The organism is Paenibacillus sp. HW567 (genome assembly GCF_000374185.1).
Lineage (GTDB): Bacteria > Bacillota > Bacilli > Paenibacillales > Paenibacillaceae > Paenibacillus_AQ.
This window is the reverse complement of record NZ_KB910518.1, coordinates 738,546-969,231: the sequence shown is the minus strand read 5'-3', so window position 1 is coordinate 969,231 and position 230,686 is coordinate 738,546. Positions and strand designations below refer to the sequence as shown.

The following is a 230,686-nucleotide window of genomic DNA, read 5'->3' as shown; positions in this document are numbered from 1 at the left end:
TACACGGAGATTGGGGGCTTAGTGTATTTATTCAGAATTGCTGATAAACGGAGCCAGCAACACTTACTCCCCGCGGAACGCGCGTTTCACACGGTCAAAGAAGGATTGCTCCTGCTCATGCGTATTTTCCCCGTTGTAGGAGGCGAACTGGCGGAGCAGGTCTTTCTGTTCCTCGCTGAGCTTGCTTGGGGTAACGACGATGACCCGCACATGCTGGTCGCCTGTTCCGGAGCCGCGCAGATGCGGAACACCTTTGCCTTTAAGCCGGAAGAAGGTGCCTGTCTGTGTGCCTGCCGGGATTTTGAGCTTCACTTTTTCCGTCAGGGTAGGAATTTCAATCTCGTCGCCAAGCGCTGCCTGGGCAAAGGTCAAGGGAACCTCGCACATAATATCATCGTTCTCGCGCACGAAGAAGTCATGCGACTTCACGCGGATAACAATGTACAGATCACCTGCCGGGCCGCCGCGTGTGCCGCCTTCGCCTTCGCCAGTCATGCGAAGCTGGGCGCCGTCATCAACACCGCCGGGAATGCGCACATGAATCTTGCGCTGCTTCTTGACTTTTCCCTGTCCGGCGCAAGTTGTACATTTTTCCTTAATAATCTTGCCTGTACCAGAGCAGTGTGAGCAAGGACGGCGGTTACGCATTTGTCCAAGCGGTGTATTCTGCACAAATTCCTGCTGGCCGCTGCCGTGGCATACGGAGCAGGTCTCCGGTTTGGTACCTGCTTTGGCACCGGAGCCGAAGCAGGTATCGCAGGTCTCCGTTCGCGGAATGGTAATATCGGTTTCTTTACCGAATACCGCTTCCTTGAATTCAATGGTCATTGTGTACTGCAAATCGCCGCCGCGCTGCGGTGCGTTCGGATCACGCCGTCCGCCGCCGCCGAAGAACATATCGAAGATGTCGCCAAGTCCTCCGAAATCTCCGCCGCCGCCAAAGCCGCCGCCCATTCCCTGGTTAGGATCAACATGTCCATACTGGTCATAACGCGCGCGCTGCTGGCTGTCGCTAAGCACATCGTAGGCTTCCTTCACTTCCTTGAATTTAGCCTCCGCGTCACTCGCCTTGTTGACGTCCGGATGATACTGGCGCGCCAGCTTGCGGTACGCCTTCTTCACTTCATCGTCTGAAGCATCTCTTCCGAGGCCCAGAACCTCATAATAATCGCGTTTGTCTGCCACTGCTTTCACCTCCGTACATCAATACTCAGTATCCCTGTAACATGTTAAAAGGAAAGCCAAAACACGGGATGCCCCGGTCTTGACCTTCCCTTCGAACAAATAAACTTATCGTTTAAAGTTACCCTTATTTCTTCTCGTCGTCAACAACTTCATAGTCGGCGTCTACAACATTGTCTTTCTTCGCGCCTTCTGGAGCTCCCTGGCCGCCTTCTGCGCCTTGCTCAGCCTGTGCAGCCTGCTCATACAGCTTCACGGACAACTGCTGTACGATCTCAGTCAGCGCTTCTGTAGCCGCATTGATTTCTTCCAGGTTGTCAGTTTCCAGTGCTGCTTTCAGCTTATCCTTGGCAGCATTAGCTTTGTCTACTTCAGCAGCATCTGCTTTGTCGCCGAGGTCTTTGATGACTTTATCGGTGGAATACACGAGTTGGTCAGCGGAGTTCTTCGCTTCTACCAATTCTTTGCGCTTGCGGTCTTCTTCAGCGTGCAGTTCGGCATCCTTCATCATTTGTTCTACTTCTGCATCGCTCAGGCCGCTGGAGGAAGTAATGGTGATCTTCTGGCTCTTGTTCGTGCCTTTATCGGTTGCAGATACATTAACGATACCGTTAGCGTCAATATCGAAGGTTACTTCGATTTGCGGTACGCCGCGTGGTGCCGGTGGAATTTCGTTCAGCATAAAGCGTCCCAGCGTTTTGTTGCCGTTCGCCATTTGACGTTCACCCTGCAGCACGTGAATTTCCACGCTTGGCTGGTTATCGGCAAAGGTCGAGAACACCTGCGATTTGCTTGTAGGGATCGTGGTGTTGCGTTCGATCATCTTGGTGAATACGCCGCCTGCAGTTTCAATACCCAGGGACAGCGGAGTTACGTCGAGCAATACCACGTCTTTTACGTCACCAGTCAATACACCCGCTTGAACGGCTGCACCGAGGGCCACCACTTCATCCGGGTTAACGCCTTTGTGCGGCTCTTTGCCGGTAAGCTTCTTGATGGCATCCTGTACGGCAGGAATACGTGTGGAACCGCCCACGAGCACGATTCTGTTCAGATCAGCCGGAGTCATGCCTGCATCGCTCAGTGCCTGGCGTGTAGGTCCCAGTGTGCGTTCAACCAGACCGGCAGTCAGCTCGTCGAATTTAGCGCGGGTCAGGTTAACTTCCAAGTGCTGAGGTACGCCGTCAACAACCGTGATGAACGGAAGGGATACGGTAGTTGTCAGTACGCCGGACAGTTCCTTTTTCGCTTTTTCCGCAGCATCCTTCAGACGTTGTACCGCTGCTTTATCTTTGCTCAGGTCGATGCCCTGCTCTTTTTTGAATTCAGCTACGAGGAAATCCATAACCACTTGGTCAAAGTCGTCGCCGCCAAGACGGTTGTCACCGCTGGTTGCTTTTACTTCGAAGAAGCCGTCGCCCAGCTCAAGGATGGATACGTCGAAGGTACCGCCGCCAAGGTCATAGACGAGAATCGTTTGATCTTCGGATTTCTCCAGACCGTAAGCAAGAGCCGCTGCTGTTGGTTCGTTGACGATACGCAGAACCTCCAGACCGGCGATTTTGCCCGCATCCTTCGTAGCTTGACGCTGGCTGTCATTGAAATACGCAGGAACCGTAATAACGGCTTGTGTTACCGTCTGGCCCAGGTAAGCCTCGGCGTCGGATTTCAGCTTTTGCAGAATCATGGCCGAAATTTCTTGTGCAGAATAATCCTTGCCGTCGATGCTTTCTTTGTGGCCTGTACCCATGTGGCGTTTAATAGAAGCGATTGTGCGGTCCGGGTTCGTAATCGCCTGGCGTTTGGCTGTTTCGCCCACGATACGTTCGCCGTCCTTCTTGAAGCCTACAACCGAGGGGGTTGTGCGCGCGCCTTCCGGATTCGGGATAACGACGGCTTCGCCGCCTTCCATAACAGCAACGCAAGAGTTGGTAGTTCCTAAGTCAATACCGATAACTTTACTCACAGTAATGTGCCTCCTCAAAATATTATGGAGCCTTGGCCCCTCTTGAATTTATTCATTAATAATACTTGCAAAAATCATTAGTGTGCCCAGCTTATATAGACAGGACTACATGCTGACCTTGACCATAGCGGGACGAAGAACCTTATCCTTCAGAAGATAGCCCTTCTGGACCTCTTCCGTCACGACGCCTTCTTCGTGCTCCTCGCTCTCCACCTGCATGATGGCCTGATGATATTCAGGGTTAAAGGGCTGTCCTACCGATTCCATCGGCGCAAGTCCTTCAGACTTCAATACGCCTTCAAGCTGATGGAAAATCATATTCACACCTTTGTTAAAAGCCTCGAATTCCGGACTGGCCGGAGCTGTGACAATTGCGCGTTCGAAGTTGTCGAGCACCGGGAGCAGTTCAGCTACAAGCTTGGAGGTGGCGTATTGCGCCAGCTCTTCCTTCTCCTTCTGGGTACGGCGGCGGAAATTGTCAAAATCAGCCTGTACGCGCAGCGCACGCGCCTGGTACTCTTCCGAAAGCTCCTGCAGGCGTTTGGCCGCCTCACCGGTGTCTGAAGCCTCCTCGAAGGTTTCTTCGGCATTAGCTGTTACAGTCTCTGCTTCAGCCTCATCAGCCGTCTGGTTCTCATTTATTGCCTGCTCCTGAATTTCTTCCTCTTTCAAGTTGTCTTCACCTCCTTAAAATCAGTCACGAAATCAATTACGCTCTGTTCACTTATACCAGTGAGCCAGCATTGCTGTCAAATCTCGGGATAGTATGCCCAGTATACCCATTACCCGCGCGTACTCCATCCGGGTCGGTCCCAGAATGCCAATGCTTCCAAGCGGATTTCCGTCCAGCGAATAGGTAGCGGTAATCAGACTGCAGTTGGCAAAAGCCTCGTGCTTGTTCTCTGTGCCGATGCGCACCTGCATGCCGGGTCCTCCGGATACGGGGTCCAGCATTTTGAGCAGAGTGGGCGTTTCTTCCAGCAAATCGAGAATATTCTTGACCTTATCGACGTCCTTGAACTCCGGCTGGGTCAGCATATTGGTCGCTCCGCTGAGATAAATGCGCTGCTCATGATCACTTTCCAGCGCCGTGTCCAGCACCTTCATTAAATCTTCATAGTGGGAGATATGACGCTGCATCTCTTCTCCTAGCTCAGAATAGAGCTGGCTCTTCAGCTTGTAGAGCGGGACATTTACCAGCTTGCTGTTCAGCAAATTAACGACCTTCTCCATCTCCGACAAAGATATTTCCGGTGGAATCGTCACTGTTTTGTTCTCTACCTGACCGGTGCTTGTAACAATAATCGCCACGGCGGTATTGTCACTCAGCGGCAGCAACTGAAAATGGCGCAATGAAGTATGAAAAACCTCCGGCCCCAAAAGGATGGAAGTATAATTCGTCATATTGGAAAGGATCATCGCCGCATGCTGGATAACCTGCTCCGTCTGATTCAGCTTCTCGGCAAAAAAAGTCCGGATCGTGCCCAGCTCTGCCGATTCAGCGGAATTCCACGGTACCAGATGATCCACATAATAGCGGTAGCCCTTATGCGAAGGAATTCTGCCTGCCGATGTGTGCGGCTGCTCCAGATAGCCTAAATCCTCCAAATCGGCCATTTCGTTGCGGATTGTGGCAGGACTGTAGCCTACATCCCCGCGTTTGGAAATGCTGCGCGAGCCAACCGGCTCAGCGGAAGTAATGTAATCATCTACGATGGCGTTCAGTATCATTCTCTGGCGTTCGGTTAACATATAATTCCCTCCAGTCGGCTGCAGCTCCGATTCGTTAGCACTCTGGTTAGATGAGTGCTAACCACTAATACAAAAATACCAAACTGACCTTGACATTGTCAAGTCAGTTCAGTATGTTGATTGCCGCAAATTCAGCCCAGCCGGGCTTCCCGTGCTGTACGGCAAACCAGCCGCATAAGCTTGCGGTGCAGAAGGGGGAAAAGTGTAAACACAATATCCATCGTCCGGCGCAGCGGCATCGGGTTCACCAGCGCTTGGTTTTTCTCCAATCCCATAAAAGCGAGGGCGGCAAAACGCTCAGGAGTCATCAGCTTTTGCTTTTTCACCTGAGCAAGCATCTTCTTCTTATCCATATGAATGGCTTCGCCGCTGTCAAAAATCGGAGTATCGACAAATGCGGGACATAAGCAGCTTACCTCGACTCCGTAGGCTTCAGCTTCATAATGAAGGGAGGCCGTCAGCCCCACCACTGCATGTTTGGACGCAGAATAAGCACCACTTCCCGGAGCTAGCCCCAGACCCGCCGCAGACGCGGTGTTCGCAATACAACCAAATCCCTGCTCTTTCATTAAAGGGTATGCTGCCTGTACTCCGTAGATCACCCCCCATACATTCACATCCATAATCCTCTTCCAGTTCTGCTCCGTCATATCACAAATCTCACCGTACATGGCAATTCCCGCATTGTTGAACAGGTAATCCAAACGCCCAAATTCCCGGTAGACACTGCTGACCAGATCTTCCACAGCCGTCCCCTCTGTAACATCTAACTGAGCGAAACGGCACTCCCCGCCCAACCTCTCAAGCTCAGCCACCGCTCGGACTCCTTCTTCAGCATTGAGATCAGCAATGACAACATACACCCCTCTTTCCAGGAGTTCCTTGCACAAAGCTTTGCCAATTCCTGAGGCTCCTCCGGTAACGATCCCTACCCGCTTAGCTTGGCTCATCTTACATCTCTCCATTTTCATATATTATTATGTAATCAATCGTGTAGCACTTTGGAACAAAATAGTACGTTCGTTCTAATCTACTTAAACAGAAGGAGTCTCGTGTCCATTACCCCTTACTGCGAATCCCGTCCACAAAAACAGTCACGCTCCGTTGAAATAGCACCTCTAAGGCTTCCGGCCCCATCGTGAACAGATATTGGCACAACCCGCCAAGCAAGGTTCCGAATAAAAAGCCTGTAGACTCCAATTCCTCTTCTCTAAGGCCGAACTCCCCAGTCTGCATTCCCAGCTTGAAAATTTCATAATACGCCTGCATAGGGGTTGAAGCGAGCCCTCTCAGTTGTGCTACCGTCTCCGGTGAAGTAGCCGGGTTGCTGCCCACTTCTTGACCAGCCTGCAGCAGCGGGGTTTTGTAATTGTTCTGCACGAAACGGGCTATGGCGTACATTTTCTCTTCAGCAGTGGCATAATTGACGGCAACCTCGTCCCACCGTTCTTTCCATGAACGCATTGTCTCCTGCGCCAAATAGACAAAAAGCTTCTCTTTATTCTCAAAATGATAATAAATATGCCCCTTGCTGCAGCCGGACTCTCTGGAAATATCAGCAATGGAGGTTCCGGCAAAACCCTTTTGCGCAAAGAGACGCGCTGCCTTATCCGCAATGATTGAACGGGTCGCGTCACTGTCATAGTGCCTTTTATTCATAGCTCAACCATCCTCAATAGAATTGAACGAACGTACTAATTCTCAGAATACAGCAGCTTTCCATTTTATTCAAGGTAAATCCATAATTTCGGATAAAATGAGCAACCTATCACCTTATTCTTCGTCTGATAGTTAAGGGGGGATGAAATGAAGTCACTTCAATTATGGTCTGTTTCCTTGTCCGCTGTGATAATAACAGTGCTTATGCTGTCAGGCTGCACGCCGGGCGGAATGCCGGAGAGGATAGGTTCAAACAAGTGTTATTACGGTGAGGTAGACTATGTTTCTGTCTTTCAATGGAAGGGCATTGTATACACAGATAATTATGACAAAGACATCAGCGGGATTAAAAAAGGTGAGGAAGTCGGCGATATCCGCTACCGCAAAGCCGATCATACTTGTCCCCGGGAGCCCATGCAGGATGGAGATGCTACTCTGCTGGAAGTGGGCACGAAGCTCTACGAAGTAAAGGGCTACAAAACCCCGGCCCGGCTAATAGCAGGAGACAGGCTGTTTGTGGCTAGCGATAATCCCACGGCTCAAACCATGAATGATCTGCTTGATATCGCAGGCAAGATTAAGACCGTCCGTTTTATCAGCGGCATGGATAGCAGTCCTCTGAAGGATTTCTCACCGGAAGCGGCTGAAGTGTTCATTAGGGAATATCCAAAGCTGAAATATGTTCCATTCAAGCAGCTATATAAAGAAAACAAAGGATTGGCTGGCGGAGATTACTGGCTGGAAATAGAGCTGATCGACGGCACCAGACGAACCATAATCTACAACACCAAGTTTGCTGTATTTAATCCTTCGGCTTACGCCACGCCTGAACTGGCCAAGCTGGTAGAAGCGCAGCGTAAGCTGATTTACGTAAAGTAATCGTAACGCTGATTTACCTCAATAGTTAGCAAAAAAACCCCCTTTCCGCAACTGGCTTTCGCCCGGCAGAAAGGGGGTTCTGTATTTTATATCCTACGCTGCGATTAATCCAGCTTCTTAAGCACGGCGATTTCATCGCAGGCATGCTGCTTCTTGCAGTTCACGCAATCCGTCCATACCTTCTCCGGGAAAATTTCCTTCTCAACAACGGTGAACCCGTTTCTAAGGAAGAAATCCACCGCATAGGTCAGGGCCATAATCTTGGGGATCTTCTGGCGTCTGGCCTCTTCCGTCAGCTTCTCCAGAATCATTGAGCCAACGCCTTTGCCCTTGCCCTCATCACGCAAGCCGATGGAACGGACCTCTACGAGATCAGCGCCCAGTCTGAACAGTGATCCGCAGCCGATGAATTTGCCGTCCAATTCGGCAACAACGAACTGGTCGATCTGGCGGGTCAGCGCTTGCCTAGAACGGGGCAGCATAATTCCGCGCTGGGCGTACTCCTCTATCATTAAATACAGCGGCTCAACATCCTCCACTGTAGCATTCCTGCATATCACTTTATGGTCTCCCGCAGGAGCCGGCTGGCGGAACATCTCCGTTTTGACAAGCACTTTGACTCACCCCTCGTTGTTAATATGAATAAATATACAACAGGGTGAATTACAATTCAAGAGGTATTTTAAAATTAAACCTCTGTCAAAGCACCGACAAATTCACCGAATACGTCATTCCCGAACAGGATGCCCTGTTTGCTCAGACGGTAGCTGTCCCCGCTTGGCTCCAGCAGCCCGGCGGACAGCATTTTGCTCAGTGGCTGCGCAAAAACATCCGCTATCGCTTTTCCAAACTGCGCCTGGAAAGCACGGTCAGACACGCCCTCGCGCATGCGCAGGCCCACCATCATGAAGTCCTCCATCGCCTCCTGCTCGGAGATCATGAACGTGTCCAGCCGCGGCAGTCCGCTGTGCGAAGCTTCAATATAAGGATTGACGCCCTTGATATTCATATGCCGCTGCCGCTTCACATATCCATGCGCTCCTGCGCCGAGGCCGTAATAGTCCTCATTGCGCCAGTACGTAATATTGTGCCGGCTCTCCATCCCCGGTTTGGCGAAATTGCTGATCTCATATTGGCCGTAGCCCGCAGCCTCCATGGTGGACATCAGCAGCAGGTACATCTCCAGTTCGTCCTCTTCACTGGGCAGCGGAAGCTTGTTCTTATTGAACAATGTGTGGAAAAGCGTATTCTCCTCCACCTTAAGGCTGTAGATAGAATAGTGTGGAAGGTTCAGCTCCAGTGCCCGTTGGATGCTTTCTCTCAGCATATCTACCGTCTGATTCGGCAGGCCGAACATCAGATCGACCGACAGATTGTCCAGGCCGACACTGCGCGCATTCTCCAGGCTGCGGTAGACATCATCCACATTATGAATCCGGCCAATGCCGCTCAGCAGCTCATTCTGGAAAGCCTGGACGCCAAAGCTGACCCGGTTGACGCCGCCCTCCTTCATTACTGTCAGCTTGTCTTTGTCCGTGGTGCCGGGATTGGCTTCCATTGAGAACTCTATATTCTCATCCCACTGCGGGAAATGGGTGCGCACGGATTTCAGAAAATAAGCCATTTCATCCGGTTTCAGCACCGTCGGTGTTCCCCCGCCCACAAAAATCGTCTTGATCACACCGGGCGGCGTTTGCTTCACCGTCAGCGCCATCTCCCGGTCCAGCGCATGCAGGTAATCCATGACCGGCTGATCCTTCAGCACATAGGAATTGAAGTCGCAATAAAAACACTTATTCGTACAAAACGGGATATGAATGTATACGGCCTCCGGGGGACGGCCATTATTAACGTTTGTCATAGCTGTCTCCTTTGTTCAATATAAGCTGATCTATAGATTTCATATTGGGTCTGGTCGTAACTGCGGGGAATGTTTGGACTTCCGGCCGCTGTTGTATTCAGATGTTTTTTGATTATACCGCTTAGCGGATAACATCTGAATACAAAGGCGGACGCTACCGCTCCTCCAGTTCCAAACTTCCCCTCCGTTACTTCTGCCCTTTTATTTATTTTTGAGACTCAGCCTGTAAATACCTTTACAAATATCTAGCGAGAAAAGGGAAGCCGACTGGCTTCCCTTGCATAACACGCCGCTTACAAATCCAGCTCGCATTGGGCGGAGATTCATTTGCTGCTACTCATCAATCTTAAGCACCGCCATGAACGCTTCCTGCGGCACCTCAACGCTGCCGACCTGCTTCATGCGCTTCTTGCCTTCCTTCTGCTTCTCCAGCAGTTTCCGCTTACGCGAAATATCGCCGCCGTAGCATTTGGCGAGTACGTTCTTGCGCATCGCCTTAACGGTCTCGCGGGCCACAATCTTCGTGCCGACAGACGCCTGAATCGGCACCTCGAACATCTGGCGAGGAATGATGCCGCGCAGCTTCTCGCAGATGATGCGGCCGCGGTTGTAGGCGCGGTCACGGTGGACGATGAACGACAGGGCATCGACCTGCTCCCCGTTAAGAAGGATGTCCATCTTGACGAGGTTGGACTGGCGGTAGCCGGATATTTCATAGTCAAAGGACGCATATCCCTTGGTGCCCGATTTCAACTGGTCAAAGAAATCATATACGATTTCTGACAAAGGAATCTGATAGGTAATCGTCACCCGGTTGGCATCCAGATATTCCATATTGACGAATTCACCGCGTTTATTCTGGCACAGCTCCATAACGGTACCCACGTAATCGTTCGGAACAATGATCCCGGCTTTGACGTAAGGCTCCTCCACATAATCAATGGTGCCAATCTCCGGATAGTGCGATGGGTTGTCAATCTGGAGCGTTTCGCCATTGGTCAGCTTGATGCGGTAAATAACGCTTGGCGCCGTGGTGATCAGCGGGAGATTGAACTCACGCTCAATCCGCTCCTGGATAATTTCCATGTGCAGAAGTCCCAGGAAGCCGCAGCGGAAACCAAAGCCAAGCGCGCTTGAGCTTTCCGGCTCAAAGCTGAGTGAAGCATCGTTAAGCTGAAGCTTCTCCAGCGCTTCGCGCAAATCATTATAATCCGAGGTTTCAATCGGATAGAGACCGCAGTATACCATCGGGTTAATCTTCCGGTAACCGGGCAGCGGCTCCGGCGTAGGGTTCTTGGCATCCGTTACGGTGTCACCGACACGGGTGTCGCCGACATGCTTGATTCCCGCAACGATGAAGCCGACATCCCCGATATTAAGCTCTTCCACAATGCTCATACGCGGCATGAATGCACCAACTTCAATTACCTCAAACACCTTGTCCGTAGCCATCATCTTAATCTTCGAGCCTGCGCGGATCTTGCCATCCATAACACGGACATAGACGATAACGCCTTTGTACGGATCATAGTGGGAGTCAAAAATCAGCGCCTTCAGCGGAGCATCGGAAGTGCCAGTTGGTGCTGGAACCTGCTTAACCACCTGCTCCAGAATTTCCTTGATGCCGATGCCGGCTTTGGCAGAGGCCAGCACGGCTTCGCTGGCATCCAGACCGATTACGTCCTCGATCTCCTGCTTCACCCGTTCAGGGTCAGCGCTCGGCAAGTCGATTTTGTTGATTACAGGGAGAATCTCCAGATTGTTGTCCAGCGCCAGGTATACGTTAGCCAATGTCTGCGCTTCGATCCCCTGGGCCGCATCCACTACCAGCAAGGCGCCTTCACAGGCCGCAAGGCTGCGGGAAACCTCATAGGTGAAATCGACATGCCCCGGTGTATCAATCAGGTTCAGCAAATATTCCTGCCCGTCATCGGCACGATAAGTGAGGCGTACCGCCTGCAGCTTAATGGTAATGCCGCGTTCGCGCTCCAGATCCATTTGGTCGAGCACCTGCTCCTGCATTTCACGCGAGGTGAGTGCGCCTGTATATTCCAGGATACGGTCAGCCAGTGTCGATTTGCCATGGTCTATATGTGCAATAATCGAGAAATTGCGGATTTGTTGTTGTCTTTTCTGAACGTCAGTCATTCCTTACCCCCACAGAAAGCCTAATGTTAATCTTCTTATTATAGCAGTACGGGCTTCGGCCATCAATCCCGTTGCCTGGGGGAGTGCAAAGAAAGGGCAAAAGCTCACTTCTCAGCGGAGTCGAACAGGGAGACCACCCAGCGGATGCTTTTCTGGGAGGCCTGCTGCAGGAGGCCCGCCGTTTTATCGGCAAGTTTGTCTACGGTAGGCTTCTGTTCCTCAGGAATTAGAAGCTGCTCGGGGCTTTTAGTACTGTAATCCTTCACTTCCTGCTGAGGCAGGCTGCCGGAGGAGGGAGCTCCGGCAGGACTTTGCGTCTGTACCGGAGCAACCGTGTAAGCGCCGGTTGCCGGGTCCACGGTTACTGGAAGGTAGACATAGGCCTGACCACCTTGGACCGTACCCGTTGCCGGATTATTTTGGACGCCTGACGCCGGGGAGGCTGGGGCAGTTTGTACTGCCCCGGTTGCCCCGCTCCAGCCCGGCAACACCCGGGCAACCTTGGTTCCGACGCTCCCTCCAAACTGCATGCCTATGAGTATGCCAATGCCCGTCCAGATTCCTACCATAGCCAATTTTTTTCCGACCCGCGACATTTCATTCACTCCTTCATACGTGCTTAAGATGTCCCGCCCGCGGCGGCTTTTCCCGTCTTGCCTTGCATGTTCTCATCCTGCTTCGTATTGTCCAAGCCAGAGCCAGGCGCAGCCGCTTTTTCAGCGTCATGACTGTTCCAGTACACATCGGCGATGGCATCAGCCAGAATGTCCGCCGTCCGCTTCAGCTCATCCGCCGAATTGTCGATTCCGCCTACTTCGATTAATACACTGTTAGGTGAGAGGGTCTGATTGTATTCGCCATTGTTGCCATTTCCCGATGACTTGCCCCAGATCCCGCGGGATATCCCCGGATAGCTCTTCTCCAGAAGCTGATGAATTTGATTGGCAAAGGCTTCATTCTTCTTCCAATCCTTATTCGCATGACCGAGGATAAAATACACCTGGGCGTAGCTTTTGCCGTCAATTACGGCGGTAGTTTTGCCATGGCGCTGCGAATCGCGGTGAATGTCTATCATCTCACTCATTTCCTGATTGGCGCTTAAAGCTGCTTTGACCGTAATTCGTGAATATTTATAGGAAAAATTCCAATTGTAATCCGGCACTTTTGTTGCGTAGTCCTCCTGGGAATGGACGGTCCCAATCCCGCGCTGCTCCAGCCGCTTGGCAATATATGAGCCTACCATCATTACATTTTTGGATGGAACGGCAGAGCTTGGATTGTCGCTCTCAGTTCCAAGCAGCGGATTATAAGCCTCGCGGGGATGGGAATGGTAGATTAATATCCGCTTGACCGAGGTATCCTGGCTGCCGCCAGGTTCAGATGTCTTCCCTGAGCCGCTGTTATTGCCCGTTTCACCTGTTCCTGCTGCATCCGGTGCCGTCGTAGCTTCCGGCTGCGGTGTGTCTGCTTCACCGCCGGGCTCGTCCGCTCCATCGGTATGCGCCGGCTCCGTTACGTCTGTCCCTGCTGCATTCTTGTCGCCCGCTCCGTTTGCCGATTCGTTTGCCGCCACTCCGTCTGTTCCCGGATGGTAGTCGGCAGGAGCACCCGAAGCGCCGCCAGAGCCTACCCGAAGCAGAAAAGGATCATCCGCCGCCAGACCCGGCATCTCGCGGGACAGCAGGCTTTTTGGGTCTCCCGGATCAACGCTGGTCAGCATGCGGAAAACGAAGGAGGTTACGTTTTTGCCCGAAAATGCGGAAGGGGCACTTCCTTGCGGCAGATGCGGAACCTCCATGCCCAGCAGTTCCATGAAAAACCCGCTGGAGAGCGATGCTGCCAACCCTTTCATTGAGGCAATGGGTGAAGAGTTCAGCTTCTGCCCGGCCACCCCACCGGCTCCAAGCAGCATGAAAAACACAAGTGAACCTCCGGCCAGCAGCAGCATCGTTCTCCCCAGCGACAGAACATCCAGCAGCTTGCTGCGCAGTCGGCCGATATTCCATAGCTGAAACCATTTTCTATTCATTATTGTTATGTCCTCCTCCAGCCCTCTGTAATCTCTTATACTCCAAATCTATGAGTGAAAGAGGAATACTAGAACCGAAAATGAGAGAACATAGCAGCCAGGCATACCGGGACCCTTCTGCTTGGTATGAAACATATAAAAAAGCCCGCCCAGGCGCTGCCTTGCGGCAGTCTGAGCAGGCCTGATATGGCTGATGTACGATCAGTGGGTATAAGCCCCGACATTGCCGGGATCTACGGCCTCGTGCAGCGCAGCATTCAGTCCGCCCGCTACGATATTGGCGATTTCCTCAATGAACTCATCAATTTCCTTTGGGGTTACGATCAGATCATGGCCGAGCGGCTCCAGCACCTCTTTTACCAGCGACAGCCGCTCCTGCTCAGAGATATCGTCCAGCATGCCCATAATTTCTTTGGTATGAGCCGCTCCCGCTCCGACCTGTCCAAAATGCTTGCTCATCATCTCCAGCACGTTGTTCACAATCGTTGAAGCATAACATACCGTAGGAACGCCGATAGCAATGCAGGGGATACCAAGAATTTCCTTGGTCAGCCCCCGGCGTTTGTTGCCGATTCCCGAACCGGGATGAATGCCGATATCGGCAATTTGAATCGTCGTATTGATCCTTTCGAGTGACCGGGAGGCCAGGGCATCAATGGCAATAATCGCGTCCGGCTTCGTGCGGTCAACGATTCCCTGTACCACCTCACTGGATTCAATGCCTGTCAGGCCCAGCACGCCCGGGGCAATCGCGCTTACATTGCGGTAGCCGGGAGAGACCTGGTCGGGAACCAGTTCATAGAACTGGCGCGTAATCAGAGCATTCTCCACAACAAGCGGACCCAGCGAGTCAGGGGTCACATTCCAGTTGCCCAGGCCGACAATCAGCACAGAGGAGCTGCGGCCAATGCCGATTCTGTCCATAAACTGCTCGAATTCGCGGGCAAAAACCGTGGATACCTTCTGCTGCAGCCCGGTATCGCCCCCCCGCAGCCCTGGAACCTCCAGAGTCACGTAGTTTCCTATGGCACGGCCGATGGCCTGCGAGCCTGCGCTGTTAGCTACGGCAAGGCGGGTAACTTTGATGCCGTCTGCCTCCTCTATTTCTTCGTTAACACCGGGAATGGGAGTTTTTTGCGGGCCTTGAGCCATTTCCTTAGCCTCCAGCGCCAAGTCCGTGCGTACCGAATATAGCTGAAGATCCAGTTCCATTATTAGTTCAGCCTCCTTTTGCATATTGTCGATAGTGTGCGAGAGAAGGCCCTGGTTTATACAGGCTGGTAAGGTTAAATTAAAAGCTTTTAGTGTTGCATTTTGCTAAGCGTCATGCTAAACTATTTTAAGTTGTGAATCATTTGATGATTTCGAATGTCTTTCAGGAGGTGAATGCAATGCCAAATATCAAATCCGCGGTAAAACGCGTCAAGACGACCGAAAAACGCCGTGCACTGAACGCTTCCCAGAAATCCGCGCTTCGTACAGCCGTGAAAACTGCTGATGTAGCCCTGACTGGTACTGAAGTTGAAACTGCTCAAGCTGCTTTCAAAGCTGCTTCCAAAAAGCTGGATAAGGCTGTAACTAAAGGCCTGGTTCATAAAAATGCGGCTGCCCGCAAAAAATCCCGCTTGGCGAAGAAATTGAACGCTCTTAAGGCACAAGCCTAAGCCAAGAGCTACTTTCATAATGAGCACTATAAGAACCTGACCGCTATGCTGCATACGGTTAGGTTTTTTTGTGCTCTTTTATATGCTTGCCTGCTAATCTCGCCCAGAATAAGAGCCTGCCCCAGCGCGTTTAGACGCTGTGAAGCAGACTCTTTGCTTTTCCGATCTCCAGGCCGACATTCTTCATAGGTCAAGCGCCCAGCCGCAGCATGAACATTTCCAATCCCAGCACCTTGTCGATGGCTCCTGTCTTCATTTGGTAGTCCAGATCAGCCAGATAGCTCATAATTTGTCTTAGCCGCTGGCTTCCGAACTTGTGGGCCTGCTCGCCCGCAAGCTTGACGGCATAGGGATGCAGTCCAAGTTGTGAGGCAATCTGTCCCTGTGAGTAGCTCTGCGCAGATAAATCCTTCACCTGCAAAATAATCCGGAACTGCCTGGCAATCAGCGCGGCAATCTTGATCGGCTCCTCACGCTGCTTCAGCAGCTCATACAGCGTATTCAGCGCCTTGTCGAGGCGCAGGTTGGCAATGTCCTCCACCAGCGTGAACACATTCTGTTCTGTCCCCCGGTGCACCAGGCTCTCAACAGCCGCGGCGTCAACCGTACCGCCCTTGCCGGCGAAGAGACACAGCTTGTCCATTTCCGCCGACAAGCCCTGCAGCCCTGTCCCGGCGCTGGCGACAAGAAGCTCAGCCGTTCCCGGAGCAGCCGCGCAGCCGCGGTCACGGAACCCTTTTTCTATCCAGCGCAGCAGTTCTTCCGCTCCCAGTGGGTTAAAAGCCAGAACGGTTCCCGCCGTTTTTGCCGTCTTGACGATTTTTTTACGCTCATCCAGCTTGTCGTTGTTGACCAGAAATACGATCACGCTGAAGCTGGCCGGGTGCTGCATATATTCACTTAAGACCTCTATGCGATGGTCAAGCTTGCCGTTGTCTTTTCCCGCCGTGAAGAGGGAGGCATCACGCACCAGCAGCAGCTTCCGCTCCACCATGAACGGCACAGTCTCCGCTTCTTCCACAACCGCCTGCACCGGCGTTTCGGAGAGATCGAAGGGGATTACCGCGAAATCACGATCCTCTTTGGCAATCAACTGATCCTCCAGCAAGGCTGCAAATTCATTCATCCGAAACTTCTCGCTGCCGTACAGCACATACAATGGCGAAACTTTTCCTTGCCTGATGTCCTTGGCCGCTGTTTTGGCATCCATCCCGCCACTTCCTTTTCCATGTCAGTCTTGGATCATTGTATCAGTCATACAAAAACAGAGCAACTCCGGCAGCCATAGCCAAAGTTGCTCCGTTTCAGCGGCGCATCTATATAAACGGCGGAAGGAAAAGCTCTAGAAACTTCCCAAGCCGCCGGTCATACCGATGATTCTCGCAAATCCCAAACCTTCTGTTCTCTTACTATAAGCATATTCCACTGCCGCTAAAAAAGTTCCACTTCGCGATTATTTTGCGGACGTTGCCGCGTCCGGGGTAACCGCCGGTGTTGCTGCAGAGGAAGCGGCTGGTGAAGCGGAAGGCAGCGCAGAGGCTGCTGAATCCGGAACTGTGTATACCTTTGTAACCTCATTGCCTTCCTGTTCAGTCACGTAAGTGAACTCCCGGCTGTCAGCCGACCATGAACCGGAAACCCATGTGCCTTCCAAAGAAAGAGAGGTCAGCGCCGTCCGTCCGTTATTTGAAGCGCCCCCTTGATTGGTGTAGATCACAAGCTGCTGACCCGCAAGCTCGGCATCCAAACGGCCGTCCGGTGAGGTCCATGTGGGTTGCGTCATCATCAGAGAAGGCAAAATGCCCTTTGCACCCGCTGATGTCTCATCGTGAGCACCCAGCGGCTCCTTTGCTCTGTCTGAATGATCGGCAGCAGCATCGTTTGGCATATTCGCTGCGACCCCCTGGGAACTGCTATCCTCGCTTGGAGCTTGACTGCTTACAGCGCTCTTATTGCGGGCTGCCGGAGTAGCCGCCGTGCTTTCAGGCTTAGCTATGGATCTTCCTTTCCCCATTACCGGTTCCTTGCTTTTGGCGGGTGCCGTCACTGAGGAATTCTGAGTTGGAGCAATCGTAGGTGCAACGGGTGAAGTATTATTGTTGCCGTCTGTTGGACCGCTGCTCGGCTCCGGGAGATTTGCCGCAGTGCTATCCGCATTGGCTTTGTCTGCGCTGCTGCCTTGGCCGGCATCCATCGCGCTCCCTGTGGATTCTGCGGATTTCTCCATAGACTGGTTGCTTGAGCTTACATCCGCCGCCTTATTCAATGCCTGATCAACATCCGCTGCAGGCATGCTGCCCGGCATATTGAATATGGCTATAAGCAGTATAACCGCAGCCGCTACAGCACCAATGCCTGTCCTTGCTGCTATGGAATTCCCCTTGAATTTTTTACCATGGGTACTTTTGCGTGTGAAAGGAACGACCTTCGAATCTTCAATACTTGTCGCACCATGCTCCTGAACACCTTGGTCCAGCTTGTCAAGCTGCGGCATGATCGAATCAACCAAACTGAAAGGGGGCTTCACATCCGGCAACTGCTCCAATTGCTGGGAGAGCAAGGTCAGCCGGTCAAAGACATCTGCGCACGATGGACAATCGTCGATATGACGGAACATTTCTATAATTTCGTCCTGGCTCAAGTCATGATCCAAATAGCGGTGCATCCATTCCATCACCTCCGCGCATTTCATCCCGATACACCACCTTTCTGATACTCCTGAAGTCTATTCTGCAGTTGCTGTCTTGCCCGGAACAGGTAGGATTTCACCGTATTCAAAGGAAGATTCAGTGAGTCTGCAATCTCGTTGTAAGAAAAGTCCTGCAAATACCGCAGCACAATCACCGTCCGGTGATGCTCCGGGAGCTGATCTATCGCCTCCCGTATATCCTCCGCCATATACCCGGACATAACTTCCCGCTCCACATTCTGCTTATCCGGAAACACCATCTCATGCTCATCCATGGAAACCGTTGGTTTCGTTCTTCTGAACTTGTCAATGCAAATGTTGGTCACAATCCGTTGTACCCATGTTTTGAACTGAGCTTTCTCCTCATAGGAGCCAATTTTGGTATACACCCGGATAAGCGCCTCCTGTGAAGCATCCAAAGCGTCCTGTTCATTATGCAAAATGTAGAAGGCCGTCTTATACACCTGTCCTTCAATTTCTCGCAATAGGGTGATTAGAGCGTCGCGATCGCCCGCTTGAGCGGCTCTGATGAGTCCCTGCTCCACCACGAAGGTTCCCCCTCTCTATGCAATCTTACTGACGCGCAAGACTGCGAATTTGTTGCAAGCCTGTAATCAATATTTTGGAACGCACTCCATAATCCTTACTAAGCATACAAGGGAAGCTCGAATCATTCAAATACTCTTTCTTAGAATATTATTACAATAATGAAACAAGTAGAAACGGCTACACCGTCCCTAAAAGGACGGTATCCGTTTCAGCGAGAAATCTAAGGATAAAGAATAGGGTGAAACTTATTCTTACTTATATGTAAATAAAGCCCCACGACGTGGGGCTGCAGCCTTGCTGCCTATAAATACATCACTTATACAGTATAGTTTTGCAGAGCATAAAGATGGAGTAGTTGTCTTTGGTTTCATCATCCACAATATAAGCTTCACCGTGATCAAAAATATGCGGATTGTTAAAGTTGCGCTCCAGCCTGTAGATCCGGCCCTCCGTCACCTTGCAGCCATGATGCCTGCTGGCAATTTCCACATATTGCGCATCCCGCTCAGAAGCCGGGCTAAGCGGATGATCCTGAGCAGACATTCCAATCACTCCTGACGGGATAATAAAAGGCTACTACTATTGTATAGTGTATTATATTTATCTCTATTCTATACTGAACACCTCATCCACAATCAAAAGGGCGGGAGAATTCGCGTTACACGAATCCTCTCGCCCTTTGAATTCAACCAAGGTTACAATATTCGCTTAAGCCGAAGATCCGTCTCTGCCGAATATCGTATACCTGCTTTTATAACCCTTGAATGAGCGCCTTGACCGAGCTGTCACTCTCCAGTGCGCGGATGATGATCGTCACAGCTTCAGCACGAGTGGCCTTGCCGTTTGGCGAGAACGCCGAGGCGGACAGACCTTGCACCAGATTGGCGGACGAAGCTTGAGCAATCGCCTCCGCAGCCCAGTAGCCGCTGTTCACATCACTGAAGCTCACTGGTGCACTGGTGCCCAGCACGTTCAGATCAAGCACACGTGCAAGGATTGTCACCATCTCGGCGCGGGAGATCGGCGCATTCGGCTTGAAGCTGCCGTCTGCGTAACCGCTAATTATCCCCTTATCAGCCAGTGTACTGATATAACCGGCAGCCCAGCTTGAGCGTGCATCCTTGAAGCTGGACGATGCGGAGCTTTCGGTGAAACCGAACGCACGGGCAATCATTGCGGTAAATTCTGCCCGGGTAACGGAAGCGTTAGGCCGGAACGAACCGTTCTCATAGCCGTCAATTATGCGCAGCTTCACAGCAGCCCCGATGTTTCTGTTCGCCCAATGACCCGAAATATCGCTGAGCGTCTTTTGCTCATTTTTCGTTGCGGCAATTGCTTCATTAACCGTCTTAAGAACTGTTTCCTGGCTGACAACACCTGATTTGAACGGAGTCGTCTGTGCAGCAGGAGGTGTAGCTACAGCGCCCGGAGTAGGAGCAGCACCCGTTGATGTTGCGGAAGGTGCTGGTGTTGGCGTAGGTGTTGGTGTAGCGACAGGGGCGCTGCCTGTTCCAGTCGAAGTTCCCGGATTGGTTGTATCCGTAACAACAAGGGCAATCCGGTTGCTCTCGTACACAACCTGAGCGTTATATTGGCTTGGCAGACCATTTACCTGAACGGAGGCAAATGTCCCGCTTTGCTGATTAGCGCCATAGCTTACAAGCGTAGTTACACCCGGAGCAGGCACATAGCCATTGGTGAAATTTACACGCAAGGTTCCTGCTGTGCTTACAGCGCCCTTAACGTCAAGTACATCATTGGCAGTAGCCATGTTGAGCTCCAGCGTACCGCCTGCAGCTTGTGTGAATTTTCCTTCAATGTTCCATTTCCCATATACACTCTCTGTAACTGTACCGCCGCTGTTAACTACATTGCCGCTGCCGAAAGCAGAGGCTGTATCGCCTTCCAGTGTACCTGCATTAACCTCAGTACCGCCGGAGTACGAATTGATTCCTTGCAGCTTCAGAGTGCCGCTGCCTTCCTTCGTCAGCTTACCCGTACCGGAGATATTGTTGCGCCATTTGTCCAGTGCGTTGAAGCCTCCCTTGCCGGCATCCATAGCTACAGTGACATCACTGTTGAATGCACCGTATCCGTCCGCTGCAGCAAACAGATTAAGACGTCCCCAGCCTTCCGGATCATCAAGCAACGGATAGCCGGATGCGATGCCCGTTGTAGCCAGCACAGCGCGGCGTTGATCCGCACTCAGATAAGGCTGTCTTGTTTCGAGCAATACTTCTGCTCCTTTCGGCACTGCTACAGGTACTGTTGTAGAACCAATCTGCTTGAAGCCGTAAGTCAGGCGCTGAGTATACTCTGCCTTGTTCTTCTCGTAGTCGGTGAAGCGGTCTTCCGCTGTGCCGGTCTGCTTCAACAGAATGCTGTGCGCCTGATTATAAGCCTCCTGCTTCAAGGTCTGATTGTCCGGGTCTGCCAGGGCAGACGCAGCCAGAGCCGTTGCGAGCACACGGCCTCCCATAACATCTAGCGGAGAGTGCATTCCGGCTACAATTCGGTTGTTGCCCATTTCCGAAGCACGGGTCACCAGCTCCTGGAACCGTTCAGGCACGGCATACGCCAAGGCAAGTGCGGCAAGATAAGAAGCATTGGTATGCCCGCTTGGAAAACCGCCGTCTGAAGACGGTTTGTCGCTGATGACCGGAACCAGAGTCGGTACAATTATGGATGTATCCTTCCAGCGGAAAGGACGCTTATATTGATAGAAGCTTTTCGATGGTGATGTCGAAGCATAATTACCGCGAATGATTCCGATCAGGTCAACCATTTTGCCAAGCTCAGAATTGGAATCTCCCGCTTTGTTAGAGTCGTTTCCATCCGTGTATTTGGTTTTTGTGGCGTCTTCCGGGATACTCTTAATAGTGGTGAAGGTACCCGATTTATCACGGTATACATCAGCAAGCGAACCCAACCCGTCAACAGCCCCGTAAGTTTGGTTGGTACGATCCGTATAGTATGCGGCATCCTCCTCGGCTTTGGTACGGGTTTTTGCAATATTGGCTACATATTCAATGTTGTAGTCCAGCACCTCGCCGTTAAGCTCCGTGCCGTTGTCCCAAGAGTTTCCAGGTGTCCAAAGATCCAAAAACTTAGATAATGTCCCAAGTGCCGGATTGGTATCAACGGTCATGTTGGCAGAGACATTCTTTTTATATTGATCTACAAAATATCCCCAGGCCGGCTCCTTCGGAAGTGCTATGGAAGGATCGCTTGGCGCTGCAAGCGCAGCACCTGACGTAAAGGAACTCGATATGACTACCAGGCCCAGTGCAGTGGTGAACAGCTTCTTCTTGTTTTTTGCAGCTTTCGTTTTCAAGTCGTGTCGACTCTCCCATCGTTTTTTAGTTGGTCTAAACCGCTCTCAATGTAGCACCCGCCCCGTCTAACCAGCAATAAAACAATTTCCCCATTGTATAAATTTTAGAGCAATATCGCTTTTGGATAACATTTAACATTCATTTAATATAAATCACGAACTTTTATGGAATCGCCTAGTGTATAATCCTGCCCGGGAGGAATGTCTCATGAAAAAATGGAGCTCCGCATGGACTCGTATGGCCCTTTCGTACGGTTCCATCGTCATCATCATTGTGCTGCTTGTATGCTCTTTTTTCTATATCTATTTCTCGCGCAGCTACAATGAAGAATTGCAGAACAAGAATCAGCTCATTCTTGATAATACAGTCCGGACTATTGAAGAAACCGTGCTGCAAAGAGTGCAGCAGATCTATCTGGACCTGTCGCTCGACAAATCTGCCGATATTCGTCTGTTCGCTAAGCCGTCTGCCCAGAGTAGTCTTGACAGCGTCATTGATCTTCAGGAATTGCTCAAATCCAAGGTGGCCGGAAATTCGGACTTGATTCAGTCGATTCATCTGTATTATCCCAAGCAGAATATTATGTTATCTTCACTTTACGGCCTGCGGTATAACGCCGATCAAGGGGAAGGTGCAGCTTCTTACGCTGACTGGCTCGGCAGCATGCGGACCAGCAGGCAGAATAGCCTGTGGACATCTACACGCAAAGTACCGCTGGACATTTTCTCCAGCCTGGCGGACGACAACGGAAATGCCCTGTTCACATATGCCCACAGCTATCCTATCCAGTCCAGTGGCAAGACCGGAGATGTAATCATTGCGATTGATGTGAAGGAAAGTGCAGTCAGTAACATTATAGAAAATATGATGCCTTCGCAGTTCACCAGCACGTTTATTGTCAACCCTTCAGGTAGAACTATCAGCAATGCCCATAAAATTCTTCTGGGACAAAAGGGCGGATACGACGCCAGTATCACGAAGGCACTGGCTTCCGGGAGTCCAAAGGGCAGCTTTGACGATAAGATCGGGGATACACCCTTTGTTGTGTCCTATCAAACTCTGCCAGCCACAGGCTGGACCATCTACAGCGCAATGCCGGCCAGCTATTATTATGAGCAATCCATCATGGTCCAAAAGCTGATTCTCGGCATCTGCCTCATTGCCATCGTCATCGGGCTTGCACTGTCAGCGGTACTGGTTAAAGCCAATTACAGACCGATCAAACGCCTTGTGGACCGGATCAGGGACACTTCCGGTCCTGTACCTAACCATATCAAGAATGAATACCGGCTGATTGACCATTCCTTCATCCAATTAAGCAACAAAGTGAGCAATCTGGAGGAGACCCTGCTGGCGAACAGCCCGGCAATCAAGCACAAGGCCGTTCTCAAGCTGCTGCTGGGCGGAAATAATCAGAGCCAATGGGCAGAGGAGCTGCCTGCTCTGGGCATTGCACAGCAATATAACAACTACTGCTGCTTACTCCTGAGTACAGGGGCAGCCCATACAGGACTCAGCCCGGACAACCAGCCAGCCATACTCTCCCGGCTGATTCACGGGCTGGAGTCCCTGTCCCTTAAGGACAGCCGCCTCATTGCCGAAGAGCTGCCCGACAAGAAGCTGGCGGTCATATTATGCACCGATATGGCATCTGAAGCACATCTGGACAAGCTCACACAGCTTCTATTGTCTGAAGCACGGGAGCATTTACACCCGGATATCCGCTTGTCGTCAGGCTGCTGGGTCCAAGATCTCGCCGATGTGCATAGAAGCTTCAATGAGGCACAGGCATTAATGAAATATGCTTATTTCCTGCCTGAGCTTGACATACTGAAGGACAGCAGCATACTCCAGCGCGAGCACAACCTGGATGAAATCCCGCAGGCCATGCTCGCTAAATTCAGGGACAAGCTCCATGCCAGGCAGACCGAGGAGGCGGTTGCAACCGCCCAACAGCTTATAGACAAGATGCGCCAGGGACCGTATCCCGCGGATTATTGCCATTTTATGCTGGCGAATTTGGTATTCATATACTCAGATGTGGTGAAAAATGTCCGTTACAAGCATCCCCTTCAGTTCGGCCATCCTGATCTGTACCATGAATACATTAATCTTCACAATATCCTGACTTACCGCGAGTGGCTGGTGGAATCGGTCACGGCCTTCATCGAACAGACGGAGAAGCGCAACAGTGAGCGTGCCGTCTCCACGATTGAACTGGCAAAGCAGTATATTGAGGAGAACCTGGCTGAAGATCTTTCTTTGGAAGCAGTGGCGGCAAAAGTGTTCATCAGCCCCAAATATATGAGCAAGCTTTTTAAGGAGGAGCTCAGTGTCACCTACACCGAATATATCACCTCCCGGCGGATGGAGCGGGCCAAGGAGCTGATTGAGAACAACAACATGACCGTCGAGCGGATCGCAAGTTCGGTGGGCTATGGAACAACAGCCTATTTCATTAAGCGGTTCAAGGAAGTGTACGGCTGTACGCCGGGCCATTATTTGCGCAATATTGCGTCGGCGGGACTGCCCGAGCCGGATCTTAAAGTGAGGAAGGTTACAGGATGAAAAAGAAGGGCTGGCAACGTATTACTGCGCTTCTCGCTGTACTGATTTCAACAGGGATGACCAGCTTCCTCAGCGGGTGCAGTCTGCCCTTGGGGCAGCAGGCCGCAACGGAACAACAACGGGCCACTCCTACTTCCGCCCCTCCGCTCTACCATATCTCATGGACGATGCATCAGAATCTGCCGGTACCCAAGGATGCGGAAATGCTCAAGTACGTGGAAGATAAATTCAATGTTGATCTGGATGTATGGAATCTTGAAAATAACAAATATGAAGCTCTCCTCGACATGAAACTGGCTCAGGGGGCCATTCCCGATCTGTTCCGCATTCGTCAGTCGCAGGACCTGCTGAAATACCAGCAGCAAGGCGTGCTGGCCGAAATTCCCGTTGATACGCTTAACACGTATGCCCCTAACCTGATGCGGGCAATTCGGGAGAATGCACCCGCTTATGAGCATTCCGGGATGATTGACGGCAAGTATTATGGCATCCCTGTCATTAATCCGACCAACATTTATCGCACTCCCGTTGTTTACCGGCAGGATTGGCTCGATAAGCTAGGTCTGCCGGTACCCCAAACGCTGGCGGATTTCGAGAAGGTGATCTATGCCTTCACCAACGACGATCCTGACGGTAACGGTATTAAGGATACCTATGGGCTATCCAGCGAAGGGATGAATGTCGTATTCGGCGCCTTCGGGCAGATTGTCTTTGCTGATCAGCTCTATTTCAGCACGAAGGACGGGAAGAAGGTCATTGGTGCGCTCCAGCCTGAAATGAGAGAAGCGTTGAAGTATTTGCGCAAATGGTATAAGGATGGCGTAATAGATCCCGAGTTCATCACCGGGGAAAATAAGGGCGGCTATAAGCACCTGTCGCATGCCTTTATTAACGGGCGGATAGGTATGACTTCTATGGGCAATTACTATCACTGGATTCAGGATGGGGATTACCTCGACTTGAGGTATGGTCAGAATGGTCACACTGCAGAAACTCCGGTCCAATCTACGTTTAACGTAAAGGAGCTTAACGCCAAAAATCCGGACGCCCGGGTGGTGTTTGGCAGGCCTTTTGCCGGACCTTATGGACAACGCGGCTCCAAAGCCTACGATATGTTAATGAGCTTCACGGCCATCGGCGCAAATGCCGTTAAAGAGCCCGGCAAACTGGAGACTATCCTCCGTATTTTGGATTACGTTAGCGCAAACCCTGATCCTAACGAAGCAGCGGCCATGGCTTTCGGCGTGCAAGGCAAACATTGGACCTGGACCGATACCCTTCCCGAGAATATTGTCATTCTGCCGCCATATGATACTATGATCAATTATCAAAATGAGATTGGCGCAAATATCGGCATGACCATCCCGGTGAAGCAGGAGGGACGACGGGAGCAATGGGCATCGACTCTTGGCTTGGAACAGGACGGCATCTACAACGCACTGGAGGTGGCAACTCCCTCCCTTGCCAAGTACGCTCCAGAGCTAATCAAGCTGAAGAACAAAGCCTATATCTCCTTTATTACCGGAGAGAGGCCGCTAAGTGAATTTGATAATTTCGTACAGGAATTTATGGACTCAGGCGGTGCGGAAGTACTGAGGGAAGCGAATGAGTGAAATGAATTTATCGGCGCAAAAAGCCGCAAGGACGGATTGGTCATTCGTCCTTGCGGCTTTTTAATGATAATTAGGAGCGGTGCGCTTAAGCTCCCTTAATTTCCTTAAATTTCGCCACATACTTGGCAGCCAGCTTGGTAATCTGGTCGTAACGGCCTTCCTTGGCCGGTGCGGTCAGGTTGCCCCCGATGCCTACGGCGATACAGCCGTTCGTTATCCATTTCTCCATGTTGTTCAAATCTACGCCGCCGGTAGGCATGATGTTGACATGCGGCATAGGGCCTTTGACAGCTTTGACATAATCCGGTCCGAAGGCGCTGCCCGGGAACAGCTTGAGCACGTCCACACCCAGCTTCAGCGCTTCCTTCATTTCGTTCAGCGTCATGCAGCCCGGCATATACGGAATTCCGTAGAGATTGCACATTTTAGCGGTTTCTTCTTCAAAAGAAGGACTAACTACGAATTCCGATCCCGCCAGAATGGCGATTCTTGCAGTAAGCGGGTCAAGTACTGTACCGGCACCGATGACCGCACGGCTTCCGTATTCAGCAACCAGCCGCTTAATCGCTACATCCGCATCCGGAGTTGTGAAGGTAACCTCAATGTTGTTAAGTCCGCCTTCAATACAGGCAACGGACATTTTGAATGCATCGTCGGCATTGTCGGCACGGATTACTGCTACTACGCCAACGGATGAGATGTTCTGCAACACTTTTATCTTCTTCATCGTAAACTCCCTTTCTTGGTTCAACCTCTGGATAAGAATATTTATTTAGATAAAATAATTTATCTATTTTACTAACTACACTCTCGAAACCTATAAGAAAATAGTAATAATAATCTCGTTTGCAGTCAATATAAATTTGTATAAATGGATTAACTAACTTCATTCCAACTCCAAAAATCCTTTATAATAAAGGGGTATTAAAATTAACTCCAGATAAATACAGTAATTTTTTTCGGCAGATGAGTGATGTATTATTGTACAAAACCGTTTTATGTGATAATTTCAAATTACAAATCATTTATACAGGGGTTTATAGAATTACCCTGAGGAGGATCTATTCATGAATACACGACTGGAAGCAGTTACATTCGGGGAGCCGATGGCAATGTTTTATGCCAATGAGGCAGGCCCGCTGCACGAGGTTACTTCCTTTTCCAAAGCGCTGGCCGGTGCGGAGAGCAATGTGGCGACCGGGTTATCACGTCTTGGACACAAGACCGGCTACGTAACAAAGCTTGGCGAAGACAGCTTCGGCCAGTTCATCGCCGGTGCGCTGACCAAAGAGCAGATTGATACCGGCAGCATTAGCTTTACCAAAGAGTTCCCAACCGGGATGCTGATCAAATCCAAGGTGCTGACCGGCGACCCCAAGGTTGAATATTTCCGTAAAAACTCCGCAGCCTCAAAGCTGAGCCTGGCAGATTTCGACGAAGCCTATTTTGCTTCCGCCGGGCATCTGCATGTGACGAGCATCTCTTCGGCATTATCGAAAACCTGCCACGAATTTTCTATACATGCGATGGAATTTATGAAGCAGCGCGGTAAAACCGTCTCCCTCGACCCGAATCTGCGTCCTACGCTGTGGCCTGATAAGGAGACTATGGTGAACACGATCAACGATCTCGCTACCCGCTGCGACTGGTTCCTCCCTGGACTCAGCGAAGGCAGAACCCTTACCGGGCTTGATACACCGGAGGAGATTGCCGGATTTTATCTGGAACGCGGGGTCTCGCTTGTGGTCATCAAGCTTGGTCCTGAAGGCGCTTATTACAAAACAGCGTCCGGTGCAGAAGGATACGTCGCCGGCTTCAAAGTAGAGACGGTTGTCGATACCGTCGGCGCCGGTGACGGCTTTGCGGTTGGCGTGATCAGCGCCATGCTGGAAAAGCTGGCTGTAGCCGAAGCCGTAAAACGCGGCAACGCCATCGGCGCACTCGCGGTCATGTCTCCTGGCGACATGGATGGACTTCCAGTCCGCGACGGGCTGGAGGCCTTTATGAAGGCTGGCGTTTAGGCGGAGGAATAGCAGAGCGCCCTGCCGTCAAGCTGGCGGCAGTCAAGCAAAAAGTCCTTCACAGTCTCAACTAGGCTGTGAAGGGCTTTTTGCTGCGGCAGCTTGCTTTTTTCCCGCAAGGGCATTGTATTCCGACGGCAATCTGCCAAACCGTTTTATTTCTTGGGAGCTGGAGCCTGTACCGATTGCCCTTGCTGCAGCGAAGGCGGAAAACGGTACGTAATCGGCATGGATGCTCCCTGATCCTCGATCAAGGAGAGCATGATTTTGGCTGCCTGCATTCCCATCTCGTAGGCGGGCTGGCGGATGGTCGTAATGGCCGGATTATAGATTCGGGCAAATTCGGCATCGTCAATTCCAATTACAGACAGTTGGCCGGGAATGGTTATGGAGTGGCGGTTCGCATATTTGAGGATTTCCCCCAGCACAAGATCGTTGGCCGCGAGCAGCGCCGTCGGCGGCTGCGGCAGACTCAGCAGCTCATCAAGCGCCGAGGCAATCGCCTCTCTTGGCACACTGCGCACATACTGGTCGTTCAGCGCCAGCCCCGCCTCCTCCATCGCTTTCCTGTAGCCGCTCATCCGTTCCTTGCGGGGAGTTATCGCATGCTCGCCAAGCGGCAGTGACAGGATCGCAATCGCCTCATGCCCCTGCCCGGTCAGCTCTTTGATCGCTGTCTTGACCGCCATTTCGTTGTCGAGCAGCAGACTCTGGGTGGTGATGCCTTCAACCAGCCGGTCCATGAATACAAGCGGATATTCCGCTTCGATCAGCCGGGTATAGGGAGACGGATGATCCCCCGCCGGAAAAATAATCAGTCCATCCACCTGGCGGGCCACAAGCGCCTCCACGTGGGTGTTTTCTTTGTCCGCGTTCTCATCGCTGTTGCAGATAATCACCTGTATGCCATGCCGCTGCAGCTCATTTTCAATCGCCCTGATGCACTGGATAGATAGCGAATAATCAATGTTTGCCACAATGATGCCTACCATATGCGTCCGGTTCTGCTTCAGACTGCGGGCGAGGCCGTTCGGCTGGTAATTCAGCTCCTCAATGACCTCGGCAATGCGGTTTTTGGTCGCTTCGCTCATATACTTGAACCGTTTATTCAAAAATTGCGAGACCGTGCTTTTTGACACTCCCGCCTTTTGTGCGACATCTTCAATCGTCAGCTTCTTCATCATTTCCGCTCCACTCTTGTACAGAAAAACACCGGCTTCCACAGCACGCTCAGCAAGAACGGTTCAACGCAGAAAAGCCATACTTTCTGATAATATCAAAAAGTATAGCTTTTTTTTAGTAAATTATCTAGTAATCAAAATCAAGGTTTATGTTGGCACCATTAATTGTTCATTGTAGACGGGTCGATCTTTTCACCGTATTCTTCATACCACCAATCGTAGAACCACTGCCGTCCAGTAAGAAAAGTGGTATCAACCTTGCGTTTCTCCCCATTGACCTCGTAGATTGCTGTAACAGAAGCTATTGGGTCGTCTTCAATGGTTTCTCCAGAATTCAACGTTGGCTTATCTTTTTTCTCTGTAGTGATGCTCCCACTCAGCACTTGTGTTTTCCCGGTAGCTATGTCATATAGCTTGTTATGCTGCACATAACCACCTTTTCCATCCTGTGTATAATAAACGAGCAGCAGTTCTTCCCTGTCCTGATCAATAGCCATGAAGGATTTGTACAAACTATAAGTAGAATCAAACTCCTGGAGCTCTCTGGGAACAATCAATTCCCCCTCCTCAGCCTTTCTGATATCTATAACGGAAATCTTGCCTGTGTTAGGTATCCTCTCCGTTCCCAATGTATAAGCGCTGTGGGTAAAGAGAAGATAATCTCCTGTGCCAAAGATGTATCCTAATTCAAAATAGGTTTGCGCCCCTCCTGCATACAGCGGGAATGTATATATTCTTTTGGCTGAAGCGGCCGATAACTCCGAATGCCCCTTAGGGGTCAAATAAAGTGTGTAGGGTTCTGTATTGTGCGTATATTTCGGTTTAAGGTAATCCACCCTTGGCGGAGGCGGTGACCATACGATGCCTGCCGATGTTTCAACAGCTTTAGCAAATCCCTTATTTCGATCCAGCGGCAGCGGCATGTAGTACTTCATACCCCCGATCTCAAATTCTGCTGACCCGATTGGCGGATTATAAGTCTGTGGAGAAATCGAAGGCTGAACCGCTGCGCCAGTGCTTGTGCGCCACAGCGAAGAGAGCTTTCCGGTGAAATCCCCTTTGCCCCACCCGTTAAGCGGCCATACCAGAACGCCGAGCAGCAGGAGTGCCGCCAGACACGTGAACCCCAAGCTTTTGCCGGAATGGAACCGGCGTTTTGCCGCCCGGTGACTATCGGCAGCCGCTTCGATCCGGGCCATTAGCTCCGGAGTAAAACCATCTTCCACAAAAGGGCTGCGGCCTGCTTTGCCGTACCATTCCTTTTCACCGGCCATTACACTGTTATCTTCGCTTTCATGTCCAGTTGTCATAAGTCCTCCTCCTTCATCGCCGTTTTTACCTTCTCCCTGGCCCGGGCCAGCCGGGATTTGACCGTCCCCTGAGCCACGCCAAGCAGAGCGGACATCTCCGCAATCGACAAGCTCTGCTGGATATCAAGCACCAGCACCTCCCGGTGTTTATCCGGCAGCGCCATGATGATCTCCCAGATACGGTTAGCATATTGGTTGCCAATCGCTTCTTTTTCCGCAGAGGGTGCCTGCCCGGGTCCTTGCCGGTCTCCAAGTGGAGTGAATCTGCGCCAGAAGCTGTTCCGTCTGAAGCTGAAGGCCGTATTGCGTGTAATCGTCAGCAGCCAGGTCTTCAGAGTGGAGTGGCCGCGGTATTTGCCGATGTTCTTATAAGCCTTCAGGAATACCTCTTGGCTGATATCATCCGCCTGCTCGCGGCTGCGGGTAAGGAAAAAAGCATAATGCCACACATCAGACCCATACGTCTCCATCATTTCCCGCAATGTCATGGCCGGAACATACGCCACGGCATAGGGCAATTCTTCGCTATGCATCTCTCTCACCTCTCCCCCAATAAGACTCTTCAGGCCGCAAATGGTTCCCCCGAAATCCAGGAATAAACAACAAAATTTATGTCGTGATAACATGTAAGTTCCTATATTCAACAAAAAATCCTCCAAGCAGCAATTTCAGCTTGGGGGATCTTGAACTTGAATCCAATGCGCGTTATCCGAGTTTCGCTTCTAAGCGCCGGGCCAATTCATCATCGGGCAGCGGATTGCGGTGCGTATTCTCCAGATAGATATGCTTTTCGGATTCGGGCATCAAATACTCTTTGTACCAGAGGAACATGTCAGGGCTGTCTCCCTGAATCCGCAGGAATTTACGGACCGTATTAGCATGATCAATGGTATTATCCAGGTTGGTCAGCCAATCGGCACGGTAGAAATGCTCCCAGCGTCCATTCTCTGCGCGAAGAAGCGCCTGCTTGCCTTCATCATAATTCCAGACTGCATGCGAGGCGTGAATGAAGGCTCTTGGATATTGCTCTTCACGATAGCACTCGTAAGCTCTGCAGATTGCTGCAAGGCCCCGGCAACCGCTCCAGTGCAATTCGATTTGCACCAGCAACTGATGGTGCAGCCTGCTGCGCTCTGCATCCGGCATCTGTTCCATAAGCTGCAGACACTGTAGTCTTAGCTCCTCCCAGCCAGGGATGGCAGCTTCCGCCTTCTCCCTGAACCAGCGGACCTGCTCCAGGAAATCGCCGCCGTCTGCCGCCCACAGCAGCCGCTCATCTGCGGTTTCCCGTCCTTTCAGCCAATGGCCCATGATCTGCCTGGCGGGATGATGATAGAATTCATCGCCAGCGCGGTCATCCGCGTGGAGTCCATAGGCGATTGTACACTCAGCATAGCTTGTGTATAGGCCCGCAATCTCCTGCCGGTTGGCGGTATACACCCGCTCTACGAAGGATTGAAGCTGCCCTTCCGAATCAGCGGTTCCCTGTGTCCACAGTTGTGCCGCAAGATCCAAAGTATACAGATGCGGCAAAATGTTGCCTGAATTGACCAGCAAATATTCATCCGCCCCGGCAGCAAAAGCCCCCTCCAACTCCTCTACAATCAGCCCCGCTGGAGCGGGGAACAACGTCAGATGGTTAGAAGCCTGCAGATCATGGAAGGTTACGTGATAATAGACTCCGTTCTTCCCTTCATCGCCCGCAGCGGGCAGCGCAGGCACACGCAGATTCAGATTGCCGTGACGCCGTGAGACCATTTTGCCATAGCCGTTGTCGGCCCAAATCTTGATTACACCCGGGGGAACCTCAATATGCCCCTGCTTGTACAGCTCGGCAATCTCACCATACATCGCCATACAGCAGACCGGCTGCTTAACATCTTCGCTTATCATGTCATACTGCTTGCGGACGACACTGGAGATCAAGTGCCCGCGCTTCGCCGGTGTATCAAAGCCCGGATCATTCTCCCAAAATGGCTTGTCGCCCTGGCCCCGGAAGGAGAGCACCCACAGTACCTTCTCGTCCTTTTGGCGCTGGATGGCTTCCCGCCAGAGCTGCTCGAACAACTCTGGATTTTCCTTGTAGCTGGCTTGCTTGCCCGGAAAAACCCGCAGGAACATCTCCGCCCCAAGCGGCTCGGCATGATGGTGGGTTATCCATAACCCCATGTCCACGGCAAGCCGGTGATGGATACCGGTCCGTGGCAGATCTGTACCCGGAATGACCATATTGCCACCGCAGCGCAGCAGCGCTTCAAAAACCGGCAACCACACCTCCTCACCCGGAGGATACTGCTCCTTCCAGCCGATCAGACAAACCTCGTCATTGACGAACCAGCCCCGGTAGCGGACCTTCGGCCGGATGCTGTCATAATTCTCAGCGGACAAAGAAATAACCTCCCGCTTGGCCGGCGGCAGCTCTGCCCAGAACCAGAAGGGATCTACCCCAAGAACGTACCGGCTGTAATGCAGCAACCCATAGATGACTCCAAGTTCATCACGGCCGGCAATATGCAGCACCGGAGCAGCCGAACTTCCGGCAAAACGGAAGCAGAAGCCTTCCGGCCACTCCGGACAGTTATCCTCCTCCTGTGCGTAACGTACCACGACGGAGGCTGCCATTCCTTGCACTGGCACCTGGCCGAACACCGCTTCATGGTCTCTTGCAATCATGCTCCAGACATGTTCGAGCGGCCGTGTCCAGCCAGTCTGAATATCGTATAGGCTTGCGGCTGAGATTCTCAGCTCTCTGGCTGAACTCATCGTCTCCATCTCCTATTGTGCTCTATAAATTTTTACATCTCATTGTAAATATTGTACAGCAGAACCGCCGCTTCTGCGCGGCTGGCTGTACCTCCGGGGTGAATCATCCCATTGTAGCCCTGCAGCCATCCGCTCTGCAGCATCCGGTTCACTGCTTCCACCGCGTAATCCGCCACAGATGCAAGGTCACTAATCTGTGTTCCCGATGCAGCTCCCGCAGATAGACTGCCCTTAGCGACAGGGAGGGAAGCACCTGTGAGTGTAACGGCCCTCTCAGTCATAACAATCATCTCCTGCCGGGTAATGGATGCATTAGGGTCAAAGCTTCCGTCAGGGTTGCCATTCGTAATCCCAAGTGCCTTAGCTGTATTTACAGCATCATAGTAATAGCTGCCTGGCAGGACATCTGTAAATGCGGAAGCCGCCGCCTGACCGTCCAGTCCAAGGGCACGGACCAGCATGAGGGTATAATCGGCTCTGCTAATTTGCGCCGCTGGAGCAAAAGATGCTGCAGAGACGCCATTTAATATCCCTCTTGCCGCAAGTACTGCGACAGGTTTATTCGCCCAGTGGGCAGCCCCTACATCTGTGAACGATTTACGGTTCATCACAACAGCATAGGTGCTGAAATGCTGCGCGGTAAAGGTAACCACCCCGGTTCCCGGGGTATGTTGACTATATTTGGCGCTTGTTACCGGGTAACTCAAGCCATTGTCATCAATGTACCATACCGTCAGATATTCGGAATTGAGCAGTTCAGCCGTAGTGAGCGTATAAGGAATGCTGACCTGAACCGGCACGGAGCTATTCTGCCAATGAATAACCTTTCCATCAATGCTAAGGTCAAGGTCAACCACTGGTCTTCCCCCGCTTGCCGAAGTGATCTCCGAAGATTGAGCTGAGACATCCCCTGCGGAAATCCTCAGCACCGCAGTTTTCCCTTGACCCGCCTGGCCTTCGGTCAGCATGCCGCCGGGAAGCACAACCGTTGCCCCCGGTGTCTGGATCTCCAGGGTTTGCCCTATTGCATCGGCGTTCAAGGCTGCTGCGGGAAGCGATACTTCATAAGCAGCGGCACCTGCAGCCTGATTCACCGCAATGATTACCCGTTTGCTGCCATCTCCCTCTGCCGCCGCCAAAGCAAGCGCCTGATTCAGTGCTTCCTGTGTAACAATAACCTGCATCGCTGCCGATCCGGTAGCGGACTGCGGGTTCGCTGTCAGCTTACCGCTGCTGACAGTCACAGACGGTACATCAGCAACAGTGCTGCTTCCAGAACTGCCAGTTCCCGGGTCAGTGCCCGTTCCTGGATCAGTTCCGGTTCCCGGATCAGTGCCGGTGCCGCCGTTCCCATCCGTAGTATCTTTAATCTGGATGTCTACAGTGGCGTCCTTTCCCTGATTAAAATCAAAGACCAGGGAGGATACGCCCAGCGGCTGCTGAAGCAGATACGAAACGCCGATCCTGTATACATTGCCGGTTACGGTGTAGTCCGCTTCACTAAGCTGCGTTTCACCGTTCCTAATAGATGTAAGACTGTTGCCGTTCCATTGCACTTCAAGCGCAACAGCCTGGCTGTCCGCCGGATTTTTATCAAAAACAGCACTTAACGGACTTACCGAGGAATCGGTAATTTCGGGTTCACCGGGATCATAGGTTCCTTCCCAATGGACTGTAATCGAATAACTTCTATAATCCGTCCCGTCCGCCGAGGCCGTTGCTACAGTGATTTCACTGATGCTGTCTCTGAGAGGTATCTCTACAGAAGCCTGGGTATTACCCAGAACAGTGCCGTTCACGCGAACCTCAGTGCCCGGCGCTCCGGCAACCGGCGTCACCATCAATCCGTAGACGTTGTCCTGCACAGTCACCGTATAGCTGTCTCTATCATAAGAAAATGCCGGTGACAACAGCAGGTCCTCACCGCCACTGCCTGCAACCTGCAGGTTTTGCAAGGTAGAGTCGAGCGCAGCAGGCGTGCGGTTAATCGTCACATATACCGTACGAGTTGTACTCCCGTCCTCAGCAGAAACCACTACCGGGATGGTATTGACTCCTTCAGCCAGCATCACTTCCTCCGCAGGTTGTCCGCTCACAGCCGGATTTCCGTTCACCGTCAGAGAAGATATATTTGGACTGCTTGCCGTTGCCGTCAGCCGCAGGGAGTCCACAAAGTAAGGAACCTCCAGACTGTAGCCTTCGCCCTGCTTGACGAGCGGGCCGATATCTGCCGTCAGTTCCGCCAGTCCGGCATCATTGCGCTCATAAGGAATTCCTTGATACAACCGCACATTGTCGATATAGGCCGTGCCATAGTTGGAGCTGTTGGCATAATAGTCAATGCGGCCGATATCGGCGATTTTATTGCGGAAAGCCGCCTGATCCAGAACCAGGACATCATTGACGTAGAGGTCATACTTACCGGAGCCGGTATTCATCACAAGCCGCAGATTGTACCATTTTCCGGCCTGGTAAGGCATTAGATTTGTGGAGGTTCCCCCTTTGTAAGCTACGATCTGCCCTTTGGAAAAAGCTAGAGCTACTCCAACGTTCGAACCTGCCGTTCCAGCGCTGCTGTAGACATAAGGCAAACTGATCCAGTTCGTTGCGCCCGCATTATCCAGCTTCATAACATCAGCTGACAAGGTGATTACGCCTTTTAGTGTTCCGGCAGCAAAGGTCTGCGACATCGAAGTGTTGCCGCTGTTGCTGCTGCGGGTGAGCTTAATGCTTTTGTTGGCAGTGCTCGGCAGCTCGGCAGCACTAACGCTTCCTCCGTTCGTTGTTACCGTCCAAGGCGCTGAGGGCTGTGCTCCCGTTGTCAGCTCATTGTAATCGGAGGCAGTAAGCAAGGTGGATTGCTTGCTGACTACATAAAGATCAGGCACTGAAGTGGCAAGCGCCGGTTCCACCTTAATTCCAGATACCACCGCTGCTCTATAACCTTCCTTGACTGCGGTTAAGGTATAATTCTCCCCAAGTTCGACAGCAGGGAAGCTGTAGCTTCCGTTAAGATCACTCACAGCCGTCTGGCTTGCGGTTCCCTCCATACTCAGCGTTACAGTGACCCCTGCTGCCGCGGCCAATTCACCATCCAGCACTTTTCCAGTCACCGAACCGGTTGCCGCATTGGAAGCAAGCTGGAAATCGCGGGTAATGACGTTGCCTGCCGCAACTGTGAAGACACCGGTTTCACTTTCAGTGTAGCCGTTCTTCACCGCCCTCAGATTGATTGCACTGCCTACAGCTGCGCCGGGTATTGCATAATAGCCGGAGCTGTCTGTCACAGCTTGCAGGGCGCTACCGGAATAATCACTTATCGTTACCCCGCTCATGCCGTTTCCAGCACTGTTCGTTACGCGGCCTGCCAGCGTGGCAGTGGTCAGCGAAGCATCATAATACTCGAAGGCTCCCAGATCGGCGTTGCCGTTATAGAGGGGCTGTCCGGCGAAATCTTTTACCGCTGCGGATGCAGTCTCCAGAATGTTCAGCCCCCGGTTTATAAGCATGGACTCTGGCTTGAATTGATAGCCGCTCAGACTGTCCAGCGCCGGTCCATTTGCTTCAGATCCAGAAATTCCCGCTCCAGGATTCACCATCTGCGGGTTGCCGGTCAGGGCATGGGTGTCGCCTGCCGGGGCAGTAAGTGTGCCGCTCGATGCATAGTAGCTGTTGTTGTCATACGTAATGGTTGGGCTCAGCGTTAATTCCTGAACCGCCCGTGTCGTAAACAGAATATTATTCCGTATGTTGTAAGTGCCATTCAACGAAGAGCCGTAACCATAAATCATATATCCACTGGCGTCGTTATAAATGGTATTGTTGTACACCTCCGCAACCGCGTTCCTGTCAGAATGCAGATACACAGGGTAACGTGTGTTGCTCTCGAGCACATTGTAACGGATCACTGTATTGCCGAAGACGAATTGGCAGATTAGAATGCCGTCCCCATTGTCATGCACATAATTGTACTGAATCAGGATTTTGGTGGTTCCCTTATCGGGGTCGATGCCGTTAGAGTCGGCTCCGCCCGCTTTTTTCGAGGTATCAAATACCTCGTTATACTGGATGGTCACATCATCGGCATAATAGGTCTCAATCCCCGAGGTGCCTGCGCCATCGACGACGTTGTTCTCAACCAGCGCACCTCTCACACCGGTAAGGTACATGGCATTGCAGCCAAAATCAGTAGCCTTCTGTGTAATATAGTTACCCCGGATAATAATATTCGTATGCGGAGTAAATTTAACGTCGGTCTCATTATCACGTGTGCCCCAGCCGGTGCTGACAATGCCGGTGCCGCTGGTGTCGTCACCCGCATATTGCTTAAATATAATCCCGCCAAACGAGGTATTCTTGACTGTGGAATTCTCGATGATCACATCGTTAAATACTGTAGCTCGCAGCGGGTGCAGCGGATCAGCAACCGTAGTATCAAAAACAATCCCACCGGTCTTCTTAGAGCCGTCCCAGCCCGTCTTAAAGCGTATTCCCGGCTCCGGTGTAGCCGGTACAGTTCCACTGATCCAGGCAATCTCCCCGGAAACATCATGTACGTCTACACCGTTAATGCGAAAATACTCCAGGGTTCCCGCATCCGTGCCGGTCACATGAATGCCGCGGAAATCGCCGAGCGACTCTGCAAAGGTGCCCATTACCGGAGCCGTATTGGAAACATCCAGATTGCGGATCTCCCAGTACTGCTGGTTGCTTAGAGTGACCGCATCGTTATATTGCCCGCCTGTCTTAATCTTTGGTTTATCCCCGCTGCCGTACCGGTCGATAATAATCGGACTTCCCGCTGTGCCGGAACCCTGCGGAGCAAGCGTCTGGTTCGTCCAGGCCCCGCCCGATTTCAGCAGAATCCGGTCGCCCGGCTGAAAGACCGTTCCATTTGCTTTGTTGAGCGTTTTCCATGGGCTGCTCTCAGTTGTACCCGTATTGCTGTCACTGCCGGTCGTACTGTCGAGATAATAAATGGTGCCTGTGACCGGACTAGCTTCTGTTTGATCAGCACCCGGATACATTCCGAACAGCATTATCGCGATCATCAACACGGACATCCATGTTTTCCCTTTGCCAAGCCTTCTTGACTTCATAATGCCTAACCTCCTCTATTCTTTGCTTCCCCCAGGAAAGCGTTATCATGAATCTGTGCCAATTATATAGGATACTGCTGCCCCTCCATGAGAGAGAAAAGAATAGGAATCTTTCACTTTAAAACAAAATGCCTGCTTAGCGGGCCAATTATCCGCCATTTATTTTAAAAAGAACCGGCCGCTTTCGCCGACCGGTCCCAAAGACATTTTTATTTGGCTTCCGCTGCGTATTTCTCGGCAGTCTTCATCAGCTCGGCGTAGGCCTCTTCCGGCGTGGATTGTCCAAACTGCAGCTTTTCTACGACCGTTTTATAATCATTTTTGAAATTTCCCCAGCCTTGAGGGTCATTAATAAACTGCTGCGCATCCGGTGTTACCTGATTCAGGAAATCCAGCGAGGTTTTATCGGCAGCGCTGAAGGTAGGTGTGAGGGCTTCCACCACTTTCGAGTTGACCGGTGTGCCGCGTGTCAGACCCAGGGTTTTGCCCGCCTCTTCATTATTCACGAACCAGTCAACGAATTTGACGGCTTCTGCCTGATGGGCCGATTGGGCGTTCACACTCCAGAACATCCCCGGTTTCAGCCAGCCGCCTGCTTCCGTACCTTTCGGCATGGAGGCATATCCGAAGGCATCGGGCTTCAGCGCTTCAATGGAGCCGACCTGATTGGAGAACAGATGGCGCATCACAGCATTGCCGTTGATGACGCTGTCCAGCTGCGGATCAAGCTCTTTATCAGTTGTGGTGATATCTGCCGGAGTCAAAATCCCTTTCTTGCGCAGCTCATCCATCTTGGTCATGAAGCCGATCCATGTGTCCTTGTCGATGCTGAGATGGCCGTCCTTGTCAAAAATATATCCCTTACCCATGCTGTATTGATAGGCAGTATAGTCAACCAGATCGGCGCTTTGATCGGCGAACACATATTTATCCTCGCCAAGCTTCGCTTTGGCCGCTTCGCCGAAGGCGTAATAATCATCCCAGGTCCAGCCAAATTTAGGCGCTTCCAGACCCAGCTTCTCAACAACAGTCTTGTCATACACCATCCCAAGTGCAGCAACGCCCAGCGGCATGGCAAATTGGGTGCCGTTTACTTTCCCGCCGTCCACTGTAGCTGCCTCAATATTGTCCACGTTGACATCCTTCAGATCAGCCAGCAGGCCTCTGCCAGCGTAGTCATTCAGGTAAGCCGCATCCATCTGGATGATATCCGGCGCACTTTTCGCCGAGTATTGTACTGCCAGCTTGTCAAAATAGCCGTCCCAGCCTGAAAACTGGGTCTGAAACGTAACATTGGGATTCAGCGCTTTATATTGTTCAAGCGCTTTCAAAGTAGCGTCATGTCTGGCCTGGGAGCCCCACCATGCTACTGTGAGCGTCACCTTATCGCCAGAATCTCCGGCCGATGCCGCCGGAGCAGTCGTGGCGGCGGTATTGCCGCCCTCCGTATTGTTCGATGACGCGCCGTTATTGCTGTTATTTCCGCAAGCCGCAGACGTCGAAACCATCATCATTAAAGCGATTGCAAGAAAACTTTTCTTTGCCATTTTGTGCATTGTAACTTCCCCCTTCTGTCAGCTCAGCCAACATTTATAGCTCGATAGTAACACCCGGCTTATTCATCGTATAGAAGAGTAATGAACACAAATCTTTCAATATCCACTACAAACTATCGTTTCATGAGTTCACTTGGACTGACACCACAGTACTTTTTGAAGAGTGTGCTAAAATAAGGAACATTCTGGTAGCCGACCATTTCTGAGACCTCATAGATCAGGTGGCTGCCGTCCAGAAGCAGTGCTTTGGCCTTCTCAATCCGCACGCGGATTACATAGTTGGTGAAGGTTTCTCCGGTCACCTTTTTGAATAGCTGGTTCAAATAATTTTTGGAGATATATAGCTGTGAGGCCAAAAGCTCCAGCGTGATATCCTCGGCATAGTGGTTATGTATATATTCGGTCATGAACTGCACAGCTTTGCGGTGCTTCTCCTGGATTGCCGGAACCTGCGCCTTGCGGAGCCCGCGGATCAGCGTCTCCAGCCACTCCTCTATCTTGGGAAGCTCGGTCATTTCACTCAGCTCGCGCAGAGCCAAGCCTTCATCTACCCTTTTATCTGGCAGTCCTGCCATCAGGATGGCGTTGTGCAGCAGTGTCCACAGCTCTGCCGCAAGCACACGGTAAGCCAAGGGATCCCCGGTCTGCTCGGGCTGTTTGCGGTTCAAGTACAGGCGGATGAGGTGCATTACCTCGTCATCGCGTTCCTCCTGCAGCGCTTTGGTTATACTTTGGTAATAATCGGTCAGCAAAAACTCCTCGTCCGCTGAACCCGCTTCCCCGCTCATCAAAATTCTGCCGCCTTTTAGATTGACCGGCAATTTCTCGAACAATCTCTGCATGGCCTCGTCACCCGAGGCTTTAATTCCACTCCAGCCGGGCTTGACATTTCCGATGCCATAACGAATTTCCAGACCAAGAAAAGTCTTCATGCTGCTGACAATAAGCTCCCCGAGGCAGTCCGCAGACTGAACAATTTTCTCCTCCGGCTCACACTCCGCCGATGGGAGCAGCAGCGCTGCATGATTGCCGAACAACCAGACGAAGCAGGAATCCGGCCATTCCTGGCCAAACACCTCCGTGACGATGTTGGACACGGCAAATTTGAACAGATTCCAATCGGCCAGCGAGATGCTGCGGATGCGTTCGGTCCAGAGCACCTCCATAACCATAACCGTATACTTCCGCTCCCTCATTCCCTTACAAGGGACTGCCGACTCGGTGTTCTGGCTCCAGCCGTTCAGCTCCGCTACCAGCCATTCCTCCAGCCGGAGCTCTTCCTCCCTCTCTCCTGCCTGTTCTCCGCTATGCTCCAGCCGGTGCAGATAAGTTTCTTCGAGCTTCTCTATCGTTTCCGATAATACGCTGCGGATTTGATCCACAGTGACAGGCTTGGTTAAATAATCGTCCACTCCGAGACGAAGCGCCGTCCGGGCATACTCGAAATCATTGTACCCGCTCAAAATCACAAACCGTCCGGCGAAATTCCCGGCTTTTAACTGTTCAATCATTTGTATCCCGTTCATAACCGGCATATAAATATCAGTCAGGACAATGTCGGGGTTGACCTCTTCAATCAGCTTGAGACCAGCCTCCCCGTCAATCGCTTCCCCAGCGAATTCCGCGTCCAGTTCCTCCCAGGGGATCGCTTTGCGCAATCCTCTTACCACTTGGAAGTCATCATCAATTATGACTACTTTCCACATGCTGTGTTCCTCCCTTAAGTGATGGTGAATAAAGTACAGGCAGGCTGATGATAGCTTGTGTACCGCCTTTCGGCGAATTTTCCAGCGTAAAGCCAAAACCATTGACATCGCCAAACATCGCTTCAATCCGCTCACGGACATTCCACAGCCCGTACCCTCCCTTAGCACTGCGCTTCTCCATCCAGTTCTTCTGCAGCTGACGGCCGTTATCCATAATAACAATCTGAAGCAGCTGGCCTTCCAGGATGCTGACGGCAATCGTCAGCGAGGCCTGCTGTTTGCCATGAAAGCCGTGGATGAAGGCATTCTCCACAAAAGGCTGCAGAATGATTTTCGGCACGAACAAGCTTTTGGCCTCATCGGTGATTATCAAGCGGTACTCCAGCCGGTCCTCCCAGCGTATTTTCTGAAACTGTAAATAGCTCTCAATATGAGCCAACTCCTCTGACAATGGAACAAGACTGTCGCTGCTCGACAGAGCAAGCCGGAAGAATTGGCCCAAATGCGACAGCATGCTGCTGATCTGCGGCTGCGAGGCCTCAATGGCCATCCAATTGACCTGATCCAGAGAGTTGTACAGAAAATGAGGATTGATCATCATCTGCAGCGCCTTTATCTCTGCCGCACGCTGCTGCTCATGCTGCCGCTCCAGGCTGTCATAGAGCTCTTCAATTCTATAAGTCAGCTTCTCATAGCCCTGGAACAGACGGCCGAACTCATTTTTGTAATCATCCGGCAGCGGCGTCCTTTTGCTGAGCGAGAAATTGCTCATGGCTTTCAACACCAGCCCTATGGGCTTGACGAACTGGCGGGATAGAAAGACGGCAAGCAGCAGAATCATCACAATGGTAGCGATTCCAAGAGCAAGAATGATTTTGGTCTGCTTCAGACTTCCGGCAGTGATCTGCCTCCAAGAGGTTATTTCCACTAAGGACCACTGGGAATCCAGCGAGGAGGACCAGACGAGAAATTCATCACCAGTCCGCTTGGCTCCGGTAACCTGTGCTTCCAGTTGAGCCTGGATTTGATCCTCATGCTGCAGAAAGAAAGAGGCATCTCCGGTATTCGTAATCAGCTTGCCCGTGGCATCCAGCAGCGCCAGATTGGAACGGCTGTCTTCGGTAGCAATCAGAGCTTTGAAGGCTGGGACCTGGACATTGAATACCATCACAGCAAAAGCCCTGTTGAAGCGGTTATAGACCTTGCGCGCAAAACTGATAACCGAAGTGTCCCCATTGTTGGTCTTAATAGTCCGTTCGCTCAGCCAGGCATAATCGGAGTTGCGGAGATCATCGTACCAGGGTTCACGCTCCATCTGTCCGATTGGCAGAAACTGGACAAATTCCTGCACATTGTAAGACGGTGTCAGGTCGGAATAGACATGAATTGATTGCAGGATCGGCATGCTGAATACATAATTGTTCAATTGGGAGCGTATGCTTGTCTGTCCCCGTACCTGGTCATACTGATTGCCGTCCAGCATCTCTTCATACCGCTCGTTAAAATTCTGCGCAGCTGTGTTGGAGCTTTGCTCAATATCCTCCAGGTTGGTGTTCAGCTTCTTATGCAGCTCAATCAGCAGCTTCTGCTGGTAATACGAGGTGTTGTCCGCAATCTCTCTGGACCCGTTGATATAACTGAAAACGAGGATCAGACCTACCAGGATCGTAACGATCAAGGTGAAGCCAAAAAAGAAAACAACATCGATGCGCAGCGTTTTAAAGGGGTTCACCCGCATGTGGAATCCTCCGTAGATCAGATAAAGAAAAAGAAAGCCGCGAAAACTCGCAGCTTCAAATTCCGGCTATGGATATGACCTAGCCCTTCAAAGCCCCTGCCGACATTCCTTCGACAAAATGCTTCTGTGCCAGGAAGAAAATCAACACCGATGGAACTATGGATACCAGCGACATCGCCAGCATTTGTCCCCATGGCACCGATCCTTGCGAATCGATGAACAGCTTGAGTGCCAGATTGATCGTATATTTATCAATGGTATTAATATAAAGCATCTGTCCGAAGAAATCATCCCAGTTCCACAGAAAACAATAGATAGCAACGGTAACCAGTGCGGGTTTTACCAAAGGAAGCATAATTCTCCAGTAGATGCTGAACCAGGAGCAGCCGTCGATTTTGGCCGCCTCATCCAGCTCTTTGGGGACGGAGCGCATAAACTGGACGAGCAGATAGATAAAGAACGGCCCGCCGATGCCGCCTGCGAACAAATGGGGAATATAGAACGGCAGATAGGTGTTGATCCAGCCCCATTTGCTGAACATGACATACTGCGGCACAATCGTAACCTGAGTCGGCAGCATCAGGGTAACCAGCATAATCGCGAACCAGAAATTGCGCAGCGGAAAATCCAGGCGTGAGAAGGCAAAGGCCACCAGACTGCAGGAGATCACGCTCGTGAACAAAACTCCGGCGACAAGCTCAAAGGTATTGAGATAGAAATGGGAGAATGTGAAGTTCGGCACCGACACCCAGCCGTCGGAAAAGTTGGCCCAGTGCGGGATTTTCGGGAACAGATTGGCTGAGCTCATCTCTTCATTGGTTTTTAGAGAGGCGCCCAGCCACCAAAAGATTGGATACATCATGATCAAACTGACGACCAGGAGAGAAATATGCGTAACAAAGCGTTTGCTTGAACTGGTGGCTTCCATTATTTCTTGCCTCCTTGCGTTTCATAGAACACCCAGTATTTCGAAGTTCCGAACAGCACGGCCGTAAACAACCCGATCAGCAGCAGCAAAATCCAGGCCAGAGCCGAGGCGTAGCCCATATGGAACTTGGTAAAGGCTTCTTCATACAGGTACATAACATAGACAAAAGTGGATTTGACCGGACCGCCGCCCGTAATGACAAAAGCCTGCGTAAACATCTGGAACGTGTTGATCATCGTCTGAATGGCATTGAACAAAATAATCGGCGAGAGCATCGGCAGCGTAATCGAGAAAAACTGGCGGAACTTGCTTGCCCCATCCACGGCGGAGGCTTCGTATAGATCCCCCGGAATCTGCTTCAAACCAGCCAGGAAAATAATCATCGACGAACCGAATTGCCAGACCATTAATAGAATCAGCGTACCCAGCGCGTATTTCGGATCAGCAATCCAGGCCGGGCCTTTAATCCCGAAAATTGAAAGGAAATCATTGATAAATCCGTTGCGGCTAAAAATATTTTTCCAGAGGATGGATACCGCGATGCTCGTCCCGATTAATGACGGAAAGTAGACCATCGTCCGGTAGAAGGAAATCCCTTTGATCTTCCGGTTTAGCAGCATAGCCACACTGAGCGCAAACATCAGCCGCAGGGGCACGGTCAGCAGCACGAAGGTAATGGTAATACGCAGCGATGACGGAAAGACATCATCCTCAGTAAAGATTTTGGTGTAGTTCGCCAGTCCGGTCCACTTGGGCGCCGCCAGCAATGAGTAATCCGTAAACGAGTAATACAGGGACATAACCATCGGTCCCAGGGTCAACAGGAAGAAACCTATTAGCCATGGGGAGAGGAACAGATAACCGGCAAGCGGCGATTCCCAGCGTCTGATGCGCGTTTTACTGGACGGAACCGTTTTCATGGAACCCGCGGGCGCTTGCTTTGCAGCAGCATTGTTCATGAATTTCACTCCTATCTTCCATCTGTATCGGAACTTTTCTTTCATTATAGTTCGGCATGCTACAGGCTTGAAGGAGAGGAATGAATGCTTTTCTTTCACTATCTATCAATTCTCGGCGGGCTGCGGAAAATAAATTATTTACCGCTGCACCTCTGCCGCTTCCAACTTACACCGTACCGTTATCCCCTCCTGCCGGATCTTCATCTGAATCTCCCCCTGCAGATCGGTCCGGTATACAGCGGTGCGTCCAGCCGTCAGACGATCCAGCACTTCGGCATTCGGGTGCCCGTACAGATTGCCCACTCCGGCAGAGATCACAGCAGAACTAGGATTCCAGAAATCCAGCCAGGCTGCACTTGTTGCGGTTTTGCTGCCGTGGTGCGCGACCTTCAGCACATCAATGGGCTGTCCGGTGCCGATTCCCGCCTGCCTGCCGTCCTCGAGGATGGTTTCCTCCGCGGCCTTATCCATATCTCCTGTAAAAAGAAAGCTGCGGCTGTTCATCTCCAGCCGAAAAACCACCGATAGGTGATTCTGATCGTCCACCTCCGGCATGGCAGACCCCTCGCCCGCTTCCCCGGCCGGCCAGAGGAAGGTCAGCTCCGTATCCTCATCCGGAGCAAGCACCATCCCCTGCTGCACAGCGTACAGCCGGACACCGGCCGCAAGCGCTGTACCCATCAGCTTCCGGTAAGGCTCGCGGCCTGCCAGCGTCCCGTTGAACAGCAGCGCTGACACAGGCACTCCCTCCAGCACCGCCTGCAGCCCTCCGGCGTGATCCTGGTCGCCGTGAGTCAAGATGACGGCATCCAGCCGGTGAATCCCCCGCTGCTTCAGAAGCGGCAGCAGCGTCTTGGCCCCGACCTCGAACGGGCTGCGGCGGATGCGCCATTCCTCCTTTTTGCCAAAGCTGACCGTGCCGCCGCCATCGACCAGAATATGGGCTCCGCCGGGAGTGGTGATCAGAATGCTGTCACCCTGCCCCACATCGAGATAGCTGATCGCTCCCGCACCTCCCAGATTCTCTGCATAGTAGCCCCTGTACAGCAGCAGGGCAATTCCGGCCGTACACAAGAAGGCTGCCGGGCCAGTCCAGCGCAGGGCTGCCGGAAGTTCGAAGGGTATCGGACAAGCGCTCCCCCTCCCTCTGCTCCAAATGCAAATGCCACCGCCCAGGCTTCCTCCGCTTGCACCTTGCGGCTGATCCAGCTCGGCCAGCGGCTTCGTCTCATCCTCCATTGCCTGCGGCGCCAGCCGGGCCTCAGACCGCTTCTTCAGGCTGTACAGCAAGCCATAGAGCAGTAAATAATATAGGCAAATCCACAGCAGCGAAGGAGAACTCCAGATCAGAACCCCGCCGGATAACCCGTTCATCCATTCCACCGCGCCAAAGGTAGCATTATTCAGCAGCTCCGCAACATACGCGGTCACACCGGCAGCAGCGTTCCAGACCCGTCCAAGCAACAGCGCAAGCGTCCCCAGCGGCAGCACCAGAAAAGTAATAAAGGGGACGAGCACCAGATTGGCGGCAAAGGACAACAGTGAAAACTGGTTGAAGTAATAAATCGTCAGCGGAAAAGACACCAGTTGCGCGATCAGCGTCACCGATACTGCGCTGCCCAGCCAGCGGGGCAACCCGCGCAGCAAAGGCGCGGCAAGCGGCATATAGACCATAAGCCCGGCGGTAACCAGAAAGGACAACTGGAAGCTGACGCTCAGCAGAAGATACGGATTCCAGACCAGCATAATCAGCGCCGCCGCCGCTAGAATATTCATTCCATCCTTCAGCAGCCCGAACCGGGCGGCCAGCAGGCCAATCATGCTCATAATCCCCGCCCGCACGATGGACGGCCCCGCGCCGGACAGCAGCACGTATACAGGTACAAGTAGCACGGTTATGGTAAGAGCCGTTTCTCTGGTCAGGCGGCAGCGCCTCAGTATAAACAGAAGCACCCCGACATACACCGCCACATGCATGCCCGAAATCGCCAGGATATGCGTCAGTCCAAGCTGCGAGAACTGCTTGAATGTCTCTTCGTCCAGGGCGTCCTGAATGCCCAGGACCAACCCTTTCATATATCCCCCATGCGGCTCCTGGAATAAGCGGTCCATCTCCGCGCCAAGAGCGGCGCGCGCCGCATCATTCCAGCGCAAAATACTGGATAGCCCCCAGGATGCCGGGGGTGAAGCTTTTACACTCTCCGCGCCGTCTACCTTGATGATCCAATGAATTCTCTGAGTCAGCAAATACGCCCGATAGTCAAAACCGCCAAAATTACGCGCTTCCGCAGGCTGCTTAAGCTGTCCCTCAAGCACCACCTGATCTCCCCTCCTCCACTTGGCAGCAATGGCGATTTCAGCTTCGGCCTGGAGCTTGATTTGCACAGCGATTAACTCGCCCGCCACTTGACCTTCCCGCTTCTGTGCTCCTTCCTGCGGATAATCTCCTTCCCCGCTCACTCCTAGCTGCGACAGCTTTACAGTAAAATCAACCCGGTCCCCATCCCGGTCCACAGGTGAAGTGATCACGCCTGCGGCTTGTACATAAGACTCATTCAGCTCCGCTGCCGAATGTCCCAGCGCTCCCGGAAGCAGGCTGACATTGCGCCCCTCATTCCCTTCCCAGATCAGGGCTGCCGCAATAAGCGCCAATCCGAACACCGCTAAATTTCTCCATCCGGTTCTTGCGCTGACAGCAAGGATGATAAGCAGCAGCAGACAGCCCGCCAGGTAAATCAGCAGCCTCCGGCCGGAGAACAAGCAGCCCGCCGAGCTGCCTGCAATCCAGCATACTGTGAAGCTTAACAGCGGCCTTTTTTTCATGAACGTTCCTCCCTATATACACATCCGCTTGTACACAAATAAAAGAACCCCTGCATTCGCAAAAATCGCGTAATACAGAGGTTCTTCCCCTGAAGCTTATGCTTATTCGGCTGCGGCAGCCTTCCGGCTATTCCGATACGGTAATCATCGTTTCCTTCGGCGGCTCATACTTCTCCAGTTGCCGAAAAATAATCCCTTTGGAGCGCAGCATCGCCTCTACCTTCTCCATATCCTTGCGGTACGGCCGCAGATAGACGATCTCCACAATTCCGCTGTTAGCCAGCATGTTGGCGCAGGTCCAGCACGGTTCATCGGTAACATAGACGGTACTGCCTTCCCGGTCGCTACGGTCCGTGAACAGCAGCAGATTCTGCTCGGCGTGGATGGTGCGGATGCAGCGCTGCTTCATCACCATCGTCTCCACCCCGTTAACCAGCTCCCGTTCATATTGCTCAGAGACCATGCAGCCCGCTTCCGAGCAATCCGGCACCCCCATCGGCGCTCCATTATAGGCAGTGCCTAACAGCTTCTTGCCCTGTACCAGCACAGCGCCAACATGGCGGCGGGGACAGCGCGAGCGTGTGGAGACCATGCAGGCAATATCCATGAAATAAGTATCCCAATTCTTGCGGTAGGCTACAGTCATCAGCAATCTCCACTTTCCCTTCAATAGTTGTTCATTATTGTAGCATATTGCAGCAAGCTTCCACTAGGACAATGGTTGCGCACCCGGTCACTCTCAGAATATCACCAACGGCTTCAGCTTTTCTAGCAGCTTTGGCCCAATTCCCTTCACTTCACCCAAATCAGACAAGCTGCGAAAAGCCCCTTTGCTGCTGCGGTAATCTATAATCGCCTGCGCCTTCTTCGCACCGATTCCCGGCAGATCCATCAGCGCAGCAGCATCCGCTATGTTGACGTTGATTTTACCGTCCACAGATGTTTGGCTTGCAGAAGCTCCTTCACTGGAGGGGGGCGCGGAGCTTCCATTGACAGCGGCTGCCATGCCGCTCCCTGCAGCGGGTTCTGCTGCTCCATTTGTCCCAGCCGCTATTGCACCGCCTACATTTCCAGCGGTCCCCTTAGCCGTGCCTGTTCCGGCCGCCGCTCCTGCACCGCTTCCAGCAGCAGGCGTTCCTGCGCCATTTCCTGGCGGGGATAGCGCTTCTGCACCGCTACTCTTCGCAGCATTAGCTGCCGCCCCTTTGGAAGCTGCATCTTCCTTTCCTGCGCTGCCTTCCTTCCCTGTGCCCGCTCCCTTCTCCCGGCTCTCCCCGCCTGACTTAGTGCTCTCCTCCACGCTGCTCCCGCCAGCCGCAGCCGCCGTTGCCTCCTTGTCCGCTGAGCCCAGAGCCTGTGCCATGCTGGCATTGAGTGTCTCCCATCCGGCGATACCGCTGTCCTCCTCACGGTCCGCTGCCCACACAAGCCCGCCGCCCAGCAGTCCGGCGGTAATGACCAAAGCCAGAATTCTTTTGTTCATAAAGCTCTCCCCCTACAATCAACTGGAATTTTATTCAATAATCCGGTTAAAACCTGTCATTTGTCCAAGACTCCTGTGCATACACTTAACGAAGAGTACTGCTGCAAGCAATAGCGACATCAGAAAGGAGGTACCCCAGGATGAAGGTGGGATTTATCGGAACAGGCAGCATGGGCAGTCTGCTCATCGACGCCTTTCTTTCTTCGGGAGCACTTGAGCCATGTGATGTGCTTGCCGGCAACCGCAGTCAGGCCAAACTGCTGCAGCTTCAAGAACGCCATCCAGGTCTATCCATAGGCAGCAACAGAGAGATTGCAGCCGGAAGCGATATCCTTTTCATATGTGTAAAGCCGCTGGAATTCAAAACGCTGACAGAGGAAATCTCAGGCAGCCTGCACAGCGAGCAAATTGTTGTCTCCATTACCAGCCCCGTGATGCTCTATCACCTGGAATCCGCTCTGCCATCCAAAATTGCCAAAGTCATTCCCAGCATCACCCACTCTGTCAAAAGCGGGACTTCACTTTGTATATTTGGCAGCAGACTTAATAAAAAAGACAGGCTACTGCTGCTTCACCTGTTGTCTTTCATAGGCGTTCCACTAGAAATACAGGAGACGCATACCCGGATCGCTTCAGATTTCTCCAGTTGCGGCCCAGCGTTCATCAGCTATTTCATTGAGCGGTGGATCGAAGCTGCGGTAGAAGCCACTGGCATAGAAGAAGCCTTGCTTACCCGGCTGGCCGGTGAAATGCTGCTCGGTACAGGCAAGCTGTTGACGGAAGGCGGGTTCACTCCGCAAGAGCTGCAAGAACGGGTAGCCGTGCGCGGCGGCATAACAGCGGAAGCCCTGAACCATCTGCGCACCAGTCTGGACGGTGTTTTTGAACGCCTGATCACCACAACGCATGAAAAATACGATGAAGACGTCGAGAAGCTCGACATTCTGTTCGGCGCGGGCGGCATCATTCAAGCTCCGCTGGACCGTTAAAAATCTCGCTGCAACACGGGTCTTTTGTCCTCAAAGCTGCTTTAAACCAACAAAGCCCGCAGCACGGATCACTCCGTTGCTGCGGGCAGAAATGCGTTCTTCGCTTAACCCACTACAATATTAACCAGCTTGCCGGGAACCGCAATGATTTTGCGTACGGTTTTGCCCTCTACCGCCGCCTTCACATTCGGAAGCGACAAGGCATGGTTCTGCATATCTTCCTGACTCATATCCTGCGCGATCAATGCGCGCTGTACGATTTTACCATTTACCTGCACGACGATTTCCACCTCGGCATCCACCGTCCAGGCCTCATCATAAGCCGGCCAAGCCACATAGCTGATGCTTCCTTCATGCCCGAGCAGCTGCCACAGCTCTTCCGAAATATGCGGCGCAAGCGGTGACAGCATCTGCACGAAATGCTCTGCCGCTTCGGTGGACAAGGTGTCCTGCTTGTAAGCATCGTTGATGAAAATCATCAGTTGGCTGATCGCCGTGTTGAAGCGCAGATGCTCGAAATCCTCGGTGACCTTCTTCAGCGTCTTGTGCCAAGTCCGCTTGAACTCGTCGGTGCCGCCGTCCGGGGTGATTTTGGCGCTGATGCTGCCGTCCTCATTCACGAACAGACGCCATACACGGGAGAGGAAGCGGTGAATTCCCTCTACGCCTTTTTCGTTCCACGGCTTCGTTGCTTCCAGCGGCCCCATGAACATTTCATAGACACGAAGTGTATCCGCGCCATAGGCCTCCACAATTTCATCCGGGTTAATGACATTGCCCCGTGATTTACTCATTTTCTCGTTATTATTCCCCAGGATCATTCCCTGGTTCACCAGCTTGTGGAATGGCTCTTTCGTATCGACCACGCCGAGATCATACAGCACCTTGTGCCAGAAACGGGCGTAAAGCAGGTGAAGCACCGCATGCTCGGCTCCGCCGATGTACAAGTCAACCGGCAGCCATTCCTTCTGCTTCTCCGGCGAGCACAGCTCCTTGTCGTTGCGCGGGTCAATGTAGCGCAAGTAATACCAGCAGCTTCCGGCCCATTGCGGCATAGTGTTCGTCTCGCGGCGGGCTTTCATGCCGGTCTCGGGATCAACCGTTTCAACCCACTCGGTCACATTGGCCAGCGGGGATTCACCAGTGCCCGAAGGACGGATTGAATCCACTTCCGGCAGCAGCAGCGGCAGCTCCTCCACCGGAACGGTCTTCATTGTGCCATCTTCCAGATGCAAAATTGGAATCGGCTCGCCCCAGTAACGCTGGCGGCTGAACAGCCAGTCGCGCAGGCGGTAGGTTACTTTGCCTTTGCCGCTGCCCTTCTCTTCCAGCCAGGATATCATTGTGGCGATGGCTTCTTTATTCTCCAGGCCGTTCAGGAAATCGGAATTCACATGCGGTCCGTCTCCGGCGTAGGCTTCTTCTTCGACATTACCGCCCTGTACAACCTCCACAATGTTCAGGCCGAACTGCTTGGCGAATTCCCAGTCGCGGGTGTCATGGCCCGGTACCGCCATAATTGCTCCCGTTCCGTACCCGGCAAGCACATAATCGGCGATCCAGATCGGGACCTGTGCGCCATTCACCGGATTAATGGCATAAGCGCCGGTAAATACGCCGCTTTTCTCCTTAGCCAGATCCGTACGTTCAAGGTCACTCTTGCGGGAAGCCTTGTCACGGTATTCCGCAACTGCTGCCTTCTGCTCCGCTGTCGTAATGAGGTCTACCAATTTATGCTCCGGTGCCAGTACGCAATAGCTTGCGCCGAACAAGGTGTCCGGGCGGGTGGTGAATACCTCCAGGCTCGCATCATGACCTTCAATCGCGAAGATGACCTCAGCGCCGGTGGATTTGCCGATCCAGTTGCGCTGCATATCCTTGATGCTTTCTTCCCAGTCCAGCTCTTCCAGATCTTCAAGCAGGCGTTCAGCATATTCTGTAATCTTGAGAATCCACTGGCGCATCGGTTTGCGGACCACGGGGTGGCCGCCGCGCTCGCTTTTGCCGTCAATGACTTCTTCGTTAGCCAGCACCGTTCCCAGCGCTTCACACCAGTTGACCGATACCTCTGCCACATACGCCAAGCCACGGTTGTACAATTGGATAAAAATCCACTGCGTCCACTTGTAGTACTCCGGATCGGTTGTGCTGATCTCGCGGTCCCAGTCATAGGAGAAGCCCAGCGACTTGATCTGGCGGCGGAAGTTATTAATGTTCTTAACTGTAATGTCGCGCGGATGCTGTCCGGTATCCATTGCATACTGCTCAGCCGGAAGTCCGAAAGCGTCCCAGCCCATCGGGTGCAGCACGTTATAGCCGCGCATCCGTTTGTAGCGGGAGACGATATCTGTAGCTGTATATCCTTCCGGGTGGCCGACATGCAGCCCGGCGCCTGAAGGATACGGGAACATATCCAGCGCGTAGAATTTCGGCTTACCCGCATCTTCACCTGTCTTGAAGGTTTTGTTCTCATCCCAGAATTTTTGCCATTTCGGTTCGATGGTTTGCGCACGGTAGCCTGCTTGGGCTTCTGTGCTGAATTTGTTGTCGCTCATCTTATGCTCCTCCTTGGAGTGTTGCTTGCTTAGTTAAAACTGTTGTCTTAAAAAAATTCAGGGAGCTAGCTCCACTACAAAAAAGTTTTGGGCTTCCGATCGCTGTTATTCTCCGATTTCTTGACTTGAACCGCTGCTAGCGGTAGAAATCCGAGAATAAAGGCGAACACTTCGTTTCTCCAGCTCCAAAATTTTTCTCCATTGCGTTTCCCTGTAACTTTTATAATTCCACCCGTTTTGCCTAACGGGCCGGCAAAGTCCAAGAACCAGCTCAGGACTCGCTGTTCCGCTAGGGGCGGGTAGCTGCTTTCGTGTACCTCAAGCAGACAGGTTGGTTCGCTTCGGCGGCCTGCCGCAACCAGGTTCCTGACAGGTCCAATACTACAAAAAAACCTCCCATCCCTAGCGTATAATCGCTAGGGACGAGAGGTTGAAATTCCCGTGGTACCACCCTAGTTAGCGGCGGATATGCTTTATCTGCCACTCACTTTGACACCCTGTAACGGGGGTGAGACGACGACGGTTCACGCGCGGGCTTCGCAGCTTCAAGCTTGCGGCCGCCTGCGGCTAGCGCCATTACTCCGAGGTGAGTTCACTCTTCTCCGTTAACCGGCTCGCACCTTGCGCCGGCTCTCTGCAATAACGGTCTCACGAATTAATACTCCTCTTCATCGCACAGCTATGCTTACTGATGATTAATCAGTAATATTCACCACATTATATACAAAAGAAGCAGGTACAGTCAATGATTTCCCCTGTTACACCGGCTTACGCCGGATATAATAGGTGATGAAATGCTGGATCACAACTTTTCCGGCCGCAAAAACAGGCACAGCCAGAATCAGTCCGATCATTCCCGCCAATTCTCCGCCCACCAGCAGCGCAAAAATAATCATCAGCGGATGCAGATGCAGCGTACGGCCCACCACCTGCGGCGAAATGACATTGCTCTCCAGCATTTGGCAAAGAGTGTTCACCACAGCTACCAGCAGCACTAGACGCAGCGAAAGCGTTGAAGCCATCACGATTGCCGGCGCTGCCCCCAGGAACGGGCCCATATAGGGAATGATGTTGAACACAGCTACCACACAGGCGAACAGCAGCGCATAAGGCATGCCGATAATCGCATAACCGATATAGGCCAGCCCCCCGATGATGACACAGACGAGGAACTGTCCGCGTATATAGCTGCCGAGCGCATCATCAATATCTTTTAACAGCTTGACCATTGACTTGCGCCGTGAGCGGGGCAGACAGGAGACGACCGCCCGTTCGAATACATCGAAATCCTTAAGAATATAGAACACAAGAAACGGCACGATGAATGCGTTGAACAATACACCTATTGTCGATCCGATATTATCAAGAAAGTGGGAGATGCCTTCGGCTAAACGATTTTCCATCTGATAAAACCAGTTGTTCATGCCCAGCTCCACTCCCGGCGGGATCAGCTTTGAATTCATATTCCGCATTAGCCCCTGCGCATGCAGTGTCATTTCCGGCAAATGTTCATTCAATTCCTCAAGCTGTTCGATGAACATGGGAATCAGGTTGATGGCAATCACCGCAATCGAAGTCAGGAATACGGCATAGATCAGGAGCACTGCAACGCTGCGCGGCATTTTGCGTCCGGCCAGCATACTGACAACAGGATTCAGAACATAGGAGATAATCATGGCTGCCAGAAACGGCGCAAGAATCTCCTTCAGAAACACGAAAATCCCCTGCAGCATCGGACGAAGCTGCCATACGAAATATAAAATGATCAGGGCGAGCAGCACTCCGATCATCCAGCGGAACCATTTGCTTTGGGACCATTGCTCCATGAGTGTACACTCTCCTAGCGGCAATTCTGGACTGGCTTTGTAGATAAGTATATGTATGACTGCCAAAAAATAACCGCCAATTTCTGCCCCTCACTCAAGACATGATATGTATGCAAAAAAGCGCCCAAATTCCCCCTGCCGCATTACGTTGCAAGGGATTTGGACGCATCAGATTATATGTCAATCTAGTTCCTAAAACAGCCTAAATCTATTTCAGGAGGATGCATGAATCTGCGGGAAATCCTGGGCAATCTCTTCCCCGGAGAACAGATCGTCAAGCGAGCTGAGTGTGCCGTCTTCTTCAACCTGATAGACCGACATTTTCTCGCCGTTGACCGTCAGTTCGATGAAACAGCCCCAGCAGTAGAACTGGTGGGAACCAATCTTGCCGATATCCTTGGAGCCACAGTTTGGACACTTCATATAATACATTCCACCTATCCGTTAACAATATTAATGGCTTTTTGAAGCCGTTCTTCGCTCATCGCGGGAACCAGTACCGAATTCTCCCCAATGGACATTCCATCAGAACAAGGCAGCCATCTGCGGCCCTCGATCAAATCAGTTATAAGCCCGTCACTGATTTCCAGCGCTACTATTGTGTTTCCCAACTTCTGGTCAAAATAAACATCGGATACTCGTCCCAGAATTGTTCCGGATGTAGTCAGCACCTGCAGATCCTTCAGTTTGTTCTTTCCCAGAAGAAAAGTATAGGGTATATGGTCAGTGTCGGTCTTCATAATCGACTCTTTACTGCGGATCATGACAGCATCCTCGCCATAAGCGGCAATGTCATCCCATGCCACAACTTTCACGTGACTTGACAAAAATGCTTTACTTTCCACTTCAATACCCGTAACATGCCAGTTTGAATCCAGTACAACATCGGCAATTTTGCCGACTTCATTACCTTCTTCAACCTCATATACAGCGAGGCCAATCATATCTTGAAGTTTCATGGCTGCTATTGTCCCTTCACCTTGAGTGTGCTTACGAGTTCCCTCAGAGCCAGAGAAACTCTCTCTCGCTGAAACGGATACAAGGTAGTAGTGACGCCTAGTCTTTTTTACGCAGCCGTTTCAGAATGGTTTCAACTTTTTGGGCCACATACTCCATTTCTTCATTAGTATTACCCAATCCCGTGCTAAAGCGAATCGCCGAGTTCAAAAGTTCCCCCGGCAGCTTCATCGCCTGCAGCACATGCGAAACCTCAAGCGAACCTGAGGTGCAGGCTGAACCGCTGGCGGCGGCGATTCCCTCCATATCGAGATTCATCAGCAGCACATCGGTTGGAGCTCCAGGAAAGCTGAGGTTCAGAATCCCCGGCAAAAAATGCTGCCCATCCCCGTTGATGACATAGCTCTCCCGCCCGATCCGGCGGTCCAGCTCCCGCAGCAGTGTTTCCCGCAGCAGCAGCGCCTTCTCCCGGCGCTGCTGCAGTTCTCCCACCGCAAGCTCCACCGCCTTGGCAAAACCTGCCGCGCCGGCAAGGCTCTCGGTGCCTGCCCTTCTGCCGCGCTCCTGCACTCCGCCGTGCTGTCTTGGAGACAGCGGCGCACCTCGCCGGACGTACAACCCGCCGATCCCCTGCGGTCCATTGATCTTATGAGCGGTGAAGCTCATATAGTCCACTGGAAGCTCGCGGAGTGTGACCGGCAGCATGCCCAGGACCTGTACTGCATCGACATGGAACAAAATGCCCCGCTCAGCAGCCAATCTGCCAATCTCTTCTATAGGTTCTACAGTTCCTACTTCATTATTCGCGAACATCACGCTGATCAGCACCGTGTCCTCCTGCAAGGCAGCTTCCACATCGGCAGCATTCACCCGCCCCGTAGAATCCACCGGAAGATAAGTAACCGTGAAGCCCATCTTCTCCAGCTCTTCACAGGTATGCAGCACCGCATGATGCTCCACAGCCGTGGTAATGATATGTTTGCCTTTGTGGGCAGATGCGGCGGCCGCGCCGAACAGCGCCAGATTGTCGCTCTCCGTACCGCCGCTTGTGAACACCCATTCCTCAGGCGCACAGCCCAAAAAGCCCGCGATGGTGTCGCGCGCTCCATTGACTATTCTTTTGGCGGAACGTCCGTAGGTGTGCACGCTGGACGCGTTGCCATATTGCTCTAGCAGCATATTGTACATAACCTTAGCCACCTCCGGATGAACCGGGGTTGAGGCGGCGTGGTCCAAATAGATCGGTTTCATGACGATGTTCTCCGCTTCTCTGGTATTCAGAATTTCCTTACAGGACTACTCGATTATACTGCTGAACGTGTTCTTTTACCACCTGTCAATTAACACAATATTGTAACATTTCCAGGCCGCAATTGGCTGATTTATTCAGCTTGCACTCAGCTTTCTCCCCGATATAGTAACGTGGACTTTCGGATAGACAGGGCAACAGAGTTTGAGAGGAGACCGGAAATGTCTTTATCTATTAATAATTACTATAATAAAAGCTATTATGCTCTCACTAACACAAGCACGGGGACCTCTTCAGCCAATTCTTACTCCACGGATGGAGATCAGAGTGCGGCTGGCACGGATTCAACCGATTTCAGTAAAATTGCCAAGCTGATCTTTCAATTAAACGGGTCCAAAGAAGATACAGAGGATTACTACACCGGAACCTATACACCGGCTAAAATGCGTGTGGCGAAAACGGCTTTACCGGGGGATGAGCTGAGCTCGCTGCTGGCACAAATCCAAACGGATACGAGCAGCTATGGGCTATCGCCGGAGAACGGGGATGAGCTGACTTTGCTGTTGCAGACCTTGCAATCTGTTCCATCACCGTCTGGCTCAGCGAATGGTGACTCTGCGGGTACAGGAGAAGATTCAGGCGGTATTCCTGCGATGCTGCAGGCTATGGGGGGATTCCCTCCGCCTTTTGCCTGGGGGCTGAACAACATGAACAGGTCTGAGCGTACAGACCGTACAGATGACGCAGGCGTAACCGGCGGATCAACCGCGCTGGAAGCCGGACTGACCTCAGAGGATATGAAGTCCGTACTGACCCAGTTGCAGAGCCGCCTGAGTTTTGCCGGAAACAAAGAAGAACCCTCTGGAGACACAGATAATCCACTGGCTGCGGTGAAGAGAATGCTCTCTGGAGCGGATTTCTCCACAGCAACTGACAGCGAGCTGTCCAGCCTGTTCAGCAATGTCCTGCAAACGTTGGCATAAAAGATAATAACCCCTGCACCCTACCCGGGGAGTCCACACCTGATTTTGCATGAATTAAAGAACTAATCGCGAGGAAAGCTGCTCCTCTGAGACGACCTCGATGCCATTTAGCCGAAGCAGCGCAGCCGTTACTCCCTCGCCGGGAACTCTCTGTCCGGCAAAATCTCCGTTATAGATCATGGAGCTGCCGCAGGAAGGGCTGTTTTCCTTGAGGACTACAGTCGTTGCCGCGTATTGGCGTGCTTTTTCCAGCGTTTCATAAGCTCCTTTTATATACATTTCAGTTACATCCGTCCCCAGACGGTCCACCACTTTCGCGGTCCCTTCAAGCACAGCCGCACCGTCCCCGCCAATAATTTCTGCCGGTTCTCTTGGGGTGGAGAAACCTCCCAGCAGCTCGGGGCATACCGCAACCGCCTGATGGCTGTCCAGCAGCTTTTGAATGGTCACATCCAGACAAGCCGTGCCGTTATATCTTACTTTCATGCCTGCCAGGCAGGAGCTTACCATAATCACCGGGATTCCCTCCTTCGCTATAACCCGTTTCTTCATTTATAATTGATATTATAGCATTCAATGATACGGGAGGTTTTGGCAGGATGTGCGGGAGATATACCATTATGGTAAGTATGGAAGAATTGATGCTACACTATTTTATCCAGGATACGTCTCTTGTCCATTATGCTCCTAAGTACAATGTGGCCCCGATGCAGCATATACCGGCGGTTATTCATGACGGCAGACAGAACCGGCTTGGAGAGCTCCGGTGGGGGCTGGTTCCTTCTTGGTCGAAGGAGGACAAGAACGGCAGCAGGATGATCAACGCACGCAGTGAGTCGCTTCGGGACAAAGCAGCCTTCAAGGGACTTATACGCTCACGCCGCTGCATCATTCCTGCGGATGGCTTCTACGACTGGAAGCAGCAGGACGGGGGCAAGCAGCCCATGCGGATCACGCTGAAAAGCGGGGAGCTTTTTTCCATGGCCGGGCTGTACGATATTTGGGTGGATGCAAACGGAAATAAGCTCAGCACCTGCACGATCATCACCACAGAGGCCAACAGCCTGATGGCGGATATCCATGACCGCATGCCCGTCATTCTCAGCCGCGAAGCGGAATCACAGTGGCTTGACCGCAACAATCAGGAGGAGCCGGAGCTGATGAAGCTGCTGGTTCCGTACAATGCCGAGCTGATGCGGGCATATCCTGTGTCTGCCGCGGTCGGCAATGTGCGCAATGACTATAAGGAATTGGTGGAGGAAGTTACCACTTCTAAACCTTAGAGTTTTCAAGCCCCCGTTTGATCCGCTGCCGCTAATATTCCGTGATGTCTTCTTTGAGGCTCTTGCAGTTTTCAAGGATATATGAATCTCTCGTATCCTCTTTCAAGGCATGAAACTTCATTCCGTCGAGGACAAGCCGTTCCACGTTTCGGATATCCATAAATGTCGCCCGGCTCCAGGTCGGATAATAATTCTCGGACACCTGTCCAGGATGCCCGTAGCGCATATCCCATACCTTCGGGTATTCTGCGGGAATGTCCTCTTTTTTCACTCCGCCGACAAAGGTATACGTAATATTCTTCATGGTTAAGTCCCGAATCGGATGGCTGTCGCAGGCATCGACCCGAATCCCGGCAAAGGAGGGGCAGCCCATCATATCATCGGTGAAGCGGAAATGGGTGTTGTTCATCTCCTCATCATCCGTTGCAAGGATATCCGACAGATGAATCCGCTCCATGCTGCCGATCTCCGGCATGGCCGCAAGGCCGATCGAAGAGCCGATGGTATCGAGACGATTGTTCAGGATGATAAAGACCGGACGGGTTACATTCCGCATAACCAGCCCTTGGGCTATGATATCCGTAATGCTGCCGCCCTCCGTACATTCAATCTTGATTCCTTCCCGCCAGACATTCTCAAAGGTGCAGTTGTGAATAACTACATTCGAGATGTCGCCCACTGACTTGAGACCGATACGAATACCCGCGCAAATGGAGGTAAAATGACAGTTGGTGATATGCACATTTTGCATCGGATAGGCTTTGCTGCTTGCTTGCAGGCATAGATTGTCATCGGTTCCCCAAATTTTGCAGTTGGAAATAAAGACGTTTTTGCACCCGTCATAATCCAGCCCGTCGCCGTTGTATCTTCTGTCATTGCGGATGTCCAGATCCTCGCACCAAATATTTTCGCTGTCCAGAAAGGCCGTCGTCCACGCGGTCGAGTTATAGAGCCGCACGCCTTTGATGTGAATATTTCTGCAGCGCAGGAACCGCATCATCATCGGGCGATAGATGCTGCCCTCATTCGGAAAGCTCTCGGCATTGCCATTGATTTCACCCTGGCCGACAATGCCAAGGTTCGCCGCATCTTCAGCATAAATGAAGCACTTATCCATGTCTTTCTCATTGATATAGCGGTTGTAATGCGTACCGTCCGGATAATCGCCGATATCGGGATTAGCCAGCAGCGTTGCTGACGGGTTCACCTGTAAATAGACGTTGGATTTCAAAATAATCGTACCGGAAACAAACGTGCCGCCGGCAAAAACGACATAACCTCCACCCGCGCCAAAGCAATCGTCAATCGCTGCTTGAATCGCCTTCGTATCCACAGTGGTGCCATCGCCTACGGCACCGTAATCTTTTACATCAAACCAATCCCGCATAACTTGTTCCTCCATCCTTTATGTCCGACTACCAGATCAGGAGGTCGCTCCCCTTCAGCCGGAGAATGCCTTCAATCAGGAAATAGTCGCCATAGATAATCGGCACTGCGAAATCACCGTTTCTGCTATGGTACGACCCGGTCCCGTTATCGACAATAGCATCCTCTTCGGGATTCCAGTTGCAGAAGCGCCGGTCGGTCGCCTTGAGAATTTGCACCGCTCCGTTCACATACAGCGCCCGCTCCGATTCGCCGACATGCTCCGCAATTTCCAGCATCCCGCAAGCGGCACAAACTCCGGCGGTTGTATCCCAATAGACCGGCTCCTCTGGAGCCCGGAAATCAACGACCGGTACGAAATCCGTTCCGGCTACATTGGCAAGAAAATAGTGGGCTACCTGCTTGGCCGCATCCAAATAGCGCTGTTCACCGGTGTGGTGATAGCTCAGCGCAAAACCGTATATCGCCCAGGCCTGGCCTCTGGACCAGGAAGAACCGGCAGCATACCCTTGTCCGCCGGGAGCTTCCACAAGCTCCCCATTCTCCGGGTCAAGAATGACGATATGATTGCAGGAGCCATCCGGCCGCACAATCTGCTTCAGAGCCGTATCGGCATGATCCTTGGCAATATAGGCAAAACGGGGGTCTTGGGTGGTTTCGCTTGCCCAATACAGCAGCGGAATGTTCATCATACAGTCCACGATAATCCAGCCCGTGCAGTCGTCATTCCAGGCGCGGATAAATTTGCCGCGGGGATTATACCGGCCTGCCAGCAGATTGGCCGCATGTATCCCCCGGGTCTTCGACCGGGTGCTGCCGGTAAGCCGATAGTTGGCGACTGCCGAATGCAGCCACATGAAGCCGACATCGTGATGAAGCCCGTCATAGCCGGCAAAAGCAGCATCCAGTCTATGCTCCACCCTCTCAGCCGCCGCCTTGTATTTCTCCTCACCAGTCGCATGATACATCTGCCACAGCATGCCCGGCCAGAAGCCGTTCGTCCACCAGTAGATGTCCGTTTCGCCCTTATCTTCCTTGTACCGTCCGCCTTCCGGGATGTACGGAATGCGGCTGCCGATCCGGTCACATTCCGCAGACATTTTGACTTGCAGCTTCTTCCATGATTCGTTCAGCCAAGCTTGATTGTCTTCATTCAGTTTAAATATCATCGTCTATTCTCCTTATTCTATGTCTCCAGATTCCAGCACCAAACTACTTTCAGTTTATAGCAGATGGGACAGAATAGTTTCCGTACATAGCACAAAAATATCATTTTATTGTACACTTTTGACTCCATCTCCAAATTTCCAGTACAATAACATACAATTAGAAGGCAAAAGGAGGGATTGGATGCAGCAGTTGTTCGAACATATACCGGTCGACTCAATCCCTTTTCTGTGTACCTACAGAAGCCGTTCAGTGCAGCCGTTCAAAGGCTTCTACCATTGGCATCAATGCTGTGAGCTGCTGATCGTCCATGAAGGGGAAGGCACCGTTACCATCGGACCGCAGGTGTGGGCTATCCGGCCCGGCGCCCTTTTCTTTTTCCAGCCGTTCCAGCTTCATAATGTCTTTGCAGTTCCCTCTGCGGATAAGCCTTATGTCCGCTCCATTATTCATATCAACCAAGCGATCTGCCTGCCCTTTCTGGAAAAGTTCCCTGATCATAAACATTTGTTCAACAATTTATGCTTTGGGACCTCCTCAACGGCAGCTTACTATTTGAAGGAGCATGAACCGCTGATTTCCGGGTCCCTATCACTGCATATGAGTCATGACGAGAGACGGACGGCCTTCAGGCAAGAGAATCACATGATCTTCCTGCTGCAGATGCTTTCCCTTCTTCAAGCAAATGAGCCCCGGGACGGCAATCATTCATCAACCTTCCGCCAGCCCAAATACGCAGAACAGATTATGCTCTGGATTGAACGCAACTTCTCGGAGAACTTTGAACTGGACCGGCTGGCTGAGGAGCTGCATCTAACCAAATCGTATGCATCGCGTATTTTCAGAAAAGAAACGGGAAGCACCATTACCGAATACCTGCTGGCCAGACGGGTTAAACAGGCCTGCGATCTGCTGGAGACGACACGTTTGTCCATTGATGCGATTGCCGTTGAGCTGGGGTTCAACACTTCCGCTTACTTTATTTCCATGTTCAAAAAGGTATACGGAATTACCCCGCTGCAATACCGGAAAATACGGCTGCGCTCTCCGTAAAACCATCCTTGTATGTTTCAGACCCGCATGGTAACACGGAACTCCCAGGCTTCGTTTTCACCGCCGGCAGCGTTCATGCTTAGCCCTTGATCGCACCGGAAGCGAGCCCCTTCACAAAATACTTTTGCAAGAAAATAAAGACAATCAGCACAGGTACGATAGACATTGTCGTTCCCGCAAAAATCATATCCCAGCGCGAAGAGAACTCGCCGACAAAATAGAAAATTTCGACGATCATCGTTTTCGGCTTACCGGACGGCAGCACGAGCATCGGCATCAGAAAGTCGTTCCAAATCCCGAGTCCCTGTAGAACAACCATACTTGCTGTGCACGGGCCAAGAAGCGGGAAAACGATGCGCCAAAAAATGCCGTACCTGGAACAGCCGTCAATTTCGGCCGATTCTTCAATCTCACGCGGAATTCCTTTGAGAAAGCTCGTATACAGAAGGCAGCCAAAACCTACGGAACCGGAAACATAGATGGCGATTGGACCAGCCAGGGAACCGTACATGCCGAAGAACTTCAATTCTTTGAACAGGGGAATCATATAAGCCTGGAAAGGAATCATCATGCCTGCCAGATAAAAGACAAAGATAAAGTTCGTCCAGCGTTTGTGATGCCGTTCAATCGCATACCCAGCCATTGGAATAATCAGCACCATGAAAAAGATCGAGCTGAGCGTAAGCAGCAGGCTGTTCACTATAGCAGCCGGAAATTCCGTTTCGGTCAGCAGATATTTGAAGCTATCCAGATAAAGCGACTTCGGAAACGAAATGGCGCTGCGCATAATGTCCCCGTTGCTCTTGAACGCGGAAATCAGATTGAAGAAGATGGGGAAGAAAAAGATTACCGCAATGATAATCGTGAGGACCAGTAGAATGATATCGTTCCAGGTTACGCTTCTTTTTGCATTCATCTTAGAGCTGCACCTCCCGTTTCCGAAGAACCTTTACCTGGATAATCGTAATGACCAGAATCAGCAGGAACAAGACGAGGGCCATTGCCGTACCAAAGCCTTGCCGCATTTCGCCAAAACCAACCTTGTAGATGATATAGGTCAGCGTTTCGGTTGCAAAGCCCGGACCGCCATCGGTCATAACCGCAATCTGGTCGAAGATTTTCAAGGAGCCGATCATGGACAGCACCGAGCATACGGTAACCGATCCGGCTAGAAGCGGAAATGTGACATTCCAGAATTGTTGCCAGCGGCTGGCACCGTCGATGGCGGCGGCCTCTCCAAGATCGGCGGAGATGCCCTGAAGACCCGCCAGATATATAATCATGTAGTAGCCTGCCGATTTCCATACCGTAGACAGAATGATCGCGATCAGGGCATAGTGCGGGTTCCCGAGCCAGTCAACCATTAACATCTCCAGACCTAATTTGCTTAGAATCTGGTTAAATACTCCGAAGTTGTAGTTCAGAATAATGGTCCAGATAAAACCCATTACAATACCGCTCATCAGAACCGGGAAATAAAAAATACTCCGGAACAGATTTTTGACCCATCTGACATTCTCCACAAGCATTGCGAGCACCAGGGCCACAACATTCTCCAGAATGACAAGCGTGATGGTCAGAATGAGCGTGTTCTTAAGCGCGTTGTGCACCCGCTCGCTATACCAGATTTCCTTGAAGTTCGCAAGACCGATGTAGTTCACTTTGCTGCTTACTCCATCCCAGGAGGTAAAGCTGAGATACACACTGCTCAGCGTCGGAACGATGACAAACAGGACGTACAAAATCAGCGACGGTAAAATAAACAGCAGGGCGTAATGTTGCCATTTTCTTTTTTTCTTGACAACCGGCATGGAGCGTACATTTTTTTCCCTGTTTGTATAAGGCATTGCCATGCTCTTCTCTCCTTTACTTCATATCCAAGACGATTGGAGCTGGCCTCCGCACATGGCGGAAGCCAGTCCCTACTTTATTGCTGGTTGGCTGCTACGTTAGAATCATACTCCGTGTCCGCTTTTTTCATATACTCCTTTACATCGCTGTTCGTGACAACGAGATCCTGCATCAATTTGTAGTACCAGTTGCGGAACTGGGAAGGGATCTGATTCTTGGCATACCATTGGTTTATCATCAGCGATTTGGTTACTGAAGCGTCGTTCGCAAGATCTAGCACCGTTTGCATTTGTTCGGATACCTGCAGTTCCGGTTTGTCCTTAGTGGACGGGATTGTGTTGGTCGCAGATAGGAACTTCCCATATTCATCCTTAGAGAAGAAGAACTTCAGAAATGCCGTAATGGCCTCCTTCTTGTCGGCATCCTTATCGGCTTCCGTAGAGAGGGTCCAGCCTGCCGGAGACGGAAGACCCACAACATTCACCTTGCCTTCGCGGTCCGGCAGCGCATAGAATCCGAATTCGAAGCCCGGGTCGGCTTCCTGAATCTGCGTGAACATCCAGGGACCGGAGAAGAGCTGCGCAGCCTTGCCAGAAATCAGGATTGATGCGGTCTGGTTGTCGCCGGTGCTCAGCCAGCCTTTATCCACATATTTCGTAAACAACTCTTTGTAGTCGGTCATGGCCTGAACAACGTTGTCATCGGTGAAGCTGACCTGCTTGGCGGTGCGCTTTGAGTTCCAATCCGGATCTTTGGAATAGACATCGTCAATCAGGAACTTGTTCAGCCAGAAGCCCATGTGGAAAATATCCTTGCCGCCGACCACAATAGGCGTAACACCACTAGCCTTCAGCTTTTCCTGTGCGGCCAGAAACTCATCGTAAGTTTTAGGCAACTCGGTGATTCCTGCTTTTTCATAGGCTTTCTTACTGTAGATGATACCCTCAGGAGCATTCAGCCCCATCGGCGCATTGTACACCTTGCCGTCAATGGCGGGAACCGAATCAAACAGCGACTGTACGTCTGCCGGGAGCTCGGCGATCTTGCCTGCTTTCAGAAACACCTCGGTGTCGCGCATTTCCACGAGATCCGGGAATTCACCTACGGCATCCTTGGTCTTCAGCCAATCCAGATACGAGGAAGAGGTGCCTTCGCTAATGTCCTTAATGGTGATATTGGGGTTAGCCTCCATAAAGGCCTTGATCTGATCTGCAATAGCCTGCTTGCCCGCAGGGTCGCCAGTAGCATAACCAATCGAGAAGGTGACTTTCTTCGCCTCCGGAGCCGCTGAAGCAGAAGATGCTTCTGGAGCACTGCTGGAAGAATCATTGCCTGATGGCTCATTATTACCGCCGCATGCACTTAAGGCGGATGTCAGCAGTAATGCCGGCACCAATGTACGAACGATTATTTTCTTTGTTATCATTTGAAATGCCTCCCCTTTATGTTTGGAGATCGCTTACCGTCCGCAAGCGCTTTCTCTAATCCCAGATTAACAAATTGCCGGACCCGCTTGAATGAAGTTTCTCTAGTTCGAAGTGCGGCATTTTCGAGCAGATGCCACAATAGCAGCGGCAGGCCCCCCGCCGAAACGAAACGCCTGCCGCTGTAACCGAAGCTGGATGTTATTGGCTTCCTTTTTTTAACTGCCTGTACTCATTAGGCAGCGACCCGAAGGCTTTCCGAAAAACGTCGCTGAAGTGGCGGGGATTGTTATACCCGACCTTGTCGGCGATTTCATAAACCATCAGATCGGTGTTAAGCAGCAGACGGACCGCATGCTTCAGACGAACCCCGGTCAAATACTGCTTGAAATTTTGTCCCGTATGCTTCTTAAAGAAGAAGCTGAAATAGCTTGCATTCATAAAAATAAGGTTGGCCGCAGATTCAAGCGTTACATCTTCACTGTAGTGCTCCTCGATATACTGCTTGACCTTGGCCATCATGGCCTTCTCCTTGTTCCTCGATCCGTTTTCGATAATACACAGAAGCTCCTCCACAACCCGGACCATCTCGGCGCGAAGCCGCTCATAGGTCGAATATTGATTCAACTGGTTTTGAAGCTCATGCCGTTTGACGCTGTGCTCCAGCTTCAACAGTCCGGATTTTTCCAGTTCTTGGATTAGATACAGCAGGGAGGAAAAGCTGGTGGACACAGCTAATGTGCGATTTCCGAATGTAGCGGAATAGATAGTATCCAGCAGTCGATTCCAGGCCTGGAAGCCGGCCGCCTTATCATTCTCCGCGAAGGCGACGGCGGCCTGATGCTGGGACCGGTATATTTCTTCATCAAGCGCCTTTACCTGTTGGAACACACCATATTCAATTACTCTGTTAATCCCCACAAAATATTTGAGCTCCAGCGCACTGACGGCTTGCTTATAGGCCTCCGAGAGCTGCGGCAACTGATCCACCATCCGGCTGATTCCGATCGTGGAACCCAGCTTCAGAAAATCGCGGATTTTCATGTGAATCTCTTGGGTCAGTTGACGCGCTTCCTCCGGACTCTCGTAACTGATAACATATACATGTCTGCCGCTGTGCATGAACACATGCCCGATGCCCGGCTCCGCGATCAGCTCCTGCAATATATTTCCGGCGGCAAATTCGACCAGCCGGGTTTCCTTATCGCTCCACTTCTGATGCTCGCCGTCCCAGTCGATCCCGATCGTGCCCAGGACAAAGCGGGGCCCACGAAGCACCTGGCTGAGCAGCTCATAGGCTTCAGAGCCGGATCTTAACGTTCCGTCGATTAACCTAGCCATCCAATCGGAGATTTCCTCCTGGCGGATTTTCCGTTCCAGATGCTGAAGTTTGCCCTTGCGCAGCTCCTCCTCATGCTCCTCGTTGATCAATTGGGCTGCCCTGCGAAGCACCTGCTCAAGCTGCGGCTTGCGAATCGGCTTCAGTAGATAATCCAGTGCGCCATAAGCAACGGCGTCCCGCGCATAATTGAACTCCTGGTACGCGCTGATAAAGATGACCTTGATCTGCAGTTCTCTCTCCTTGATCGTCTTGATGATATCAATGCCGGACAAATTAGGCATTTTGATATCGCTGATAATGAGATCGGGCGAGATGACCTCCAACTGCTGTAGCAGTTCGCTTCCATCGTACGCCTGCCCGGCAATCTCCATGCCGAGTGCGTCCCAGTCGATCAGCTTCCGCAATCCTTTGATAATGATCGGTTCGTCATCCGCGAGCAGAATTTTGATCATTCTCCTGAACCTCCTTTACTGGGAATTCCATCGTCACCGATGTGCCGATATGTGGCCTGCTTATCACAGTCAGGCCATAACCTTCGCCGCAAAGTGAACGTATCCGCTCCTGTACGTTCTTCATGCCGACATGTCCCGCCGTTTTTGCGTTTCCGGTCAACATGGTCTTCAGCCGTTCGTATTCTTCGGCATTCATCCCAACCCCATCGTCCGAGACCACCATGACAAGCTTGTCCTTCTGTCTCGCAATCGACACTTCAACAGTTCCTCTCCCCTGTGGCTGCAGCCCATGCTCAATCGCGTTCTCTACAAAAGGCTGAAGCGATAATTTCAGGGTCGCCCAGTTCAGATCGACGCCGTCCGCGATATGAACACGCAGATGATACCGTCCTTCAAACCGGACTTCAATGATATAGAAGTAATCGTGCAGATGATCCAGTTCCTCCCGGAGCGTCACCCACTCTTCTCCATAATCAATCACGTACTTGAGTTGATGCGATAATGAAGCGATCATATCACCGACTTCCAGCGCGTCATTATGAACGGCGTTCATCCGGATCACCTCGAGCGTGTTATACAAGTAATGAGGCCGTATCTGGCTTTTCAAGGCATTCAGCTCAGTCTGCTTCTGCTTGATTTCCGCTACATAGGCTTCATTGATATAATTTCGCAATCGCTCGACCATCCGGTTGAAGCCCCTGCCCAGCCGGCCCAGCTCATCCTTGCTCTTAATATCCACCCGGGTCTCCAGGTTGCCGGACTCCACCCTCACCATCTGCTGAATCAGCTCCCGGATCGGGGCAGCCAGCCTGCGGGAGAACCACATGCCCATTAGAATCAGGACAACCATGGAGAAAACAATGGTGAAGTAAACGGAGTACCGTGTCGAGGTAAGCTGCTCATACAGCCGCTCTTTCGATATTTGCACCATGATATTTCCGTTCAGGGCCGGCACCGGTTCGTTGAACTCCATAATTGTTCCATCCGATGGGCCTGAAACCTGAACGGCTCCTTTCCCGTCTCTCTGATTGCTGAAAAAGACCCTTCCTTTGCTATCCACAACATAAAGCTTATCCTTATCGTTAAGCTGGATCTCCGAGAACAGCTCACCAAATCTTGAAGCGTTGATGTCCAGATACAAGGTTCCCAGGATTTTCGGTTTAGCTGTCGGCTGGCCCGAGGTGTCGATCAGATTCCGGCCGACCGTCAGAACCTCTTCGTTCTTTCCCATGAAATAGGTAACGGGATGTTTGGGAAGAAACGCCGCTTTCTTCGGCTCCCGTCTCAACGCCTCACTCCATGTCTGGAGGGGCAGCTTATCCTGATGCAGTTCCCTCGTGTTGCGGGTCTGATGATACACTTTCCCATCCGATTCACGGATAAAGAAGACGCTTGCTATATAGTTATCGCTAAATAAGAGCGTTTTCAAAAAGGTATCGACCGGGATGGAATTGATTTGCTCAAGCTGATTGACATTGTACGCCTGATTATCGTTGGAGCCTTGAATGAAGCCCTCGTACCGGCCGGTATACATCAGCTTAGTGATATCGTCATACTGCGAGAATGCATCGTTGACATTATAGCTCATGTACAGGATCATTTGTTTCAGATTGTCCCGGGTGTAACGTTCGACATGAGAAGTAAAGGTCTGGTAGGAATAGAAGCTCTGCATGAACAAAGGAATAAAACCTACTACAATAAAAGCCGCCGAGAATTTAAAAAATACACTGTGTGTCAGTTGGCGCAATATCCGCATCGTCGTATCCCTCCTTCCACTACCTTAGCACAAGCTGCAAATGTATGTTCAATTATCAAATAAAGAGGAGTATACGGGATCATCGAATCTATAACTGATATATGACTATACCACCCGGATTCCAAGTCAGGGTGCTGCAAACTTTAGGAGGTTATGTATATTTCTTTGGAAAAATAGAGAGGCTCGCTCAAAAAGACAAGCCGGCCAAGGTAGACGCCTGGCCGGCTTTCTGGCAATCAATGAAGCACTGTCACAGCTTGCTGATTTCAAAGCTGTAAGCTGATCCTTTATCACCGTCGAACTCGGTACCCAGCGAATCACGCAGCTTAACCTCTGCCAATGACAGGTTGCCGGTAACCGAAGTGCCGCCTGACTGAATCGCCAATGGACGAAAGCTAAGCTTCGCTGCAATCATGACACCGCCGCCGATAAGTACAGGGTCATCGAACATAACCTTGATTTGCGTTGTGTTGTAGACAGAAGCGGTCACGGTTGTTCCCGGAACTAAAGAGGCTGCTCCCGTAAATTCCAGTATATCCGGGTCGTAATTGACAGTGAAGGATTTGGCATATACGCTGTCGGATACACTGATCACGCTGTAGTTCACATCAAAATCACGGTTATCAGCAACAGCCTCCGGTCCGCTTAACCTGCCTCCTGGCGTCATATAGTCTCCATAGAATTCAAATTCACCCAGGTTGCCGTACCAGCCGCTGCCGGTCAATTTGAAGTAGCGGTAAGGCGTCTGATCCATTTGATGTGCTCTGAAATCAGTCCATTCAGCTTTGGATACCCCGGAAACAGCCGGGGTTACATTGGTCCAGTGAATGGCGTCATTAGAACCCTGGACAACCATGCCGTTCAATCTGTCGGTTCGGTTTGATCTGGGGAACAATTTGATTCTGTTCAGCAAAACCGCATTGTTTTCGCCAAAAGCAACCATATAAAAGGAATTTGCATCCTGCAGGTCGCCATAGGTCCACGGATTTCCATCTGTCACGATGCGCGCCATCTCTTCCCCGGACATCCCTGTGCCGGGCGGATTGCTCCACTGGGCAGAGGAAGAAGTAACCGTTGCCTTGGCAAAAGAAAGCTTCGTTTCGTTCTTCCCGACGATTGTGGTCTTGATTGGCGGGGTTTCCGCCGATTTGCCTGTCACCGTATCCGTCAGTGCGAGTATCAGAGTAACCAGCGTATTCTTGTCCGGCTGGGTGATCCTGCCATCGCTGCCGATCACACCGGCAGGCTCCGCCGATTTCACCGATAGCGTATAACGCTCCGGCACCGCGGGCAATGCCAGTGTGGCCGCTCCCTCTGCCGGCGCCGCAATGGCGGTTATTCTCCGGGCCATATCGGCGGTTGCTGCTTCCGACGGAATATGTTCACCGTACAGCTCCACCTCTGAAAGATTGCCCGCCCAGGATGAGCTGTTGTATAGCCGAATATAACGGTATTGCCCCGGATCGTTGACATCAATGTAATTCCAGGTATTATCAACCGCACCCGTCAGCGGTTTATTGAAGCTGGTCCAGTTGATCTTGTCATTGGAGCCCTGAATGATCAGACCGTTCATTCTGCCGGCAACCCCTTGCCTTGGCCAGGAGACTGCCAGATCCAGCCTGATTGAAGAACCTTCCCCGAAATCTACAATGTAGTAAGAGCCGGAATCCGTGTTCAGGTCGCCGTAGGTGCCTGTGCTGCCGTCAAACAGCAGATAACCAACCTGCTCTTTCGTCAAAGTGCCCTCGCCCCACTGCTTATCCGAGGCTGTAACCGTCGCCAGCAGGTTGACGCCCAGGAACTCTTTCGGATGAACCAGATACAGCTTTGAGCCGTCAGTCGTGAAATAAGCCGTATCAGCAGCAGTTCCGTCACTCCCCTTGTAATCAATCGTGAAGCGAAGCTCCCCTGCAGGCACGTTTGCCCCCATTGCTGCTGCCGCAGTAATGGTTTTGTTGTCTGCCGACGGGGTGAGCACCGTATCGGTGCCTTGAATTTTGACTTGTACATCAGTGATTTCTTCCCTAGCCGTGAATGTGATTTGTGCTGTTTGGCCTGTTGTAATTCTGCCGTTGAGTTTATCGCTGGAATCAAGCTTTACGGAAGTGAGCATATTTTTTGTTTCATAACGCTGGCCATAGATGCGGAATTCCGATGCTTCAAATAGCGAATTGTTGTTCCCGCCCAGCACATCCGGCTGGGGATTGATTTTTTTGATTTTAATGAACCGGTAACGCTCTTTCTGGAGTTCCGGGGCCACGTCGATTTTGGACAGGCCGGGAATAAAGGCCGTTTCCTGCGGAGTCAGCCGCGTCCAATTAATTTTGTCATTGGAACCGTACACCACTGATCCCGCTGTCCGGTCGACGAAATTCATTCGGCCCTGGACGGCAAAAGCAGTTGCCGAAATTTTATAATCCGCCCCGAAGTCAAACGTAAAGCCGGAGTCCTCAGCCAGATTTTCAAGCGGGAAGGTATTGTTGTTATTGTCCGTAAGCAGCGAGACATAGTTTCCGAAGCTGGAGGAAGCGAGCAGAGAAGTATAATCCATCGTCCCGTCAGCCAATCTGGGTGTCAACAGCCGCAGACCTTCCGCTGCGCTCTTTAGCGGGAGCAAATAGTTTTTATAATAACCCAAATGATCCACGCTGCCGCTGTCGCTATTCAAATTCGCTATGGCGTTATTGTATGCGGCCGTATAGGTGTGGAGCGCCGCGCTTTCATATTGATTATTCCGATCATAAGAGTCACCGGCCGCCCGAACTGCACTAAGGCGGTCAGCTTTTACAACGACCGTCACCTTTTTGGTAGATAAGGTTGTACCGTCCGTGGCTTGAACGATAAAGGAATAGGTCCCCTTTTGTGCCGGAGTCCAACGGAACATGCCTGTGCCGCTGTCAATGGACGAGCCGGGAGGGAGGTCGGCGCTGCTGTATAGAATCGTATCACTGCTGCTGGAATCCGTTGCCGAGAGGTCCAATTCCATCGTGCCGTTTAGATAGGCTGCCGCGTCCGCATTCCGATAACCTGACTTAAAGAGCGGCGGTGACAACTGTGTGTTGGCCGCAATATTCAGATGATCCATATCCACAATAGTGCTTGAATCCCCGATGACCTTCATGTACACCAGACCGTAATTATCAGCGACTTGCCCAAAGGATACCGTATTGATCCCCATATCATAGGTAATATACCGCCACTGGCCTCCCGTATCAGGAAGATACAACTCGTGATACGGCGACGAAGTTTTTTCCTTGCCAAGCTGCAATGTCGCCGGTCCGCTACTTCTGAACTTCAGACCGATACGCAAAGTTTTGCTGCTTGCGCGGTCAGGATAGGCCATGTTGACCAGGACAAGCCTGCTACCCGATTTGGAGGCGGTTACGCTAATGTAAGAGGTACCGTCCGGATCTTGTTTGGTCGTTGACTTCTTCTTGTCCAGAGCCGTATAGCTGCGTTCGATTTGCACCAAGCTGGCGTTCGGATCGCCGGAGCCGGTCGCTTGAGTTATGGGAACATATTTGCTGCCCTCCGCCGCTGCCTCCTTCGGAATGTAGAGCCAGAAGGAATCGCCTGCCCCAAAATATCCGTCCCAGGCATTATATGCCCAGCCTCTCCACCAGTAAGAGATCATCGGAAGCCGCTTGGTGAACGCTTCATAGAAGTACGGTGCTTTCTTCTGAACATTCTCCCCCTTGATGTATGTGTAATAGTAGTACAAATCCCAGCCAAAAGCGGTCGTCAGCCGGCCTCTTTCCATCTCCGACAGCTTGTAGTAGACCCCTTTGGGTTCTGCCCCTGTATTATGCGAAACGGTATATTCCATCGGTACCCAGGGTGTATCATAACCTAGCTGATACCGATAGAAATAGTTAGCGGCGGTCAAAATCCGGTCATTCAAAAATTCGTAAGGTCCTACCGCATTGCCCGTACTGGAACGTTGGCCTGTGAGCGGGTCCACCTTGGTCTTCTGGGCGATCATCAGGCGTGAAATGACAGATGCCGTTATGATATCATCAGCGGAATGAGGCTGGTCGCGGCCCATCTCGATTACTTGAACAACAGGGCGGTCTAACGGCTCACCGGTAGCCGCATTGGTATCAATCTCCCTGTAGAGCTGCTTGACGGAGCCGTTTTTGAATTGATTCTCCGCCGTTCCATTCACCGTGAACCATTCCACACGGTCATCGTATCCTTCGCGGTCATCCATGAAAATCTGAGCGGCCATGGAACCTACAATCGAAAAGTTGTTCTGGTTCATAAAGCCGTTATTGCTGTATTGGAAGGTATCCACGATGGGACGAAACAGATTGTTGGTCAGCTTGACTGTATCGTCCCCGGTCCATGCCAGGTCCGGCCTTGAAGCCGGAGTGCTGCTGTACCGCATAATTTCGGCGGCTGTAGCCATGCGATTGGTGGTATGGCCTGTATGAATAAGAGCATCGCTGAAATAAGCATATTTTGTGGGGTCCATCTGCTCCCACAGGCGGAGTATGGTCATCACCTTCTCGCGGTACTCCACTTTCCCTGTAATTACATACAGGATCGCCTGGGTATACGCAATTTTGGCATCGCTGCCCATCTTGTCATTGGTAGATCTGCTGTCAAAACGGGTGACAGCCGGTTTTGTGGGGTCCGCAGCGCTGCGGTTGCTAATGCTAGCGCTCAATGAAGCCGACGGGGAAGCAATCATCTCCAGGTAATAGGAATACCATGGATCTTGTTTCACCTTTACCTGAGTCCGGACATTCTCCAGAATTTCCTTGGTCAGCCCGACACCGGGATGAATGAATCCGTTTTCAGAAATAATCTCTTGAATCTGCACTTCATAATCCTCCGGGGATGAACTTGTGCCCGCAGCTTCAGCATAAACAGCAGTGGCCGGCGTAAGCATTGGCACCAACAGAACCGCCGAGATAAACACAGTGAACAGCTTACGCAAGAGCTGACTTGAATGATTTTTGTCATAAGTACTCATCTGGTACCTCCTCTACATTTCGAAAAACAAGCCCTATTCCGGAATGCACACAATCGAATCAAGAGCATCCTTCGACAAGCAGCGTAATCACAGATCAGCGAACTTACATCCCCCCTTTCACCCGCTAATCATAAGACCATTTACATGATGGAAGTAACCAAAATTAAGGTGCAAGGTTTTGTTTGAACTAGGAGTAACGGGCTTTCGGTACAACCTCCACCCGGACATCAGCGCCTTCGCCGCCCAGCAGTCCAGCGATTCGAATCTGGTGATGATCGGTAGTCAGGCATACCGTTTGATCCGCCTCACGCCGGGCAGTAAGTCCGGCCTCTCCTTTCACTTTAGGGTGTAGCACGGTCAGGAATCCGTGCCGCGCATCGGCGACAGCACGCACATAATCCATCATGCAGGGCTCGCCCAAGGAACCATCCCTCTCATAAAATGGTGTCGAACGCCCTTTATCCAAGGCTATCGACTCAAGCGGTCCCAGGAATACCGTCTCCAGATCGACCCCGTAAGCCCCCTGGGAATAGACCCGATTGTCATAAACCCGGGATTGCCGGGCTGCAACCGGCAGATTGAACAGCACCTTTCCCGCGAAATCCGCAACATGATCGCGGATGATATACACATCCGGCTCTTTCACATAAATTACGTGCCGGATATGCCGGCCTGGGCCTTCCGGGTTGGCGATTTCGATAGCAATGGACTCGGTTTCTTCCCTAAGACGGACATCCAATACCCGGCTGGTCTTGGGTACGTCTGCCCATCCCCGCTCCTGACTATAGGTTCCGGCGGAGAGATTGATCGTGCCCCCGGTATTCTGGACAATGGCCTGCTGTCTCGTAGCGAACTGCAGACAGGCATGCGAATAGGAACTGATATGCCAACTGGTGCTGCTGTCAAAGTATCCTTCTATGCCGGAATCCATAACCAGGGGAACCGAATTCTTGTACAGCACAAACGCTCCCTGATCCAGATGTCCGTGAGCAACCGGCTGCGGGCTGGACATTATGGCGAAATAGCTCTGGGACGGACTGCCGAATTTTTTGCGGAAAATATAGATTCCGGCATGCGGATAGGCATCAGTCGATGCCAATAGAAGCGGCTTCGCGGGAACATAATGCTCCACACCGGCTGCAATATTCTCCAGCATGATGCCTTCTCCCCAGAGCTTTTTGAAAGGGCGGCCGGCCAAAACCCAAGTATGGTACATCCGGTCGGCCAAATCCCGGTCATACTTGGAGATATTCCGCAGGAAACCGGCGAAATAGCCAAATTCTCCGCCCCCGCCCAGCGCGTGATCGCCAAAAGGCGGGGTGCCGATATGGCCGCCGAAATATTCGTATCCCGGCGTCTGCATATCAACGCCGTAACCGAACATGCCGACGAGCGGCGTCGTCTCGAACCAGCTCTCACCAGTTACATTCTCCAGCACTTTGGCGTAGCCTGCGAACCGTTCCAGGGCAGCATGATGGTAGCGGATGGATTCCGGCCATGACCCGTCCGGATTCACATTCAGCTCCAATTGAGCCTTAAGAATGGTGTTCGCATTGTTCAACCAGGTATGGCGGTTAGGGAAATCCTCAAGCGCCATCATCAGCATGCCCGTACCGGCGCACATGTCGGTCTGCCAGTTGCTGCAGCCCCGCTGCGCTTCATAAGGCGTCCATTCGGTCCGGTCCCGCAAATCGAGCATGTACCGGAGCATGTACTCCGCCAGCGAGAAGAAGCGCTTCTTCTCGGCTGTGCTGAAAACATCAGCCGTCCGGATCAGCGAATAGCTGACGGCAACCGCACACAGCAGCCTTCCGCCCTGTACCGCTCCGTAGCTGTCGTTTCCCTCCGGACGAAGATTCGTGACCAGCCAGTGTTCAGCCCCCTGACAGAAGTCATGCAGAATATAGAGAATGGCCAGCTTCACCTTCTCTGCGTATTCCCTGCCACTTGTCATGGCGTATTTGATAGCGTCACACTGCATGGTGAGCTGAAACCGGCCGCCGGGAAGGGAGGATTTCCGGTTGAAGAGATATTCGAACATCCCCGCTGGCCGGCCGGCCTCATCCCGATAATTGATTAGAGCCTTCAAGCCTTTCTTTAACTTGCCGTCAAGCTTGGCCGCAAAGGTAAGCGTGCAGCCCGTACCAGGCTTAACCGCAAATTCTTTGCTGTAGGCCCATGCTCCTTCATCACCCGGAGTGGGATTACATATATAGAGCGAACGGCTGATTCCATCCGGCTTCTTGCGCCCGTCAACCTGAGATGACGGATTGACTGCCTCGGGGCTTCGGGAACCGCCGCCGCAGAAGGGGTACTCCTCCTCCCATTTCAGAACGGGCGCTCCCTTCAATCTCCGGCGTTCCCAGCAGCGGGGCTGCCCGTTCCCTTCATCGAATCCTCCGTTACCGATATCCAGGCTGCCGCCGCTGGCCGAGAGAATCTCCACATCATCAATCCACACATGTCCAAGACCGTCCTGCTCGTTCTCCTCAGCGGGCAAAATGAAGGAGAGCGTCGCTGTAGCCGCGCCTTCCGGCACCTTGAAATTCACAATTTTATCCGTCGAGCTCCATAAATAAAAATGCCGGTTCAGCGCGTCATAACCCGCTTCCCCTTCCATAATCCAGGAGAACGCCTGCTTCAAATCCTCCAGATTATAGATGGCAGCCAACTGCGAAATATGCTCAAACTGGCCGCGAATGAGCGCTGAAGATTCGATAGATGACCGGAGCTCCTGTAATCCTTCCTTCATTAGATACAGGGAGGAGTCCGGCTCAATATCGGTCCGCAGCCGTCTGGAATGGCGAAACTCCCGCAGCCGGTTGAAGACGTCAACGATTCTTCGCCCCAACTCCTCCCCGCCGTCTTCGGCGTTGAAGCGCACCAGTTCGTTTTTCAATGTGTCCATTGAGCAGCTTAATGCTCCTTTTGCTTCCTCGCTGTATTCCCCGACTTCATGGCCCGTTCCAGCCTGATCAAGGACATTCCGGGCTTTCTCCAGAACAAAAGCGGCCTTCCCGGGAAGCTGCGCGGCGCCCTCCGACATTACATTCTGCTTCTCGAACCACTCCAGCGCAGGCTCCAGTCCGTAATGGCTGTATACTGTGCCTTCTTCAGTAAAAGGCGGGACCATCGTATACCTCCGGGTCGCGAACAAAATCGCTTCTTCCGCTCGCGGGTTATGAAACTCACGGTTTCGGGTAAAAGGCGGCTCCCCCCCGCCCTTCAGCGCCAGCTTGGCTTGATTGACCATATCCTTCAGCGCCAGCTTGGCACCGTCCGTATAGAAGTCTCCTTGTGTCTCCAGCAGATCTTCGGCTTTTTGAACAAGCGCCTGAAGCTTAAGCCAATCACTTGAAACATCTGTCATCTTATCACCCCGTTAATCCATAAGTGTCTTCACTGCTGAAACAATCCTCATCTGCCTATAATTCCTCTTCATCCGTCTCCCTGGTCACTGGTTACGGCAGCCAGATGTTTTCCCAGTTCCTCATTGTGAGATATCCGTAAATAGAAATGATCCGAAAAGGACCGGATACCGCTTGGCGAAATATCCGATTTGCGGCTCCCGCATCCGGCAGTCCACTGAATGGGCGTGAATGTTAACGAGCGTTGCCTACGCAGCCCGGCCTGCGTCCCGCGCATCAAAAAGTTCATAGTACAGCCGGGTTTCGCCTTCTTCCAGCGGCATCCATCCAGACGATATTGCATTCAGCATCCGCAAGCTTCCTCCCGCAGCGGTTTCCCGCTCATGTCGGTCTCCGCGACTTCCACAACCGTCCCGGCATCACTGACTTCAAAATTCTCCACCTTGATGGTCTGTACTCTGCCATCGGCGAGTTTAACCTGAATCTCATCGGCTGAACGGGCCATAACAGATGCAACCATCGGCTGCTTCTCGTAAGGCTCGATCAGCGTCACAAACCGTGCCGTCTTGCCGGTGCTGCGCGCACTCAGCATTTTGCGCCTGTGCGTCTCGTCGCCAAGCGGATAATCGCTGCCGATTGAAGCTACCAGACGGGTGGCCCGGATACCGGCCAGGTCCACGCGGATGATCCCTTCGCGCCCCATGTCGAGCGGGTTGGCCGGAATGGCTCTGTCGAAGGGCTTCATGGCAATTTTGACTGGTCCGCCATAATAATCGACGCCAACTCCGTTGCCCGGGTCGGTATTTTCTGTATCGAGGGACAGATCCGCCAAATACAGTTTGCCGCCGGATTCCGTTTCCAGATAAGGATCACCCCAGAAGATTGACTTCTCCGAGGATTTCAGCAGACCGTTGTCTCCGACCCCCTCCCCGATCCTGACCCGGAGCTCCAGCGTTCCGATTCCCTCAAGCGGAAGGTCCAAATCGTCCCGGCCGAGAATCCATGCGCCGAATTGGCCGCTGGCCAGCAGTTGCCCGTCGCCCCTGACCTCGTAATGCAGCCGCTTATCCACCTTATGCATTTCAGGGTCATTGCCGACAATCATCTCCGGATGAGTCGGCCACAGCGTGTAATGGTCAATGGACAAAGGGCCGTCCTCATTATGCTCAGTCCGGTTGGAGCGGTTGTCGTAGCCCGGGCCAAAACCCATTTCAAAATGCGCCTTGACAGGCCCCTTCATGTCGTACCATTCGCAGTCAGTAATCAATTGGGCGCCGCCGAGCGGATCAGGATCAAACTGCCCGGTGCGCCGGTTCAGGCGCTTCTCTTCTCCCTCCAGGCTGATCAGCCCTTTGCAGTGGAACAAGTTGTCATATTCATGCTCCCGCTCACCGGCCACATAGTCGAACAGTACAACATAATCATCGGTAACAATGGTTAACCGGCGTCCCAAAACCGGTTCTGTAAAGCCGGTCCGCTTGGAATACTCCGGCTCAGGATCGGGAATCGGCATATAGCGCCCTTCGTTCCAGGTACGCTCCGCAAACGTTGTATCCCCGCCCACTCTCCAGCCGCCGTACGGAGGGTATGACCATCTGGCTGTGTTCTCCACCGCACAGGCCTGAAAGAGACTGCCGCTGTGGAACAAAGTGCGCCTTCCTTCGGCAGGGTCCTGCTGCTTCCGGTCAACAACCACCATATTATGGGTAATGGAGGTCTGCACATAAAATTTGTACATAAAGGTGTGGTAGCTGTACCAGATATTTTCGGGGTTATAAAAGCTTCGGCCGTAACGCATGATGGACAGCAGACTTAACCGGTCATAGTGGCCGTGCGCGCCGCCGTGCGTGCCGTACTTAACGACGGCCTGAAGCTGTTCTGCCGGCTCTCTGCCCGCGGTCTTCGATCTCAGCACCGCAACGCCCGAGTTGTCCGCATAGGCAGAAGTAAGATACATCTGCGATCCGCTGGGCGCAAGATCGGCAACGGCGTACAGTAAATCCCGCTCGTCCAGACCGCAGGTCAGCAGAACATCCGCATATTCCGGTTTGCGGTACAGGTAATACGCCAGATCATAACGGCCGTCCAGGTACCCTCTTTCAGAAATGCCCGGCAGCTTGGATTCCGCCGAATCATTGATGCCGAACAGAACTCCCCGGTAGTCCGCAAAAGGAAGCAGGCTGTCCCAAAGCTGGGGAATGGAGCGGTAATTGCAGGTTGTCGGACCCCAGATATCCAGGCACAGCCCGTCGATATCCGGTTTGCTTCCGGGGGTAATCTGATCATGATACTGTGCGGGAACCCACAGGTCGGCAAGGTTCATTCCCCACGGTCTGCAGCTATAGGCAACTTCGGTGAACAAGCCGGCCGACATTAGATTGTAGCCGACAGAGCATTCGAACCACCAGCCGTCATCCAGCGTTCCCTTGGACAGATGATCCGTAAATCCTCCCGTTCCGAACAGGAAGCGGTTCATCCGCTCAAGGTCCTGCAGGGCTTGGCTGCAATACAGCGCCCCGATCATTTCTCCGATGGTCCAGTTCGAGATGCCCCCTACGCTCAGCGCCCAATCAATCAGATCCATAAAAAGCCGGAAGGAGCTCTCGATATTGAGATGATCCTCTTCCGTCAGCAAACCCGAATCTGCCAGCAAATCATATACAACGGCAGCATGTTTGAAGTACTCTCCTTCATGCACCAGCTCCTGATGGCAGGCCTGCAGCGTTGAAGGATAACCCCGGTGCGGATGAACGGTCTCCCGAAGGAAGGCCGCAGCCTTCTCCGCCAGCTCCGTCCGGCCGGTCAGCTTCCAGACAATTGCCGCATTCTCCGCTTCATTGGCATGATGGCTGTGAAACAGGAACACGCCTCCGCCCAGCTCCGGCAGGACCCACTGGTCCGCACGCCGTTCATACCTGTGCAGCAGTTCCTGCGCCCAACCCTGTTCCTTGATCTTTTGCCGCACTTCGTCCCAGCCGTCCGGCGTATGTTTGATATAGGGGTGGGGAAGCTCGCGCAGCGTGGTCAGGGTTAATTGCTCCGCCTGTCCGCCCCGCCCTCCCGGCACCACCATCAGCTTTTGAACCTCATGCCCGCCGGGCGCAACGCGGCCCGAAACCTCCACCCGTACGGAAATCTCCTTCGTTTCCCAGGGCTTAAGTACGTATTCCTCCGGCTCCACACGAACAGTCATTGTCTCCCAGCCGTATTTTTCCTGTGAGAAAACGACCGGCAGGACTTCTCCCGTACAATTATGGAGCAGCACTTCGTAAAGGGCCGTTCCCCCAGCGGGTACGGATTTGGATCGGACCGGCGTATGAGCATAAACGGCCGGTCTGCGTGCAAACCGGATCTGATGAATGTGGACCGGCTCCTTGGACCCGCTTTCCTTCCAGTCTATACTCAGGCGCACAGAGCGCACGAATTTCCATGTTCCGGATAATGCTTTCTTATCGTCGAACTGTTCCAGAGGGAGCACAATTCGGCTCATACCGTTTTCGGCTGCTGCAACCAGACAACGGGCAACAGCGTATTCGACCTCCTCCGGCAAAGGGCCCTTGTTCCGCAGCAAACCAATCTCTGCCTTCACCTCCAGCACCTCAGGCAACGGCAGCTCCGCCTTCAGCTCCAGCGCGTACCAGCCGCGCAGGTCAACGCTGTAATCGTTCCGGCTGCTGAACCCGTGCGCCATCCAGTGATTATCCAGATGAACTCCGGGAAATTGCAGCGTCAGCGGCTTGCCCGGATGCAGCGCCAGCTCAGACAATTCGTCTGACATCTCACCCGTAGGATCCGCTTGAATATGTTCCCATTGTTGCAGATTGATCATAGTCAAAATATCGCTCATATCGCACCTCTTCAAGGTTAAAAGTTCATCTTCGGCAAGGCGAAAATACTTACTGCTGTTTGAGGCAGTTCCTGCGGTATTCCTTGGGCGTGACCCCGAAAGTCTTTTTGAACAGGGAACTGAAATAGGAGGTGTTGGGAATACCGACCGCTTCGCCGATCTGTGTTACCTTATCGGCCCCCGCCAAAAGCAGCTCTGTGGCTTTCTGCATCCGGTATCCGGCAAGATAATCGTTGAAATACATACCGGTCTCATTACGAAAAATATTGCCCAGATAATTCGGGCTAAGATATACCCGTTCCGCAAGGGCACGCAGACCGATATCCCGGCCATACTCCTGCTCAACAATCCGGATCACCTTTTGAACAATGGTCGTCTCGGACAGTTGTTGCTGTTCTTCCGCCTTTCCAGTCAAATCCATCAGCCAATCGAGCAGCGTTCCCTTGATCTTCCGGAATTGCTCATGCCCGTGGAGCGAAATTCTCAGCTCCCACAGCGAGTCCTTGAGTCCGCTCAGGAAAGGGAATTCCTCGGCGGTGCGGGTAACGAGGCGGAGAATAAAATCCTCAATGCAGCCGGGATCAACGCCTTGATCTTGGGCTAAATAATGCAGAGTTCGATGGGCAGCGGCCTCTACTCTTGACCGGTCAAGGCCGCATATTGCGGCCCGGATGTCGTCCGCCAGCTTGATCAGTTCGCGCTGCATATCGGCCTCGCGTCTCATCCATTGCTCACGCCGCTTGATGATTTGCGCGTATTCCAGCTCCCGTAGCCCCCAGAACATACCAATATATTGCGACAGAATTGCTTCATTATAGCTGCGCCGGATTTCTTCGGTACTGTCCACGCGCCTTCCGGCAAACCGGAACTCATAACCTTCGCTGGCGCTTGAGCTGTTCCAGGCCGCTTCATCGCCAGTATCATGCCTAACGATCCCCACGTTCACCCCATCATGAAATTCCGTCAGCCACAACCCGTGGCTGACGTTCTTCCGGTCAGGCTCCCTGCCCAGAATAATCACCTGAAAAGAATATCCGCGCAGTTGTGCGCAAAGCTCCTGCTTCCCCGCCAAAAGATCGGTAAAATACCGCTTGGCGTCATCCCGCCGCCGCTGCTCCATTTGCTCGGCGGCGATCCGGTTCATCATCTTTCTCAGCTCGGTTTCCTCGATCGGCTTAAGCAGATAGTCGTCGATCCCCGTCTTCAATGCTTTTTGCGCATAGGCAAATTCGCTGTAAGCAGACAGAAATACGATTTTGACGTTCTTGTCGCATTCGCGGATCTTCTCGGCCATCTCAATGCCGGACATGTTCGGCATTTTTATATCAGTCAGCACGATATCCGGCCGAACAGACCGGTACAGTTCATATCCTTCCAGGCCGTTAGCGGCGGTCCCGGCAATTTCGATGCCGTACAACGCTCTCCAGTCGATAAAGCCCATCAGCCCTTCCCGGCCGATCCGTTCATCGTCGACAATAATCATCTTCATCACTGCGTATTCCTCCCTCAAGCTTTGACGCGCAGCCTTTGAACCCCGTTACTTCGCCGCTTTGCGGGCATCGAACCAAACCTTGGCGGCCTGCTCCTCATAAGCCACACATTCATCGTATCCCAGGCTCTTGGCTTTCCCGACCATCTCTTTCTTTAGCGCGGCGAATTCGACATCATCTTTGGCATAGATCATTTTCCAGGACAATTCCTTAATAATGGACCCGACCTGATCGCGTTTGACCGCCAACTGGTCGTCATATTTAAAGTTCGGGATATTTACAACCATATAAGGCGCAATCATATTTTTCTTGATCAGATATTCCTTCGCCGAAAGCGCGCCTTCATAGTGATTGGTCCAGTTTTTATCCAGAAGCTTGGCGTTATCCTGAAGGTAAGACTTCCACGTCGTTTTGTTCATCGGCGCTTTCAAAATCGGGCTGACTGTGTTCTCGTCAAAAGCCGGGCCGTTGAACATATATTTAAGCGTATCGCCAACCTTGCCGCCGCCGTACTCCTCCGGGACTGCCGTATCTACCGGAGCCTGGCCAAGCTCAGTCAGCACCGGCTGGCCTTTGTCGTTAAGATCCCAGAACAGCCCCTTTGGCCCCAGGTGGTAGCCGACGCCGCCTTCATCCGAATAGAAGAAGTCCAGAAGCTTAAGCGCTGCCTCCTTATTTTTCGTGCTTGACGATACGGCCCAGAACCAGCGGCTTCCAACCGTAGAGGTCTTCGCTTCGGAAGCCTTCAGATTGGCGAAGGGAATCCGCTTATAGCCTTTCCCCTGCTCTACCAGTGCCTGATTTGTCGGATTAAAGTTCAGATTGCCCATATAGCCAAACATCCAGATTGCAGATTGGCCCTTGTTGGCTTTTGCCAAATAGTCCTCCCACGTTTGCGAGACGGAGTCCTGATCCAGCATCCCGTTCTGATAAAACTTATTGAACCATTGCAGCGATTTCAGATAATAACTGTTGTCCGCCAGGATACTCTCAATCTTGTCTTCCGTCGCATGCGGCATAATGAAATCATAGCCGTTCACCCCGTCAGTGGCCGTATATCCGTAGGCTGCAGCTATTTGCTTGGCCATGGTAACCGAACGTCCGTCCCATTCGCTGAACAGCGACATTCCGTAGAATTTATCGCCGCTTTCGGTGGTAGGATGGGCTTTGACCATTTTTTCAATCACATTGTAAAAATCCCAGTAGTCCTTGACCTCAGGCGTTCCAAGCTCCTGGTAGTAATCGAAGCGAAGCGACGGAATCACAACCGGATCAATTTGATTCACTTCGTTGGCCGTGGATACGCCAATTGGAACGCCGTATGCGCCCCCAAAGCTGCTCTTCATCCGGTCCATGGCTTCACCAAACCGTGCGATATTCGGCAGATTGGCAAGCTCATCCTTCAGATCCAGCACGGCACCGGCATCAATCGCTTTTTTGAAATCATCCGCCGAGGAAAATACGACCAAGTCCCCCAGATCACCGGTAGCCAGCTTGGTCTCGAAACGGGAGGAGCCTCCGACCGCATTCGGCACGACATTCAGAGCCACGTTCAGCTTATCCTTCAGATATTTGCCCATATAACCCCCGACAGGCCCTTCATAGGTTGCGGACTCCGTATATATTGTCAAGTTGGCAACCTGCTCTTCACCCTTACCCCGTTTGTCTGAATTACAGCCTGCCAAGGCAAGCAGCAGCACAGCCGCAGCGCTTACAAGTCCCGCTTTTTGAAGTAGGTTCTTGTTCATAATGACCTCCTGATAGACTTGGATTGGATATTACCCTTTGACCGCACCGATCATGATCCCTTTGACAAAGAAGCGTTGAAAAAACGGATAGATCATGAAAATCGGGATGACCACAATCATCGTTACCGTCAGCTTAATGGATTGCGCGGTCTGAATATTTGCACTGACCTGATCCGCTGACATCGCGCCGGAATTTACAGCGTTCGCCAGCGCGGTCGCCTGGCTGAGATAACGGTACAGCACATATTGAAGGGTATGGAGATTGTCCTTGGTCACATAGATGACAGTATCCATGAAGCTGTTCCATTGCCCTACGGCTGAGAAAATCGCCAGTGTGGCCAGGATCGGAAGCATCAGCGGCAGTACGATTCGGAAAAATACAGTGCCTATCCCCGCTCCGTCCATTTCGGCCGATTCCTGAAGCTCGTCGGGAATGCTCGATTCCACATAGGTTTTGACCAGAATCATGTTATAGGCGGACACCATGCCCGGAATGATATACACCAGAAAATTGTCCAGCAGGCCAAGTTGATTGAACAAAAGATATACCGGGATGATCCCGCCTCCGATGTACATTGTTGTAATGAAATAGCGGTATACAAAAGTGCGGAGCCACATTTTGCGCTGGGTCATCATAAAGCCGAGGAAGGCCGATACCAGCACGGTCAGCAGCGTACCGAGCACAGTTCTGGACACGCTGATCAGGAGCGCATTATAAATATTAGGAATCTGAAGCACCTGAACATAGTTGCCGAAATGAATCCCTTGGGGGATCAGACGGATCATTCCACGCGAGCTGAGCACGTTGTCGCTGATCGTATTGATGAAAATGTAGTAAAACGGATATACGCAAAGCAGCATGAACAAGATAAAAAATAAATAGTTAAATACATTAAAAACCTGTTCACCAGTGCTTCGGTCATTGTCTTTTTTTCGATACAGCACCGCTTTGTTATTCATCTTGAGGTCTGCCTTGTCCGTCGCCATCAGAAGATCGACTCTCCTCTCAGCGTCTTGGATAGACGGTTTACGCTGAACAGAAGCGTCAGGCTGACGAATGATTTCAGAATACTAATTACGGTTGCCAGTGAAAAATTCCCCTTCAACAGCCCAATGTTGTACGTGTACAGATCAAGCACTTCGATCGAGCTTTTGTTCATGGCGTTGGAGAAAACAAAATACTGGTCCATGCCCGTGTTGATCATATTGGCGACCGCCAGCAGCAGCAGCACGAAGTAGGTCGGCAGCAGTCCGGGGACCGTGATATGCCATACACAACGGTAGCGTCCCGCTCCGTCAATTCTGGCGGCTTCGTACAGGTCCTGCGGAATGCCGTTGATTGCCGCCAGATACAGAATGGCACTCCACCCCAGCCCTTTCCAGAGATCGAGCATAACCATCTTGATCCAGATATACTCCGAGCTGGCCAGGAAATTGACCGGCTTCCCGATCAAACCCAGATCAACGAGAAGGTTATTGACAACTCCGCTATCTACAGCAAGCAGCGAGAAAACAACGGAATAAACCAGCACCCAACTGATAAAATGAGGAATAGTGGTCAGGGTCTGAACAATTCGTCTCATCCGGCTGCTGCGAATTTCATACAGCAGGATCGCAAACGCCATCGGCAGAAACGATAAGCTCAGGTTAAGAAAGCTCATGCCCAGCGTATTCTTCACGACCCGAAGAATCTCATTGATCTGCTGCTTCGAATAGACGAGCATCCTGAACCATTTCAAGCCGACAAAATCCATTTGAAAAATGGATGTCCCCGATTTGTAGTCCACAAAGGCGTATAGCCAGCCCCAAAGCGGCAGATACGCAAAAACGAATACAAAAACCATAAACGGCAAAACCAGCAAAAACAGCTTGTATCTCGTTTGGATCAAATGATCCTCCTCTCCTTTCCTGTCTGTATTCTGATCTCTGAATGTAAAATGAATGGACCACCCCTCAGCTTTATGTAATCGCTTACTTCTTACGTATTTATCTTAGCATCCGCTTTCATTTCTATTTTTGTTGAAAATCAACATTTCATTAGGTTTGCAACACACTTGAAGCGCTTGCCCGCAAGCGAACCTGCTGAAGGGCTAAACTGCTCAATTCCCTCCTATACGTGCTTTGAGCAGCTTGATGGTGACCGTTGTACCGGAGCCAACTGCACTCTGGAACTCAAACACAGCATCACCTTCATAATAGGAATACAGAGTCTTCTTGATGGAGTGCAGCGAAAAACCGCTTTCACCGTCAAAGGGCTTGCCCTGATTGATCCGCTGGACCCTCTCGGGCTCAGCACCCGCGCCGTCATCCATTACGCAGATCACCAGATGCTCCCCTTCCTCCTTGATCAGCACCAGCACCTTTCCTTGTTCCTTCGGAAGCACGCCGTGCTCCACCGCATTCTCCACAATCGGCTGCAGCATACTGCGCATCAGCTTATATTCGGAGATCGGCGTCTCTACCCCAATTTCGTATTCCAGTTGATCAACAAAACGGCAGCGCTGGATTTCCAGGTAGTGATCAATCAGTTCCACCTCCTGCTCCAGCGGAATGCAGGTTTCGCCTTTGCCCAGCGCCAGTCTGTAATAACGGGCGAAGCGTTTGGAAATGCGTTCAGTTTCCCAGGCGTTTTCTTTGCGTGCGGTCCACGAAATCAGCGCCAGAGTATTGTAAAGAAAATGCTGCCGGATTTGCGATTGAAAAGCGCCGATCTCCGCCTCCCGCTTGAGCCGTTCGGTTTCCCGTATCGTCATGATCTGCTCTTCGATCCTGCGCATCATTTTATTGAACCGGTTGGCCAGCAGTCCAAATTCATCCAGGCTGTCCGTAACAATCTGCGGTGTAGCCTGACTCTCGCTCACACTGCTCATGACGGCGACGAGCTGCTTGAGCGGTCTCAGCATGTAACCGGTCAGGAAAAGAATCACAACTGCCAGCAGGATGATCGGAACAAGCAGGATGAACAGACCGGTACGCAGATAATTCCACAAATCCAGCCGGAAATTTTCCTTTGGAATGCTGGACAGCAGTTGCCAATCCGTACCTTCAATTCCCTCTACCTGGACCATGATCCATGTCCCCAATACACTCTGTATGTAAGCCGCTCCCGGGCGGGGCACAGCCGAGATGAAGCCGCCGTCAAGGAGGGAACGTTTTTTCAACTGTTGGGTGGAATACACAGCGTCGCCATTCTTCTCAATAACAAACAGCCGCACACCTTCACCAGCCGGGACCATACTGTTTATCGACTGAAAGACAGCCGAAGGACGAACAATGATGTCGACCCATCCCCGGATTCCTGATGTCTTGCCGATAGCGTTAAGTGTGAGCCTGTAATAAACGCTTGTCTCTTCCTGCTCCTTCACCGCATGCCAACCGATGGTGGCACGGGGCGAGGCGGTAATCTGATCGAAAGCGGCTATATCCTTGTTCTGCTGGTTGGAATATGAGCTCTGGGAAAGCATAAACGTATCCCCCTCCAAATGGACCCTGATTTCCCGGATATAGCCGGTCTGTGTAATCATATTGCGGAACGTGTTCACACAGTCGAATTGGAAATCAACTCCTGCATTGTCATATTCAAAAAAACGCACGGCGTATTTGCGCAAATATTGCTGAAATTTCTCATTGGCTGCCAGCAGATTGGCTGAAGTAACAACACTGTTCAACGCGTTTTCGGTATTGCCTTTGCTCTGGGATACATACTTTCCGACAAGCGCTTCTCCCTGCTCCCGGATCAGCTTTGCCGAATGACTGTACAAATACATGTTGGACACGACGAATTGGATAAGTAAAACCACTGAGCATAACCAGACGAATTTCCAGCGGATACTCATCTTCTTCCATAGGAGTTTCATGGCAGCTCCTTTCCGGACATTTTGAAAAAAAAGTACACAGGGCCGGATGCCATAGATTGAAATCCATAGCATCCGGCCCTTATAGAAGAATCTACTTGGCGATAAACGCATCCACCTGCTTCTGCACGTCCGCCAGAATCTTATCAAGACCGGACGCCTTCTGCTTTTCAATGTAGCCGTTGATCGCTTGATCAATGTCTCCTTTCACCATGCCAACAAGCAGCAGCTTGCCCTGCTCCGAGATCAGTTGATCGCGGTTGGCAAGCTCCGTCTTGATGCTGTCCGTAATCGGAACAAGACCCGCAATCGGCGACACCAGAATGTTCGGACGAGTTGCATAATCCAGTTCAGCCTTCAGGGCTTCCGCAGGACGCGAAACGGTTGGGCGCACAAAGTGGTTGCGTACAAACCCCCAGTTGAACCAATTCTGCCAGAGCGGCTTGGACGGATCTTCTCCCGGAGCAAAATCCAGGATGCCTTTATCGTTCAATACATAGGTCTTGTCTTTGATGCCGTACATGAACAGGTCGTATACGTCCTGATCGGTTGACAGCAGATCCATGAACATGAGCATCCGCTCCGGATTCGCCGCATTTTTATTGATTGCCATCGCGTTGTTCATTTGCGAGTCACGGATGGATTTCTTGTCAGGATACACCTCTACGGCAGCGCTGTCGGCAGACTTGTCTGTAAAGTTGGTTTTCTCATACAGCGCCTGCGCCGTATTCTTCTGCGAAAATGCGCTGGAGTTCTCGAACGGCTGGTTGGTTTTATCGTTCAGAATATTCTTCGAGATGATGCCTTCGTCATACCATTTCTTGGCCAGCACCACCGCTTCCTTGAACATTGGCGTCTGCTCAACCGGCACCACTTTATGCGCCGGGTCGTTCAGGTCCATATAGAGCGAATGAAAGCCCATATCCAAATATTCATATTTGGGAACGAGCAGCGCAACGATCGAGCCTTCCGAAGCGCCCATGTTCTGGTGGAACGGCTGCATCCCCGGATTGGCCTTGTTAATGTCCGTCAGGAAGCTGTCGATGCCTTCAATCGTGGTCAGATCTTTGGCTTCGACGCCCAATTTGGCAGCCAGATCCTTACGATATTGGAACACCGGTTTTGAGGTCTTGATTTCCGTCCAAGGGAGCGCCATCAGCTTGCCGTTGACACTCGCGGATGCCAGCATATTGCCGTCCTCATACAATTTGTACAGATTGGGCGCATATTGCGGAGCCAGCTCGCTCAGGTCAAGGAACGCGCCTTTGTTGACCATCTGGGAGTATCCGAACCAGTCTGCGGTAAACGCAGCATCGTAGGTATCCCCGGAAGATGCGAGCATCGTCAGCTTCTGCTGATAATCACCGAACGGCACAAAGTTGAGTTCAAATTTGGCGTTCAGCTTATCCTTCGTTTTCTCGTACAGCGCATCAAGCACCTCCTGCTTGGCTGAACGGTCGTCTCCGGGCAGGAATATCTTGAGCGTCACCGGCTCCAGCTTTTGCTCCGGAGCGGGCGATGAAGCGTTTGCAGAAGAATCCGGCGCCGAAGGCGATGTGCTCCCGGTGGCCGAATTGTTGCCCGATCCGCAGGCCGCCAGCATGGAGGCCATCAAAGTCAGGAATACTCCAAAGGCCACATAACGTTGTTTGAGTTGCATCTTTGCAATTCCTCCCCTATATCGTTTATGAATTACAATATCTACAACAGCGGCCCGGGTAATACCCGGGTGCTGAGTGTATTCGCGTTCAGCCCTTAACAGCTCCGATGGTCAACCCTTTAATGAAGTAACGCTGCACAAACGGATAGACAAATATGATCGGGCCAATTGTCAGGATACAGACGGCCATCTTGATTCCCTCCGACGGGAGGCGTCCGCCTGTCGCGCGGATAATCTCCGCACCCTGGGCTGAGGTGGAAATAAACTGGACGTTGGACTGAATCGTGCGCAGGAGCAGTTGAAGCGGTTGAAGCTCTGTCTTGTTCAGCAGAGTAAGACCGAGCCACCAGTCGTTCCAGTACAGCAGCGAGATGAACAGACCTACCGTTGCCAAGGCGGGCTTGGCGAGGGGCGCAACGATGGAGAATAGAATCCGGTATTCGCCCGCTCCGTCTATTTTGGCCGATTCGGTAATCTCTTCCGGGATGGTCTGGAAAAAGCTCCGCAGCAGGAATACATTCCAGGCTTGAACCAGATAAGGAACAATTAGCGCAAACACATTGTCCTGTAAGTGCAAATAGCGGACACAGACGATATACCAAGGAACGATACCTCCGTTAATCAGGAGCGTGATCAAGGTATACAGATTAAGCGCCTTGCGGAGCTTCACCCGCTTCAATGCGAGCGGATACGCCAAGAGTGCTGTAATTGTCAGGCTGGCGATCGTGCCGACAACCGTCACAAAAATCGAGATTTTATAACCGTTCAGAATCCTTCCGGCATCAAGAAAAAGCAGACGGTATGCCGATAGATCGAAGACGCGGGGGAACAGGTTATAACCATGCTGCAAAATGGATTCCTCATTGGTGAACGAACTGCTGAGAATCAGCAGAAACGGCAGGAAGCAGAACAGCGAGAAAACCAGAATAATGAGATAAATGAGTCCACCGTAAAGTTTGTGCTTCATTGAAATATCCTCCTGTGACGCCGTATCAGAACAGCGAAGAATCTTCGTCCAGACGTCTGGCCAGCTTATTGCAGAGCATGATGATGGCGAATGAGAGAACCGACTGATAGAATCCGGCTGCGGAAGCCATCCCGATATCCCCGTTTAATCTAAGGCTGCGGAAGATAAAGGTGTCGATCACATCGGCCGTATTGTAAATCGCTGCGTTCTCGCCGACAATTGCGTAGAACATCCCGAAATCGGCATTCATGATCCGTCCGGCCTGCAGCAGTGTCAGCGTCAGAATGGTCGGCATCAGGAACGGAAGGGAAATGTAGCGAATCTGCTGCCACTTCGTTGCGCCGTCAATTTTTGCCGCCTCGTAATAGGAAGGATCAATGCCGGTCAGTGAGGCGAGATATAGCACCATTCCGTAGCCGGTCGACTTCCAGATGTGGAACAACACAAGGAGAATCGGCCATACCCAGGGGGTTGTGAACCATTCGAACGGATTCAGCCCCATGCTTTTCAATAACGAGTTGATAACGCCGGTATCTGTATTGAACAGGTTGTAGGCGATAACGCCGACGACAATCCAGGAGATGAAGTAGGGCAGGAACATGAGCGACTGTGTAATTTTTTTGAAGTATTTGCCGGCAAGCTCGTTGAACAGCAGAGCCAGTCCGATCTGGAAAATAATCCCGAAGACGATGAACAGCGAGTTAAGATACAGCGTATTGAGCGTTGCCCGCATTGCCGTCGAGCCGGGTGCGAACAGGAACTTGAAGTTGCCGTAAAAGGGTTCAATCCACGGGCTTCCCCAAATCCCGTCTTTGAAGTTGAAGTCCTTGAAGGCAACCATCAGTCCGAACAAAGGAAGATAGCTGAACAGCAGAATCAGCACCAGCCCCGGAAGGGCCATGGAATAGAGCGATTTATTGCGGTACAGTTCAGTCAGCAAGCTTTTCATTTTCATGCATGATACGCTCCTTAGTTGCTTTTTTTCTCGGTCGATCTCCTTACAAAACTGATTATAGTCAAATTGACCGGACGACTGAACGCGATTTTTTAAGGTCCATGTACGGATTTTAAAGACAAAAAAAGACCGTTCCGAAAAGGAACGATCCAGGACACTTATGGAAAAGAAACCCGACGCTGCGACCACTGCTCGTCCGCCTGCTGCATCAGTTGAGCGGCATTCGGCCTGTTCTGCGCAAGCGTATACTGCAGCAATCCAAGAAACCAGTCACGGAATCCGTCCGGCATCACCTTCTCCCCCCAATAGTCGTTCATCGCCAGAACCTTCACTGTATGCGGATTATCGGCAATCGCAATGAAAGCGCCGGTTGCGTCCTCAGAGGGATAAGTTACCTGCTCTTTCGTAGCAGGAAGACCTTTAACCACCTCTAAATAGCGGGCATACTGAACCGGATCATAGAAATAGTGTAGAAAATCCGTAAACGCCGCCAGCTTGCCCGGTTCACCTGCGGCTTCCGCAGACAGGGCGAAGCCCCGCAGCGGCGAGGACTCGCGTACAACGGTTCTCCCTTGCCGGTCGGGTGGAGCGAAGACGCCGATATTGGTACCCGGATTCGCCTGCTTGATTGCCTCCAGCGCCCATACGCCTGTATAGAGCATGCCCGCCTTGCCCAAAGCCAGTTGTGCAGCGGTTTCGCTATCATCCGTATACAGCCAACTGGGGTTGACATATCCCCGATTCCACAGCTCCTGCATGTCCTTAACTGCACTGGCGGCGTTCTTATCCATAAAGCTTGCCGTGCCGGAGCTCTTGTCCGCATTCCAGTCAGGGCGGTCTGCGTAAACGTTGGCACCGAAGAAATAGTCGGACCAATACGCCAGATGCCGGGCATCCTTGCCGCCGACAACAATCGGACTGATTCCGGCCGCTTTGATCTTGGCACAGATACGCAAGAACTCCGCCCAATTCGCCGGTTCGGCTGTTATTCCGGCCTTGGCGAACACATCCCGGTTGTAGACGATAGCCAGCGGCAAGCTGCGTGACATCGGGGCCGTATATACCTGACCGGCAAGCTCGGCAGGAGCCTCAAGCAAACCAGTGATTTCTTGCGGAATCGGTGACAGCAGGTTTGCTTTGACATACAGCTCGGTATCCTTCATTTCCAGCATGTCGGGAAATTCACCGACAGCATTCTTCTTCAGCAAAAATTGCTGATAGCTTCCTGCGCCTGCTTCGGAGGAGATGCCGTTAATGCGAATGCCCGGATGGGAATCATTGAAGGAGTCAACAACCTCCTGAAGCGCCTGATTGGCGACGGAATCGCCTCCCTCATAAATAAAGCTGAGCGTTACCGGCTCTGGGATGGAGGGCGCGGCCCCGCCTGAATCCGAGCTGCCCCTTGAGCAGCCGGTCAGGCACATTACGGTAATCAGAAAAAGGGCTGTCCGGCGGTAATTGCGTTTCGTTGACACGGCGGCTTCCTCCCTGGTCATATTAGTTGCCGCTTCCCGGCGTATCGTCCACTGCCCGGATGACCGGCATGCGAATCTGAACAGAAGTGCCCAGCAGGGGATAGCTGTCGAAACTCAAGCCGAACGAAGAGCCGTAGAGCGACTGCAGCCGGTCATGCACGTTTTTCAGCCCGACACTTGCCGGCTTGCCGCTATCTTCCGGGCGTTCGCGGTGCCCGAGCCGGCGGGAAAGCTCGTCCGTCTGCCGCTCATCCATGCCGATCCCATCGTCGATTACGCAGATGGACAGCACATCCGGCTCCTCCAGCGAGATCTCCAGCCTGACATGTCCCGCGCTCTCCTTCGGCAGAATTCCGTGCTGCACCGCATTCTCCACAAGCGGCTGCACGGACAGCTTCAGAATCCCCCATTCTTCCTGAATACCGGGGGCTAGTTGAATTTCCAGACTGGCCAGCTCCTCATACCGCACCTGGATCAGATGGAAATAATCTCTGACGTTAGCCAGCTCCTCGCCGATCGTCACCAGACTTTTCCCGTAATCCAGCACATACGCCAGTTGGTTTGACAACGCATGAATCATATCCGCCACAGGCTCATCATCGCGGCTGACTGCACTCATGCGGATCACTTCCAGGGTATTGTACAGGTAATGGGGACGAATCTGGCTTTTCAGCGCATTCAGCTCGCTTTGCTTCTGCCTGATTTCGGCGACGTAGGCCTCCTGAATGAATCGTCCCAGTTGGTCGGACATCCGGTTGACTCCGCGCGTCAGTTGGCCGATTTCGTCCGGTGACCGGACCGGAAGCGCCCCGTCCAGATCCCCCGATTCCATTCTCGCCAGCTTGCGCTTAATGTCGCGGATCGGCTGGGAGAATCTTCGGGACAAACCCAGTGAGAGCAGGGTCAGCAGGAGCAGGCATACCGAGACAATCAGAACGACCAGCACCTTGAAGCGGGTCAACTGAGCAAGAAAACCGGACCGGGAATAACTTCCGATCAGAAGCTGATTGGTGCCGGCAATTCTTCTGACTATCAGTTGTGCGTTGCGCTTCTCCCCCTCCTTCTGCGCCATCTCCACCGTCTGTGTCTGGCCGATCAGCATTCTGTTGTTGCTGTACATTACCTTTCCGAATGTGTCGGTAACGATAATTTTGTCGTTTGCTTCCAGTTCAAGTCCCGAGATCAACTCGTCGAACACCTCGATATTGACATCGAAGAGGAACACGCCAAGCACTGTAAGATGATCATCCAGCAGCGTAGAGGTATCCAGAAGATACCGGGAAAAGGTGACGACCTGCCGGTTGGATGAGGAAAAATACGCTTCCCCATGCGCCGGAGACATCTGGATTCCCTTCGGATTCTGCTTCAGCTCACGGGTCAGTTCAGCCAGCGGAAATTTCGCGGCATCAAACGACTTGGCCCTCCGGCTGCGGGACAGAACTTCCCGGCTGGACTGCGGAACAAAATAAGCATTTTCAATATACGGATTGGAGCTGATGACATAAGACAGCCAATTATCAATAACCGGGATTTGGTTCCCTCTGGCCGCCTGGCTCAAATCCGGGTACCCGTTGGCATCGTACATGGACTTCGAGATTTCATTATAGTTATTCAACAATTGCCCCGTATTTTGGGTCAGGTAAAACGTCATTTGCTCAAGATTGTTGAGGTTGAACCGTTCGGATTGCGCAAAATAAGCGTTCATAAGGAAATAACCGAGCGCCGACAGCGGCAGTATTCCTGCCAGCAGAAAAGAAACCACGAACTTGGCAAAAATACTCCTCTTGAGTGCCGTCAACCGGAATCCCAGCATCATATAACCGCCTTATTGGTCTGATTTGGACTACTTGATGAATATCTAGTTTTTTCTGGATAACCGGTAGTCGTTGGGAAGTGCGCCGTAGTATTTTTTGAAAATTTCGCTGAACTGCCTGGCATTCGTAAATCCCGTTTTCTCGGCGATTTCATAGAGCATGGCATCCGAATGCAGCAGCAGATGTGTCGCCTCCCTCATGCGCACCTCCGTCAGATACAGCTTGAAATTTTGCCCCGTATGCTTCTTAAAAAAACTGCTGAAATAATACGGGTTCATAAAAAATCGCGCCGCCATCGTCTCCAGGTTGATTTCCATCTGATAATTCTCGTCAATATAACGTTTGATCTCGATGATCAACCGCGAATCCTTGGTACCTCCCTCAAGCTCGGACCGGGCTGCCCGGATTCGGCTGCGCATCCAGCCGAACGTCTCGTCAAGCGTTGCACAGGCTTGCAGACAGTAGAACACTTCCTGCTCTTCATCGCTCTGCCACTCGTCCTCCTTCGGCCGCAGCCCGCGGAGCAGCTTGATCATCAGCGTATTGCACAGGCTGACGGCATAGGAGCGTTTGCCCCAGGACAGCCGGCGGATCTCATCGAGCAGCCGGTCCAGCGTCGGCACCGGATCACCGGAGGGGGCAAACAGCTCCCGCTGGAGTGCTTTTTCGGTCTTCTCGCGGTCAATAGCCGAACCCCAGGGTGTCTGCGGCAGGGAATGACAAGAAAATATCCGGTTTGTTCCGGCAAAATAGCGGTAATCAATCGCCGAAGAACAATGGCGGTATAATTGCGGCAGTTGAAGCAGAGAGCCTTCTCCGCTGACACAGACCGTGACCTCCTGCTTCACATAGTCGTTGATGTGGCGATGAATCGTCCACACCATTTCGTCCATCTCCTGCAGCGGAGCATGCCTCACAATGACATAAAACCGCCCTTCGTTCAAAAAGGTCCAGTGGATCTCTCTATCACCAAGCGTCTCCTCGATAATGTTCTGAATTGCGAAGAACAGCAGCCGGCGCTGTCCCTCTCCCCAGCGTCCAGCCGCGGCCCGGCTAAGATCGGGATCAATCGCCAGCACCGAAAACGCTGCCGCAGGATCATCCCCTCCGACAGCCGTAATCATTTCTGAATTTGGCACATTCGTCTTCTCTTCCACAAATTTGCGGAGGTCCTCGAGCAGGCTGATGTGCTGTTGTTGTAACTCCAGCTCACGCAGCTTCTTTTCATTCATCACCTGCAGGGAATCATTGTGAATTCCCGCAATCGCTTTCAAAACTATCTCTTCGAGTTTGGGGCGGCTGACCGGTTTGATCAGATAACCGGCAGCGCCGTAAGACAGCGCATCCTGAGCGTAGGAGAACTCCCGGTACGCGCTGATGAAAACCACCTTGGTCGGCAACCCGCGGCTCCGGATCTGCTTCAGCACCTCAATGCCGTCCATTCTTGGCATCGCAATATCTGTTATGACCAGATGAGGGCTGCTCAGCTCGATCGCTCTCATCAGGTCTTCTCCGTTGCGGGACTCTCCAATGATCTGCAGGCCAAGCCTGTCCCAGTCCAGCAGCTTGCGCAGTCCGCGCAGAATAACCGGCTCGTCATCCGCTAAATGTACGGTTAGCATTTTCCAGTCACCTCACCGCTTGCTTAAAGATTATATTGACAAGGCCGCAGGGCGGCCCAGGTATTCTCTCCTCTTCAACTTAGCACGTTTCCAATATATTGACACTTCCTTTTTCAGGAAATTCAATTTATGACTGGAGCATCTGCTTCAGCCAGCCGAAGGAACGCCGCCCGCTGACCTCATGCACACCGGGGAACAAATCCCAACCGAAGCGGTCCTCTGCTCCGGCGTCCCGGTAAATCGCGCGCAGCTCCTCCGCGGCCAGCTCAAAGCCCCTCTTCGGAAAAATCGGGTCACGGTCGCCCGATTCCAGAAACAGCGGCCGCGGCGCGATCAGGCCGATCAGCTCCGGCAGTTCGCCGATTTCGAGAATGCCTGGCGTATAGTTGCAGACACAATGGTGGACGGCCATGATGCTGTCTTTGAATGTATTCGGAAAGCCGATCAGATTCACTGCGCGAATCCGCTCGTCCAGCACAGCCGTAACATACGCGATCAGCGATCCGCCGGAGAAGCCGGCAATCCCGATGCGGCTTGGATCAACCTCTTCACGGCCCGCAAAATAATCCAGCGCGCCCCGCATCTCGGCCACCCGCAGACCGGTCAACGTCTTGCCCATCATCAGCAGTTGCGCCGACATCATATAACAGGAGCTGGGCGACTCCGGGTCCGCGTCCAGATCGCTCTGCAACGCCCGCTCGCCAAAGCCGATCACGTCCGGCGCAATAACCACCATTCCCAGCCGGACCAGCTCAAGTGCGAAGTGACGATAAATATCCGTATGGCCGGGATCAGGCGTTCCGTCTGCAAGCATGCCGCAAATCTGACGGCTGCCGTACCCGTGTCCATGAACTGCGATCACCCCCGGCAGCTTGCCCGGCACTCCTTTGGGAATCAGGAGATACGCACCGAACGATAATCCCTCCACAATGGATAACTCGACCCGCTCGCGGGTATAGTCCGCAAATTCGATACGCTCCAGCAATTTGGGCTGAACTTGCCCTTGCCCGGTCAAGTTGAATTCGCCAAGCGACGATTCCAGCCGTTCCTTCATACGCTGCTTGCGTTCGTCCGGTGCCCTACCCTCATTCTCCAAGGCCCTCCTACTAGCGGTCTGTTCATATAACTCTTTTAAAAATGAATCCCCTTTCCACATCTTCATGCATCCTCCTTTTTAATCTCCTATAAGTTCAAGATAACGGATTTCCATGCAGATTTTTTTAGAACGATATGCGGAAATTATAGAAGTTTGGATTACAAGCATACCAAGCGATGTCCATTTCGGCAGCACAGCAGGCATTTGCCCATAAGAATCATCCCCTATGTAAAAAATCCCCCGCCAATGCCGGCAGGGTAAGTAATTTCATATTTAATAATTATTGTACATAAGCCCCCCTGTATGTCTAGCTCAATCTGCAATCAGGTCGTTAACCTCCCTTCTCATGCTCAGCGGCGTATCCTGCGTCGGCTGGCCCAGACGGATCAGAAATTGGATCGTCTCACCACCCGGAGCATACTCCTGATGGATTCGGGTATACGGCGTCTTCATCTCCGGGTACTCCTCCAGCACCTGGCTCAACGGCTGCATTACCAGCCCCTGCTCATGTCCGGCGAGAACGAGCCGGCTGTAGAGCATGCCTGCTTTTACCTGGCTGGTGCGGCTGTTGTCCTTACTGAGAATCAGTGCATATGCCGGGGAATGTTCGGCTGCCGTCCGGGCCGCATCTACGGCGAGCTTCGTTGAAGCTTCCTCATTATTAAAGAATGGGACGATTGTAATCATGCCTTGGAGCAGATGCTTTTTCACGCCCGTGGTTCCTTGCCCCTCAAACGAAAAACCGTACCGGTATTTGTTCTTCTGGCTCTCATTCGAACGGAAAATATTAGCGGACTCATCATTCATGCGCTTAAGTCCGGTTTCGATGTCTGTACCCTCTATACCGTATTCTCCCAGCTTCTTGATGTCCGCCGAACCCTCCATGAAGGTTAACTTCAAATCCTCATCCGCATTAGTCTGCTCCAGACGCTGGCGCTGCTCCGTTGTCAACGGACCGGGCTTATAGGCCATCCGGTTCGTATCCGGCAAAAACATATAATCAAACAACGGATTAGCCGCAGGCTGTGCCTTGGACAGCGTTATTTCCGCTACAGGCTTCCGGTCCATACTCCCGCTAAGCTGCTGCTCATCATATTCCCCTTCCGGAAAAAGCCTGAATGCCGCCCGATAGCCCAACTGTTCTCCGGCAACCCTCATATATTCCAGAAAGGTGCCCTGGGAAATCATGGTTTGCCGGGCCAGCGGATCGGATGCCGGCGCGAGACGTGTATTGTCCGTGTACAAAGAGAACTTTAGCGGATTTTGCTTGTCTAGACGAATCCTCCAGGGCTGCAAATTGTGTCCGTTCGGAGCAAGTAGGCCATAAGCAGCCAGCTTCACTCTCGGATCCTCGAATTGGTCCACGTAATCACGTTTCCAGGGATCCAGGTACTTGGCTTTCTTAAATACGCCGCTCGCCGTGAATACCGTTCCGGCAAGCAGGATGAGCACAATAATAACCGATGATAGTATGATCACAGATATTTTGGCGCGCTTGCTCATGGCCCTCTCCTTTATACCTCTACTTTTTTGAGTCCTTTTCTGGTATTCGGCTCAACGTAAGGAGTCCCTGATGCTTGAGGCAGCAGAAGTTCATCCTCGAACGACGCCTTATACGCCGCATATTCAAAGGGATACGTCGGCAGGGTCAGGGTTCGCCCGCCTGGAACTGACAGTCCTGCGGGATCAAACGGCACACCCAGCACATACAGCTCTGCCATTGCCCGCAGCAAATTCTCCACAGGGTCATGCTCAAGCGGCAGGCAGACGGCAGACACTCCCCGGATGCCCGCAAGGGACATGCTGTCCCGGCGGCTAAGGCTGCCGCAGATCAGCAGCGTATCGCCCGCTTCCAATGAACGTTCATAGTCTGTGAGTGCCAGACCGTTCGGCATGGACTCTGCGATCAGCGGCCAAAGACCATCCATGAGCTGCTGATCAACGGTTCCTGAAGGAATGACCACCGCACACTTCACAAGCCCTTCAGGGATAGGCGAAGAATCTCTTGCCGGCTCCCGTCCGTCCTGAATGAACAGAACCGCCTGGGTCAGCGTAATTCGTCCCGTAAGCATCAGAGCGGCCAGAATGCCGGCCCCTTCGGCCAGTATAGCTGAAGGACGGATGCCCATATCAAGAAGCAGCTTGCCCAGCGCAAACTGGCTGGCCAGGCATTCAATCTGCCGGCTTGCTCCACCCGCTGCCTCCATGACCTCCCGGTAAGCCAGGCCGAAGCCAGGGAACCGTGCGCTGGCAGCATCCAATTCCTGGCCGCTCAGGGCCTTTCCGCCGTCAAGCACCCATTGGACCGGAGCCGTTCGGTTCGGATTAGCCCGGCCTCTGAGGAGCCCGGCCATGCTCCCGCCGTCTTCAACAGCCGAGAGAATGCCGGCCAGATGCTCCCTGGAGGTTACGACAGCCGCTGCCTTAACCGGCAATTCCTTCTGCGAACGGTTCATTGCGCGGCAGACGGCAGCAGCGCTAAGCTCTTGATTATCCGCAAGGTAGGCGCGGAGCCTGCCGGCAACCTGTCTGAGTCCAGATTCGTTTCTGCCCGTAAGCAGCAGAAGCTGCGGGGCAGGCTGCAGCGAATCAGGGAGAACAACCGGCTCCGGCGGCGCCTGCTCCAGAATAACGTGGGCATTGGTTCCGCCAAATCCGAAGGCGTTCACGCTGGCCCGCAGCGGAGCGGCTCCGGCGGCTTCCCACTGCCGGGGGTGCTTATCGACGACATAAAAAGGGGAATGCTCGAAATCAATATTAGGATTAGGCTGCTCGTAATTTACCGTATGCGGGAGAATCTGATGCTTCAGAGACAGCACTACCTTAATCAGACTGGTCACCCCAGCGGCGGATAACATATGCCCGACAGAAGATTTCACGGAGCCGATGCCGCAAAACTGCTTCTTGTCCGTAAAGCTGCTGAACGCCCGTGTCATGCCTTCAATCTCAATCGGATCGCCCAGCGGTGTGGCTGTGCCATGTGTCTCGATATAGGATACCGTCTCCGGATGAATGCCGGTCCGCACAAACGCTTCGCGGATCACCTCGGCCTGCCCCTGTGGCCGGGGAGCAGTGATTCCCTGGGAACGCCCGTCATTGTTGACCGCCGAGCCTTTGATCACCGCGTGAATAGGATCGCCGTCCCGCAGGGCGGCATGAAGCGGCTTCAGGAGTACAGCGCCTGCCCCTTCCCCCAGAACCATTCCGTTCGCCCGCTGGTCAAACGGATAGCACTCCCCTGTTGGAGACAGCGCGGTTACCCGGCTCAGAGACACAAACGGCGTCGGGCTAAGATTCAGATTCACCCCTCCGGCAAGCGCCATTTCCGACTGTCCGGTCCGCAGACTCTCACAGGCCATATGGATGGCGACCAGGGATGAGGAGCAGGCGGAATTCACGATCAGGCTCGGCCCGCTCAGGTTGAGGCAATGGCTGACCCGCGCCGCCACTTCATTCAGGCCGTTCCCTGCAACCACATCGGCGACCAGCCGTGCAGGCTCCAGCACACCGGAGATCCGGGCGAGAATCTCCTTACGCTCCGCAGGCTGCATCCCGCTGAAGGCCGGACTGTCCAGCAATCGTTCCTTAATCAGCATAAAGGAACGGTAATTGGCGAAATGCTCCATGTAGGTGTTCTGCTCACAGCCTGCGAACACCCCTATTCTGCGGGTGCGGTATTTTCCGCCGTATCCCGCCTGCTGCAAGGCCTCCCAGCAAATCTGCAGGAAAATTCTCTGCTGCGGATCTGTAGACTCCGCCTCCTTGGGCGACATGCCGAAAAACAGCGGGTCAAAATCATACGGGGCGTCGATGAACCCGCCTTTGCCGGTATAAGAGGTGTGAAGCACGCCAGCATCCGTGTTCACGTGCTTGTCAGCCGACCATCTGCCGGGAGACGCTTCACGGATGGCGCTTCTGCCGCTGTACAGCAGGTCCCAGTATTCCTCCAGGCTGTTCGCCCCCGGTATGCGCAGCCCCATGCCGATGATGGCGATGTCCTGCCGCTCTTCCGGGCCGGGTGCAGCAGTTGTGCCCGCTGTTTCCAGAGCTGTAGCGGCATAAGCCGCTGATTCCTCCGTCAACAGCTCCGCAATATGCGAGGCCAGGGCTTCCGGCGTCTGATATTCAAAAATCAGGGTCGGGTACAGCTCGGCATCCAGTTTGCCGCCAATGTCGGCAACCACCCGCATCGCGCCAACCGAATCCAGCCCCAGCTCCGTGAAATTCTTGCCCGTTTCCAGTTGACGGATGGATATCCGCAATTCCTCACCGATAGCCAGGTAGACAATATCTCTGATTTCTCTCGCGGAGCGATAGACAAACGGTCGTTCCGCCACCCGCGCAGGCTCCTGCTGCCTGGGAGGAAGTGCGGAATATCTCTGTTGCGCCTTCGGCTCCGCCAGATTGAGCACATGAACAATATCAGACCCGGCAGAGGACAAGGCTCTCAGAAAAGCAGCCGCTGCTGCTTCATGGTCAAGCGGCTGCAAGCCTTGTCCCTTAAGGGAGAGCTCCACCAGCTTGCCGAAATCCGTTCCTTCTCCCGTATCCTTCCAGAGCGAGTAGTTAATAGATAAGGAACGCCCCGGCGCATTGTCCCCTCCACGGTAAATGCAATAGCCGTTCAAGAACGCGTTCGCCGCGGCATAATCCCCAAGTCCGGAAGCCCAGGCTTTGCGGGAAGCCGAGATGGAGGACAAGGCGGCAAAAAAACGCAGCGGCTCCTGCCGGGTAACAAGATCCGCAATAATCGTGCCTTGCCACTTCGGAGCGAGCACCTGCTTGATCTCGTCCTGGCTGCGGGTCAGCAGCTTATGCGGGGCATATTCCATCTGCCCGGCCGCATGAATAACACCATGCAGCGGTCCGTAGACGTCATGAATGCGGGTCAGCAATTCCTCCATTTGCGCACGGCTGGTGACATCCACTGCCGCATACATCACCTGCGCCCCCAGCTTCTCCAGCTCTAGAAGAAGCTCAGGGTTGGCTGGAACCGGCTTGCGGCCGGTAATCACCAGATTGATCTGCGCCTGCCGGGCAAGCGCTTCGGCAATCCGGCTGCCGACAAGCCCTGTGCCGCCGGTAATCAGGTAGGTCTCACCGCTGCACGGTTCATACACATCCCCGGCGGCCTGCTCCGGCATCTGTTCCAGGCTCCGGGAATACGCGGTACCGCTGCGGATCGCAGTGACAGATTCCCCGTTTGCCCTCAGCATCAGGGCAGCGTGCAGGGCAGCGGCAAATTCGTGGCCTGAAGGATAGTCCTCCTTGTTCATATCCAGCACCGAGACATGAATCCCTTCATGCTCCAAATCCATGACCTGGCCCACCGCAGCCGCTGCCGCCTGAGCCGGATGGCCTGCTTCCAGATCTCCCTCCAGCCTGAATGCCTTATTCGTCACAATGACCAGCCGCACATTGCTCAGACCCTGCAGCACCAGAATCTGGCCGAGGAAATAAAGGCTCCATATTCCATCGTTCACCGCCCTTATGTCCGTTAAAAGCGCCGGGGCCACCAGCTTCTCCCGCGCGTAGTTGGACATATGAATTACGGTGGAGACAGCGCACGGCAACTGGCGCAGCATGGCGCTGTAATCCTCTTCCCTATCCATCCGTATAGTGAAGCTCCGATCCCCGTCATAGTGCGGTTCATTGCCGAGGCTTACATAAAAGACAGGATTGCGCCCAGTGTCGAGCATGCGCTCCAGTTCCTTGCCAAACTCCGTTTCCCCCTTCCATACCAGCACCGCCCCGGCTGCAAGGCTGTTGTCTTCCGCAAGCGGTTCAGGTCTCCATTTCCATTCATAGAGCCACTTCCTTGCATTTACAGCAGAGTCCGGGCCGGAGACGTCTCCGAAATCGGGCTTAAAGATTGTATGCTCAAAAGGATAGACCGGCAGTGGTACTTTAAGGAAAAGACTGCCTTGCTCCACAGCCGCCCAGTCCAGCCCGGTGCCAAGGCAATGCAGCTCACCGAGCAGGCCAAGCCAGGTGTCCCACGGATCTTTTTTGCGGCTAAGGGCATGAAGCACCTGCGGCTTGCGCGGGTGCGGCAGCCCTCCTGCCATCCCGGATAGGATAGCGTCCGGTCCGCATTCAATCAGAACCGAGACCTCCTGATCCAGCGCATAAGCAAGGCTCTGTTCAAAGCGGACAGCCTCCAGGATATGCCGCAGCCAGTATTCCGGCGCAGGCGGACCTTCGATCACTCCGGCGGTGACATTGGAGATCACCGGAATCAGCGGCGCATGGAACACAGTGGCCTCCAGCTCCTTCCTGAACGCCTCCAGCATCGGGGTCATCAGCGGAGTGTGGAAGGCCTGGGACACCTTCAGCCGTTTGGCCCCGATTCCCTTTGTCTGGAGTACGGAGAGGAATTCCTCAACCGCCCCGCTGCTGCCGGAGACCACCTGATGTGTAACGTTATACCCGGCAACCCATAAGGAACCGGCAAAAGGCTGCAGCAGCTCTTCGAGCGCGCTGCCTGAAGTGAATATGGCAGCCATGGCTCCGGCAGCCGGAAGCCCGCCCATGAGCCTGCCTCTTGCGGCGACCAGTCTCGCCGCATCGGCAAGACTGACGATGCCCGCAAGGCATGCGGCGGTCCATTCTCCGATGCTGTGGCCCAGCATATAAGCGGGCTGGATGCCCGCATCCAGCAGCAGACGTCCGAACGCATAGTCCAGTGTAAAGACGGCCGGTTGGGTAAGCTGCGTCTGGGCAAGCTGTCCGTCATCGGCATGCCCGCCATAGATCAGGTCCGTCAGCTTCAGGTCCAGATAAGGCTCAAACGCTGCGGAGCAGGCGTCTACATTTCTCCGGAAGGCAGGAAGTCCTTCATACAGCGCTCTGCCCATGCCCGCATATTGCGAGCCTTGTCCGGTGAACATCAGGGCTATTGCGGGTGAATGGGAGACCGGGGCAGAATCCGGCACTCCGGTTTGCAGCTTTGTAATGAGATCCTGAACCGAATCCGTCACGGCATGGAAGCGGTGCGGCAATGCGGTTCGTGCAGCATTCTCGGTGTAGCAGACATCTGCCAGCGGATAGTCCCCATGCTGCTCCAGAAAAGCCGCAAGCTCCAGCATCTTCTGTTGCAGCGCCGGCTCAGTCTGCGCGGACAGCCCGATAACATGCTTGGCGCGCACCGGCCGCTCCGTCTCACTTGTCGAGGCCCGTGCGGGCGCTTCTTCAACCACCATGTGGCTGTTTGTGCCGCCGAAGCCAAAGGAATTGATCGCCGCTCTTCTGGCTTTTCCTTCTGCCACCGACCACTCCCGGGCTGCGCCAAGCAGATAGAACGGCGTCTTCTCAAATTTCAGCATCGGGTTCGGAGCGGAGACATTTATCTGCGGCGGCATGATCTTGTTCTGCAGCGCCATCACCACTTTGATGAAGCCTGCAATGCCCGCCGCTCCCAATAGATGGCCAATATTGGATTTCACCGATCCAATGGCAACGGATTGCCGCAGCAGCCCCCAGCGCTTGAAGGCACTGTCCAGTGCTCTGACTTCGCTCGGATCGCCGATTTTGGTACCTGTTCCGTGAGCCTCCACATACTGCACATCCGCCGGACTGAGATTGTGCCGGATGTACAGGGATTCTATCAGTTCCCTTTGCCCGTCCGGATTCGGAGCCATTACGCCGATGGAATGCCCGTCATTATTGATTCCGCTGGCCCTCAGCACCGCCAGCACCGGATTGCCGTCTCGCAGCGCCTGCTCCAGCGGTTTCAGCATCACCAGTCCGGCGCCTTCGCCCGGAACGAAGCCATCCGCATCAGCCGCGAACACGCGGCTGCGGCCCGTAGGAGACAAGGCTTCGGCACTGCTGAAGTATTGATAGGAGGTCGGCGTCAGCATTAGATGAATGCCGCCCGCAATGGCGGATTCGCATTCCCCCCTGCGGATGGAGGCTGCGGCCAGATGCAGCGTGACCAGGGAAGAGGAGCAGGCGGTATCCACCGCCATGCTGGGTCCCTTGAAGTTGAATTCCTGGGAGGTCCGTGCCGGAATCATATTGATGATATTATCCACCAGAAGGTTTGGATGGGTTCCCGTAACCCCCAGCTTCCGCTTCCATTCTTCCAGAATACGCTCCTGCTGCACGCCGGTCAGCGTAGAGAAGCTGTCAAAGCTCTGCAGGTTCATCCGGTTCAGGGTATTCAGGTGATATTCGAAATAGGAGTTACCGCCCGCTCCGACAAACAGCCCGACATCCCTGCCATTCATCTGCTGCCTCGAATATCCGGCCCGTTCGATCAGTTCGTATACCAGCTCCATCACGATCCGCTGCTGCGGGTCCATCACCGCCGCCTCATCCCCGGAGATGCCGAACAGAGCGGCGTCAAAACCATACGGGTTATCAAGGAACCCTCCATTGCGGCAGTAGATTTTGCCGAATTCCGGAGTGGGGCTGTAATAATCGTCAATATTCCAGCGGTCCCGCGGCACTTCACCGATGGAATCCTTCCCCCGCAGCAGGTTGCTCCAGAATTCCTCCGGAGTTGAAGCCCCCGGGAACCGGCAGGCCATCGCAATCACAGCAATATCTGCATCGCCGCTGCCGGTTCCCTGGATGGCAGCGGATTGCCGCTCCCCGGCAGAGAGCGGATTGCCGCCCGTATTTACCCTGCGGGCGAGGTAAGTGTCCATCTCCTCAATGGTGCGGCATTTAATCAGCAGATCATGGGTCAGCTCAATTCCCAATTGGTCCTCCAAAGCGCCCAGAATCTGTATCGCCTTGAGCGAGGTGCCGCCCATAGACATGAATGATTGGTTATACGGAATGGCTTCAGGCGGACGGCCCAGCACTTCAGCCCAGACGCCGCGAATTTTGTCCAGATAGGCTCCCGGAGCCGCCACAGGGAAAGATGTTTGCAGCGGCGGTGCCTGTAGAGAGTCAGACTCCTTAGTTTCCTCTGCGAAATACGCGGCGGGATACGACTTATCCCGGAACTCTCCCTTCCGGAAGGCCTCTACAAGAACGAACCGCTGCACCTTGCCGCTTGTCGTCTTGGGGATAGAGCGGATTAAAGACACATAGTCTACAGCGATGCCGATGACCTCGTTCACATGACGGAGTATTTTGGCGTAGAACGGCTTCATCTCCTGCTCTTGCAGCCGTACCGTTGAGAAAATCCCGACCTTCTCTTCTCCTTCCTGTTCATCATGCCAGCCGCACACGGCAATCTTGCCCGGCTCGACCCCCTCCAGCTCCTCCATTACCGCTTCAATATCATGCGCGAAGAAATTCTGGCCGTTGACAAAGATAATGTCTTTAATTCTTCCGATTACCGATAGCCGCCCGTTCAGAACAACGCCGGTGTCGCCGGTCTTCAGCCATCCGTCCTGATATGACCGCGCAGTCGCCTCCGGGTTATTAATATAACCCGAAGTCACATTGCGGCCGCGAATCTGAATTTCTCCCACCGTTCCTTGGGGAACAACAGCACCGGAAGCATCATCCACGACCCGGATCTCCATGCCTCTCACAGGATAGCCCTCATCGGCAATTAATGAAGCACGCCTGTCGTTCTCGCCGATGGCCTCAATCCGCAATTCGCCGACGAGCCGCTCGCGGTTGACGGAATGGACCAGCGGCTCTTCGCCGGGCCGGGGGAAGCTGACCGCCAGGCAGGCCTCCGCCATTCCGTATACGGGATACATTGCACTGCGGTTTAGCCCGCTATGCGCGAATTTGTCCATAAACTCCCGCATTGTCTTGACCGATATAGGCTCGGCTCCGTTATAGAGCAGCCGGATCGAGCTTAGATCCCAGGATTTCAACTGCTCTTCCTTCACTCTGCTGCTGACAAGCCGAAGCCCGAAATTCGGGCAGCCGGTGAAGGTAATCCGGTGCTTGTCGATCATATCCAGCCACAGGGTCGGCCGTTTTACAAATTTCACCGGTGTCATATTGAACTGGTTGATTCCGCAGGCCAGTGTGGACAAATGGAAGCCGATCAGTCCCATATCATGGTGATACGGCATCCAGCCAAGGGCACGGTCATCATCCGACATCCCTGAGCTGGTGATAATCGCTTCAATGTTGGTTAGCAGGTTATCATGGGTTAGAATGGTTCCTTTCGGCACGCTTGTGCTCCCGGAGCTGAATTGAATCAGCGCCGGAGTCTGCGCCCCGGCCAGCATAAGGGTCCCGGACCGTCCGGCTGTATCCAGCCTTGCGGCTTCCAGAATCCGCAGGCCGCTGATCCCTAGCGTGGTCTCCATCTCATCCCTTGCCTCTGCGAGGCTGTGGTCCGAGATGATCAGCGGCCGTTCCAGAACCTCCCATATCGCCTGCAGCTTGCTGAGAGAGGTATTGATGACCTTTGAAGAAGCAGGATAGGAGGCCGGTACGGGGATGATTCCGCCCAGGATGCATGCCCAGAACGTAAGAACGAATTCCCGGCTGTCCTCCAGCAAAATAAGTGCATACTGGCCTGGTGTAAACCCTTGCTCCTGCAGGCCGCCCAGACGGCGGGTTGCGCCTTCAAGGAGGGCCAGGTAGGAGAGAAAGAACTCTGAATTGTCATTCTGCAGGAAGGTAATGCCCCGGTCCTTATTGCCGGACACGTGAACCAGCACTTTGGCCAGATTCTCCATTTCCGTAAATCTGCCGGTGATGCTTTCACCCTTCAGGATGGAAAGGCTGGTTTCTGATTTCTTCCGTTTGGAACTGCTCACAATATTTCCTCCTTTGTCACCCTTACTTTCGATCCTTTTCTTGTCATTGCCGCATGGGCAAGGAACAGGCAGAACAGAAGCACACATACAGAGAATAAATGCTGATTGCCCCATGCATTCATGGCTACTGAGGATAAGAACGGACCCGCCGCTGATCCATAGCCATAAAATGTGGTAAACCAAGCGTTCCCGGAGGACCTCTCCCCTGGCGTCAGCTTCTGGGCCGTAAGCGCCATTGCCAAAGGGTACAGGGGGCCGATGATGAACCCGGAAGCAAAGGAGAACAGCAGCCGTGAAGTCATGCTGCCGGAAGTCACAATGCCCAGAAGGGTAAAGATCGAGATCGCTACACATAAAATCAGGCACCTCTTACATCCGATCCGGTCAGCCAGATAGGTGACCGGCAGCAGGCCAAGGATGCTGCCGACGGCAAAGATGCTTAATCCGTACCCCGTCTGGGCAACGGCAACATGCTCACGGATCAGATACAGAGGATATAAGGACACCACAATCGTTTCGCCGAACCCGTAGACAAAGGCACCGAACAGCGGCTGGCTGATTTTGGGCAGCACCTTTTTCCCTGCACGCCCGGGAATGATCAGTGTACCCGGCAGCTTAAAATAGATAACCGCTGAAGCGAGCACCAGACAGAAGCTGCTGAACGCAAACGGCAGCCAGGCCACCTGGTCATAGACCATAGGCGCAAGTGCAGAGCTGGCAATCAGCCCTAGCGCAAAACACAGACTGTACATGCCGCTGACCATCCCCAGACTCTTCTCATCCGTGAGACTGTGGAGCGCCGTCTGAAGTCCCATCATGTTGCAACTGATGCCTACACCCATAAGTGACATCAACAGCAGCCAGACAGCATTCGCGGTGAACAGCGGAAAGAGCGCCGAGCAGACCGCCGTAAGCAGCAGGCCTGCCGTAATGACTCTCTTCATATCGGTACCTCTCATCGTTCTGTCTGCAACCATGGAGCCAAGCGCCATGAAGAAAAAGTAGGAGGAGGAGATTACCCCTATCCATATTTCTTCCCCGTGATTCGCTGTCATGTGAGTAGTAGAGAGCGGATTAATGATACCGACGGAGGTGCCTACCAATAGGGCGATACCGTAAACAACGGCTTTCCCGCCTCCAAAAAGCTCGCCCGGCTTCCCTGCCCGGTGCGTCTCTTGTTCCATCACGCCGCCCATTACGGCTGTCTGCGCTGCACGGCCTGAAGCATCTGCATCTGCTGTGCCCCGAACCAGTGCATATCTTGTTTGCCGTAGACTTGCACAGCCTCGCCGGTAATATAGTCCGCACCTGGAGAGGCCAGGAACACCACCGAGTCCGCAACCCCTGACGGAGGAATCGCCCGCCCCTTGAAGGCCGCCGGCGCCATGCCGGTGTCGACGAGCGCCGGACACACAGCGTTCACCTGAATGTTGCTGTTCTTCAGCTCCTCTGACAGTGCACGGGTCAGTCCGAGCACCCCGTGCTTGGATGCCGCATAAGCGCTCATCATCGGATAGCCGATAAATGAGGAATCCGAGCCGATGTTGATGATCTTGCCCTGCTTTTGACTGATCAGATAAGGGATCACCGCGTAGCAGAAATGATAGGTTCCAAGCAGGTTCACCTGAATGATCGACTCCCAATTCTCCGGACTCATGTCGGCCATCGCCGCCATGCCGGTAATTCCCGCACTGTTGACAAGAATATCAATACGGCCGAAGCTGCCAATAATCTGTTCAACCGCTTTATTGACGCTTGTGGCGTCACTCACATCGGCGGATATGGACATGGCCTTCACGCCCAGGCGGCGGATTTCATCCGCAGTTTCCCGAAGCTGCTGCCCGGATCTGGATACCAGTACAATGTCGGCCCCTTCACCGGCCATGGACAAGGCTATGCTCCGTCCGATGCCTCTGCTGCCGCCCGTAATGACCGCTACTTTATTTGCCAGCAGTCCTTTTCGGGGAGCCGGGGGCAGCACCGGGGTATCCTGAATGGATGCCAGCAGCTCAAGGGCTTGCTCCCTGTACTGCTCAGCGAGACTCTGGATCGTAGCTTCAGCATAAAGATTAGCCGAGTACTCGATCTCAACGGTCAGCTTCCCATCTTCTATGGAGAAAAAGAATTCAATAACCGATATCCGTTTCTGACCCGGCAATGAAAATCTGCGGTCCATGCCTTCTCTGGAAAATTCCAGGCCCGACAGGCGGGGGGCATCCCGGTTCCCGAGATAGTTCGCCCGGATTGGAGTCAGCTTCACATCCGGGTACATGTAGCGCGGCAGATTCTCGGATACCAGATCATAGCTCACCCCGCCAAGCGGCACATTTTCAAGACCTTTGCGGATGCTTGCGATCAGATTGTTCCACAGGCTGCCCTTCTCCACGTTTATCCCCATCGGAAAATTCACAGCAAAGTTGCCCGGTGTCTGCATGAAATTCTGTCCGCTGCCGAGTTCTCTTCCATGCACCCGATGGCTGACGACAACCTCCGGCTGTCCGAAAAAAACACTCAACACCTTATATAGAGGGGCCAGCAAAATCGGATATACATTGCTGTTGAAATGCTTCTTCGCCCTGGTCAGGAGCAGCGAGGTCATCTCCCGGTCAAACGTGAAGCGCTGAGTTGCAGCAGACTGCTCGTCATTGGGTCCCTTGATGAAATCCGCCGGCAGCCTGCACACGGATTCCGGAGGGAAATGTGCGGACCAGTAGTCTGCGTACTCTTTCCCGTGGATTCTTTTCTTGTCCTGGGCCGCCCGGACAAAATCGGCAAACGGCTTGGCAGCGGGTAAGCTTATGTCCCGGGCTCCCGGGCTCAGCGAAGCGTAAATCTGCCAGATCTCCTGCAGCAGCAGTTGATTCGTGATCACATCCGAAATCAGGTGATGCCCGACCGCCGCAATCTCATAGACCGCTTCCGATACCTGAATGACAATGATCCGCCATAACGGCCATTGATCCACCCGGAACCCTTGAACCGCTTCTGCCAGAATCGCCCCAATTTCTTCATTTCTCTCAGCCGCTTCCATGTGGCTGCCATCATAGAAATCCGCATTGTCTCCCAGCTCGCCTTGCAGGAGCCTTTGTTCAAAGCCGTTATCCTTCCGCTCCAGAATGCTTCTCAGCGCGTCATGGCGCCGGTTCAGCATCATGGCAGCCTGCTTGAACTGCTGGAAATCCAGCGGCTGCTTGTATAGGAAGCGGGTATAGCCCGCCCAGCAGTAAGGATCATCGAAATAATTCATCAGCCAGCTCTGCGCCGGCGCAAGCGGGAGCAGTTCCCCTGCGCTCAGCGGCTCACGCTCCGCCGGGGGAGCCTGGAGCTCTGAAGCTTGAGGCGTGTGCCCTGTTCCGCTGAACATAACACTCAGCGCCTTGCGGTCCAGCTTGCCGTTCGGATTCTTGGGCAGCCTGGGCAGCCATTCCAGCCGATGCGGAATCATATAATACGGAAGCTTGCGGACGGCGAAATCCTTCATCTCCTGGTCCGGCACCTGCTTGCCGGCCAGGCAGGCAAGCAGCAGTTGTTGTCCGGGCGCGGGCTGAGTGACAATCACCGCCGCCTCGGCTACATGCTCATGGCTGCCCAGCACAGCTTCAATTTCGCCCAGCTCTACACGGAAGCCGCGCAGCTTCACCTGGTTGTCGGTGCGTCCATGGTACTCATAGCTTCCGTCCGCCCGTTTAACCGTCAAATCACCTGTGCGGTAGATGAATTCTCCCGGAATCTCGGGAAACGGATTGGGATGGAACGCTTCGCGGGTTTTTTCCGGGTTATACAGATACCCTTTGGCCAGTTGAATGCCGCCGATCCACAGCTCGCCAAGCTCACCCTCGGGCACTTCATGCATGTGCTCATCCAGATTCTTGAGATACACGCCGGGAATCGGCTTGCCGATCGGAATGCTCAGCTCCCCTGCTGAACCCGGCCGCTCTGAAAGGATGTGGAAAGTAACATCAATAGAAGCCTCGGTAGGGCCATACAGATTAGCCAGCTTCGTGTTATATCCATAGCGGTCCATCCATTTCTGCACCGGACGGAGCGGCAGCCCCTCTCCGCTGAAAATCAGCCAGCGGAGCGCAGGAAAGGTATAGCTCTCATCCTCCAATGAATCTACAAATTCACCGAACAAGGAGGGCACGAAATGCATGACATTGATTCCGGTATCCGTCATCCACCGGGCCAGGCTCCAGGGATTCTTGACAATTTCCTGCCTTACAGGGCATACCGTTCCGCCGTACATCAGCGGCCACAGCAGCTCCCACACGGAAATATCGAAGCAGCAGGAGGTCTTCTGGGCCACACGTTCGCCAGGTTGCAGGCAGAAGGTCATCTGATGCCATTCCAGCCGGTTCATATAGCCGCGGTGATTCAGCATGACTCCCTTGGGCTTCCCGGTTGAACCCGATGTATACAGCACAACCATCAGATCATGGGGGGCGCTGTCCACCCGCAAATCGCCTGCGGGGCATTTCTGCCAATCTTCCGTTCCCGCCTGTTCAAAATAGCCGTGGGCTTCATACCCTTCATCGAGATAGACTACTTTCCGGATAGAAGAGCTCTTCTGTGCTATAGGATCTGCCTGCTGTTGCAGCGACTGCTCCGTGAGCAGGATACTGAGCTGTGCATGCTCCGCGATATATTCGATCCGGTCAGCGGGATACATCGGATCAAGCGGCACATAAGCCGCTCCCGCTTTCAAGATCCCCAAAATTCCGGTCAGCATATGACGGCCCGGGAACGTCAGAAGCCCGACCAGGCTCTGCGAACGCACTCCTTGTGAAATCAAATAATGCGCAAGCCGGTTGGATTGCTCGTCCAGCTCACGGTAGGTAACCTCCGTGATGCCGTCCAATATCGCAACCGCATCGGGAGTTGCCTTGCACTGACGGGAAATATGGAGGTAGGGAATGTCTAATCCAGAGTCCCTGCCTGCAGGTTCAATCACATTTTTCACATGGGTAATATGGGTAATCATTTCATTAAGAGTCCTGCATTCGAGCAATGACGCCTTGTCGGCATGCCCGAATACTTTGCCCAGCCTGGTAACCATCCGGATACGCTGCAGGGAATCCATCCCGAGTTCTGCCTCCATGTCCTTGAACAGGGCTTCCCCGTCAAGCGCCGTTCCACAAATATCCCGGACTATTCCGTACAGCCGTTCTCTTATTTCCGCGCTATGCGGCTCTTCGGTATCTGTCGCGGCAAGCACCGGCTTGCCTGAAGGTCCCATATTGGCAAGCTGGATGAGGTTGTCCATGAACCTGTCCATATGCTCTCCGAGATAATCATCCTCAAAAAAGCTGCTATCATAGTTAGCCGTGATCATCAGCCTGCCCTGGAACAATTCAGCCAGGCAGTCAATCGTTCCCGGATTGGTTCCTGTATAAGCCTCATAATCATAAACTTCGTAATCCCCGTATTGCGCATGTATGGATGTATTGCCGACAAATGAAAGATATAGGTTTGATTTCAACGTGGAGCGGATCATGGAGGCCACCGCTTCCGGCATCACGCCGTTCTGCAGATGGATCGTGTCTTTAGCATACTGTGCAGCTCTGTAGGTCTGAGCCCTGTCTATGCCTGAGGAGAATTGATTGGTGAATTCTTTATGTGTTCTGTCAATTAATGATTCCCATTCTTCATTGGCGTCCCCGCAGGTGAAGCTGAGTGCAAGATTCTGGGCAAAGGCGCTGAGCACCTCCGAAGCATCCGTATGGGGGTACAACCTGCCGCTAGTCGGAAGATTCAGAATAATCTGATCCCGCTCCTCCCCCTGCTGCCTGATCGTCTTCAGATATGCGCTGACCAGAAGAATAAAGAGAGAGGTGCGCCAGGTCTTGGTTGAGGCAATCAGCCGTGCTGTTATTTCCTCGCTGATCCAGTATTTGAAGGAACGAATAACGGCTCCGGCAGCACCGGCTGCATCTGCCCTGACGCTTGCCCCGCCGGGGTTGAAGAAGTAGGCTGCACGGCCCTGCTGCTGCAAATACCGGTCCAGCGCCTCCATCTCTTCTGGAGCGTTCCAGGCATTGATTTCAGATACAATACGGTTATATTCCCCGGCTGGCAGCGCGGGCCTCAGCTTGGCTGCTTTGCTGTGCGGTTCTGCTCCGTAAATTTCTATTAATTCTCTCAGAATCTGCTGGTTGCCCAGCCCGTCCGAGATCATATGGCTGATGTCCAGAATCAGCTCGTATTCCAGGTCAGCCGTCTGGATAACTGACAGAGAATGCAGCGGCCAGCGGGTGATATCCAATTTCTCATTCAGCGAGGCTTCGAACCTGTCCGAGATCCACCGGCGCCTCGCTGGTTCATCCAGATGTCTGATATCCAGGACGGGAATTTCCGGCGGCGCCGCAGCCTTCAGTAATTGGAGACGATACCCCTTAAGGCTCGCGTTCCCCGGCTCCGTGATGAACACGGCCCGCAATACAGGATGGCGGAGGATCAGCTCGCCCCATGACTTCCTCAGGCGTCCGGTATCCAGTTTCCCCCGCAGGCGTACTCCTGACGTTATGGTCAAGTTGGCTACCGACAAATAGGTGATCAGAAATAAATATTGGGAATGTAATATTTCAAGAAATTCAGGCTCATTTTCAGGAATCTCCGCCACAATAGTGTTCTCGTCACCTGTAACGGTCAGGGCACCGCTGTTCCCCCCGCTACGGACGGCCAGCGCTTCCACGATATCTCCCACCGTATGCATAGACATGAACGACGTGACCAGATGGCTTTCGCTGTGTCCACCGGATGAATCGGCAGGGAGCAATGCAACCATCTCGCTCATTAAGGTAATCATTTTAATAGAATCCAGGCCCAAATCCCTCTCCAGATCCATATCCGTATGCAGATCTTCAGATTTATGTCCGGTAATGCTGGAGATCAGCCTGCAAACTTCTTTACTCAACTGTTCACGCAGATCGGGGGCAGATGAATGCTCCTCCTTTACTGCAGCCGGCTCCGGCCAGATCTCTTCCTGGGCTTGAAGCGCAGTACCAACCACAGTCTGTACCTCTGCCCCTTCCCGCCGGGCATGTTCCCATTCCTCAACAATCTGTACAAGCTCGCCGACGGTTTGCAGACCCATCAGGACAGTCAGCGGGTATGCGGCCGTAAAATCATCCATTTGCTCTGCCGGAACCAATCCGATTAATTCATTCATTAAGGTAATCATTTTGATGGAATCCATTCCCAGATCATCTTCCAAATACATATCGGAATTCAAATCTTCGATCCTATGACCCGTTACATTTGAAACCAGCCGATAAACCGCTTGACTAGTACCGCTTGCAACACTTGATGAACGAACAAACATTTTACTCACTAAGCCACTCCCCCTCGCACCGATAATTTTTTGTTACAGATATTCTTATACAAGATATTTACCTTGAAATGGGATTTTGTGTCAATGACGTTTTACCAAAATTCTCTTTTTTTATAAAATTTAACATCAGATTTACGTAATGAATGTTTTCCATTGGGGGATATCTAGCAAAATCGGGGAGAAAACATCCCTTTCAGTAGTAAGGTAACAGCAGATTCTTCGGTTACTTCTGTAGTTTAGTGGAGGATTGCAATGGGGCTTTGAATGAGCAAAGACATATTCAACTAATCCTCAGACATGTTATTATCTGGGTATCGAAGAGCTGGGTAGAAACCAGTGAATTATTTACCTATCAGGATTTAGAGAGGGCGAATCCCTTCAGGAATCGCTAAAAATTCAGAAAAAGCTGAAGACTGATAGGAAGAGTCATAGCACGATTACCTCCGTCCATAAAGCGATATCATTGATGTATGCACACGCTAAACGCAATGGGCGGATAGAGATAGATCCAACGGCGGATGCTGTGATTCCGAGGGAGAAGAGGGCTGTTCAAAAAAGGCGAAAAAAAACAGGTCCTCCCCAAATTTCTTGAGAAGGACGAGTTGAAGGCTTTTATACAGTTGAACAGGTATCAAATGGCTGATGACTTTGAGTGGGCAATCAACCAGTGATATGCGGGTAAACGGAATTCTGATTCCTGTTAAATATAGAACATGTAGTTATCCACATGGCTCGCTTCTTTATAGTTAATCAAATCCGACAAAGTGGTGGAATCGAGCACGTCGGCGATGCTGTCGCGGATGCGCAGCCAGAGGTCGCGTTTGGCCGGGTCGTCTTCTTCGGTGAAATCTACAGGGGAAATGGGACCTTCCAGTACACGGATGATGTCTCCGGCGGTAATTGTACCAGCCTCACGCGACAGAATGTAACCGCCGTAGGCTCCGCGGATGCTCTTCACCAGGCCCGCGTTGCGCAGCGGAGCGATTAGCTGCTCCAGGTAATGCTCGGACAGGCCATTTTTTTCGGCAATGCTTTTAAGCGATGTTGGACCCTCGCCGAATTTCAGGGCAAGCTCCATCATAATTGTTAATCCATAACGTCCTTTTGTCGATATTTTCAAAGGGGCACCTCTTTCGGTTTAGTTGCTGGTAATCCAAATCGTTGACCGGACATGAGATATGTCATATCAACGTATTCCGATGTTTGCTCTCAGCTTATGTTATCATATCCACGGGCACATTTGGAGCGCAAACTGTAATTTTTCGTAAAAATGTTCACCAGTGGTGGACAAATTGTCAAAACTTCCGCCAAATCCAGCGTAATTTGCAGCCGTCACAGGCGGCTTGGGGTAGACATGTATGATATAATACTGAATGAGCCGGGTGTTCTGTAGGATACCGGTATTTTTTGCATAGAAAATGGTGATTTCGATGACAAAGGCAATCCAGGATACACGTGTCGTCGTCGGCATGTCGGGAGGAGTCGATTCCTCTGTCACGGCGCTTCTGCTCAAGCAACAGGGCTATGACGTCATCGGCATCTTCATGAAGAACTGGGACGATACTGATGAGTTCGGCGTATGCACTGCCGAGACTGACGCCGAGGATGTCCGCCGCGTATGCGAGCAAATTGATATTCCTTACTATACCGTTAATTTCGAGAAGGAATACTATGATAAAGTCTTTTCCTATTTCCTCGATGAATATAAGGCTGGACGGACGCCCAACCCGGATGTGATGTGCAACCGTGAGATCAAGTTCGGGGAATTCTTGAATAAGGCACTGCAGCTCGGTGCGGATTATGTCGCCACAGGCCACTACGCCAGGGTGATAGAGGAAGACGGTGTCTATAAGCTTCTGCGTGGAGTGGACAGCAACAAGGACCAGACCTATTTCTTGAATGCGCTGAATCAATATCAGCTCTCCAAAGCCATGTTCCCGATTGGCCATCTGCCGAAGCCTGAAGTGCGCAGAATTGCCGAAGAAGCCGGACTGTACACCGCGAAGAAAAAAGACAGCACCGGCGTCTGCTTCATCGGCGAGCGCAACTTCCGCGAATTCCTCAGCCAGTACCTGCCGGCACAGTCCGGGGATATGGTGGACATCGCCACCGGCGAAGTCAAGGGCCGGCACGAAGGCCTCATGTACTATACACTGGGCCAGCGTCAGGGCCTTGGCATTGGTGGCTCCGGCACCGGTGAACCGTGGTTTGTGGCCGAGAAGGATCTCAGCCGCAATATCCTGTATGTCGTGCAGGGAGACAAGCATCCAAGCCTGTATTCTACCAGTCTAATCGCTTCAGGCGTGAACTGGATTGAAGAAGGCCTACTCGGGGCAGCCCCGCTGAAGTGCACCGCTAAGTTCCGCTACCGCCAGCCCGATCAAGGCGTAACCCTGACGGCACGTGAAGACGGCACTGTGCATGTGGCCTTCGATGTGCCGCAAAAAGCGATCACCCCGGGTCAGGCTGTCGTATTCTATCTTGGCGAACAGTGTCTCGGCGGCGGTACGATTGAAACCGCTGAGAAGGTTGTTCCGCTTCCCCTGTCTTAATATAGCGGAACGGAAGATATTTGAACAAAAGCATCCCCAGCCCTTCATACGGCTGAGGATGCTTTTTGCTGTCCAAAGAAAAGTTATAGATAACCGATGTGTTGTTGAGATCAAGTAGAGAATTCATCAATAATCTCTACCACTTCGATTCTTCCGTTAATCAACAACTCAGGAAGTTCGCTATTTATATTGCCTTTCCAATATTCCTTGGCTTGTTCGATTTTTCGGGAGAAAGGAGTACCCTCTTCCTTTGGTAAAAGACTGCCGTCACCTTCAAAGATAGCCCCAATAACCCGAAGCTTCACTATCTGCAAAACCCTTCGATGGTATGAATCAAAAAGCTCTTTCCATTTCAGAGCGTCTTGATAGCTTTTCGCAGCGTATAAGCAAGACAAGCGTGAAGGATATTCAGGATATTCCTGCAGTCTAACCATTTCAACTATTACTTCTCTAATAGCCCTGATTGTTTGCTCCACATATTTAAAAGCTACATCTGCATTCTCTTTATCCAACTTCAAGCCTTCATTTGTAGAATGCTCGTGCAAGATTTGAATAAAGTCTTCACCTTTGGAATTCAACTGTTCCTTCTCAAAAAAGTAGTGATACAAGGTATTTTTTTTGTTTTTGTCAAAGCTTATTATTTGACCCAGGTCCATCTTCTTCCTAGTTACAATGTGATAAACATACAAATCTCTTCCTTGCATAGCCTGCCCCCTATTAACCATTGTTAACATAGGTAAATTCGGCATTCACCGGCATTATCCTGTCAGTTAGCTTACTGAAGAAGCGTCAGTCTACCAATGGGAAGTTCCTAAATTGATTATTGAGAACAGTGACTACCTGTGGAGCGAATACAACCACCGAATTAATGAATTTGCAGACCATTTATAGATTTATTGTATAGACATTGAAAAAACACCCCTCAAAGTCATCGGATAAACCAAAGGTTTAATCCATTGACTATTCTGAGGGGTGCATTTTTTACCTGCAATGCCGGATCAAAGGCGATTCCTTATTGATCACTTATTTTTGCTGCGCCCCTTAAGGCTCTACTCCCCAGGCCAGTACACCGTTAATGTACAGCGGCACTTTGGTCCAGTCGGTGTAGGAGGTTTTGGACGGATCATAGGAATAGTCTCCAACCTCATTGTAGCTGCTCCAGTCGGTTTTGTTGATGCGCAGTTGAATCTCTCCGGTGTTGGCACCTGGAGCCAGACTGCCTGCCCCAGCCGCGAAGGAGACCTCAACGTAATAGTCCGCCCCTGCTACCGGAGAAGTCAGCTTCACGAAGCTGCCCAGCACATTGCCGCCGCCAAGTGTGGCATAATCCACATTGAATTGCTGTGGCTTGTCCCCATCAATCGTGTAATAGTAGCGGAGTTTTACTTTACTCAAATCTACCGCCGTGGTTCCGTTATTCACAATCCGAAGCTGTGGGCGGAACTGCGAGTCTGTGGCGTTGGTATCCGTTGTACGGTATTGAACCACCAAATTCGCCACTGGCGGCGTAGGTGTAGCCGTCGGTGTTGGCGTAACTGTTGGCGTTGCTGACGGAGTAGCCGTTGGTGTCGGTGTGACTGTTGGCGTTGCTGTTGGTGTTGGTGTAGCCGTTGGTGTTGCTGTCGGTGTTGCTGTTGGTGTTGGTGTTGCTGTCGGCGTAGCTGTTGGTGTAGCACTTGGCGTTGCTGTCGGTGTAGCCGTTGGTACAGGACCGGAGCCCTTGTTGATCAACCGGTCATATTCGGCATAAGCAGTGGCCATATCCACCTGTGACCAGAACCGGTGATAGGTGAATTCAGGAGTTCCATTGTCCCATGTCTTGGTGACCTTATTATAAGAGCTGTTGTACAGACCTTCTAAATAATTCCACTTCGGATCTTTTTTGATATTTGGCAAAATGTCGGTATAACTTGCGTATACCCCGTTTCCGCCTTTGGCCGGGTCGGAAGAGACTACAGAATTACCGGGTAAAGTGTTTCCTTGACCGGCTTTGCCGGTCCAGCCAGTTGGGAAATACACTTCTTTGGTGAAGTAACGGAAATAATCCGCACGTTTCTCTTTTGTGGCAATACCTATGCCATCATTGTAGCCCCATGCCGTATCCAGCAGCGATTTCGCGAGCTGTGTAGCTGTTCCGCCAAGGGCAGTGTAATTGCCATGCTCCGCCTTGTTTCCTGCGGCAAAGAAAGTAAGGGCCTTAATGTAGCTGCCCAGAACGCCGGTATCCTGGCCCGGATTTTTGGTGACAGCCTTCAAGTTGCTGTTGCCGGTGAACGAACTGAAGCCGTTCCAGGTATTCGGCTGGCCCTGCCAATCGACATTGCCCGGAATCCAGAACTCGCCGGGTGCAGATACTGTAGCAACTTGAGGGTTGGTTCCGCCGAGAATCCGTTGTCCTTGACTGTTCAGATAATAGCCATCGGAATCTGTAACCGGACGGCTGCCGGCAAAGGTATAATCGGTGGACCAGTCAATCCAGTTTTCAATAGCCCGTTTTGCCATTTTGAAATTGGTTGAGGTCGTGTCTCCGCTGGAAGCCAGAATGTAATACAGTTCAGCTACCCGTTCCATACTCCATGACTGCATGCCGAACCAGTTGTTAGACGGAGGATCATGATAGACCGGAGCTTCATCATAGGCCATGCCATAGAAGGTGCTTGTGCCGGCAGGATATGCACTGTACGAGCCGTTATAGCTGTTGGTGGCGCCGCCCGCAATGGCTCCTTCTGAGGATTGCAGCCAGTTATAGAATTCAAGCTGGCGTGTCAACGATTTGTCCCAATCCTGTCCTGCCGTTGCCGAAGCCGGAATCAGTCCCCCGGCCGGATTCGAAAGAGCGTACGCAGCGACCACGTTCTGGTAGCCTTGGTGAGTATGGCTGGCGCCAATTCTCCAAGCCCAGTCTCCACCTGAGCCAAGTCCGCCGCCCCATGCGGTATACCAGGCCAGCAAGTATTGATTGGAATCCTTGCCTGTTCCGGCTACCGGCGTGCCGTTGGCTGCACTTCCGACCTTTTGGAAATACTTATCATACATGCCGTACCGCAGATAGTCGCCCATTTTCTTAGCTTTGTTCAAATATACGGTATTGGTGTAGCCCAGCTCCTTCGCCCAATACATAGCCTGTACAGCACGAGCGTCGGCATCTGTAGCATTGGTGTACCGCCACTGTGCGGAAGGCACATTACTTTCTTTGGTGAACAGGCTCATGAAGCCTTCATTTGTTTTACCAAACGATTTGTTGTCCTGCGAAGGATGCGATACCGCCTCCCAGACCGATTCCTGCTCGCCCCGCTGGAACGTGTTCACATAAGAGGCTGTGTGTTTAGGATTCAGCAGGTTGCCAAAACCATACCAGTTGTCCACATCGACCAGCCAATGCATCAAGTAGGTCTGGTTGTTGCCATAGGTGGCCTTCAGCTCGGCATCAATCGGATCTTTACCCGCCGTATATTTGCCGTTCAGCGGACTTGGATACTGATCCGGCTGCGCGAACTCCGAGGCATAGGTTGCCGGACTGTTCGGGTTGTAAAAGCTCATGGTCGGCTGCTCCTGCACACCGTCGCCTTCATTGATCGGAATGATGTACTTCTCCATGTTGTCCCAGGCAGATTCCAGCTTGGTCCAGTCTCCGGTATGATAGCCATACAGCACTTCAAGCCACATCCAGTAGCTGTATGCTTCCGAGGTAGTCATATGCCCGTAATTGGGCGCTTCGCTCATTAGGGTCTCCACTGAATGATATGGAACGCCTTCCGCCGAGAAATAACCGTTCGCCGGATTTTTTAGCTGGGCATACATTTGCAGAAAACGCGTTTCCTCCACCGAAGCAGCCTTGGCTGTTGCAGGTTTGAAATTAAATAAGCTGGTTGAAAGAGAGACTATTAGAATAGCGGACAATACTGCAGATACAGGTTTTTTCATGGATCTCAGTTTCATCTTTTCGCACGCTTCCTCTCTGGAATGATTTATGGTTCCAAGCCCCAAATCAATGTTCCTTCGCGGTACAGTGTGACTTTATTCCAATCAGCGAAGGCCGTCTGAGTGCCGCTGTAGGAATAATCGTTATTCTCGTTATAGGCGGACCAATCCGCCTTGTTGAAGCGTATCTGAATTTCACCGGTATCCGCTCCCGGAGCAAGACTGCCGGCACTTGAGGCAAAAGTAATCTCGACATAAGCATCCGCAAGCGCGGTCCCCGGATTTAGCTTGCCAAAGCTTCCGCTAAGATTTCCGCTGCCGACCGCAGCATAGTCGCAATGAAATTCCTGCGGCTTGTCCCCGTCCACGGTGTAATAATAACGGAGCTTAAGCCCGCTGAGCTGGACCGCCTCTGTTCCTGTGTTCACGATACGGAACTGGCTGCGGATTTGGGAATCACTGGGACTTGGATCATTGGTACGGTACTGTACACGTAACTTGCCTGTCGCTGGCGGGGTATCCTTGGGCCGGGCGCTGACCTGTGCAGACGCTGTGCTCTCGCCCACGCTGTTCGAAGCAGTCACTACGTAATAATAGTCTACTCCGTTGACCAGCCCTGTGTCGCTATAGGCTGTCCCTGTTACGGTCGCAATTGCCGTATAAGGTCCACCATTCAACAATGAACGTTTGACGGTATATTGCGCCGCCCCGCTGACAGCGTTCCAGCTCAAGGCCACATTGGCATTTCCGGCCACAGCCTGCACCCCGGATGGATGTGCCGGAGCCTGCGGTTGACCGGGATTGCCGCCCGATGGCAGTTCTCCATACACTTTAACCCCTGCATCAAACACCGGAATATAAGGATTTTTCACAGGTGAGGATGCCGAAGCAGCAACGCCCTTGAAGGAAAAGTCATTCGAGTTATCCCAGAAGGCCGTATTCAGCGGAGCCGATATCCGGAACTGAATCTCCTTGCGGAAGGCAGACTGACCGCCAGGATAGATCGGTGTGCCGGTGAAGTCGATTTTCGTATAATAAATATGCTTCGCTGCATCATAAGGCTGCAATTGCGAGACAGTGCCGCCTTGGTTGTAGCCTCCTGCCTTGACCGTGATATCCTCCGGCCCATAGCCCGCTGCTGCAGCTTCACTTAGATCCACATAGTAATTAAAAGACATCTGGCTGCTGGAGCGTGCCGGCCAGCCGGAACGGTTATTCAGCAGTGCCCGGATTTCCACAAAGTTGCTGCCGCTGGCATTGACAGAGGTCTCGGCAAACATCTCATCCTCACGGGTTTCAGCGGCAGGGAAGTTGGCCAGCGGCTGCTGTCCCTGTCCGTGCAGGATCATCATTTTAGCCAAAGCGCCTGTAAATGCTGAATTGTAATCGGTTGCAACTTCATTTGAAACATAATCGCTGATGGTGTCGGTATAGCTGTCGGTCTTGGATGGACCCCCGACCAGCGCTCCGTAAAGAATATGCCGGTGGTTCGCAGGCGTAGTCTGGCTGTCGCTCCAGGAGCCATGCGAGGTCCGGTGATGCGGATGCTGCGGCGCATTGCTGCCGTAACCGATAACGTAGCTGCTGTTACGCGGATTATCGCCCAGCATATAGGTGATCTGCCGCTCAGCGAATGTGCGGGCTGTAGCCTGCTTCGCCGGATCAGTTACCCAGTCCGCATAGACAAACGCCAGAAAAGCCTGGTTGGCCGCATACCGCAGCGCTCCCCAATCATCCAGATGCGCAAGTCCGCCAGGAGTATAGGCTACACGGTCAGAAGTGCCGTTCACTCCAGTCGTCCAATACTGCATGTTCCGTTCAGTGGATTGGATGAACTTACTGTCCCCGGTAATGCGCGACAGCAGCAGTTGAGCGCCGTAATGCTTGTCATCCCAGGACTGGGTCCATTGATAACCCCATTGTCCGGCTTGATTGGTAGACCACGAATTGCTTGCGGTTACGGCCTTATTCAGATAAGTCTTGTCGCCGGTCGCCATGTACAGCCAAACTCCGCCCCAGCTTAATTCATCCGCATAACCGCTCCAAGAATTGTAATACTGCTTAGCATCAGTGATATTGTCGGAGTAAACGCCCCGGTACGTATCGGCAAAATTGTACAACTGCTTCGCATGCAGCAGCAGCTTGTCCGCATAAGCGGCGTCCGAGTCCCTGAAGATGATGGATGCCGAAGCAAGCGCCGCGGCGGTTTCCGCTGCCAGATCCGAGCCGGGATGCGCCGCATCAATCTTATACGAAGGGCGCGCCATCGGCATGACCTCCGCTGCTCCCCACCAATTGTGATCCGCAGTACCGTTGCCGACCTGTCCCCACAGCTCATTCGGAGCAGTATGCGCTTTCATAAAATAGTCTGTTGCCCAGCGGATATTGTCCAGAATCTTCGCAAGCTGCCCGGACTGGACATAACCATCCTTGTACTCATAGACCGACCATGCCAGCATCGTAGCTGTGTACGCCATCGGGAAGCCAAATTTGACATGATCTCCCGCATCATACCAGCCTCCGGTCAGATCGTGACCGACATCCGCACCGTCCTGCAGTCCGGAGTTGCCTCTCCATTCCACACGGTTGTTATCCGGCAGAACGCCGGAACGCTGTGTTTCATAGAAGTAGATAGATTTCTGCAGTGCCTCTGCATAATTGTAGCTACTTCCCGCCGCCTTGCTCACAGACGGATGAAATGCAGCGCCTGAAATCATAGTGCAAGTTAATAGTAAACTCAAGGATAGAATAAGACCCTGCTTCCCTTTCCTCTTGTTCATCTTAACCCTGCTCCTTTCCCTTCCTCATATTTCGTTTGGATTAACCTGTCTTGCTCACGCGCCAGTACCTCCCCAGTGCCTAGATTAGACATTTTATGCGGCTGGATTCATCTTCCACCTCCCATATTAATGTTAGGATTTGAATAATCCTAATACAGATATACCATAAACGGGCGTTTATTGCTATATATTTACATAGAAAAAAAGATGAAATCTGGACTTATTTGTAAATTTCTTTGTTTTCGCTAAATGGCTGTCAAAAAAAGAACCGCTCCTCCGCCAGAGGCAACAGCGCCTCAAGCAGCAAATGAGCGGTTCTTCATTGTCCAATCCTTATCCGGCGGCTCGGTTACTGTCCGCGCCGCAAGCCCTGATTATGGCGGATTTTTGCTTCGTTGCCCTGTTCGGTAGCCTCATAGAATACCTTCCGGGCAACCGTCTTCGGCAAATAATCCTGCTTCACATAATGGCCTGGAAAATCATGCGGGTACTGATAGCCCTCGTGCCCGAGCGCTGCTGCACCTTTATAGTGCGTATCCCGCAGATGCAGCGGCACTTCAGCCGATTTCAGCTCCTCGATACAGTCCATCACGTTCGCAATCGCCATAACGACGCCATTCGACTTCGGACTCTCAACCGCGAACAGGATGGCCTGGGTAATGTTCAGCCTGGCCTCCGGCCAGCCGTTGTTGCGGTAGGCCTCCAAGGCGCTGACCGCCTGTACCATCGCCTGCGGATTAGCCAGGCCGATGTCCTCGCTGCTCGCGGCAATCAGGCGGCGGATGAAGGTCATCGGGTCCATACCCAGCTTCTCCACGGCATAGAGAAACCAGAACAGGGCGGCGTCGCTGGAGCCGCGGATGCTTTTGTGAAAAGCCGACAAGACGTCATATTGCGTCGATTCATCGGCTTTGACAATCGGGCGGCGGATCGACTCCTCCGCCACTGCAAGCGTAATGTGCACGCTGCCATCCGCCTCCGGTGCTGTCGTCATTGCCGCCAGCTCCAGGGCGTTCAGCGCCCGCCGGATGTCGCCATTGGCCATGCCTGCAATATGCTGCAGCGCCTCTTCATCCGCCTGCAGTTGCATGAAGCCAAGCCCCCGCTTCTCATCAGCCAGTGCTCTCTTCATCGCTATCATGCTGTGCGCACTGCTCAGCGATTCTAGCTGGAACAGCGTAGAACGGCTCATAAGTGCCCCGTTCACATAATGGAACGGATTCTCGGTCGTGGCCCCGATAAAAATAATCGTCCCCTTCTCCACAGCCGGCAGCAGCGCATCCTGGCGGGAGCTGTTGAAGCGGTGCACCTCGTCCAGAAACAGTATCGTCTTCGTGCCATACAGCGATTTATTGTTCTGGGCGCGCTCAATCACCTCGCGCACATCCTTAACCGAAGCCTCCACCGCATTCAGCCGGACAAATTCACCTTGGGTATGATGGGAAATGATGTGAGCCAGGGTGGTTTTGCCGCAGCCGGGGGGGCCATAGAGCAGAATGGATGAGACCTGATCCGCTTCAATCGCGCGGCGCAGCAGCTTGCCCGGACCCACAATATGCTCCTGCCCAATATATTCATCGAGATTCTCCGGCCGCATCCGGTCTGCCAGCAGCCGTCCGCCTGCGGGTTCCTCGCTGAGTGAGAATAAATCCATGACTCCACTTCCTTGCTGTAATCTTGTAGGATAGGATGATTGATGAAGTACAACATATCAAGCCTTATATTATAAGAGAAACATTCCTGTTCTCTATCATACCACACTGCGTCTGCAATCAAGAAGAAACGCCCCGCCGTTCTCCTCTGCAATTTCAATAAAAAGAGCATGACCTCGCCCTTGTGGCGGGTGCCATGCTCTTTGTTCAAAGTTAAGGCTAGCGGGTCAGCGCCAGCCGCATTTTTGAAATGATCTTGCGGATGCTTTCCTCGGATAAGTGATATCTCTCCTGCAGCTCGTTCACCGAGCAGCCGCTGCGGTGACTGCAGAAAATCTCCTCATTGCGGTTGGCAATTTCTTGCCGGGAGCCGCTGTTCTCGCCCCATTTTACCCGTTGTTCCGTTTTCTTGGGGATATAAAGCAATTCACCCTGGATGTATCCCTGAAGCTCTTCGAGAAGGCCCGGGGGGAGCACATCCTTTCCATTGACATAGCTCACGCTGTGTTTCCTCCTTCAACAGGTGTGTTCCGTCTAATCCGCCCATTGCATAGTTAAATACCTTCACGTCACCTGCCTCCTTTCTTCTCCTCAAATTTGGTAAAACCGTAAGTTCATTATATAAAACCCTGTGGTTAGCGTCTACATTCAATGTCATTCCGCATCTGTCTATAAATGATAAGGAGGCCTTTCGGCCTCCTCGCAAATTGATTTCCGCACTAAGCGGAAACCACCTCGTATACTGAAATCATTTCAATCAGCCTCCTTCCAGAAGTAATCTTGCCCGGCCGGACACTTATTATTAAGCCATAGCTGCGGGCAGGTTACAAGTTCAAGAATAGATATAATTATTCTTGACCAGCAGGAAGGATACTATTCAGCTTAGATAGATCCGGCCAGCCGGAAGCAGTTCCATCCCCGTCCTGCACATAGGACGGGAGGGCGCTGCCGTACAGCAGCCACAGCTCATGCAGTGCGCGGGTACAGCCTACATACATCAGCTTCGCATCCCAGGCCGCAGCTCCGTAATGGTCCGAATCGGCATCAGCCAGGATGACTGCATCGAACTCCAGGCCCTTGGACAGATATACCGGCAGGACGGACAGCCCGCCCCTGTATTCCGTCATGCTGCCGTCGATCAGGTGTATATCCTCAAACTGGCCGGCAAGCTCGCCGTACAGCTCAGCAGCTTCCCGCATGCTGCGGGTCAAGACGGCTACCGTACGGTATTCCCGGCCGGAGAGTGCCTTCAGGGCCGTTCTTACAGCATGAACTCGGCCTTCCCCGCCCCGTGCGCCTGCTTCTGGCAAGCCTTCGCTATAAGAAATCAGCCGCACGGGATTTCCGCTGCGGAAGACCGGCACGGCAAGCAGGCTGCTGCCGACACCGGCGGCAAGAATGCCGTTGGCAAATTCGATAATCTCCATCGTTGAACGATAGCTGCGGGTCAACGCGTGATAAGCCGTATTTTCGGGAGCAAACAACCTTTGCATCTCTTCCCAGGCATGAACGCCCTTATAAGCATGAATCCCCTGCGACAGATCGCCCAGAATGGTGAAGGAGTGTCCTTTGACATACAAATCCAGCACCGCAATCTGAAATGGCGAGAAGTCCTGGGCTTCATCAATCACGATATGGTCGAAGCGGCTTCCCCCCTCATTGCCGTTCAGCAGATAATGGATATAGAGCAGCGGCGGCAGATCCTCTTCATGCAGGATGCCTTTTTTGAGGTCCTTAACGGTCATCTTCAGCACTCCCTGCGGAATAAGCTCCGGGGCCTCAGCGGGCCAATCCTCGGGAACCTTCACCGCACGGAAAAGCTGCTTGTAAATGTTCAGTGGCTCATACTTCGGCCATTTGGCGCTGTAGGCTTTTTCGCGTGCTGCGCTTTTCTTCTTGCGGTCCTTCAGCGCTGCTGCCGTGGGGCTCTTCTTGAGCTCCATCTCAATCCAGCGGTGAATCCGCGCCATAACCCGTTCCTTGCGCTTCGCTGGAGGATACGGAGCATATTCCTCGTTATGCCAGCGCAGAATCATGGACCGGCGCAGCACCGCACCCTCCCAAGGGCTGAAATCCCCTTCCGGGACCGCCCCGTTCTCCAGCAGCCGGATAGCGGACTCGATGATCCCCATAAGGGCAGTCGATCCCTTGAACCGGCCCGGTGTCTCTTCTGTAATCTCCGGCATGCCGCCTTCTCTTTCGAACCAGAGGTTCATGGATTCAGCAGCATTCTGCTCTGGCAGCTCAACTCCCAGCACATCCGCCGCCCAGTCAGGGAAGGTGCTCTGCGCAATGTTGCCGACCCCAAGCTCGGGGAGCACATCCGAAATATAATCCAGGAACATCCGGTTCGGCGCGAAAATAATCATTTTCTCCGCAGAGACCTGATCCTTGTATTGGTAGAGCAGGAATGCCAGCCGGTGCAGCGCTACCGTAGTTTTCCCGCTGCCCGCCACGCCCTGGATAATCAGCGCGGTGTTCTTCGCCGCCCGGATAATCTTGTCCTGCTCCTCTTGAATCGTCGAGACGATGTCACGCAGCCGGTTATCCTTGTTCTCGCCCAGCCGGTAGACGAGGAATTCATCCGATACGGCCGGTCCGTCGCTGTCCCGGTTATACGTATCTGCTACCCTCTCCAGAATCTGCTTGCGGATCACCACGTTGCGCTTAAGGTACACCAGCCCTTCGATCAGCCCCTCAGGGGCTTCATAGGAAGCCGGCTCCGTACCGCCGGTAAACGAATAGAACAGGCTCGCTACCGGAGCGCGCCAGTCAATCACCAGCGGACGGTCGCTTACCTGTTCCCGGTCTACACCGATTTTTCCGATGTAGAGCGCTTTGCGGTCATCCTCATCTGTGCCCTGAAAATCAAGCCGTCCAAAATACGGCTCCTGCCGCAGCTTGGCAAGATCCTTGCGCCGCTGCTCCCTTGAGGCCTCCAGCGCCTGCTCCGTATAATCGTGCCCTGTGTACACCGGAATGCCGCGCAGTCTCTCAAGCACCGTGTCAATCTCTGTAAGCGTGCTGTTCAGCCTGTCTTCTTCCTCTTGATAGGCACTTTGAAAGTTGTCCTCCAATTTCAGTTACCTCCTAAAAGTTTTGTATGCCACTAATTTGCCTCGTGTAAGACTGGCTTCACTCACACAAAAAGGGTATTCATTGTATCACAATAGATCAATAAATACCACATCTTTCAAGCTACATATTTCGACATAAAGCTTCACCCCATAAAAGCATGCAGCGCAAAGTTAGCTACGAACAGGCCGGCAATTCCGTACAGCGCAGGCGGAACATCCTTGCCTTTGCCCATAGCCAGCTTAACAATCGGATAGGTGATGAAGCCAAAGGCCATACCGTCCACAATACTGTAGGTGAACGGAATCATCACCATGATCAGAAAGGCGGGGAACAGCTCGGTCATGTCGCTCAGATCCATCTCGCGCACATTCTGCACCATCAGGCCGCCGATCACAATCAGAATCGGCGCGATGGCGCTGTCCGGCACATAGGCCAGCAGCGGAATGAACAGGAACGTGGCCCCGAACAGGAGGCCGGTGACCAGAGAAGTTAGCCCGGAGCGCCCCCCTGCGGCGATCCCTGCCGTAGACTCCGCAGCCGCAACCACAGGACTGCTGCCGAACAGACCGGCGGCGATATTGGCAATGGAGAGCGCCCGCAGGCTGCTTTTGAAGCGTTCGGGACGGCCTGCCATCAGCGTCTGGGAGGAGATCAGGCCGATATTTTCAAACACGACAATCAGCAGCAGCAGGAATACGGCAATCCAGAAGACCAGGCTGACGATTCTGCTCCAGTCCATCCCGGCGAACACATCACCGTAGCCTGTGAACACATGCCCGGAACCCGTATTCTCCGGCACCTTGGCTGCTCCCAGCACATAGGCGAGTCCTGTCCCCGCCAGCATGCTGATCAGCAGCCCGCCGCGCGTCCCCCGGATGAATAGCACAAGCGCCAGAATCAGGGTCACACAGGAGGTAATGACCGCCGGATCACTGAAATGCCCAATCGCCACAAAGGTCGTCCGGTGAGCGATCACAATCCCGCTTTTTTGCAGACCGATAAACGTCAAAAACAGCCCGATTCCGACAGTAATCGCATGCTGCATATTATGGGGAATCGCCTCGCTTAAGATCCGGTACAGGGAAGTAAACGCGACAATGGCGAACAGCACTCCCGTCACAACTACCACCGCAAGCGCCTCGCGCCAATCCAGCTTCATGGAATGCACAAGCGTATAGGTAAAAAATGCGTTAATGCCCATGCCCGGCACGACGATAATCGGCGTTTTGCCGCCAAAAGCCATGAGCAGGCAGCCGGTGACCGCCGTCAGCAGCGTAGCCACCATCCCCGCCCGCAGCGGCATCCCCGCATCATGCAGAATCGCTGCGTTAACCATTACAATATATACTGAAGCAAAATAGGACAGGATGCCTGCCGCCCACTCCTGTTTCCAGTTGTCACCCGGCTCCAGGCCTACGCTATTTCGCCAAAACTTCGATTTCATGTTACAACCCCCACTAATTTTGAGTTCCGCCGGCGGCATACTCCGATAAAATTCCCGTCTTTCCGCAGCCGCAATAAAAGGGCGTAGCAGCCGGATAAAGCTGCACGCCCTTGTGCCCTTGTGTTCTTAACCGATGTTATTTATTTATCGGAAGGATTCTTCCGGCCAAGCAAGAGTTTCTCTACAGTCTGAACAATACGCGAAGCGCGTGTTTCTTCCCGCTTGGCTCCTGTAATCCAGGTGATATATTCTTTACGGTGTGAAGGGGCGAGAGCGGCAAAAAAGCTCTCCGCCCCCTCATTCTTCTTCAGCGCCTCCAGCAGATCCTCTGGAACAGGGAGCACCGCTGCCGCAGGCTTCTTAACAGCCGAAGGGGCCGACGCGCCGCTGCGGCGCGCCGTGGCTCCAAGCGGACGGAACCGCATCGCCGACCATGTCTCGTCAACCGATACCAGTTATACTCCTTCAAAGCCCGCAGCCTTCACGCTATCCCAGCCCTTATCCCGGCTGAGATCGGTCTTGAGTCCGGAGCTTCCCTTCGGATAACACAACCACAGCAGGCCATCCGGCCGGATAGCGCCAAGGGCAACAGGCCCATATTGCTCCAGCTCTTTCACAGTGGCTGCGAACAACTGCACGTAATCATACGTCCCCTTGAGGCCGGTATCATACACTGTAGCCACAGCTTCAAGACCCAACTCCTGTAAAAATCCTTCCGGCGGCTGCAGCACGAGCATACTCCCGCCCTGCGGCACGCGCAGCTTCTTGATCAGCACTTCATTCATACAGTGATTCCGCCAGCCGCAAGCAGGTCACGCACGGTGACGCTGACCATAATGAGGCCGACTACCGGCGGTACGAAAGAGTTGCTGGACGGCGGCTGCTTCGCTTTGCGCCGATCCGGCGCATTGGCAGGAACGATCTGTTCCGTAACATCCTCGCGCGGCCTCACCGGCTGTTCGGTTGAGAAGACAACCTTTATGCCCTTCTTGATGCCTTCCTTGCGCAGCTTCTGGCGGATCACGCGGGCAATCGGGTCCATGCTGGTCTTGGAAATGTCGGCCACCTGGAAGCGGGTCGGGTCCATTTTGTTCGCTGCGCCCATGCTTGAAATCATTGGGATTCCCCGGGACAGACATTCTTTCATCAGATGAATTTTGTAGATAATTGTATCCGAAGCATCAATTACGAAATCCGGCTTGTATTTGAAAAGCTCCTCATAGGTTTCTTCGGTATAGAACATATTCAGCGCAATCGCTTCGCATTCCGGGTTGATCAGCTTGATGCGTTCGACCATCAGATCCGTTTTGTTCTGGCCGATGGTTGTTGTAAGCGCATGAAGCTGGCGGTTGATGTTGGTAATGTCCACTGAATCCTTGTCGATGAGGATAATGCGGCCAATCCCGGTGCGGGCAAGGGCTTCAACTGCCATCGCGCCCACCCCGCCGATCCCGAGCACGGCTACTGTGCTGTTCTTCATAATCTCCAGACCTTCCGGTCCAATCGCCAGCTCTGTTCGCGAGAACTGATGCAGCATGATATACAGCCTCCTAAAAGTTTTGTTAGCATTAACTTCCTGAATGAACTTCGTACAAAACTTACTTCGGAAGCATATGCTTTAGTTTTGTTAGCATTAACTTCCTGAATGAACTTCGTACAAAACTTGCTCCGGAAGCATACGCTTTAGTTTTGTGAGCATTAACTTCCTGAATGAACTTCGTACAAAACTTGCTTCGGAAGCATATGCTTTAGTTTTGTGAGCCAAATATGATTTATTGCTTTACCTTTTCCGGTTTTGGAGCCAGCTTGATGTGCAGTTGTTCCAACTGCACCGCATCCACCGGCGCCGGAGCATCCATCAGCAGGTCGGTTGCACTTGCCGTTTTCGGGAAGGCAATGGTTTCCCGCAGGTTCGTGCGGCCGGCAAGCAGCATTACCAGGCGGTCGAAGCCAAAGGCAATCCCGCCATGCGGTGGAGTGCCGTATTCGAAGGCATCCAGCAGATAGCCGAATTTCTCGTAAGCTACCTCAGTTGTGAAGCCAAGCGCATCGAACATTTTCTCCTGCACATCGCGTTTGTAGATACGCTGGGAACCGCCGCCGACCTCATAGCCGTTAAGCACGATATCGTAGGCTTGCGCACGGATGGCTCCAGGATTGGTCTCGAACAGGTGCAGGTCCTCGTCCATTGGGCGGGTGAACGGGTGATGTTCCGCCACATAACGCTTCTGGTCTTCATCATAGCTGAGCAGCGGGAATTCGGTTACCCAGGCGAATTTGAACACACTGTCGTCGATCAGCCCAAGCTGGCGGCCAATCTTCAGGCGCAGCGCCCCAAGCACATCAGCCACTACCTTTTTAGTATCAGCGGAGAAGAGCAAGAGGTCGCCTTCTTCGGCGCCTGTGCGTTCCTTCACGGCTGCAATCTCTTCTTCGGTGAAGAATTTAACGATTGGCCCCTTGAACTCGCCGTCCTTCACTTGAATCCAAGCCAGACCCTTCGCGCCGTAACGCGCAGCATAAGGTCCCAAATCGTCAATCTCCTTGCGGGTCCAGGTGCCGCAGCCTTTGGCGTTGAGGCATTTGACCTCTCCGCCTTTTTCAATGACAGAGGCGAAGACCTTCACACCGCTGGAGGCTACGATATCATTCATTTCTACAAGCTCCAGACCAAAACGCAGGTCCGGCTTATCCGAGCCGTATTTGCCCATGGCTTCGGCGTAAGTCAGGCGCTGGAACGGAACAGCGACATCGACGCCAATCGTTTCCTTCAGCAGACGCTGCATGAGGGTCTCCATCATGGTCAGCAGGTCGTCCTGAGGCATGAACGAGGTCTCGATATCGAACTGGGTGAATTCCGGCTGACGGTCAGCGCGCAGGTCCTCATCGCGGAAGCAGCGGGCCATCTGGTAGTAGCGCTCGATGCCGCCGACCATCAGGAGCTGCTTGTAAATTTGCGGCGACTGCGGAAGCCCGAAGAATTCACCTTCATGCACGCGGCTTGGCACCAGATAATCACGTGCGCCTTCCGGCGAGCTTTTGGTCAGAATCGGAGTTTCAATATCAATGAAGCCTTCGCTGTCCAGGAAGTCGCGGAAAATCTTCGCCGCTTTGGAACGGAGCAGCATCGTCTTGTACATTTCCGGACGGCGCAGATCCAGGTAACGGTATTTCATGCGCAGGGACTCGTCCACTTCCACGCCATCTTCGATGAAGAACGGCGGCGTTTTAGCGGCATTCAGCACTTCGATATTTGTAATCTGCACTTCGATTTCACCGGTTGGCAGATTGGGGTTGATCGTTTCATCATCTCTTTTTACAACGTTACCCGTAACAGCAAGCACATATTCACTGCGCACCTTGTCGGCAATCTGCAGCGCTTCGCCGGAATAGTCCGGATTGAACACGATTTGCACAATTCCGCTGCGGTCACGCAGGTCAATAAACAGTACGCCCCCAAGGTCGCGGCGGGTCTGCACCCAGCCGTTAAGAGTTACAGTCTCGCCGATATGCCCGGTCGTCAGTTGTCCACAGTGATGGCTTCTAGTCATTATTCATCTACCCCTTCATGGTTAAAATACTTGTGTTACCGCTAACCCTGCCTGCTACTACATCAGTTACTAATTTCAATCCAGCGCGGATGCCAGCTCTTCGAGCTTGACCGTCCGTTGTTCGCCTGTGGCCATAGATTTCAGGGCAATGACGCCGCTGTTCAGCTCGTCTTCACCAAGAATCGCGGTATACCGCGCATTCAGCCGGTCTGCCGATTTCATCTGCGCCTTCATTTTGCGTCCAAGGTAATCACGTTCCACAGAGTACCCCAGGCTGCGCAGAGCGAATAGCTGCTTCGTAATTTCCAGATCTGCCGCTTCGCCAAGAGCGACAAAATACACATCAAGCGGCTTCGCCGTCTCCAGCTCCACACCCTGATTCTCCAGAATCAGCAGCAGCCGCTCCAGCCCGATCCCGAACCCGATGCCCGGCTGATCCGGCCCGCCGATTTCTTCCACCAGACCGTTGTAACGGCCGCCGCCGCCAACTGTATCAATAGAGCCAATGCCTGCCGCTTTATATTCAAACGCTGTGTGCGTGTAATAATCAAGACCGCGTACCAGACGGGGGTTAATGCTGTATTCCACACCCATTACGTCCAGATGCGCTTTGACCTTTTCAAAATGTGCGGTACATTCCTCATCCAGACTGTCGAGAATGGACGGCGCACCGCCAAATTTATCCTGATCCACCTTGCAGTCGAGCACGCGCAGCGGATTGCGCTCCATCCGGCGCTGGCAGTCGCTGCAGAGGGTATCTCTCATCGGCCGCAGGAAATTCAGCAGCTTCTCGCGGTAAGCCGCACGGCTTGGCGCATTGCCGACAGAATTCAGCTCCACCTTAACATCCTTCAAACCCAAATCCTTGTAGAACTGATACCCCATCGAGACCACTTCGGCATCAATTGCCGGGTCTACCGCTCCAAAAGCTTCAATCCCGAACTGATTGAACTGGCGGTATCTTCCTGCCTGCGGGCGTTCATAGCGGAACATCGGCCCGATATAATACAGCTTGCTGACATCCGGTTCGCCATACAGCTTGTTCTGCACGTAGGCGCGCACGACACCGGCTGTCCCTTCCGGACGCAGCGCCAGATCGCGGTTTCCCTTATCCTTGAAGGTATACATTTCACCTTCCACAATGTCCGTTGTTTCTCCTACACCGCGTTCAAACAGCCCGGTATGCTCGAACAAGGGGGTGCGAATCTCCCGGTAGTTGAAGCGGCGGCACAGCTCTCTAGCCTTGCTCTCAACGTATTGCCATTTCTCCACTGCACCCGGAAGCACATCCTGTGTGCCTACAGGCTTCTCGAATCTTTCTTTAGCCACAGCCTATCCCTCCTGAAAATAACAAAAAATCCCTCGCTCCTGTTCATTACAAACAGGGACGAGGGATTATCATAACCAATAATTCACCCGTGGTACCACCCACATTCCGGATTCAAGCAACCTGCCCTAAATCCGCTCTAAGCGGTTAACGCCCGCCTACGCACATCGGCTACTAACCTGCGGCAATTCTGAAATTGCCTGCTTTCGCCGTGCGTTCTCGGGGAAGTCATTCGTCCATTCATCAACAGAATCCTTGCAGCCAGGGCGGAAACGGCAACTTCGTCCTCCTATGGACAAGGCCGATTCAGCGGGGATTCCTCTCTGGGGTTGTGGGTTATGGAGTACTTGGTCCCGTCATCAAAACAATATAACATACCGTATATTGTTAGATTCTACTGAACCACTGCGCTAAAGTCAAGAATTGAAATGAAATTGGTGGAGCGAAACTTGTAAATAATTACGTTCAAAAAAAATGACCTGCAGCCAATTGCTGCAGGTCCATCAACATATATTATAAAAAAGGGGGTCATGCTTCTATTATATTCAGGCAATATTAAGGAATCATGAAAGTAATATTACGGTTGTATTACAGAAAAGAAAGCGTTTTATTTCTTGGGACATTCCCCAGTCCCAGATCCACAGATTACTTTACACTACAACATTATTCTCTGTCCAGAGAATTCATTCAACATTTTTCAGCTTACGGGTAGAAAGTAAGCTTCCGGCGACCCGAGCAGGTCAGCAGAAGCTTATACATTCCTTCTAATCTTCAAAAATCTCCACGATAGCCCGCTTACCGCGCAGAATTTCAACAACCTCATTCTGCTTCTCTTCCGGCACTTTAAGCGCCATTACATAATGCAGATCGTCCGGCCCCCGGTCAGCCGCATCCCTTACACTGCTATTGCCGAGGTCATCATCCACGTTGAACCCCGGCACAATCACCGCGCCCGGAAGCAGACCTGCTGTTCCCGCAACCCCAAACGATTGTCCGGCCATCGCTGAGGTGTTGTAAGGGACCAGCGGCAGCAACATATTGCGCCTGCGATGATCACCGTTATCCAAAGGATCAGTCAATGCGGATACTTCAATGTCCGTCACACCAAATGGAATCAGCGCCGTCTTCGCGCCTTCCGCTTCATCTTCGTTCTCGAAATACGCCTGAATTTTCTGAGTCATGTCCGTTCCCTCCTGTTGGTCAATAATAAAGCCGCCGCCCGCACGGTCAGCTTCGCGGCAACAGGCTGCGGCTTTTTCCCTTCAATACATGAAGCTCACGCCGGTCTTCGGCCCCTTTGGCCGCCGCCGAGGCTTCGTGACAGCAGCCAACACTGTACGCCGGAATGCTCATCCATGCCCAAGCTTTTTGTGAATGTCTCATGACTGGCCCCCACATGACGCGAATGATGAATCACCCCTAGTTTATCCAGTACAAGTTGGCTCTATCCGCAGAGAGGCCCGGATGCAGCATATACAGCACAAAAAAAGGGTATCGTACGCCGATTCCTCCCGGAACCCCTACGAAACCCTTTTACAATTCAACGTATTTGCTCAGCCCCGGCTATCCAGCAATAACGTCACCGGACCCCAGTTGGTCAGCGATACATCCATCATAGCGCCAAACCTGCCGGTTGCCACCTGAAGCCCTCCGGCTCTCAGCTCCTGATTGAAGTATTCGTACAGCCGCTCTGCCTCGGCAGGCGCAGCAGCAGCCATGAAATTCGGCCGCCGGCCCTTGCGGCAGTCTCCATACAGTGTGAACTGTGATACTGACAATACGGCACCGCCTGTATCTGTAACGCTGAAATTCATTTTACCGGCTTCATCCTCGAAAATGCGCAGTCCGGCGACCTTGTCCGCCAAATACTTGGCATCCTTCTCTATATCCTCATGGGTAACGCCAACCAGCAGCATCAAGCCTTCTCCGATCGCTCCGGTCACTTCACCCTCTACGCTCACCCTGGCTTCCTTGCAGCGCTGCACCACTACTCTCATTTTGCTTATTCAGCTCCTTGCCCTATCCTGAAATAACGATGTCCGAACGAAGGACATTGTTATGGAAGCCTCGAATTTGACGAAGCCAAATTGAGGGCCATCTATGAAATCTCATCGTCTCAATTGCCGCGAAAGAGCGGCATGGATGTCTATTGCATGATGCGGTTAACCGTATATACATCCTTGACCCGCTTCACCCGGTCCACCACGGACTGCAGATGATCGGTGTTGCGGATCAGAATAGTCATGTGAATCATCGCCATCTTGTTCTTGTCCGAGCGTCCGGTAACTGCCGAGATATTCGTCTTGCTCTCCGACACGGCCTGCAGCACCTCGTTGAGCAGGCCGTTGCGGTCATGGCCCGTGATCTCAATATCCACGCTGTAGTTAGCCTCCATGCTGCCTTCCCATTCCACTTCGATCACACGCGCCGATTCCTCGCCATCGCCATCTGTGGGAATATTCGGGCAGTCCTCGCGATGAACGGAAACACCGCGTCCGCGGGTCACATAGCCGATAATATCGTCGCCGGGTACCGGATTACAACATCGCGCAAAGCGGACAAGCAGATTATCAATGCCTTTTACACGAACCCCATTCGTCGGCTGATTGCGCTTCTCCCCGCTGGACTTGATCTCCTTCATTTCCGTTGACAGCTCAAGATGTCCGGCGGCTTCTTCCTGCTCCCTGCGCACCTTCTCGGTCAGCTTGTTGGCAATCTGCGAAGCGGTGATCCCCCCGAAGCCAACTGCGGAGAGCATATCCTCCACGTCGCCGAAGGCGAACTTCTTGGCTACATCGCTCAGCTTATCCTCAGTGAGAAAATCGGAAACCTCCATATTCAGACGTTTCAGCTCGCGCTCTACCGCTTCGCGGCCCTTCTCAACATTTTCCTCGCGTTTCTCCTTCTTGAACCACTGCTTAATCTTGCTGCGCGCATGCGAGGATTGGGCAATCTTCAGCCAGTCGCGGCTCGGACCGTAAGAGTTCTTCGAGGTCAGAATTTCCACGATATCCCCGGTCTTCAGCTTATGATCCAGCGGCACAATCCGCCCGTTCACCTTGGAGCCAATCGTCCGGTTCCCTACCTCCGTATGGATACGGAAAGCAAAATCAAGCGGCACCGATCCGGCCGGAAGCTCCACAACCTCTCCTTTAGGCGTGAAGACAAAAACAAGATCCGAAAAAAAGTCCATTTTGAGCGACTCGACGAATTCCTCGGCATCCTTGGCCTCGTGCTGCAGCTCCAGAATTTCGCGGAAAAACGGCATCCGGTTCTCAGGGTTAATGTTGCTGCTGCCTTCCTTGTAAGCCCAGTGGGCGGCAATCCCGAACTCGGCAGTACGGTGCATCTCCCAGGTACGGATTTGAACCTCCGTCGGCTCTCCGCCCGGGCCTACCACGGTGGTATGCAGCGATTGATACATATTCGCTTTGGGCATAGCAATATAATCCTTGAAACGGCCGGGCATCGGCTTCCAAAGAGTATGAATAATGCCTAATGTGGCATAACAATCCTTGATATTGTCTACGATAATGCGGATAGCAAGCAGATCATAAATTTCGTTGAACTGCTTGTTTCTGGTGCTCATTTTGTTGTATACACTGTAAATATGCTTTGGACGCCCTGAGAGATCACCCTCGATGCCCATCTCATCCAGCTTGGCACGGATGCGTCCGATAACGCTCTCGATGAACTGCTCGCGTTCCGCCCGTTTCTTGTGCACCAAATTGGCAATGCGGTAATACTGCTGCGGATTCAAATAGCGGAGGGCAATATCCTCCATCTCCCATTTGATCGCGGAAATCCCCAAACGGTCGGCGATGGGACAAAAAATCTCCAGCGTTTCATAAGAAATACGGCGCTGGCTCTCTTCGGACTGATATTTGAGTGTACGCATATTGTGCAGACGGTCCGCAAGCTTGATGACAATGACCCGGATATCCTGAGCCATGGCGATAAACATTTTGCGGTAATTCTCGTTCTGCTGCTCTTCCTTCGAGCGGAAGCGAATCCGTTCCAGCTTGGTCAGACCATCCACCAGCATGGCGCAGGTATCGCCAAATTTCTCGCGGATCTGCTCCAGGGACACGGTCGTATCTTCCACAACATCATGCAGCAGCGCCGCAATAATGGAGATGACATCCATTTGCATGTTGATGACAATATCTGCAACCGCCAGCGGATGCAGAATGTATGGCTCCCCCGATTTCCGAACCTGCCCGTGATGAGCCTGATCGGCAAATTCATAAGCATCCCGGATGCGGAGAAGATCTTTTTCTTTTATATAGGCGCCGGCCTTTTCGGTTAATTGCTCTATGCGCATTCTCGTCGTATCCGTTTCCTTTCTATAATAAAATGAACCCGCAAGGGTTGCAGGATTTGCAGGTTCCATATGATCTAAGCTACACTACAATCCGTTTAAAGTTGTCTATAATTATGACGCTTGCGATGGATTACGTCAACACTTGCCACACCGTGGCATTGCTGTAAGGTAAAGTGCCAAGAACGAACAATTTCGTGGCACTTGTAAAAATGTTGTTGTAAAAAGACTCCGTTCTATTTAATCTAGTAAAGGCGGTTTTTTAGAACCTCACATAAAATAGACATGAAAGAGAAGTGAACACCATTGCAACGCGAAATTCAAGTTAACGAAAGACTCCCTTGGGGCCCCGGCTTTTTGCTGAGTCTTCAGCACTTATTCGCCATGTTCGGCAGCACGGTGCTTGTCCCTAACCTGTTCGGGGTAGACCCTGGCATGATTCTGCTAATGAACGGTATCGGCACACTGCTGTATATCCTGATCTGCCGCGGCAAAATCCCGGCATACCTCGGTTCAAGCTTCGCCTTTATCTCACCGGTGCTCAGCGTGCTGAAGCAGCATCAGGGTGATCATCAGCATGGATATTCGCTTGTACTGGGCGCTTTTATCGTGACCGGCGTTATTTTCATTCTGGTCGCATTGATCGTCCGTTATGCCGGAACCGGCTGGATTGATGTTGTGTTCCCTCCGGCGGTTATGGGTGCCATTGTCGCTACTATCGGGCTGGAGCTGGTGCCGGTTGCCGCGCGTATGGCCGGGCTGATTGCTCCTGAAGGAGCCACCGACTGGACTCCTGACGGAAAAGCTATTACATTGTCCATGGTAACACTTGGTGTGACTGTTATTGGCGCAGTTCTCTTCCGCGGCTTTCCCAAAATCATTCATATCCTTATCGGAATCGTTACCGGATACGTTCTGGCTTATATCATGCAAGTGGTGAACACAGAGGCAATCTCGAACAGCTCTTTCTTCTCCCACCCAACTATTATTACCCCATCTTTCGACTGGAATGTTATATTCACCATTATACCGGTATCGCTTGTAGTTATTGTAGAGCACATCGGCCATTTGCTGGTTACCAGCAACATAGTCGGCAAAGACCTGACCAAAGATCCGGGACTTGACCGCTCGCTGATGGGCAACGGGATCTCCACGATTCTATCCGGATTTTTCGGTTCCACCCCTAACACAACTTACGGTGAAAATATCGGCGTTATGGCGCTCACCAAGGTATATTCGGTCTACGTAGTCGGCGGCGCTGCAGTCATTGCGATTCTGCTCTCGTTCTCCGGGACATTCTCCTCCATTATCTCCAATATTCCCCAGCCGGTTATGGGCGGCGTCTCGCTGCTGCTGTTTGGTGTAATCGCCGCATCCGGTCTGCGTATCTTCGTTGAGCAGAGGGTCGATTTCTCCAAGGCCACCAACATGATCCTGGCTACTTTGGTTCTTGTGGTCGGCATCAGCGGCATCTCACTAAAATTTAGCGGTGTTGAGCTTAAAGGGATGGCACTGGCGACGATTGTTGGTATGGTTCTGTCCTTGCTCTTCAAGCTCATTGAGGTCCTCGGCTTGTCCAATGAGCAAGAGAGCGAGAAATCTGCACACTAGATTCCGGCTGATTAGCATAATATATAAAAAGCGGACTCTGTCTATATTCGACAGCAGTCCGCTTTTTATTTCCCGGGAAAAGTCTTTTGACTTCCCTCAGTCTTCGTATGAAAGTAGCGAATGAATCTCAATGCCTGTAAGCTTGTTGCGTCCGGCAAGCTGGGTCAATTCGATCAGGAAGGCCGCTCCAACCACTTTGCCGCCAAGCTGTTCTATGAGGTTGACTGAAGTAGCGATTGTGCCTCCCGTTGCCAGCAAATCGTCGGCAATAAGCACATTCTGTCCAGGTTTAACCGCATCCGTGTGAACAGCAAGTGTATCCTTGCCGTATTCCAGATCATATCCCACCTCGATGGTGTCATATGGCAGCTTGCCGCTTTTGCGGATTGGCACGAAGCCGACACCCAGCGCATAAGCAAGCGGTGCGCCTACTACAAAGCCACGGGCTTCAGGTCCGGCAATCACATCAATTTTCAGATGCGCCACCAGCGCTTTCAGCTCATCTATCGCCCGGCGGTAAGCTTCGCCGTCTTTAAGCAGGGTAGTAATATCTTTGAAGCTGATTCCCGGCTGCGGGAAATCCGGAATCACACGAATACTGTCTTTAAAATCCATAACATCATCTCCTGAAAGTTTTGTAAGCATATGCTTCTCAGCGCTATCTCCGTACAAAACTCGCTTCGAAAGCATACACTTAGTTTGTGAGCGTTACCTCACTGATTTATCTTCGAACAAACTCGCTTTGGAAGCATCTACCGCCAAGTCATCCGGCTTGGGAGGCTCCCGGGCGGCGGGACAGCATCCAGTCCTGCAGCTCGCTGCGGCTGGCTTCCATGAAATATTGCTCAATCTCGGCAGTCTGGCCCAATCTGACAAAATGCTCTGAAGCCGTAAGGCTCTTGGCGGCAGGCTGGGTAACAAAACTGATGTTGCCACGGCTGCGCTCGATAAAATCAAGCTCCTCGAACACATCCAGCATTTTGCCCAGCATCCGCGTGCTCATTGCAGACTGACGGCTGAGCCGCAGCAGCAGTTCGTTCTCCGGAGCTCCCGCTGGGGCAAGCGCTGCCAGCAATTTATACAATGATTTGAAATGCTCCCGCGTCGGCGTTTGCAGCCGGTCACGGCCATCGCGGATCGAATGCAGCAGTGCGATATTGTCCGCGTTCGGGAAAACAGCAAGCAGCGCATCAAGCTGCTCCGGTGTTTCCGGCATATCGAGCAGGCACAGCAATGAAACCTGGGCGCTCTCTGCATCCTCCGGTTCATGGCGGACTGCAGAAATTCCTGTCTCTTCATCATAAACCCAAAGAGACATGCCTTGGAGCGCACTCAGCGGTGACATGCGGCTGTTCTGAAATACCGCTGCTGTCCTGAACGGGCTGCCGCCACTGTAGGGCTGCAGCAGCTCTTGAAGAGATGCAGCTTGCTTCACCGCATCAGCAGCGCCGCGCAGGTCAAACACCTGCGGATTCGGCACCGCCAGATCCTGCAGCATCAGTTGCGGCTTGCGCGAGCCGTTCCATTCGTTAACCGACAGCTCTGCCAGAAGGTCAACCAGGGTGCCAGCGGGCAGCAGATCAGCCAGCGGTCCTTTACCAAAGGCTACAGCTTCAATGGTATGTCTGCCCTGCTGGAGAACAAGCTTCAAATGCTTGCCGTCCTGGCCCATTTTGCGGGTTTCTTTTACCGCAGCGCCCCGAACAATGAACTTTGGCAGCGGGTTCGCCATACCGAAAGGCGATAGCCTGTCCAGCTCAAGCGCAGCCTGCAGCGAAAAGTCGGCAATCGCCACCTCACCGTCTGCAGCCGTCACCGGCATATAATGCTCCGGTGTCAGCACAGCAGCCGCATATTCATTAAGGGCCGCTGCAAAGGCCGCAAGCTTATCCCGATGCAGACTCATCCCGGCAGCCGCCGGGTGACCCCCGTAATGATCCATCAACTCTGCACAGGAGGTTAACGCCTCATATATATCCAGCCCCGGAATGGAGCGCGCCGAGCCTTTGCACATCCCTGTTTCGGGGTGAATATCCAGAATAATAACCGGGCGGTAATAGCGCTCCAGCAGCTTGGAAGCAACAATTCCTACCACACCGACATTCCAGCCCTGCTCTGCAAGAACAATGATATCCGGCAGCTTGCCGCGCTCCATTTGCTGCTCCAGCTTGACTGTAGCTTCCGCGACGATTCTTTCAACGACCAGTTGGCGCTCTTTGTTCAGCAGGTCCAATTCCCCGGCAAGCTCCTCCGCTTCAGCCGGCTGCTCTGTAGTCAGCAGCGTGACCGCACGTCCGGCGTGATCCAGGCGTCCGCTGGCATTGATACGCGGTGCCAGTCCAAAGGCAATATTTACAGCGCTTACCGTATTCATCGTAACTCCGCTGACACCAAGCAAAGCCCGGATGCCCGGAAAAGGCGAGCTCTGCATACTGGACAACCCTTTGCGCACAATGCTGCGGTTCTCACCCAGCAGCGGCATCAAATCCGCAACCGTACCGATGGCCGCAATTTCGCTCCAAGCCTCAGGAACCTCACCATCCAGCAGCGCCTGAGCCAGCTTGTAGGCCACACCAACTCCAGCCAAGCCTTTGAACGGATAAGGACAATCCGGCAGCTTGGGATTAATCAGCGCATAAGCCTGCGGCAGCAGCTCCGGCGGCTCGTGATGATCCGTTACGATCACATCAATGCCGAGCTGACTCGCATAAGCAATCTGATGATAGGCGCTGATTCCGGTATCGACAGTAATAACCAGCGACACTCCCTGCTGCTGCGCCCAGTCCAGGGCATGATTGTGCAGCCCGTAGCCTTCATTCGAACGGTGCGGAATATAAATGTCAAAAGAAGCCCCCAAGTGCCGCAGCAGATAGATCATCAGCGCAGTACTGGACACTCCGTCCGCATCATAATCGCCATATACAAGAATATGTTCTTCATCTTGCAGGGCCTTTCTAATCCGGGGAACCGCTTCGGCCATTCCCTTCAGCAGAAAGGGATCATGTTCCTCTTCATCTCCGCCATCCATGAACATAAGCGCCTTGTCAGCCGTGTCCATGCCCCGGGTCACCAAGAGTGACGAAAGGAGCGGAGAAACAGAAAGGCTCCGGGCCAGCTCCCGGACAAGATCGGGATCGGCTGCCGGAGATTGCCATCTTGTTTTTGAATGAAGCAATAGATTTCACCTTTCTCTCACCTTGCGGACTACTGAAGCAGCGTGGGAATATCGTTGTCCACGAGCTCCTGGTTGCTTTTGTACGGATAACCCGGATCATAAGGCACAACATCCATATGAACCTCGCCTACATGCACAAAACGGTGCTGCAGCAGCTTTCTGGCACATTCCGAGATATCCTGGGCTTCCATAACGGTAATACGCGGATTTACACTGATTTTAACTTGAAGGTTTACGTAACGCCCCTGCTCCAGGGCCTGCAAATATTCTACACGGATAACGCCATGCACCCGCTGTACGGTTTCAATAAAGCTGGCCGCCTCCTCGGAAGGGAGCTCCTGAAGCTTCTTACCGTTAACAGAGGCTGTGACGAGCGAATACCCCTTGCGGATTATAAAACATCCGGTTAGCAATGCGGCAATCGGGTCCATATACAGCAGCGGATGCCAATGGAACGTTCCTCCGGCTATCGCCAGGGAGGTTCCGGTAAATACAGTGATTGATGTATAGAGACTGAAGCGGTGGCTATCCGCATAAGCGGCATGGCTGCCATCGCCCTTTTTTTTGAAATAACGGTACTGGTACTGAAAGATCGCCTCTTTAAAAATAATGGATGCGAGAACAGTGACAAGCGCTGCCTGCCCTGGTGCCGACAAATGTCCCCTGGTCAAATCACGGATCGCCGAGAAAGCAATTTGCAGTCCGCCCATAAGGATCAGTACAGAAAAAAGGATGGGCAAAAGCGGTTCCTTACTGCTCTGCGGAGTTCGCAGTACCCCTCTGCGCTTCTGATTCTGCCCTGTGCGCCACGGAAGCGGAAGAATTTCTGCCAGCTTGGCAGCCGCATCTGATCCGGAATATAATGCGTCACCCACTAATGCCTTACTGCCTGAAAGATAACCAACGCTTCCTTTGGCCAACGCCAGCGCGATATCACTGGCGACTCCTGTCCAGGTAACCGTCTCACTTTGCGGTGATTGCTTATCATTCATTACAAGGCCCTCCTTACCACTAGCAAATCATCTCATGATGATGAGTTCCGACGGACGTTCCACTCCAAAGATTCCGAAAAGCCGCGTCGTCATAGACGCGGCTTCCCGGGACAACTAAGCTTAGGCTTTGGCCGGCTTGCTCTTTACGGCTGTCTTCTGGCGTTTCTTAAGCAGCAGCCAGAGCGGACTTGCGATAAAGATGGAGGAGTAAGCTCCAAAGAGCAGACCGATTACCATAGCGAGTGAGAACATTTTAATTGACGCACCACCAAGTACCAGCAGGAAGAACGCGGCAACGAATACCGTAAAGGCTGTGTACAAGGACCGCATAAGGGTCTGTGCCACACTTTTGTTAACCAGCGCCTTCAGATCCTCATAAGACTTCTGCTTGCCGAAGCGCAGATTTTCGCGGATCCGGTCAAAGATAACAATCGTATCATTGATGGAATAACCGATAATTGTGAGCACCGCGACAATGAAGGTCAAATCGACCTCCAGCCGGAAAATGGAGAAAACGGCAACCACGATAAAAGCATCATGGACAAGCGCCACAATCGCAGCCACAGCGAACCGCCATTCAAACCGGATACTGACATAGATGATGATCCCTAAGCAGGACAGCAATACGGAGTAAATCGCGTTGCGGGCCAGCTCTTTGGCCATTTCCGTATCCACAGTGTTGATCTCGAAGGAGGCTTTGTCATCCAGCTTCGTAATCGCTGCTTTCAACGCCTCATCATGATTTTCATCAAGCACTTCATCATAACGGATGTTGACCCGATTCTCACCCACCGTAATATCCGGCTCATGCGAGATGCCTAGTTCATTAAGAACAGGCTTTAGCTGCTCCAGCGTAATGTTCTTGGACAATGACACGTCTACGTTGGAACCAGCCTTGAAGTCGACGCTGTAATTCAGCCCCATGAAGCTAAGAAAGGCCACACCCAGAATAGTAATCGCAATGGAGAAGATATAGAAATATTTACTTAAGTGTACAAAATCAAGCTCTTTCTTAAAGCGCACGGATGTCACTCTCCTTTACCCCAAATTGCTTCGGCTTCTTCAGAACACCGGCTTTGACCAGCACCGTAAGCAGCCAATGGGCAAAATAAAGGTTTGTTACAATACTAAGCACAATTTCCACAATCAGAATCAGGGCAAAACCTTTAACCGCCCCCGTACCAAAGGCGAACATTACTGCCGCTACAATAATAGTGGTTACGTTCGCATCCATAACTGTACGGAAGGAAGTTTTATTACCTGCTTTGACAGAGGATAGAATGCTCTTGCCGTTGCGCATCTCTTCCCTTATCCGTTCATTTGTAATGATATTGGCATCGACCGCCATCCCTATACCAAGGATAAATGCGGCAATACCTGGGAGAGTCAAGGTGAAGTCGGCAACGACGAACACCGCGATCAGCAGCCATGTATGCAGAATCAGGGCAAAGCTGGCCAGAGCACCTGGCAACCGGTACATACCGATCATGAAGATCAAGATAATTATTGAACCCACAAGTCCGGCTTTGACCGTCTGATCAAGAGACTGTTTACCGAGCGTTGCGCCTACGCTTTGGGAATATTTCTCTGTAAGCTTCAGCGGCAGGGCGCCAAGGTTGATGGTATCAGCCAATTCACGGGCTCCATCTATAGTATAATTACCGGAGATTGAAGCTTTGCCGTCAGTCAATACCGCTTGAACGACTGGTGGATTGCCTAACATCTGATCATCGAGATAGATAGCCATTTCTTTACCAAGCAAACGCTTGGTAATTTCTGCAAATTTGTCCTTATCCTTGATCTTGATGCTGATTTCCGGCCGGTTCAGATTGTCGCGTTGAACCTCTGCCGCACCCTCCACAAAATCACTGCCCACAAGCTCAATCTTGCTGTAGGTTCCTGCGGCATCGCCTGGAGCGGCACTGCGGAAGGTCAGAACTGCGGGTTCTTTCATCTTCTTGCGGACTTCGGCTTCGTCGGTAACGCCCGCAATCTTCAGACGGATGCGGTCCGTTCCTTCTGTAGTGACCTCAGGCTCGCTTGTCCCGAGTGCGTTTGCCCGTTTCTCCAGGCTTTCCGCCGTCTTCTGCAGCGAAGCACGGGACAATTCCGCCCCTGCCTCCATAGGCGTGGCTTGATACAGAATTTCGAAGCCGCCTTTCAGGTCAAGCCCCAGACGGACCTTGTCCAGCAGTCCGGGAGTTGTGAATACCATGACCCCTGTTAAAACGAGCACGGTAATGATAAAGCTCAACAGTCTCTTCATGCTCTTGCTAGTTCCCCTTTCATTACTCAATATTCCTATTATAGCTACGTGCGAAATGACCGTCAATTCAGGCGGAAATGACGGCCTGCGTTCACACAAAGAAACGGCCGGCTCCGCTCAATGGGCAAGCCATCCGTTTGGATAGGAAAAGCTGAATGATTCTTCTCTTACTTTACTTCTTCCTGTAGCTGTTTGCAAAAGAAAATCGTTCCTTTATCAGTTCAATCCCCGATAAGCGGCAATCGTCAGATAGTTCATATAGCTGCTTGATTTCAACGAATAGATGTCATTCACCAGCTTATGCAGAGGGGGCCTGCCTTCCTTGCTGTAGTTGCGGCTGACACATTCCCAAATATCCTTGCCGGTTACATATTCATAGCCAAGGAGGCGGAACTCCTCCGCTTTACTGCGGCACATGGCTTCGATTTCATCACTAAGCTCGTCGTAACTCCATTGTTCCGATTCCACGTGTTGACACCTCCAGTGATCACTTGCTTATGCATGCTCCCAAAGTTATGTATTCGACCAAGCTTCCTCTCTTTCCTTCTTCCGGTGAAAAGTTGTCACACCTAAAGCTTGTCATGGAAAAGCCTGCTTGCCCATATCAATGTTAGAGAGACTATATTTGGGAAGAAGGAGTGCCCTTTGAGGAAACAGACCTTTATTCAAGGAACCTTGATTCTGCTGGCCGCAGGCATCATCAACCGGATGCTCGGCTTTATTCCCCGGATTATTTTACCCCGGATTATCGGGGCCGAAGGCGTGGGACTGTATCAGCTTGGATATCCTTTTTTTATCGTGCTGATTACCATCATCACCGGCGGAATACCGCTGGCCATTGCCAAAATGGTCGCTGAAGCCGAGGGAGAAGGCCGCCCGGAAGAGTCACGCCGGATTCTGCATAGCGGACTTACGCTCAGTCTTGGACTCGGTATCTTTTTTACAATTCTTGCATTGTTAGGCGCTTCATGGGTTTCCAATGTGATATTAACGGACAGGCGTGTCTACTACACCTTTCTGAGCATGACGCCGATGATTGCCATTATTGCCGTCTCCGCGGTTTACAGAGGTTACTTCCAGGGCAGACAGAATATGATTCCCTCGGCGATATCCTCAGTGATAGAATCGGTGATCCGGATCTTTTTTATGCTGTGGTTATCCTGGATGCTGCTTCCAAAAGGGATTGCCTATGCGGCAGCCGGAGCAATGCTTGGTGTAACAGTCGGTGAAATCGTCGGCATGCTGGCTCTTTTGGGGCAGTTCTATTTCATCGTAAAAAAGGACAAGAAAAGCAGCCCGTCTTTTGCTGAGAACATTCCCGCCCCTATGCCGCAAAATCAGCAGTCGCTTAGCCCGGATACCCGGGACTACTCCATACTGAAACGGCTGATCGGTATTTCGGTGCCCGTTACCGCCGGACGGCTTGTCGGCTCCTTCTCCTATCTGCTCGAGTCCATTATCACTGCCCGCAGTCTGGCGCTGGCCGGAATCGCCACTGCCGCCGCCACCGCACAGTATGGCTCTCTCCAAGGGATGGTGATTCCCCTCTTGCTGCTGCCGGGGGTGCTCAGCTCTTCGCTCGCCGTGTCGCTCGTGCCTTCCTTGTCGGAAGCAGCAGCGCGTAAAGATCTGCCCACAATCCATAAAAGAATGCATCAGGCGCTGCGCCTGGCGATGGTAACCGGAGCCCCCTTCGCGGCGGTTATGTACATTTTTGCCGTCCCGCTGTGTACGCTGATGTACGGCAATGCCGATACCGCACCCATGCTGCGGATGATGGCGCCGTTCGCCTTGTTTTTATATGTCCAAGCTCCGCTGCAGGCTGCCCTGCAGGCTATGGACCGTCCAGGCAGGGCGCTGATCAACACACTAATTGGTGCGGTAATCAAAATTCTGCTCATTCTTACGCTCGCCTCCCAGCCGGAATACGGGATCTATGGAGCGATTATCGCCATTATCGTCAACAGTATTCTGGTGACTCTGCTTCACGGGTTCAGCGTAATTAAGCTGATATCCTTCTCGCTGAGGCTTGCCGACCCGTTAAAAACATTTGCCGCGATGATCATTATGGCTGCCGGAATGTCCTACATCTACACCAAAGTGCCAATCGCCGAGGCGCAGTGGGCGCAATTCCTATTCGCCGCCGGAAGCGGAATGGCCTTGTACTTCGGGATATGCATGTTGTCCGGCTTAATCTCCATACGTGATCTGGACCGGGTTCCTTTTATAAAAAAGTGGCGTTGAGTTGTCACCTGCTGCCCAGACGGTCTACATAAATTTTGCCGTTGTGGTCGATGGAGCATAAGAACACATCCCGAAAATCGGAAACTCCCTTCTGACGGATTTGTGTTCTCAGCCAAAATCTGGTCTTTCCAATCATCTCCAAATTCTCATCCTGTACCTTTCCATCCATGATCAGCGGAATCGGCAGACCTTCATATCTGATTTTATGTTTCGGCAATTCAGCATCGCCTGTGCTTCCTCCTGCGGAATGCTCAGCCTGTTTCCCGCGGTTGGCGCCCGAGCTGCTGTTCCCGGTTTGATTGCTGGAGGACACACTTTTATCCTTCTCAATAACGGTGAGCTGTCCGCTCGGTTCCAGAATAGCAAATTCAACGTCTGCAGGGCTGGTGATATTTTGTCCGCGCAACTGCTGCAGCAGATCGTCAATGTTGTAGCGCTGTTTGCGCATCTCCCCGCGGTGCAGCTTGCCATCCGAGATGAGGATGCTCGGTTTGCCGTCCATCAGCAGCCGCAGCTTTCTGCTCTTAAGACTGAACTGTGCAACCAGAACCTGGATAAGCACTAATGTCGCCATCGGCACAAACCCTTCATAGATCGGCCGCTCAATGTCCTCAATGGAAAAAACGGCTATCTCGGCAATCATAATCGAGATCGTCAGATCAAATACAGACAGCTTGCCGATTTCCCGCTTCCCCATAATCCGCATGCTCAGGAAAATGAAGATATACATCAGCACGGTCAGAAAGATATGGGCAGAAATATGCTGGAACATATTCTCTTCGCTCCCCTTCCAGTGTCACCCGCGCAGCTCTTGTGCGGGCTGATTAATGTACCCCTATTCTGGCCTCTGCGCCAAGGGAACATTCGGAAAAGGGCTTATTAATTAATGGTAAAAAAGGCTTCACACTCATTCTTGTACTATTGGGGCAAGCCCCCCCATACAATAGTACAAACCCGCCATTTCCAGCAAACTTGGCATATGCTTCTGGGCCAGTTTTGCAAAATAAGCTTGCGGTAGCGTATGCTAACAAAACTTTTAGGAGGTTGTACCATGTACTTATTCCGGCGCCTGTTCTCGTGGAGAATATCAAGTCCAGTGTTATCGGGGTTATGCCGCTCATTTCTTTGGATGCTGCTGGGCGCGCTCGTCCTCTCTTTTTTACTCTGGGGCAGCGGTCTTGAAGAGCAGGATCTCACGATGTACACCTACATCATCCACGGCATCGCCGCTGCATTCGGAGGCTTGACTGCGGGCCGCAGAGCGTCCAGCAAGGGCTGGTATCAGGGAGCGCTCACAGGCGCCCTCTACGGGATTACCGTTCTGCTGATCGGGTTTCTGGCACTGGACAGCGCTCCTTCCGTCAGGGATTGCCTGTGGATTCTGGTTGCTGCAGGGATTGCTGCACTCGGGGGAATGTTTGGAGTGAATCTGCAGAAATCTTAAAATTTATATTTTTCGAAAATCGAACCCGGCCCTTAAAAATATGGTACACTGTTTTCATATGACTTCATATGAGGGATCAAGGAGGCTTCGATTGTTTTGCTTTACCAATCAATGAATTTAATCGCGCTCTATACTGTTGTAATTGTAGTATTGCTAATCTGGCTTGGTTCCCGGCGCAATCCTCTGCAGGCTTTAGTGGAGATCGGAAAAGAACTTCTGCGCTCTTATAAATTTTTGTTGCTGCTTGTAGGTATGTTCGGTGTGCTCTTACTGAATAAATATGAACTTCAGATTGAGCGTAAAATGCAGCTCACCTCGGATTACACCTCGTTCATCTTTGGACTTGAGGGCCATTTTGTCAGAGGTGTCCAGGAGCTCTTTTTCGCTCCGTGGCTGACACCCACTATCGTATTCTTCTATATCTTTATGCTTCAATCGGTGCTGGCTGCTTCGCTTGGCGTCTATTTGCTGGATAAGAACCGTGTGATGCTCTACGCCACCTGCTATGCGATTATCATCAACTATGCCATAGCTATTCCGTTCTATATTTATTTCCCGGTGAACGAGGTCTGGTCTTATGTTCCGGCAGGGGTCCGCTTTACGATGCTGGATGTTTTCCCGAAATTTGAGCAGGAATACAGAGCCCTCTCCGGTATTAACAATTGCTTCCCAAGTCTGCATACCTCCATTTCCGTCACAACCGCATTGCTTGCCTTCCGGTCCGGCAACCGCCGCTGGATGGCCATTTCAACTGTCTCTGCGGTTATCATCGTATTTGGGATCTTCTACCTTGGCATTCACTGGTTGACCGACATGCTGGGCGGTACCCTGCTGGCTGTCCTGTCAACCACAGTTGCAGTGCAGCTTGCCAAGCTGACTCTGCGCAGCGGAGAGGACAGGTTGACCGTCAGAAGCCGCGCCACCAATACCCGCTGATACATCCAGATACGCAAGTGGAAACGGCTACGCCGTCCTTAAAGGGACAGCGTAGCCGTTTCAGCGAGAAATAGCGTGAAGCAATAAAATCTTATATTAAAAAAGCGGCATCACTCTTCAAGAAGAGGATGCCGCTTTTTATGTACCGTTTACAAGAAACAAGCTACTCTTTATCTTCCACTTCCACAACAGAGTGACTGATAGAGCCACGGTCAAAGGTCAGCTTGGTGACATCGTTTACACGCAGGACCACGATATCGTCGGTAATTTCCATGATCGTCCCGTGAAGGCCACCAATGGTCACTACTTTATCGCCTTTTTTCAAAGATTTTAACATGGAGTTGCGCGTTTTGGTCTTCTTCTGCTGCGGACGAATCAACAGGAAGTAAAATACCACAAACATCAGCACAAATGGGCCTACAAGACCCAATATACTTCCGCCGCCCCCTGCGGCTGATGCGTATTGAAACTGTAACATAATTCTCCCCCCTTTCAAAAAACACTAAGACACAATCCATGTGTTCTAGAAGCCTTTAAGATTATCATATAATCCGTATTGTGCAAAAAACTCATCGCGAAAATCAAGCAGCCGATCTTCCTTGATGGCTTCACGCACTTTACGCATCAATTCCAGCAGGAAGTACAAATTATGGTATGTCGTTAACCTCAAGCCGAAGGTTTCGTCGGCCTTGATCAAGTGGCGCAAATAAGCACGGGAATAATTTCGGCAGGTGTAGCAATCGCATTCAGGATCAAGCGGCCCGAAATCGCGGGCGTACTGCGCGTTGCGTACAACTAATCTTCCCTGACTGGTCATGGTTGTTCCATTGCGGGCAATACGCGTAGGCAGAACACAGTCGAACATGTCTACTCCGCGGATTGAACCTTCCAGCAGCGCATCCGGGGACCCGACGCCCATTAAATAGCGCGGCTTCCCTTGCGGCAGCAGCGGAACCGTATAATCCAGCACTTCATACATAAGCTGCTTGGACTCTCCGACGCTGAGTCCCCCAATAGCATACCCCGGGAAATCCATGGAAGTCAAATCTGCCGCGCTTTGACGCCGCAAATCCTCATACATGCCTCCCTGGACAATAGCAAAGAGCCCTTGATCCTCAGGACGGGCATGGCTTTTCAGGCATCTTTCGGCCCAGCGCGAGGTACGTTCGAGTGACTTTTTGACGTAATCATACTCTGCCGGGTAAGGCGGACATTCGTCAAAAGCCATCATAATATCGGAACCGAGCGCATTCTGCACCTCCATCGCCACTTCCGGAGACAGGAATTTCTTATCCCCGTTCAGGTGAGAACGGAAATGCACGCCTTCTTCGGAAATTTTGCGCATTTCACTCAGCGAGAAGACTTGAAAGCCGCCGCTGTCTGTCAGAATCGGCCGGTCCCAGTTCATGAATTTGTGCAGGCCGCCAGCTTCGCGGATAATGTCATGGCCCGGGCGCAGAAAAAGATGGTATGTGTTGCTCAGAATAATATGCGCGTCCATTTGCTTCAGCTCTTCGGGGCTCATCGTCTTGACGGTGGCAAGTGTCCCGACAGGCATAAATGCAGGCGTCTCAATCACGCCATGCGGAGTATGCACCCGGCCGAGCCTCGCACCGGATTGCTTACAGGTCTTGATGTGTTCATAAGTTATTGCTGCCATATGTGTAATCCTTCCTCTTGCTTAATAAATAAACATTGCATCGCCAAAGCTGAAGAAGCGGTAATGCTCCTGAATCGCCGCTTCATAAGCGGCAAGAATATGCTCCCGGCCAGCCAAAGCGCTCACCAGCATCACCAGTGTAGACTTCGGCAGATGGAAATTCGTAATCAGCGCATTCACTACTGTGAACTCATAACCGGGATAGATAAAAATATCCGTCCAGCCGCTGCATGCCGCAAGCGGTCCGCCCTGGCATTGCCTTCCGACCGTTTCCAGTGTCCGGCAAGAGGTTGTGCCTACGGCGATGATCCGGCCGTCTCTTGCTCTTGCATCATTAAGGATCTCCGCCGTCTCTTGCGACAATTCGAAGTACTCGGCATGCATCACATGCTCTTCCACCTTCTCCACCGACATCGGCCGGAACGTTCCCAGTCCGACATGAAGCGTAATATAAGCAATATTTACACCTTTGGCGGCGATTTGCTCCAGCAAATCTTCGGTGAAATGCAAGCCTGCGGTTGGTGCGGCCGCCGAGCCTTCATGCTTGGCATACACCGTCTGGTAACGCTCCCGGTCATCCAGTGTTTCCTTGATGTAAGGCGGAAGCGGCATTGTTCCCAGCCTGTCCAGAATCTCCTGAAATATCCCTGTATAGATGAAGCGAAGCGTGCGGCCGCCCATGTCGGACTCATCTTCAATGACAGCACGAAGCTCTTCGCTGAATATAATTACCGCACCGGTCTTCAGCTTTTTGCCGGGCTTCACCAGCGCTTCCCAGCGGTCTTCACCCAGATTCTTAAGCAGCAGAACCTCTGCCTTGGCACCAGTGTCTTCCTTAACGCCGAACAGCCTGGCGGGAATCACCCGCGTATCGTTCAGAACCAGAGTATCTCCTGGCTGGAATTGCTCCAGTATGTCTGTAAAATGCCGATGCGCAAGTTGTCCGTTCTCCTTGTCCACGAGCAGCAGCCGCGACGCGCTGCGGTCCGCAAGGGGAGTCTGGGCAATAAGCTCCTCCGGCAAGTGAAAGTCATAATCGTCTACATTCATGTTCAGTCTTCATTCCTTAACTATAGTAACGTTACTAAAATAGTGTTGCAATATTTGCTTGTAGTCATACCCTTTGTCCGCCATGCCCTTCACGCCCCATTGAGACATGCCAAGCCCGTGGCCATTCCCCCAGCCGATAAAATAGAACCCTGGGCTGTTCGTGACGACTCTGGACGATTCATCTCCGCCCATGACCACCGTCCCGCTTCCGCTTGAAGTCACCTTCCCGGTTGCAGAGAGCACTCCGGCGCTCTGAGAGCTGCTGACAGTTCCCGTAGTGCCGCCAGCGCCTAATACAGTATAACTGCCGGCAGGCACAATATCAAACAATGTACTAGGCAATCCGCCAAACGCAGAACGGAACAAATCAGGGTATTTCACCTGCAGAATCTCTCCGTTGGCTTTTACCTGAGTGACTCTCCCTGATGGCCCGCGCTGCGTAACCTGCAGACTGGTAATGGACGAAGGCAGCGAGTTGCTGGTCTTGCCCGCCAGGCTTTTGAGCAGGTCGGCAGACGAATACGGTCCTTTGATCCAGCTATAGCTGCCGGATTCAAAGACCTGATTCAGCACTACGGCGTTATCGCCGGGATTCAGCTTGCCGGCAGGACTGACGCTGCTCTCAATGATAGGCAGCGGGCGGATGTTCACATCCTTAGTGGCCGCTGTGGCAATAGCCAGCCCTGCCGCTGTTTTGCCGCCGGTCAATTTGATGTTGTCCTCCCGGGCATAACCGGAGACACCATTATCAAGCAGCAGATAATACCATTTCTTCGACGCCCCCACTGCCGCAGCATCCTCAGCACTGGCTACGCTGACAAAAGTAGTGCCGCCATTGCCCCATACCTCCGAGGGATCTGCGGTCACACCTCCGCTATTGGAGGAAAAAACCGCTTCAATTACCTTGCCGCCGCTCTTCAGCACCTCACCGGCGGTGGCATCCACCGCCTTGATAATCACCGGAGCCTCAGCGCCAATGCCGTTGTAGACCTGGCTGAGCGTTGTATCGACCACATTTGCCACATCAAAACGGTTCCCTTGAGCCAGCGCGTAGCTGCGCGCCGCCACCGCCTGGGCCTTAAGCGCCTCCTCGGGCCAGCCCGAGGAAACCTCTCCGCCGACGACGGCATATAAATACTGCTCCAGCGGCACTTCATTAATCACAGCCAGCGAACCGTTCAGTCCGCTCAGCTCCAGATTGCCGCGATAAATGCGCTTTGAGCGCTCAACCATTTGAATTCCCGCTGTATTGCCGGCGGCCATAAACTTGGCACCCGCCCCCGATACGCTGTAATGAAAAGCCTGACCTTCGCTGCTCCAATCCATCCCGGCATCTGTACGGATCATGAGTCCTGGAGTCGAGGTCGCTCCGGCTGAGAGAATTAGTTGTGGCAGCGCGGCCGTGACGGCGGTGCGCAGCGCGGCGAGATCACTGTCACTTGCCGCTTCTCCGATCCACACTTCTACCTGCGCGCTGCCGTCCGCTCCGCTCACCAGCGTCTTCCAAGCGTCGAAGCCGGCCGCAGTAACCGTACTCATCACGGCATCAGCCTCCTGCTGGGTAGCGAACTGTCCGGCAGACAAATGCTTACTGCCCTTCAGGGCCGGTGCTTGTCCGTCAGGGATGGACAGTCCTGCTTTCCCTACCCGGGCCAGCCCTTCCTTAGCCGCACTTTCACTGGCATAAGGGCCTGTGTATAGCTGGTACACATTCGAGCCGTTCCTTGAAGCAACAAATAACAATGGCTTATCAGAGGTGGTCTGCAGCTTCTTGGCGGCATCTGCCGCCGTCTGCCATGTAGGACTGTCCATAACCTTAACCTTGTAGCCGTCGAGGCTGACACGGATTTTGTTATTGGCAGGAATAGGAAGCAGCTCTGCACTGCCCGCTGAACCGGACGTCAGGCTGAAGCCCACCGTTGACTGCAGCGTTACGAATGGGACCGTAGATTTATATTTGCTGCCGATATCGGCATATAGTGCGACACGGATGGTTGCATTGGAATCGGCATGGCTGTTACCGGCAGGAAGAAGCAAGCTGCCCGCAACCAGCGCAGAAGCCAGCAAGCCGATTCCTGTCTTTTTCCACCTGGCAAGATTCATCATGATGCCTCCTAAAGTTTGGTGAGCGCCCCACGAACAGAATCATTTCCCGGCCGGAAAAGTCTGCCCGTTAGTAACGGACTGAGCGGATCTTATTTCTGCTGGAAGTCCTTTTTCAACCAGTGAACGGACTCCAGCGCCTTTATGGGCGGACATCCACCCCAAATATACCTGCCGAAGAGGCAATAAACGCTGTACGGTCTGTTAGCTCGGCTAAATGTACCCCTTTAGGGAAAATAAGGGCCTTACGGTCCGCAAGGAACAGGAGGATGGATGCGACGAATCCCTCTCTTCCCGCACCCCAAAGGCGCCGACCTAAGCCAAAGACTTAGAGCTATAGCTTCGAAAGCATGGACAAAAAAAGATCATTGCGGCTGCGGAGGAAGCGGCAGCCCCAAATGCTTATAGGCTGCCGGTGTTACTACTCTCCCCCGCGGCGTCCGCTGCAGAAAGCCGATCTGCAGCAGATATGGCTCATAGACATCCTCGATGGTCTGGCTCTCTTCGCCAATCGTTGCGGCGATTGTATCCAGTCCCACCGGACCGCCGCGGAATGATGTGATCATCGACTGCAGCATCTTGTGGTCGATGCTGTCCAAGCCGCGCGGGTCCACCTGAAGCATCTTCAGCGATTCTCCGGCAATCTCCGGCGTGATAATTCCGTCGCCGCGCACCTGGGCGAAATCGCGTACCCGCTTAAGCAGGCGGTTCGCAATCCGCGGAGTCCCCCTTGCCCGCAGGGCGATCTCCTCGGCGGCATCGCCAACAATCTCAATGCCCAGCAGCTCGGCATTGCGGGAGACGATGAAGCTTAGCTCATCCATCGTGTAATACTCCAGCCGGCTGACCACCCCGAAGCGGTCGCGCAGCGGAGCCGACAGCAGTCCGGCGCGTGTCGTCGCGCCGATCAGCGTAAAGGGCGGCAGGTCCAGGCGCACCGAGCGGGCGCTTGGACCTTTGCCAATCATAATATCCAGCGCGAAATCCTCCATCGCCGGATACATGACTTCCTCCACCGTCCGGTGCAGCCGGTGAATCTCGTCAATGAACAGCACATCGCCCTGCTGCAGATTGGTCAGCAGCGCCGCCAGATCTCCGGGCCGCTCAATGGCCGGCCCGGAGGTCGTGCGCAGATTGACGCCCAGCTCATTGGCGATAATATTCGCCAGCGTCGTTTTGCCGAGTCCGGGCGGCCCGTACAGCAGCACATGATCCAGCGCTTCACTGCGCATTTTGGCGGCTTCGATATATATTTTCAGATTCTCTTTCACCTGATTCTGTCCGATATACTCCCCAAGGTAACGGGGGCGCAGGCTTAACTCCACAGCCTGCTCGTCCATCATCAGATTGGCCGAAATAATCCGGTCATCCATATTATCCATCACTCCGTTCCCTCAAGCAGCCTACTTGGCTATATACAGCAGTCCCAGCGCCTTCTTCATCAGCACATCGACAGTTCCGATGTCAGAGCCCTCTTTCTTCATGGTCAGCCATACCCGGTCCAGCTCAGCATCCGTATACCCGAGCGCCTTCAGACCGTCCCGGGCCTCTTCCCAAGGCAGAGCCTCCTCCGCAGCCTGGGCTTCAGCCGCAACCGCGAATAGTCCGGTCTGTATCGGCACTGTGCTCAGGCCATCCAGCTTGTCGCGCAGATCAAGAATCATCCGCTGCGCCGTTTTTTTGCCGATTCCCGGCAGCTTCGTCAGGAACGTAACGTTCTCCTGGTAAATTGCTGAAATCAGTTGATCAGGCGTACCGCCGGTCAGAATGCCCAGCGCCACACGCGGCCCGATGCCGGATACTTCAATCAGCTTGCGGAACAGCTTCTGCTCTTCTCTCGTCGGGAACCCGAACAGGAGCGTGGCATCCTCGCGTGTCTGATAATGAATGTAGACCATCACCGGCCCCTCCACCTTGGCAAAAGCATACGGATTCGGACAAAATACCCGGTAGCCGACCCCCTGAACATCCAGCACTACATATTCCGGCTCCAAATGTACAACCGGGCCTCTTAAATAATCTATCATTTTCGCAATACCTCATTTAACTTGGAATTTAGACTAACCGAATGGGCGTGGCATACCGCCACAGCCAGCGCATCCGCCACATCATCGGGCTTCGGGACAGCGGACAGCTTCAGCAGCAGCTTCACCATTTCCTGCACCTGCTTCTTCTCGGCCTTGCCATAGCCAACCACAGCCTGCTTCACCATCATCGGCGTATATTCCGAGACGGGCAGTCCGCGCTGGACAGCAGCCAGAATCAGCACCCCCCTTGCCTGTGCTACCGGGAGCGCTGTAGTCACATTGCGGCTGAAGAACAGCTTCTCCACCGCAACCGCATCAGGCTTGTATTTATCTATAAGCTGCACCATGCCTTCATAGACATGCAGCAGACGTTCCTCCTCCGGCGTGTGCGCCTCGGTCTGGATGCATCCGTACTGAACCGGAGTCAATCTATTTCCTTCCTTCTCTATGAAGCCAAAGCCGACAATCGCCAGCCCCGGGTCAATTCCCAAGATGCGCAAGTCCAATCTCTCCTCTGAACAGGAAGGATATTCCTTCTGTTACATCCATTTTTCCGCCCTAAAGCGAACATATGTATTCCTTCAACCCATTATAGCAAAAATCCTTCTCCCGGAGAAAGAAATTTGCCCGCTCTGCTGCTCCCATGAACCCGCTATGCTGTTTCCGGCCGGAATGATCATTGCTTAGTAATTCAGCGCAGGGACAGCACATCCTTATTTCTGCACAAGTAGAAACGGCTACGCCGTCCTCTGGCAGAGGCGGCATCCGTTTCAGCGAGAAATAGAAGGATGATTTATAGCGTGAAACATATAAATCCTTATATTTCAAAAAAAACGGCCACGCAGCCCTTTTCAAGGCTGCATGGCCGTCCGGCCTATTCCGATTGCATCACCTGCTCCGCCGTATCCCGCGCATAATCGCTGAAGGTGGAGAGCACGCTGTTGTATTCCTCGATGTCCTGCACACGGATGCCCTCATGCAGTTGGTTCAGAATTTCTTCGGGCAGCGAGGATTTCATCGAGCCCATATCCATTTGAAAAAAGGTTTTCAGCACTTTATCCGCTGCGGGCGGGCCTTTGAACAAGGTCAGGTTCCCGTGTTCATCCACACCGAAATAGGCTTCCTTCTTAGCCAGCGGGGATAAATCATTGACGCTGCGCTCCAGCCACAGATCGCCCTCCTGACTGATCCAGCCGTTCCAGCCGGGATGTGCCGCAATCACTTCTCTAAGCTGTGCCGGAGAACGTTCACCGGAAAGTGTCTGCACCTCCTCGCCGGAAATATAAGCCGTCTTCAAATGAACCGTGCGGGCAACCGGCTCCCTGCTGACCGCTTGCAGCAACTGCTCCCGTTCTTTTGCCATTGCCAGATCATCTTCTGTTCTGCCGCTCCCTGTATTGTCATACACGGCCGCTGCAACCGGCATGCTTCCGCCCGCGTGACCATTTTGCAGCTCTCCAAGCCCCTCAGGTACCGTCCACACCTTATCGGTCAGCAATCCGCTAAGCTCCTCCGGCACCTGCATGCCGCGCCAGGCCAGCACTGTCAGAGCAACACAAGCCGCGCCTACCCAGGGAGCTTTCTTCCAACGTCTCCATCGCCGCCACAATTGTTTTTTTAAGCGAAAAGCATTCACGTTGATCCCTTCATTCTGCTTTTTTCCTATTGTGACCTGTGAAGGGAGGCTTTATGCGTTTTGGCGTAAATTTTGACGAATTCCCCATGTTAGGTGTAAAAATACATTCATACTTATCATTCTAAGCCATCATTTGCTATACTCTATAATAGTGGAATAGTTAAAAACTAAAACAAAGGGGTAATCCTCGATGATCATTCAGCCAAAAACACGCGGCTTCATTTGCACAACCGCCCACCCGGAAGGGTGCGCCCAACAAATACAAGAACAAATTGATTACGTGAAAGCACAAAAGAAGCTGACCGGGCCTGTGAATGTGCTGGTGGTCGGCGCCTCTACAGGATATGGACTCGCATCACGGATTACCGCCGCTTTTGGCGCCGGTGCAAATACAATTGGCGTTTATTTTGACAAAGCGGCAGAGGGCTCTCGTACAGCTTCAGCAGGCTGGTATAATTCCGCCGCATTTGAGCGTGCTGCCGCAGAGCAGGGCCTGAAATCACACAGCATTGTTGGCGACGCCTTCTCCGATGCCATCAAAACCAAAACGATTGAGCTTATCAAAGCGGAATACGGCAAAGTAGATCTTGTCGTATACAGCGTCGCCTCCCCGCGTCGTACACATCCGGTAACGGGAGAAATCTTCTCCTCTGTCATTAAGCCGGTTGGCGAAGCTTACACGAACAAGACCATGAACTTTCATACCGGAGAAATATCCACAGTAACTATCGAGCCTGCAACCGACGAAGAGGTTCGGCACACCATCGCCATTATGGGCGGTGAAGACTGGGGCATGTGGATTGATCAGCTTCAGGAAGCAGGTGTGCTTGCGGATGGGGCAACAACCGTAGCCTATTCCTACGTCGGCCCTGAAATCACCCATCCGATCTACCGGGATGGAACCATTGGCCAGGCTAAAAATGATCTGGAGAAGACAGCTATCCAGCTAAATGAAAAGCTGAGTCCAAAAGGCGGACGTGCTTATGTATCAGTCAACAAAGCACTCGTCACGCAGTCCAGTTCAGCGATCCCCGTAGTTCCTTTGTATATTTCCACACTGTACAGAGTAATGAAGGAAAAAGATCTGCATGAAAATTGCATCCAGCAAATGTACCGCCTGTTCGCAGAGCATCTGTATAATGGCGGCAAAGCATCTGCCGACGGCAGCCACCTGATTCGGATTGATGACTGGGAAATGCGCGAGGATGTGCAAATCGAGGTCATGAGACGGTGGAACGAGCTGGAAACCGATAATGTTCCTGAGCTGTCCGACCTTAAGGGCTATCAGGACGACTTCTTCCACCTGTTCGGCTTCCGCACGGATGGTGTCGACTATGAAGCCGACATTGATCCTGAGGTAGACATTCCCAATCAGGTTTTGTAATTCACTGAGAACCCGTAATAGAGTCTCTAATCCCAAAAAAGACGTTCCCTTCAGCAACCGAAGGGAACGTCTTTTTTCTTGTGATTCATCTTGCTACAGTTGCTACGCTGGTAAATAACTAAGATAAAGTTTGTTTACTTACTACCGCACTCCATGCACTGCTATTGTCAGGGGATTTCGCTCTTACACGATAGGTATGTGTAGTTTTAGGAAGCAGGTCAGAATGAATATAACTCGTTGTTGCGCCAGCATCCACTACAGTGCCGTCTACCTCAATTTCGTATCCGGCTGCACCCGCAACTGTGCTCCAGCTCACTGTGATTTGATTATTTGTTGCTACAGCAGACGCTGCTGGAGTTGCCAAAAGCGTTTTTACCAGTGTCGAACTGCTCCAATCTCCAAGCCCTCCACTGTTTTTAGCCCGGACCCGGACGGCATATTCTGTGTTGGCTGCCAGCCCCGCTTTAGAAAAGCTGGCCGTTGTCACGCTGCCGGCAATTGCTCCATTAATCTCCACGTCATATCCCGTGGCTCCTGGAATTGCGGTCCAACTGGCTGTCAGACTAGAAAGCGTTGAAGTTACTGTCACCGGGTCTACTGCTGCCGGTGTGGTGTATTTGCTGACCGGCGCGCTCCAGGCACTGGCATTATCCGCACTTAAGGCCCGCACTTTATACGTATGGGAAGTGCTTGGCGTCAAGCCGCTGTGCGTATAGCTTAATTCTGTTCCATTGTCGACAACATTGCCATCCACGTCGATTTCATATCCCGTGGCTCCCGCAATGGCTGCCCAGCTTACTGTTATTTGATTGCTGGTTGAAACGGGAGTTGCTGTTGGTGTTGCCAGCAGTGTCTTCAGTGTTACCGGCGCGCTATATTCGCCCACACCTCCGGTGTTCTTCGCTCTCACGCGTACCGTGTATTCGGTGTTGGCAACTAAACCCGTCTTGGAGAAGCTGGCTGCTGTGACGCTGCCTGCAACCGCACCATTAATCTCCACATCATACCCTGTGGCTCCTGTGACTGCTGTCCAGCTAGCTGCCAAGCTGGAAGACGTCGGTGTTACTGTCACTGGTCCCACCGCTGCCGGTGTGGTGTATTTGCTGACCGCAACGCTCCAGGCGCTGGCATTATCCTCGCTCTTCGCCCGTACTTTGTACGTGTGGGAAGTGCTTGGTGTTAGGCCGCTGTGTGTATAGCTTAATTCTGTTCCATTGTCTACTACGTTGCCATCCACGTCGATTTCATATCCCGTAGCTCCGGCAATGGCTGCCCAGCTTACTGTTATTTGATTGCTGGTTGAAACGGGAGTTGCTGTTGGTGTTGCCAGCAGCGTCTTCAATGTCACCGGTGCGCTATATTCGCCCACACCTCCAGTGTTCTTGGCTCTCACACGTACCGTGTATTCGGTGTTGGCCGCAAGCGCTGTTTTGGTGAAGCTGGTTGTTGCTACACTGCCTGCAACTGCACCATTAATCTCCACATCATATCCGGTGGCTCCCGTAACTGCCGTCCAGCTAGCTGCCAAGCTAGAAGCTGTCGGTGTTACTGTCACTAGTCCCACCGCCGCCGGTGTGGTGTACTTGCTGACCGCAACGCTCCAGGCACTGGCATTATCCTCGCTCTTCGCCCGCACTTTGTACGTATGGGTAGTGCTCGGGGTTAAACCGTTGTGCGTATAGCTTAATTCTGTTCCGTTATCGACTACCTTGCCATCCACGTCGATCTCATATCCCGTAGCTCCGGCAATAGCTGCCCAGCTTACTGTTATTTGATTGCTGGTTGAAACTGTTGTTGCCGTTGGCGTTACCAGCAGCGTCTTCAATGTCACCGGTGCGCTATATTCGCCTGCTCCCCCGGTGTTCTTCGCTCTCACGCGCACCGTGTATTCGGTGTTGGCCGCGAGCGCTGTTTTGGTGAAGCTGGTTGTTGCCACACTGCCTGCAACCGTTCCATTAATCTCCACATCATATCCGGTGGCTCCCGTAACTGCGGTCCAGCTAGCTGCCAAGCTAGAAGCTGTCGGTGTTACTGTCACCGGACCTACTGCTACTGGCGTTGTAAATTTACTAACCGCTGCACTCCACGCACTGGCATTATCCCCACTTAAGGCCCGCACTTTGTACGTATGGGACGTGCTCGGGGTTAAACCGTTGTGCGTATAGCTTAATTCTGTTCCGTTATCGACTACCTTGTCATCCACGTCGATCTCATATCCCGTGGCTCCGGCAATAGCTGCCCAGCTTACTGTTATTTGATTGCTGGTTGAAACTGTTGTTGCCGTTGGCGTTACCAGCAGCGTCTTCAATGTCACCGGTGCGCTATATTCGCCTGCTCCCCCGGTGTTCTTCGCTCTCACGCGCACCGTGTATTCGGTGTTGGCCGCAAGTGCTGTTTTGGTGAAGCTGGTTGTTGCCACACTGCCTGCAACCGCACCATTAATCTCCACATCATATCCGGTGGCTCCCGTAACTGCCGTCCAGCTAGCTGCCAAGCTAGAAGCTGTCGGTGTTACTGTCACAGGTCCTACTGTGGTTGGCGTCGTAAACTTGCTAACCGCTGCACTCCACGCACTGGCATTATCCGCACTTAAGGCCCGCACTTTGTACGTATGGGACGTGCTCGGGGTTAAACCGTTGTGCGTATAGCTTAATTCTGTTCCGTTATCGACTACCTTGCCATCCACGTCGATCTCATATCCCGTGGCTCCGGCAATAGCTGCCCAGCTTACTGTTATTTGATTGCTGGTTGAAACTGTTGTTGCCGTTGGCGTTACCAGCAGCGTCTTCAATGTCACCGGTGCGCTATATTCGCCTGCTCCCCCGGTGTTCTTGGCTCTCACGCGCACCGTATATTCGGTATTGGCCGCGAGCGCTGTTTTGGTGAAGCTGGTTGTTGCCACACTGCCTGCAACCGTTCCATTAATCTCCACATCATATCCGGTGGCTCCCGTAACTGCGGTCCAGCTAGCTGCCAAGCTAGAAGCTGTCGGTGTTACTGTCACAGGTCCTACTGTGGTTGGCGTTGTAAATTTACTAACCGCTGCACTCCACGCGCTGGCATTATCCGCACTTAAGGCCCGTACTTTATACGTATGGGATGTGCTTGGCGTCAGGCCGCTGTGCGTATAGCTTAATTCTGTTCCGTTATCCACTACGGTGCCATCCACATCAATTTCATAGCCTGTGGCTCCGGCGATAGCGGCCCAGCTTACCGTCACTTGGTTGCTGGTCGAAACGGTTGTTGCCGTTGGCGTTACCAGCAGCGTCTTGAGCGTTACCGGTGCGCTATATTCGCCAACACCCCCGGTGTTCTTCGCTCTCACGCGCACCGTGTATTCGGTGTTGGCCGCAAGTGCTGTTTTGGTGAAGCTGGTTGTTGCCACACTGCCTGCAACCGCACCATTAATCTCCACATCATATCCGGTGGCTCCCGTAACTGCCGTCCAGCTAGCTGCCAAGCTAGAAGCTGTTGGAGTTACTGTCACCGGACCCACTGCTGCCGGTGTGGTGTATTTGCTAACCGCAACACTCCACGCGCTGGCATTATCCGCACTTAAGGCCCGCACTTTGTACGTATGGGAAGTGCTCGGCGTTAAACCGCTGTGCGTGTAGCTTAATTCTGCTCCGTTATCCACTACGGTACCATCCACGTCGATTTCATAGCCTGTGGCTCCGGCGATGGCTGCCCAGCTTACCGTTACCTGGCTGCTGGTCGAAACGGTTGTTGCCGTTGGCGTAACCAGCAGCGTCTTCAGTGTTACCGGTGCGCTATATTCACCTACGCCCCCGGCGTTCTTTGCTCTTACTCGTACCGTGTATTCGGTATTGGCCGCAAGCGCTGTTTTGGAGAAGCTGGTTGTTGTGGCGCTGCCTGCAACCGTTCCATTAATCTCCACATCATATCCTGTGGCTCCTGTGACTGCGGTCCAGCTAGCTGCCAAGCTAGAAGCTGTCGGAGTTAATGTTACCGGACCTACTGCCGCTGGGGTCGTAAGCTTACTAACCGCAACACTCCACGCGCTGGCATTATCCGCACTTAAGGCCCGTACTTTGTACGTATGGGACGTGCTTGGGGTTAGACCGCTGTGCGTATAGCTTAATTCTGTTCCGTTATCCACTACGGTACCATCCACGTCGATTTCATAGCCGGTGGCTCCGGCGATGGCTACCCAGCTTACTGTCACTTGGCTGCTGGTCGAAACGGTTGTTGCCGTTGGCGTTACCAGCAGCGTCTTGAGCGTTACTGGTGCGCTATATTCACCTACGCCCCCGGCGTTCTTTGCTCTTACTCGTACCGTGTATTCAGTGTTGGCCGCAAGCGCTGTTTTGGAGAAGCTGGTTGTTGTGGCGCTGCCTGCAACCGTTCCATTAATCTCCACATCATATCCTGTGGCTCCTGTGACTGCGGTCCAGCTAGCTGCCAAGCTAGAAGCTGTTGGAGTTAATGTCACCGGACCTACTGCCGCTGGGGTCGTAAGCTTGCTAACCGCTGCGCTCCACGCACTGGCATTATCCGCACTTAAGGCCCGTACTTTGTACGTATGGGACGTGCTAGGGGTTAAACCGCTGTGCGTATAGCTTAAATCTGTTCCGTTATCCACTACAGTGCCATCTACTTCAATTTCATAGCCTGTGGCTCCGGCGATGGCTGCCCAGCTTACTGTCACTTGGCTGCTGGTTGAAACGGTTGTTGCCGTTGGCGTTGCCAGCAGCGTCTTCAGCTTCACCGGCGTTCCCCATTCTCCGATACCTCCGCTGTTCTTGGCCCGTATGCGAACCGTATACTCCGTGTTTGGAGTCAGCCCTGTTTTGGTATAGCTGGTTGTAGTCGGGCTGGCAGCGATAGTGCCATTGATCTCCACATCGTAAGCCGTTGATCCTGGAATTGCCGTCCAAGTCACAGCCAGCGATGTGCTGGCAGGTGTGACTGTCACTGTCCCTGCTGCTGCCGGTGTTGTATACTTGGTGACCGCTGCACTCCAGGCACTGGCATTATCCGCACTTAAGGCCCGCACTTTGTACGTATGGGACGTGCTTGGCGTTAAGCCGCTGTGGGTGTAGCTTAATTCTGTTCCGTTATCGGCTACGGTACCATCTACTTCAATTTCATAACCGGTGGCTCCGGTGATGGCTGCCCAGCTTACCGTTACCTGATTGCTGGTGGAAACCGCTGCTGCCGCTGGCGTTACCAGCAGCGTCTTCAGCTTCACGGGGGCGCTATACTCACCCGCTCCCCCGGCGTTCTTCGCTCTCACGCGTACCGTGTATTCGGTGTTGGCTGTTAATCCTGTTTTGGAGAAGCTGGCTGCTGCCACGCTGCCTGCAACCGTTCCATTAATCTCTACATCATATCCGGTGGCTCCGGTGACAGCGGTCCATGTGGCTGCCAAAGAAGCAGCCGCCGGAGTTACTGTTACTGGACCTACTGCTGCCGGAGTCGTAAACTTACTGACTGCTGCGCTCCAGGCACTGGCGTTATCCGCACTTAAGGCCCGTACTTTGTACGTATGGGACGTGCTTGATGTCAGACCGCTGTGGGTATAGCTTAATTCCTCTCCATTATCCACTACAGTGCCGTCTACTTCGATTTCATACTGCGTGGCCCCAGTAATGGCCGCCCAGCTTACCGTTACCTGGCTGCTTGTTGATACGAGCGTTGCCGTTGGCGTCACCAGCAGCGTTTTTACCGTTACAGGTGTACTCCACTCACCAGTTCCCCCGGTATTTTTGGCCCGCACCCGAACAGTATAGTCCGTATTTGCTGCAAGTGCTGTTTTGGAATAGCTGGTTGTTGCCGAACTTCCAGAGACTGCCCCGTTAATCTCCACATCATATCCCGTCGCTCCTGTGACACCAGTCCAGGCAACGGCAAGCGTTGAGCTTGTCGGGTTAACTGTCACATTGGCCGGAATAACCGGTGTTGTGAATTTTTTGGTTAGTGCCGACCAGACACTGGCATTCCCGGCGCTAAGCGCCCTTACTCTATAGGAATGTTCTGTGCTGGGGCCCAAACCGGTAAGCGTATAGGAGGTTTGTGCGCCAACATTGACTACGGTGCCGTCATACTCTACCTCATAGGACTCGGCATTGGCTACCGCATCCCAATTTAAGCTGATTTCACTGCTTTTCGAGAGTGCTGTTACAACAGGGGTTGACAATAAAGTCTTTACTGTGATTGGGCTGCTCCAGTCACCTTTTCCTGCAGGATTTACCGGCCGGACCCGGTATGTATATTCTGTGTTCGGAGTAAGTCCGGATCTGGTAAATGCTGAGGATGAGCTGGAAGCGGCTACTGATCCATTCTCTTCAATTTCATAGGACATTGCCCGGTCAGCATAAGGCCAGGAGAGTAATACAGAATTACTGGCTGCAGTAGCAGTTACGTTCCCGATAGCACCAGGAGCAGCGGGCGCTCCCGCACCTTCCGCCTTAGGCGTAGACGTCCTTTTTTCTCCACCGGAAGCGTAGTATACGTTCTCATTAGAATCATAATCGACGACCTCACCCGTATCTGCATTCACAATAAAATATTCCTGCAACCGGTAGTCACGGGTTTGTACTGGCGTCTCATTCCCGTAAACATCTGTTCTAGTAATATCCCAGACTCCAGGGTTCATACCGGATTGAGTGTATATCATAAGGGTATGTAGATAGTAAAAGTTATCAAACCGAATTCTAAACGCATTCTCAACTGTTCCAGTGTAATTGGATACATATTTTACGAATTTGACATCGAGCAAATTGCTCGAAGACAGACTCGCGGACTGGCTCCTGTAATGGGAACCTCCGGAATAGCTGAAAGAGTAGACTCGTGACCACGACATCTTAATCTTTTTGTCATTTACGTAGTACTCTCCATCACTGCCTTTATACAAAATATACTTGTCATCGGCACTTCTGGATAAGTACGTTTCCGCCCCGCTGGCTTCTGCGATTCTACCTTTTGGAATAAGCACGCCCGAGAAGATGTACAAGAGCGCAAGGGTGAGAATAAGCCATCTTTTTAAATGCTTAGCGTAAAATTTCATAATTCCCCTCCTAAAATAGGAATATCCAAATTTTGATTAGAGAGTAAATATTCTATAATCCACCATATTCCCCTTCTTTTAGGTCCGAAAAAAATTAAAAAAACCACAGAAATTTCATTTTTTTGTCACAAATAACTGAAACCTCTCTCTTCGCCCTCCAAAAACAAACAAAAAAATAAGCCGTAAAATTGCTATAAGCAACATTACAGCTTATCTTTTCATACCAAAACGCCTTACTCCAAAGGTAAGCCTACCTGAAGATGCTTCCGGCACAAATTAAGCATGGCCTGATAGCTGTCCATAAAATCTAGCGCCTTCAAAATACCTAAATAACTGATTAATTTAGCAGTGTCCTTGCTGATCTTCAGGCAGATCACTGTAATTTCATAATAGATCAAGGTCACGATCTTATCGTACAGCAGGTTGGTTTTATCCGCCGAAGGCAGCGCCTTCTTAAGGAAAAACAAGCTTTTCTCATAATTCCGTTCATCCAGACAAATGCGAGAGATGTTCTGCAGCAGATGCTGCTGAATGGTCTTGCTCTCGGCCAAGAAGTGATATTTATCGAATTCACGCACAGCCCGCTGTCCAAAAAAGATGGCATCCTCACTGTTCAGCGTAAATAAAAAGTTGTTGAGCAGCTTGAATTCATACAAATACCAAGTTTCTACTCCAAGCAAATACGGCTTGATATAATCAGCGATCTCACTCAGACGCCTGATCTGATCTTCCTGATGATGCTGGAGCAGAAACCCTTGTCCAAGCAGATACAAATGGTAAAAGGCTTCTGTTCCCGTCTCCTCATACAATGCATGGCATTCATAGCTGAGCCCCCGGACCCGCTCAAATTCATAACGGTTCCCCGCTTCAACCAGTGTAAGATGCAGCGTCCGTTTGACCGGCTGAGTCAGATCCTGATGCAGAAACAGCAGCTCCTCCAGCGACATTTCCAGCTTGTCCAGGAGCAGAATCAGCTTGTCATAGCCGGGAAAATACTTCCCTCCCTCAAAGCGCGACAGGTTGGAGCGGCTCATAATTCCCCTTGCAAGAATGGCTTGGTTCAGCCCCTTAGACTTACGAATCTGCTGAATCGTTTTGCCGAGATACATTCCTTGTCCCCCGCCCATTATGTGAGTATGCAGCACAATTTTTCAGCGTTTTTTTCATTGTATGCTACATTCGACACAATTAAAATACATATCTTAGGAGAAGGATGGGAGCAATCATGGCATTACAACAGAAGCTGAACAGCAAAGTATGGAACATCCTGACAGGAACCTTTTTTACAAGAACGGCGCTTTTTATGAGCACCCCTTTTTTAGCCATCTTTTTAACGAATCAGAAGGACCTCCCGATCCTCCACAGTGGTTATATTCTCAGCATGAATCCGCTCATTAATGTGTTGTTCGGCGGTTTTGGCGGGGGGCTTGCAGACAGGTTCTCCTTAAAAAAGATCATAGGCTGCGTCCCCATTGCCTGGGGAACCGTATTTATCCTCTTTTATTTCGCTGATAGCTTCTGGCAATTCCTCCTGCTTAGTTGCCTTAACGGCTTATGCTACTCAATCTTCGAACCGGCGAGCAAAAAAGTGCTGTCCACCCAGACCCTCCCGGAGAACCGGCTGCTTGTGTTCAACCTGAGATACACGGCGATTAACCTCGGAGCCTTTATCGGCCCGCTGCTAAGTCTGCTGTTCAATATGAAAATGACTCTGTTTCCTTATGTAATCCTTGGCATCTTTTATATTTTATACGGGATATCCACATGGTTTTTCTTCAGAGACCTGTCTGAGGTCACAGCACCCAAGCAGCAAAAAAAGCACTACAGTCTGCGCCGGGCCTTCTCGATGCTTCGGAAGGATCATGTGTTTCTTCTCCTGCTGGCCGGCATGAGCTTCTCCTTCTTTGGCTATTCCCAGCTTAACGCGACCGTCTCCCAGTTTATGGCGAATACCGTCACCTTGACGAATGGCATTCAGCTATACTCCACTCTCTTATCGCTCAATGGCATTATTATTCTGGTCACACAGTTTGCAATACTTCGCTGGATCGCAAGCTGGAACCCTTTTAACGTTGTTCTGGCCAGCAATTTGCTGATCGGCATAAGCTTCTTGTCTCTTATCCACTCCACCTCGTACACACTTCTGCTGCTGTTCATTGTGCTCTACAGTCTGGGCGAATTGTTAATCGGGGCCCGTTTCGATACCCTTGTAGATGAGCTGGCCACAGAAGAATCCAAAGGCTTATACTTCGGCTGCTCGGAATCTGTCAAAATCGGTACCATCTGCGGCCCCATCATTGGAACACTCCTGCTGGAGCAATTCGGTCTAGAGTCCGGCCTCCCCGTTTTCGGACTGTTATGCCTCATAACTATTACCGGAGCCGGGTTGATTTACCTTGCCAAGCTGAAGCACAGCCGCGGAGACATCCGCAACTAATCCTAAGCGCCACTTCTGAGCTTGAACAGCCTGCTTACGGCAACGATTAGCTCAATGACAAACACGATCCCTACAAGAAAGATAAATCCGTCTGTTGCCGAATTCCAGAAGTTCAAGAGAGTACCATACGCCCCGCTCGCGTCTTGAACTATGCCGGCCTGAACCATTTGCGCCATAAAATCGGGATTCCAGATCTCCGGATTGGTGAACATCAGCAACGCCAGCCCGAATCCTAAGATGCTGATCACAATATTGAATATGACCAGTGTTTCCGTCCATTTTCCAACGATGATTTTCAGTGTATCCCTAATCATGCTTGCCGCCAGGAAGACCCAGATCAACGGCAGATATCCCTGGAATATCCCTCTATCAAAAACAGGCACAATCGACATTCCGCCACCGTCCCTGAATCTCCAAGCACCAAGCCAATCAATGGAGATAGTGGTGAACAACACACCGAATAGTATAGTGAAAATCAAACCGGCAACAGGTTCAGAACGGCGAATCCTGTTGTGCTCTGTCGGCAGGGGCGGCAGTTGTGAGGGATGCCAATCCTTTTTGCTGTTGAAGTCCGCTTTTCCTTTGCGCAGTCCCGTATATTCAATCAGTCCGAAAATAATCGTTACACTGGTGAATCCCTGGAGGCCGCCCACGAACAGATCGGCTATATAGTCTACGAATTTGTCAAGCATACCGCTTCCGGAAAATCCAGTCTGGTGAACCGGCTGAGTAATGCTTGTGATTGCGAATTCGACAGTTATGGCGATTATAATGGCGATGCACACAATTTTGAGAACAGAGAGGTAGGGGGCAAACAGCTCCGGCCCGATCAGATATCGGCCGGAACCTCTGTAACGATCCGCTAGCTGCCGCGGATTTCCCAGCTCCAGCAGCACTTCCTCCACATCTTTTGCCGTCGCCGGGCTCCCGTCCTGAAGCCGCTCCTCCAGCATATCTCCGACTAGTCCTTCGAGCTCTTTCCCGATCTCGCCCCGCTGCTGCTCCGGCAGTTGCCTGGTCACTTCATGAATGTACCGCTTAATCAGTTCCATGATTGCCTCCCCCTTCAATAAGACTGTCGATACTGATCTTCAGACTGTTCCACTCTCCGCATAAACGCTCGTATACTTCTTTCCCTGCGGGACTGAGCGAATAATACTTCCGGGGCCGGGCTTCGTTGGTGTCCCAGGCGCTGTCCAGCAGCCCCTGCTTCTCCAGTCTGCGCAGCAGCGGATACAGTGTATTGGGCTCAACAGGAATACCTCTTTCCTTCAAAACGGGAACCAGCGAATAGCCGTATTGAGGCTCGGATAGTTGGCTGAGTACGCCAAGAATGATCGTTCCGCGGCGCAGTTCCAGGGTCAGTCCGTGAATCGTCTCTCGGATGTCCATTTCATCATCAACTCCTGTTTGCATCATACTGTATGGCACACACTATTGCAATATGTACAATAAATTAATTTGAAAAGTATCGCTAAGCGTAGCGCACAAAAAAAGCCGACCGGAAGGAATTTCTCCGGTCGGCTTCCCATTAAAGAATGCCAGGTATAGCTATTTGCTAGAGTTGTAATCCAGCATATTCATTAATAGCACAATGGATTCTGCTCTCGAAGCCGCAGCTCCAGGATTGAACCGGTTATCGGTTCCGCCTTTGACAATTCCCGCTTTCACGGCAGCCGCGACATATGCGTTAGCCCATGCTGGAATGTCTTTCGCATCGGCAAACGCCAATTTCTCTGGCGAACCAACCTCCAGCCCAAGCGCACGGACGGCCATTACGGTCATCTCAATGCGGGTTACCTTCTGCAGCGGCCGGAAGGAATTATCCTCGAAGCCCTTAATCCAGCCGGCATCCACCGCACTGCGGATAGAGGCTGAAGCCCAGGCCGGTGTGCTGATCTTATCGGCAAAAGTCAGCTCACCATTCGATGTTCCCTGCTTCATCGCCCGCACCAGCAAGGAAGCAAATTCGGCGCGGTTAACCTCTCCATTCGGCTTGAAGGAGCCGTCTGGGTAACCTTTCACGATTCCCAGATCCACTGCCTGCTGAATGGCCGTCTTCGCCCAATGCTGCGTAATATCGCTCAGAGCAGGCGCACTCGGCTGCGGTGTTGCTGTTGCCGTCGGTACTGGTGTCACCGTCGCTGTTGGCGTTGGTGACGGTGATGCGCTCGGCGATGGTGATGGCGATGCGGTTGGCGCCGGTGTTGGCGTCGATACCGGTGCCGTGGTTGGCACTGGCGTTGGTGCCGGAGTGCTGAGTCTCTGCCACTGTGCGTACACAGTCAGGTCGGCACTTACAGGCATGCCTGCCGTAAAGCTCTTTCCGCTGCCGTCTGCCGCCGTATTCCAGCCGATGAAGCTGTAGCCGGAACGGGTCGGCGCTGCCGGAAGCGAAATCAGGCTCTCCCCTTCATTCACCGTCAACGCGGAAGGATTAGCCGCCGTATCGCCGCCGTTCCCATTGAAGGTGACAGTAACCTTCTTAACAACGACCACCTGAGTTAGCTTAATATTTACTCCGCTTGTCGTTTCTTTAGCCTTGACAGTAATATCCGCTGCGCTGCCGTCCTGATAGCCCGCTTTGCTTGCGGTAACTGTATAACGATTGCCTTCCGGTACACCGGCAATGATATAACCGCCCGCTGTATTCGTAATAGCCGAATACACGCTGCCGCTTACCGTTACAACGGCTCCTGCTACCGGAAGCGAGCCGTCGGTTACAGTACCGGAGATGCTGCCTGTCTGTGCTTCCGGTTCACCAGGCTCTACTGCGCGCCATTGGGCATAGACTGTCAGGTTGGCTGCTACCGGCGTTTCCGCAGTAAAGGCTGCCCCGCTGCCGTTAGCTGCCAAGTTCCAGCCGGTGAACAAGTAACCGGCGCGGGTTGGAGGTGTCGGCAGAGCATGCAGGCTCTTGCCTTCATCAACGGTAACCTCTGCCGGATCGGCTGCCGTGTCACCGCCGTTGCGGTCAAAGCTTACAGTATATTTGGTAATGACAACAACGAGTCCAAGGGTAATATTCACACCTTGTGTCGTCTCATTAGCTGTTACACTTACGTCCGCTGCGCTGCCGTCCAGATAACCGGACTTGCTGGCAGTGACGGTATAGCCCTTGCCTTCCGGTATACCAGTGAGGAGGTATTCGCCTGATGGATTGGTGAAGGCCGAATACACACTTCCGCTTACCGTAACCTGAGCAACAGCCCCTGCCATTGGAAGCGAACCGTCGGTTATTGTACCGGAGATGGCACCAGTCTTCTCCACCTTTTTCCACTGGGCATACACTGTCAGATTGGCGGTAACCGGCGTTGCTGCCGTAAATGCAGTACCGCTGCCGTCGGCTGCTGTATTCCACCCTGTGAACAGGTAGTCTTTATACGTAGGCAAAGCTGGCAATGTGCCGATACTCTTACCTTCAGCTACCGTTACTTTTGCCGGATCAGCCTCAGTGTCGCCGCCGTTCTTATCAAAGGATACAGAGTAGACAATAGCTTTTAGTGCAATATCGGCATTTGCTACCGCATCGGCAGCTACCGTAACATTGTCTGCGGCCCCCGCCTCATATCCTTTCAAGGAAGCAGTGACCTTGTAGCCCGAACCAGCCGGAATGCTGCCGAGAACGTATCTGCCGTCCGCACCCGTTACCGCCCGATAGCTCTGATCGTTAACCGTTACTTCAACGGCAGCCCCCGCAAGCGGGTCCGTGCCATCTGTTACCATACCGCTGATCGTGCCGTAATTGGTCAGATCCTCCGTTGCTACTGCCGCAATTTCATTAGCAGACAGCGCGCGGGAATAGATACGGAAGTCCGAAATTTCACCCATAAAATATTTGTCGCCTGAATATGCCGGTCTGCCCAGATAGTTCGCAACCGTTGCCTCGACATCCTTCGGTGTCAAAGTCATGTTCGTGTTCTGGCCTACCTGCACACCGTCAACATATAATGTACCGGTTGTACCCGAAATTTGGAACGCTATGCTCTTCCATACGCCGCGGTCGATTGCCGAGCCTTTGGACACCGTTTGTTCGTTCGGATACCAGTTCTGCGTAATAGAAGCACGGAATTTACTGCCTGAATCCTCCAGCAGTCCAAGATACTTAGTGCCGCTGACCGCTGCCGGCGCCGAAGCGAAGGAGAGCAGCCACGCCGGACGGGCCATGGAGGAGTCTACTTTAATATTCATTGTAAAGGTAGCGTCGCTTAAGCCCTTCAATATGCCGTTTGGCAATTGTACCGCACCATTCGTTCCATTGAGCTTCACTGAACCGCCGTGTGACGCAGTCACCTCAGCACCGCCAATCAGCAAGCCGTTGTTGCTGTTGCCGGACTTATCCGGCACTGCCGTACCATTAGCCGCGTTGGCATCAAATGTGTAACGGAGCAGCAGATCGGTCCACTGTGCATACACCGTCACATCACCAGTTACTTCAGTAGCCGCATTAAATGCAGCTCCGCTGCCGTCCGGCTTGCTGTTCCAGCCGGCGAAGACATATCCGCTGCGGGTCGGCGGTGCAGGCAATACTCCAACGTTGCCGTGCTCAATAACAGCCTTCTCAGCCGGGTCCGCCGCCGTATCACCGCCGTTCGCATCAAAGGTCACCTTGTAGAATACCGTTGATAACGGCTTAAGCAGCATATCCCCTTCGGTCGTGCCGTTGGACCGGATACTAAGCTGCTTCAGTTCAGCATCAACGTAACCTGCTTTGCTTGCCGTCACTGTGTAGCCATCGCCTGCAGGGATGTCAGCAACCTTATAGCTGCCGTCGGCAGAGGTCAGCGCCGAATATTGCTGTCCGTTCACCGTTAAGCTAACTTTGACACCATCGAGCGGGTTCGTCCCGTCGGTTACTGTACCCGCCAGGGAGCCTACTTTGTTGTAGAAGCTGAACCGCTCATCAAAGTTAAAGTTCGTTGTGAAATTTTCAGAGTTGTTAGTCAAGTTCTTCAGATCGAAGAAGGTCAGCTCTCCTTGAGACAAGGAATCAACCCACGGGGAGTACGTTCTGAATATCAGCTTATTGTTCGCCTCATCCAGCTCCATGAGCCGCATCCAGCCGTTGCCGCCGTGATAATAAGATTGATAGTCAACCAGCATCTCAATTACATCATTGCCGCTGGTATTTTTTACAACCCGGTATCCTGTGCCGTGGTTATGCCCGGCGATTGTCATGAACACCTGGTTGTTGTCTTTCACCAGATTATCGAACATCGACTGGCCATTTCCGCTATACTCCAGATCTCCATTGCCGCCGATTACAAGAATCTCATGCGAGATGAGAATAGTCGGAAGCTTGCTGTTTGCCGCCAGGACACTCTTGGCCCAGGCCAGATCGGTGTTGAAATCCTTCATATCTATGGACAACACCATATACTTGTAGCTGCCGGCTTCATAGATGACGTAGGAGCTTGTCCCGCTCGGCGAGCCGCCATGCCAGTAGGATTTGTCCGAGAATCTGCTCGCTCCGAACCTGTTCAGATAGGTGTACGAGTCATAGCCGCCAACATCATGATTTCCGCGGGTAACAATATAAGGTACGCCGGCGGAATCCAGCATGTTGTAGCCGACCGTTGCCCGGTCCCACTGTTCGGATACCCACGATTGGTCAACGATATCGCCCAGACCGGAGGTCATTTTAATATTCATTTTCTTATAATTGTCAACCAGCCACTGCATCTGACTGAAGAAAATGTTCTCCTGATACCGCACCGGCATCTGCGTGTCGGGAAGGAAGGCAAAGGTATACGTACCCTCACCGCTAACGAGCGGCGTATCGTCATTGTTGCCTTCAATCAAGCCGGCGGTATCATAATCCTGTACCACCCATTTGCTCTCCGGCAGCGCGTTCGCTGTAATCTTGATCTCTTCAAGCGATCCGGCGAACAAGCCGTCAATTGCTCCGTCCCATTCGGAGGCGCCAATGTTCCAGCCCTTGCCGTTTACAGCTTTAATACCGATTCTATCTTCGGGCGTATTGCGGAAATCCGTTACACCGTCAATGTACAGCTTGGTCTTTTTCCCGTCATTGACGATTGCTGTATGATACCAGTTATTAGGGCTGCTCAAGGAGAACGACCATGCCGACGAATTGTCGTTCAGGTTGGTCGGGTAACTCTCCCATTGCAGCTCGCCCAGATTGGAAACAGACAGTGTGGTCAGGATCTCCGTCTCGCCAGCCGTTTTACCGGCTTGCTTGCCTGTGCCCTGACGGGTAAGAAGCCCTGTCCATTGGTTTCTGGCCGGCGTGAACCCTTTCGGCATCTTGAATACCGCTTCGATGGTATAACCGTTCATGAACTCTTCGCTGTTGATCGGAGCCCCGTCTACGGTCTTGAAATACTTGCCGACACTTGCCCCGCGGTAATTGCCGAACTCGAGACTCTTTCCGTCCTCTGACCACTTCAGCATTGAACCTGCTTCGCTGGACAATCCGTTACCAGTCGTCACCAGTGTCAGATCGTTGCCGAGCCCGGACAAGTCGCCAAGTCTCAGATTGGAGCTATCGAGCGCGCCGGATGCTACATTGTCCTGGCTGAACTTCCAGTGTGCCAGTACCGGTGTCTGCGACAGCACTACAAGCTCGAAGGTACGGGTGGTTACCGCGCTGCCCTTCGTTACTGTAGCGGTCAACACGACCTTGGCATTGTCCGCAGCGTCAGGACGGTGAACCGTACCGTCGTCCTCCAGCACTGCAACATCGCTGGATTTCCACTCGATCGTTGAGCCGTTTGTTCCGGAAGCAGGCAGTGTCAGCTTATCCGACTGAACAGCCTTGGTACCCAGGTTGATGGCACGGCTATCCTTATCCACCGCTTCAGCATCGCCCGTTCCCAGCACTGTTACTGTAAAGGTCGTAACAGCAGTTGCCGTGCCTTTGCTGATCGTAGCCGTCAGCGTGACAGTTTTCGTACCATCATTCTGGCGTGTAACCGTCCCGTCCGTTCCAACTACGGCAGCATTGCTGGTTTGCCAGCTAATTGTGCTTCCGTTCGATCCGGCTGCAGGCAGCGTCAGGTTCGACGTAACTGCAGTCGTGTCCCCCAGCGTAAGCGCGGCCTTATCATCGGCAACAGCGCCATCATTCTCTTCAGTTGCCAATGCTGTGATTTCCTCTGTCGTCAGCGTGCGCGAGTAGATGCGGAAATCAGAGATTTTTCCTTTAAAATACTTATCGCCCGAATAGGTAGGTCTGCCGAGGTAGTTCGCGACAGTCTTCTCGATATCCTGCGGTGTCGTTGAAAGAGCTGTATTCTTCCCAACCTCTACGCCGTCCTCATACAGCGTTCCCGTTGAACCGGAAATGGTGTAGGCGATTGATTTCCAGACATTGCGCGTCAGCGCTGATCCTTTCGAGACACTCTGCTCGGCAACATACCAGTTGGTGGTACTAGCAGTGCGGAAGCGCCCGCTACCATCTTCCAGCAGACCGAAATACTTAGTCCCGGCTACAGCAGCCGGTGCAGTAGCGAAGCTGAACAGCCACGCCGGACGTACCAGCGAGGAATCAACCTTGACGCTCATGGTGAACGAGGCACTGGTCAACCCTGACAGGATGCCGTCCGGCACTTGAACCGCATCGTTCGAGCCGTCAAGCGTCACCGCTCCGCCATGCTCGGAGGTCACTAGAGCGCCGCCGATCAGCGTACCGTTATGTCCGTTCCCCGAAACATCGGGAACCGCTGTGCCGTAATCCTGATCCGCATCAAATGAATAATGAAGCATCGGATCGTTGGCGCCAAGCGCTTTTACCGTCAGTTCAAAGGCACGTGTATCACTCTCGGCACCTTTGGTAGCTGTAGCCGTCAGTGTTACCTTGGCATCCGGTTGTCCAAGCGCGGGACGGGTAATCTGTACATTGCTTCCTGTAACGGAAGCTACCGCCGAATTGGAGGATGCCCAAGCAATGGATGCACCTTGCGCTCCGGCAGAAGGCAATGAGAACGCCGAAGTCACCTTGCCGGCAGGAAAATTGATATGCTCGAGGGCTTCCTGAACAGCCTGGCTATCCGTGTAGGTCACGTTCACAAAAATCGGATTTGAATAAAACCACATATCCGAGTAGTTGCGGTTATTAATTTGCGTGAACCGCGTCTCGTTGTCGGAGGTCGTATTCTTCGGATCAATTAACGGCTCTCCGCCGCTTGTCTCCCCGGCAACATCCGTTCCGATATTCGTTCCCCGCAGCCGGAAATATTGGTTCTTGTCCGCAGCGCCAATGGTGTACGAAATCGTGTTGTATCCATCAGCATCAGTTGTCCAGTCGGCGCTGGTGAACCGTTTAACCACCTTGGTTGAGTCATTGGTTGCCTTATTGTAGGCAGCGGTTCCCGTCTCAGCCTTTGCGGTAACATCACCGGCAATCAGATCCACATGATCTACCTTGACGGGATCGCCATTGTTGTTCGTTCCGGGGCTTTTGAACCGCAGGTTAAGCTTAAGCTCTTCACCGGCAGGCACCTCCAGATCTCCGCCCATTTCTTTCTCGGAGCTGTCGCCGCCGATGCGGAAATCAAGAGCGTTAATCAAATCCCCGGTAACGGAGAAGGATTTGCCGGAGCGCATGCCGTCCACAATCGACTTCATGCCGCTGCCTTCTACCCAGGTATAGTTCTTGGAATATTCGCCCGGAAAGTAGCCGCTCGAATATTTACGGTCGCTGCTGATCTTGAAATGAAAGTCGGAATTGGCAAAATTCCAGAAATGCCGTCCTTCGCCCAGCAGCGCATCCCACATTCCGCCTACCTTCGCAATGCGGATATCCGCGCCGCCATATACGTCCGTAGTTTCTCCACGGTCCGGCGCCATTTGATTCCCCGGCATTCCCTCGAATCCAAAAGCGATATTGGGAGCTATGTTATTAAAGTCACGAATGTCGCTGACCTTCAGCTCGGAGCTGGTGCCATTTTTTCGGGAGGGATGATTGATAAGGGCATAACTATCGGGGTAATTGTCGGCCAGCCACTTGTATGCTTTGCGTGCATCGCTCGCCGTGGTATACGCCCGGCTATCCTTTGCATTCCAGGCAGCAACATCATCGGCATTGAATAAGCTGGCATCGCGATTCGTGAACAGATACTCGAATTGATTGATTGCTTTCAACGCATCCTCGGAGCCCGGGTTATCGGTGACAATGCCGACACCAACGTGATCATAAGTAGGCATGTCCCATTCGAAGCCGTTAAATATCGTCTTGCCCGCATATTTACCGGCATCCTGCAGCTCCTTGATTTTTGGTGCCTGGTACTTGGCAATGCCTTGCGATAACGGAATCGGACTAGCCAGCGTATTACCGTCTGCATCACGGCTGGACATACGTAAATGATCGGACAACGCCAGCCAATCGAGCTTATTCTTCTCAAAAGCCGTATCCAGCACATCCGTGAGTTTTCCCTGAGCATCATCGGATTGCACCGTATGCGCATGATACTCACCGGTCATCCATTTTCCCTGGGAGTCCCCGTTGTCACCGGCACCATAAGCAGTGGTAGAGCCGATCATCATGGCCGGATTTAACGTATTTGCGAGAATCGAGAAGCTGAACAATGAAGCCACAAATTTCCTTCGAAACACCAATAATCCCCCCAAATTATAATGATGAACGCCGGATTCTATTGCTTACAGCCAAGCAGCACTCAGTCATAGGATTGAGTGCTGCTTGGCTTCTATGTAACAGAAACGCAACGCCCGCTAAGACATTTCGTCAGGTCGTCGTTCATATGAAACGTTCTAATGCTTAACGGCATTAAATCACTGACTATATTTCATTCTGGCATGGCAATGTTATCAAAATATCAGTAGAGAATTAAGATTGTGTCAGCATCCTACTCAACGAGTTCCACTACTGTCAATAAATTTATGATATTAGAATTTAATGTATAATCAGGGCACAAAATCAGGTGAATCATTCAGGAGCATTGAGCGTCTGGTCTTATCGCGCGGAGAAGCCTGCACAGCAAACAACCTTACTTCCACGAATGGAGGTAAGGTTGTTTGGCGCCGGACTGAAGTCTGCGCTATCGTTAGGCCCTTGTCTTGCGCTGCTCCCGGAATTCCTGCGGCGTGCAGCCGGCCGTTTTCTTGAAGAAGCGAAAAAAATAATGCTGGTCGCTGAAGCCAAGCCGGGTCGAGATTTCATGCATTTTCAGAGCTGTGCCCAGCAGCAGCTCCTTGCTTAATTCCAGCTTTTTCTCCGCGATATAATCAGAGAGGCTTTTTCCGGTCGCTCTTTTGTACCAGCGTGACAGATAGGAGGGATTAAGCGAGACCTCCCGGGCAATCCGGGTCAGCGACAGATCATCGGCCAAATGGAGCTTGATGTATTGGTGGACCATGGACAGAATGCTGGATTCATCATGCCTGAAGGCGGCGCTGCGATTGGCAGCAATCCATTCAAAAAAAGAATGATAAAAAGCGATAACGGCCGGCCAAGGGGTGCTGATATTAAATTGCAGCAGCTTCGACAAGTCCTGTTCGCTTAATGCCTGCTCAGTCAAGCCCAGCTCCTGCACCAATTCCAGCAAAGAGTTACTGATGCCGGACAGCATTCTCCATCTGATAAAAGGGTCTTCCGGGCCGTCCTCTCCGGCCAGATCCACCCACTTGCGGAACGAGGCGCTCCAATCCGCATTCCCCTCCAGCAGCCGCTGCTTTACATATTCAAGCAGCACTCCTGTAGATGCAAGCCGGCTCTGCAGGAGACCCTGCGGCGGCTCCGCCTCCAGCGTGTTGACCTTCAGCAGCTTCTCCATTCCAAGCCCCAAGCTGTCATAGGCAGCCAGGCGCAAGCGGTTGAGGGTATAGTTCAGCTCATGCCAGTCTACCGTATGGCTGCTGACAATGACGGATACGGACAGCCGCAGACAAGTGTCGCAGGCCTGCTGGATGGATTCCATCGTCCCATGTACGAAGCGGTGCGTCTTCAGCCAGTCCTCTTCACCGGAAACAGCCGGCAAGGGGCGGGCCTGGGGTTGAACGAAGCAGACAATGGTAACGGGATCGAGATCGGCGGCTTTGATTTCGGCCTTGTCGCCAATCAGCTCCTCCGCAATATTCGCCACCGCATACCTGATTAAGGTCCGGTCTGAGGGCGTCTCGTAATTTCTCCACGCCTCAATTCTGATAATTAGAGGCAATATAGGCTCGGCAGCCTGAAACGGCAATTGAATCGTGTCGAATTCCTCCTGCAAGGACCGGTAATCAATCCTTTCCGTTCGCCGCAGAATGTCATGCAGCAGTTGCTGCTGCAATTGGGGCAAGGTGCGGGGCAGCTTATCGCGGAACCACTGCGTCTGATATTGATATTCCTCCTCTGAAGAGAGCCGCTCCAATGCCACGGCTACGGAGGAACGGATTTTGTCCATGCCTTCGGTCTTCAGCAAATAGTCGATGACGCATGGGTTGCGGATGGCCTGGTGGGCATAATCAAATTCGTTGTGACCGGTCAGCAAAATGACCTTGCAGCGCGGCCACCGGTCAACGATCTCCCGGATCAGCTCCATGCCATCCATACCCGGCATGCAAATATCGCTTAGCACAATATCTATCCTCAGCGTGTTGAGCCATTCTATCGCATTATCCGCCGAATGCACCTTAATAATTTCCAAATCGGCAAAATCGGCTTTTACAAAAAATTCGTACAGCCCGTCCAAAATAACCGGTTCATCATCAACGATCATCATCCGCCGCACTGGTGGTCTCCCCCTTTCCCGGAATGTTGACTTTTACGCATAATCCGCCAAGTGCGCTTCGTCCAACCTCCAGTCCGTAAGATGAGCCAAACTTGATGCGAAGTCTTTGATCTACATTTAACAATCCGGTGGTTTCTCCTCTGTTGATTTCTTGCCGGGACAACTGCTGCTGCAGACGGCTTAGCCCTTCTTCGGTCAAAACGTCGCCGTTATCTTCAATAAGAATGGTCAGCGTGTCATTTGTTCTTTCAAATTTCATCCGCAGCCGGCCGCCGCTGGTCTTCTGCCGGAGCCCATGCTCGAACACGTTCTCAAGTATGGGCTGCAGCAGCACCCGGGGAACATGGATGCGGCTGCAATCCGGCTCCATATCATCAATCTCAGCCTGGATACGCGGCCCAAACCGGATTCTCTGAATCGCCAGATATACCAGCGCGTGATCGAGCTCCTGCTGCAAAGTCACCTCTTGGGCAAAATCTCGCGTCATGTAGCGGAAATATTGTCCCAAATAGTCGGAGAATTCCTTGATCAGCTCCACATTCTCCACTTCCGCCATCTGCTTGATGCTGAACAGGCTATTGTACAAGAAGTGAGGGGTGATCTGGGATTGCAGATGCTTCAATTCCGCTTCCCCGGTGCGGATACGCTGCACATAATTTTCTTCTATTAAAGTATGCAGCCGCCTAAGCATGTCATTGAACCGCAGATACAAATATCCGAATTCATCCTTGCGGGAATGGGTAATATGCAGCCCTGTCTGCCCCTGCTCCGCCTTCTCGAACCCCCTGATCAGTACCGTGATTGGACGGTGAATTGCCCTGAACGACCATACGGAGAACACCAGGATCACAATCAGGGACAGCAGCGTCAACAACCACATCAGCCTGGTGAACACACGGATGGGCTGCAGCAGTATCGAATTGGGAATGCTGGCAGTCAGCCTGAAATGATCATTATGGTCATAAAGTGAATAGTCAAAGGAATCATTCTGCCTGTAGCGCTGCACGCTGACGGATTCATCTTCCGGCGGACGCTCCGGGTTCGGCAGCAGCTTTGGCGCAGGCTGTGAAGTCGAAAGAATATATTCGTTGTTGTTGCCGAACTCCAGGGTGATATTGCTTCCGCCGGACACCGCGAACTCCTTCAGCCGCAGCTCCAGCTCCGTGTTCGACAGCTTGATGCCCAACAGAAAATTAGGCGGCACCTTGTTGTCCAGATTAAACGGATTGCGCCGCAGCACATACAGCTCGTCCTTATAGACAGAGACAGGACCGCCCAGATTGCCCATCGTGTCGGAGAGGCTCTGCCAATCCGGCGGACTGACATCCCGGACGCCATCCTGAACACTGACTTCTTTATTGATCTCAGGCAGATAATAGACCACATCGGCGATGTAAGGACTGGTTTCCCTGATCTGCTTCAGCTTGGTGAAGACATTGTTCAGTGTATTGTCCACTTCATACTGGCTCATGATCGGCAGCCTGGCGCTGAAGGAGGCCAGTGTATCGTCAATCGAATATTCGGCAACCAAACGGGTAATTCTCTGAAGCTCAAATTCAAGGTGACTGTAATAAAAACGCAGCTTCGACTCATTCGCCCTTTCCACTTCCGCCTGCATTTGATTGGAGCTGTAGAAGGTAATCGAAATCCCCAGAATATACAGCGGCAGCACAACCAGCAAAAACGCAACCAGCAGCTTGTGAACGATGGAGTGGCGGTTCCAACGGAATAGAATGGATTTCTTCATTATTACACTTTAACCTTTTACACTACCAACGACCAGTCCATGCACAAAATATCTCTGCAGGAACGGGTAAATCGCCATGATCGGCAGAATGGATAAAAAAATCTGCGCAGCCTGCGTCGTACGGTCTGAGACCTGGTTCAGCAAGGCCGCTTCCTCCAGCGTAACATTCTCCATTGAAGCCATTGTCTGTTGCAGCATCGACTGCAGATATGTAGCCAGCGGGTAATGCTCGGGACTCCGCATAAAGATCATTCCGTCGAACCAGGCATTCCAGTGGCCTACCAGTGCAAACAGCGTCACTGTTGCAATGCTGGGCATGGACACCGGAAGATACACATTCCACAACGTCCGCATATGACCGGCGCCGTCCATCCAGGCGGCCTCCTCCAGCTCCTTCGGCAGACCCCGGAAAAAATTCAGCATCAGCAGCACATTGAAGATCGGCACAGCCCCGGGAAGGACAAGCGCCCATACACTGTCCAGCAGGTGCATTTCCTTAACGACCAAATAGCCGGGAATCAGGCCGCCGCTGAACAGCATAGTGAATACAAAGATCCATGCATATACGGTCCGCGAGCGGAACGCCGCCGCTTCCTTCGAGAGCGGATAGGCAACCAGAACCGTAAACAGCAGGTTAACGGACACGCCCAGTACCACTCTAAGCAGACTGGTTCCGAAGGAATGGATGAACTGGTTATTTTCCAGCATGTACCGGTAAGAAGATAAGGTGAAGTCCACCGGCCAGAAGGTGACCCTCCCGGCGCTGACAGCCGCACTGGAGCTGAAGGAAACTGCCAGCACATTAACGATTGGAAACAGGCAAAGGACGGCAAGCACAGCAAGAAAAACATAATTCAAACGGATAAACCAGCGATACGGCCGGGATGTGAATGACATAGGTTGATCTCCTTCCCCTAAAATATCCGATATTTAGCGAACCGGTAAGCCAGGTAATACCCCAGCCCGATGAAGCCGAACGAAACAATGGATTTAATCAAGCCAAGGGCCGTGGATACCGAATACTGCGCATCCTGGAGACCTATCCGGTAAATCATCGTATCCAGAATATCTCCTGATTCGTAAACGAGCGGATTATAGAGATTGAATACCTGATCAAAGCCCCCGTTCAGGACATTGCCCAGGCTGAGCGTCAGCATCAGAATCATAATCGGGCGGATACCGGGCAGCGTAATATGCCAGGTTTGCTTCCATCTGCCCGCACCGTCGATAATGGCTGCTTCGTATAATGAGGTGTCAATGCTGGTTAGCGCGGCCAGATAAATAATGGTTCCGAAGCCGAATTCCTTCCACTGGTCTGTGATGACCAGAACATATGGGAACCAGTGATTGTCCGCCAAAAATTGAATCGGCTGCATGCCCAGACTTTTGAGCAGCATATTGACGATCCCGGAGCTGGGGGACAGCACATCGACAACAATGCCGCCAAGAATAACCCAGGAGAAAAAGTGCGGCATATAGATTATGGTCTGTATTGTGCGTTTGAAGCCGTTCACGCGGACCTCATTCAGCAGCAGGGCGGTGATTACCGGCACCGTCAGGCCGGCCACAATCTTCATCACGGAAATAAACACCGTGTTCCACACTACCTGGCTGAAGCCGGGCAAATCAAACAAGTAACGGAAATTGTCCAACCCGTTCCATGTAATATTTTTAAAGCCTGCAATCGGGGAAAAATCCTGAAACGCAATGACAAGACCCGCCATCGGCACATAGCTGAAGATGATGATGACAATCAGCGCCGGCAGAATCATGGCATGCAGCGGGATGTTACGGACGAATTTTTTGGTATTAAAGTGCATCTCTGTCCCTCCTTATATGCTAAATTATAGTTCACCCCAAAAGAACGCCGACAGTGGAGCCTGTTGACATTTGGTATCTTTTGTTGACCTCTCCCCGGCGCGGCCGAGTGCACACACCAAATAACGGGACGGCCGCATCGCCATTCGCATGACTATCGGCTGTCCCGTTATTCGCGGGCCTGCGGGCCAGGATTAGTTGCCTTTTACCGCTTCATTTACTTCTTTGGTAATCTGATCGCCGCCAAGCTTTTTCCAGTCCGCCACAAATTTATCGAAGGCATCAACCGGCAGGTTGCCATAGATGATTTTTACGAAATTTTCGGCGCGGAGCTTATCGAGTGTTGCCTGTTTGCTGTTCATCGTTTTGGTTGGCGCATAAATGAACTGGTTCATCACAATCAGGTTGTTATCACGATAGTCCTTGATTACCCCCTGCGAGCTGAGCGGTCCAAAGATCCGTTCCATATTCCATTTGTCGAGATCGCCATTGCGGTAAGCCTGGATGTCCTGATAGAACAGCTTGGCCTCCAGCCCCATCTTCGAGGTATCCTTTGTTTTCAGCGCCTGCTCTACTTCATCCTGCGCCTTCACGTTTTTGTTCGGAGGCAGGTTGGATACGGTAGCATTCTGGAATCCGAGACCTGTCTCACCGTTCAGATAGCTGGCCCGTTCCTTGGCCGCTGACTCGCCGAACATTTTTTCAGCCTGGAAGTTAAGCAGCTTGATTAGAGCCTCAGGATGCTCGTACCCTTTGCGGATGGCAAAGACTCCGCCGATTCCCAGATGATTCTGTGTTTTGGCCGGCTCACCGTCAATGGATTGCACCGGATATGGAACCCAGTTCACTGTTTTATCCTTTTTGATCATATTCATGACCTGGAAAGGAGCCCATTGCGGCAGGAACATAATTCCGATTTTGCCCGCGTTGACATCCTCTATAGCCTTAGCGAAATCCTTAACTCCGAACTCAGGATCAAGGACGCCTTCCTTGTACAGCCGCTGCAGCTCGGTCAAGCCCGCCTTCACCTCAGGCTGAACCGTGCCGTTCACAATCTCGCCTTTATCATTTTTGATCCAGGTTTCCAGATAGGCATGGTAGCCAAGCAAGAATCCGTTAATCGGCAGATCCTTGTTCATAAAGATGCCGTATGTGTCTTTTTTACCGTTGCCATCAGGATCTTTAGCGGTGAAGTCCTCTGCAATCTTGATGACATCCTGCAGCGACTTCGGCTCTGCCAGGCCAAGCTTGTCAAGCCAGTCCTTCCGAATCCACATCATATCCGAAGAGTCAAGCGAACCGCCGAAGCTGGTTAAGGCATACAGCTTGCCATCCTTCGTAACCGGCTTTAGCCCTGCTCCATCTTCTTCCTGGTAGTATCCTTTGACCAGATCTGAAGCATATTTATCGAAATACGGCGTTAAATCCTCAAGCATTCCCGCTTCATGAAGCTGCTCGAACTGCACCATATTAACCTTCAGAAGGTCGGGCAAGTCGCCGCTCGCCATCGTAACGTTCATTTTCTCATCATAGTTGGCACCGGGAACAATCCAGTCATAGGAGACCTTGATGCCAAGCTCATTCTCATACCCTCTGGTCCAGATATTGTTGGCATAGGTATCGCCTTGGGCCAGCGTCTCTTTGCCTGTCTCGCTCATCGTGGAGCTCAGCTTGATCGGCGGGTCATATTTCGTCAGCGGTCCGCCCTGCATTTCCGCTTGGGCCGCATTGTCCGGTTTGGCGGACGCGCTATTCTTGCTGCTGTTATCACTGTTTCCACCGGAGCATGCGCTGAGAACCATTGATAACACCATCGCTGAAGCCAGCACCGGCAATGCTTTATGCTTTTTTGTCATCTGATGAACCTCCCTTGTTATTTACAATCCTATTGTATAAAGAAAGCGTTAACACCCGCGAGTGGTATCCTTTGACTTTCTGTATCTTTTCTTTACCTGTTGCTGAGACTTTTTAGACAAACATATAACTAACGGCATGACATGCCGCTCTCTGATGCTATATAAGCTGAACTTTAGATTTTTATATTAGGGTCTCGGTCGTAACTGCGGGGAATGTTTGAACTTCCTGAATTAAACCGCTGTCTGCGGTAGAAATCTAAACATAGCTTATGCTTACGATGCCAGCTTTCCTACGGAAAGCTCTCAGGCGGTCGCTATCGCTCCTACAGTTCCAAACTTCCCCTCCGCACGCCTACCATTTTTATGTTTTTTTAAGTTCAACTTGTATAGTATAACAAAAACAGAGCTGCCCCTCCGTCAGTCATGACGATGGAACAGCTCCGCTTCAGAATCGACAGCCATGCCGCTCTTTCGCGGCACTTCAGACGATGAAATTTCATAGAAGGATAGAATGATTCAGTTTACGCTTGCAGATCAAGCACCAGCACATTTACAGAATTGGCCGGCAGATTCAGAACGATGGCATTGCCGTCCACGGAGACCTTGCGTTCGCCCGGCACCACCCGTTCATTGTTCTTCTTGTTGACATTCGGCACATGCACAAGCGAGGAATCACCGGTCAAGGTCACCAGCTTCGCGGCTGTCTGCACGTGCAGGTCATGGAAATGGAGCTGCGTTGTTTTGTCCACCTTGTCGGCGTTCACAAGCTTCACATATACATGCGCTGCATCTTTTGTAACCGAGCTGAAGATCTCCCGGTTGTAAGCCTCCAGCTTGTAATCCAGAATTCTGCTGGTCGTCCGGCCATCCGTATAGGAGCAGATCAGCCGTTCGCCGGTACCGCCGCCGTAATTCAGCGTCAGGGTATACTCGGTGTTGTCGGCAAGCTCCTCATATTGGGCCGCTCTCAGATTGCCTGCCGCCGTGCTGGAAGAGTAATCCCCCAAGGTGTAGGCTTCTACGCCCTGCTTGTACACTTTGACGCCGGTGGCGTTGCCGCCATACCCGATGGCATATTCGATAACATTCTTGGTTCCGGGATGAATATCCGTCAGACCTGCACCCACATAGAAGCCTTCTTCACCTGCAAGCCTTGTAGCAACAACCTCCACTTTATAGTCGGTCCAGTTGTCATTCAGGATATACAATCCGTTCAGACCGCCGGTCTGCGCCTTAAGCACAAGCCCTTCTCCTGCCCGGACAACAGAACCCGCAGAGCCGGGAATGACCTGCCATGCCGGGTCTAGCTGCTGCGCGAAATCCTGGTCCAAAAGCACGCTGCCGTCCTTGTTGGAGGTTACAGTCACCCGCTTCATTGCCACTTCGGCGTTGCCTGTCGCGATCTCGATGCCGCCATGCGGAACAAGCTCGGCCGTCTTGCCGTTTTTGTATGTCGAAAAGCTGGTTTTCAGCACCTTGTCGCCTAAATATTTGGCATATAGCTGCTGTACATAGTAGTTCGGAGTAAACCATACGGTTTCGTCGTCGAACCAGATGCAGTCCGGTGTCCATCTGTACGTTCCGTCCGTCAGCACCTTATTGAACAGCGGCGCATAGGCGGAGAGCAATACGACATCGGCGTTGTTCTCGAAGCCGGTCATAATCGCCGCCTCCGCTACAGCGCCAGCCAATGTATTTTTATCCGTGGAAGCATACTCTCCGACAAATACCTTTGAGGTTTCCTTCCCGTTCACACTTCCGTCCGGGTTGGTTGCCCGGTAGTAGTAATTGTAACGGTCCACATTGTTCAGCAAATACTCATTGGAACGGTAGTAGTGCTCATCCGCGATGGTATCCATATAATTCTGCTGCTTTTCGTACCAGGTTACAGTCTCTTCAATGACTTCATGCCCGTCGGCAAAAGCGACCTTAGCCGAGCCTTCCATATTGCCGCTCAGAAATTTCCAGCCCTGCTGGTACGCGTCGTCATCCGCTTGAGCGCCGACTGTCGAAATAATATGCAGTGTATACCCCGGATAGTTACGCTCCATGTATGCGTCAATGGACGTTTTGAACACTTCAAAATTGGCATAAAATTCTGTGCCCCAGTTTTCGTTGCCCACTCCCAGATAACGCAGATCAAACGGCGCCTCATGGCCCATCTTCCGGCGCATGGCAGCCCATTCGTTGCCCGTAAAATCCGTACTAATCGCAAAATCAATCAAATCCGTAAAGTTCTGGATGTAATACTCCCGCAGCTTGCCTCCGGCAGGATGGGCATAATCGGAGCGGGCCTGGCACAGCACGCCGCAAGCCATAACCGGAAGCGGGGTAGCGTTCAGGTCCTCAGCCAATTGGAAATATTCCATATAGCCCAGCCCCATCGTCATCATGTAGCCCCAGACGTTATAGTTCTCCTTGCGAAGCTCGATGTCGCCCACTGAATCCTTCCAGTCATAGACATTCTCCCAAATGAAGGAGCCTTCGGAGATGCAGCCGCCCGGAAAACGCAGAAATTTCGGATGCATGTCCACAAGCGCGTTGACCAGATCTTTTCTTAACCGGTAATTCGGGTTGCCCTGATAATTGGCATGTGCCGAAGCGGAACACGCTTCTTCCCCTGCACCCCAAACGTCCTGCGGCATCAAGGAGACCATATCAATGGAGATTTCACCGGCAAAAGTAAGTGCCAACTGCCCCAGAACCGTAGCCGATCCCGTCAGCACCAGCTTGGCATCCACCCCGTATTTCTTCCAAGTACCGCCGCCTTCCACCTGCACGGCTACGGCATCACTTACGGCTCCGCCGTCCGGCGACTGCAATTGCACTGTAATCGTGCCCGCCGCTTCGGCTTTGGCCCATATCGTAAAGTCATATTTCGCGCCTGCCCGGACGGACATGGCACAATGCTGATTGGAATCGGCAAAGCCCCGGTTACGAATGGTTGCCCCGTCAGCCACCTTCACATAATAGGAATTGGCGTCCTTATCAGTAGTATTAAAAAATTCGTTAAGCCCGCCGCTATTCTGCGGACTCATCCGGTCCACATCCCCGGACCAGGCGAATAGCGGCTCCCGGTTCCGGCCTGTGGAGCAGCCGCATTCCCCCGAAGCATGGGAATAGGTGTCAAAGGCGAAGGACTCGAAAGACCGGTTCTGCACCAGCTCCGCATAAATCCCGCCGTCCGCTGCATTGTTAATGTCCTCATAGAACAAGCCGTACAGCACATCGCTGACGTCCAGGATTTCCCGGTTCCCGTGCACGTTCAAGGTGTACGGCGGCAGATTCGGCGGGATAACCGATACTTCAAAGCTTTTCCGGCTAGTGCAGGAGCCTTTGCTCACAATAGCGGTAAGCGTTACTCCATGCGCAGCGTCAATGGCCTGTATCCGGCCCCCGTTCGAGAGCACCTCCGGGCGGCTCGATTCCCAGGCAACCTGCACGGTTCCTCCCAACAGATCGGAAGGCAATGCAAGGTCATGGGCTACAATCGCTGTCGGCAAACTCAGGTATTTGTCCCCGGCAAGCTTCACGATCTCTTCATCGGTCAACGAGTCGCACATTACCCCAATCACTTTGTCTGCGGATAAGCCCGCCTTATAAATTCTGAAATCCGAGAGCGAGCCGGCAAAATCATCGTCCGCCGCATATTGGGAACGCCCGATAAAGTTGCTGCTGTAGTTGGACGTTTCCGTTAACGTCGCGAACCAGCGGCGAAGCTGGGCATAGTTGCCGCTGGAGGTCTGGCTGATGGAGCCGTCGGCAACCAATTCACCGTTCACATATACAACCGGACCTGCGCTGCTCAGCTTGCCGCCCTCCGTGCCAATGATGGATATCGCAATATGCATCCACTCGCCGCCGGCAAACCCCCGTCCCGGATCAACAACCAGATCACCGCCCGCAGACAATGTTCCGCGCAATTGGCGGGTCAGGAACACAGCGGGTCCGGTCTCTCCATTGCCAAAATCAAAAATCCGTTCCCACACACTGGTCCCCTTGCCGAAATTCACCCACGCAGCAACCGTTATCCCGGTGTTGTCGCTCACTCCTGCAAGCAGAGTAGAGGGCAGCGCGATAAAGGATGAACCGTTCTTCCCTCCCGCAAAGGTAACAGCCGGTCTGCCGCTAACCCCGGAGACCACTGGAGGTTGTTTGCCAGTTGCCGCTCCGTGATTGTTTTGACCCGAGCTGTCTTTGCCGGGGTTCCCGGCATCATCGAATCTGTAATGGGCGATCATTTGCTCTTGAACAGTAGCCATATGCATTCTCCTATACATTTAATTAATAAAATAGTGAATAAATTAATAAAAGTATGAACTATACTTATCCTACTCTGTTTGCCTACTATTTATCAAGTTTTTCTTGCTAGATAAGTTGAACCTTAGATTATCCTAATAAGGGCCTGGTCGTAACTGCGGGGAATGTTTGGACTTCCGGCCGCTGTTGTCTCCAGATGTTTTGGATTGTACCGCTTATAGCGGATAACATCCGGAGACAAAGGCGGTCGCTATCGCTCCTACAGTTCCAAACTTCCCCTCCGTCACTTCGGCCCTTTTTATATTTCCTTTAGTTCAACTTAAATAGATTCCCCCTTCCGGCAATGCCAATAGGCTGTCGAGAAGTTCTCGACAGCCTGGACAGCCTGGACAGCCTGGACGGCCCTGCGGCGCAGAGGCGCGGTTTGATTTTTGCAGCTTAAACTTACAGCCCGTGCTTTAGCCCCGGTTATCCTTCACCGGCACTCCGAAATCCGGCGTGCCATCCTTCTTCCAGCCGAAGGCCTGCACCCGCGTGTGACGGTTTGGATCATAGAGCGGATCGCCGGTAATCTCCTTATAATTACGCGCGTGATACACGATCATATCCCCGCCGTCTTCATCTACCGTAAAGCTGTTGTGCCCCGGTCCAAACTGGCCGTTCTCCTCCGTTGTCCGGAACACCGGCTCGGGATGTTTCGTCCATGAAGCGGCATCCAGAGGATCGCTGTTCTCATCCGCCTCAAGCAGCCCCATGCAATAATTGTGATCGGTGGCGCTGGCGGAGAAGCTGATGAAGATGCGGTCATTCCGTTTGAGGACCGCTGCTCCTTCGTTGACCTTGAAGCCGATAATCTCCCACGGATGCTCGGGAGTTGATATCATCGTCTGCTTGCCGCGCAGTGTCCAGGGGTTGCTCATTTCAGAGATGTACAGGTTGGAGTTGCCTTCAATATCAGGGTCCTTCTGCGCCCACACATAATAGAGCACTCCCTTGTGCTGGAACGCCGTTGCATCCAGGGCAAAGGATTCCCAGGCTGTCTTCACCTGCCCTTTCTCCACCCAGGCTCCTTCCAGCGGATTGGCCGATGCATTTTCAAGCACATACATGCGGTGATCGAACAGCCCTTCGTTCGTCTCAGTCGTATGTGCGGCCGCGAAATAAATGTACCACTTGCCCATAAGGTAATGAATTTCCGGTGCCCAAATGTTGGCGCTAAGCGGTCCGGCTGCATACTTGCGCCAGGCTACAACAGGCTGCGCTTCCGGCAGGCCTTCCAGTGTTCTTGATCTTCTCACCTCGATCCGGTCATATTCAGGGACCGAAGCGGTGAAGTAATACCAGCCGTCAGTATGCTTGTACACCCAAGGATCGGCGCGCTGCTCCACCAGCGGATTGGTAATCGTTCTGTTTGCAGGCATAATGATCTCTCCTCATTTGCTAGGATGCCGGCTGACGCAGCTATCCGGGGTTTACCCCTACCCCCGCCAGCCGGGAATGCATGTCTACCGTTTGCGATTCATGCATTACCAAATTAGCACAGCATTATTTTTATGTAAACATGAATTTATTTATATATATTTAAAATTAAACTCAACAAACGACACCCGTCCGATCCGCTGCCGCTGGCGATATCCCGGTTTACCATAACGTGAGCTGCACTGTGTTGTCATCTTCTTTTTCGTGAAATCTAACCTTTTGACACATATTCGAACGTTGCTCTATTTACGCATAGCCTTTACAGAATATAAGCTTTAAGTGAAAACCTGCTCATATAATCTAGATATAGGAGAATAAAAATATGACCTTAGACAACAAACCGCTCCTGACAGCCTTACAGCCCCACATTCAAAGCTTCCCCATGAATCAGGTTACGCTGACCGACCCGTATATGGTTAACGCCTTTGCCAAAGAAAACCTCTATCTCAAAAGCTATGATCCTGACCGGCTCCTCGCCGGCTTCCGCGAAAACCGGGGACTCGCTCCCAAAAGCGAAAAATACCCCGGCTGGGAAAATACCGAAATCAGAGGACATACGCTGGGTCATTATCTGACGGCGCTGGCACAGGCCTACCAGAGCAACGGCAGCAGCGGGCTTTTGCAGAGGCTCGAATATATTATAGATGAGCTGGCGGAATGCCAATTTGAGAATGGCTATTTGTCAGCTTTTTCCGAGAAGCTGTTCGATCATGTGGAGAATAAACAGCCTGCCTGGGTTCCCTGGTATACCATGCACAAAATCATCGCAGGTCTGGTCGCCGTCTACAGCTCAACCCGCAGCGCAGCGGCTTACAGCATAGTATCCCGGCTGGGCGAGTGGGTGTATCGGCGCGTCTTCGCCTGGTCGGCTGAAATTCAGGAACGGGTACTCGCGGTTGAGTACGGAGGAATGAACGATTGCCTTTATGACCTGTATAAGATTACGCAAAACGAGCATCATCTGTACGCAGCCCATATGTTCGATGAGCTGACCTTGTTCACACCCGTCCATGAAGGCCGGGATATTCTCAAGGGCAAACATGCCAATACAACAATTCCGAAGTTTCTCGGCGCGCTGAACCGTTATCTTGTGCTGGGAGAAGGCGAGCGCTTCTATCTGGAAGCTGCGGTACAGTTCTGGGACATGGTTGTCAACCACCACAGCTATATTACCGGCGGGAACAGCGAATGGGAGCATTTCGGCGAGCCAGACATTCTGGACGGGGAACGCTCCAATTTTACCGCCGAAACCTGCAACACCTACAATATGCTGAAGCTGACCAGAGAATTGTTCAAGCTTACGGGCGATATCAAATATGCGGATTTCTATGAGAATACATTCATCAACGCCATTCTTTCGTCACAGCATCCGCACACCGGCATGACGATGTATTTTCAGCCGATGGCTACGGGTTATTTCAAGGTGTACAGTTCTCCTTTCGAGCATTTCTGGTGCTGTACCGGAACCGGCATGGAGAGCTTCACCAAGCTGAATGACAGCCTGTATTTCCACCGGGGCAACAGCATTTATATTAATCAATATGCCAGCTCCAGCCTGGTATCGGAACAGCACCGGATTGAGCTGACACAGTCGGCTAATCTTCCTTACAGCGACACAGCCACATTTACTGTACGTACTCTGGACAGTCTGGAAGCCATGCTTGCGCTGCATTTGCGCATTCCAGAGTGGATTGCCGGGACGATGCAAATTCATTTGAACGGCGAGGCGGTGGCCTATAAGACTGAGGGCGGTTACGCTGTTCTGGAGAAAAGCTGGAAGGATGGCGACAAGCTGAGCATTCAATTGCCGATGAAGCCGTACTACCGCACACTGCCAGATGCGCCGAATGTAGTGGCTTTCAAATATGGACCGGTGGTGCTCAGCGCCGCTTTGGGAACGGAAGATCTGGCACAATCGGCAACAGGAGTGGCCGTCAGCGTGCCGACGAAGAACATGCTGATCAAGGATTTCATTACACCGTCGAACCAGAGCATCGGCGATTGGCTTGACCGCTTCGGGGAGCATTTTGTGCGCAGCAAGGATGAACTGGTCTTCGTCCTGAGGGGAACAGATGAGGATGGACGGCTGGAATTCACCCCGCATTACAAGCAGCATGAAGAGCGCTACGGCATCTACTGGAAGCTAGTAGAACCGGATTCGAAGGAATTGCAGGAGCATATTTTACAGGGAAAACAAAATCAGACCATCCGCGAGGCCACCATTGACAGTCTGCCGGTAGGCAATGATCAATACGAGCTTGAGCATGGCGTTAAGGGGGAGAATACCTCTGTTGCCGTCTGGGACGGGTATACCCTGAGACAAGCGGAGAACAACGGCTGGTTCAGCTACCGCCTGAAGGTGCTTCCTGATCAGGACAACTATTTGTCTGTCACTTGCTTCTCCGGCAACAACGGTAGAACCCTTGATATATATGTAAACGGCGAGCTGCTTGTCAGCGATACGCTCATGACGGATAAGGTCCGTACCTTCTATAACAAACGTTATCTCATTCCGGCAGAGCGGATACAGTCCACCACCGAGGTAGAAATCAAATTTGTCATTCCGGGGCAAATGAACGGAATCTTTGATCTGCTGCGGATGATGACGAGCTACAGCAGCAATGCGGAGCTGGCAGAGCTGTACTTTGATGCAGGCACCCTCTCCAAGACGTTCGCCGCCGATCAGACGGACTATACCTTGACAATGGCTGCCGGCTCGCCGGCGGTACGGATGCATGCCGTTCCGGCGCACAAAAATGCGCTGGTCTATATCAATGACATCCTGATCGAAGATACCCTGCCGAGAACAGTGTTCCTTCCGGATCAGATTACGAGCCTCCACATCATCGTCAAGGCAGAGGACCTAGAGACGGTTAAGGAATATAAAGTTACCATTATTAAGCCAGCCTAGAGCAACAATTCCTGTATTAAAAACAACCGGTCTGCCGGGCAGGTTCACCGCTCCGGCAAGCCGGTTGTTTTTATGAAGCGTGCTATGTTAGTTTTATTTATACAGCTATGCATGCTATATAAGTTGAACTTAAAAAATCATAAAAAAGGGCGGAAGTAACGGAGGGGAGGTTTGGAACTGTAGGAGCGATAGCGACCGCCTGAGAGCTTTCCGTAGGAAAGCTGGCATCGTAAGCATAAGCTATGGTTGGATTTCCACCGCGAACAGCGGTATACAATCAAGAAATCTGCAGACAACAGCGGCCGGAAGTCCAAACATTCCCCGCAGTTACGACCAGACCTCAATATGAAAACCTAAAGTTCAACTTATATAGAAGGGGGGGCCACACGAATGATTGCTTACAAACTGGCGGTAGACAAGCCTGTCGATCTGGAGATTACGGGGAAGTTTGTTGCGCCGTCGCCGGACTGGGTGCATTTGAGCCGGGTGCTGTGCGATTACGAGCTTATTGTTATGACCAGCGGCACGTTGTATCTTGCCAGCGGCGAGCAGCGTTTCTCCGTGGCCAAAGGCGAGTACCTGCTGCTCCCGCCGCTCACGAAGCAATTTGGATATAAAGCCTCACAGTGCAGCTTCTACTGGCTGCATTTCTCTTCCGAGAATGCGATCGAGGTGACAGAGCCCGCCTCCGTTTCCCCTAGCGCAAACGCTGGAGAAGTGATTTTACCTCAGTTGGGAACACTAAGCAGCCTGGAAAAAATCATCGTCATGATGAAGCAGCTTCAGGACTCCGTCCGCTGCTACAACGACAAGACGCTGAACAATTATATGTCCACCGTCATTTTGTGCGAGCTGTACAACCAGGTCTTGTTCTCATCGCACCCTCCTGCCGGAAAAAGCAAACAGGAGCAGCTCTACAATGACATCGTGGATTATATCAAATGGAGCCGGAGCGAGCATATTAAGGTATCCCAAATCGCCGGCTATTTTGGCTACAACGAGAAATATATCTCTCATCTCTTCAGCACAATTTCCGGCACATCCTTGAAGCAGTATATCCTGCAGCAAAAAATGGAGCTGGCCAAATTTCTGCTGACCGACACCAACCAGAATATTAACGAGGTCTCGCTCCAGCTCGGCTATAAGGATTGCCACACCTTCATGAAATCCTTCAAAAAAATCGTCGGCCTGACACCCAGCGAATTCCGCAATGCCTATGCCAAACGGCTGCTTTTTTACGAATAAGGAGCGCCTTACAAGCGGGTTCCATGCAAAAGCACATTCCAACCAATCTTCAATGCCCGCTCGTAAGATTCTAGTGTTTCATATACCAGTTGCACATCTAACCCATCCAGCAGGGTCATGTAAGCTACCGTGCATTCTTCAGGAGGTATCCGGGTAGACTGACCCTGAGCAAACAACAAATCTACTTCCTCTCTCAATATAGCCAGATACCTCTGATACTGAACCACCACGAAATCATTGACTTCGGTTGGCGTAAGAAACGAGATAACAAACATGAAATGTACATTCGGATGCGCCACGAAACGGTTTTTATGCTCCACAAGGAATTGATATAGCTGCTCCTCCCAGGCTAACCCTGATCTCGACACAAAATAGCTCCGGACAAATGAAATTTCCTCCTCCACTACTTCCTCGTACAACTCTTCAAGCAGCGCCTTTTTAGTAGAAAAATGATAGGATAACGACTGCTTGCGAATCCCCGCATCCTCTGCAATTTGCGCCATCCGTACCCCTTCATAGCCATACCTGTTAAAATGCTGAACCGCAATTTCTTTAATTCTGTCTTTACTCATGGACTACCTCCGCATGTGAGCTATGCCTTTTTTCTTGAATACGCGAGATATAGCAGCAAGAATCCTCCCATAACACCTATGGCTATATAATAAACTATATTATAAGAAAATAGCGATGCAACCGTCCCAAGAATCATAGCTCCCCCGCCGATGCCCAGATCGAAAAAGTTGAAAAAAGACGCCATTGCATGTTCATGCTCATGCTCCTCAACCAGATTGACACACCAGGTCTGAAGCGCCGGAAAGATTGCACCAAAGCCGAACCCATACAAGGCAGCCGAACACAGGAACATCTCATTACTGCCGGATACCGTCAGCAGCCAAATCCCCGCTATCACCAATACCGCAGAAGGAACCAGAACCGACCCCGGACCCAGCCTGTCAAACATCTTGCCCGATATAAGCCGTACCAGGAAGCTGGAAATTGCCACTACAAAGAAAAACCAGGCAACCGTATCGAACCCTTTCTCCCCCGCATAAAGCGCCACAAACGACATGATCGAACCCGCAGCGACCCCCACCAGCATGATAAGCAGCGACGGGAATAAGACCTTCATCTCAATCCATTTGACAGCAGTTTCCTTGTGCCCATTGGTATCATTTATTGTTGCGGGCTTCCGCGAGACAAACACTCCCATTACCATGGCAAGCAGAATAATCCCCATTCCACCATAAAACAATCCGTGAAAATCATATGTTTTCAAGATGCTCGTTCCGATTAACGGCCCCATCGACACAGCCACCGTCTCGCCAACGCCAAAGTAGCCCATCCCCTCTCCGCGGCGGTCCTTAGGTATATTCTCCGTGGCAAGTGTCGCAAAATAAGTGGTCGCAAGACCAAAGCCCAGTCCATGCAGCACACGAAAAAACAAAATCATCCCCACACCCGACGCAAGATAATACGCTCCTGTCATGAGGGCACAAATCGCCATCCCGGTCAGCAGCAGGTATTTCTTGTCAATCTTTGCAGCCAGAGTCGCTGTAAACGGACGGATCATAATCGCTGAAAACATAAATATCCCCGTAACCAGGCCAATCTCCGAGGCACCCCCGCCTACACGGGATACAAACAAAGGCAAAGTAGGAAGAAGCATCTCAAAAGCCATAAACATAATGGCATTCGCCAGCATAATAAAAATAAAAGATCTGCCCCACAGCTTGGACGTTGGTTGACTTAACACCTTAGTACTCATCTTTACCTCCAAAAAAAATTCATTCAACTCCGCAATCTTACCTGACGTTCGTCAGATTGTAAAGCATTTCTCTTGCGTAATTCTCCCAAATAAAACAAAAAACAAGAGGTTGTGTCTTCACAAGCCCCTTGTTTCAAAGATTAGATATGCAGTTAATACCCCCGCCTATTTGCTGACGCTGGCGTCTACTTTCTTGATCATTGACGGTTGTACCGCTGTCCGCTTGGCGATGCTGCGATTGGATTCCTTGAGGAAAAAGGCCATCAGGAAAGAGCAGAGGAACAGAATTGCCGAGCCGAGCATAGTCGCCGCATATCCGTATGACTCAGCGAAATATCCGGCAGCGAAAGGGATTCCCGCAGCGCCGATGATCTCACCTGTAGCGATAATTAAGGAGCTGCCCGTTGTTTTGAGCTTATCCGGCAAGCTCTCCATTGGAATGATTGTATTCAAGAATACATGTATAGTTCCGGCCAACCCTCCGAACAGGATGTAGGCACCCACGCTAAATAGCGTATTCGGGAACAGAAACATGAACAACGGCGCAACAGAACACAGTAGAATGGTGAAGGTGATGACCGGCTTGCGTCCGAATTTGTCTGTTATGCGGGGGATAGACAAAGCAAACGGAATATAGACGATCCCCATGATCGAGGAAATAACCCCCATACTGCTGACGCTATATCCTTCAACCTCGGTTAAATATAGCGGCGCATACGTCACAATGATAAAAAAGGCACCGATGGTTAAAACCGTCAGGATGAAGCATAACGCAATGTTGGGGTATTTCAGCACTTGCTGAACAGGTAATGCCTCTGCCTGGGGATCGCGGGATTCTTCCAGAGATGCGGCGGAATCAATCTCTTTAATATGCTTAAGCACCAGCCAGCCCATCACAAGAGCCGGAATTCCCGATATAACCAAAGTAGTCTGCCAGGAGAAATGATTGGTTAGCTGTGTAATAATGACAGGACCCAGAGTACTCGCAAGAATGGCGTCTCCTGTCAGGATGAAGCCTGTGTTCCGGCCCAGTTTATTTTCAGAAGAAGCTGACTGGTTTAGCGACATAATCATAGGCAGTATAGGACCAAGCCCTACCCCCACCAGCCCTCTTAAAATTAATAGAGCCATAAAACTATGGGCAAAAAAGCTCAATAGCGTGAATACACTTACTGTGAGCACCGCCGGCACTAAGAACCGCTTGCGCAGCCCTTGCCTATCCGAGAGCCGTCCGAAAATAATCGAAGAGAAGGCCAGCGTGATTGTACTGACAAAGGCGACCAGACCAACATCGGAGCTGCTTAAATGCAAGTCATCCATGATGACCGGCATCACAAAATTAATCGAGAGCCGGTTGAAGAAAGTAAACCCCCAGGTGAAAAAGAACAGGATAACCATAGCTCTTTCATAGCGTATTTTTGCGTGGTGCTCCATACTTCACAGCCCCCTGTTCATTTATTGAAGGTGTATGTGGTTTCGTTCAACAGCGTTGCGAAAGAGCCGACAGGAAAATTCGTGACCTTGGTCATTTCGTATGTTTCATACCCGTATATTTTCCCGTAAGAGCGCATTGCATTGAAGTCTTCCATAACCGACCCGATTGTCGGTACAATACGTTCTTGCCAAATGAACCAATACAGGTTATCATCCAGCTTGAAATAATGGCATTTATCTGTATCGCATAACCCCTTTTCGATCCCCTTCAGGCATTGCCAGGTGTAGAAATTTTCGTTGAGATAAATGTGTTCATACGCGTCATTGGCGCTGTATACCCACTGCATTCTTTTTCCCACCAAATCGGCAGTTCGGGCATGCTTAAGCGTGTCAGGGGTAAACGGAACATCAACAGAAGCATGCTCAAAATCAACTGTAACCGAAGTAAGCGGAAGGCCTTTGTCGCCTCTTTCGAACTGGGAGACCAGCACCTCTTCCTTACCCGGCAAAATACCAATCGCTGTAGTCGCAATGCCCTGCGCCAAGTCAAGGATCGTTGTAACAGACTTCGTGGCTCCGTAAGACCAGACGAAATCTATGAAATAAATATCCTTACGCGGAGAAACTGCTTGATAGATGGCAGCCACCTTCTCAGAACCTTCTTCGGATTCAACTGTGCATACCAGCGTAGTCTCATCCAGGAAGTAATAAACCGCTTTATGTCCGGCCTCATAATACAGCTCAATTTTCTTTCCAGTCAGCTCTTGAGTCTGCGGCAGGCTGAACTCGCTGAACCCCTCGGATAGCTCTTGTACAGTAACGAAATCTCTGTTTTGATGTTCATTCATTGTGTTCACTCCTAATTTTATGTTAGTTAATATATCATCTGAATTCAATTATGCTCCTTTGTTACGCAGAAAGATTGTAAAAAACGGCGATGTTATCAATGATAACATTTTCAGTAAGTTATAATACAAGAAAAAAACTTGGAAATAAGGCTTCCAAGTTTACTGGTTCAGAATATACTTTTTGAATGCGGCAGGCGGCATGCTTGTGAAGGTCTTGAAGTCTCTAATCGAATGGGATTGATCATAATAATTTTGGCTCAGGAGGTAGTTGAAGTCCGTAGAGAGCGTGCTTGAAGGATGAGAGAAGCAGGAAATGGCATTTTGAAAGCGCATAATTCTGCAGTATTGTTTGGGGGGAATTCCGTAGCTGTCACTGAACACCTGGCGGCAATGGCGGGCTGAATAACCGATTTTTGTAAACATTTCAGATAAAGACAACTCATCCGTATGCCCGCAAAGAAGACATAGCAGATTTTCAATGAAATCGGACTTATAGTCGTAATTAATAAAATGCTTTTGGGCAAAGGACTTGAAGATGGACGCCCGTTCCCTGAAGCTGATCCCCTCAATCAGGGTCTCGCATAAATCCTCAATATTTATCAGCTCCTGCAAATCCACCCGGTCACCAGCCAGATCCTTGTAATGATACACGAGGCTCTTAATCATTCCCTTTTCGGTGTATGGTTTAAAGCCAAAATATATAGTGTCAGGTTTAAGGTCAAGATAACGCAGCTTAAAGCTCGGCCCCAAGAAAAAGGCTCTTGGCACAACCGGATCGCATTCCACAATCATATCCATGCAGGTGTCAGGAACCATCAGTATGGGGCGGTTCAAGGATTCGGCTGTTTTGAATTCATAAAATAGGGCGGAGCCTTTATTTGTCGTACTGTTCCAAGGAATGATGCACTCCCGGTAATAGCTTTGATTCATGATGTCTGGTTGTATAGGACCATGTTTCTTCTGGCTCCAGCTTGCTGCTGTATTCTCATAATTCATCATGAACACCTCTCTTGCGTGCAAATTGCTAAGGAATGACAGACGGCGGGCTCCGAATAAATTACCTATAAATATAACGAGCGGCTGGAGAGTTGTCAATTAGAAACCGCAATTCATGTTATATTTACTAACATAATAATACAGGGGACAAAAGCTGGTATCGCCAGTCTCTTGTCCCCTACAGATATTACTTTTTTTATTAAGAAAGGGTTTGAAGGGCTTCGGGAGTAAACGGCACTAATTCATCCAAGTTTCCGTCCCGGATTTTGCCGGCCCAAGCAGGGTCTGCCAGCAATGCTCTGCCGATCGCAACCAGATCGAATTCTCCATTCTCGAGCTTTTGAACCAATCCCTCGATACTTGCATTGCCCGCACCTTTTCCTTCGGTGAAAAGGGTCGTGAAATCACCATCCAGGCCAACTGAACCGACAGTGATCGTTGGTTTACCGGTAATTTGTTTAACCCAGCCGGCGAAATTCAAGTCAGAGCCATCAAATTCCGGGTCCCAGAACCGGCGGGTTGAGCAGTGGAAAATATCCACTCCCGCATCAACCAGAGGCTCCAGAAATTGTTTTAGCTCCTCCGGTGTTTTGGCCAATTTAGCTGTATAATCCGTTCCCTTCCACTGCGAAATTCGCAGCACAATCGTGAAATCAGGACCAACTGCACGGCGGCATGCTCTGACCACTTCTTCGGCAAAGCGGGTACGTGCAATCAGGCTGCCTCCGTAACGGTCTGTACGTTCATTGGTTTTCTCCCAGAAGAACTGGTCAATCAAATAGCCATGTGCTCCGTGAATTTCGATTCCATCAAATCCAATGCGCTTGGCCTCACCCGCCGCTTGTGCAAAAGCATCTACAATCTCGCTAATATCGGATTCGGTGTAGTCATTAACTTGGCCCCGTGTGCCCATATGCCAGATTTGGGGAATAATCTTCCCTCCTGCCGCATGTACTTCAGACACTACGTTGGCCCAGCCCTTTAATGCTTCTTCACCATAGAAAAAAGGTACACTCTCCTGATTGGAGGCATCAGCATGATTAACTACCGTACCTTCCGTCACAATCAGGCCCACACTATTCTCGGCTCTCCGGCGATAATAGGCAGCAACATCCGGCCCTGGAACACCATTAGGCGACATCCCCCGAGTCATCGGCGCCATTACTATACGATTGGACAGCGTTAGATTTCCCAAGGTAAACGGACGGAATAAAGGTTGTACAGTTGCAGAACTGGTCATTAAAATACCTCCAATGTTATATAGTCTCGCCCAACGCAATCTATAGCCGGTCTTAGAAGCCTGTAGTGTACTGTTTAGGGATTGCAGTTTCTTTTCTCAATTTCGACGCGGCTTCTAACGTCCAATAAGGGCTTCTCAGCATTTCTCTGCCTACAGCCACCAGATCGGCCTCCTCATTTCCGATAACTGCATTCGCCAAAATTGGATCATCAAGTCTCCCAACGGCCATCACCGGAATATCCAGTGCTTCTTTGATAGCTCTAGCCAAGGGTACTTGGTACGCTGCGTGAGTTCCTGGTCTGCCCCATGCAGCAATAGGTCCCTCACCGCCGGATGAAATATCAAACATATCTACCCCTGCTCTTTGATATTCCTTGGCAAAAGCTGTGCTTTCCAGTATGCCATATCCGCCTTCTACATATTCTTTGGCGGAAATACGCATCAGGAGCGGCATGTCCTCCGGCATTTCACCCTTCGCTGCCTGAATAATCTCCCGGCCAAACAGGGTCAGGTCCTTACCATATTCATCTTCCCGTTTGTTCGTAAGCGGAGAATGAAATTGATGAATCAAATAGCCATGTGCGCCATGAATTTCAATAGCGTCGAATCCGGCCTTGACGGCGCGGGCTACAGCAGTGCGGAATTTCTCGACAAGCCCCTTAACCTCTTCTGTCGTAAGCGCACGGGGTTGTTTGGAATTTTCATCAAAAGCAATAGCAGATGGCGCTACAGGAACTTCAGCATCCTCCGCCTTGCGTCCGGCATGCGCGATCTGGATTCCTACTTTGGCGCCGTAGCTGTGACAAGCATCTACAATCCGCTTGAGAGCAGGAATTTGTTCGTCTGACCACAAGCCCAGATCCAGGTCCGAAATCCGGCCATCCGGCTCTACATCTGTCATTTCAATTATGATAAGACCGGCCCCACCCACTGCCCGGCTAACGTAGTGTGTATAATGCCACTCTGTGGCGACTCCATCCTTTTTGTCAACCGAGTATTGACACATTGGCGGCATCACTACGCGGTTTTTCAATTCCAAACCTTTAATTGTATATGGGCTGAATAAATCCTTCATGTAAGAAAGACTCCTCTCTCGGTATAATAAAATGCATGCACACGCATATATAATATCATGTTTATTTCATTTGTCAAATTCTTAAAACAATCTTTGAATGATATCCTGAAATTCTGATTTCAAGCCCTCTTTTTGAAGCTCAGATTGCAGAACCTGATTGAAGGTTTGTAATGCGCGCTGATATTTATTTTCACCAAATTCCGTAATCCGGGTATAAATACCCCGCCGGTCATCCTCACATATATGTCTTTCCAGAGCGCCGCAGTTCTTGGCCTCCATTCTTACTACGAGTCTGGAGGTCGCACTTTGGCTTAAACCCACCATCTCTTGAAGCTTCTGCAGTCGTAATTTTTTTTGTTCTGACTTGGATATGAAACTCAGTACATAAAACTCCTTCAAAGATAAATCATATTCTTGCTGCAGAGCTATTTCCAGCTTGTCGGTAATATTGGAAAAGATGTGAGACAAGGATAACCATATATCTAAAGGTTCATTCTTATTTTGCAAGTTTAGACCCACCAATCCATACCGAAGTATTAACACGTAGTTTATCCCATTGTAACAAGCTACAACAGAACGGTCAAAACCCATATAACGCCTGATAATGACTGCATACCGCTCTTACCTTCCTCCATCAAATAAGGATAAGGTCATCTCTATGCTTTGTCTGATAAAAACATGATCCGGCTTGGATTTCATCATAACAGTCAGTCCTACCATATATACAACAAGGTAATCAGCCAGTGCCTCGGGATTCAGCACACCGGACAACTCTCCTCCTTGCTGCCCTCTCTTAATTGCCTCCTGGAAAATCGCCGCCAAATACATTTGATGCTCCCGGGTGAGAATAGCAAATTTAGGATCATGCGGAGCAAGCTCCACCATCGTATTTATACAAAAACAACCTCGCTGGATATCTGTCGCCTCATCCTCTTCTGCAGCGATTTGCTCAAACAGCTCCCGAAACGCAGCTCTAACAGAAGTGCTCTGCTGAAACCGCGACCTCACTTGGGAGGCATGCCATGTGTTATACCGGCGCAATGTTGCTTCAAACAGCTCCTTCTTATCCCCAAAAGCTGCATACATGCTGGGACGCTGGATCTCCATCCCATTCGTCAGATCACGAAGCGATGCCGCTTCAAAGCCTTTTTCCCAAAAAATGTTCATGGCTGCATCAAGAGCCTTGTCCGTATTAAATTCCCGTTGTCTCCCCATAACGATCACCTTTTTTGTATCAATCAGTATTTATTACAGGTTAAATCCTGGTGTTACCAATGTCAAGTTTGTCTTAATAAACACATTTCGTTCTTATTGACATTGTCTTAAATCCTAGAGTATGATACTAAATACAATTGTACCGAACGGTATACAAAAGATCATTTTTTAAAGAAAGGTGTTTCATCTATGAATTACTCATCCGATCAACTACAAGCTTGCTCACAATCGCAAACTGTATTGTCTCGTTCCGTTATCCTCTTGTTGGCATTTTGCAGTGGACTTTCTGTGGCTAATATTTACTATGTGCAGCCTTTGCTTGATTCCATTGCCAGCGACTTCAACATTTCGCATTCTTCTATTGGCATAGTGGTTACGGTGACACAAATCTTTTATGCGGCAGGCTTACTCCTCCTGGTTCCCATTGGAGATCTGTTAAATCGGCGTAAACTGATATCAGCACAGATGCTCCTCTCTTCGGGGGCATTACTTACAGTAGCAGTCTCTTCATCTAGCATTGTTCTGTTTGCCGGGATAGCAATCGTTGGATTGTTAGCTGTTGTCGCCCAGACGATGGTTGCCACTGCCGCCACATTTAGCCCCCCGGCAGAACGCGGGCGAACAGTTGGACTTGTAACCAGTGGCATTGTCATCGGAATACTGCTTGCCCGGACGGTTGCTGGTACTTTAAACGATTGGTTAGGCTGGAGGTCTGTCTACATATTCTCGGCAAGTCTCACCTTGCTTGGCAGCGTAGCTCTGTTTCTTTTATTGCCTAAACAGGAACCGGAACGAACCAGACTGAGCTATGCCAAGGCTGTCATTTCTACATTTCAGTTGTATCGTGACCTGCCAATCCTGCGGATACGTTCCTTGCTGGCTATGCTGATTTTTGTGGCTTTTAGTATTTTATGGACAGCAATGGTTCTACCTTTAAGCAGTCCTCCACTATCTTTGTCACACACAGCCATTGGCGCTTTCGGGCTTGCCGGAGTAGCGGGGGCACTTGCAGCCGCTTATGCAGGCAGACTGGCCGATCTTGGCCATGCCCGAGTCACAACCGGCATTTCCTTATTCATTTTACTGATCGCTTGGATACCCATTGGGCTTGTGTACCGTTCTATCGGTTATCTTATTGTCGGGGTTGTGCTGCTTGACCTGGCCGTCCAAGCCGTACATGTCACCAATCAGAGCTTAATTTACAAGACCCGCCCTGAAGCACAAAGCCGCTTAACTGCGGCCTACATGGTTTTTTATTCGATAGGCAGCGCAACAGGCTCGATTGCCTCAACTCAGGTGTATGCTTGGTCCGGCTGGGCAGGGGTGTGTTGGTTAGGAGCATCGGTAAGTGGGCTTGCATTACTGCTATGGGGTTATGATGGTTATAAAAACCAGGAAAAATCAAAATAATTACTTCCCAACACAAAAACGTCTCCACGCATTCATCTTCGTAGAGACGTTTCTGTCAGTGGATTAAACATCACACAGTGTATTTACCGTTCCCGCTCCTCTTTATTCTCCTGTGGACCGCTGTACGCAATATTCTCTTTCACATCAGCGCTGTGGTCATCCACCCAGCCCTGCGGATTTCGGGAAAGAACTATCTCCTGCAAACGCCCAATCCGCCCTCGCAGAGCGGAACAAATCGCGTTCGAGCGAGCTTCGTCCACAAAGAGCGAACCACGGAAAATATCCCGCACCTCATCTTCAATTCCGTCTAGTAGAGACAAGTCCAGCCAATCGAAGGATGTCACCAGCTTGATTTGCTCATTATGATCCTGCTTGAACGGCTTGCAGGTTAGCTTGCCGTCTGTACGAATCAAACTGGGCGGCTTGGAGAACCAAAGCGAAGAGCCGCTATCATAAATCGGCGCAGGCCCGATCCATTCCAATGTCTCCGCATGGCGTATCACGCCAAGATTGTTCTGATGCCGGTCCTCATTGGCAATCAGGTAATCCAGTACAATCATTCTATCCAATGCCTCAACAACGCCGGGAATGCCCAGCGCCTCACAGCAGTTCACATAATGCTGATACACGGAAATATGATTTGGCTTTTGCCGGGTGTGCATCACATACCAGGCGGTAATGAGTTCCGTCTGCGGGGTAATGAAATTTTCACACACACTGTAGGGGTAATCTTCCTGCTTCATCAGCGTATACGGAACATGGGGAATGCCCAGCCTCTCCAAGATCTTACTGGCAATCACCTCATTGTACGGTTCTTGCTGGGTGGCCCCGCTTCCTCCCTTCACTAGAAAGCGTTTGCCATCCATAATGGCCCATTTCTTTTTCAGCCAGCCATCGGAGGTGTTGTCCGGCGACATCAGGCTCATGGCATCTGACGAACCTTTCCCGAACAACACATTCCCCACATCCTCCGAAAAGGGGTTGTCGAAAAAGTTAATAGCGCTCCACCTCAAATCTGATGCAGATGGACGAATCCAATACTGGTCGGACAAGCTGAGTCCGAAGCTTTTATCCAGCAGTTTTTGAGTCGTAGACAGATTCAGTTCAATGAGCGCTTCTTGAATCCCGTCCCGGCTGGCCGGAATCGCACGGCCTCTCCACCATTCATTCAGTGCCGCGCGGTCTATTTTTCCTCGCTTGACAGTTATCCCTACTGGCACATGCTGCTTCGCATAGACTTGTCCAATTGCTGAAATGGAGACTGTCGCTTCATCCAGCTCAATCTCAGCCACGGGTTCATTTTTGTGCATGAGTGTGTAAGATTTATTCCGGGATTCAGCCATACCGTTCACTCCATTTCTCGGTTCCTTTCTTGTATTATACCAAGTCCGCAGAAGCTTCGTCATGTTAACGATGAAAGATCGTCATAATTATTCGGACAGATATACCTGCAATACGCAAAGCTCAATGACTGGGTATCCTAGTTCATATTGCGGCAGGACCTATCCCAGCAGTTCTTTGGCTCCATTCATCAATAAGGGTGTAGTCTGTTTAACAAATGATTCCGCATTTATTAGTTGCCCCTCATTGTTCCAAACGTAAGCCGCCCCATACATCCCCCAACTTAACATGATAGAAGCTGTATTTATTAAGAATTGCGCGTTTGGACTCGGTCGCATCTTGTCTTTGTCTATAAAGGAAAGAAGTATCGTTTGAATTTTTTCCTTTATTTGAATTTCGAATACAGGTCCAAGCGATTTATACCTTCTTTTGCACATAGTGCTTAGACCCTTATGAAAATCGCATACACCCAAAAAAATACTCTGAATGGTTTCTTCATTTAATACTTCGTGACCGCTGATTCTACGATTGATGATTGTCATAAATGATTCCATTAGCTTGGCTTCAAGAATCTCGAATTTATCTACAAAGTGCGCATAAAAAGTCGTTCTGTTAACAGTAGCCCGCTCTGCAATATCTCTAACGGTTATCGCTTCAAAGTCTTTCTCTTGAATTAGTGAATCAAAAGCGTCTTGAAGAAGCCGCCGTGTACGTATCACACGAGGATCAGCTTCATTCTTTTTAATGGTCATGGTTAAGATCCCCCCAATAAAACGACATTATAGGAATGGTGTTGTCTATCCAACGGTTCATAGTTATTGATGATTGTGCACCATCCGGTTGTCATAATAACATAGAAATACAACAAGTGTTGTTCAAACAACAATATTGTATGCAGCTTTTTCAGGCCAAAAGGAGGAGAGAACCATGTCGGTTTCACAACCATCGCACACGATGGCGCACCAGCTTTTTTTTGATGTTATTCAAGAACGCCGGTCGGTTCGCAGCTATGATCCAGAGATCAAAATTTCGCGGGAGGAATTGACTGAAATATTGCGGCAAGCCACACTGGCTCCTTCAGCCGCTAACCTGCAGCCGTGGCGGTTCCTCGTTATCGACTCGCCGGAGCTGAAGCAGAAGCTGCTTCCGATTGCATTCAATCAGCAGCAGGTGGTCGAGGCTTCGGCAGTCATTGCGGTACTCGGAGATTTGGAGTGTTATCAATGGGCCGAGAAAATTTACGGAATGGCAGTCGATGCGGATTACATGCCTGCAGAGACGGCTAAATCGTTCGTGGAACGCTATACCGGCATGTATTCGAACATGTCGCCCGAGGCCATCCACCAAAAAGTTTACACCGACGGCGGGCTAGTATCAATGCAACTTATGCTGGTCGCCCGCGCTAAAGGCTATGATACGGTCCCAATGGGCGGTTACGACCAGGCTAGACTTGTAGAAGCGTTTGATATTCCGGAGAAATACACTCCTGTTATGCTGATCGCCATCGGCAAGGCGGCGAAGCCCGGTCACCGCACAGTGAGGCTGGCGATTGATGATGTAGCTTTCTTTAACGAAATGCCTATGGAATAACAAAAAATAAAAGGCCTTAGCGCCCGCATTAACAACGGGGAGCTAAGGTCTTTTACAGGTACTACGCATCAGCTTCTAACAAGTATCGTACAAGAGAACAACCAGTACTCTATTTCAACAGGTGGCTCGGAAAGAGTACTGGTTTGTTGTTTATTTATTGTGAGCTTATAGGCGAATCAGTACCTTGCCAAACCGTCCACCCTCCTGAACGACAACTTTGCCTGATGGATAGGACTGCTCTAAATAGCTGGCTACAATACTCCTATTCCGCTCATCAACAGGCAGCCGGTGATGTCCAAGCCACGTCATCACTTCCTGCAAAGCCATCTCTCCGGAGACCTCCCGCGTCTTTTCTTCCAAAGTAACCAGCGTTTCGTAGGCATATCCTTTCAGATACAGCAGGTGCAGCAGATAACCCATTTCGGTAAGCTTCGATTGATAGGCTTGACCGGTAACAAGCGGCCAAATTTCTTTAACTAGACTGTGCTGCGTATGGAGAATCGGCATACTGATATAACAGAACTTTCGGGCACACTGGAGTACCTTCTCCACACTCTCCCAATTGTGAATGATTGGACTCATCGAGGCAAAGACGAGATCAAAGGCCCGGTTCCAGCCCTTGGACCACACATCAATGACTTCAAAAGGTTCGGGTACAATTTTCACCTGGTCTTCGGCGAAGCTTGAAATGTTTGCTTCCAGCAACTCGATCAACGGGGGAGAGGTCTCTACTGCCGTAACACGGGCACCCTTCTCTGCAAATGGCACCGAGAACACGCCCGACGCGGCACCAATATCAAGCACTGATGAATTTGCGAATTGAACTCCTTGTCCTTCTAGCCAATTCATAATTCGATTGGTTCGTTCTCTTCCTTGTTTGTTGAATGATTGCTCGTTAAAGGTCTTGGCCTTATGGTCAAAAGACCGGGTAGGATCAATTCCATTCATTTTCATCCTTGCGATTTTTATATCGGATTCGTCTTTCCATACCTTTTCCCACATGGCTGCATTAAAAAAATCATCGTTCATAATTATTCTCCACGCTTTCTTAATAATTTAGAGGTTCCTAGTCGATGCCCTGATCTTTCCTTTACGGAGAAAAAGACCGATTCCTAACGCAATAAGCGCGGCGATGACTCCAGCAGAACGCATTCTTCACGCCTAAATAAAGATTTCACGGACTTACAATATCCATAATATAAGCGCAAGAAGCTTATCACCTCTTGTTTGCCTCATGGTTCCGTCGTTCAAGACCCTCATCCAATACCGATTGTATTGTTTGTTCCCGCAAATATTGGTACAGATGCTGTTCTGCACCGTTCATCACCTTCTCAATCAAGCAACCATTAGTCGCCAAGTTTTTCTGATCTTGCTGCGCAGCCTCATCTTCTGCTAACAACTGATGCTGCTGCGAACTTGAATTTGAGCATCTGAATAACTGCTGCCTTCCTTCAATTGCTTGAATCACATCAAGAAATGTAATCTGATCCGCCGGCCTGGCAAGCTCATATCCTCCGTTCACCCCTGGCACAGCACGTAAAATTCCATCCTGTCTCAGTTTGGATAACGTTTTGGATAAATAACTTTCAGAGACACTAAGCGTTGAAGATAACTCCTTAATCCCGACATTGCTGCAACGCTCCGAGTGTGCCAGATGAACCAAGGCATGTAGGGCGTAATCTGTACTTTTGGAGAATTGCATGTTGCCTCCCTATGCATACGAAGTAATTTATTGTAGATCTACGTTATCTACAATAAATTATTTAACATCACATTGCAATATTTTTTTGATTCAATTTCATGAGATAAGCTTGTAAAAGGGGGCCGAACCGTTTCTCGTCCAACGGATTCCAGAATATGTAGTTCAAACACACGACGGGTCAACAGGATAACTAAGCGAAAAAAGGGGCACCCCGTAGCCTTGCATGGCTAAGAGTGACCCTTTTTCTGTTATGAACTGGTAGTGTCAGTTTACGCTAAAATGGCTGCAATCACTTCACTCAATGGCTGCTGCGGACGGCCAAGCAGCTTCTCAAGATCTTCGCTCTGCACATCCAGAGCACCTTCGCCGATTGCCGTTTGAAAGCCTGTTACGAATGCGGCAACACCTTCAGGCAGGCCGAATCCTTGCAGTCTTTCATCGTAAGCAGCGGCGGTAAGATTCTGGACCTGAACTTCTTTGCCAATCACGTCGGCAATGATAGCGCCCAGTTCATCGTGAGTGATCGTCTTTCCCGACAGCTCGTAGACCTTGTTGGCATGTCCCTCGCTTGTGAGCACCGCAGCGGCGGCATGCGCATAATCACGGCGCGCAGCCCAGCCAACCTTGGCAGAGCTTGCAGCATGCACGAATGGCGCGCCTTGTGCAGCGGCCTTGATACCGTCAGCTTCATTCTCCAGATACCAGTTGTTTCGGAGAATAGTAAATGCCACTCCTGATTCTTTAAGATAATCTTCCGTATTCTTATGATCTGGGGCAAGGCTCAGCGTGCTGTTGTCAGCCTGGGCCAAGCTAGTGTATACGATTTGACTGACGCCTGCTTTCTTAGCGGTGTCGATAGCATTCTTATGCTGCTGGAAGCGATCTCCTTCAGTTCCCGAGATGAGCAGCAGACGTTCAACACCCGCGAAGGCTTGCTCCAATGAGGCAGAATTGGTGAAATCCCCTTCACGCACATCCACGCCTTTGGCCTTCAGTTCTGCAGCCTTGCCGGCACTGCGCACACTCACAGCCAGCTCGCTTGCTTGCAAAGTTCCCAGCAGTTTCTCTACTACTAATGCACCCAATTGTCCTGTTGCGCCTGTCACCAATATGCTCATGATATTTCCCCCTTGGAATTAGATAGATATAGTCTGTGCCGGCAAATAAGTATTTCCCGATACGGTTGTAACTATCATAGTTACAAAAGTGAAGTTAGTCAACACTTTTTTCCGACCTGAATACTTTGTTTTCTTCATTTCCGGCACTATTATAGAAACTGTATACTACCTCAATGGTTCTTGATATTCATGATCAAGTAAATCCCATTGCAGCTAACTCCGGGACTTCATCAGGGTGATACAGGATAAGCCCTGTTTTGAATCTGCGGAACCCCTGCTGCTCATACCAGATGACCGCCTGTGCAATACTGTCTGAAAGTGCCCGTCCGCAACCGATGACATGGCTACTCCTTTTTTGAGGTGGTGAACTCGGGTTTCTGGCATTACAGATCAGAAGGCTTCTTGCCGCCAATACGATAAAATTCACCGCTGTCCTTGCGTCTCCAGCCGATACGCATAGTAAGCGGATGCTTCATTTCGATAGCTCCCGACGCCGGGCAGTGCTCCACACAACTGCCGCACAGCCAGCATTCCTCCGGATAGAACACGGTCGGCTCCACTTGACGCGTAAGATCAGGCATGAGCACATTCGTCCGGCATACAACAGTGCAACGGTTGCACTTGATGCACAGCTCCGGATCAATAACTATCGGCGCATTCAGCGTCGCGGGATTTCTAATGAACTTTGCATTATATTTCACTTTTCAGCTCCCTTTCCCATAGACATCGGCATAGCTGCGAAGCAATTGCCGTACTAGCGCCTCTGCACTCCGGCCCCCCGCTTGCCGCTGTGAAGACGGTAGTTATCGGCATACTGACTGGAATACGGGGGAAGCAGCCAATACTGCTGCGGCCGCTCATCTGTCTTGATCTGCCCATCCTCCAGCTTGACGGTAACGAATTTGTTCCATTCAGGCGGATCGTATTCCGGATAATCCAAGCGGTTGAAATCAAGTGTTCTGCTGCTCGCCCGCCGGGCCAGAGAGGATTCAAGAATCAGCTTCCCGACGGTAATTCGGGAGAGCGCCTCCTGTACACGCCACAGCTCATGCGGATTGTTGGCATACACGTCTGCGGCTTCATTCTCAGCAATCTCTTCAAACCATCGCAGGCCAAGACGCATTGTCTTTTCACTCTTGAATTCCCCACAATAATCCTGCATGACCCGGCAGACTCCGGCCTGCAGCTCCTTCCAGCCCGTGCCTCTGCTGCGGGACAGCGGTTCGTATATACGCTGCTTTTCCTGTTCAATGAAGCTTCGCAGAGGCTCAAGCAAGTCACATTCTGCAGCAGCTTCCGCTGCCTTTCGCCCTGCGTATCTGCCTGTCACCGCCGAAGTAGCATGACTGCCACCGCCCAGCAACGCCTGTCCGGCTACGTAAAGCCCGGGTAAGGTAGTACGCAGATCCCAGTCAAACACCGGGCCTCCCCCGCCGACAAAACCATAATCCCGGAGATGATAAGATCCGGGGCCTTCCGTCCACGGGCCATGGAACCCGGCAATCTCCGGCGGATACACCGGTACTTGCAGTTGATCCCGCTCGGGCCGGAAGCCTGCGTTCGTATAATTCACATATACAGGGATATAGCTTCTGCCTTCGTTGGCAACCATCAGATGAAAAATAGCTTTGCGTTCAAGCTTAGTTCCTGTATTTTCCAACAAACAGACCCTCTTTATCATAAACCCTTAGCGTATGTGCAGATATGCTGAGTTGCTTTGCTACATCCTTAATGGAATAGATCATATTTCTCCCCTTTGTAAAAAAATTTGACTTAGATATAACTCTAAGTGATAGGATACGGTTTACACAGGCTTAGCTTGCTGTAACAGGAAAGTAAATCATAATAAGGAGCGATATTATGGAAGAGAACAGGAAGATTGCACTTGTGACCGGAGCCAGCCGCGGAATCGGACGAGATACGGCACTTGCGTTAGCCAGGACGGGTAAGGATCTCGTAATTACCTACAAATCGGAAAAGGATAAGGCGGCGGCGGTCGTCAGCGAAATTGAAGAAGCCGGTGGGAAAGCGGTCGCCTTGCAACTGGATGCTGCAGACAATGCTTCATTCGTTGACTTTACCGCAAGTCTGACCGCATTGCTAACGCAGAAATGGAACAAGACCCAACTAGACTATCTGATTCACAATGCCGGTACTGGGGCCATGAATGGCTTTCTGGATACCACTGAAGAGCAATTTGATGAAATGATTAATGTACACCTGAAAAGTGTGTTCTTCCTGACTCAGAAGCTGAGCCCCTTACTGGCCGATCAGGGCGGAATTGTGAATATCTCAACCGGCTTGACCCGTTTTACAACACCGGGGGCAAGTATCTACGCTGCTGCCAAAGGGGCGGTCGAAATATTGACGAAATATATGGCCAAAGAGCTGGGACCCCGAGGAATCCGGGTCAATGTTGTCGCTCCTGGTCCGGTTGATACCGATTTCGGCGGCGGGCATGGAGATAACCAGGGGTTCAGAGCCTTCATTGCTTCACAGACTACACTCGGGAGAATTGCTGTACCCGGAGATATCGGCGGTGTCATAGCCTCCCTGTGCAGTCCGGAAATGGCCTGGGTTACCGCTCAAAGGATTGAGGTTTCCGGGGGCATGCTGCTGTAAAAAAACTGAGATTCTCAAATGGAGGAACACGACATGGCAAATAAAGTAGCAATCATTACGGGAGCCAGCAGCGGAATAGGCGCTGCTACAGCAATAAAACTGGCGCAAAGCGGCATCCGGCTGATGCTGGGGGCACGCCGCGAGGACCGGCTGCTGGCTTTGAAGCAAGAAATTGAAGCCGCAGGCGGAACAGCCGAGTACCGGGTGACCGATGTGACTTCCCGGAGTGATCTGGAGGCATTGGCACAAGCTGCTATTGATACTTACGGTAAAATTGACATTCTCATTAACAACGCTGGCATCGGGCCTGTCTCCTATATAAGAAAGCTAAAAGTCGATGAGTGGGATGCAATGATTGATGTAAATATTAAAGGTGTCCTGTATGGTATAGCTGCGGTTCTGCCCCATATGGAAGAGCGTAATGAAGGGCATATTATTAATGTCTCTTCTATAGCCGGACATGAGGTATTTCCCAGCGGAGTTGTTTATTGCGGCACCAAGTTCGCTGTTGGAGCAATTACTAGCGGATTGCGCAAGGAGCTGCATCCTGACCAGAACATCCGTGTAACCCTGGTCAGTCCAGGCGCAGTAGACACCGAGCTGGGTACGACCTCTACGGATGAAGACGGCGTCGCTCTTACCAATGCTTTGGCACAACGGCTCACACCTATTGCGGGCGAGGACATCGCTTCTGCCATTCTGTATGCGGTTGAGCAACCGGCATCCGTCTCGGTATATGAGGTTATTGTCGCCCCTACCTCCCAGAGATAAAGCTCTGCTGATACAGCACATCCCATTCGAAGTTGTTTCCGATGGGATGTGCTGTTCTATTTATTATAATGATCGGCGGGACATTAAGGTCAGGAAATGGGATCTTCCCGCTCTTCGGCGCTTTATATCGTATTGCTTATTGATTTGCTGGCCAGGCAAATTTGATCCCCAGCTTTTCTTTTGCTTCCTGGAACTTTTTATTTTTATATTCGCTAACCTGTTGGAAGCCTAGTTCATCGTCTTCTTTAAGCATTTGGTTGAACAGTTTTTCTACGTCTTGTTCAGTTTTAGCCAGGATGATTTTGGCCAGCATCTTTTCCCGGTTGGTTTTGATTTTCGCTTCAATGCCAGCCTCGATTGTTCCTCCCTCTACAGTCACTGCTTCAAGTGCAAGATCATTGAATGCAAATTGTTCAAAATAGGCATCATGCTCTGCGGTTACCTTTTCTAAATCATTGGCTGGAGCCGGCCAGGTACGCTTAACGGGCACCCAATCCACAAGCCACGCAAAATTGGCATCATATTTGCGCTTTGCGCTGTCCGGATTGGCCGCATACTCTTTGACACGTTGCTCTGTAAATTTGACTTTGCCGTTCTCATCATAGTCCCACGCAATTCCCCGCGGTCCATGAACAGCATTAAGTGACATTTCGTCCTGAGACAAATACTGCAGCAGCTTAACTATACGCTCCTGATGTTTACTTTTGCTTCCGACCATTGTTAGCATCCAGCCGGATAACGGGCTTGGAGTGAAGTGAAACGCATTTCCTGCATCGCCTTTTATCGGTCCTACCGGAACAAACAAGGCATTGGGGTCGGCATTGTACAGCGCATCCCATTTCACAAGTACACTTGTCTTGGCAAATACGCTTCCGGCAGTCACCTTTTCAATCTTCTGATCGGTCGTCAAAGTTACACTGTCCTCAGGCATTAAGCCCTCGCGGTATAATTGATTCAGAAACTTAAACGCTTCCAGCGATTCAGGAGTACGCACCGTATCTTGCCATTGTCCATCCTTCGTTTCAGGTGACGCTCCGAAAAATTGAATCAGATTGTAATGATCAAAGTACGCTGGTATCATATCGAAACCGTTATATTTTATCTTGGCCGCCTTTACTTTTCTAAGAGCCTCAATCGTACCTTCTTTCGTGCTGAAATCCTCGGGTTTTATGCCGAGCCGGTCCATGATATCTTTGCGGGCAGTAATATCAATATGTGTTGCCAGTGTATCCACGCCTTCCTGCATCTTCTCTTTGGCATAGAAAAAATTCACCAGCCCGTAATAATGGCCGTCTTCATTACGGTACCAATCCTGAGCGGACTGCGGCACTTTGAAATCCGGTGCATATATCTTAATCAGCTCGTCAAGCGGGGCCACAAGTCCCGACTTCTCCAGCGTCTTCCGCTGTATGGAAGGATTATACACCGTCACTACATCAGGGATATTGCCGGAGGCAATCATTGCGCCCAGCTTTTCATCATTTCCGCTTGTGAATTTGATCGTGATACCGGTATCGTCTGTAATCATCTTATCCAAAAGAACATTTTCTGTATCCCATTTCTTCTGGTACCCTTCGGCCGCTACAAACCAGTTAATCGTAAGCGGAGATTTGTCATCCTTTCCTCCGCTGCTGTCGGCGGAATTGCTGTCCGTACTATTCCCGGCCACGCTGCTCTCACTGTTGTTTGCGGTGGAATTGCCGCTGCTGTGATTCCCTCCCGAACATGCACTCAGCAAGCTGCCCAGCATAGCTAGAACCAGCATTAATGCGAAGATATTTTTCTTCTTATACATTTTCTTTTCTTCCCCCTTATCGTGAGCTAACGTTAATCCGCTCTCATTTCAATCTAAATGGCGGAGACTAACCTTTAATCGAGCCGATCATTACACCTTTAACGAAATATTTCTGCAGGAAGGGGTAGATGACCAGTATCGGAGCTGTAGTAGCAATCATCATCGCCAGCTTAAGCGTTTCCGGGCTGACCTTTTTCGCTGCTTGCGGCAGTTGACTGGCGGCTTGAGCACTCACGCCCTGGGCATAGGAGGCGTCCGTCATCAATCGCATCAAAAATAACTGCACGGTCTGAAGTGATTCAGAGGAAGTAAACATCAGACTGTCAAAGTAAGAATTCCAGTGTCCAACCCCTGTGAACAGTGCAATGGCCGCGAGGGCCGGCATCGACAGAGGCAGAATGAACCTCCAGAAGATCCGGAACTCTCCCGCACCGTCCATTTTGGCTGATTCTATAAGAGCTTCGGGAATGGACCGAAAGAATGATAATAAGATAATCATGTCCCACACGCCAAACAGCCCCGGTATGATATAGACGAGAAAGTTATCCAGCAGCCGGAGATCCTGGTACAGCAGATAAGTAGGAATTAGCCCCCCGCCAAAAAACATAGTAAACATAATGAACATCATGTAGATGGATTTCCCCTTTAAATTTGGCCGCGACATAGCATAGGCAACCAGCGAGGTAAACAATACATGAGTTACAGTACCGAGTAATGTCCGCTGAGCGGTTACCAGATAGGCATTAAATATCGTCGGCTCAGAGAAGACTCCCCTATAGTTGCTCAGAGTGAAGCTTCTCGGCCAGAAGTACACGCCTCCTCTCATATAATCGAGCCCTTCATTAAGAGAGCCGACGATAGAGAACCAGAAGGGCGCAAGCATCAGAATCATAATAATGATCATAATGATGGTGTTCATGGCGGAGAACCATTTTTCCCCAGTACTTTTTACACTCATTCCGCTCCCCCCTTAAAATAAACCCTTTTCTGTAAACTTTTTCGAAAAATAATTGGCACTGACCAGAAGGATCACCGCAATAACTGATTTGGCAAGGCCTACGGCAGTGGAATATGAATATCGCATCTGCTGAAATCCGATTTTGTAGACATATGTGTCGATGGTTTCACTTGTATCCAGATTGAGTCCATTTTGGAGTACAAGAATTTGTTCAATGCCGGAATTCAGCAAGCCGCTTATGGCAAAAATCAGCATGACAACAACGGTACCCATAATACTTGGGAGCGTTACATACCTCATTTTCTGCACTCGGCCTGCCCCGTCAATTGTCGCAGCTTCGTACTGTTCCTGATCGACGCCGGCAATGGCTGCAATATAAATGATGGCCCCCCACCCTAAACTCTTTACGATTCCTCCCAGAACGAGGATAAGCCAGAAATACTGAGCTCTTCCCATAAAAAAAACAGGTTCCGACAACAGTCCCAAGGACACCAGCAAATGGTTGAGAATCCCGTTGGTAGGCGAGAGCACATTCATAATCAGGCCGCCAAAGACAACCCATGACACAAAATGAGGCAGGTAGGAAATGGTTTGTACAAATCGTTTGAACTTGGCGCTGCTGATTTCATTGAGCAGTAGAGCAAAAAGGATGGGAGCAGGAAATCCCAGCACTAAGCTTAATCCATTCAAGGCCAGTGTATTGCGCAGTACATTAAAAAAATTTGGATCTGTAAAAAACTCTTTGAAGTGTATAAACCCTGCCCACGGAGAACCGTTAATACCTGAAAACATGTCGTAATCTTTAAAAGCAATTAAAATCCCATACATGGGAATGTAGGCAAAAATGAATAGGAAGATCAGCCCGGGCCACACCATGCTTTGCAGCTCCATCTGCGATTTCAGCTTGAACCAGCGATTTGATTTGTTCGCAGCTCCGAGCTGTCCTTCAGCCTTAGCCAAATTGCTCACTCCATCCACCTCCGGCTTTCTTGTCTATGCTCATGTTGCCGCTTGCAAGCGCTGTAATCAATATAATCTTGCCGGTATTCCTTGAAAATATCACTATTTCAGAATTGATACCCTAATTTCAGATCACAAAGAAAACGCTTACGATTTGATGTATACTGAAAAAAACGTTGAACGGAGAATAGACTCATGAAATGCAGATACTGGAATCGGCTCAGTATTAAACAGCGCCTCACTGGCTCTTATATTTTTTTCATCCTGCTTCCGTTCAGCTTACTGGCTGTTCACTCTTACATTCAGGCTGATACGTTTCAGAAGGAGCAAGCTCTTGGCAGCATGATGCAGACGCTAACTGTCGTTAAGAACAGGATTGAAGGTAAGATGAACCTTGTCGAAAGTATTAGTCACAATATTACCTACAATTCCCGGCTGCAAGGATTTCTAGCTGAGCCTTATGATGTACAAAACGGTTCCTTAGATCAGTATTTTCAGAATATTCACCCCATTGTCTACTTCAGTCTCCAGTACAATCAGGTAGAGATTGATAATATCAAGGTGTATATGAATAACCGCAGCATTCCTGAAGGGTTCGGAAGTTTCTATCAGGACATAGCTGTACAAGGTAACAGTTGGTACGACTCCTTTATGGAATCGCAGGAAATATCCCGCTGGATTGAACTTCCCGCCGAGAATTCTTATGCCTATTTGCAAAAGATTGTTTCGGGGGAGGGGGTATTTCTTGGCATTACTAGTGTCTCTGTACAAAAACAGGATCTTCTTGCCTCATTAGATGAGTTGGCGGTAGACAGTCCGTATCTCTTTGTGACAGATGCGCACGGACAATTGCAATATGGCGGCAGAGCAGGTTCCCTGGCACCTGCCCTGCTGCAACAATTAACCACCAGCGATTCCTTTGGCCTAAACGGGCATCTTTATGTGGTGGAGCAGCTTGACCGTCTTGGGTATAGGATTGGGATGGAGAAGGATCTCCCCCATTCCCTTGGCTCCTACCAGTTGATGACTACGTCCAGCTTCGTGGCTGCAATGGTCCTGTCGCTTCTCCTATTCTATCAGGTGCTTAAAAAGACCTTCGTTAAAATAAAGGCCAGCATTCGGGCCATGGACCAGTCCATCCGTACCGGCTTTACCGAGCTAATTCCGGTGGAGCGAAATGACGAAATTGGAGTCATTACTGAGAAATTCAATACTCTTCTGGTTCAGATCGACTCTTTAGTTAATGATAGGGTCATAAGGGAGACAATGCTTAAGGATGTACAGCTACAAGCGCTACAGTCCCAGATCAATCCTCACTTCATCTATAACACACTCAATCTCTTCAGCGCCAAGACGGAAATAGCCGGTCTATACGATGTTTCTGAGGCTTTTTCCGACTTTAGTCAAATACTCCGGTATAATATGAACGGCCAGTCTGAATGGGCCACAATGAAGCAAGAAATCAATCACGTGTTAAATTATTTCCGGCTGCAGAAGCTGAAGTATAGCGAACAGCTACAATTGTCTTGGACCTGCGACCCGCAGTTGCTCCAAGTGCAGATCATCCGCTTTATCCTGCAGCCTGTTGTGGAGAATAGTATTGCACATGGCATGAGTCATCCGAATGAGCTTCAGATCACTCTTGACATCAAATTAAATGACATGAATGGCATTGTCATTGTAATTACGGATAACGGTACCGGCATTACACCCTCGAGATTGGACGAACTTAATCAATTCTTCCTAACGGAACAAGATATTACTCAATCTTTGCCTGCCTTTAACACGGATGGTACTGGAATAGGTCTGAGAAATATTAATAACCGGCTGCGGCTCTCTTATGGATTTGGCTATTCAATGAAGATGGAAAGCATGGAAAATCGCTATACACGAACCATTTTTACAATACCTTTTAAACGCTGCTGACGTACTAACCTGAGTCAATGTTCTATTTTACTGTAACCTATAGCTTTCTCCTGTATATCAATGATTCATGATGGTTTATTATTAAGATTCATTCAGGTGGAAATGGAGGATCGGTATATGCTGAATCTCATGATTGTGGATGACGAAGAACTGATACGCAAAGATATAAAATCTAAAATCACCCGTATTTCTCACCCGGCTATAAGTAGTATTATAATGGCAGCCAATGGTCTGGAAGCCAAACAAGCTATTCAGAACTATAAGCCTGAAATTATAATCTCGGATATCCGGATGCCGGGTATGGATGGAATATCTCTTATCCGTGAGTGCTCAAAAACCAACCCCATGATTAAATTTATTGTACTGAGCGGTCATGACGATTACCGTTATGTCAGAGAAGCCTTTAAATATGGAATTGTAGACTACCTTCTTAAGCCCGTCCGGCTGTCTGAACTCGAATTGCAACTGAATAAAGCCATACTGCAACACAACTATGCCGCTGAAAGCGCCACAACAGCCTCCGGTAATACTCTCACCGATGAAATTAGAGCAAAGCTTATCGCTACACTGCATGGGGACGATCTCACTAAGATGACAACCGGTTTATCTGGTTATGAGAGTCTGGAAGCGAAATGGTCTATATTTCGTTTTCTGTATGAGAAGCATCATGCCGGACATATCCCAAATACAGAGCGTATACAAGTAATGCTGGAAGACCTGCTTATGGCTAATATGGAGGATAAGGCAATCCGGTGTGTCACGTTAAATGCCGATAGAGATGGAGGCACTATTGCTATCAATTATAATGAGAACGTTATGATTGATGAATTGATGTTATTGCTCCGTAAACTTGTCGATCATCTTGCTGTGGTCTGCAGCACAAGAGTTATGGCCGCCCTAAGCAGCGCATATACATGCTCAAATATTAATGACGCGAACATCGAGACCGGTCGTATCCTTTCGTACCGTATTCTGTATGAAGGCTCCTTCGTCCTCACTGCTAAAGCAATGAATGACAAAAGGATACAGCTTCCGCTTAATGACATAGAGATTGAAAGGTTATCGGAAAATCTTCGAACACTCAATATTGAGAAATCAAAAGAAGAGATTGCGGATTGGTTTACCTCCCGACGGCTGCAGACCATAGACACAGCCTCCATTCGTCAGATGTATCTGATGATCCTCACCGAGATGCATAGATGGCATTGTGATAAGCTCCCTTCGGAAAATATCTGCCGGGATGATGATTTCAACCGTCATCACTCTCTACTGGAAATTCAGATGCACCTGTTCAAACAGTTAGACTCTATAAATAGGGCCTATTCGCAGCCCGGGGTACGTTCTAAATCTGCGATTAGCCTAGTCAAACAGTATATAGAAGAACACCCCTTAGGCGAGGTCACCCTGGCCGAGGTATCTAACTTGGTATCAATGAATTATACCTATTTTAGTACATGGTTTAAAATGGAGGTTGGCCTCACCTTCTCAGCGTATATTATGAAACAAAGGATGGAGAAGGCCAAACGTCTGCTCGAAGAACCCGCCACTCGCATCAGGGAAGTTGCAGTTCGGGTTGGATATGAAAATATGTATCATTTTTCGAGAGCGTTCAAAAACTATACGGGGCTGTCTCCAAAAGAGTACAGGAAATCTGCTGAAGATTTGTAGGATGCCAGCATGCTCATGTTCCGATAAAAAAGCCAGTCAACCTCAGCTACACTTTTTCCGTCTGAGGGGTAATGAAATTTCCACACACACTGTAGGGGTAATCTTCCAGCTTCATCAATGTGTACGGAACATGGGAAATACCCAGCCGCTCCATGATTTTGCTGGCAATCACTTCATTGTGCGGCTGCTGCTGGATAGCCCCGCTTCCCCCTTTGAGCAGACAGCGCTTGCTCTGCATAATCGCCCATTTCTTTTTCAACCAGCCATCAGAGGTATTGTCTGGCGACTTCAGACTGACGGCATGAGATGACCCTCGCCCAAACAATACATTTCCTCCGTCCTCCGAAAAAGGAATGTGAAAGAAGTTGATGGCTCTCCATTCCAAATGTGATGCAGATAATTTTAATTCAAGCAGCGCTTCTTTAATTCCGTCACGGCTGGCCGGAATCGCTCGTCCCCTCCACCATTCATTAAGTGCCTTGCGGTCTAATGTCCCCTTCTAAATGGAATCCCCACGGGCACATGTTGCGCTGCATAGACTTGTCCAATCGCTGAAATCCATTTTCTTCTTTTGAAAGGAGAACTCCCTGTCATGAGTCAAAACCCTCAAACTTTTCGTGCGCATACGTGGAATCTGTCCCTCCTGTATCACAAACGGCACAAATTGAGAATGTTACTGAAGATATTTTGTTTTCAGAAGTCAAAATATTAATCTAACCTTAAAGAGGCTTAGGATGCCAAATATTCGATTTCACGATCTACGTCAAAGCTGCGCAAGCTTATTGTTGTCTAAGGGTATCAGCATAAAGGAAGTACAAGAATGGCTAGGACACAGTGATTACGCAACAACGGCCAACATTTATTCGCACCTGGAATATAGTTCAAAAATCGTGTCTGCTAACAAAATGAGTGAAGTGATACAAATATAAAAAAGCTCACCGGATTATCATCCAATGAGCGTTAATTCAATTATGGTACCGGCGAGAGGACTCGAACCTCCACGGTTTCCCACTCGAATTTTGAGCCGCACACTCTATTGCGACATGAGTAGAAGTTAAGTCCAAGAGGAGGAATATAAACCCGCGAAAAGCCTTGTAGAATCAAGGTTTTTCGCGGGTTTTTCCGTTGAAATCAGAGCCAGTCTGACTTCCCGACGATCACTGAAAAAGTAACCGTTTTGGAACGTTGGGAAGAACTCGGAAAGAACTGAAGTAGAACCAGCCCGCCCCTACCATTGACCAAATTAACGGAGCGTATGCTCCAGGGAGGGGATATTTCCAGGTATACACTGTCATGGATTCTTCCATTGAGATCCTTCAAGGCAAGCCGAAGTTTTGCGAGAATACAATGCCCAAAATACATCAGCAACAGTTGGATTCAAGTACGGTACATTTCCTCCGCCGCGGCTAATATTTTTTCACTTCGTAATCGTTCCCAGAATGGGGCGGCTCCTTAGTCTGACAGTAATCTTGCAATTTGCTCTTGCTCCTCAGAGGAAACCTCCGGTAATTTATTGCTCCAAATGTAGCAAATTTGATACAATGCAAGCAGCGAATAGAGATCGAAGTATACCTCCTTGAACGTAGACTGCAGTCACTGAGGGTTCCGTCTCTATCTTTACGGTAGTCTATGAATGAGTTGGACGTTAATTATCATGGAACGAATTGCCTAATATTGAGTGTACCCGTGAATATTTGTACAGAGAAAGTAGGATGAATACAAATCCATTCTGCTATTCTTGAGTTGGGAAGGGAGGGCTGGTAATGCAATGGGTTGACAAAATGAATTTGGCTATTGACTATATTGAAACACATTTGACGGAACAAATCGATCCCGTGGAAATTAATGGTATTATGGCATGTCCCTATTCAGTCTTTCAGCGTTCTTTTGCACCAATCACTGGGATACAGTTATCGGAATATATTCGTCGTAGACGGTTATCCTGCGCGGCATATGACCTTCAGAATACAAAACAGCGCGTATTGGATATTGCCGTAAAGTACGGATATGATTCCGCAGATGCGTTTTCCTCGGCATTCAAACGTATGCATGGAATCACACCACAGGAGGCCAGATCGTCAGATGCTAATCTAAAATTCTATACCCGCCTGACCTTTACTTTTATGATCATGGGGGTTAATGAAATGAATTACAGGGTACTTAATAAGGATTCTTTTGATGTGCTTGGGATTCGCCGGACAACACCTTATGGTGGAGGAACATGGGCAATTGTCAAGTCGGATGGAACAGCACAGAAGTTACAGGAAATCGGTGGTCATCTATGTGACTTGGGGTTGTGCTTCGGGTATAATGATGAGGGTAATGATGATTATATGTGTGGCATTGAGTATTCCGGAGAGGATATTGATGGCTTTGATCGATACCTGTGCCCCGCTGCTAGCTGGCTTGTATTTACAGCTAAAGGCACGATTTCGGGTGGTATTCTTAGCCAGACATGGAAGCGCATCTATGGCGAGTTCATGCCCCAAAGCGAATACAAGCAGTTGGATTTACCTACCATTGAACAGTACATTGAATGGGACGAAAGCACAGATACCTGTCATGTGGACATCTTCATTCCTGTTCAGAGATAATCCGTTACTAACTTCGGGTGGCTTTTGCCGCCTTTTTCTTTTGTTTACCTAATGACTCATACCGCCAAAATGATCTGGCCCGGCGAACTTTAGCACCTGGAATACATTTCAAAAACCGCGTCTGCTGACAAAATGAGTGAAGTGATACAAATATAAAAAAGCTCACCGGATTATCATCCAATGAGCGTTAATTCAATTATGGTACCGGCGAGAGGACTCGAACCTCCACGGTTTCCCACTCGATTTTGAGTCGAGCGCGTCTGCCATTCCGCCACGCCGGCAAAATATAATGTTGAGGTATAAATGGCGCGCCCTGAGAGATTCGAACTCCCGACCTTTTGATTCGTAGTCAAACGCTCTATCCAGCTGAGCTAAGGGCGCAAATTATGGAGCGGACGACGGGAATCGAACCCGCGACCCTCGCCTTGGCAAGGCGATGCTCTACCGCTGAGCCACGTCCGCATACGGTATGAAAAGAAAGATTACTCAATTTAAATCATAAATGGCGGAACCGACGGGATTCGAACCCGCGATCTCCTGCGTGACAGGCAGGCATGTTAGGCCAACTACACCACGGTTCCATATTGGTTGCGGGGGCAGGATTTGAACCTGCGGCCTTCGGGTTATGAGCCCGACGAGCTACCGGGCTGCTCCACCCCGCGTCAGTAAAAAAGATTATACAATTTGTTAACTCATATGGTGGAGGCTGAGGGGTTCGAACCCCCGACCCTCTGCTTGTAAGGCAGATGCTCTCCCAGCTGAGCTAAGCCTCCGTTAAAAGAAGCAACTTAATGAGTTTAGCATATTATTCCGATAAATGCAATTATTTATTTATAAAGATAATGGTGACTCGTATGGGATTCGAACCCATGTTACCTCCGTGAAAGGGAGGTGTCTTAACCCCTTGACCAACGAGCCATAATAATTATTATTTCGACAACAGATAATATTTTATCAAACCTCAATAATAAAAGCAACATATTTTTATTGCAAGTAGCAAGGAAAAACCTCTTCCATTTCAAGATGATACTACATTATTTCAACACAAGAGGTATGCTTGCAAACAAAAGACCACTGCTGATCAATTCAACAGTGGTCTCTGTGCTTGGCGGCGTCCTACTCTCCCAGGACCCTTCGGTCCAAGTACCATCGGCGCTGGAGGGCTTAACGGTCGTGTTCGGGATGGGTACGCGTGGAACCCCTCCGCTATCGCCACCAAACGGGCACTTGCGGTGCAAATGCTTGATTCAGGAACTTGATTCCTGAAAACTGAATCCGAAACGAAACTTGCGTTTTAGTTCTTTGGATAAGCCCTCGACCGATTAGTATTGGTCAGCTCCACACGTTACCGTGCTTCCACCTCCAACCTATCTACCTCGTCGTCTTCAAGGGGTCTTACATG

The 230,686-nt window shown here is 51.6% G+C and carries 154 protein-coding genes, 7 tRNA genes, 1 rRNA gene and 2 other annotated features; of the genes, 26 read left to right on the top strand and 136 right to left on the bottom strand.

What is annotated here, in order from left to right:
- Positions 1 to 63: 63 nt before the first annotated feature.
- The 6 genes from dnaJ to B212_RS0104350 all read right to left on the bottom strand — a co-directional run bounded on the left by dnaJ (position 64) and on the right by B212_RS0104350 (position 6,559).
- Positions 64 to 1,185: a molecular chaperone DnaJ gene (gene dnaJ / locus B212_RS0104375; RefSeq protein WP_019909192.1), complete on the bottom strand. Its 1,122-nt coding sequence runs from the start codon at positions 1,183 to 1,185 to the stop codon at positions 64 to 66.
- 124 nt (positions 1,186 to 1,309) lie between these two features.
- Positions 1,310 to 3,148 carry a molecular chaperone DnaK gene (dnaK, locus tag B212_RS0104370; protein ID WP_019909190.1) on the bottom strand — a complete coding sequence of 613 codons (1,839 nt, stop codon included), beginning with the start codon at positions 3,146 to 3,148 and terminating at the stop codon, positions 1,310 to 1,312.
- Positions 3,149 to 3,253: 105 nt separating this feature from the next.
- On the bottom strand, positions 3,254 to 3,820 hold the full coding sequence (gene grpE / locus B212_RS0104365; protein ID WP_019909189.1) for a nucleotide exchange factor GrpE: 567 nt from the start codon (positions 3,818 to 3,820) through the stop codon (positions 3,254 to 3,256).
- A 48-nt stretch (positions 3,821 to 3,868) separates the two neighbouring features.
- A complete protein-coding gene (hrcA, locus tag B212_RS0104360) occupies positions 3,869 to 4,900 on the bottom strand; it encodes a heat-inducible transcriptional repressor HrcA (protein WP_019909188.1) in 1,032 nt (343 codons plus the stop codon).
- Positions 4,901 to 5,031: 131 nt separating this feature from the next.
- The gene (locus B212_RS0104355; RefSeq protein WP_019909187.1) at positions 5,032 to 5,850 is read right to left on the bottom strand and encodes an SDR family NAD(P)-dependent oxidoreductase; all 819 of its coding nucleotides are present in this window, start codon (positions 5,848 to 5,850) and stop codon (positions 5,032 to 5,034) included.
- Positions 5,851 to 5,959: 109 nt separating this feature from the next.
- Complete coding sequence (locus tag B212_RS0104350) at positions 5,960 to 6,559, bottom strand: TetR family transcriptional regulator C-terminal domain-containing protein (protein WP_019909186.1); 600 nt, start codon at positions 6,557 to 6,559, stop codon at positions 5,960 to 5,962.
- Between the two features lie 147 nt (positions 6,560 to 6,706).
- Between B212_RS0104350 and B212_RS0104345 the strand changes: the two genes are divergently transcribed.
- Positions 6,707 to 7,438 carry a hypothetical protein gene (locus tag B212_RS0104345; protein ID WP_019909185.1) on the top strand — a complete coding sequence of 244 codons (732 nt, stop codon included), beginning with the start codon at positions 6,707 to 6,709 and terminating at the stop codon, positions 7,436 to 7,438.
- A 104-nt stretch (positions 7,439 to 7,542) separates the two neighbouring features.
- Here the strand turns inward: B212_RS0104345 and B212_RS0104340 are convergent, their stop codons facing one another.
- The 6 genes from B212_RS0104340 to gpr all read right to left on the bottom strand — a co-directional run bounded on the left by B212_RS0104340 (position 7,543) and on the right by gpr (position 14,688).
- Positions 7,543 to 8,034, bottom strand: a complete 492-nt coding sequence (locus tag B212_RS0104340) for an N-acetyltransferase (protein WP_051128242.1) — start codon at positions 8,032 to 8,034, stop codon at positions 7,543 to 7,545.
- Positions 8,035 to 8,126: 92 nt separating this feature from the next.
- On the bottom strand, positions 8,127 to 9,299 hold the full coding sequence (gene hemW / locus B212_RS0104335) for a radical SAM family heme chaperone HemW (RefSeq protein ID WP_019909182.1): 1,173 nt from the start codon (positions 9,297 to 9,299) through the stop codon (positions 8,127 to 8,129).
- 333 nt (positions 9,300 to 9,632) lie between these two features.
- Positions 9,633 to 11,447: a translation elongation factor 4 gene (gene lepA / locus B212_RS0104330; RefSeq protein ID WP_019909180.1), complete on the bottom strand. Its 1,815-nt coding sequence runs from the start codon at positions 11,445 to 11,447 to the stop codon at positions 9,633 to 9,635.
- 104 nt (positions 11,448 to 11,551) lie between these two features.
- Positions 11,552 to 12,043 carry a hypothetical protein gene (locus tag B212_RS0104325; protein WP_019909176.1) on the bottom strand — a complete coding sequence of 164 codons (492 nt, stop codon included), beginning with the start codon at positions 12,041 to 12,043 and terminating at the stop codon, positions 11,552 to 11,554.
- Between the two features lie 23 nt (positions 12,044 to 12,066).
- The gene (locus B212_RS0104320) at positions 12,067 to 13,476 is read right to left on the bottom strand and encodes a stage II sporulation protein P (protein WP_019909175.1); all 1,410 of its coding nucleotides are present in this window, start codon (positions 13,474 to 13,476) and stop codon (positions 12,067 to 12,069) included.
- 201 nt (positions 13,477 to 13,677) lie between these two features.
- Positions 13,678 to 14,688 (bottom strand): GPR endopeptidase, encoded by a 1,011-nt coding sequence (gene gpr / locus B212_RS0104315; protein ID WP_019909174.1) that lies wholly within the window; start codon positions 14,686 to 14,688, stop codon positions 13,678 to 13,680.
- A gap of 179 nt (positions 14,689 to 14,867) precedes the next feature.
- Between gpr and rpsT the strand changes: the two genes are divergently transcribed.
- Complete coding sequence (gene rpsT / locus B212_RS0104310) at positions 14,868 to 15,140, top strand: 30S ribosomal protein S20 (protein ID WP_019909173.1); 273 nt, start codon at positions 14,868 to 14,870, stop codon at positions 15,138 to 15,140.
- A 190-nt stretch (positions 15,141 to 15,330) separates the two neighbouring features.
- Here rpsT and holA read toward each other — a convergent pair whose 3' ends face one another.
- The 5 genes from holA to B212_RS30765 form a co-directional block, all read right to left on the bottom strand.
- Complete coding sequence (gene holA / locus B212_RS0104305) at positions 15,331 to 16,350, bottom strand: DNA polymerase III subunit delta (RefSeq protein ID WP_019909172.1); 1,020 nt, start codon at positions 16,348 to 16,350, stop codon at positions 15,331 to 15,333.
- 243 nt (positions 16,351 to 16,593) lie between these two features.
- Positions 16,594 to 17,832 (bottom strand): anti-sigma factor family protein, encoded by a 1,239-nt coding sequence (locus B212_RS0104300; RefSeq protein ID WP_019909171.1) that lies wholly within the window; start codon positions 17,830 to 17,832, stop codon positions 16,594 to 16,596.
- Positions 17,829 to 18,377, bottom strand: a complete 549-nt coding sequence (locus B212_RS0104295; protein WP_019909170.1) for an RNA polymerase sigma factor — start codon at positions 18,375 to 18,377, stop codon at positions 17,829 to 17,831. The genes B212_RS0104300 and B212_RS0104295 overlap by 4 nt, the downstream gene beginning before the upstream one ends.
- Positions 18,378 to 18,690: 313 nt before the next feature.
- Positions 18,691 to 18,921 carry a hypothetical protein gene (locus tag B212_RS0104290; protein WP_019909169.1) on the bottom strand — a complete coding sequence of 77 codons (231 nt, stop codon included), beginning with the start codon at positions 18,919 to 18,921 and terminating at the stop codon, positions 18,691 to 18,693.
- A 208-nt stretch (positions 18,922 to 19,129) separates the two neighbouring features.
- The gene (locus B212_RS30765) at positions 19,130 to 21,712 is read right to left on the bottom strand and encodes an S-layer homology domain-containing protein (RefSeq protein ID WP_019909168.1); all 2,583 of its coding nucleotides are present in this window, start codon (positions 21,710 to 21,712) and stop codon (positions 19,130 to 19,132) included.
- 208 nt (positions 21,713 to 21,920) lie between these two features.
- Between B212_RS30765 and B212_RS0104280 the strand changes: the two genes are divergently transcribed.
- Both B212_RS0104280 and B212_RS0104275 read left to right on the top strand, forming a co-directional pair.
- Positions 21,921 to 24,281, top strand: a complete 2,361-nt coding sequence (locus B212_RS0104280) for a helix-turn-helix domain-containing protein (protein ID WP_019909167.1) — start codon at positions 21,921 to 21,923, stop codon at positions 24,279 to 24,281.
- Positions 24,278 to 25,894, top strand: coding sequence for an extracellular solute-binding protein (locus B212_RS0104275; protein WP_019909166.1), 1,617 nt, complete (start codon positions 24,278 to 24,280; stop codon positions 25,892 to 25,894). The genes B212_RS0104280 and B212_RS0104275 overlap by 4 nt, the downstream gene beginning before the upstream one ends.
- An 85-nt stretch (positions 25,895 to 25,979) precedes the next feature.
- Here the strand turns inward: B212_RS0104275 and B212_RS0104270 are convergent, their stop codons facing one another.
- Positions 25,980 to 26,621 carry a bifunctional 2-keto-4-hydroxyglutarate aldolase/2-keto-3-deoxy-6-phosphogluconate aldolase gene (locus B212_RS0104270; RefSeq protein WP_019909163.1) on the bottom strand — a complete coding sequence of 214 codons (642 nt, stop codon included), beginning with the start codon at positions 26,619 to 26,621 and terminating at the stop codon, positions 25,980 to 25,982.
- A gap of 340 nt (positions 26,622 to 26,961) precedes the next feature.
- On the opposite strand from B212_RS0104270, the gene B212_RS0104265 reads away from it, so the two are divergent.
- Entirely contained in the window at positions 26,962 to 27,915 is a 954-nt protein-coding gene (locus B212_RS0104265) for a sugar kinase (RefSeq protein WP_019909162.1), read from the top strand.
- Positions 27,916 to 28,070: 155 nt separating this feature from the next.
- On the opposite strand, the gene B212_RS0104260 is transcribed toward B212_RS0104265, so the two are convergent.
- The 13 genes from B212_RS0104260 to B212_RS35200 all read right to left on the bottom strand — a co-directional run bounded on the left by B212_RS0104260 (position 28,071) and on the right by B212_RS35200 (position 49,461).
- Entirely contained in the window at positions 28,071 to 29,096 is a 1,026-nt protein-coding gene (locus B212_RS0104260) for a substrate-binding domain-containing protein (protein WP_019909161.1), read from the bottom strand.
- Between the two features lie 161 nt (positions 29,097 to 29,257).
- Positions 29,258 to 30,406, bottom strand: a complete 1,149-nt coding sequence (locus B212_RS0104255) for a hypothetical protein (RefSeq protein ID WP_019909160.1) — start codon at positions 30,404 to 30,406, stop codon at positions 29,258 to 29,260.
- Positions 30,403 to 30,939: an RNA polymerase sigma factor gene (locus B212_RS0104250; protein ID WP_019909159.1), complete on the bottom strand. Its 537-nt coding sequence runs from the start codon at positions 30,937 to 30,939 to the stop codon at positions 30,403 to 30,405. Before B212_RS0104250 ends, B212_RS0104255 begins: the two co-directional genes overlap by 4 nt.
- Before the next feature lie 172 nt (positions 30,940 to 31,111).
- Positions 31,112 to 33,169 carry a glycosyl hydrolase 115 family protein gene (locus tag B212_RS0104245; protein ID WP_019909158.1) on the bottom strand — a complete coding sequence of 686 codons (2,058 nt, stop codon included), beginning with the start codon at positions 33,167 to 33,169 and terminating at the stop codon, positions 31,112 to 31,114.
- A 32-nt stretch (positions 33,170 to 33,201) separates the two neighbouring features.
- On the bottom strand, positions 33,202 to 38,268 hold the full coding sequence (locus B212_RS33675) for an S-layer homology domain-containing protein (protein ID WP_019909156.1): 5,067 nt from the start codon (positions 38,266 to 38,268) through the stop codon (positions 33,202 to 33,204).
- 209 nt (positions 38,269 to 38,477) lie between these two features.
- Entirely contained in the window at positions 38,478 to 39,824 is a 1,347-nt protein-coding gene (locus B212_RS0104235; RefSeq protein ID WP_019909154.1) for an ABC transporter substrate-binding protein, read from the bottom strand.
- Positions 39,825 to 39,937: 113 nt separating this feature from the next.
- Entirely contained in the window at positions 39,938 to 41,530 is a 1,593-nt protein-coding gene (locus B212_RS35205; protein WP_019909153.1) for a response regulator transcription factor, read from the bottom strand.
- Entirely contained in the window at positions 41,508 to 43,268 is a 1,761-nt protein-coding gene (locus B212_RS0104225; protein WP_019909152.1) for a histidine kinase, read from the bottom strand. The genes B212_RS35205 and B212_RS0104225 overlap by 23 nt, the downstream gene beginning before the upstream one ends.
- A 79-nt stretch (positions 43,269 to 43,347) precedes the next feature.
- The gene (locus B212_RS0104220; protein WP_019909151.1) at positions 43,348 to 44,196 is read right to left on the bottom strand and encodes a carbohydrate ABC transporter permease; all 849 of its coding nucleotides are present in this window, start codon (positions 44,194 to 44,196) and stop codon (positions 43,348 to 43,350) included.
- On the bottom strand, positions 44,196 to 45,155 hold the full coding sequence (locus B212_RS0104215) for a carbohydrate ABC transporter permease (protein ID WP_019909150.1): 960 nt from the start codon (positions 45,153 to 45,155) through the stop codon (positions 44,196 to 44,198). Before B212_RS0104215 ends, B212_RS0104220 begins: the two co-directional genes overlap by 1 nt.
- Before the next feature lie 138 nt (positions 45,156 to 45,293).
- Positions 45,294 to 47,978, bottom strand: a complete 2,685-nt coding sequence (locus tag B212_RS30755) for a ComEC/Rec2 family competence protein (protein WP_019909148.1) — start codon at positions 47,976 to 47,978, stop codon at positions 45,294 to 45,296.
- Positions 47,979 to 48,105: 127 nt separating this feature from the next.
- Positions 48,106 to 48,624: a deoxycytidylate deaminase gene (locus B212_RS0104205; RefSeq protein ID WP_019909147.1), complete on the bottom strand. Its 519-nt coding sequence runs from the start codon at positions 48,622 to 48,624 to the stop codon at positions 48,106 to 48,108.
- Positions 48,625 to 48,717: 93 nt separating this feature from the next.
- Complete coding sequence (locus tag B212_RS35200) at positions 48,718 to 49,461, bottom strand: ComEA family DNA-binding protein (protein ID WP_019909146.1); 744 nt, start codon at positions 49,459 to 49,461, stop codon at positions 48,718 to 48,720.
- Positions 49,462 to 49,601: 140 nt separating this feature from the next.
- Here B212_RS35200 and comER point away from each other — a divergent pair, with 140 nt between their 5' ends.
- Complete coding sequence (comER, locus tag B212_RS0104195; protein WP_019909145.1) at positions 49,602 to 50,450, top strand: late competence protein ComER; 849 nt, start codon at positions 49,602 to 49,604, stop codon at positions 50,448 to 50,450.
- A gap of 104 nt (positions 50,451 to 50,554) precedes the next feature.
- Here the strand turns inward: comER and leuS are convergent, their stop codons facing one another.
- From leuS to B212_RS0104170, 5 genes are all read right to left on the bottom strand, one after another.
- Entirely contained in the window at positions 50,555 to 53,005 is a 2,451-nt protein-coding gene (gene leuS, locus B212_RS0104190; RefSeq protein WP_019909144.1) for a leucine--tRNA ligase, read from the bottom strand.
- A gap of 415 nt (positions 53,006 to 53,420) precedes the next feature.
- Positions 53,421 to 53,686 (bottom strand) — a binding site (T-box leader).
- Between the two features lie 77 nt (positions 53,687 to 53,763).
- Complete coding sequence (locus B212_RS0104185) at positions 53,764 to 54,831, bottom strand: AI-2E family transporter (protein ID WP_019909143.1); 1,068 nt, start codon at positions 54,829 to 54,831, stop codon at positions 53,764 to 53,766.
- Positions 54,832 to 55,044: 213 nt separating this feature from the next.
- The gene (locus B212_RS0104180) at positions 55,045 to 55,254 is read right to left on the bottom strand and encodes a hypothetical protein (RefSeq protein WP_019909142.1); all 210 of its coding nucleotides are present in this window, start codon (positions 55,252 to 55,254) and stop codon (positions 55,045 to 55,047) included.
- A 14-nt stretch (positions 55,255 to 55,268) separates the two neighbouring features.
- Positions 55,269 to 55,790, bottom strand: coding sequence for a PRC-barrel domain-containing protein (locus tag B212_RS0104175; protein WP_019909140.1), 522 nt, complete (start codon positions 55,788 to 55,790; stop codon positions 55,269 to 55,271).
- A gap of 97 nt (positions 55,791 to 55,887) precedes the next feature.
- On the bottom strand, positions 55,888 to 57,039 hold the full coding sequence (locus B212_RS0104170; RefSeq protein ID WP_019909138.1) for a cysteine desulfurase family protein: 1,152 nt from the start codon (positions 57,037 to 57,039) through the stop codon (positions 55,888 to 55,890).
- A 219-nt stretch (positions 57,040 to 57,258) separates the two neighbouring features.
- Here B212_RS0104170 and B212_RS0104165 point away from each other — a divergent pair, with 219 nt between their 5' ends.
- Positions 57,259 to 58,020, top strand: a complete 762-nt coding sequence (locus B212_RS0104165; RefSeq protein WP_019909136.1) for a hypothetical protein — start codon at positions 57,259 to 57,261, stop codon at positions 58,018 to 58,020.
- Between the two features lie 54 nt (positions 58,021 to 58,074).
- On the opposite strand, the gene B212_RS0104160 is transcribed toward B212_RS0104165, so the two are convergent.
- Positions 58,075 to 58,536, bottom strand: a complete 462-nt coding sequence (locus B212_RS0104160) for a DUF523 domain-containing protein (protein WP_019909135.1) — start codon at positions 58,534 to 58,536, stop codon at positions 58,075 to 58,077.
- A gap of 83 nt (positions 58,537 to 58,619) precedes the next feature.
- On the opposite strand from B212_RS0104160, the gene B212_RS0104155 reads away from it, so the two are divergent.
- Entirely contained in the window at positions 58,620 to 59,303 is a 684-nt protein-coding gene (locus B212_RS0104155; protein ID WP_019909134.1) for an SOS response-associated peptidase, read from the top strand.
- Positions 59,304 to 59,334: 31 nt separating this feature from the next.
- Here B212_RS0104155 and B212_RS0104150 read toward each other — a convergent pair whose 3' ends face one another.
- Both B212_RS0104150 and B212_RS0104145 read right to left on the bottom strand, forming a co-directional pair.
- The gene (locus B212_RS0104150; RefSeq protein WP_019909133.1) at positions 59,335 to 60,690 is read right to left on the bottom strand and encodes a glycoside hydrolase family 28 protein; all 1,356 of its coding nucleotides are present in this window, start codon (positions 60,688 to 60,690) and stop codon (positions 59,335 to 59,337) included.
- 28 nt (positions 60,691 to 60,718) lie between these two features.
- Positions 60,719 to 61,858 (bottom strand): glycoside hydrolase family 88 protein, encoded by a 1,140-nt coding sequence (locus B212_RS0104145; protein ID WP_019909132.1) that lies wholly within the window; start codon positions 61,856 to 61,858, stop codon positions 60,719 to 60,721.
- A gap of 181 nt (positions 61,859 to 62,039) precedes the next feature.
- Here B212_RS0104145 and B212_RS0104140 point away from each other — a divergent pair, with 181 nt between their 5' ends.
- Complete coding sequence (locus tag B212_RS0104140; RefSeq protein ID WP_019909131.1) at positions 62,040 to 62,909, top strand: AraC family transcriptional regulator; 870 nt, start codon at positions 62,040 to 62,042, stop codon at positions 62,907 to 62,909.
- 79 nt (positions 62,910 to 62,988) lie between these two features.
- Here the strand turns inward: B212_RS0104140 and B212_RS0104135 are convergent, their stop codons facing one another.
- From B212_RS0104135 to cymR, 25 genes are all read right to left on the bottom strand, one after another.
- Positions 62,989 to 63,825 (bottom strand): carbohydrate ABC transporter permease, encoded by an 837-nt coding sequence (locus tag B212_RS0104135; protein ID WP_019909130.1) that lies wholly within the window; start codon positions 63,823 to 63,825, stop codon positions 62,989 to 62,991.
- A 1-nt stretch (position 63,826) separates the two neighbouring features.
- Complete coding sequence (locus B212_RS0104130) at positions 63,827 to 64,762, bottom strand: carbohydrate ABC transporter permease (protein WP_019909129.1); 936 nt, start codon at positions 64,760 to 64,762, stop codon at positions 63,827 to 63,829.
- Between the two features lie 74 nt (positions 64,763 to 64,836).
- On the bottom strand, positions 64,837 to 66,186 hold the full coding sequence (locus tag B212_RS0104125) for an ABC transporter substrate-binding protein (protein WP_019909128.1): 1,350 nt from the start codon (positions 66,184 to 66,186) through the stop codon (positions 64,837 to 64,839).
- A gap of 199 nt (positions 66,187 to 66,385) precedes the next feature.
- Positions 66,386 to 67,978, bottom strand: a complete 1,593-nt coding sequence (locus B212_RS0104120) for a response regulator (protein WP_019909127.1) — start codon at positions 67,976 to 67,978, stop codon at positions 66,386 to 66,388.
- Positions 67,953 to 69,734, bottom strand: coding sequence for a cache domain-containing sensor histidine kinase (locus tag B212_RS0104115; RefSeq protein ID WP_019909126.1), 1,782 nt, complete (start codon positions 69,732 to 69,734; stop codon positions 67,953 to 67,955). The genes B212_RS0104120 and B212_RS0104115 overlap by 26 nt, the downstream gene beginning before the upstream one ends.
- Positions 69,735 to 69,984: 250 nt before the next feature.
- Positions 69,985 to 74,712, bottom strand: a complete 4,728-nt coding sequence (locus B212_RS32980) for a discoidin domain-containing protein (RefSeq protein WP_019909125.1) — start codon at positions 74,710 to 74,712, stop codon at positions 69,985 to 69,987.
- Positions 74,713 to 74,899: 187 nt separating this feature from the next.
- Complete coding sequence (locus B212_RS0104105) at positions 74,900 to 78,082, bottom strand: heparinase II/III domain-containing protein (protein ID WP_019909124.1); 3,183 nt, start codon at positions 78,080 to 78,082, stop codon at positions 74,900 to 74,902.
- A 341-nt stretch (positions 78,083 to 78,423) separates the two neighbouring features.
- Positions 78,424 to 81,927 (bottom strand): COG1470 family protein, encoded by a 3,504-nt coding sequence (locus B212_RS0104095; RefSeq protein ID WP_019909122.1) that lies wholly within the window; start codon positions 81,925 to 81,927, stop codon positions 78,424 to 78,426.
- 49 nt (positions 81,928 to 81,976) lie between these two features.
- Positions 81,977 to 83,416, bottom strand: coding sequence for a response regulator transcription factor (locus B212_RS32975; protein WP_019909121.1), 1,440 nt, complete (start codon positions 83,414 to 83,416; stop codon positions 81,977 to 81,979).
- Positions 83,417 to 83,464: 48 nt separating this feature from the next.
- On the bottom strand, positions 83,465 to 85,165 hold the full coding sequence (locus B212_RS0104085; RefSeq protein ID WP_019909119.1) for an extracellular solute-binding protein: 1,701 nt from the start codon (positions 85,163 to 85,165) through the stop codon (positions 83,465 to 83,467).
- A 30-nt stretch (positions 85,166 to 85,195) separates the two neighbouring features.
- A complete protein-coding gene (locus B212_RS0104080) occupies positions 85,196 to 86,152 on the bottom strand; it encodes a carbohydrate ABC transporter permease (RefSeq protein WP_019909118.1) in 957 nt (318 codons plus the stop codon).
- Entirely contained in the window at positions 86,152 to 87,054 is a 903-nt protein-coding gene (locus tag B212_RS0104075; RefSeq protein WP_019909117.1) for an ABC transporter permease, read from the bottom strand. The genes B212_RS0104080 and B212_RS0104075 overlap by 1 nt, the downstream gene beginning before the upstream one ends.
- Before the next feature lie 210 nt (positions 87,055 to 87,264).
- Positions 87,265 to 89,022, bottom strand: coding sequence for a sensor histidine kinase (locus tag B212_RS0104070; RefSeq protein WP_019909116.1), 1,758 nt, complete (start codon positions 89,020 to 89,022; stop codon positions 87,265 to 87,267).
- Between the two features lie 91 nt (positions 89,023 to 89,113).
- On the bottom strand, positions 89,114 to 90,679 hold the full coding sequence (locus B212_RS30735; protein ID WP_019909115.1) for an extracellular solute-binding protein: 1,566 nt from the start codon (positions 90,677 to 90,679) through the stop codon (positions 89,114 to 89,116).
- An 88-nt stretch (positions 90,680 to 90,767) separates the two neighbouring features.
- Entirely contained in the window at positions 90,768 to 91,646 is an 879-nt protein-coding gene (locus B212_RS0104060; RefSeq protein ID WP_019909114.1) for a carbohydrate ABC transporter permease, read from the bottom strand.
- 25 nt (positions 91,647 to 91,671) lie between these two features.
- Positions 91,672 to 92,601, bottom strand: a complete 930-nt coding sequence (locus tag B212_RS0104055; RefSeq protein ID WP_019909113.1) for an ABC transporter permease — start codon at positions 92,599 to 92,601, stop codon at positions 91,672 to 91,674.
- A 158-nt stretch (positions 92,602 to 92,759) separates the two neighbouring features.
- The gene (locus tag B212_RS0104050; RefSeq protein ID WP_198015829.1) at positions 92,760 to 94,076 is read right to left on the bottom strand and encodes an ABC transporter substrate-binding protein; all 1,317 of its coding nucleotides are present in this window, start codon (positions 94,074 to 94,076) and stop codon (positions 92,760 to 92,762) included.
- Between the two features lie 22 nt (positions 94,077 to 94,098).
- Positions 94,099 to 95,892: a sensor histidine kinase gene (locus tag B212_RS30730; protein ID WP_084673234.1), complete on the bottom strand. Its 1,794-nt coding sequence runs from the start codon at positions 95,890 to 95,892 to the stop codon at positions 94,099 to 94,101.
- Positions 95,893 to 95,934: 42 nt separating this feature from the next.
- Positions 95,935 to 97,512, bottom strand: a complete 1,578-nt coding sequence (locus B212_RS0104040; protein ID WP_019909110.1) for a response regulator — start codon at positions 97,510 to 97,512, stop codon at positions 95,935 to 95,937.
- Positions 97,513 to 97,639: 127 nt separating this feature from the next.
- The gene (locus B212_RS0104035; protein ID WP_232231462.1) at positions 97,640 to 98,674 is read right to left on the bottom strand and encodes a dienelactone hydrolase family protein; all 1,035 of its coding nucleotides are present in this window, start codon (positions 98,672 to 98,674) and stop codon (positions 97,640 to 97,642) included.
- Between the two features lie 246 nt (positions 98,675 to 98,920).
- Positions 98,921 to 100,111, bottom strand: coding sequence for an Acg family FMN-binding oxidoreductase (locus tag B212_RS0104030; protein WP_019909108.1), 1,191 nt, complete (start codon positions 100,109 to 100,111; stop codon positions 98,921 to 98,923).
- An 11-nt stretch (positions 100,112 to 100,122) separates the two neighbouring features.
- The gene (locus tag B212_RS0104025; RefSeq protein WP_019909106.1) at positions 100,123 to 109,296 is read right to left on the bottom strand and encodes a type I polyketide synthase; all 9,174 of its coding nucleotides are present in this window, start codon (positions 109,294 to 109,296) and stop codon (positions 100,123 to 100,125) included.
- Positions 109,293 to 110,480, bottom strand: coding sequence for an MFS transporter (locus B212_RS0104020; RefSeq protein ID WP_198015828.1), 1,188 nt, complete (start codon positions 110,478 to 110,480; stop codon positions 109,293 to 109,295). Before B212_RS0104020 ends, B212_RS0104025 begins: the two co-directional genes overlap by 4 nt.
- A gap of 11 nt (positions 110,481 to 110,491) precedes the next feature.
- Positions 110,492 to 116,617 carry a non-ribosomal peptide synthetase gene (locus B212_RS0104015; protein WP_028530597.1) on the bottom strand — a complete coding sequence of 2,042 codons (6,126 nt, stop codon included), beginning with the start codon at positions 116,615 to 116,617 and terminating at the stop codon, positions 110,492 to 110,494.
- Between the two features lie 709 nt (positions 116,618 to 117,326).
- Positions 117,327 to 117,746, bottom strand: coding sequence for a cysteine metabolism transcriptional regulator CymR (gene cymR, locus B212_RS0104010; protein ID WP_019909103.1), 420 nt, complete (start codon positions 117,744 to 117,746; stop codon positions 117,327 to 117,329).
- Between the two features lie 310 nt (positions 117,747 to 118,056).
- Between cymR and mnmA the strand changes: the two genes are divergently transcribed.
- Complete coding sequence (gene mnmA / locus B212_RS0104005) at positions 118,057 to 119,178, top strand: tRNA 2-thiouridine(34) synthase MnmA (protein WP_019909101.1); 1,122 nt, start codon at positions 118,057 to 118,059, stop codon at positions 119,176 to 119,178.
- 110 nt (positions 119,179 to 119,288) lie between these two features.
- Here mnmA and B212_RS0104000 read toward each other — a convergent pair whose 3' ends face one another.
- The 16 genes from B212_RS0104000 to B212_RS0103925 form a co-directional block, all read right to left on the bottom strand.
- Positions 119,289 to 119,882, bottom strand: a complete 594-nt coding sequence (locus B212_RS0104000; protein WP_019909100.1) for a DUF2441 domain-containing protein — start codon at positions 119,880 to 119,882, stop codon at positions 119,289 to 119,291.
- Positions 119,883 to 120,219: 337 nt separating this feature from the next.
- Positions 120,220 to 123,117 carry a glycoside hydrolase family 48 protein gene (locus B212_RS0103995; protein ID WP_019909099.1) on the bottom strand — a complete coding sequence of 966 codons (2,898 nt, stop codon included), beginning with the start codon at positions 123,115 to 123,117 and terminating at the stop codon, positions 120,220 to 120,222.
- A gap of 29 nt (positions 123,118 to 123,146) precedes the next feature.
- On the bottom strand, positions 123,147 to 125,879 hold the full coding sequence (locus tag B212_RS0103990) for a glycoside hydrolase family 9 protein (RefSeq protein ID WP_019909098.1): 2,733 nt from the start codon (positions 125,877 to 125,879) through the stop codon (positions 123,147 to 123,149).
- 349 nt (positions 125,880 to 126,228) lie between these two features.
- A complete protein-coding gene (locus B212_RS0103985) occupies positions 126,229 to 127,533 on the bottom strand; it encodes a replication-associated recombination protein A (protein WP_019909097.1) in 1,305 nt (434 codons plus the stop codon).
- A gap of 217 nt (positions 127,534 to 127,750) precedes the next feature.
- Positions 127,751 to 128,032: a CD3324 family protein gene (locus tag B212_RS0103980; RefSeq protein ID WP_019909096.1), complete on the bottom strand. Its 282-nt coding sequence runs from the start codon at positions 128,030 to 128,032 to the stop codon at positions 127,751 to 127,753.
- Between the two features lie 347 nt (positions 128,033 to 128,379).
- Positions 128,380 to 130,608, bottom strand: coding sequence for a HelD family protein (locus tag B212_RS0103975; RefSeq protein WP_019909095.1), 2,229 nt, complete (start codon positions 130,606 to 130,608; stop codon positions 128,380 to 128,382).
- A gap of 143 nt (positions 130,609 to 130,751) precedes the next feature.
- Positions 130,752 to 132,053 (bottom strand): NCS2 family permease, encoded by a 1,302-nt coding sequence (locus B212_RS0103970; RefSeq protein WP_019909093.1) that lies wholly within the window; start codon positions 132,051 to 132,053, stop codon positions 130,752 to 130,754.
- 140 nt (positions 132,054 to 132,193) lie between these two features.
- Entirely contained in the window at positions 132,194 to 132,478 is a 285-nt protein-coding gene (locus B212_RS30725) for a YdeI/OmpD-associated family protein (protein WP_019909092.1), read from the bottom strand.
- A 30-nt stretch (positions 132,479 to 132,508) separates the two neighbouring features.
- Entirely contained in the window at positions 132,509 to 132,838 is a 330-nt protein-coding gene (locus tag B212_RS0103960) for a hypothetical protein (protein ID WP_019909091.1), read from the bottom strand.
- A complete protein-coding gene (locus B212_RS0103955; RefSeq protein WP_019909090.1) occupies positions 132,835 to 133,590 on the bottom strand; it encodes a tRNA threonylcarbamoyladenosine dehydratase in 756 nt (251 codons plus the stop codon). The genes B212_RS0103960 and B212_RS0103955 overlap by 4 nt, the downstream gene beginning before the upstream one ends.
- 235 nt (positions 133,591 to 133,825) lie before the next feature.
- Entirely contained in the window at positions 133,826 to 135,604 is a 1,779-nt protein-coding gene (gene aspS / locus B212_RS0103950) for an aspartate--tRNA ligase (protein ID WP_019909089.1), read from the bottom strand.
- A 75-nt stretch (positions 135,605 to 135,679) separates the two neighbouring features.
- Positions 135,680 to 136,933 (bottom strand): histidine--tRNA ligase, encoded by a 1,254-nt coding sequence (gene hisS, locus B212_RS0103945; protein ID WP_019909088.1) that lies wholly within the window; start codon positions 136,931 to 136,933, stop codon positions 135,680 to 135,682.
- 762 nt (positions 136,934 to 137,695) lie between these two features.
- On the bottom strand, positions 137,696 to 138,112 hold the full coding sequence (locus B212_RS0103940) for a hypothetical protein (RefSeq protein ID WP_019909087.1): 417 nt from the start codon (positions 138,110 to 138,112) through the stop codon (positions 137,696 to 137,698).
- Positions 138,113 to 138,158: 46 nt separating this feature from the next.
- Positions 138,159 to 138,314 (bottom strand): hypothetical protein, encoded by a 156-nt coding sequence (locus B212_RS34290; protein WP_019909086.1) that lies wholly within the window; start codon positions 138,312 to 138,314, stop codon positions 138,159 to 138,161.
- 170 nt (positions 138,315 to 138,484) lie between these two features.
- Positions 138,485 to 138,928 (bottom strand): D-aminoacyl-tRNA deacylase, encoded by a 444-nt coding sequence (gene dtd, locus B212_RS0103930; RefSeq protein WP_019909085.1) that lies wholly within the window; start codon positions 138,926 to 138,928, stop codon positions 138,485 to 138,487.
- A 149-nt stretch (positions 138,929 to 139,077) separates the two neighbouring features.
- Entirely contained in the window at positions 139,078 to 141,255 is a 2,178-nt protein-coding gene (locus B212_RS0103925; RefSeq protein WP_019909083.1) for a RelA/SpoT family protein, read from the bottom strand.
- A 303-nt stretch (positions 141,256 to 141,558) separates the two neighbouring features.
- Between B212_RS0103925 and uraA the strand changes: the two genes are divergently transcribed.
- Positions 141,559 to 142,863: a uracil permease gene (gene uraA / locus B212_RS0103920; protein ID WP_028530596.1), complete on the top strand. Its 1,305-nt coding sequence runs from the start codon at positions 141,559 to 141,561 to the stop codon at positions 142,861 to 142,863.
- Positions 142,864 to 142,959: 96 nt separating this feature from the next.
- Here uraA and B212_RS0103915 read toward each other — a convergent pair whose 3' ends face one another.
- From B212_RS0103915 to B212_RS0103890, 6 genes are all read right to left on the bottom strand, one after another.
- On the bottom strand, positions 142,960 to 143,478 hold the full coding sequence (locus tag B212_RS0103915; protein ID WP_019909079.1) for an adenine phosphoribosyltransferase: 519 nt from the start codon (positions 143,476 to 143,478) through the stop codon (positions 142,960 to 142,962).
- Positions 143,479 to 143,626: 148 nt separating this feature from the next.
- Positions 143,627 to 146,038, bottom strand: a complete 2,412-nt coding sequence (gene recJ, locus B212_RS0103910) for a single-stranded-DNA-specific exonuclease RecJ (RefSeq protein WP_028530595.1) — start codon at positions 146,036 to 146,038, stop codon at positions 143,627 to 143,629.
- 29 nt (positions 146,039 to 146,067) lie between these two features.
- On the bottom strand, positions 146,068 to 147,030 hold the full coding sequence (locus tag B212_RS0103905; protein WP_019909077.1) for a cation diffusion facilitator family transporter: 963 nt from the start codon (positions 147,028 to 147,030) through the stop codon (positions 146,068 to 146,070).
- 120 nt (positions 147,031 to 147,150) lie between these two features.
- Entirely contained in the window at positions 147,151 to 148,053 is a 903-nt protein-coding gene (gene secF, locus B212_RS0103900; protein ID WP_019909076.1) for a protein translocase subunit SecF, read from the bottom strand.
- Complete coding sequence (gene secD / locus B212_RS0103895) at positions 148,043 to 149,296, bottom strand: protein translocase subunit SecD (RefSeq protein ID WP_019909075.1); 1,254 nt, start codon at positions 149,294 to 149,296, stop codon at positions 148,043 to 148,045. Before secD ends, secF begins: the two co-directional genes overlap by 11 nt.
- A gap of 216 nt (positions 149,297 to 149,512) precedes the next feature.
- Positions 149,513 to 149,764, bottom strand: coding sequence for a post-transcriptional regulator (locus tag B212_RS0103890; RefSeq protein ID WP_019909074.1), 252 nt, complete (start codon positions 149,762 to 149,764; stop codon positions 149,513 to 149,515).
- A 177-nt stretch (positions 149,765 to 149,941) separates the two neighbouring features.
- Here B212_RS0103890 and spoVB point away from each other — a divergent pair, with 177 nt between their 5' ends.
- Positions 149,942 to 151,540: a stage V sporulation protein B gene (spoVB, locus tag B212_RS0103885; RefSeq protein WP_019909073.1), complete on the top strand. Its 1,599-nt coding sequence runs from the start codon at positions 149,942 to 149,944 to the stop codon at positions 151,538 to 151,540.
- 4 nt (positions 151,541 to 151,544) lie between these two features.
- Here spoVB and B212_RS0103880 read toward each other — a convergent pair whose 3' ends face one another.
- Complete coding sequence (locus B212_RS0103880) at positions 151,545 to 152,312, bottom strand: DUF421 domain-containing protein (RefSeq protein ID WP_019909072.1); 768 nt, start codon at positions 152,310 to 152,312, stop codon at positions 151,545 to 151,547.
- Between the two features lie 279 nt (positions 152,313 to 152,591).
- Between B212_RS0103880 and B212_RS0103875 the strand changes: the two genes are divergently transcribed.
- Entirely contained in the window at positions 152,592 to 152,984 is a 393-nt protein-coding gene (locus B212_RS0103875) for a TIGR04086 family membrane protein (RefSeq protein WP_019909071.1), read from the top strand.
- 96 nt (positions 152,985 to 153,080) lie between these two features.
- Positions 153,081 to 153,920, top strand: coding sequence for a phosphatase PAP2 family protein (locus B212_RS0103870; protein ID WP_198015827.1), 840 nt, complete (start codon positions 153,081 to 153,083; stop codon positions 153,918 to 153,920).
- 163 nt (positions 153,921 to 154,083) lie between these two features.
- Here B212_RS0103870 and yajC read toward each other — a convergent pair whose 3' ends face one another.
- The 8 genes from yajC to B212_RS0103830 form a co-directional block, all read right to left on the bottom strand.
- On the bottom strand, positions 154,084 to 154,398 hold the full coding sequence (yajC, locus tag B212_RS0103865; protein WP_019909067.1) for a preprotein translocase subunit YajC: 315 nt from the start codon (positions 154,396 to 154,398) through the stop codon (positions 154,084 to 154,086).
- 45 nt (positions 154,399 to 154,443) lie between these two features.
- The gene (gene tgt, locus B212_RS0103860; protein WP_019909066.1) at positions 154,444 to 155,580 is read right to left on the bottom strand and encodes a tRNA guanosine(34) transglycosylase Tgt; all 1,137 of its coding nucleotides are present in this window, start codon (positions 155,578 to 155,580) and stop codon (positions 154,444 to 154,446) included.
- Positions 155,581 to 155,601: 21 nt separating this feature from the next.
- Entirely contained in the window at positions 155,602 to 156,630 is a 1,029-nt protein-coding gene (queA, locus tag B212_RS0103855) for a tRNA preQ1(34) S-adenosylmethionine ribosyltransferase-isomerase QueA (RefSeq protein WP_019909065.1), read from the bottom strand.
- A gap of 9 nt (positions 156,631 to 156,639) precedes the next feature.
- Positions 156,640 to 158,733 (bottom strand): SpoIID/LytB domain-containing protein, encoded by a 2,094-nt coding sequence (locus tag B212_RS0103850; protein WP_019909064.1) that lies wholly within the window; start codon positions 158,731 to 158,733, stop codon positions 156,640 to 156,642.
- Positions 158,734 to 159,098: 365 nt separating this feature from the next.
- Positions 159,099 to 160,106: a Holliday junction branch migration DNA helicase RuvB gene (ruvB, locus tag B212_RS0103845; protein WP_028530594.1), complete on the bottom strand. Its 1,008-nt coding sequence runs from the start codon at positions 160,104 to 160,106 to the stop codon at positions 159,099 to 159,101.
- A 30-nt stretch (positions 160,107 to 160,136) separates the two neighbouring features.
- Positions 160,137 to 160,760 carry a Holliday junction branch migration protein RuvA gene (gene ruvA / locus B212_RS0103840; protein WP_019909061.1) on the bottom strand — a complete coding sequence of 208 codons (624 nt, stop codon included), beginning with the start codon at positions 160,758 to 160,760 and terminating at the stop codon, positions 160,137 to 160,139.
- Positions 160,757 to 161,260 (bottom strand): crossover junction endodeoxyribonuclease RuvC, encoded by a 504-nt coding sequence (ruvC, locus tag B212_RS0103835; protein ID WP_019909060.1) that lies wholly within the window; start codon positions 161,258 to 161,260, stop codon positions 160,757 to 160,759. Before ruvC ends, ruvA begins: the two co-directional genes overlap by 4 nt.
- A 374-nt stretch (positions 161,261 to 161,634) precedes the next feature.
- Positions 161,635 to 162,396, bottom strand: a complete 762-nt coding sequence (locus tag B212_RS0103830) for a BofC C-terminal domain-containing protein (RefSeq protein ID WP_028530593.1) — start codon at positions 162,394 to 162,396, stop codon at positions 161,635 to 161,637.
- 190 nt (positions 162,397 to 162,586) lie between these two features.
- Between B212_RS0103830 and fabV the strand changes: the two genes are divergently transcribed.
- Positions 162,587 to 163,780, top strand: coding sequence for an enoyl-ACP reductase FabV (gene fabV / locus B212_RS0103825; protein ID WP_019909056.1), 1,194 nt, complete (start codon positions 162,587 to 162,589; stop codon positions 163,778 to 163,780).
- A 118-nt stretch (positions 163,781 to 163,898) separates the two neighbouring features.
- On the opposite strand, the gene B212_RS32970 is transcribed toward fabV, so the two are convergent.
- Both B212_RS32970 and B212_RS0103815 read right to left on the bottom strand, forming a co-directional pair.
- Positions 163,899 to 170,810, bottom strand: a complete 6,912-nt coding sequence (locus tag B212_RS32970) for a fibronectin type III domain-containing protein (RefSeq protein WP_019909055.1) — start codon at positions 170,808 to 170,810, stop codon at positions 163,899 to 163,901.
- A 233-nt stretch (positions 170,811 to 171,043) separates the two neighbouring features.
- Complete coding sequence (locus B212_RS0103815; protein WP_019909054.1) at positions 171,044 to 171,919, bottom strand: helix-turn-helix domain-containing protein; 876 nt, start codon at positions 171,917 to 171,919, stop codon at positions 171,044 to 171,046.
- A gap of 116 nt (positions 171,920 to 172,035) precedes the next feature.
- Between B212_RS0103815 and B212_RS0103810 the strand changes: the two genes are divergently transcribed.
- Positions 172,036 to 173,247 (top strand): MDR family MFS transporter, encoded by a 1,212-nt coding sequence (locus tag B212_RS0103810; RefSeq protein ID WP_198015826.1) that lies wholly within the window; start codon positions 172,036 to 172,038, stop codon positions 173,245 to 173,247.
- A 2-nt stretch (positions 173,248 to 173,249) separates the two neighbouring features.
- On the opposite strand, the gene B212_RS30715 is transcribed toward B212_RS0103810, so the two are convergent.
- From B212_RS30715 to B212_RS0103760, 10 genes are all read right to left on the bottom strand, one after another.
- Positions 173,250 to 174,299: an HAAS signaling domain-containing protein gene (locus B212_RS30715; RefSeq protein ID WP_019909052.1), complete on the bottom strand. Its 1,050-nt coding sequence runs from the start codon at positions 174,297 to 174,299 to the stop codon at positions 173,250 to 173,252.
- Positions 174,286 to 174,639, bottom strand: coding sequence for a PadR family transcriptional regulator (locus tag B212_RS0103800; protein ID WP_019909051.1), 354 nt, complete (start codon positions 174,637 to 174,639; stop codon positions 174,286 to 174,288). Before B212_RS0103800 ends, B212_RS30715 begins: the two co-directional genes overlap by 14 nt.
- Positions 174,640 to 174,798: 159 nt before the next feature.
- Positions 174,799 to 182,823 carry an immunoglobulin-like domain-containing protein gene (locus B212_RS34285; protein WP_232231461.1) on the bottom strand — a complete coding sequence of 2,675 codons (8,025 nt, stop codon included), beginning with the start codon at positions 182,821 to 182,823 and terminating at the stop codon, positions 174,799 to 174,801.
- Positions 182,824 to 183,272: 449 nt separating this feature from the next.
- Positions 183,273 to 184,931, bottom strand: coding sequence for a response regulator (locus B212_RS0103790; protein WP_232231528.1), 1,659 nt, complete (start codon positions 184,929 to 184,931; stop codon positions 183,273 to 183,275).
- Positions 184,918 to 186,687: a sensor histidine kinase gene (locus tag B212_RS0103785; RefSeq protein WP_019909047.1), complete on the bottom strand. Its 1,770-nt coding sequence runs from the start codon at positions 186,685 to 186,687 to the stop codon at positions 184,918 to 184,920. Before B212_RS0103785 ends, B212_RS0103790 begins: the two co-directional genes overlap by 14 nt.
- Positions 186,688 to 186,696: 9 nt before the next feature.
- Positions 186,697 to 187,584 carry a carbohydrate ABC transporter permease gene (locus B212_RS0103780; protein ID WP_019909046.1) on the bottom strand — a complete coding sequence of 296 codons (888 nt, stop codon included), beginning with the start codon at positions 187,582 to 187,584 and terminating at the stop codon, positions 186,697 to 186,699.
- 17 nt (positions 187,585 to 187,601) lie between these two features.
- Positions 187,602 to 188,507 carry an ABC transporter permease gene (locus B212_RS0103775; protein ID WP_019909045.1) on the bottom strand — a complete coding sequence of 302 codons (906 nt, stop codon included), beginning with the start codon at positions 188,505 to 188,507 and terminating at the stop codon, positions 187,602 to 187,604.
- 192 nt (positions 188,508 to 188,699) lie between these two features.
- The gene (locus B212_RS0103770) at positions 188,700 to 190,361 is read right to left on the bottom strand and encodes an extracellular solute-binding protein (RefSeq protein ID WP_019909044.1); all 1,662 of its coding nucleotides are present in this window, start codon (positions 190,359 to 190,361) and stop codon (positions 188,700 to 188,702) included.
- 521 nt (positions 190,362 to 190,882) lie between these two features.
- Positions 190,883 to 194,623, bottom strand: a complete 3,741-nt coding sequence (locus B212_RS0103765) for an alpha-L-arabinofuranosidase C-terminal domain-containing protein (protein ID WP_019909043.1) — start codon at positions 194,621 to 194,623, stop codon at positions 190,883 to 190,885.
- Between the two features lie 456 nt (positions 194,624 to 195,079).
- Complete coding sequence (locus B212_RS0103760; protein ID WP_019909042.1) at positions 195,080 to 196,042, bottom strand: glycoside hydrolase family 43 protein; 963 nt, start codon at positions 196,040 to 196,042, stop codon at positions 195,080 to 195,082.
- Between the two features lie 380 nt (positions 196,043 to 196,422).
- On the opposite strand from B212_RS0103760, the gene B212_RS0103755 reads away from it, so the two are divergent.
- Positions 196,423 to 199,011, top strand: coding sequence for a beta-L-arabinofuranosidase domain-containing protein (locus B212_RS0103755; protein WP_019909041.1), 2,589 nt, complete (start codon positions 196,423 to 196,425; stop codon positions 199,009 to 199,011).
- A 390-nt stretch (positions 199,012 to 199,401) separates the two neighbouring features.
- Positions 199,402 to 200,256, top strand: a complete 855-nt coding sequence (locus B212_RS0103750; RefSeq protein ID WP_019909040.1) for an AraC family transcriptional regulator — start codon at positions 199,402 to 199,404, stop codon at positions 200,254 to 200,256.
- 8 nt (positions 200,257 to 200,264) lie between these two features.
- Here the strand turns inward: B212_RS0103750 and B212_RS0103745 are convergent, their stop codons facing one another.
- From B212_RS0103745 to B212_RS0103705, 9 genes are all read right to left on the bottom strand, one after another.
- The gene (locus B212_RS0103745; protein ID WP_019909039.1) at positions 200,265 to 200,828 is read right to left on the bottom strand and encodes a TetR/AcrR family transcriptional regulator; all 564 of its coding nucleotides are present in this window, start codon (positions 200,826 to 200,828) and stop codon (positions 200,265 to 200,267) included.
- Between the two features lie 20 nt (positions 200,829 to 200,848).
- Positions 200,849 to 202,021 carry an MFS transporter gene (locus B212_RS0103740; protein ID WP_019909038.1) on the bottom strand — a complete coding sequence of 391 codons (1,173 nt, stop codon included), beginning with the start codon at positions 202,019 to 202,021 and terminating at the stop codon, positions 200,849 to 200,851.
- Between the two features lie 165 nt (positions 202,022 to 202,186).
- Positions 202,187 to 203,455: an MFS transporter gene (locus B212_RS0103735; protein ID WP_019909037.1), complete on the bottom strand. Its 1,269-nt coding sequence runs from the start codon at positions 203,453 to 203,455 to the stop codon at positions 202,187 to 202,189.
- Between the two features lie 17 nt (positions 203,456 to 203,472).
- On the bottom strand, positions 203,473 to 204,303 hold the full coding sequence (locus B212_RS0103730; RefSeq protein WP_019909035.1) for a molybdenum cofactor biosynthesis F family protein: 831 nt from the start codon (positions 204,301 to 204,303) through the stop codon (positions 203,473 to 203,475).
- Positions 204,304 to 204,462: 159 nt separating this feature from the next.
- Positions 204,463 to 205,302: a helix-turn-helix domain-containing protein gene (locus tag B212_RS0103725; RefSeq protein ID WP_019909033.1), complete on the bottom strand. Its 840-nt coding sequence runs from the start codon at positions 205,300 to 205,302 to the stop codon at positions 204,463 to 204,465.
- A gap of 196 nt (positions 205,303 to 205,498) precedes the next feature.
- Positions 205,499 to 206,539 (bottom strand): NADH:flavin oxidoreductase, encoded by a 1,041-nt coding sequence (locus B212_RS0103720; protein WP_019909031.1) that lies wholly within the window; start codon positions 206,537 to 206,539, stop codon positions 205,499 to 205,501.
- A 52-nt stretch (positions 206,540 to 206,591) separates the two neighbouring features.
- Positions 206,592 to 207,614 (bottom strand): NADH:flavin oxidoreductase/NADH oxidase, encoded by a 1,023-nt coding sequence (locus tag B212_RS0103715; protein WP_019909030.1) that lies wholly within the window; start codon positions 207,612 to 207,614, stop codon positions 206,592 to 206,594.
- Between the two features lie 81 nt (positions 207,615 to 207,695).
- Positions 207,696 to 208,121, bottom strand: a complete 426-nt coding sequence (locus B212_RS0103710) for a MarR family winged helix-turn-helix transcriptional regulator (protein ID WP_019909029.1) — start codon at positions 208,119 to 208,121, stop codon at positions 207,696 to 207,698.
- Positions 208,122 to 208,235: 114 nt separating this feature from the next.
- Entirely contained in the window at positions 208,236 to 208,829 is a 594-nt protein-coding gene (locus B212_RS0103705) for a TetR/AcrR family transcriptional regulator (RefSeq protein ID WP_019909028.1), read from the bottom strand.
- 189 nt (positions 208,830 to 209,018) lie between these two features.
- Between B212_RS0103705 and B212_RS0103700 the strand changes: the two genes are divergently transcribed.
- The gene (locus B212_RS0103700; protein ID WP_019909025.1) at positions 209,019 to 210,239 is read left to right on the top strand and encodes an MFS transporter; all 1,221 of its coding nucleotides are present in this window, start codon (positions 209,019 to 209,021) and stop codon (positions 210,237 to 210,239) included.
- 83 nt (positions 210,240 to 210,322) lie between these two features.
- Here the strand turns inward: B212_RS0103700 and B212_RS0103695 are convergent, their stop codons facing one another.
- Both B212_RS0103695 and B212_RS0103690 read right to left on the bottom strand, forming a co-directional pair.
- A complete protein-coding gene (locus B212_RS0103695) occupies positions 210,323 to 211,582 on the bottom strand; it encodes a HipA domain-containing protein (RefSeq protein WP_019909024.1) in 1,260 nt (419 codons plus the stop codon).
- 159 nt (positions 211,583 to 211,741) lie between these two features.
- The gene (locus B212_RS0103690; protein WP_019909023.1) at positions 211,742 to 212,332 is read right to left on the bottom strand and encodes a TetR/AcrR family transcriptional regulator; all 591 of its coding nucleotides are present in this window, start codon (positions 212,330 to 212,332) and stop codon (positions 211,742 to 211,744) included.
- Between the two features lie 175 nt (positions 212,333 to 212,507).
- On the opposite strand from B212_RS0103690, the gene B212_RS0103685 reads away from it, so the two are divergent.
- Positions 212,508 to 213,170, top strand: a complete 663-nt coding sequence (locus B212_RS0103685) for a nitroreductase family protein (protein ID WP_028530591.1) — start codon at positions 212,508 to 212,510, stop codon at positions 213,168 to 213,170.
- A 165-nt stretch (positions 213,171 to 213,335) separates the two neighbouring features.
- On the opposite strand, the gene B212_RS0103680 is transcribed toward B212_RS0103685, so the two are convergent.
- From B212_RS0103680 to B212_RS35870, 6 genes are all read right to left on the bottom strand, one after another.
- Positions 213,336 to 214,199, bottom strand: a complete 864-nt coding sequence (locus tag B212_RS0103680; RefSeq protein WP_019909021.1) for a class I SAM-dependent methyltransferase — start codon at positions 214,197 to 214,199, stop codon at positions 213,336 to 213,338.
- A gap of 187 nt (positions 214,200 to 214,386) precedes the next feature.
- The gene (locus B212_RS0103675) at positions 214,387 to 214,872 is read right to left on the bottom strand and encodes an RrF2 family transcriptional regulator (RefSeq protein WP_019909020.1); all 486 of its coding nucleotides are present in this window, start codon (positions 214,870 to 214,872) and stop codon (positions 214,387 to 214,389) included.
- 269 nt (positions 214,873 to 215,141) lie between these two features.
- Positions 215,142 to 215,990 (bottom strand): SDR family oxidoreductase, encoded by an 849-nt coding sequence (locus tag B212_RS0103670; RefSeq protein WP_019909018.1) that lies wholly within the window; start codon positions 215,988 to 215,990, stop codon positions 215,142 to 215,144.
- A gap of 383 nt (positions 215,991 to 216,373) precedes the next feature.
- On the bottom strand, positions 216,374 to 216,691 hold the full coding sequence (locus tag B212_RS32965; protein ID WP_019909017.1) for a 4Fe-4S dicluster domain-containing protein: 318 nt from the start codon (positions 216,689 to 216,691) through the stop codon (positions 216,374 to 216,376).
- 53 nt (positions 216,692 to 216,744) lie between these two features.
- Positions 216,745 to 217,650 (bottom strand): hypothetical protein, encoded by a 906-nt coding sequence (locus tag B212_RS0103660; protein WP_019909015.1) that lies wholly within the window; start codon positions 217,648 to 217,650, stop codon positions 216,745 to 216,747.
- Entirely contained in the window at positions 217,631 to 217,735 is a 105-nt protein-coding gene (locus B212_RS35870; RefSeq protein ID WP_084673232.1) for a MerR family DNA-binding transcriptional regulator, read from the bottom strand. Before B212_RS35870 ends, B212_RS0103660 begins: the two co-directional genes overlap by 20 nt.
- A gap of 115 nt (positions 217,736 to 217,850) precedes the next feature.
- Here B212_RS35870 and B212_RS0103655 point away from each other — a divergent pair, with 115 nt between their 5' ends.
- Both B212_RS0103655 and B212_RS0103650 read left to right on the top strand, forming a co-directional pair.
- Positions 217,851 to 218,612 (top strand): SDR family NAD(P)-dependent oxidoreductase, encoded by a 762-nt coding sequence (locus B212_RS0103655; RefSeq protein WP_019909014.1) that lies wholly within the window; start codon positions 217,851 to 217,853, stop codon positions 218,610 to 218,612.
- A gap of 33 nt (positions 218,613 to 218,645) precedes the next feature.
- Positions 218,646 to 219,383 (top strand): SDR family oxidoreductase, encoded by a 738-nt coding sequence (locus B212_RS0103650; RefSeq protein WP_019909013.1) that lies wholly within the window; start codon positions 218,646 to 218,648, stop codon positions 219,381 to 219,383.
- 136 nt (positions 219,384 to 219,519) lie between these two features.
- Here the strand turns inward: B212_RS0103650 and B212_RS0103645 are convergent, their stop codons facing one another.
- From B212_RS0103645 to B212_RS0103635, 3 genes are all read right to left on the bottom strand, one after another.
- Positions 219,520 to 221,178 carry an extracellular solute-binding protein gene (locus B212_RS0103645; protein WP_019909012.1) on the bottom strand — a complete coding sequence of 553 codons (1,659 nt, stop codon included), beginning with the start codon at positions 221,176 to 221,178 and terminating at the stop codon, positions 219,520 to 219,522.
- A 67-nt stretch (positions 221,179 to 221,245) separates the two neighbouring features.
- Positions 221,246 to 222,136 (bottom strand): carbohydrate ABC transporter permease, encoded by an 891-nt coding sequence (locus B212_RS0103640; RefSeq protein WP_019909011.1) that lies wholly within the window; start codon positions 222,134 to 222,136, stop codon positions 221,246 to 221,248.
- A gap of 12 nt (positions 222,137 to 222,148) precedes the next feature.
- Entirely contained in the window at positions 222,149 to 223,105 is a 957-nt protein-coding gene (locus tag B212_RS0103635; protein WP_019909010.1) for an ABC transporter permease, read from the bottom strand.
- A 186-nt stretch (positions 223,106 to 223,291) separates the two neighbouring features.
- Here B212_RS0103635 and B212_RS0103630 point away from each other — a divergent pair, with 186 nt between their 5' ends.
- Positions 223,292 to 225,022, top strand: coding sequence for a sensor histidine kinase (locus B212_RS0103630; RefSeq protein ID WP_019909009.1), 1,731 nt, complete (start codon positions 223,292 to 223,294; stop codon positions 225,020 to 225,022).
- Positions 225,023 to 225,139: 117 nt separating this feature from the next.
- Positions 225,140 to 226,690 carry a response regulator transcription factor gene (locus tag B212_RS0103625; protein WP_019909008.1) on the top strand — a complete coding sequence of 517 codons (1,551 nt, stop codon included), beginning with the start codon at positions 225,140 to 225,142 and terminating at the stop codon, positions 226,688 to 226,690.
- Between the two features lie 46 nt (positions 226,691 to 226,736).
- Here the strand turns inward: B212_RS0103625 and B212_RS35195 are convergent, their stop codons facing one another.
- Positions 226,737 to 227,015, bottom strand: a complete 279-nt coding sequence (locus B212_RS35195; RefSeq protein ID WP_019909005.1) for a hypothetical protein — start codon at positions 227,013 to 227,015, stop codon at positions 226,737 to 226,739.
- 409 nt (positions 227,016 to 227,424) lie between these two features.
- Here B212_RS35195 and B212_RS33610 point away from each other — a divergent pair, with 409 nt between their 5' ends.
- Together B212_RS33610 and B212_RS0103615 are read left to right on the top strand one after the other, a co-directional pair.
- On the top strand, positions 227,425 to 227,619 hold the full coding sequence (locus B212_RS33610) for a tyrosine-type recombinase/integrase (protein WP_084673230.1): 195 nt from the start codon (positions 227,425 to 227,427) through the stop codon (positions 227,617 to 227,619).
- An 834-nt stretch (positions 227,620 to 228,453) separates the two neighbouring features.
- Positions 228,454 to 229,284 (top strand): AraC family transcriptional regulator, encoded by an 831-nt coding sequence (locus B212_RS0103615; protein ID WP_019909004.1) that lies wholly within the window; start codon positions 228,454 to 228,456, stop codon positions 229,282 to 229,284.
- A 199-nt stretch (positions 229,285 to 229,483) separates the two neighbouring features.
- Here B212_RS0103615 and B212_RS0103610 read toward each other — a convergent pair.
- The 8 genes from B212_RS0103610 to rrf form a co-directional block, all read right to left on the bottom strand.
- Positions 229,484 to 229,565, bottom strand: a tRNA-Leu gene (locus B212_RS0103610).
- A gap of 23 nt (positions 229,566 to 229,588) precedes the next feature.
- Positions 229,589 to 229,665: transfer RNA gene (locus tag B212_RS0103605), tRNA-Arg, on the bottom strand.
- A 6-nt stretch (positions 229,666 to 229,671) separates the two neighbouring features.
- Positions 229,672 to 229,746 (bottom strand) — tRNA-Gly (locus B212_RS0103600).
- Positions 229,747 to 229,787: 41 nt separating this feature from the next.
- Positions 229,788 to 229,865: transfer RNA gene (locus tag B212_RS0103595), tRNA-Asp, on the bottom strand.
- Positions 229,866 to 229,869: 4 nt separating this feature from the next.
- A tRNA-Met gene (locus B212_RS0103590) sits at positions 229,870 to 229,946 on the bottom strand.
- A gap of 35 nt (positions 229,947 to 229,981) precedes the next feature.
- Positions 229,982 to 230,057, bottom strand: a tRNA-Val gene (locus tag B212_RS0103585).
- Between the two features lie 70 nt (positions 230,058 to 230,127).
- A tRNA-Glu gene (locus tag B212_RS0103580) sits at positions 230,128 to 230,202 on the bottom strand.
- A gap of 185 nt (positions 230,203 to 230,387) precedes the next feature.
- A 5S ribosomal RNA gene (rrf, locus tag B212_RS0103575) occupies positions 230,388 to 230,504 on the bottom strand.
- A gap of 94 nt (positions 230,505 to 230,598) precedes the next feature.
- Positions 230,599 to 230,682, bottom strand: a sequence feature (23S ribosomal RNA rRNA prediction is too short).
- Positions 230,683 to 230,686 lie beyond the last annotated feature (4 nt).

Bases quoted from the DNA above. Each gene is read 5' to 3' on its own strand.
- hemW (WP_019909182.1), bottom strand. From the start codon at position 9,299: ATGACAAACGTTAATAATGGCCGTCCCCCGGAGGCCGTATACATTCAT.
- B212_RS0104145 (WP_019909132.1), bottom strand. From the start codon at position 61,858: ATGATATTTAAACTGAATGAAGACAATCAAGCTTGGCTGAACGAATCA.
- B212_RS0103990 (WP_019909098.1), bottom strand. From the start codon at position 125,879: ATGAACAAGAGGAAAGGGAAGCAGGGTCTTATTCTATCCTTGAGTTTA.
- B212_RS0104290 (WP_019909169.1), bottom strand. From the start codon at position 18,921: ATGTCTGCTCAGGATCATCCGCTTAGCCCGGCTTCTGAGCGGGATGCG.
- B212_RS0103670 (WP_019909018.1), bottom strand. From the start codon at position 215,990: ATGAGCATATTGGTGACAGGCGCAACAGGACAATTGGGTGCATTAGTA.
- B212_RS0103850 (WP_019909064.1), bottom strand. From the start codon at position 158,733: ATGAATCTTGCCAGGTGGAAAAAGACAGGAATCGGCTTGCTGGCTTCT.
- B212_RS30730 (WP_084673234.1), bottom strand. From the start codon at position 95,892: ATGATGCTGGGATTCCGGTTGACGGCACTCAAGAGGAGTATTTTTGCC.
- B212_RS0104015 (WP_028530597.1), bottom strand. From the start codon at position 116,617: ATGTTTGTTCGTTCATCAAGTGTTGCAAGCGGTACTAGTCAAGCGGTT.
- B212_RS0103750 (WP_019909040.1), top strand. From the start codon at position 199,402: ATGATTGCTTACAAACTGGCGGTAGACAAGCCTGTCGATCTGGAGATT.
- B212_RS0104345 (WP_019909185.1), top strand. From the start codon at position 6,707: ATGAAGTCACTTCAATTATGGTCTGTTTCCTTGTCCGCTGTGATAATA.
- B212_RS0103925 (WP_019909083.1), bottom strand. From the start codon at position 141,255: ATGCGCATAGAGCAATTAACCGAAAAGGCCGGCGCCTATATAAAAGAA.
- B212_RS35205 (WP_019909153.1), bottom strand. From the start codon at position 41,530: ATGTGGAAAGTAGTCATAATTGATGATGACTTCCAAGTGGTAAGAGGA.
- B212_RS0104130 (WP_019909129.1), bottom strand. From the start codon at position 64,762: ATGGCAATGCCTTATACAAACAGGGAAAAAAATGTACGCTCCATGCCG.
- B212_RS0104300 (WP_019909171.1), bottom strand. From the start codon at position 17,832: ATGAAATGCGCGGAGGTGATGGAATGGATGCACCGCTATTTGGATCAT.
- B212_RS0104340 (WP_051128242.1), bottom strand. From the start codon at position 8,034: ATGTTCCGCCAGCCGGCTCCTGCGGGAGACCATAAAGTGATATGCAGG.
- gpr (WP_019909174.1), bottom strand. From the start codon at position 14,688: ATGGAACTGGATCTTCAGCTATATTCGGTACGCACGGACTTGGCGCTG.
- B212_RS0104185 (WP_019909143.1), bottom strand. From the start codon at position 54,831: ATGGAGCAATGGTCCCAAAGCAAATGGTTCCGCTGGATGATCGGAGTG.
- B212_RS0103685 (WP_028530591.1), top strand. From the start codon at position 212,508: ATGTCGGTTTCACAACCATCGCACACGATGGCGCACCAGCTTTTTTTT.
- B212_RS0104350 (WP_019909186.1), bottom strand. From the start codon at position 6,559: ATGAATAAAAGGCACTATGACAGTGACGCGACCCGTTCAATCATTGCG.
- B212_RS0104125 (WP_019909128.1), bottom strand. From the start codon at position 66,186: ATGATAACAAAGAAAATAATCGTTCGTACATTGGTGCCGGCATTACTG.
- B212_RS0104165 (WP_019909136.1), top strand. From the start codon at position 57,259: ATGTCTTTATCTATTAATAATTACTATAATAAAAGCTATTATGCTCTC.
- B212_RS0104270 (WP_019909163.1), bottom strand. From the start codon at position 26,621: ATGAAGAAGATAAAAGTGTTGCAGAACATCTCATCCGTTGGCGTAGTA.
- B212_RS0103960 (WP_019909091.1), bottom strand. From the start codon at position 132,838: ATGAATGAAGTGCTGATCAAGAAGCTGCGCGTGCCGCAGGGCGGGAGT.
- B212_RS32970 (WP_019909055.1), bottom strand. From the start codon at position 170,810: ATGAAATTTTACGCTAAGCATTTAAAAAGATGGCTTATTCTCACCCTT.
- B212_RS0103655 (WP_019909014.1), top strand. From the start codon at position 217,851: ATGGAAGAGAACAGGAAGATTGCACTTGTGACCGGAGCCAGCCGCGGA.
- B212_RS0103810 (WP_198015826.1), top strand. From the start codon at position 172,036: ATGGCATTACAACAGAAGCTGAACAGCAAAGTATGGAACATCCTGACA.
- B212_RS0103775 (WP_019909045.1), bottom strand. From the start codon at position 188,507: ATGCACTTTAATACCAAAAAATTCGTCCGTAACATCCCGCTGCATGCC.
- B212_RS0103640 (WP_019909011.1), bottom strand. From the start codon at position 222,136: ATGAGTGTAAAAAGTACTGGGGAAAAATGGTTCTCCGCCATGAACACC.
- B212_RS33675 (WP_019909156.1), bottom strand. From the start codon at position 38,268: ATGAAGTCAAGAAGGCTTGGCAAAGGGAAAACATGGATGTCCGTGTTG.
- B212_RS0104000 (WP_019909100.1), bottom strand. From the start codon at position 119,882: ATGCAAGGAAGAGATTTGTATGTTTATCACATTGTAACTAGGAAGAAG.
- B212_RS0104235 (WP_019909154.1), bottom strand. From the start codon at position 39,824: ATGCACAAAATGGCAAAGAAAAGTTTTCTTGCAATCGCTTTAATGATG.
- B212_RS0104120 (WP_019909127.1), bottom strand. From the start codon at position 67,978: ATGATCAAAATTCTGCTCGCGGATGACGAACCGATCATTATCAAAGGA.
- B212_RS0103875 (WP_019909071.1), top strand. From the start codon at position 152,592: ATGTACTTATTCCGGCGCCTGTTCTCGTGGAGAATATCAAGTCCAGTG.
- tgt (WP_019909066.1), bottom strand. From the start codon at position 155,580: ATGGCAGCAATAACTTATGAACACATCAAGACCTGTAAGCAATCCGGT.
- B212_RS0103915 (WP_019909079.1), bottom strand. From the start codon at position 143,478: ATGGATTTTAAAGACAGTATTCGTGTGATTCCGGATTTCCCGCAGCCG.
- B212_RS30755 (WP_019909148.1), bottom strand. From the start codon at position 47,978: ATGAAAAAAAGGCCGCTGTTAAGCTTCACAGTATGCTGGATTGCAGGC.
- B212_RS0103760 (WP_019909042.1), bottom strand. From the start codon at position 196,042: ATGCCTGCAAACAGAACGATTACCAATCCGCTGGTGGAGCAGCGCGCC.
- B212_RS0104150 (WP_019909133.1), bottom strand. From the start codon at position 60,690: ATGCGGGATTGGTTTGATGTAAAAGATTACGGTGCCGTAGGCGATGGC.
- B212_RS0103880 (WP_019909072.1), bottom strand. From the start codon at position 152,312: ATGTTCCAGCATATTTCTGCCCATATCTTTCTGACCGTGCTGATGTAT.
- B212_RS0104105 (WP_019909124.1), bottom strand. From the start codon at position 78,082: ATGACAGATGTTTCAAGTGATTGGCTTAAGCTTCAGGCGCTTGTTCAA.
- B212_RS0103940 (WP_019909087.1), bottom strand. From the start codon at position 138,112: ATGACTCAGAAAATTCAGGCGTATTTCGAGAACGAAGATGAAGCGGAA.
- B212_RS0103720 (WP_019909031.1), bottom strand. From the start codon at position 206,539: ATGACCAGTTCTGCAACTGTACAACCTTTATTCCGTCCGTTTACCTTG.
- B212_RS0104355 (WP_019909187.1), bottom strand. From the start codon at position 5,850: ATGAGCCAAGCTAAGCGGGTAGGGATCGTTACCGGAGGAGCCTCAGGA.
- B212_RS0104220 (WP_019909151.1), bottom strand. From the start codon at position 44,196: ATGGAAGCCACCAGTTCAAGCAAACGCTTTGTTACGCATATTTCTCTC.
- B212_RS0104040 (WP_019909110.1), bottom strand. From the start codon at position 97,512: ATGCTAACCGTACATTTAGCGGATGACGAGCCGGTTATTCTGCGCGGA.
- dtd (WP_019909085.1), bottom strand. From the start codon at position 138,928: ATGAGAGTAGTGGTGCAGCGCTGCAAGGAAGCCAGGGTGAGCGTAGAG.
- B212_RS0103995 (WP_019909099.1), bottom strand. From the start codon at position 123,117: ATGAAACTGAGATCCATGAAAAAACCTGTATCTGCAGTATTGTCCGCT.
- B212_RS30715 (WP_019909052.1), bottom strand. From the start codon at position 174,299: ATGGAACTGATTAAGCGGTACATTCATGAAGTGACCAGGCAACTGCCG.
- B212_RS0104225 (WP_019909152.1), bottom strand. From the start codon at position 43,268: ATGCGGGTGAACCCCTTTAAAACGCTGCGCATCGATGTTGTTTTCTTT.
- rpsT (WP_019909173.1), top strand. From the start codon at position 14,868: ATGCCAAATATCAAATCCGCGGTAAAACGCGTCAAGACGACCGAAAAA.
- B212_RS0104320 (WP_019909175.1), bottom strand. From the start codon at position 13,476: ATGAATAGAAAATGGTTTCAGCTATGGAATATCGGCCGACTGCGCAGC.
- B212_RS0104140 (WP_019909131.1), top strand. From the start codon at position 62,040: ATGCAGCAGTTGTTCGAACATATACCGGTCGACTCAATCCCTTTTCTG.
- B212_RS0104260 (WP_019909161.1), bottom strand. From the start codon at position 29,096: ATGAAGAAGCTGACGATTGAAGATGTCGCACAAAAGGCGGGAGTGTCA.
- B212_RS0103615 (WP_019909004.1), top strand. From the start codon at position 228,454: ATGCAATGGGTTGACAAAATGAATTTGGCTATTGACTATATTGAAACA.
- B212_RS0104245 (WP_019909158.1), bottom strand. From the start codon at position 33,169: ATGAGTTCAGCCAGAGAGCTGAGAATCTCAGCCGCAAGCCTATACGAT.
- B212_RS0103905 (WP_019909077.1), bottom strand. From the start codon at position 147,030: ATGAATGATAAGCAATCACCGCAAAGTGAGACGGTTACCTGGACAGGA.
- leuS (WP_019909144.1), bottom strand. From the start codon at position 53,005: ATGAGCGACAACAAATTCAGCACAGAAGCCCAAGCAGGCTACCGTGCG.
- B212_RS0103985 (WP_019909097.1), bottom strand. From the start codon at position 127,533: ATGGATTTATTCTCACTCAGCGAGGAACCCGCAGGCGGACGGCTGCTG.
- B212_RS0104020 (WP_198015828.1), bottom strand. From the start codon at position 110,480: ATGGAACAAGAGACGCACCGGGCAGGGAAGCCGGGCGAGCTTTTTGGA.
- B212_RS0103765 (WP_019909043.1), bottom strand. From the start codon at position 194,623: ATGGCTACTGTTCAAGAGCAAATGATCGCCCATTACAGATTCGATGAT.
- mnmA (WP_019909101.1), top strand. From the start codon at position 118,057: ATGACAAAGGCAATCCAGGATACACGTGTCGTCGTCGGCATGTCGGGA.
- comER (WP_019909145.1), top strand. From the start codon at position 49,602: ATGAAGGTGGGATTTATCGGAACAGGCAGCATGGGCAGTCTGCTCATC.
- B212_RS0103970 (WP_019909093.1), bottom strand. From the start codon at position 132,053: ATGAAATCGAAGTTTTGGCGAAATAGCGTAGGCCTGGAGCCGGGTGAC.
- B212_RS0103800 (WP_019909051.1), bottom strand. From the start codon at position 174,639: ATGGACATCCGAGAGACGATTCACGGACTGACCCTGGAACTGCGCCGC.
- B212_RS0103780 (WP_019909046.1), bottom strand. From the start codon at position 187,584: ATGTCATTCACATCCCGGCCGTATCGCTGGTTTATCCGTTTGAATTAT.
- B212_RS0104255 (WP_019909160.1), bottom strand. From the start codon at position 30,406: ATGACAACTGGACATGAAAGCGAAGATAACAGTGTAATGGCCGGTGAA.
- B212_RS0104215 (WP_019909150.1), bottom strand. From the start codon at position 45,155: ATGAACAATGCTGCTGCAAAGCAAGCGCCCGCGGGTTCCATGAAAACG.
- B212_RS0104055 (WP_019909113.1), bottom strand. From the start codon at position 92,601: ATGAAAATGAAAAGCTTGCTGACTGAACTGTACCGCAATAAATCGCTC.
- B212_RS0104205 (WP_019909147.1), bottom strand. From the start codon at position 48,624: ATGACTGTAGCCTACCGCAAGAATTGGGATACTTATTTCATGGATATT.
- B212_RS0104030 (WP_019909108.1), bottom strand. From the start codon at position 100,111: ATGAGCAAGCGCGCCAAAATATCTGTGATCATACTATCATCGGTTATT.
- B212_RS30725 (WP_019909092.1), bottom strand. From the start codon at position 132,478: ATGCGGTTCCGTCCGCTTGGAGCCACGGCGCGCCGCAGCGGCGCGTCG.
- B212_RS0103705 (WP_019909028.1), bottom strand. From the start codon at position 208,829: ATGGGGAGACAACGGGAATTTAATACGGACAAGGCTCTTGATGCAGCC.
- B212_RS0103815 (WP_019909054.1), bottom strand. From the start codon at position 171,919: ATGTATCTCGGCAAAACGATTCAGCAGATTCGTAAGTCTAAGGGGCTG.
- yajC (WP_019909067.1), bottom strand. From the start codon at position 154,398: ATGTTACAGTTTCAATACGCATCAGCCGCAGGGGGCGGCGGAAGTATA.
- B212_RS0103730 (WP_019909035.1), bottom strand. From the start codon at position 204,303: ATGAATGAACATCAAAACAGAGATTTCGTTACTGTACAAGAGCTATCC.
- B212_RS0104250 (WP_019909159.1), bottom strand. From the start codon at position 30,939: ATGCATAGCGAAGAATTGCCCTATGCCGTGGCGTATGTTCCGGCCATG.
- secD (WP_019909075.1), bottom strand. From the start codon at position 149,296: ATGAAGAGACTGTTGAGCTTTATCATTACCGTGCTCGTTTTAACAGGG.
- aspS (WP_019909089.1), bottom strand. From the start codon at position 135,604: ATGACTAGAAGCCATCACTGTGGACAACTGACGACCGGGCATATCGGC.
- B212_RS0103725 (WP_019909033.1), bottom strand. From the start codon at position 205,302: ATGATGAATTATGAGAATACAGCAGCAAGCTGGAGCCAGAAGAAACAT.
- B212_RS34290 (WP_019909086.1), bottom strand. From the start codon at position 138,314: ATGAGACATTCACAAAAAGCTTGGGCATGGATGAGCATTCCGGCGTAC.
- queA (WP_019909065.1), bottom strand. From the start codon at position 156,630: ATGAATGTAGACGATTATGACTTTCACTTGCCGGAGGAGCTTATTGCC.
- B212_RS0104155 (WP_019909134.1), top strand. From the start codon at position 58,620: ATGTGCGGGAGATATACCATTATGGTAAGTATGGAAGAATTGATGCTA.
- B212_RS0103630 (WP_019909009.1), top strand. From the start codon at position 223,292: ATGAAATGCAGATACTGGAATCGGCTCAGTATTAAACAGCGCCTCACT.
- B212_RS0104180 (WP_019909142.1), bottom strand. From the start codon at position 55,254: ATGAAGTGTCCAAACTGTGGCTCCAAGGATATCGGCAAGATTGGTTCC.
- ruvB (WP_028530594.1), bottom strand. From the start codon at position 160,106: ATGGATGACCGGATTATTTCGGCCAATCTGATGATGGACGAGCAGGCT.
- B212_RS0103715 (WP_019909030.1), bottom strand. From the start codon at position 207,614: ATGAAGGATTTATTCAGCCCATATACAATTAAAGGTTTGGAATTGAAA.
- B212_RS0104070 (WP_019909116.1), bottom strand. From the start codon at position 89,022: ATGAAACTCCTATGGAAGAAGATGAGTATCCGCTGGAAATTCGTCTGG.
- B212_RS0104170 (WP_019909138.1), bottom strand. From the start codon at position 57,039: ATGAAACCGATCTATTTGGACCACGCCGCCTCAACCCCGGTTCATCCG.
- B212_RS30735 (WP_019909115.1), bottom strand. From the start codon at position 90,679: ATGCAACTCAAACAACGTTATGTGGCCTTTGGAGTATTCCTGACTTTG.
- fabV (WP_019909056.1), top strand. From the start codon at position 162,587: ATGATCATTCAGCCAAAAACACGCGGCTTCATTTGCACAACCGCCCAC.
- B212_RS0104265 (WP_019909162.1), top strand. From the start codon at position 26,962: ATGAATACACGACTGGAAGCAGTTACATTCGGGGAGCCGATGGCAATG.
- B212_RS0103770 (WP_019909044.1), bottom strand. From the start codon at position 190,361: ATGACAAAAAAGCATAAAGCATTGCCGGTGCTGGCTTCAGCGATGGTG.
- B212_RS0103745 (WP_019909039.1), bottom strand. From the start codon at position 200,828: ATGAGTAAAGACAGAATTAAAGAAATTGCGGTTCAGCATTTTAACAGG.
- B212_RS0103690 (WP_019909023.1), bottom strand. From the start codon at position 212,332: ATGACCATTAAAAAGAATGAAGCTGATCCTCGTGTGATACGTACACGG.
- B212_RS0103740 (WP_019909038.1), bottom strand. From the start codon at position 202,021: ATGAGTACTAAGGTGTTAAGTCAACCAACGTCCAAGCTGTGGGGCAGA.
- B212_RS0103625 (WP_019909008.1), top strand. From the start codon at position 225,140: ATGCTGAATCTCATGATTGTGGATGACGAAGAACTGATACGCAAAGAT.
- B212_RS0103790 (WP_232231528.1), bottom strand. From the start codon at position 184,931: ATGATGATCGTTGATGATGAACCGGTTATTTTGGACGGGCTGTACGAA.
- B212_RS0104275 (WP_019909166.1), top strand. From the start codon at position 24,278: ATGAAAAAGAAGGGCTGGCAACGTATTACTGCGCTTCTCGCTGTACTG.
- B212_RS32975 (WP_019909121.1), bottom strand. From the start codon at position 83,416: ATGAAGATGATTATTGTCGACGATGAACGGATCGGCCGGGAAGGGCTG.
- B212_RS0104280 (WP_019909167.1), top strand. From the start codon at position 21,921: ATGAAAAAATGGAGCTCCGCATGGACTCGTATGGCCCTTTCGTACGGT.
- B212_RS33610 (WP_084673230.1), top strand. From the start codon at position 227,425: ATGCCAAATATTCGATTTCACGATCTACGTCAAAGCTGCGCAAGCTTA.
- B212_RS0103695 (WP_019909024.1), bottom strand. From the start codon at position 211,582: ATGGCTGAATCCCGGAATAAATCTTACACACTCATGCACAAAAATGAA.
- B212_RS0104080 (WP_019909118.1), bottom strand. From the start codon at position 86,152: ATGGCGACGGACAAGGCAGACCTCAAGATGAATAACAAAGCGGTGCTG.
- B212_RS0103955 (WP_019909090.1), bottom strand. From the start codon at position 133,590: ATGCTGCATCAGTTCTCGCGAACAGAGCTGGCGATTGGACCGGAAGGT.
- B212_RS35200 (WP_019909146.1), bottom strand. From the start codon at position 49,461: ATGAACAAAAGAATTCTGGCTTTGGTCATTACCGCCGGACTGCTGGGC.
- B212_RS0104325 (WP_019909176.1), bottom strand. From the start codon at position 12,043: ATGTCGCGGGTCGGAAAAAAATTGGCTATGGTAGGAATCTGGACGGGC.
- lepA (WP_019909180.1), bottom strand. From the start codon at position 11,447: ATGACTGACGTTCAGAAAAGACAACAACAAATCCGCAATTTCTCGATT.
- B212_RS32980 (WP_019909125.1), bottom strand. From the start codon at position 74,712: ATGAGTACTTATGACAAAAATCATTCAAGTCAGCTCTTGCGTAAGCTG.
- B212_RS0103785 (WP_019909047.1), bottom strand. From the start codon at position 186,687: ATGAAGAAATCCATTCTATTCCGTTGGAACCGCCACTCCATCGTTCAC.
- B212_RS0103680 (WP_019909021.1), bottom strand. From the start codon at position 214,199: ATGAACGATGATTTTTTTAATGCAGCCATGTGGGAAAAGGTATGGAAA.
- B212_RS35870 (WP_084673232.1), bottom strand. From the start codon at position 217,735: ATGATCTATTCCATTAAGGATGTAGCAAAGCAACTCAGCATATCTGCA.
- B212_RS0103700 (WP_019909025.1), top strand. From the start codon at position 209,019: ATGAATTACTCATCCGATCAACTACAAGCTTGCTCACAATCGCAAACT.
- B212_RS0104175 (WP_019909140.1), bottom strand. From the start codon at position 55,790: ATGAAACTTCAAGATATGATTGGCCTCGCTGTATATGAGGTTGAAGAA.
- B212_RS0104060 (WP_019909114.1), bottom strand. From the start codon at position 91,646: ATGAAGCACAAACTTTACGGTGGACTCATTTATCTCATTATTCTGGTT.
- B212_RS0104095 (WP_019909122.1), bottom strand. From the start codon at position 81,927: ATGAGCGATATTTTGACTATGATCAATCTGCAACAATGGGAACATATT.
- ruvA (WP_019909061.1), bottom strand. From the start codon at position 160,760: ATGATAGATTATTTAAGAGGCCCGGTTGTACATTTGGAGCCGGAATAT.
- B212_RS0104035 (WP_232231462.1), bottom strand. From the start codon at position 98,674: ATGAAGATGTGGAAAGGGGATTCATTTTTAAAAGAGTTATATGAACAG.
- B212_RS0103645 (WP_019909012.1), bottom strand. From the start codon at position 221,178: ATGTATAAGAAGAAAAATATCTTCGCATTAATGCTGGTTCTAGCTATG.
- B212_RS0103675 (WP_019909020.1), bottom strand. From the start codon at position 214,872: ATGCAATTCTCCAAAAGTACAGATTACGCCCTACATGCCTTGGTTCAT.
- B212_RS0104135 (WP_019909130.1), bottom strand. From the start codon at position 63,825: ATGAATGCAAAAAGAAGCGTAACCTGGAACGATATCATTCTACTGGTC.
- hrcA (WP_019909188.1), bottom strand. From the start codon at position 4,900: ATGTTAACCGAACGCCAGAGAATGATACTGAACGCCATCGTAGATGAT.
- B212_RS0103650 (WP_019909013.1), top strand. From the start codon at position 218,646: ATGGCAAATAAAGTAGCAATCATTACGGGAGCCAGCAGCGGAATAGGC.
- B212_RS0103735 (WP_019909037.1), bottom strand. From the start codon at position 203,455: ATGGAGCACCACGCAAAAATACGCTATGAAAGAGCTATGGTTATCCTG.
- B212_RS0104115 (WP_019909126.1), bottom strand. From the start codon at position 69,734: ATGCGGATATTGCGCCAACTGACACACAGTGTATTTTTTAAATTCTCG.
- holA (WP_019909172.1), bottom strand. From the start codon at position 16,350: ATGGATGCCAAAACAGCGGCCAAGGACATCAGGCAAGGAAAAGTTTCG.
- B212_RS0103755 (WP_019909041.1), top strand. From the start codon at position 196,423: ATGACCTTAGACAACAAACCGCTCCTGACAGCCTTACAGCCCCACATT.
- B212_RS0104085 (WP_019909119.1), bottom strand. From the start codon at position 85,165: ATGAACAAGAACCTACTTCAAAAAGCGGGACTTGTAAGCGCTGCGGCT.